Below are 223,726 nucleotides of genomic sequence, written 5' to 3'. Positions count from 1 at the left end.
GACATCCCCGCCAGATCGGTCTTCAGCCGGGGCGAGGTGATCGGGCCGGGCAGGGGCGCGAGCCCCATCCGCAGCGCGCGCAGCGAGAGGCCATGGGCCTTTTCCGGGTCGATCTTCTGGAAGGCCGCAAGGCCCACGCGCTCGATCAGGGTGGTCACGACATTTCCTTCGGGAAGATATGGCCCGCAGCCCCCAGGGGCAGGGCGTGGTCCCAGACGACTTCGCTGAGATTCAGCGGGCGGTAGAGATGCGGGAAGAGCTGATCGCGGCGCGAGGGCTCCCATTTCAGATCTGCGCCCATCGCGGTGGAGTCGAATGCGACCAGCACCAGATCGGATTCGCCCGCGAAATGTTTCGCAGCCGTTTCGACGACCTGATCGGCGGTTGAGAAATGGATATAGCCGTCCGCGAGGTCGACCGGCGCGCCGAGCGTGTGCCCGGCTTCGCGAAATGCATCCCATTCGGGGCGGCGGAGGATTTTGTAAATCAACATGGCTTTCCCTTGCCCGAAAACGCGCCGTCCGGTCAAGCGTGGGGCTTGCGTAGGACGCGTGGCGGCATAGCTTTGTGCCATGTGCGGACGTATGGCCAACACCCTTCCCGTCGATGCGATGGCGCGTCTGTTCAAGGCGGTGCCGGGCAATGACGTGCCGGGTGGCGAGCGGCTCAACATCTGCCCGACCGAAAGCCTGCCGGTCTGTGTCTCCGGCGAGGGGCAGCGGCAGTTGCGGGCGATGCGCTGGGGCTTCATCCCGCATTGGTACAAGACGCCGACGGACGGGCCTTTGCTGATCAATGCGCGGTCCGAGACCGTGGCGGAAAAGCCCGCCTTCCGAGAAGCGATCCGGTCGCGGCGCTGCCTGATTCCGGCGGACGGGTTTTACGAATGGCATCGCGAGGGAGAGGAGAAGCTGCCTTTCTATGTCTCGCGCAAGGACGGCGCGCCGATGGTGTTCGGCGGGCTGTGGCAGGATTGGGAGAAGGGTGGCGAGTTGCTGACCACCTGCGCCATCGTGACCTTGCCGGCGGGGCCGACCCTCGCCCCGATCCATCACCGCGAGCCGTTGGTTCTCGAGCAAGCCGATTGGGCGAAATGGCTGGGCGAGGAAGGCCATGGCGCGGCGACCCTGATGCAGCCGAGGCCCGAGGGCATCCTGCAGGCGTGGCGCGTGGGGCAGGAGGTCAATTCGAACCGCGCCTCGGGGCCGGGTTTGCGCGAACCGCTTGCTGATCCCGCTTGAATGGTGCGGCATGGACCGCTAAGGAGAGGCCAGAGCGCGGGTGTAGCTCAATGGTAGAGCCGCAGCCTTCCAAGCTGAAGACGTGGGTTCGATTCCCATCACCCGCTCCATCCTCCCCAAGATCACAGCGATACGCGTCGTCGAGACGAAAAAAACCGCCCGAGGGACGATCGGGCGGCTTCAGACGTTCGGGATCTGTGGGTGGCGCAGTGCTGCGCTCATTTGGTCAGGATCAGCTTGCCCGCCTTCGTGATGCGCAGCGTATAGACCTGACCGTCCAGCACGATATGGGCGAGGTTGCCCTTGCCGGTCAGCACCTCTGCGTCATGGACGGGCAGGGCGTTGGCGAAGCTCTCATTGATGCTCATCTGCGGCCTCCCTCGATCCGGTCGAGCGTCGCTTCGAGCGCGCTCTGGCCCGGGGGGAAACCGCTGCACAGCGCCTCGACGATGTCGCGCAGGCTCAGCGGCGGATCGATATCAACATGCGTGTCGGCCCGGTATCGGGGGCCGGGGGAAGAGGGGCGTTTCATCTCCGGTCTCCATCTCGCGAAAGCGGCTCGTCGGGGATCGACTGGCTGATGGAAATAACCTGAGTGAAATGATCGGAATTGTAAAGGCGATTCTTTTACTAAGGAATTGCACAGGTGACCCTGCATCTGTGCAGACATAGTTCGGGAACCGAAGGGGGATCAGTTGGCGGGGCGGATCAGAACCACTGGCCGGGTTCGATCAGGCCCAGATCCATGAGCTGCTGGCTCGACCAGTTGAAGCGTTCGGAATTGACCCAGGTGAAGCTATGCACGTCATAGGTCGACCCGGGATTGAACTTCAGCGCTTTCGCGACCCGGAACGAGGCGGTGGCACAGGTCAGGTTATGGTGCCACGGGCAGGAATAGGTGTTGTATTCCTCGTCGTTGAACGTGTGGTCGGGACGCAGCTTCAGGCCGGACTTGGCGCGGAACAGGGCGATCCGGTCGATCTTGCGGCGCTGGGCGGGGACATGCTCCTCGAAGCGCCAGCGCAGCCCGCCGAAGAAATCCAGCTGCCGCTCTTTCGGGTGGTCGTGGTTCTCGGGATCGAGCCGGGCCAGCGCGTAATAGCCTGCCTTGTCGAACATCGCGTTCTCGGTATCGACGCCGTTCGGATGCGCCTCCAGATCGCCGGTATAGAGGTCGATCACATAGCTCAGCATCGAGGCGCGGCGTTCTTCGGTATGAAAGCTCAGAACCTCGCCGATCGAGCGGCTCTCGCAGAAGGGGAAGAACAGGTATTCCGCGTTGAAGCAGTAATAGAGCCAGGTGCCCGCGGGTACTGCCGCGATGATCGGGTTGATCGCGAGGGGGGCTGCGTCGCGGCGGTTCAGCTCGAAATCGATGCGGTAGATTTTCGTCGGGCTGTCGGCGGCCAGATCGTCCGGCAGGTCCATGGCGGCATGGCCCAGAACCAGCAGCACCGGAAACCCGAGGTCGACATGGTGGCGGATCGTGCTTTCCAACTCGACCCCGTCCTCCGCGAGGATCACGCCGACCGGGCCTTTGGACAGCGCCGCGCTCTGGCGGGTGAGAAAATCGATCAGCGAGGAATATTTCATGCCCGATGCAGCCCTTTCGCGGGGTCTTCGGGCGCAGGATCGGGGAAGGCTCGCATGAAATCAAGCCTTTACGGCCCGCCCCATGCGCGACCTTGCGGGAAAGGGTGATTTGGCTGTATCAGGCCCGCTGGAAAGACGCGCGAGGATTGGCATGAGCGACGCTCCGAAAAAGCTGCATATCAAAACCTATGGCTGTCAGATGAACGTCTATGACAGCGAGCGCATGGCCGAGGCCATGGGCGCCAAGGGCTATGAGCTGACCGACGATGTGGGCGCGGCCGATATGGTGCTGCTCAACACCTGCCATATCCGTGAGAAGGCGGCGGAGAAGGTCTATTCCGATCTGGGGCGTCTGCGTCCGTTCAAAGAGGCCAAGCCCGACCTGAAGATCGGTGTCGCGGGCTGCGTGGCGCAGGCCGAGGGTGACGAGATTCTGCGCCGCTCGGATCTGGTGGATCTCGTCGTCGGCTCGCAAAGCTATCACAAGCTGCCCGAACTGGTCGCGCGGACCGATAATGGCGCGCGCCCCGTCGAGACCGAGTTCCCGCTGGAAGACAAGTTCGACCATCTGCCCGCGCGGCCCGTGCAGGCGCGCCCGACCGCGTTCCTGACGGTGCAGGAGGGCTGCGACAAGTTCTGCGCCTTCTGCGTGGTGCCGTATACGCGCGGGGCCGAGGTTTCGCGCCCGGCCGACAAGATCCTGCGCGAGGCGCAGGCGCTGGTCGAGAAAGGCGTGCGCGAAATCACGCTGCTGGGTCAGAACGTCAACGCCTATCACGGCGAGGGTGAGGGCGGTGACTGGTCGCTCGCGCGGCTTGCCCGGTCGCTGGCCAAGATCGACGGGCTGGAGCGTATCCGCTACACCACCTCGCACCCGAACGACATGGAAGACGATCTGATTGCGGCGCATGGCGACGAGCCGAAGCTGATGCCGTATCTGCATCTGCCGGTGCAATCGGGCTCGGACAAGATCCTCAAGGCGATGAACCGCAAGCATACGGCGGAGAGCTATATCCGCCTGATCGAGCGTATCCGCGCCGCGCGCCCCGACATCGTGATCTCGGGCGATTTCATCGTGGGCTTCCCCGGCGAGACCGATCAGGATTTCGAGGACACGATGGCGCTGATCCGCGAGGTCAATTACGGCATGGCCTATTCGTTCAAATATTCGCCGCGCCCGGGCACGCCCGCGGCTGGCGCGAAGGGCGCGGTGCCGGCCGAGGTCGCCGATGCGCGGCTGCAAGAGCTTCAGGCGCTTCTGACCTCGCAACAGCGGGCCTGTCAGGAGAGCATGATCGGGCGCGAAGTGAACGTGCTTTTTGAGAAGCCCGGGCGGCTGGACGGCCAATGGGTCGGCAAATCCGACTACCTGCAGGCGGTCCATGTCTCGGGCGAGGGGCTTGGCCCCGGCGTTCTGGCGAAGGTGCGGATCACCGGCACGGCGCCGAATTCGCTGGCGGGCGAGTTGATCTGAGCTCTCGCCGCGTTGAGGCCTCAAATGAAAAGGGCCGCGTGATCCGCGGCCCTTTTTGATTAGGTAATCCTGACCGATCAGTTCGGGCCGGGCGGGTCGTTTGCGATCGCTTTCAGAAGCTCTCTACGCAGACCTTCCGGGTTGCCCACGAGGCTCTCGTTCTTGCAGATCTGGGTCGCGAGGCCGTTCGCATCGCCGTAATCGTAGCCGAAAGCCACCAGATCATCGACGAAGCTGCCCTGCGGGTGATCCCAGATCGTCTCGCGCCACGGGCCGCGGAAGCAGTCGATATGAATCTGTTGCTTGCGGGTCGGTCCGCAGACGGTCTGGTTGTTAACGTGATCGCGCCCGACCGGGCCGGTGTAGCAGCTCGTACCGGCCTGTGCGGCGCCAGCGAACGCCATACCGGTGAGCAACGCGGCGGCGGTGATTGCAATGGTCTTCATCTCTCGAGACTCTCCTGATCGGGCAGCGGAATAACATGCGGCGCTCAAGATCCCTCCGACCCGAGCGCCGTCAGGGTGCAGTTTGCCCTGAATAAACCTAAATTGGCGAGAGATTGTCGATATTTGCCGGTTTCGTGAGAACAATAGCCGAAAAAGACAGCGGGTGTTCCGATTGTTGCGACAGTGTTCACGCTAAGGTTGTGGGGTCTTTGGCTTTTGCAGCCTGTATCTGAGCCCCGGAGGCTCTTTCTCACAGCCAGCGATTCGGGAGTCATGACGCGGCGCGGCGAAGAGGTGGCATCCTCAATCAGCGTATCGTCGCGCATCCCCTTGCGAAACCGATTTTGCCTAATAAATAGGCAATGCCGCCAAGCGGAACCGCGCCTGCGTTTTTTGGTTTCAGTTTGATGAAATTTGCTGCCGCGCCTAGGAGGGCGGGAAACCAGTGCTTGCGTGAATCCCCCGAGGCAGGCACCATATCTTTACCAAACCAGCTAAGGAGACTCTGTATTTGGGCTTCAGCGCGATCACACCCCCGCCTCGCTCTCAGGATGCTCACGAGACGCTTCTTGAGTTCCCCAACAACCGGCTGCTGATCGATCTTTGCGGTGAATTCGACCGCAATCTGGCCCAGATAGAGCACAAGCTGCAGGTTCACATCCTTCGGCGCGGCAACCAACTGGCCGTGGTGGGCGAACCCGAGGCGCAATCGCAAGCCGCCGCCGTGCTGCATCAGCTGTATCAACGCCTTGAACAGAACAAGCCGATCGACGCCGAAGAGGTCGATGCGGCGCTGCGCATGGCCGATCTGGGCGGCACCGGGACCACGGTCGACGAGCAACTCGAGATGTTCGAGGCGGGCAAGTTCGAAATCCGCACCCGCAAGAAGCAGGTCGAGCCGCGCACCGAAGCGCAGAAAGCCTATGTGAAGCATCTCTTCGAACACGAGCTGGCCTTCGGGATCGGGCCTGCGGGCACCGGCAAGACCTATCTCGCCGTGGCCGTGGGTGTGACCATGCTGATCGGCGGTCATGTCGACAAGATCATCCTGTCGCGTCCGGCCGTCGAGGCGGGCGAGCGTCTTGGCTTCCTGCCCGGCGACATGAAGGACAAGGTCGATCCCTATATGCAGCCGCTCTATGACGCGCTGAACGACTTCCTGCCGGCCAAGCAGCTTGCGAAGCTGCTGGAGGAGAAGCGGATCGAGATCGCACCGCTCGCCTTCATGCGCGGTCGCACGCTGTCGAACGCCTTCGTGGTGCTGGACGAGGCGCAGAACGCCTCGACCATGCAGATGAAGATGTTCCTGACCCGTCTGGGGCAGGGCTCGCGGATGGTGATCACCGGCGACCGCTCTCAGGTGGACCTGCCGCGCGGGATGCCCTCGGGGCTGCAGGATGCAGAGCGTATCCTCGGCCATGTCGAGGGGATCAGCTTCAACTACTTCACCGCGAAAGACGTGGTGCGTCACCCGATGGTCGCGAAGATCATCGACGCCTATGACAAGGCGGAAGGCGAGTAAGGCCGCGAGGCTTTCGACGGAGTTTCAATCTGCCCGCGCCTCGGCGCGGGCATTTTGGTTTGTGGTGATGTGTCTGGAAGTCTGACAGAGGGACGCGCCCGAGCCTTGGGTGGGCTCTTTGTAGCGTGGGTGGCTTGGCGCTTTATCTCGCAAGCCCGAACGACATTCGTGCCCGCGCTGACATCGCCAATGCGCCCTCCCGGGGGGAGGGGTGAGACGGGACAAGGCGGCCTTCCAGTGGAAGGCCGACCCGACGAACGCGCGAGGCTTTGCCGAGCGCCGGACGGGCGCGGCCCGGGGCTTGTCGCCCCGTGCTAAAAGGGCGGCTTTACGAAAAAACGCCCGGCTATGACGACCGGGCGCTCTCAAATTCCATCGCGAAGAATTCAGCTCTCGGACTTGCCTTCGAGCGCCTCGATGCGCGCTTTCAGAGCCTCGTTCTCCTCGCGCGCTTTCTGTGCCATCGCACGGACCGCATCGAACTCCTCGCGGGTCACGAGGTCCCGGTCGGCCAGCCAGCGGTCCATCCAGCTTTTCATCGCCGTCTCGGCCTCGTCCTTCGCGCCTTGGGCCACACCCATCGCGTTGGTCATCAGCTTGGACATTTCGTCGAACATCTTGTTGGGCGGCTGCATCGGCATCCCCTTGCGGTCAATTTCTGCTTCCCTGTCTATATGGGCCCCGGCGGTCCCGCTGGCAAGGTTGACTTCCCGGCCCGCGCAGGGCTTTCTCGCGGCGATTTCTGACAGGAGACCGCCTTGCTGCCTCTCGCCATTCCCTTCCCCGATTTCGATCCGGTGGCCATCACGATCCCCGGTCTCGGCCTGCCGATACGCTGGTATGCGCTGGCCTATATCGCGGGGCTGATCGCGGGCTGGCAAATCATCGTGGCGCTTATGAAGCGCGATACGCTCTGGCCTCAGAACCGCTCGCCGATGAAGCCGGGCAAGGTCGAGGACCTGCTGACGGCGGTGATCATCGGCGTGGTGCTGGGCGGGCGGCTTGGTTTCATCCTGTTCTATGAGCCCGCGTGGTATCTGGCTCATCCGCTCGATATCGTGAAGGTCTGGCAGGGCGGCATGTCCTTCCACGGGGGCTTTCTGGGCACGCTGCTCGCAGGGTGGTGGTTCGCGCGACGGCATGACGTGCCCAAGCTGCAACTGGCCGACGCGATGGCGCTGGTCGCGCCGATCGGGCTGTTCCTCGGGCGGATCGCCAATTTCATCAAGCCGGAGCTTTGGGGGCGGCCCACAGACGTGCCTTGGGGCGTGATCTTCCCCGGTGAACTGGCGCAGACCTGTCTCGGGATCGCGGGGCAGGTGGATGGCACCTGCGCGCGCCATCCCTCGCAGCTCTACGAGGCGGGGCTGGAAGGGCTGCTGCTGGGGCTGATTCTGTGGGGCATGGTGTGGTTCGGCCGCTCGCTGAAACGCCCGGGGCTGAGCCTCGGCGTGTTCCTGATGGGCTACGGCGCCGCGCGCGCCTTTGTCGAGCTGTTCCGGCAGGGTGATCCGCAATTCGTGACCCTCGGCAATCCCTACGGCCACGTGATCCGCTTCACCGATGGCTGGGGCCTGACGATGGGGCAGGTGCTGTCGCTGCCGATGATCGCGGTGGGGCTGTATTTCGTGATCCGCGCGTTGCGCGCGCCGAAAGCCTCGTGACCCCGCTGGGCGACATCCTTGCCGCGCAGATCGCGGCAGAAGGGCCGATGCGGCTCGACCGCTATATGAGCGCCTGCCTGCTGCATCCCGAGCACGGCTATTACGCGACCCGCGATCCGTTCGGGCGCGCAGGCGATTTCATTACCGCGCCGGAGATTTCCCAGATGTTCGGCGAGATGCTGGGGCTGTGTCTGGCGCAGGCATGGCTGGATCAGGGCCGGCCCGCGCCCTTCGTGCTGGCCGAGGCCGGGCCGGGGCGTGGCACGCTGATGGCCGATATGCTGCGCGCGATGAGGGCGGTTCCGGGGATGGTGGAGGCCGCACAGGTCTATCTGATCGAGGCCTCGCCCACCTTGCGCGAAATCCAGCGCGAGACGCTCGCGCAGCATCAGGTCACTTGGCACGAGACGATCGACGGCCTGCCCGAGAGGCCGGTTTTCCTCGTCGCGAACGAGTTTCTCGACGCGCTGCCGATCCGGCAGTTCCAGCGGGATGGCGACGGCTGGGCCGAGCGGCAGGTGGGGTTGTCCGACGACGGCAATCTGACGCCCGGCCTCGCGCCGCCGTCGCGTCTTGAGGCGCTGGAGCCGCGCATGTCTGACACGAGACCGGGCGACGTGGTCGAGACCTGTGCGGCTGCGGTGAACTTCACCGAGACTCTGGCTGCGCGGATTGCGCGCCAAGGCGGCGCGGCGCTGCTGATCGACTATGGTAACTGGCGTTCCAAAGGCGACACATTTCAGGCACTCAGGGCGCATGAGGCCGTCGATCCTTTCGCGGAGCCCGGCGAGGCGGACCTGACCGCCCATGTCGATTTCGAGCCTCTGGCGCAGGCCGCACAAAACGCGGGAGCCGCCGTCTCGGGCATGACCGCGCAGGGCGTTCTGCTGGAGCGGCTCGGCATCACGGCACGGGCGGAGCGCCTCGCGCAGGCGTTATCGGGGCGCGCGCGAGAGACCCATATCGCCGCGCATCGCCGCTTGACCCACCCCGAGGAAATGGGTCACCTGTTCCAAGCTCTGGCCCTCGTCGCACCTGCTGCGCCGCTGCCGCCGGGGTTCGATCCGAAGACCGTCTGAGCTATTGAGGAACGCGATGTCGACGATGCTCGAAATTCTGACCTCACCCGCCTTGGGAACCGTGAAGCACGGGTTCTTCACACGCAAAGGCGGCGCGTCCTCGGGTATTTTCGCAGGGCTCAACTGCGGTCCCGGCTCGTCGGATCAAAGCGAGGCGGTGCGCACCAATCGCGCCCGTGCGGCCGATGCGATGGGCGTGGAGCTGAACGCGCTGCAAGGCGTCAATCAGGTGCATTCGCCCGATGTCGCGGTGATCGAGGAGATCACCGATCCGCCGCCGCGCGCCGATGCGGCCGTGACCAAGGTGCCGGGCATCGCGATCTCGATCCTGACCGCCGATTGCCAGCCGGTGCTGTTCTCCGATCCGAAAGCGGGCGTTATCGGCGCGGCCCATGCGGGATGGCGCGGCGCTATGGAGGGGGTGCTGGAAAACACGCTCGACGCGATGGAGCGTTTGGGCGCGCATCGCGAGAATATCACGGCGGTGATCGGACCGTGCATCTCGGTCCATTCCTACGAGGTCGGCGAAGACTTCATGGAGCAGTTCCTGATGGAGGACATGGACTACAGCCGCTTCTTCTCGCCCGGCCCCTCGGGCAAGCCGCATTTCGATCTGCCGAGCTTCTCGCTGCACCGGCTGCGCGAGGCGGGTGTCGGCGAGGCGGAATGGATGCGCCGCTGCACCTATCAGGAGCCCGAGCGCTTTTATTCCTATCGCCGCACGACCCATGCGGGCGAGGCCGATTACGGGCGTCTGCTCTCGGCGATCCGGCTCTGATCCGGGCGCGCGGGCGGCGCGCTTTACGATATTGGCGGGGCGGCTGAGACAATCCGCCTTGCCGCATTCCTTCGTTTCCTTGCTCGAAAAAATCCAACTCCCGCCCCATGCTGGCCCCATTGCGTGGGCAGAACAGTCCCGAACCGGATCGAAAACGATCTCGTGACGAGGGGACAAAGACATGAACAAGACTCAACCGACCCGCCGCTGGATGAAAGCCGCCGTGGCCTCCGCACGCGACTGCGACACGCGGATGCCCTGGGCCCGCAAGGCGCGCCCTTCGCAGGCCAGCCGCGCTGTGGCACCCGCTCCGCGCCGGGTCAGCGCCGCACAGTGACCTCCCTTCTCGCGCGGCGATCGTAATTGGTCATGCTGATCGCCGCGCGAGACCTGGCCGGGCGCTGCCACGCCCGGCCACTTTCATCACCCGTCTCCAGTGTCTCTGGGGGCGGGTGATTCGCTTTGAATGTGGTGAGACTGTGGCGGTTTGTGCGCGGTGGAGAAACGTGCCGTTAGGGCAGGGGCTGACTGCTCGGCGATCGCGAGACAATCGCGTCAATAATTTGACGGCCTCGCACGTTTTAGCCATGTTGTGAGCGTCTCTCTGCAACCGGTGGGGGCCGATGCAGCCGTGAGAAGACCGAAAGGCCTATCGCATGAATCTACCCCACCGGACGGCAGCTGCCGCGCTACGTCCCACCGACACCGAACCGCCTCTGCCGCGCCCTTTGCGTGCGAGTCCGAATGCGCCGAAACGCGCCCTGCGCGCTTCCGCGATGACCCGCCGCTATGCCGCGTGGTGGCTGGAGGCGAACGGCTTCATCGAAGAAACCTCCCGCGTCGCCCCGGCGATTCCGCTGTTCGAGGAGGCGTTCTCCGCCTTGGCGCGCGGTGCCGTGATCGCGACCGAAGAGGGCCCGATCTCGGTTGAGGATCTGGTGCCGGGGATGCGGGTTCTGACCGCCGATGAGCGTGTCGAAACCGTCACCTGGAAAGGCTCGATGACGATGTTCCCGGCGGCGAAGGACGTGGCCGCGCGGATGATCCGCGTGACCGCCGAAGCCTTCGGACACGGTCGCCCGTCGCAGGATCTGGTGCTGGGCCCGCATGCGCGGATCTGCCTGCGCGATGCCCGGCTGCGCGGGCGTCTGGGCATCGAGGCGGCCTATGCGCCGATCGCGGCCTTCGTCGATGGGGTGAGCGTCATCGAGGTCACGCCGATCTCGCCGGTCTCCGCCTATCATCTGGTGCTCGAGCAGCACGGCTCGCTCAAGGTCGGCGGCATGGAGGTCGAGAGCTTCCATCCCGGCGAAGGCTTCGAGCGGATGATCGACCCGCGGATGGCCGAGCTGTTCCTCGCGCTGTTTCCGCAAATGGACAAGTTGCGCGAGTTCGGCCCGCTCGCCGCGCCGCGGCTGACCCGTTTCGAGGTCGAAGAAATGCTGATCTGACCGGGGCCTGAAAGGGTAAAGGTTCCGGTTGGCGATGACTGTGCTTGTGGGGAGACAGTCACGGAAACGCCGCGCGTTGAGAACCTCGCGCGGCGTTTTTTCGTCTTCAGACAGGCGAGGGAGGATTACTCCTCCATCGCCTCCAGCTCGTCGATGAAGCCTTCGATCATCGACAGGCCCTTGTCCCAGAAGGCCGGGTCGGACGCGTCGAGGCCGAAGGGCGCAAGCAGTTCCTTGTGGTGCATCGAGCCGCCCGCTTCGAGCATCGCGAAATACTTGTCCTGGAAGCCCTCGGGCGCGGCCTCGTAGGCGGCGTAGAGCGCGTTCACCAGACCGTCGCCGAACGCGTAGGCGTAGACGTAGAAGGGCGAGTGGACGAAGTGCGGGATGTAGGACCAGAAGGTCTCGTAGCCGTCCATGAACTCGAAGGCCGGGCCGAGGCTCTCGCCCTGCACCGACATCCACAACGCGTTGATATCCTCGGGCGTCAGTTCCCCTTCGGCGCGGGCTGCATGCAGCTTGCACTCGAAATCGTAGAAGGCGATCTGGCGGACGACCGTGTTGATCATGTCCTCGACCTTACCGGCCAGAAGCGTCTTGCGCTCTTCCTTGGTTTTCGCGGCAGCCAGCAGCTTGCGGAAGGTCAGCATCTCGCCGAAGACAGAGGCCGTCTCGGCCAGCGTTAGCGGCGTGTTGGCCAGCATCTCGCCCTGTTTCGCGGCCAGCACCTGATGGACGCCGTGGCCCAGCTCATGCGCCAGCGTCATCACGTCGCGCGGTTTGCCGAGGTAGTTGAGCATCACATAGGGGTGGACGGTCGTCACCGTCGGGTGCGCGAAGGCGCCCGGCGCTTTGCCCGGTTTCACGCCCGCATCGATCCAGCCTTTCTCGAAGAAGGGCTGCGCGATGTCGGCCATGCGCGGATCGAAGCCGGAATAGGCGTCCAGCACGGTGTCCTTCGCCTCGTCCCACATGATGTCGCGCGGGGCCTCGGTCGGCAGCGGCGCGTTGCGGTCCCAGATCTGCAGCTTGTCGAGGCCGAGCCATTTCGCCTTCAGCTTGTAGTAGCGATGCGACAGGCGCGGGTAGGCCGCGACCACGGCGTCGCGCAGCGCTTGCACGACTTCCGGCTCCACGTCGTTCGACAGGTGGCGACCGGTCTGCGGCGTCGGCATCTTGCGCCAGCGATCCTCGATTTCCTTTTCCTTCGCCAGCGTGTTGTGGATGCGCGAGAAGGTGCGGATGTGTTCGCCGAACACATTCGCCAGCTCTTTCGCCGCCGCTTCGCGCTTTTCGCGATTGTGGTCGGAGAGAAGGGTGGTGGTGGCCTCAAGCGAGAGCTTCTCGCCCTGCACCTCGAATTCCAGCGCGGCGGTGGTCTCGTCGAAGAGACGGTTCCACGCGGCGGCGCCGACGACCGATTGATCGTGGAGGAATTTCTCCAGCTCGTCGGAGAGCTGATAGGGTTTCATCGCGCGCATCCGGTCAAAGACCGGCTTGTAGCGGGCGACCTTCGAATCGGAGAAGACGGCCTCGTAGGTCTCGTCCGGGATGCGGTTGAATTCGAGGCTGAAGAAGACGAGCGGCGTGGTGTAGGTGGTGATCTTGTCCTGCGCGTCGGACAGCAGCTTCACCCGCGCCGGGTCGGTCGTGTTCTGGTAATAGCGCAGGCCCGTATAGGACATCACGCGGCCCGCTTTCTCGTCGATCTCCTCGTAGCGCTTGATGCACTCCGCCATGCCCGCGGCATCGAGATCGGCCAGTTTGCCTTCGTAATCGGCGGCGAACTCGGCGCAGGCTTTTTCCAGCCACGCCATGTCCTTGGTCAGTTCCGGCGCGTCGGGCGCGGGATAGAGATCGCTCAGATCCCATTCGGGCAGATCGCCGAACGCCCCTGCATTTGAATTCGCATCGAAAACGGGGCGGCGGGGTGTGAGCGTCATGGGTTTCCTCGTGTCTGATCGGTTGCTTTCCAGATAGGGGCAGGGGCGCCGCCCTGACAAGGGCGCGGGGCTGCTCGGTGCTGCACAATTTTTCAGCAGATGCTATGAAATGAACTTTCCCCGAGCATGGCGCGTTGCATAACATTGGCCATCGCCTTTTACTCGCGGGGTACAGGGCCTAGACATAAATAAAAGACTAGGGGGACTTAACCGGCGCGATGACAGAGTATTTCAACGAGATGTTCGACGGCGGCAAAGTGCGTCAGCCCTATAACGGGCTCGACGGCTGGATGCGCGAAATGCCGTCCGAGTTGCGCGCGATGAAGCAAGCCGAGGCGGAGGCGCTGTTTCGCAGGATCGGCATCACTTTCGCCGTCTATGGCGAGGGCGGCGATCCGGACCGTCTGATTCCCTTCGACATGTTTCCGCGCGTCTTCACCCAACCCGAATGGCGCAAGCTGGAGCGTGGCATCAAGCAGCGCGCCCGGGCGCTCAACGCCTTTCTGCTCGACGTCTACGGGCGCGGCGAGATCGTGCGGGCGGGGCGAATCCCGGCGCGGCTGGTCTATCAGAACGACGCCTACGAACGTGCGGTGTCGGGCTTTATCCCTCCGCGTGGCATCTACAGCCACATTGTTGGTGTCGATCTGGTGCGCACTGGGCCCGATCAGTTCTACGTGCTCGAAGACAACTGCCGCACCCCGTCGGGCGTCTCCTACATGCTGGAGAATCGCGAGATCATGATGCGGATGTTCCCGCAGCTGTTCCGCGAGAACCGGATCGAACCGGTGGATGGCTATTCGGATGCTCTGCGCCGCACCTTGGCCTCGGTTGCGCCGGCGAAATGCGACGGCGAGCCGACGGTCGCGATCCTCACGCCGGGCCATTTCAACTCGGCCTATTACGAGCATTCCTTCCTCGCCGATCTGATGGGCGTCGAACTGGTGGAAGGGCCGGACCTGTTCTGCGAGGGCGGCTTCTGCTGGATGCGCACGACGGAAGGCCCGAAGAAGCTCGACGTGATCTATCGCCGGATCGACGACGCTTTCCTCGACCCGCTCTGCTTCCGCCCGGATTCGATGCTGGGCATTCCGGGGCTGATGGATGTCTACCGCTCGGGCGGCGTTTCGATCTGCTCGGCGCCCGGGGCCGGCGTGGCCGACGACAAGGCGATCTATACCTTCGTGCCGGAAATGGTGCGCTTCTATCTGGGCGAAGAGCCGCTTCTGGAAAACGTGCCGACCTGGCAATGCGCCAAGAAGGACGACTGCAAATATGTTCTCGAAAACCTTTCCGAACTGGTGGTGAAGGAAGTTCACGGCTCGGGCGGTTACGGGATGCTCGTCGGGCCGAAATCGACCAAGGAGCAGATCGAGAATTTCCGCCACAAGATCGAGGATAATCCCGAGAACTACATCGCCCAGCCGACGCTGGCGCTGTCGACCACGCCGACCTTCGTGGAAGAGGGCGTGGCCCCGCGCCATGTCGATCTGCGGCCCTATTGCCTTGTCGGCGAGAAGGTCGAGCTGGTCCCCGGCGGGCTGACCCGCGTCGCGTTGACCGAAGGGTCGCTCGTCGTGAACTCCTCGCAGGGCGGGGGCGTGAAAGACACCTGGGTTTTGGCGGAGTGATCGGATGCTGAGTAGAACCGCTGAAAACCTGTTCTGGGTCGCGCGCTACATGGAGCGCGCGGAGACGATGGCACGGCTTCTGGAGGTCGGCGCGCGGATCGCGCTGACGCCCTCGACCGGGCACGGCTACCGCTCGGAATGGGAGAGCCTGCTGCAAGCCTCGGGCACCGCCGACGGCTTCTCCGAGAAATACGGCGACCCGGTGCAGCGCAATATAGAGAGCTACCTGTTCTTCGACCGCGACAACCCGTCCTCGGTGGTGTCCTGCATCGAGCGGGCGCGGGAAAACGCCCGCATCGTGCGCACGGCGATCACCGGTCAGGTCTGGGACACGCTCAACACCGCGTTTCAGGAGATCCGCCAGATCGAGCGTCAGCCGCGCTCGGAATGGGAAATTACCGAGCTCTGCGAATGGGTGGCCCGGCAATCGGCGTTGCTGCGCGGGGCGATGGACGGCACGATGCTGCGCAATGACGGGTTCTTCTTCATGAACCTCGGCTATGCGCTGGAGCGGGCGGACAACACTGCGCGTCTGATCGACGTGAAGTACTTCGTGCTGCTGCCGTCAGTGGAGATGGTGGGCTCGGGGCTCGACAATTACCAATGGCAGGTACTGCTGCGCGCGCTGCAATCCTACCGGGCCTTCCACTGGGCCTATGGCGGCGAGCTGACGGCGTCGAAGATCATGCATTTCCTGATCCTCAATCCGGCCAGCCCGCGCTCGCTGATTTCGGCCACGCGCAAGGCGATGCACCATCTCGACAATCTCGAAAGCTTCTACGAGGTCGAGCCGGGTGCCGGCCTGCCGCAGATGCGGGCCAAGGCGATCATGACCGAGCTGAACCAGACGCAGGTCGCCGAAATTATCGACGAAGGCCTGCATGAGTTCCTCACCCGCTTCATCGGCGAGGTCGGGCAGCTTACCGCGCTCGTTCAGCAAACCTACCTGTCGGGAGATGCGCGATGATCCTCACCGTCAACCATGTCACCACCTATGATTACGACGCGCCGATGGGCGCTGCGGTGCAATCTCTGCGCATGTTCCCCTCGCGCTTCGAGGGCCAGCGCGTGATCGAATGGGACGTCTCGGTCGAAGGTGGGCTCCGGGGCGGGTCTTTCCGCGACGGCGCGGGCGATCGCATCGAGGGCTGGTCGATCCGTCCGCCAGTCGACGAGGTCGAGATTACCGTGAAAGGGCAGGTCGAGACGTTCGACACCTCGGGCGTGCTGCGCGGCCATCGCGAGCTGGTGCATCCGATGGCATACCTGCGCGAGACCGTCGCTACCTGGATCGACGACAGTCTGGCGGCGCTGGCAGAAGAGGCCGTTGCAGGGGCCACGGAAGATCTCAACCGGGCGCATCGCCTGAGCGCTGCGATCTCCGAGGCGATCGCTTACAAGCCGGGTGCCACCCATTCGCACACCACTGCCGCCGAGGCGCTGGCGCAGGGCGAGGGCGTCTGTCAGGACCACGCCCACGCGCTGGTCGCCGTCGCCCGCTGCGTCGATCTGCCCGCGCGCTATGTCTCGGGCTACCTGTTCGCGACCGATGACGGCACGCCGCACGAGGCCGCCCACGCCTGGGGCGAGATCTGGGTCGCAGGGATCGGCTGGATCGGGTTCGACCCGGCGAACAAATGCTGCCCCGACGAGCGCTACATCCGCCTCGGCTCCGGTCTCGATGCGCGCGAAGCCGCGCCGATTCGTGGCATCACCCAAGGCTCGGGTGAGGAGCGACTGCACGTCACAGTTGCCTTGGACCAAGTCCAGCAATAGATTGCGCGCTTGTCAGGGATCAGGGAACGAACATGACCTATTGCGTAGGCCTCTTGCTGAACGAGGGGATGGTGCTGCTGTCGGACACGCGGACCAACGGCGGGCTCGATAACATCGCGACCTATCGCAAGATGTTCACCTTCGAGGAGCCCGGCGAACGGGTGATCGCGATCATGACCGCGGGCTCGCTCTCGGTGACGCAAACGACCCTGGCGCGGTTGCGCGAAGCGGCCGATGCGAGCGACGCGACGGGCGACAGCTCGATCATGGAAGCGCCTACCATGCTGAAAGTGGCCGAGATTATCGGCAACACGATGGCGGGCGTGCGCAAGGACATCACGAGCCGGATGGATGCCGAGCGGGTCTCGACCTCGGCCTCGATGATCGTCGCGGGCCAGCGCGCGGGCGGCGAGATGCGGATGTTCCTGATCTACCCGGAAGGCAATTTCATCGAGGCGACCGAGGACACGCCCTTCCTGCAGATCGGCGAACATAAATACGGCAAGCCGATCCTCGATCGCGTGGTGCGTCCCGAGACCAACCTGATCGACGCTCAGAAGGCGGTGCTTCTGTCGATGGATTCGACGCTGCGCTCGAATCTCTCGGTGGGAATGCCGCTCGATCTGGCGGTGATCAAGAAGGACGACTGCCGGATTTCCAGTCAGCGCCGCATCGAGGCGGGCGACAGCGATTTCGCGGAAATGTCGGAAGCTTGGTCGAACGCGCTGCGCGACAGCTTCACGCAGATTCAGCTTTAACCGGCTCGCGGGCCTCCAGCCCGCCCGCCGCGTCGAACAGCGCGGCGCAGCCGTCGTAGAAGCGTTTCCGCGTCGCGGGGACTTCCATCATCAATTCGTGCTCGGCGCCGGGGATCACGTCCAGCTTGCCCTTCGGCCAGCGTCCCATCCGCTCATGGACCGCGGGCGTGTGCACGATCTTCTCCACCCCGCCCAAGCCGCAATAGCAGGGCAGGTCGGGGGAGGGCAGGGCTGCCAGCGCCTCGCATTCCAGCAGACTCTCGGCAACCCAGTGGATCGTCGGGCCGGCCAGCGTCAGTTCGGGATGTTTCGCGGCCTGCTCGACCAGCCAGGCCCACATCTCGGGGTCGCGGGTCAGGCGGTTCGACTCGAAACTGTCGCGATAAACGTAAGTGGTGCCGTTCATGCCGGGCGGATAGTTGTTCGCAAGGAAACCTTCGCCCAGCAGGTTCGCCAGCACGATCCGGAACGGGTGCAGCAGGGCCGAGGTGGCGATCCCCCACATCGGCGCAGAGAAGGCGACCGCGTTGAAGCGATGGTGTTCGTGCATCACCGCGCGCAGCGCGATCGCGCCGCCCATCGAGTGACCCACGATGTAATAGGGTTGCGGCAGGCCCAGCTCGTCTGCGGCGGCGATCACCGCATGCAGATCCCACTGGTAATCCTGCAAGCCGCCGACATGGCCCTTTTCGGGCGCGTCGGGCAAAAGCCGGTCGGCCAAGCCTTGCCCGCGCCAGTCGATGGCGAGCATGGCATAGCCCCGGGCCGCGAATTCCGCGGCCGCAGGGCCGTATTTCTCGACATATTCGGTGCGTCCGCATCCCAGAAAGACCGTGCCGCGTGGTTGGGGCGGGGCAGGCCAATGCGCGAAACGTATCCGCACACCATCTTCCGCCGTCAGCCAGTAGGCCGCGCCCCCCTCGGGGCCGCGCGCGATCTCTTCGAAAAGCGGTGCGCGTTCCATCAGGCGAGCGCCGCACCCAGCTGCATGGCGAGGCCCATCGAGCCGTCGACCGAAAGCTTGCCGGACATGAAGGCCGCGGTGGGGTTCACATCGCCGTTGAGCATGCCTTCGAAAGTCTCGCGGTCGGCGGTCAGAACGACTTCCGCGTCGTCGTCGCCTTCACGCACGCCGTTCTCGTCGGCGATGATCGAGCCTTCGTCCTCGATCACGAATTTTGCAGTCGAAGAAAACCCATCGGGCAGTTTCGCCCGCAGTGCCTCAACGGCCTTGTCGATAACCTCGCTCATCGCGTCCTCCAAATTTGATGGCCGGGCTCTCGCATTCTCCGGCAATTGCATTACAGTCATGATTTATGTGGCAGCGATTTGACAGATACAAATGTGTCGTCACGGCATTTTGCTTTTCGGCGATGCTGGGAACAATGGCGGCATTCCCCGCCAGCGCCGAAACCGCGGGGCTCGAGCCCTATTTCAAAGAGTTGGCCGATCCGAACGATCCGGGCTGGTCGCGGGCCGAGGCGGACATCCGCAGGGCGTGGTCGCGCTCGGGGTCTGCGGCGATGGATTTGCTGTTCAAGCGCGGCGAGGACGCACTGGACGCGGGCGACACCGAGGCCGCGATCGAGCATTTCACGGCGCTGACCGATCATGCCCCCGATTTTTCCGCAGGCTGGAACGGACGGGCGACGGCCTATTTCATGGCCGGGCTTTACGGTCCTTCGGCGGCGGATATCGCGCGCACCCTGAAGCTGGAGCCGCGTCATTGGGGCGCGCTTGCCGGGTTGGGGGCGATCCTCGAAGAGATGGGCGACGACAAGCGCGCGCTTGAGGCCTATCAGAAGTCTTTTGCCTTGAATCCGCATCAACAGGATGTGAAAGACGCCATTGCGCGCCTCGATAAGGCGCATCAGGGCACGGCTCTCTAAGGGCTGGAACGGAGCTGCGATGCAAGGCGGGCGGATCACGGCCGTTCTGGGGCCGACCAATACCGGCAAAACCCATTACGCAATCGAGAGGATGCTGGCGCATCGGACCGGCGTCATCGGGCTGCCGCTGCGGCTGCTCGCGCGCGAGGTCTATGACCGGATCGTGGCGCAGCGTGGGCCGAGCGTGGTGGCGCTGGTCACCGGCGAAGAGCGGATCGTGCCCGAACGCACGCAGTACTGGGTCTGCACGGTCGAGGCGATGCCGACGGGGATCGGTGCGGACTTCCTTGCCATCGACGAAATCCAGCTGTGTGGCGACCCCGAGCGCGGTCATGTCTTCACCGACCGGCTGCTGCATGCGCGCGGGCTGCACGAGACGCTGTTCCTCGGCTCCGAGACGATGCGGGGGGCGATCGCCGCCTTGGTGCCGAAGGTGCAGTTCACGAAGCGCGAGCGGTTTTCCGAGCTGACCTATTCCGGCTCGAAGAAAATCTCCCGGATGAAGCCGCGCTCGGCCATCGTCGGGTTTTCGGTCGAGAATACCTATGCGATCGCGGAGCTGATCCGCCGCCAGAAAGGTGGCTGCGCGGTGGTGATGGGGGCGCTGTCGCCCCGCACCCGCAATGCGCAGGTCGAGATGTATCAGAATGGCGACGTGGATTATCTCGTGGCCACCGATGCGATCGGGATGGGGCTCAACCTCGATATCGACCATGTCGCGTTTTCGGCCACCTCGAAATTCGACGGGCGGCGGATGCGTCCGCTTTTCCCGCATGAGTTGGCACAGATCGCAGGCCGCGCGGGGCGCCACACCACCGACGGCACGTTCGGCGTGACGGGCGAGGCGCGCCCGCTGCAGCCCGAGGTGATCGAAGCGGTCGAGAATCACCGTTTCGCGCCGCTGCAGCGGCTGCAATGGCGCAATGCGCGGCTGGAATTCGGCACCGTGGACCGGCTGATCCAGTCGCTCGACGCGCGGCCGGACGGCGAATGGCTCACCAAGGGGCGCGAGGCGGACGATGCGCGCGCGCTCAAGGTGCTGGCTGACGATCCGGCGATCCGCGACCGCATTACCAGCCCAAAGGATGTGCAACTCCTTTGGGATGTCTGCCGAATCCCCGATTTTCGTTCGATTTCCGAGGCCGAACATGCAACGCTTCTGGCGCGCATCTTCGAGTTCCTGCAATCGGGCAAGGGCGTGCCCTCGGACTGGCTTGCACGTCAGATCGAGCGTATCGACAGGACGGGCGGCGATATCGACACGCTCTCGCGTCGTCTCGCCTTCATCCGCACATGGACCTATGTTGCGCAACGCAAAGGGTGGGTCGATGATGAAAGCCATTGGCGCGAGGCGACCCGCGCTGTAGAAGACCGCCTGTCGGACGCGCTGCATGGCGCGCTGACGCAAAGATTTGTGGACCGGCGCACCTCTGTGTTGATGCGCCGGCTCAAGCAGAAGGAGACCCTCGTGGCCGAGGTGAACGACAAGGGCGAAGTGACGGTTGAAGGCGAATTCGCGGGCCGTTTGGAAGGATTCCGGTTCAAGCAGGACGAGACCGGCTCGCCCGACGAGGCGAAGATGCTTGCCCGCGCGGCCTACGAGGCGCTTGCGCCCGAGTTCAGCCTGCGCGCGGACCGCTTCTACAACGCCCCCGATACGGAGATGGATTTCACCGAGCAGGGCGGCCTGATGTGGGGCGATACCGCTGTCGGCAAGCTGGTGAAGGGGCCCGATCTCCTGAAGCCGACCGTGCAGGCTTTCGTCGATGACGAGGCGGGCGCGGATGTGGCCGAGAAGGTTACGCGCCGTCTGCAGCATTTCATCGACCGCAAGGTCGCAGCCCTGTTCGAGCCGCTTCTGGCGATGAGCCGTGACGAAGAGCTGACGGGTCTCGCCCGTGGCTTCGCGTTCCGCATGGTGGAATCGCTTGGCATCATCCCGCGCGAGCAGGTCGCCGCCGAGGTGAAGGATCTCGATCAGGACGCGCGCGGCTCGCTGCGCAAGCACGGCGTGCGCTTCGGTCAGTACACGATCTTCATGCCCGCGCTTCTCAAGCCCGCGCCGACGCGGCTGCGGCTGGTGCTGGCCTCGCTGTGGTCGGGCGCGGATGAATTCCCCGAAAGCCCGCCTCCGGGCCTCGTGACGATCCCGAATATCGACGCGTTCGATGCCGAGACCTACCGCCTGTCGGGCTACCGTCCCTCGGGCGCGCGGGCGATCCGCATCGACATGCTCGAACGTCTCGCCGATCTGCTGCGCACGCAGGACAGCCGCGGCGGGTTCGAAGCCAATCCGGACATGCTCTCGATCACCGGCATGACGCTGGACCAGTTCGCCGATCTGATGGGCGGCATGGGCTACAAGGCCGAGAAGGGCGAGCGCGCCAAGGTGAAGGCTGCCGATCTCGAGAAGGCCGAAGAGCAAGCCGGCGCCGAGGCGCTCAAGACCGAGCAGGCCGACGAGGCGAAAGCCGAGGCTGGCGGCGGCGAGCAGCCTGCCGAGACCCATCCCGAGGCGGAGGCTGCGGCCGAGGCCGGCGGCGACATGGTGGCAGCCGATGACGTGACCAGCGACGAGGTCGAGGTGTTCTACACCTTTACCTGGGCGCCGCGTCCGCGCGGCAACCGTCCGCCGCGCCGCGAACAGGGCCAAGGTGGCAAGCCCGGTGGCGAACGTGGCGAGCGCAAGGGCGGCGGCAAGCCGCATGGCAAGCGCGACGGTCACAAGGGCAAGAAGGGTGGCAAGCCGCAAGGCGCGCGCAACTTCGAGGCCCGTCCGCCGAAGAAGGACAAGCCGGTCGATCCGGACAACCCCTTCGCGGTTCTGGCAGCCCTCAAGGACAAAAAGTAACGACCCGCCATGGCTGACGCGCCCGAGCGCATCCGCATCGACAAATGGCTCTGGCAGGCGCGGTTCTGTAAGACCCGCGGCCTCGCGCAGGAGCTGGTTCAGGGTGGCAAGACGCGCGTCAACGGTCAGCGCATCGATAAGCCCGGCCGGGCGATCGGGCCGGGCGATGTGCTGACGCTCAGACTTGGAAAAGGGCAGGACGCGCGGATCTGCGTTTTGCGGGTGCTGGACTGCGGCACCCGGCGCGGTCCGGCGGTCGAGGCGCAGGCGCTTTACGCATTGCTCGAACCGGAAGGCTAAGCTGTGCGGAATGCCGCAGCGAAAAGCTCGGGCTCTCTCTTGAAAGAGGTGGCATCCCCCGCTAGGACGGGTCAGGAAGCTGTTCAATCGGGGTTTCACCAATGACCTACGTCGTCATCGATAACTGCATCAACTGCAAATATACCGACTGCGTCGAGGTCTGCCCGGTGGATTGCTTCTACGAGGGGGAGAACACGTTGGTGATCCATCCTGACGAATGCATCGACTGCGGCGTCTGCGAGCCGGAATGCCCCGCCGATGCGATCCGTCCGGATACCGAGCCGGAAATGGAATCCTGGGTCGAACTCAACCGGAAATATTCCGAACTCTGGCCGGTGATCACCCAGAAGAAAGATCCGATGCCGGATGCCGAGAAGCACGACGGCGAGAGTGGCAAGCTGGAGAAGTATTTCTCCGAGGCGCCCGGCGAAGGCGACTGACGGGTCGGTGATTCTGACCAATTTGCCCGATTCTGAGCGAATTGGGGCGGTTTACGCTGCGGCAAAGTGTCAAAATGCGCCGCATAACCCACTGAAATCGTGTGATATTACACATGCGCGACAGTAACGCGCTTTGAAATGCACGCGTTTTTTGCTATATTACTGTTACAAAATGAGTTCGACCCCACCTTTTGCGTCGCCTGCTCGCCCGCAAAAGAGATCTCGTGACTGACTGACGAACGCGGAGCTATTCAGCCCCGTGGGCGTCCTATGCTCGCTGGATACCGGGGTTCGTGACCGGCTGCAAGGAAACGAACCGCATGACCAAGACCAAGAAGACCGAATTCCGCCCCAATGATTTCGTCGTCTACCCGGCGCATGGCGTGGGGAAAATCATGTCCATCGAAGAACAGGAAATCGCCGGGCTCAAGCTCGAGCTTTTCGTGATCTCCTTCGAGAAGGACAAGATGACCCTGCGTGTGCCGACGCACAAGGCGACCGAAGTCGGGATGCGCAGCCTCTCCTCGCCTGACATGGTGACCAAAGCGCTTGAGACCCTCAAGGGCAAGGCGAAGGTCAAGCGGGCGATGTGGTCGCGCCGCGCGCAGGAATACGAACAGAAGATCAACTCGGGCGACCTGCTCGCGATCGCTGAAGTGGTGCGCGACCTGCACCGCAGCGACGATCAGCGCGAGCAGTCCTACTCGGAGCGTCAGCTCTATGAAGCCGCGCTCGAGCGTCTGACCCGCGAAGTCGCCGCCGTTTCGGGCACCGACGAAGAGCGTGCCGCGAAAACCGTCGACGAGGTTCTGGTCGGCCGCGCCGCCTGATCCCGACATTAGCGGAACTTTTCCAACGCGAGGCTTGCGAGCCTCGCGTTTTTTCATGTGCGCAGGGCAGGGGGAGGCTCAGGCTTCGGGGCCGGTCTTCTCGCTGCCCGGTGCCTCGCGGTCGCTCTCGTCGCGCTCGCCGCGGCGGCGGAACTGCTCCATCATCGCGGCTTCCAGCTCGGCGTTGAGCTCCTTCGTGCGTGCGATGTAGTCGGGATTCTGCTCCACCGGGACGCCCGGCTTCCAGACCTGCGCCAGATCGCGCACCGCGGCCCGGTCGAGCTTGAAGAACAGCTTCTCCAGCTCGGAGGCCTCGAAGGCCGAGAGCCCCGCATTCTCCAGCACATAGCGCCCGGCGCGCAGCGAACTGTCGAACATCTCGCGCACGATGTCATTCGCGCCTGCACGATACAGGTCGAACACATGCGTCCGGTCGCGGGCGCGTGCGACGATATGCAGATCGGGCCGGATCCGGCGGGCATAGGCCACCAGTTTCGTGGTGTTCTCGCGCCCGTCCAGCGCCACCACCAGCACACGCGCCTGATTGATCCCGGCAGCGGCGAGCAGATCAGGTCGCGTCGGGTCGCCGAAATAGCCCTTGAAGCCGAAGGTCCGCATCAGCTGGATCGTCTTGAGGTCGGCGTCCAGAACCGTCGTCCGCATTCCCGACATCGTCACCAGACGGTTCACGACCTGACCGAAGCGACCAACGCCGGCGATGATGATCGTCTGCTGCTCGTCGATCGCGTCGGGGTCCGGGCCGGGGGGCTTGCGCAGCCGCAACCCGATCTGCTCGTGCAGGATGAACAGCAAGGGCGTGATCAGCATCGACAGCGCGATCACCACCAGAAGCTTCTCGGCCAAGGCGTTGGGCAGGATGCGTTGCCCCACCGCGAAGGAGACCAGCACGAAGCCGAATTCCCCCGCTTGTGCGAGGCTCAGCGTGAACAGCGAGCGATCCGGCCCGCGGATTTTGAACAGCACCGAGAGGCCGTAAAGCACCGCCGATTTCAGGGCGACCAGCAGGAAGACCAGCGCGAAGATATTGGCGGGTTGCGCGATAATGACGTCGAAATTGATGCCCGCGCCCACGGTGATGAAGAACAGCCCCATCAACAGCCCTTTGAAGGGCTCGATGTCGGATTCCATCTCGTGCTTGAACTCGCTATCGGCCAGCACGACACCGGCGAGGAAGGTGCCGAGCGCGGGCGAGAGCCCCACGAGGTTCATCAGGCTCGCAATGCCCACCACGATCAGCAGGGCCATCGCGGTATTCACCTCGCGCAGCCGCGCCCCTTGAACGAAGCGGAAGAGCGGGCGCACGAGGTAGTGCCCCATCAAGACGGTGAGGGCGACGGCGGCCAGCGTGATCACCGTGACGCCCCAGGCGGGCAGAGAGTCGATGAGGCGCGCCACGACGTGATCGCCGTGCCCCGCCTTGGCCACCGCGCGCGCGCCGGGCAGGGCCAGAAGCGGCATCAGCGCCAGCATCGGGATCACCGCGATATCCTGCGTCAGCAGCACCGCAAACGAGGACCGCCCGCCCGCCGTCTGCATCAGCCGCTTTTCATTCAGCGTCTGCAGCACGATCGCGGTCGAGGACAGCGACAGCGTCATCCCGATCGCCAGCGAGACGCGGAAATCCTCGCCCATCGCCATGACGATCGCCGTCACCAGCACCATGGTGACCAGCACCTGCAACCCGCCAAGGCCGATCAGCTTGTCGCGCATTGCCCAAAGCGCGCGCGGCTCCAGTTCCAGCCCGATGAGGAACAGCATCATCACCACGCCGAACTCCGCGAAATGCTGGAGGTCGGTCATTTCCGCGCCGGAGAGGCCCGTGGCGGGGCCGATCAGGATGCCCGCGATCAGGTAGCCCAGCACCGAGCCGAGGCCCGCACGCGTGGCCAGCGGCACCGCGATGACCATCGCGAGCAGGTAGAACGTGGCTTGGAACAGAAAGCTTTCCATCGGCGGCTTACATCCTTGAGCGATGCGCGGGGAAGGCGCGCGACGCGGCTATTCCCCAGCGTAGTCCGGCGCGGGCGGTGCGCAAGGGCGCAGGGGAAAGAATGGTTGCGCCGGGCGCGGTTAGCCGCCTTGCAGCAGCTTCAGCGTCAGGTTGCGCGACCCTTTCTTGTAGGTCAGCGCGTTGGAGCCGATCTGCGTCACGCGCCCGCCATCCAGCCGGTCACCCACGCCCACTTTCACGAAACGCCCATTCGAGAGCCGCACCAGCGCGCGCCGGTTCGAGGACGAGCCATAAAGCCCGATCAGGTTGATCTTGCGCAGGTTGATCACGTTCTCCTCGGTCGCCTGACGGGCGACGGAGGCCGAGGTCGGCAGGCGCGGTGGCGCGGCGGTGGGCTCGGGCTCATCGAGATCGGCGGGCCTCGGGTCGGGTACGGGCGTCGCGACGGGGGCGCGCGCAGCCGCTGCGGCAACCGACGGGGCGGGCTCGGCGGCTATCGCGGCGGCCAGTGCGTTCTCGACCGAGCGCGAGAAATTTCGCGGTTTGGTCGGCGGGGGAGCGGAGCGCGCCACGGCCAGAGCGGTCGCGCCGGCGAAGGGATCGGTGTTCTCGGCGACCGCGTCGTCTTGCGCCTGCACCGCTGCGGCGACCGCGTCCTGGATCGAGGTCGGGCGACGCTCCGGGCGCAGCGCGGCGAGTTCGGGGTTCGCGACCGCGGCGGATTCCGAAGCGGGGGCCTGCGTCGAGGCGAGCTCGGTCACGGCGTCGGGCCGGGCCGTCGGGCGCGTGGTCTGGAGTTCGGGGTTGGGCTGCAGCGCCGGGTCGAGCGCGCCCTGATCGTTCGGATCGGCCTGCGCGGCGGGATCGGTCTGCTCCGGCGCGGGGGCCTCACCGGTGAGGTCCTCGGGGCGGCTGGCCGGGCGGAAGCCCGAGAGCGACGGGATCGCGCCCAGCGTGCCTTCCGGCGTGACCGGTTGCGTCTGCGCATAGGCTTGCGCGACCGCCTCGGGGCGGGAGCCCGGTGTGACGTCGGGTTCGCCCGCGAACAGCGTGAAGCCGCCCGGCATCTCGACCCCGTCCTCCGTCGGTGTGACGGGCGGGGCGTCCGGCGTCAGCGTCTCGGCGCTTGGCGGATCGAGCGGCGTCGCGGTGAAGGCCGGCAGGTCGGAGGGCTGCGTCTCGGTTGTCGCGGTTTGCGCCTCGGTCGCCGAGGGCTCGGTCGCGTCGCTCTGCGGGGCGTCGCTGGTTGCCGTTTCGCTGATAGCGGGGTCCGCTTGGGTGTCCACGGTGCTGTCCGCCGCCTCTGCCTGCGAAACCGGTGCGGTGTCAGGGGGCGTGTCTGCCGCTGCGTCGGGAGCGGTCGGCTGAGCATCTGCGGGTTGGTCTGCCGTGGCCTTATCGGCTGGCTGCGCATCGGTAGGCTGCTCGGTTGCAGCCGTCTCGGTGCCGGTCTCGGCGGGCGTCGCCTCGTCCGTCGCCGCGGTGTCGTCGGTCGCGGACGTGGCGCCTTCGTCGCTTTGCGCGGCTGGGGCTGGCTGCTCATCGGCAGGGGCGAGCGCGGCTACCTGATCGCTCTCGGGGGCAGGCTGTTCGGGTGCCGCGTCGGCTTGCGCCTGCGAGTCCGGCTCCGCGACTTCGGGAGCGGCGGTCGTGTCGGGCGTAGCCGGTGCGAGTGCGGTCTGCTCGGGTGCGTCATTCGCATCCGGGGCAGGCGCTTCGGCGATGGCGTCCGCCGGTGCATCGACGGGAGCGGGGTCGTCGAGCAGGGTGGTCCAGAGCGCGATGATCGCCAGAACCAGCACCAGCGCACCTGTGAGCATCAGCCCCAGATGGCGCGGCTTGCCGCCGGTCGTGGGCCGCTTGGTGCCGCCGAAAACGGTTTTGTCCTGCGCGCTCTCGAAGATGGGTGCCGGAGTCGCGGTGCTCGCGTCCGGCCCGTCCTTCGCCTCCTTGCGCAACAGCGAGGTTGCGGGTTTCGCGCCAAGCGCGCCCGTGCCGCCGATACTCTTGCGTGCCACGGCACCCAGGGGTTTGGCCCCTTTCGCTCCGGCTTTCGGAGCCGCCTTCGGCTCAAAACGCGGATCGGGCTCGTCGAAATCGAGGGTCGGCGCCGTGATTTTGGCGCTGCCCGAGGCGATCTTGCTGCGATCGGGCTGAGGGTGGAGCCGGGTGGCTCCGCCGAGCCGCGGGGGCGTCTCGTTCACGGTCACGGTGGTCGTGTGATCCCGGCGCGAGGCGAAAGCGGCGGCGATTACGCTCGCATCGGATTTCGGCAGATCGTCGTCGTCATCCTCGGCCGTATCGTGGCCTTCGTCCTCCGTGCTGGAGCTCGCTTCCTTGGGCGTTGCGTCGGGCTCTGCGGCGTCGGGCACGGCAGGGGTGGCGGCAAGGCCTGCGGCGGTCAGCGATGCGTCCGAGGGCTCAACGCCATCCTCGGCGTCATCAATGGCCGTATCATTCGGCTCGGTCGCGGCGAATTCGACCGCCTCCGTCGCTTCGGTTTCCTCGGGGGCGACTTCTCCAGCCGCGACCGCTTCGGCTGCCTTGGCGGCGGGGCTTTCCGCGCCGGGCGTGTCGTCGCTCAGGGCCTCGGGCGCATCCGTATCTTGCGTATCCGTTTCAGCCTCAGAGGCCGCGAGCAGATCGGAGAATTCGCCCGGCTCTTCCGGCAGGGTGGGCTCGGGTTCCTCCGCCGAAGCCACCTCCGTCGGTTGGTCCAAGGCACTCAATTCAGCCAGTTCGGTTTCCGAGACCGCGCTATCGTCGGCAAGCTCGGTGATGTCGCTTTGAGCGTCGGCTGCGTCCGCCTCAGCAGGAGAGGTCTCCGGCATCACGGTTTCCGCCGACGCCTCGGTCGCCTCCTCGGACAGGTCGACGGCCACGATCAGCGCGGATTTGTCGGGCTCGACATGCGCGCCTTCGGGGATGTGCTGCGCGACCGAAGAGGTCAGGCCAAAATGCGGCTCCCCGGGAAAATCGCCGGGCTCGGGGGCGGCCACGAAGCTGACCGGGTTGAAACCGTTCTCCTGCGCGAAGCTTTCGGCTTCCTTCAGCGTCTCGCGCGCGATCACGGCGACCTGCACTGTCTGGCCGGGGCCCGCGAAATCATAGACCAACTCGCTGACCGGGTAGGGCGTCATGCCCTCCAGCGCGGTCTCGATCTGGGTCTTGCGCTGCGCGGGGCTCGGTCCGGGCGCATAGATCGCGGTGTAGAGGATCTGCGAATCCGGCAGCACGAGCTTCGAGGTGAAGCCGCGCGGGGCCTGCGCCCGTGCCTTGTCGCGCAGGGCTGCGACCTCGGCCATCGGGTCATCGCCTTCGAGCGCGGCCTCGCCCAGAAGCGTCCAGCCCTCTTTCGCGCGGTGCACCAGAGCGATGCCATCATGCGAGAGGATCAATGCAAAATCGGGTTTCATGGGTACTGCGCGCGCCTCGGAGCGGTCCGGTCCAACTCTTCACATCTTCGTAAAGGAGATTCGATCTTCTGAAAAGCGTCGCGACCGGGGCGGAGCGGGCAATTGCCGGTTTTCCACTGTTTCGACGGCGCAGCCGCAGCGAGCGCCGGAAGAAATGTTCGAAATGCAATGAGAAGTGGTTTGAATGGCGCGCCGGTTTCGCGGCGCGCCATGTTTGTTATCAGCTGGTTGCGGCGCTCAGCGCCTGATCGAGATCGGCGATCAGATCGTCGACATTCTCGATGCCGATCGACAGGCGCACCACGTTCGGCGCGGCCCCTGCGGCGATTTGCTGCGCCTCGGTCAACTGGCGGTGCGTGGTCGAAGCGGAGTGGATGATCAGCGAGCGCGCATCCCCCAAATTCGCGACATGGCTGAACAGTTTGAGGTTGTTCACCAGCTTCACACATGCGTCGTAGCCGCCCTTCACCGCGACGGTGAACAGCCCGCCTGCACCTTTCGGCGAGATGGTCTTCATCCGCTCGTGCCAGGGCGAGCTTTCCAGCCCGGCATAGGTCACGTAGTCGATGCGCGGATCCTTCTCGAGCCATTCGGCCACGGCTTTCGCATTGGCGTTGTGCTTGTCCATCCGCAGGCTCAGCGTCTCGATCCCCATCAGCGTGTAATGCGCGCCTTGCGGGTTCATCGTCATGCCGAGATCGCGCAGACCCACCGCGATCGAGTGGAAGGTGAAGGCCATCGGCCCCAGCGCCTCGTGGAATTTCAGCCCGTGATAGGCGGGTTCGGGTTCGCTCAGCGAGGGGAACTTGCCCGACGCCGACCAGTCGAACTTGCCGCTATCGACGACACAGCCGCCGGTGACGGTGCCGTTGCCGGTCATGTATTTCGTAAGCGAGTGGACGACGAGCGTCGCGCCATGCTCGATCGGGCGGCACAGGTATGGGGTGGCCAGCGTGTTGTCGACGATCAGCGGCAGGCCGACCTTGTCGGCGACTTTCGCCACCGCCGGAAGGTCGGTGATGTAGCCGCCCGGGTTCGAGATCGACTCACAGAAGATCGCGCGGGTGTTCTCGTCCACCGCCGCTTCCAGCGCGTCGAGATCGTCGAAATCGACGAAGGTGCAGGACCAGCCGAAGCGTTTGATCGTGTGGCTGAACTGGGTGATCGAGCCGCCATAGAGCCGCGTCGAGGCCACGATGTTGAGCCCCGGTCCCATCAGCGGGAAGAGCGCCATGATCTGCGCCGCGTGGCCCGAGGAACAGGTGACCCCGCCCGCGGCACCTTCCAGCGCCGCGACACGTTCGGCCAGTTTCATCACCGTCGGGTTGGTCAGGCGCGAATAGATGAAGCCCACTTCTTCGAGGTTGAACAGCCGCGCCGCGTGGTCGGCGTCTTTGAAGGCGTAGGATGTGGTCTGGTAGATCGGCACCTGCACCGCGCCGGTCGCGGGATCGGGCTCGGCGGCGGCGTGAATTTGCAGGGTGTCGAAAGCGTAATCGGACATGGTTTGGGGCTCCTCTTCTCTTGCCGAGACGTTAGCTGCGCGAAAGAGAGCCGACAAACACATTCGTTTTCGGTAATGAGAGCGCGGCTCAGCGCATCCAGAGCTTCGCGCGCTTGATCCGGTTGCGCAGCGCCTTCTCGTGCCGCGGCATCCCTTCCTCGGCGATGATCGCGCGCAGTTTGCGGCCCTTGCCCTGATAGATCAGCTTCTTCGCAGGCTCGTAGGCCTTCAGCACCTTCTTGATCTTGTTCGGGGCTGTCAGCGCCTCGACCGTGTCGATCACGGTGTCGTTTTCGCGCGCATACATCAGCGGCAGGGCGCGGTAATGGCAGGTGATCTCGCCGTCGAGCCCATCGAGCTCCGGCCCCGGACGCCCGCCGCCGAAGGAATGGATCACCAACGGCAGCGCCACCTGATCGAGCCACGGGTCGAGCGACTGGCAGGCCAGTTCATCGGGGGCATCGTCGCGGATCTCGCGGGCGTAACGCAGGAAGCGCGCGCCGAATTCGACCGGGTCGGCGCCGAAGAACCAGCCCGCGTTGAAATACATGTAGCGCCGCCAGTATTCGTCTGGCTGGCTCAGATCGAGCGTCTCCTCGAACCCGTCCAGCCTGAACTTGTCGTAGAGTGATTTCCAGATGCCCGCGTAGCCCGGCCCATATAGCGGCGGCTCGGGCCATGTGCCGGTGCGCCGCATCGACGCCGAGGGGCGGTCGAAATCGAAGCCCACCTGCGACAGCGGTCCGGTGAAGACCGTATCGGTGTCGAAAAAGACGAAGGGCTCGCCTTCGGGCAAGGCGGCGAGCGCTTCGATCTTGTTGCCATAGGGATAGGACTGGCCGAAGACCTTCGACTCGAAGGGCACGATTTCCGCGCCCGCGTCTTCTAGCAGCGCGCGCACCGGACCGGAAATCCGCGTCTCGTCGGACCAGCGCGGCCCGGGCTGCGGTTCGGCTATCAGCAGGCGCCCTTTGAACTCCGGATTGGCCGCGCGAAAGCTCAGCGCGAAAAGAATTGCCTCGAATTCCAGCCGTCCCGCCTGTGCAACACAGAAGATGTTATAGGGTTGTGAAGTCCGGGGGGTCGCCGCCATACTGCCGCCTGTCGGAGGGTTTGGTGCAGTATAGCGAGAAAGTTCAGGGGTAAAAGGTGATACGGATAAGCAAGTTAACTGCGTTGGCGCTGTGTGGCCTCGTGTCGAGCGGCCCGGTGAGCGCGCAGAATTTCACCACCGCCGCCGAAGTACGCCCGATTCTCGGCATGACCCGCGATTCTTGGGTCGCGATCCGGGAATATGGCGGAAAGGATCTGGTCTATTTTACCCATCTTCTGGCGTGGCGCTGCGGGCTGAGCGAGATTCGCTATGGCTTCAACGGCGCGCCGCCGAGCAAGTCGTTCAAGATGGAGAAGTGCCACGAGGGCACGGCCCAGCCCAACGCGATCTCGGGCGATAATGTCTATGTCAGCCAGCCGCAGGGCTCGGTCTCCGAGGTGCGGGTGAAGCTGATCTATGATGACGGCAGCTCGGAAGAGGCGCGGTTCAACCGCAAGGCGGTGCTGCAGTAAACGGCGCAGCGAAGGCGCGCTATTCGACGCAGCGGGCCCCCGTGGGAGCCGCGTGTCACCAGTTCCTGAGAGGGGGAAGTGGTGGGTGACCCTGGAATCGAACCAGGCGTGGGTCGCCCCGGCGGAGTTACAGTCCGCTGCCGCACCTTGCAGCACGTCACCCGACGCTGGGCGGGAGATACAAAAGGGGGCGGGAGGCGTCAGAGAGAGTTTGCCGAAAAATTGCCCTCCGGATCAGAGCTTGCCAAACGAGGCCATTCCGCGCAGGTAGGGGCCAAAGGAGACCCGCGATGAAAAAGCCAGTCTGGGTGATCGAAAAGGAACGTGCCAAGCGCGCTGCGGCCGCCGAAACCGTGTGGCTCTTCGGCCTTCATGCGGTGCGCGACGCGCTGCAAAACCCGATGCGCGAGCGGCTGCGGCTGGTTTGCTCCAAGAACGCCGCCGACAAGCTGGCCGAGGCGATCGCGGCCTCTGGCATGGAGCCTGAGATCGTCGATGTGCGGAAGTTCGACAAATTCGTGCCGATCTCGACCGATTCCGTTCACCAGGGCGCGGCGCTCGAGGTGAAGCCGCTCGATTGGGGCGCGCTGAAGGATGTCTGCTACGATGCGCGCCGCGTGGTGCTGCTCGACCGGGTGACCGATCCCCATAACGTGGGCGCGATCCTGCGCTCGGCCGAAGTCTTCGGCGCGGCGGCCGTGATCGCGCCGCATCGCCATTCGGCACCCGAGACCGGTGCGCTTGCGAAAACCGCCTCCGGCGCGCTGGAGCGTCAGCCCTATCTGCGGGTGAAGAACCTCTCCGATGCGATGGAGGAGCTGCGCCAGATGGGCTTCCGGCTGATCGGGCTTGCAGGTGAAGCCAAGATGTCGCTCGAAGACGGGCTGTCCGAGGCGGGAATGGAGCCGGTTGCGCTGGTTCTGGGTGCCGAAGGGCCGGGGCTGCGCGAGAAAACCCGTGAAACCTGCGACCGTCTGGTGCGAATCCCCTTCGCGGGCGAATTCGGGTCGCTCAACGTCTCGAATGCCGCCGCAGTGTCTCTTTACGCATCCGCAAGCCGCTGACGGTCACAAAATCGCGATTATGAGGGTATGGACCTTAAAAGTGGTGAGATGCGTTCCTATCTCACTGTCAGAGGCGCAGCTTCGGAACCGCCGCGCCTCTAGTTCACTGTCCCTCGTTCCGCCACTATTGCGCCCAGCCTTTAAGGCTTGGGCGCATTTTTCTTAGAGGGCTGCGACAAAGTAGAGGTTTCAGATGCAAGACGAGATTCGCGACATTCTGGGCAATGCGAAGGTGATCGCCGTGGTCGGCATGTCCCACAAGCCGGAGCGCCCCTCCTATGGGGTCGCGCAGTTCCTGCAGTCCAAAGGCTACCGCGTGATTCCGGTCAACCCCGGCCTCGCCGGGCAGGAGTTGCTGGGCGAGACGGTCTATGCCGATCTCGGCGCAATCCCCGACGAGATCGCGGTGGATATGGTCGACGTGTTCCGTCGCTCCGAGGCAGTGCCTGAGGTCGTGGATGAGGCCTTGGCACATCTGCCGCATCTCAAGACCATCTGGATGCAGCTTGGCGTGTCTCATGACGCAGCGGCCGAGACGGCGCGCGGGCAGGGGGTCAAGGTCGTGATGAACCGCTGCCCGAAGATCGACTATCCGCGCGTGATGGCCGGGTAAGGCGGGGGCTCTGCCCCCTCGGCCTGACGGCCTCACCCCCGGGATATTTTTCCAAGAGCGAAGGGGGGCTGTGCGCCCACCGTCTTCGCTCTTTCCAAATATCCCGGGGTGAATTTCCGTCAGGAAAGAGGGGCAGCGCCCCTTAACCCTTCACCGCTATGACCGCTTCGAGGATCGCATCGGCGATGTAATCCAGATCGGGCTGCTTGAGCCGCGCGGGCAGGCGGGTATCGCAGGCGCGCATCAGCATGGCGCGGGTCTTCGGCAGCTCCGGTACGTCACCGAGGAACTGCCAGTTCCAGAAGGCGCGCGCGTTGTCTTGGCTCAGTCCGAAAACCTGCACGCTGACACCGCGGGCTTTCGCCTCCGATTGCAGCTTGCGGGCCTCGTCGTCGGACCAATCGCCCGCGAGGTTGAACTGCAGCGAATCCGGGGCGCGAGTTTCGGGCCCGAGGGGCGGCGGCACGTCGAGCCAGTCGCTCGAGTTCAGTCGCTCGGCGACATAGTCGTGGTTCGCGCGACCATCATTCACGCGGCGCTCCACTTCCGCGATCTGCGGGCGGATGACGGCAGCGGAGAGGTTCTGCATCCGGCAGTTATAAAGCGGCAGCTTGTTCTGCCAGTGATGGAAGCTGTTCTGCAGGCCCGGATGCTTCTTCCAGTTATGTTCGTAGGCGCCCGACATGATCACCGCACGCGCGGCCAGTTCCGGATCGTCGGTCAGAAGGATGCCGCCTTCGCCCGCGTTGATCAGTTTGTAGGACTGGAAGGAGAGGCAGCCGATCTTGCCGATCGTGCCGATCTTCTTGCCATTCCAGAGCGTGCCGAGCGAATGCGCGGCGTCTTCGATGACCGGCACATCCTTCTCGGCGGCCAGTTCCATGATCGCGTCCATGTCGGAGGTGTGGCCGCGCATGTGGCTGATCATCACCGCGTCGATGCTGTCGTCGAATTTCGCGCGGAAATCGTCGAGGTCTATGCGGAAATTGGAGCCGACTTCGACCAGCACCGGCACGCAATCGGCATGGACGATGGCGGAGGGGACGGCGGCGAAGGTGAAGGCCGGGACCAGCACGCGTGCCCCGCGCGGCAGGTCGAGCGCCTTCATCGACAGGAACAGCGCCTGCGAGCAGGACGACACGGCGACCGCGTATTTCACACCCATGAATTCGGCAAATTCGGCTTCCAGCTTGGCGACCGGCGCGTCTGCGGAGGTGTAGCGGAAGAGGTCCCCGCTGGTCAGGAGACGTTCGATCTCGGCTCGGGCGGCCTCGGGGATGGCCTCGGCGTCGTAGCAATTCGGGGCGGTCTGTCCGTCACGCGGCATGGCAAGATATCCTGAAACTGACTTTCAGGTTTTCTTTACACGAATGCCGCTTTTTGCGCCAATGAAGAATTCATGACCAAATTTGAGGCGGCGGCGGCTTGCCTAGATCCCCAGCTTGTCGCGCATCGAGAACCACGTCATCGCGGCGACCAGAAGCGGGCTGCGCAGGAGCGAGCCGCCCGGGAAGCCCGGCACTTTCAACCCGGCCATCAGGTCGAAGCGCTCGGCTTGGCCCGCCACCGCCTCGGCCATGATCTTGCCCGCCATCGTGCCCATCGCGACGCCATGGCCGGAAAACCCGCTGGCCGAGAGCGCGTTTTTCAAAGGCCGCGCGAAATAGGGCATCCGGGTGCGGGTGATCGCGAGCGTGCCACCCCAAGCGTAGTCGATCTTCACATCCGCAAGGGAAGGGTAGACCTCCAGCATCGGCTTGCGCACGGTCTGCACGATGTCGGGGAACTTGTAACCATAGCTTTCGCCGCCCCCGAAGAGCAGGCGGTTATCGTCAGAGAGCCGCCAGTAGTTGACCACGAATTTCGTGTCCGCCACGGCGATATTCTCGCGCAGCACTTCGGCGACGCGCGGGCCCAGCGGCTCTGTCGCGACGATGAAATTGTTGATCGGCATCACATGCGAGGCCACGCGCGGGGCGAGATTTCCCAGATAGCCGTTGGCCGCGAAGATCAGGTGATCGGCATCGATATGGCCATGCTCGGTCTGCACGCGCACCGGCTCGCCGGGGCGGATATGGTGGACGAGCGAGCCTTCGTGGATCGTCACGCCCGCCTTCTCGCAAGCGAGCGCCAAGGCTTGGGCGAAGTTCAGCGGATGCAGATGCCCCGCGCCCCGGTCGATATCGCCGCCGAGATAGGCCTCCGAGGGCAGGATCGCGTGCAGCGCCTCGCGCGAGAGCGGCTCCACCTGATCGTAGCCGTAATCGCGGGCCAGCTTCTCCGCCATGTGATGGGAGTGCGCGACCTCGGATTGCGTCCGGCAGGCATGAGCGATGCCGGGATGGAAGGTCACGTCCATCTCGTAGCGCGCGATCAGGTCGCGGATCAGCGCCTTCGCGTCTTCGCCGATATCCCAAAGCCTGCGCGCCATCTCGGGGCCGTGGGCTTTCTCCAGATCGTCCTGCTCCAGCCGCTGGCCCGAGCCCACCTGTCCGCCATTGCGGCCCGAGGCCCCGAAACCCACGCGATGGGCCTCGAGCAGCCGCACCGAATAGCCCTTCTCCGCCAGATGCAGCGCCGCCGAGAGGCCGGTGAAGCCGCCGCCCACCACGCAGACATCCGCCCGGTGGCGGCCCTTCAATTCGGGCCAGCGCCGGTCGGTCAGCGCGGTCGCTGCGTAATAGCTCGGCGCGTGCTCGCCCTTTCGGTCATTGGCGAAGAGCAGGTTCATCGCATCACACGTTCATCAGCAGATGCTCGCGCTCCCATGGCGAGATCACCTGCAGGAACTCCTTGTATTCGTTGCGCTTGACCGCCTCGTAGACCGCGCAGAATTCCGGCCCCAGCACGTCGCGGATCGGCGCGCTCTCCGAGAAGAGATCGAGCGCATCGCCCAGGTTCACCGGCACGTCCTCGGCCGACATATAGGCGTCGCCCAGGCATTCGGGCTTCGGCATCTGCTTTTCCTTGAGGCCCAGATAGGCGCAGGCGAGCGAGGCCGCGAGCCCGAGATAGGGGTTGCAATCCATCCCCGCCAGACGGTTCTCGATCCGTCGCGCCGCCGGGCCCGAGATCGGCACCCGCAGGCCCGTCGTGCGGTTGTCGCGCCCCCATTCGAGATTTATGGGCGCGGCGAAATCCGGCACATAGCGGCGATAGCTGTTCACGTAAGGCGCCAGCAGCGCGATCACCGCAGGCAGGTGCGTCTGAAGCCCCGCGATGCAATGCAGGAAGGCTTCCGTCTCGCCGCCATTCTCGTCGGAGAAAATGTTCTGGCCGGTCTTGGTGTCGATCACCGATTGGTGGATATGCATGGCCGAGCCCGGCTCGCCCTCGATCGGTTTCGCCATGAAGGTGGCGAAGCAATCCTGACGCAGGGCGGCCTCGCGGATCAGCCGCTTGAAGTAGAAAATCTGGTCGGCCAGTTCGACCGGGTCGCCATGGGCGAGGTTGATCTCGATCTGCCCGGCGCCGCCCTCCTGCAGGATGCCGTCGATCTCGAAGCCCTGAAGCTCGGCGAAATCGTAGATATCGTCGATGACCTTGCCATATTCATCGACCGCCGACATCGAATAGGCTTGTTTCGCCGCCGCCCGACGACCCGAGCGCCCCATCGGCGGGATGATCGGCTGGTTCGGATCGGTATTGCGGGCGACGAGGAAGAATTCCATCTCGGGGGCGACGACCGGCACCCAGCCTTCGGCCTCATAGAGCGCGAGCACGCGCTTGAGGACATTGCGCGGCGCGATCGGCACCGGATTGCCCTGCTGGTCCTCGACGTCATGGATGATCTGCAAGGTCCAGTCTGCCGTCCACGGCGCGGCCGTCGCGGTCGAGAAATCGGGCGTCAGGATCATGTCCGGTTCGGTGAAAGCGCCCGAGGGGTTGTCCGTCCACTCGCCGGTGATCGTCTGCAGGAAGATCGAGTTCGGCAGGAAGAAGCGATCCTGAAACTTGAATTTCGACGCGGGCATCGCCTTGCCGCGCGCGACCCCAGCGATATCGGCGACGATGCATTCCACCTCGTCGAGACGCCGACCCTCGATGTAGTCGCGGGCGGCCTGCGGAATGCGGTCGGTCCAGTCCTTCATGTCGCTCATCGGTCAGCTTTCCGGGTGCGCGGGCACCCTTGTCTTGAGGAAGAAATCGGCGATGCGCTCGGCGATCCGGGACGCGCCGTTGGGTTGCCCGAGCCGCGTGCGGGCTGCCTGCATCAGGTCATCGGGCACGACGCCGCGTCCGCGTGTGTCCATCAGCCCTTCTACGAATGCGTCGGGAAATTCGGGGTGGGGCTGGACGGTGAAGATCGTGTCGCCATAGGCAAGCGCGGGATAGGCGCAGAAATCATTGTCGGCGATCGGGGTCGCGCCCGGCGGCAACTCGGTCACCTGATCCTGATGCCACGCGTTGAGCGCGATCACCTCGCCGCCGAAATCGTAATCCTGCGGGCCCACGGCCCAGCCGCCGGAGAATTTCTCGACCTTGCCGCCAAGTGCCTGCGCGATGATCTGATGGCCGAAACAGATGCCCACCATCGGCACGTTCTCGGCGTGGGCGTCGCGGATGAACGTCTCGAGCGGCTTGATGAAAGGGTGATCTTCATAGGCGCCGTGACGCGAGCCGGTGATCAACCAGCCGTCGCAGTCATGCACGCTTTCGGGAAAGTGCATATGCTCGACGTCGTAGCGCTGGAAGTCGAGGCCGCGCCCGGCGAGCAGCGCTTCGAACATGTCAGGATAGTCGCCCGCCTTGTCGCGCAGAACGTCGGGGGATTGGCCGGTTTGGAGGATGCCGATACGCATGGGAGGTCCGCTCGTAAGCTCTTGTTGCCGAAGCGTAGTGCGGGCCGTGGGCGGCGGCAAGGGGGCGCTGCCCCCGGCGCTTGCCGCGCCTCCCCCGGGATATTTCTGCCAAGAGGAAGATGCGTTTCGGCTTGGTTGAAATATCCCGGGGGAAGGGCGAAAGCCCGAGGGGCAGAGCCCCCTCGCCCTTAAGTCTTGTCGCCCTACGGCGACTGGGGGGCAGAGCCCCCTCTTGCTTTGGTTTTGCCGCGCTTAGCGCGAGCGGATCATTCCCATGATCTCGAGCGTCTTTCCCAGGATCGGCTGCGCGATCTCGTCGGCCCGGTTCGCGCCGTCGCCCAGGATATTGTCGATCTCGGAGGGATCGTTCATCAGCCGGGTCATCTCGTCCGAGATCGGCGCAAGCTTTGCGACCGCCAGTTCGGCTAGCGCCGGTTTGAACTTGCCGAAGCCCTCGCCGCCATATTCGCCCAGCACCTGCGTCGGCGTCATGTCGGCCAGCGCCGCATAGATGTTCACGAGGTTGCGCGCCTCGGCCCGGTCCTTGAGCCCGTCGATCTCGGAGGGCAGGGGCTCGGGATCGGTCACGGCCTTGCGGATCTTCTTGGCGATCGTGTCGGCATCGTCGGTGAGGTTGATGCGGCTCGCATCCGACGGGTCGGATTTCGACATCTTCTTGGTGCCGTCGCGCAGGGACATCACGCGGGTCGCGGCGCCTTCGATCAGCGGCTCGGGGGCGGGGAAAAAATCGGTTTCGTAGTCGTGGTTGAACTTGGCCGCGATGTCGCGGGTCAGCTCCACATGTTGCTTCTGATCCTCGCCCACCGGCACCATCGTCGCATGATACAGCAGAATATCGGCGGCCATCAGCGCGGGGTAGGCGTAGAGGCCGAGGCTGGCCTTCTCGGCATTCTTGCCCGCCTTGTCCTTGAACTGGGTCATCCGGTTCATCCAGCCCAGACGCGCGACGCAATTGAACGCCCAGGCCAGTTCAGCATGGGCCGAGACTTGGCTCTGGTTGAACAGGATCGAGCGTTTCGGATCGACGCCCGAGGCGATGAAGGCGGCAGCCGCCTCGCGGGTGTTGCGGCGCAATGCCTCGGGCTCTTGCCAGACCGTGATCGCGTGCAGGTCGACGAGGCAGTAGATCGTCTCGATCCCTTCGTCCTGCTTCTGAGCAAAGCGCTTGAGCGCGCCCAGATAGTTGCCCAGCGTCAGCCCGCCAGAGGGCTGGATGCCGGAGAAGATCCGCGGTTTGAAATTGGCGTTGAGGGGTTGCGCTTGCTCGCTCATCTGATGCTCCTGATCTGCGGGGGGTGGAAGCCCGCCATTGAGGATCTCCCGGGGTGGAAATCCGCTCTCCGCTCGCTTATCGCTAAAGCGCAAAGGGCGCAACTGAGCCCGCGAGCAGGAGACCAATATGCGCGACGGCTATGATGAACACCCGATGAACCCGCTGCCGCCAGTGGTCTGGCTTCTGGCGCTGCCGATCATTGCGACGGAGCTGTTCTTCGCGATGGGCCAGTCGGGGCTGATCGGCGGGGCGCAGGCGGCGGGCTGGCGGCTCGACGCGCTGCAGAAATTCGCTTTCTCGCCGCAGGTGATGCGCGCAATGTTCGAAACCGGTCAATATCCGCCTGAGCAGATGATGCGCATTCTGACCTACCCCTTTGTGAATGCCTCGGTGACGCAGGCGATCTTCGTGCTCGTGTTCCTCTTGGCGCTGGGCAAGATGGTGGGCGAGATCTTCTCGGGGCTCGCCGTGGCGGTCGTGTTCTTCGGCGCGACAATCCTTGGCGCGCTGGTCTATGCGGCGCTGCCGTTTACGCAGATCGGGCTCTATGGCGGCTATCCGGGCGATTACGGGCTGATCGGGGCCTTCACGTGGATCTTGTGGACGCGGCTGGGGCAGGAGAATGCGAACCAGCTGCGGGCGTTCTCGTTGATCGGGGCGCTGATGGGTATTCAGCTGATCTTCGCGATGATCTTCGGCGCGCGGCCCGACTGGATCGCGGATATCGTCGGGTTCGTCGCGGGCTTCGTGCTGAGCTTCTTCGTGGCGCCCGGCGGGATGCAGCGGACCTTGCAGCGGTTGCGGCGGCGGTGAAGGCTTAGGGGGGCGCCCGACCCTCGGGTGGGCGCCTCGGGTCGCTGGTGGCTTGGCGCTCTATCTCTCAAGCCCGAAAATCATCTGAAACCGCGATGTCATCGCCAATGCGCCCTCCCATGGGGAGGGTCGGGCGCGGCCCGGGGCTGGTCGCCCCGTGCCAAAGTAGCCCCTCACGCCCCGCCCGGACCGCGGCGCATCGCAACTTTCAGATCGGCCATATGCATCGCGCCAATGGCGATAGCCGTGCCGAAATAGACGAGCATCCCGAACAGCACGAGCCCCAGCAGCGCCAGTGCGCGCAGACCCGGCACGGCGAATGCGCCCGGCACCGCCCAGGTCACCGCCCAGATCGCAGCCCCCATCACCAGCGCCGCGATCACGATGCGGGGCAGGCGGCGGTAGAAACGGTGATCGAAGCTCGCGGCCTCGCCCATCGGGCGCGCACCGAGCCAGAGCTGCGCAACCATCGCCCAGGCGGCGAGCGTCGTGCCGACAGCCGCCGCGAGATAGCCGATCACGAAAGACAGCCCGATCGCCAGCACCGCGTTCACCACCATCGCGACCAGCGCATAGTTGAACGGCGTGCGGGTGTTCTCGCGCGCGAAATACAAGGGCTGCAGGACTTTCTGCAGCACGAAAGCGGGCAGGCCGAGCCCGTAGATCGCGGTGGCCCAGGCGGTGGCGATCGTGTCCTCGTGGGTGAACTGGCCGCGCTCGAACAGGACCGAGACGATGGGCTGGGCCGCCACCAGAAGCGCTACGGCGGGGCCGACGGTGAAGAGGAGCGCGAATTCGCCTGCGCGCGAGAAGGAATAGCGGCTGCCAGCCGTGTCACCGCCGCGCAACCGGCGCGAGAGGTCTGGCAGTAGCACCACGCCAATCGCGATGCCCACCACACCCAGCGGCAGCTGATAGAGCCGGTCGGCATAGTTCAGCCACGCGATCGCGCCGTCGAAATGCGAGGCGACCTGACGGCCCACCAGCAGGTTGATCTGAACCACGCCACCCGCCAGCATTGCCGGGATCGCGATGCGGACAAGGCGTTTCATGTCGGGCGACAGGCGCGGGCGCTTCGGGACGATCTTGAAACCCGCGCGCCATGCGGCGACCCAGACGAGCGCAAGCTGTGCCACGCCCGCGACCGGCACCGCCCAGGCCAGCGCATCGCCCACCGGCCAGCCCGCCTGATCGGCCATCAGCATCGCGATCACGAACGTGATGTTCAGCAGCACGGGTGCCGCGGCAGCGGCTGCGAAATGCCCGGCCGCGTTCAGCACTCCCGACAGAAGCGCGCTCAGCGAGATGAAGAGGATATAGGGAAAGGCGATCCGGCCATAAGTTGTGGCGATCGTGAACCGCTCATCGCCCGCGAAACCCGAGGCCATCGCCAGCACCAGCCACGGCATCGCCGCCGAGGCCACCAGCGTCAGCAAGATCAGCACAGAGGCCAAGCCGCCCATCGCCTCGCGTGCGAAGCCCTGCGCGTTCTCGCCGCCCTCCAGCTTCTTCGAGAAGATCGGGATGAAGGCGGTGTTGAACGCGCCCTCCGCGAAGAAGCGGCGGAACAGGTTGGGCAGCGAGAAGGCCACGAGGAAGGCCTCGGCTACCGGACCCGCACCCAGGTAGGCTGCGATCATCATGTCGCGCGCAAAACCGAGGATGCGACTCGCCATGGTCCAGCCGCCCACCGTGAGGAAGCCGCGCACCAGCCGGATTGGTTTCATATTAGTTGCCCGCCCGTTTCGCGCCCGACGCGATGGCGTCCATCAACTTCTTCTCGAGCGCCTCTTGGCGGGGTTTGGAATGCAGTTTCAGGCCGAACATGTCTTTCACATAGAAGCTGTCCACGACCTGCGCGCCATAGGTGGCGATCACCGCCGAGGAGATCGAGATATTGTTCGACGCCAGCGCCCGGGTCAGGTCGTAGAGAAGGCCGGGCCGGTCGCGGGTATCGACTTCGATGATCGTGTAGATATCCGATCCTTCGTTGTCGATGGTGATATGGGTCGGGAACTTGAACTCGCGCTCACGCTTCTTGAGCTTGTCGCGATCCTTGAGCGCCTCGCGGGCGACGACCTCGCCTTTCAGCGTCTTCTCGATCATGCCGCGCAGCCGGGTCAGTTTCGACGCCTCATAGGGGTGGCCTTCGGCGTCCTGCACCCAGAAGACGGCGGTCGCATATCCGTCCTTCGAGGTATAGGTGCGCGCGTCGACCACATTCGCGCCGACCAGTGCGAGCGCGCCGGAGAGCCGCGAGAAGATGCCGGGGTGATCGGCCAGCGCGAAGCTCACGCGGGTCGCGTCGTGATCGTCGTCGGGATGCAGGTCGATACGGATCTCGTCATCGCCCAGATCGCGCAGGAGCCGCGCGAAGATCTCGTGATTGATGGTGGCGAGCGCCTGCCAATAGGGCGCGTAGTGTCGGGCCAGCTCGGCGCGGATTTGCGCCTTGTCCCAGTTGTCATCCGCCTCCAGCACCTCGCGCAACGCGCGCTTGGCCTCGTCGGTGCGCTGCTCGCGATTGACCGCTTCCAGCCCGTGCTCCAGCGCCATCGCGGTCTCGGAATGCAGCTTGCGCAGCAGCGTCGCTTTCCAGTTGTTCCAGACATTCGGGCCGACGCCGCGAATGTCGCAGACCGTCAGCACTGTCAGCAGGTCGAGCCGCTTGCGCGACTTCACGCGCTTGGCGAAATCGCGGATCGTGCGCGGGTCCGAGAGGTCGCGTTTCTGCGCCACGTCGGACATCAGAAGGTGGTGGCGCACCAGCCATTCGACGGTCTCGGAATCCTCCTGATTCAGCCCCAGCCGCGGCGCGACCTTGCGGGCGATCTTCGCACCGAGGATCGAGTGATCCTCGGGCCGCCCCTTGCCGATGTCATGCACAAGAAGCGCGACATAGAGGACCTTGCGATTGATGCCTTCCTCGAGGATGTGCGACGACAGCGGCAGATCCTCGACCAGTTCGCCGCGCTCGATCTGCGCGAGCGTCGAGACGACCTGAATCGTGTGCTCGTCCACCGTGTAGCTGTGATACATGTTGAACTGCATCATCGCGACGATCGGCTCGAATTCCGGGATGAAAGCGGCCAGCACGCCCAGCTCGTTCATCCGCCGCAGCGCGCGTTCCGGGTTGCCGTGCTTTAGCAGCAGATCGAGGAAGATGCGCTGCGCCTCGCGGTTGTTGCGAACCTTGTCGTCGATCAGGTCGAGATTGGCCGAAACAAGCCGCATCGCGTCGGGGTGGATCAGCATCCCCGAGCGCAGCCCTTCCTCGAACAGCCGCAGCAGGTTCACCGGATCGGAGAGGAACGCCTTCTCGTCGGCGACATTTATGCGCCCGTTCTCTTCGCAATAGGGGGCTTTCAGCTTGCGCCGCCTGCGGAAAATCCGCTGCAGCATCGGTGCACTTTTCACATGCTGCGCTTCGAGCTTAGTCAGGAAAATGCGGGTCACGTCGCCCACGGCGGTCGCGTGGCGGAAGTAATCCTGCATGAAGACCTCGACCGCGCGGCGGCCCGCCAGATCGCGATAGCCCATGCGCTCGGCCACTTCGACCTGCATGTCGAAGGTCAGCTGATCCGAGGCCCGGCCCGAGATCAGATGCAGGTGGCAGCGCACCGCCCAGAGGTAATTCTCGGCCTCGTGGAAGGTCTCGTATTCCTCGGGGGAGAAGGCGCCGATCTTCATCAATTCGCGGGCGCGGCCCACGTGATGGATATATTTGCCGATCCAGTAGAGGGTCTGCAGATCGCGCAACCCGCCCTTGCCCTCTTTGACATTGGGTTCGAGCACGTAACGCTGCCCGCCCTGACGGCGGTGGCGCTGCGAGCGTTCCTCCAGCTTGGCCTCGATGAACTCGGCCTCGCTGCCCTCGAAGAGATCGTGACGAAGCCGGAGCGACAGCGCCTCGGCCAGCTTCTCGTCGCCGCCTACGCAGCGATGTTCGAGAAGGGCGGTGCGGATCGTGATGTCCTCGCGCCCCAGCCGGATGCAGTCGTCGAGCGTGCGGGACGAGTGACCGACCTTCAGCTTCAGATCCCAGAGCATGTAGAGCATCGACTCGATGACGCTCTCGGCCCAGGGGGTGACCTTGTAGGGGGTGAGAAACAGCAGATCGACATCGGAATGCGGCGCCATCTCGGCCCGGCCATAGCCGCCCACGGCGAGCACTGCGAAACGCTCCGCCTCGGTGCGGGTGCCGCTGGGGTGCAGACGCTCCGTCGCGATGCGCAGCACCGAGCGGACGATGCCGTCCGTCATCTGAGCATAGGCTTCGACCGTGTCGCGCGCGGCGCGCGGATGGGTTTCGAAATCGGCCTCGATCGCGGCGGCGGCGGCGCGGCGTTCCTCGGAGAGGAAGGTCACCGTCGCGGCCCGGATGTCCTTCGGGTCGCGCATGTCAGAGGTCGCTGCGTCGAGCGCCTCGAACAAACGCTGTTGATTTAGAAGGAGGGGCGCCCCGGTCGATGCCGGGGCGGGGTCTGTCATGCTGGTCACTGCGCAGTCTTGTCCCTTGACGGGCCCTTTCGTTTGAAGGCGGTCCGGGTCAGAACCCGAAGCCGCCGAAGTTGCGCGGCGCCGGGTCGATCACGACCGCCTGGCCGTTGCGGACCTGCGCCACGGCGAGCGCCCGTTCGTTGGTGCCGTCGGGCAGGAAGCGGAAGACGCCGTTGACGCCCACGAAGCCCGAACGCTGGGTCAGGCCCTGCTTGGTCAGCGCGCTCGGATTGCCGGACTTCACCAGCGCGCCGATTGCCGCGATCCCGTCATAGGCGAGGCCTGCGATCGGGTGGGGCGCTTGGCCGTAAGCAGCGCTGTAGCGCGACACGAACTGCTGTTGCAGCGCCGGATCGGGCTCGGCGAACCAGCCGCCCTGAGTGCCCGGCAGCGACAGCGTCGCCGGCGGAATGTCCCAGCGGGTCAGGCCGATATATTGCGTCATCTGCGGGGTCACGCCCTGCTCGCCCATCAGCTGCGTGAGCAGCGGGAGTGCGCCTGCGGTATCGGCTGTCAGGAACAGCGCATCGACGTCACCGGACTTCACGCGGCTTGCGATCTGCGGCGTCGCGTCGACCACGCCCTGCTGCGAGAACGGGTAGGAGGCCACGCCTGCGAGCGAAGCGCCCGACCGTGCGACCGCGGTCTGGATCGCCTGTGCGCCGATCTCGCCCGCCGTGGTCTGCTCATGCACGACCATGATCCGCTTCTTGCCCTGCCGTGCGGCGAAGCTCACGAGGCGGTTGGCGGTGTTCTGGAAGGTCGGGCCGAGCACGAAGACGTTGCCGCCCGCGACATTGGTGTTGTTCGAGAACGCAAGCACGTTGATGTTGCGCGAGGCGACCGCGAGACCTGCGGCATTCGCCGATTGCGCATAGACCGGGCCGAGGATGATCTTGGCGCCCTCGTCGGCGGCCTTGGTGGCCATCGCGGCAGCTTGCTGCGGATTGCCGGCGGTGTTGTATACCTGCAGGTCGATCCGTGCGCCTTGCAGATCCTGAATCGCGAGATTTGCCGCATTCTGCAGCGCCCGCGCGAGCGTCTCGTCGCCAGCGTTGCCGGACCCGGCCGGAACCAGAAGTGCCACCTTGACCGGTGCGCTGGTGTCGATCTTCTGACCGGAATTGCCCATCGGCCCCGGCTGACAGGCCGCAAGCCAGACCAGCGCGAGGAGGGCTGCGATTCGCGCGGCGAGGGCGCGGGGGTTACGAATGAGATTAAACATGATACGTCCTTTTGGGCGTTGGCGTCCGGTCCGGGCACTGAAGCAAGGCCTGCGAACCGCGAGGAAATGACGCGGTTGAGACTACGCACAAGCAGGCGTGAAGTAAACGTTCCACACAAGTGATGAGGCGGGCGATGGGCGAGGGTGTTGTATCTGATGCAAACGCGGAAAATAAGGGAACCAAGAGTGTTCCGGCGCCGTTGAGCCCGGGGCTTCATTTCATTGCCACGCCCATCGGAGCCGCCCGCGACATCACCCTGCGTGCCCTCGACATGCTGCGCGCAGCCGACGTTCTGGCGGCCGAGGATACGCGCAGCCTGCGGCACCTGATGGAGATTCACGGCGTGCCGCTGAACGGGCGTCAGGTGCTCGCCTATCACGACCATAACGGCGCCGCGATGCGCCCGAAAATCCTCGCAACCCTGGAGGCGGGGAAGTCGGTGGTCTACGCCTCCGAGGCGGGCACGCCGCTGGTCGCCGATCCGGGCTATCAGCTTGGCCGCGCGGTGATCGAAGCCGGGCTGCCGCTCTATAGCGCACCGGGCCCCTCGGCGGTGCTGACGGCGCTGACTTTGTCGGGCCTGCCGACGGATCGCTTCCTCTTCGCGGGGTTCGCGCCGAACAGCAAAGGCGCGCGGCGCAACTGGCTCGCGGAGTTCAAGGAAATTCCGGCGACGCTGGTTTTCTATGAAAGCCCCAAACGCATTAGGGAAATGTTAGCTGACGCGGCCCATAGTCTGGGAAAAGAGAGGCAAGCGGCGCTGTGCCGGGAGTTGACGAAACGCTTCGAAGAGGTCCGCCGGGGAACGCTGGAAGAGCTTGCGGAAAGCGTGGCTGAGTCGCCGGTCAAGGGCGAAATCGTCGTCGTGGTCGACAGGCCGCATGCAGTCGAAATCGACAACGCCCAACTGGAAGAGCGCCTCGAAGCGGCATTGGCGCGCAAGTCGCTTCGCGACGCGGTCGACGCCGTCGCAGGGGCGACCGGGTTGCCGCGGCGCAAGGTCTATCAGGCCGCTCTGGCCATGGAGAAAAAGAGATGAGTGGATCGCTATCATATCATTCCGGTCTCGCCGCCGAAGAGCAAGTGATGCTGCATTACGAACGGGCAGGGCGCGCGGTCTCGGAACATCGCTGGCGGGGCAAGTATGGCGGCGAGATCGATCTGATCGCGCGCGATGGCGATACCCTGATCTTCGTCGAGGTGAAGAAATCGCGCAGCCATGCCCGCGCCGCGGAACGTCTCTCGCAGCGCCAGATGCGCCGTATATGCATTTCGGTCGAAGAATATCTGATGCGACATCCCGCTCCGGCAAACTGCAATCGCAAGGTCCGGTTCGATCTCGCCCTGGTTAATGAGATCGGGGAGATCAAGGTGCTGGAGAACGCCTATTTCGGAATGTGACCGGCCCGTGGGTTGAGGTTGCATCCAGACGCGCCACATTGCATCAAGATTGCAGTCTAATGAGGGGGCGCGGATGGGATTGAAAGTTGCGATCCAGATGGATCCGATCGAAGCGGTCAATATCGAGGCTGACAGCACGTTTAGGATCGCCGAAGAGGCGCAGGCGCGTGGGCACGAGCTTTTCTACTACACGCCGGATCGCCTGATCTACCGCGAGGGGCACGTCTATGCGCGTGGCTGGCCTCTGGTGGTGCGGCGTGAGAAGGGCAACCACTTCACGCTGGGCGAAGAGACCGAGATCAATCTGGGCGACTGGGATGTGGTTTGGCTGCGGCAGGACCCGCCCTTCGATATGGGCTATATCACGACGACCCATCTGCTGGAGCGGATCCATCCCGAGACGCTGGTCGTCAACGATCCTTTCTGGGTCCGGAACTCGCCCGAGAAGCTTCTCGTTCTGGATTTCCCTGACCTGACGCCGCCGACATTGATCGCACGCGATCTCGAGGCGATCCGCGCCTTCAAGGCGGAGCACGGCGATATCATTCTCAAGCCGCTCTACGGCAATGGCGGGGCGGGAGTGTTCCGGCTCGATCCGAACGATCGCAACCTGTCGTCGCTGCACGAGCTGTTCATCGGCATCAACAACGAGCCACTGATCGCGCAGAAGTTCCTGCCTGCCGTTTCGAAGGGCGACAAGCGGATCATCCTCGTCGACGGCGAGCCGGTGGGCGCGATCAACCGGGTGCCGGCTGCGGGCGAGACGCGGTCGAACATGCATGTCGGCGGACGCCCGGAGAAAGTCGAACTGACCGCGCGTGATCGCGAAATCTGCAAGCGGATCGGCCCGTATCTGCGTGAGAAGGGACAGATCTTCGTTGGTATCGACGTGATCGGCGACTGGCTGACCGAGATTAACGTCACTTCGCCGACGGGCATTCAGGAGCTTGAGCGGTTCGACGGCGTGAATATCACCGGCCGCATCTGGGAGGCGATCGAAGCGAAACGGAGCTGATATGTCGATCCGGCTGGTCTTTCTCAATCTTTGGCTGCGCAGCATCGCGAAACCGATGGTGCGACGGTTCCACGGGGCTGCGCAAACCCGGCGCGCGACGGAGAGATTGGCCAGTTGGGTCGTGCGCGAGCCGACCGGGCTTTGCCGTCTGCCGACCAAGCTGGCCGGGCGCAATGCGCTGTCGCTGCGCGCGGGGCGGCCCTCGGTTGGGCGCATCATTCTCTATCTTCATGGCGGCGGTTACGTCACCGGCTCCCCGTGGATGTATCGCGGGCTCGCGGGGCGCTTGGCGAAGCTGAGCGGGCTCGAGGTGGTCGTGCCGGATTACCGCCTCGCGCCCGAGGCGCCGGTTGGTGCGGCGCTCGAGGATGCGACCGCAGCTTTCGATGCGCTGGTGGAAATGGGATACGACCCGAGCGCGATCGTTATCGCGGGCGACAGCGCGGGGGGCGGTCTGACATTGGCGCTTCTGAGCGTGCTGTGCCAGCGCGGCACGCGGCCTGCCGGGGCGATTACCTTCTGCCCGTGGACGGACCTGACCTGTTCGGGCGAGAGCCTCCGCGTCAATGCCGCGAAGGATGCGATGCTGCCAGTCGAACGGCTTGGCGATACCTGCGAAATGGTGCTGCGCGGGCATGACGCGCGCGATCCGCGCTTTTCACCGCTTTTCGCGGAGTTCCCCGATCCGCCTCCGGTGCTGATCCAGCATTCGATGGGGGAGATCCTGAGCGACGATGCGCTACGTATGGCCGAACGGCTGCGCAGCTTCGACGCGGATGTCACGGTGCAAAGCTGGCCCGATGCGCCGCATGTCTGGCATTTCTTCGATGGGCGGGTACCCGAGGCGCGCGCGGCGCTGGAGGATGCGGCTGCGGCGGCGCGCCGGATGCTCAACCTGCCACGGCGCTGAGCCGATAGCTCAACGCCTCGGCGATATGGGGCTGGCGCACGTGCTCGGCATGGTCGAGATCGGCGATGGTGCGCGCAACCCGCAAAACCCGGTGGTAGCCGCGCGCCGACAGTCCGACCCGCTCCGCCATTCGGGCCAATAAATCTCGCCCCTGCGCATCCGGCGTCGCGATGTCTTCCAGCAACTGCCCTTCGGCTTCGGCATTGACGCGGATCGCGGGGTGATCCGCGAAGCGTTGGGCCTGCCGCTCGCGCGCGGTCGCGACGCGGGCCGCGACTTCGGCGGAGCTGTCGCCGGAGGCTGGCAGATCGAGATCAGCGTAGCGCACCGGGGGCACCTCGATGCGCAGGTCGAACCGATCCATCAGAGGTCCTGAAATCCGCCCCAGATAGTCGTCGCCGCAACCGGGCGCGCGGGCGCAGGCGCGCTCGGCATCGCCGAGATATCCGCATTTGCATGGGTTCGCCGCCGCGATCAGCAGGAAGCGGCAGGGGTAGCGCGTATGAGCATTGGCGCGTGAGACGACGACCTCGCCGGTCTCGATCGGCTGGCGCAGGGTTTCCAGCACGGCGCGGGGGAATTCGGGAAACTCGTCCATGAACAGCACGCCATTATGGGCAAGGCTGACTTCGCCGGGCCGCGCGCCACGCCCGCCGCCGATCATCGCGGCCATCGAAGCGGTGTGATGCGGTTCGCGGAAGGGCCGGGTGCGCGAGATGCCACCCTCGGCCAGCAGCCCCGACAGCGACTGGATCATCGAAGTTTCCAGCACCTCCTCGGGGCGCATTTCGGGCAGGATCGAGGGAAGGCGCGCGGCCAGCATGGATTTGCCCGAGCCGGGCGTGCCGATCATCATCAGGTGGTGGCGACCGGCAGCGGCGATCTCCAGCGCGCGTTTGGCCCGTTCCTGTCCTTTCACGTCGCGCAGGTCGCGCGGATGCGGTGCGTCCCGGACGAGACCCGGACGGGCGGGCTCCAGCGGCAGGCGACCGCTGAGATGATCGATCGCGGCGCCGAGCGTCTCCGGCGCTGTCACCTCGGCCGCGCCGACCCAGGCCGCCTCTGCGCCCGAGCCCTTCGGGCAGATCAGCCCCTTGTCCTGCGCGGCGGCGGCCATCGCGGCGGGCAGGGCGCCGGCGACCGCCAGGAGCCGCCCGTCGAGCGATAATTCTCCGACCGCGACCAGCGCCTCGATCCGGTCGCGGGGCACGATCCCGATCGCGCCCAGCAGCGCCAGTGCGATCGGCAGGTCGAAATGCGAGCCCTCCTTCGGCAGATCGGCGGGCGAGAGATTCACGGTGATCTTCTGCATCGGCAACGCGATCCCCAGCGCTCCGAGCGCCGCGCGCACCCGTTCGCGCGCCTCGGACACGGCCTTGTCGGGCAGGCCTACGACCGCGAAGCCAGGCATGCCTTCGGAGAGCGCGCATTGCACCTCCACGAGGCGGGCCTCCACCCCCTCGAACGCGACCGTATAGCTCTGGCTGACCATAGGCTCTCCTGCGCCTCTTCCCCGAGGGGTAGCGCAGCCGTGGTTTAGGAATGGTTAACGGGTGTAGGGGCGGGCACCGCGTCCTTCGCCCCTCGACTCGGAGACGAATGCGCCGCTCGAAACATCAGTGGAAATAGAGGGATAAAGGTGCAATTCCTGCATATCTGCACAGCCATCGCTTCAGTTTCGCGCACAAGATCAACATGTTGCGTTACAGTCGCTCAAGTGTCCGTGAGCACGCTTATGATATGCGGTGCTCAAGAAGGAGTGATGGCCTTCCCGTAGCGGCATGAATTTCTTCCATTTTTCGCTTGAAAACGACGTCAAGTGCGCCACGCGCACAAAGTTTCAGGCAAAATTCAACATTTCCGTGAGGAACCAAAACATGTCATTCGCATTGGGTGGGCAAAGCAGCCACCCAATTCAAGGTTGCGCCGGTTTGGGCTGGACACCCCAGGGAGATTGTAAATGGCACTCGATGGTATGACCGATGAAACCCTGCCACGCCAAGCAATGCGGGCAGAGTTCCTGGATGCAGAAACCGAAGCAGAACTGGCGCGAGCGTGGCGCGATAATAGGGACGAACAAGCACTGCACCGGCTTGTGACGGCCTATATGCGCCTCGCGATCTCGATGGCCTCGAAGTTCCGCCGCTATGGCGCGCCCATGAACGATCTGATCCAGGAAGCCTCACTTGGTCTGATGAAAGCCGCTGACAAGTTCGACCCGGAACGCGGTGTGCGGTTCTCGACTTACGCGGTGTGGTGGATAAAAGCCTCGATCCAGGAATTCGTGATGCGCAACTGGTCGATGGTGCGCACCGGGTCGACCTCCTCGCAAAAGGCGCTGTTCTTCAACATGCGCCGCGTTCAGGCCCAGCTGACCCGCGAAGCGCAGCAAGAGGGCGAACAGCTCGACGCGATGCAGCTGCGTCAGCGCGTGGCCGAGGTGATCGGCGTGCCGCTCTCGGATGTCGAGATGATGGAAGGCCGCCTGTCCGGGTCCGACTTCTCGCTTAATGCCACGCAGTCCAGCGAAGACGAAGGCCGCGAATGGGTCGATACGCTGGAAGATGACGGCGCGAGCCCCGAGGAAACCGTGGCCGACAGCCATGACGGTCAGACGATGAAAGTCTGGCTGGGCGAGGCGATGGGCCGTCTGACCGACCGCGAAGCCTATATCGTCCGCGAGCGTCGTCTGATCGAAGATCCGCGCACTTTGGAAAGCCTCGGTGAAGAGTTGGGGCTTTCGAAAGAGCGTATTCGTCAGCTCGAAGCGCAGGCTTTCGGCAAGATGCGCAAATCGCTTGAAACGCATCAGGGCGAGGTGCAAAGCTTCTTCGTATGAAGAAGTTTCTTGCCGCGCTCTGCCTGCTGTCTCTGACCGGTCCCGCCTTTGGCGCCGAAATATCGCCCGCCCAGCTGGATACGCTGTCGGGCGATATTGTCGTTCTGGGCGAGATACACGACAACCCGACCCATCACCTCAATCAGGCGCGCGCGATCAAGGCGCTGGAGCCCGCCGCCGTGGTGTTCGAGCAATTGACGCCCGAGCAGGCGGCGAAGATCACGCCGGCGCTTTTGAAGGATGAGGGCGCGCTGGAAAAAGCTCTGGACTGGGACAATTCGGGCTGGCCCGATTTCGCGATCTACTATCCGATTTTCGCCGCTTTGGGCGATGCGAAGGTCTATGGCGCCGCGCAGCCGCGCGAGACCGTACGCGCCGCGATGACCAAGCCGCTGCCGGAGGTTTTCGGGCCGAATGCGGCACGCTACGGGCTCGACAAAGCCTATCCGGAAGACCTGCAGGCCAAGCTGGAAGCGGAGTCGCAAGAGGATCATTGCAACGCGCTGCCGCCCGATCTGCTGCCCGGCATGGTCGCGGCGCAACGCTTCCGCGATGCGGTCTTCGCGCGGGTGGCGCTCGAGGCGCTGAAGGAGACCGGCGGGCCGGTCGCGGTCATCACCGGATCTGGCCATGCGAAGACCGACCTCGCCGTTCCCGCGCTTCTGCGCAAGGCGGACCCGCAGGCGAAGGTCGTGGCGATCGGTCAGATCGAGGCGGAGCCGGGCACCGATCCCGGCACGCAGCCCTTTGACGACTGGATCATCACGCCGCCGACCGAACGCGCCGATCCCTGCGCCGCGTTCAAGTGATCCTTGCGCCAATGCGCCCCGGCGCTTAGACCATCTGAGAGAGTTTCACGGAGAGGCAAATGCTTGCGGGCAAACGCATCCTGTTGATCATCGGCGGCGGTATCGCGGCCTTCAAGGCGCCCGAGCTGATCCGTCTGCTGCGCGGGGCAGGGGCCTCGGTGAGCCCGGTCCTGACCAAGGCCGGGGCCGAGTTCGTCACGCCGCTGACCGTCTCCTCGCTTGCGGGTGAGGCGGTTCATTCCGACCTCTTCGATCTGACGCATGAATCCGAGATCGGTCATATTCAGCTGTCGCGTGCCGCCGATCTGGTAGTCGTCGTGGCCGCCACCGCCGATCTGATGGCGAAGATGGCGAACGGTCTGGCCAATGATCTCGCCTCGACCCTGCTGCTTGCGACCGACAAGCGCGTGTTGATCGCGCCCGCGATGAATGTGCGGATGTGGGAGCACCCCGCAACGCAGCGCAATATCACGACGCTCAAATCCGATGGCGTGATCTTCGCAGGCCCGACCGAGGGCGACATGGCCTGTGGCGAGTTCGGCGAGGGCCGGATGATCGAACCCGAGGCGATCCTTGCTGCGATCGATACCGCGCTGTCGGACGGTCCGCTGAAGGGCCGCCATATCCTCGTGACGTCTGGGCCCACCCATGAGCCGATCGACCCGGTGCGCTATATCGCGAACCGCTCGTCGGGCGCACAGGGCACGGCGATTGCCGGGGCGCTGCGGGACCTCGGCGCGACTGTCACCTTCGTCACCGGTCCTGCGACGGTTGCGCCGCCTGCGGGCGTGCGGGTGGTCAAGGTCGAGACCGCGCGCGAGATGCTGGACGCGGTGCAGACCGCGCTGCCCGTCGAGGCAGCGATCTTCGCGGCCGCCGTGGCCGATTGGCGCGTGGCGAACGCGGCCGAACGGAAGATGAAGAAGGACGGCACCGGCGCGCCGCCCGCGCTCGAATTCGCCGAGAACCCCGACATCCTCGCCACCGTCTCGAAGATGGGCGAAGGGCGACCGGGCCTCGTGGTGGGCTTCGCCGCCGAGACCCACGATGTCGCGCGGTTTGCGGCCGACAAACGCGCGCGCAAGGGCTGCGACTGGATCGTCGCGAATGACGTGAGCCCTGCGACCGGGATCATGGGCGGGACCGAGAATGCGGTGACGATCATCGACGAGACCGGCGCGGAAAGCTGGGACCGGATGGGCAAGCAAGAGGTCGCGCGGCGGTTGGCTGCGCGCATCGCAGAAAGCTTGGGCGCGGCTGGCGCCTGAGGGACGCTCCGCGGGGGATATTTATGCCAAGCCGAAACGAAGCGCGCCTCTTTCGGCTTGGTCCAAATATCCCCGCCGGAGGCATCCGCATTTGACGCCCGCGCGACATCGGGCAGGAGAGAGACACGTGAGCACACCGATCATCAAGGTTCTGCGCGAGGATTGGGCCGATCCCGAGATCGCGCTGCCGCGCTACGAGACCCACGGCGCCGCCGGGGCGGATCTGCGCGCCAATCTCGCCCCCGAGAATCGCGCGGGCGGGATCACACTCGCGCCGATGCAGCGTGCCATCATTCCGACCGGGCTGCGCGTTGAGATCCCCAAAGGGTTCGAGATGCAGATCCGGCCGCGCTCGGGGCTGGCGCTGAAACACGGGATCAGCCTGCCTAACACGCCCGGCACGATCGACGCCGATTATCGCGGGCCGCTGGGTGTGCTGCTGATCAATCTCGGCACTGAGGCTTACCTGATCGAGCATGGCGCCCGCATCGCGCAGGCGATCGTCGCCCCGGTGGTGCAGGCGCGCTTCGAGGTTACGGACGCTCTGGGCGACACGGCACGCGGCGCGGGCGGGTTCGGCTCGACCGGCAAGGGCTGAGCGATGCTCGGACTGGTTCTGATGGCGGCGATCGTGGGGCTCGGGCTGGTGCTCAAGGCCTCCGCGCGTGCGATCTTCGGGATGCTCGTGCTGATCTGGGCGGCGCTGGTGATCGCGCATCTTCCCATCCCCGGGTTTGGTCCGCTCGGGCGCGTTCTGGGCGGCTCGCTTGCGGGCTGGATCGGCTTGGGTGTGGTGGTCGTACTGGTGCTGATCTATCGCCGGATGCTCGGGGCGATCAGGGCGAAAGCCGAGGCGAAGGAGCCCGAGGCGCCCGCGCCCAAACCGGGCAGCTTTTCCGAGGCCGAACTGGATCGCTATGCGCGCCACATCATGCTGCGCGAGATCGGCGGGCCGGGGCAGAAGCGGCTCAAGCAGGCTAAGGTTCTGGTGGTTGGGGCCGGGGGGCTGGGTTCGCCCGCGCTTTTGTATCTCGCCGCGGCTGGGGTGGGGCGGATCGGGGTCGTGGATGACGATATCGTCTCGAATTCCAACCTGCAGCGGCAGGTGATCCATCGCGATGCCGATCTCGGGATGCCCAAGGTCTTCTCCGCGCAAAAGGCGATGCTGGCGCTCAACCCGCATATCGAGGTGCTGCCCTATAACCGTCGCCTGAGCGCCGAGGATGCCGAAGGGCTGGTCGCCGAATATGACCTCGTTCTCGACGGGACTGACAATTTCGACACGCGCTATCTGGTGAACGCGGCCTGCGTGGCGACCGGCACGCCGCTGATTTCCGGCGCGATCACGCAATGGGAAGGGCAGCTGTCGCTCTACGATCCGGCGAAGGGTGCGCCCTGCTATGCCTGCGTCTTCCCCAAAGCGCCAGCCGCCGGGCTCGCGCCGAGCTGTGCCGAGGCAGGCGTGGTGGGCGCGTTGCCGGGCGTGGTGGGTTCGATGATGGCGACCGAGGCGATCAAGGAGATCACTGGCGCGGGCCAATCGGCGCGCGGGCGGCTGATGATCTATGACGCGCTTTGGGGCGAGAGCCGTCAGTTCGGCGTCAAACGGCGCGCCGATTGCGCGGTTTGCGGAGAAGTTCACGGGGCAGGGGATGGTCAATCCTGAGCACGCGCCCTAGCTTGCGATGCAAAGGAGACCCGCCATGACCAACCCGCTTCTCACCGACTGGACCGGCCCCTACAAACTGCCGCCCTTCACTGAGATTTCCGACGCCGATTTTGCGCCTGCGTTCGACGCGGCGCTGACCGAGGCGCGTGCCAATATCGCGGCGATCGCAGATAGCGCCGACGCCCCGACATTCGCCAATACGATCGAGGCGATGGAGCTGGCGGAAGAGGCGCTCGAGAAGGTCGCGGGCGTGTTCTACAACCTCGCCGGTGCCGATGCGACGCCAGCACGGCAGGAGCTGATGCGCGATCTGGCGCCGAAGCTCGCGGCGTTTTCCTCCGAGATCACGATGAACACCGCGCTGTTCGCCCGGATCGACCAGCTTTGGCAGAGCCGCGAAAGCCTCGGGCTTGGCCCGGAGCAGGCGCGGCTTCTGGAGCAGTATTACCAGATGTTCACCCGGTCGGGCGCGGCGCTGGAAGGGGAGGCGGCCGAACGGATGCGCGAGATCAAGCAGCGCTTCGCCTCGATCACCACGCAGTTCAGTCAGAACCTGCTGGCCGACGAGAGCGGCTGGTTCCGCCCGCTGGCCGAGGATGAGCTGGAAGGTTTGCCTGACTTCGTGATCGACACCGCCCGCGCGGCGGGCAAGGAGCGCGGGCAGGACGGCCCGGTGCTGACGCTCTCGCGCTCGCTGATCGTGCCTTTCCTGCAATTCTCGCCCAATCGCGAATTGCGGCGCATCGCCTATGAAGCCTGGACGTCGCGCGGGGCAAACGGGGGCGAGACCGACAATCGCGAGATCGCCGCCGAGGTGCTGAAGCTGCGCGAGGAGCGCGCGAAGCTTCTGGGGTACGAGAGCTTCGCAGCCTTCAAGCTGGAGCCCGAGATGGCCAAGACGCCCGAGGCCGTGCGCGGCCTTCTGATGCGGGTCTGGGAGCCTGCGAAGGCTGCTGCCGAGGCTGATGCCGCGAAGCTGGCCGAGATGATGCATGCCGACGGAATCAACGGTGATCTGGAGCCGTGGGACTGGCGCTACTATGCCGAGAAGCGCCGCGTGGCAGAGCATGATTTCGACGAGGGGCAGATCAAGCCCTATCTCTCGCTCGACGCGATGATCGGCGCGGCTTTCGATACGGCGAACCGGCTCTTCGGGCTGGAGTTCAAGGAGATCGACGGGCCGTTCTATCACCCCGACGTGCGCGGCTGGGAGGTCTCGCGCGGGGGAGACGTGCTGGCCGTGTTCCTGGGCGATTATTTCGCGCGCGGTTCGAAACGCTCTGGCGCGTGGTGCTCGGCGATGCGCTCGCAGCGCAAGCTCGGCGGCGCGCCAGTGCCGATCGTGGTCAACGTGTGCAACTTCGCGAAGGGCGATCCGGCGCTGCTCAGCCATGACGACGCGCGCACGCTGTTCCATGAATTCGGCCATGCGCTGCACCAGATGCTGTCGGATGTGACCTATCAGTTCCTCTCCGGCACCTCGGTCGCGCGCGATTTCGTGGAGCTGCCGAGCCAGTTGTACGAGCATTGGCTCGACGTGCCCGAGACGTTGGAAAAGCACGCGCGCCATTACAAGACCGGCGAGCCGATGCCGATGGAGCTGCGCGAGAAGCTGAAAGGGGCTGCCACCTTCGATCAGGGCTTCTCGACGGTGGAATATCTCGGCTCGGCGCTGGTCGATCTGGCTTTCCACGAGGGTGCGGCCCCCAAAGACCCGATGGCGAAACAGGCCGAGGTGCTGCGCGAGATCGGCATGCCGCATGCGATCCGGATGCGCCACGCGACGCCGCATTTCGCCCATGTCTTCTCGGGCGACGGCTACTCGTCTGGCTATTACAGCTACATGTGGTCCGAGGTGATGGATGCCGATGCGTTCGAGGCTTTCGAGGAAGCAGGCGACGTGTTCGACCCGGAAACGGCGGCGAAGCTCGAACGCTTCGTGCTGTCCGCAGGCAATTCGCGGCCGCCAGAGGAGCTTTACACCGAGTTCCGGGGCAAGATGCCGGGGGTGGAGCCGCTTCTTAAGGGCCGCGGGCTGCTTGATCCGGCCGCCTGAGCGGCTGGTGATGCCGGAGCCTCCGGCGGGGATATTTAGGGCAGTTGGAAGCAGGACGATCTGCCTTCCTCTTGGCCAAAATATCCCGGGGGGCGGCGCAAGCCGTGGGGGCAGCGCCCCCTCCGCGCTTAGCCCCGATAGACGTCCTTATGAATGATGACATCGGCCTGCGGATAGGCCTCGACGATGGCGCGTTTGAGCGCGGCGCCGATGTCATGGGCCTCTTCCAGCGTCTGATCCCCGTCGAGTTCGATATGCAGGTTCACGAAGATCTGTGCCCCTGCGGTGCGGGTCTTGAGATCGTGGAAGCCGCGCACGCCGGGCCAGTTGCGGGCGATCTTGGCGATGCCTTCGATCACGTCGTCAGGGGCCGCGCGGTCCATCAGGGCGTGCCATGCGCCAATGAAGATCTTCGCCGCGCCGGCTAGCATGATCGCGGCGGCGATCAGGGCGACGATGCTGTCCACGTCGCCCCAACCGAACGCATGTGACAGCCAGAGCGCGAGGATCGCGCCCAGTGTCGGCAGCAGATCGCCCACATAGTGCAGCCGGTCGGCGGCGACGACCTTGTTGCCGGTCTTGCGCGCCACGCGGCCCTGCCACCATATCAGGCCGAAGGTAATCCCCGCAGAGGCGACCATGACCGCGATCCCAATACCTTCGGCGGCAAGCGGGGGCGGGGTCGGGGCCAGCAGGCGCTGAACGCCGGTGATGCCGATCGTGATGCCCGCGCCCAGCACGATCAGCGCCTGACCGAGGGCTGCGAGGTCTTCGGCCGAGCTATGCCCGAAGGCGTGATCGTCATCGGCGGGCTTCGCGGCATAGAGAATCGCGAGCAGCCCCGCGCCCGAGATCAGCAGGTCCACCGCGCTGTCGGCGAGCGAGGCGCCCACGGAGAGCGCGCCGGTCTGCCACAGCGCCCAGGCCTTGATCGCAACGAGCAGTGCTGCGGTGCCGACCGAGGCCAGACCCGCCGAGGTGTTCATCCGGTGTTCGTTTTCGCTATAGGCCATCGCTGCCGTCTCTACCTTTGCGCCGATCCTCTAGCGCAGGTGAGCGTCTCAGTCACGGGTCTCGTCGGGGTCGACGCCCCAGATTTCGGTTTTCGGCAGCCAGCCATCCGCGCCCGAGCCCTCAATTTCGCACCAATCATGGGTGCAGGCGCCGAGGCCCGCGATCGCGCCGGCCTGTGCCTTGGCGGTGACTGCGGATTTCGGGTCGGGACGGGCGTGAAGCGACACCATGTCCTGCATGACGATCACGTTGCGCACGCCCGAAATCAGCGTGTAGTGAATCCAGCCGCCCTGACCTTCGTTATCCTCGACCCGCCGCCAATGGCCGAACTCTGCGGTGACTTTCAGCGGCATGCCGGGATGGGTGAAGACCCAGTCGATCCGGTGCGAGAGCGAGGGCCCGCGACGCACATTGCCCTTGGAGCCTTTGAGCGAGACATAGCGCGGGATCGGCAGGTGGGTGACCGGGCCACGGCGCTGGGGTTTCGCCAGTTGCACGTCGGGGCCGTTGGGGGCGGGCTTGGCCACAGGCTTCGCTTGCGGCTTGGTGGTCTGGCTGGTTGCAGCGGGCTGAGCGGCGGGGGCGTTCGATTTCGACTGCGCGCCCGAGGCATTGCCCGACACGCTCCAGATTGCGCCGACCAGAATCGCAATTGAGGATACCGCCGCGAGGATTTTGCTGCCCGTCATCGTCCGCCTCATATCCCGGCCCGCCCGCTGGCTGATCCGCGGGTCTGCAACATCCGGCGCGCAATAAAATTGCGCTCCCATGTCGATTTCGGCCATTACTGCTCTTGCCGGGCCTTGTGCCTGCCCGCGTTGAGGGGCAGTTTGCATCCAACCGCCCCGCGATGGAAGAGAGGAGAGGACCGAGATGCCTGCACCGCGCCTGAGTGTTGTCGTGACGCGACGCCTGCCCGAGGTCGTCGAGACCCGGATGAAGGAATTGTTCGAGGTCGAGCTCAATCACGACGATCGCAAGATGAGCCGGGAGGAGCTGGTCGAGGCGATGAAACGCGCCGATGTCCTCGTGCCCTGCGTGACCGACCGGATCGACGCGTCGATGATCTCGCAGGCGGGCGAGCGTCTGAAACTGATCGCGAATTACGGCGCCGGGGTCGATCACATTGACGTTTCCTCGGCGCGTCAGCGTGGGGTGCTGGTGTCGAACACGCCGGGCGTCGTCACCGATGACACGGCGGATATGACCATCGCGCTGATGCTCGCGGTGACGCGGCGCATTCCCGAGGGGCTCGCGCATATGCAGGCGGGCAATTGGGAGGGCTGGGCGCCCACCGCCTTCATGGGCCATCGCATCGGCGGCAAGCGGCTGGGCATTCTCGGCATGGGCCGGATCGGTCAGGCGGTGGCGCGGCGCGCCAAGGCCTTCGGGATGCAGATCCACTATCACAACCGCACCAAGGTTCACCCCGATATCGAGGAGGAGCTGGAGGCGACCTACTGGGACAGTCTCGACCAGATGGTGAGCCGGATGGACGTGATCTCGGTGAACTGCCCGCATACGCCGTCGACCTTCCATCTGCTCAATGCGCGGCGGCTGAAGATGCTCAAGCCCGAGGCGGTGATCGTGAATACCTCGCGGGGCGAGGTGATCGACGAGAACGCGCTGACACGGGCGTTGCGCGCGGGCGAGCTGGCCGGGGCCGGTCTCGACGTGTTCGAGCATGGCGCGGAGGTCAATCCGCGGCTGCGCGAGCTGTCGAACGTGGTGCTGCTGCCGCATATGGGCTCGGCCACCGTCGAGGGGCGCGTGGAGATGGGCGAGAAGGTTCTGGTCAACATCAAGACCTTCGCCGACGGGCACCGCCCGCCGGATCTGGTCGTGCCGTCGATGACCTGATCCGCGCGAAACTGTTTTGAGGCCCCGGTGAGATCCGGGGCCTTTTCATTTGGGCTTCGGTTGAGTCGGTCCAGCAATGACGAAAGGCCCCGGGACACGCCCGGGGCCTTCGCTGGGAGCAGGGGCAGCCCCCGGCTCTCCGTCACATCATCCGAAGATTACTTCGCTTCGTATTTCGGAAGCTTCTTCAGTTGCTCTTCGGTCAGACCGGTATGCACGGTGATCGAGGTGTCGTTCTGCAGAACGGTCAGCTCGCTCGCCTTGATTTCGACCGGCTTGGCGCCAATGCCGAGGAAGCCACCCACGTCGATCACGACGCCCGAGACTTTACCGTCATTGCCCTGAACCAGCTCGGACACGTCGCCGACCTTGTCGTCGTTCGGGCCATAGACGCCTTCACCACGCAGCGTGTCGGGAGCGACCGAAGCGATATCGACCTTCTGGCCGTCTTCCTGGTCAGCTTGACCCATGGTGCCCACGGCAGCGGCAGTGCTGTCGACAGCGTCGTCGATCGCGTTGCCGGTCTCGTTCGCGGCTTCCTTGGTCGCTTCGCCAGCGTTGTCAGCAGCGTTCTCGACGGCTTGGCCAGTCGCGTTTGCAGCTTCCTTGGTGTTCTGAGCGGCGTCTTTCGCCATCTCTTCGGTCTTGTCGCCAGCGTTGTTCATCGCCTGCTCGGTTTCCTGCGCGGCGTTCTGAGCGGCGTCGGCAGTGTTCTCGGCGGCGTTGTCCATCGCTTCGCCTGCGTTATCGGCAGCCTGAGCGGTCTTGTCGGCAGCTTCGTTCGCAGCGGCGCCTGCAGCAGCGGCGGTCGCGGTAGCAGCGGCTTCGGCGTTGTCGCCAGCCTCATCCATCTTCTGCGACGCATCGGCGTTCTGCATGTCTTCGCCGTTGCCGTTCATGTCGCCATTGGCGTCCGCGCTGAACGCGGTCTGCATTTCGGCGTCATATTTCGGCGCTTGGTCCAGCTGGTCCTTGCTGCCCTGAGCGACGACGAAATAGGAATTGTCGGTGTCGCCATCGGGGATCAGGTTGAGCGAATCCATCGAGATCGCGACGGTTTTCTCGCCAATGCCGAGGAAACCACCCACGTCGACGAGGACGGCATCAACTTCGCCGTTGGTGCCGATCACGACGTCGCTGACTTCGCCAACGTCATCCCAGCTGTCCTGCGCTTCGTTGATCGCGGTCTTCGCGTCGACCTTGTCCTTCGAGATGTAAACGCGCTTGCCCATGAGGCCCGAGGCGTTGAAGGAATCCGGAATCGACTTCATGAACATGTCGCCCGACATGTTGGCCGAAGCGTTCGCGTTGGCTTCAGCCGTCGCGTTTGCATTTGCTTTGTCTTCGGCATGTGCGGGCAGGGCAAGCATCAGGCCGATGGCGGTAGTGGTGATGAGCTTTTTCATATCTCGTCTCCCTTTCGTTTTAAGTGAGGCGCGTCGGTCCCGGTTTCCGGTTTCCCCGGCCTCTGATGGTCTGAGAACTGGTGAAACGGCGCACAGTTCCTGTGCAAATAGGGGAAAAATTTTTACAAATCGTGGGAACCAAACACGGATTCGCGACTCGCCTCACGGAAGCGTCATCACCGGGTTTGCGCGCATCCAATGGGGCTTGAGCTTTCATAAACGGGCCCCACCGAGCAGGCGCCGCGCCCCCGAAGCGCCGCGCGTGCGCTTTTGTCGTTTTTGTCGCGCGAATGTCGCCCGGATCGGATTGCGTTTGCGAATATGAGGGTCAATCTGCCCCTACGTCCGTATCGGCAAGGAGGCCCCGCGATGAAATCCCATGTGAAAGCTTTGGTCGTCGGTGGCGGCGCAGTCGGGTGCGGTGTCGCCTACCATCTTGCCAAGGCAGGCTGGGACACGCTGCTCATCGAGCGCGACGAGCTGACCTCGGGCTCGACCTGGCACGCGGCGGGTCTGCTGCCGCTCTTCAACATGAGCTACGCGACGACCCACATCCATAAATACTCGGTCGATTTCTACAAGACGCTGGAAGCCGAGACCGGGCTGAACGCGGGCTTCGCGATCGTGGGCAACCTGCGCATGGCGCAGACGCAAGAGCGGATGGACGAATACAAGCTTTATTCCTCCGTCGCCGAGACCGCGGATGTCTATCACGAGTTCCTGACGCCCGCGCAGATGAAGGAGCGCTGGCCGCTCCTGAACACCGAAGACCTCAAAGGCGCGCTGTTCCACCCGCAGGACGGCTATATCAACCCCGCCGACGTGACGCAGGCGATGGCCAAGGGCGCGCGTCAGCACGGCGCCGAGATCGCGCGCAAGCTGCAGGTCAACGCCTATCGCTGGACCGGCTCGGAATGGGTCGTGACGCTTGAGAAGATGGTCGAGAAGGGCGGCAACCTCGTCGGCTCCGGCGAAGAGATCGAAATCCGCGCCGAACACGTCGTGACCTGCACCGGCAACCACGCGCAGCGCACCGCGCGCCTGCTGGGCATCAAGATTCCCGCGATCCCGGTCGAACACCAGTTCATCGTCACCGACGCCGACCCGGCGCTGGTCAAATGGCGCGCCGAGGGTAACCCCGAGCACCCGGTGCTGCGCGATGCCGATGCGAAATGGTATGTCCGCGAGGAACGCGGCGGCTGGATCCTCGGCCCCTACGAGCGCAACGCGCCCGCGCGCTTCCTCTATGATGTGCCGGAGACCTTCCGCGCCGATCTGTTCCAACTCGATCTGGAGCGTATCGAAGAAGAATACATGTCGATGATCCATCGCCTCCCGACCTCCGAGGAAGTCGGCCTGAAGGACGATTTCAACGGCCCGATCTGCTACACGCCCGATGGCAACCCGCTGGTCGGCCCCGCGCCGGGCCTGCGCAACATGTGGCTGGCGGAAGGCTTCTCCTTCGGCATCACGGCTGCGGGCGGCACCGGCTATTACCTCGCGCAGATGATGGTCGAAGGCGAAGCCGAAATCGACATGGCCTCGCTCGATCCCAAGCGCTACGGCTCGTGGATGACCACCGAATACGCGGCGCGCAAGAACGAAGAGGCCTACGAGCACGTCTTCATCCTGCACCACCCCGATGAAGAGCGCGAAGCCTGCCGTCCGCTGCGCACCGCCCCCGCCTATGATCGCCAGATCGCGGCAGGCGCGCAGATGGGCCAGACCAACGGCTGGGAACGCCCGAACTATTACGGCCCCAAGGATGCGCCCTCGAGCTTCGACCACGACAGCCGATCGTTCCGGCGCGGCGAATGGTGGCAATATGCCAAGGCCGAGGCCGAGGCGCTGCGCGACACCGCCGGTCTGATCGACGCCTCCGCCTTCACCAAACATATGGTGCGTGGCCCCGGCGCGACCGCCTTCCTCGATGCCTTCACCTGCAACAAGCTGCCGAAAGTGGGCCGGATCAACCTGACCTACGCGCTGACCGAAGCCGGCACGACCCGCACCGAATACACGATCGTGCGTCTGGCCGAGGACGAGTACTACCTGATCTCGGCGGGCGCCTGGACCGATTACGACGGCGACTTCCTGCGCAAGTCGATCGAGGATTTCCGCGCCGCGGGCGGCGATTATGTCGATTGCCACGACGTGACCACGCAATGGGGCGTCTTCGCGCTGGCAGGCCCCAATGCCCGCAAGATCCTGCAGGAGGTGGTCAAGGACGCCTATCCGGAGACGGTGCTGTCGAACAAGCGCTTCCCGTGGCTCTCGATGCGCAATATCGAGCTGGGCATGTGCCCGGTCCGTGCCGTGCGCGTGGCCTATACGGGCGAGCTGGGCTGGGAACTGCATCACCCCGTCGAATTCGGCCGCTACCTCTGGGATCTGCTGGTCGAGGCGGGCGAGAAGCACGGCATGAAGCTCGTCGGCGCACGCGCCCAGAACTGGCTGCGTCAGGAGAAGAGCTACCGCGCCTTCGGCAATGAGCTGGGCCGCGATGCGACCCCGCAGGAAGCAGGTCTCGACCGCTTCATCGACCTCGAGAAGGAGTTCACCGGCAAGCAGGCGATGCTCGACACCGGCATCCGCTCGAAATGCGTGACGCTTCTGATCGACGGGCCGGACGATGCCGATCCCTGGGGCAAGGAAGTCATCAAACAGGGTGGCGAGCGTGTCGGGCGTCTGACCTCGGGCGGCTGGTCGGTGGCCTTCGGCAAGCAGATCGGAATGGGCTATGTGCGCCCCAATCTGGCCGAGCCGGGCACAAAGCTGAGCGTGCGCATCCTCGGGGCCGATTACCCGGCGGAAGTGGCCGAGGACAGCCCGCACGATCCGAGCAACGCGCGAATCCGCGTCGACGGCTGAGCCTGTCTATCGATTGAGACCGCAGAAGGGGGGCGCTGCCCCCCTTTTCGCTGCGCGAATTCACCCCCCGGGATATTCGCGCCAAGGCGAAGGGGGAAACTCTGCGGTCTTCGCCTTGGTGAAAATATCCCGGGGGAGGCGCGCGTTCCGCGCCGGGGGCGGAGCCCCCTCAACTTTGGTCACATCACGCAGCGCCATCCCTTTGGGTTGACGCAGGTCAAGGATTTCGCCCGCGCCCCGTGTCACGCCGCGAGGGACGAAATGCGAAGGAGACCTGCGATGAGCTACAAGGCGAAAATCGACGAGATGCGCAACGAGCTGCGCGTAATGAACAAGACGATCCCCGACGCTGTCGGCGGTTTTGGCGTGCTGTCGAAAGCGGTGAAGGAGAACGGGCCGCTCGATGTGAAGACCAAGGAATTCATCGCGCTCGGCATGGCGGTCGTGCTGCGTTGCGAGCCCTGCATCATGTTCCATGTCGAGGCGCTGATGAAGGCGGGCGGCACGCGCGAGGAGCTGGGCGACGTGCTGGCCATGGCGATCCAGATGGGCGGTGGCCCGGGTGTGATGTATGCCGGTCACGCGCTGGGCTGCTGGGACGAGTTGGCCGCTGCGAAAGGCTGAGCGGCCCCGCTCTGCGACATGTTGTCAGGCCCGCGCCGGAAAGGCGCGGGCCGTTTCGTTTCATTCACGACAAATCTCATGAAGGACAGACAGATGAAACGCTTTGCTCCTCTCGCCGCGCCGCTTGCCGCGGCACTACTGCTCGGTGCGGCTCCGGGTTTCGCGCAAACCGCCCCGGTGCCGGGGCAGGAATTCCTCGTGCAATGGGATCTCGATGGCGATGGCGGCGTCACGCTGTCAGAAGCCCGCGAGCGGCGCGGCGACATTTTCACGATGTTCGACGCGAACGAGGATGACACTTACTCCGTCGCGGAGATCGCGATGATCGACGAGCATAAGGAGATGGAGCGCGAGGCTGGCAAAGGTCCGGGGCATCAGATGCCCGAGGGCATGGGGCAGGGGCCCGGCAAGCGACAGGGTCAGGGCCGCAACGCGATGCGCGCGGGCCACGATATCCCGACCGCCGAGGGGCTGCGGGCCTTCGATGCGAATGGCGACGGGGTGATCTCGCGCGCGGAATTTGTGGGTGGCACCGATCAGTGGTTCGCGATGCGCGATCGCAACGGTGATGGCGTGCTGACCAAGGCTGATTTCGGCCCCCGGAGCTGAGCGACCCCTCTTAGGCGAAGCCTCGCCGATGTCAAAAGACGCCCGCCTGTCAGCGATGACAGGCGGGCGTTTGCATGAGAGGCTGGGAAAAAATCACGGGGGAGTGAGCATGGGGATTTCACGCAGGTTCTTCGTCTCGGGCGCAGCCTTGACCTTGGCGGGCTGCGGCGGCGCGCCCAGCGGCAAGCAGGCCAAACTGATGCGTCCGGCAGTGTTGTCGGCCTCGAACTACCGGGCGAGCGGCATTCCCGCGCGCTTCGGCGATACCGACCCGCATGATTGGGAAGGTCTGGCGCCGGCGCGGTTGCCGGTCCACGGGATCGACGCGGCGCGCTATCAGGGCGAGATCGACTGGCGCCGGGCGCGCGCGGCGGGGGTGTCCTTCGCGTGGCTCAAGGCGACCGAAGGGGGCGATCACTCCGATCCGGGTTTCCACATCAACGCGACCCGCGCGCGGGCGGCGGGCGTGCCGGTCGGGGCCTATCACTTCTATTACTTCTGCCGCTCCCCCGAAGAGCAGGCCGATTGGTATATCCGCAACGTGCCGCGCCGCCGGGGCGATCTGCCGCCGGTGCTGGATATCGAGTGGAACCACACCTCGCGCACCTGCCAGCGTCGTCCTGCGGCCCATGTCACCCGCGCCGAGATGCACCGCTTCCTCGCGGCCCTGACGCGGCATTACGGCACGCGCCCGGTGATCTACACGACGATCGATTTCTGGCGGGACAACGACCTGTCGCGCTTCTCGGGCTATGAGATGTGGCTGCGCTCGGTCACCGCGCACCCGATGGAGCGCTACCCCGGCGCCGATTGGAGCTTTTGGCAGTATAGCGGCACGGGTGTCGTGCCGGGCGTGCCGGGGAACGTGGACATGAACGCCTTCGCGGGCTCTCCGGCCGCGTGGCAAAGCTGGCTCGCGCGGCGGGCGCAGCGGGCGTGAGCATAAAAAAAGGCGGCCCCGAAAGGCCGCCTTTCCCCTGCAAGCGCGTCGCGGTCAGAGACCGGGGATGACGCGGATCAGATCGCGCTGCTTGAACGTGGTGCGCCGCTGCGGACCGAAGGCGAAGGTCGCGCCGACCGAGACGTAGTTGCTCGACCCCAGTTCGTCGCCATCGGCATGGCCGAAATCGCCGCTCAGCGTCACATTGCCGAGCTTGTAGTCGACGCCGATCTGCGTGCGGTTCGCGTCGAAGCTCTCGAGGTCGATATGGTCATAGCCCGCAGTCACGCCGAACACGTCGTTGACTGCATAGCGGCCCGACAGGCCGAACAGGTTGCCACTGACGCCGTCTTCCTTGGCGTGCGAGACATAGGCTTCGCCGCCGAACTGGCCGTAGGAATGGCCCGCTTCGAGGCCATAGTAATCCATCCCTGCGCCTTCGGCGTGGTCGTGGCCCGCAAAGGCGCCGAAGGAGGTGGCTGGACCGGCGTGGTAGATCGCGTGAAGTGCGACGTTGTTGGCGTCGGTGTCGCTTGCGCCGAAACTCGCGAAGGCCAGATCGCCTTGCAGCGAGAATTGCCGGTTGAACCCGACTTCGAGCGAGCCGGTGGCCGAGGTCTTGTCGAGATCGCCGTCATCGGTGAATTGCGAAAAGCCGATGCCGACGGTGCCGCCGGTGATTTCAGCCGCGCTGGAAATCTGGGGGAGTGCCGCGAAAAGGACCGCGGCTGCGAAAACGCATTTGTTCATAACTTGCCTCATGAAATTGTTTTTAGGCTTTAGCCATGCGTGAGCCACCGAGGCGCAGCAAGATCACCCCCGGGTTGAAAAAGAAACTCGCGGAAACCGTGTTCCGCGAGTCACATCATTTCTCTAATTGTATCCGTCGCTTATTGCAGCGAACGCACGCTCACTTCGCCCTCTTTGCGGCTCTTGATCGCCGAGACGGCGGCGATGGAGGCGGCGGCGGTGGTGAAATAGGGGATCTTGTCATAGAGCGCGACCGCGCGGATGTCGCGGCTGTCCGAGATCGCCTGGCTGCCGTCGGTGGTGTTGAAGACGAGGTCGATTTCGTCATTCTTCAGCCGGTCGACGATGTTCGGGCGGCCCTCATAGACCTTCAGAACCTTCTCGCTTTCCACGCCATGCTCGGCGAGCCATGCGGCGGTGCCGCCGGTCGCGACGATGGTGAAGCCCATCGAGACCAGCGAGGCGGCGGCTTCGGCCAGATCGTCGGTCTTGTTGGAGTCCTTGATCGAGAAGAACACGCGGCCGCTTTCGGGCAGCACGGTGCCCGCGCCGAGCTGGGCTTTCCAGAAGGCCGAAGGGAAGTCGCGATCCCAGCCCATCACCTCGCCGGTGGAGCGCATTTCCGGGCCGAGCAGCGTGTCGACACCCGGGAAGCGGGCGAAGGGCAGCACGGCTTCCTTGACCGAGAACCACGGCGTTTGCGGATCGGCCAGAGTCAGCGGATCGGCGAAGGGCAGCGGCGTGTCGGGGCCGACGCCTTCGGGGTAGGGCGGGCGTGCCGGGAAGGCCGACAGCTTCTCGCCCGCCATCAGGCGCGCTGCGATCGACGCGATGGCCGAGTCGGTGGCTTTCGCGACGAAGGGCACGGTGCGCGAGGCGCGCGGGTTGACCTCGAGGACGTAGATATCGCCGTCCTTGATCGCGAACTGCACGTTCATAAGGCCGACCACGTTGAGGCCCTTGGCCATCTTCTCGGTCTGCACCTTCAGCTCGGCCACGATTTCGGGGCTCAGCGAGTAGGGCGGCAGCGAGCAGGCCGAGTCGCCCGAGTGGACGCCGGCTTCCTCGATGTGCTGCATGATGCCCGCGACATGGACGCTTTCGCCGTCGCAGAGCGCATCCACGTCGACCTCGATTGCGCCCGCCAGATAGCTGTCGAGCAGCACCGGGTTATCGCCCGAGACCACCACGGCCTCTTTGATGTAGCGCTTGAGGTGATCGAGGTCGCGCACGATCTCCATCGCGCGGCCGCCCAGCACATAGGAGGGGCGGATCACCAGCGGATAACCGACGCGGCCCGCGATCTCGAAGGCTTGCTCGTCCGAGCTTGCGATGCCGTTGACGGGCTGCTTCAGGTCCAGACGGTTGAGCAGGTCCTGGAACCGCTCGCGGTCTTCGGCGAGGTCGATCGCGTCGGGCGTGGTGCCGAGGATCGGGATGCCTTCGGCCTCCAGCGCGTTCGCGAGTTTCAGCGGCGTCTGGCCGCCGAACTGGACGATCACGCCGTGCAGCGTGCCGTTATCCTGCTCCACCCGCAGGATTTCGAGGACATGCTCCAGCGTGAGCGGCTCGAAATACAGGCGATCCGAGGTGTCGTAGTCGGTCGACACGGTCTCGGGGTTACAGTTGACCATGATGGTCTCGTAACCCGCATCGGTCAGCGCGAAACAGGCGTGACAGCAGCAATAGTCGAACTCGATCCCCTGGCCGATCCGGTTCGGACCGCCGCCGAGGATGACGACTTTCTTGTTGTCGGATGGCCGTGCCTCGCATTCGACCTCGCCCATCGCGGGGGCTTCATAGGTCGAGTACATGTAGGGCGTCTGCGCCTCGAATTCGGCGGCGCAGGTGTCGATGCGCTTGAAGACCGCGGTGACGCCGAGGTTGCGGCGGGCGCGGCGGACCTGTGCTTCGTCGCGGCCGGTGAGCGTGGCCAGACGTGCATCCGAGAAGCCCATCATCTTGAGATTGCGCAGGCCCTTCTCGTCGAGCGGCAGGCCCTTCTTGCGGATCTCGTTCTCGGCCTCGACAATTTCGCGGATCCGGGCGAGGAACCACGGGTCGAAGGAGGTCGCGTGCTGGATCTCGTCATTGCTCAGCCCGTGGCGCATCGCCTGTGCGATGAGGCGCATCCGGTCGGGCGTCTGCTGCGAGATCGCCTTGATGACGGCTGCTTTCTCGGGCGCGCCTTCGATCTCGATCTCGTCGAAGCCGCTGAGGCCGGTCTCCATCGAGGCCAGCGCTTTCTGCACGGATTCGTGGAAGGTCCGGCCGATCGCCATTGCCTCGCCCACCGATTTCATCGCGGTGGTCAGTTCGGGCTTGGAGCCTGCGAATTTCTCGAAGGCGAAGCGCGGGATCTTGGTGACGACATAGTCGATGGTCGGCTCGAACGAGGCGGGCGTGACCTTGGTGATGTCGTTGTCGAGTTCGTCCAGCGTGTAGCCAACGGCCAGCTTCGCGGCGATCTTGGCGATCGGGAAGCCGGTGGCCTTGGAAGCCAGCGCCGAGGAGCGCGACACGCGCGGGTTCATCTCGATCACGACCATGCGGCCGTCTTCGGGGTTGATCGCCCATTGCACGTTCGACCCGCCGGTCTCCACGCCGATCTCGCGCAGCACGGCGATCGAGCCGTTGCGCATGATCTGATATTCCTTGTCGGTCAGCGTCAGCGCGGGGGCGACGGTGATCGAGTCGCCGGTATGGACGCCCATCGGATCGACGTTCTCGATGGCGCAGACGATGATGGCGTTGTCGGCCTTGTCACGCACGACCTCCATCTCGAATTCTTTCCAGCCCAGCAGCGACTCGTCGACGAGGATCTGGCTCATCGGGGAGGCGTCGAGGCCCGAGCGGCAGATGCGCTCGTAATCTTCGCGGTTATAGGCGACGCCGCCGCCGGTGCCGCCCAACGTGAAGGCGGGGCGGATGATCGCGGGCAGGCCGATATGCTCCAGCTCGAGCAGCGCCTGACGCACGCCCTCGTTGACGTCATAGGTGCCGTTCTCGCGCTTGGGCGAGGACACGATGGTCGCTTTCGGGTTCTCGAGGCCGATCCGGTCCATTGCCTCGCGGAAGAGCTTCCGGTCTTCGGCCATCTCGATCGCGTCACGGTTCGCGCCGATTAGCTCGACGCCGAATTTCTCCAGCACGCCCATATCGGCCAGCGCCAGCGCGGTGTTCAGGCCGGTTTGGCCGCCCATCGTCGGCAGCACCGCGTCGGGGCGCTCGGCCTCGATGATTTTGGCGACGACTTCCGGGGTGATCGGTTCGATATAGGTGGCGTCGGCGAGCCCCGGATCGGTCATGATCGTCGCGGGGTTCGAGTTCACGAGGATGACGCGGTAGCCTTCTTCGCGAAGGGCTTTGCAGGCCTGTGCGCCCGAATAGTCGAACTCGCAGGCTTGCCCGATCACAATGGGCCCGGCGCCGATGATGAGGATTGACGTGATGTCTGTTCTCTTCGGCATGGGAATCCCCTCTGGTCACTGCGCAAATTGAGGCGCTTTATACGCAAAGGGTCAGGCGTCGCAAGAGGGTCAGGACGCGATAGCCGGGTTGCAGGGTGACGCGAGGGCGTGCGCCCAAGTCTGTCAGGCCGCGCACCGGGAGGAGCGCAGCCTGATTTCAGCCCGGTTAGGGAGGGGTCGACTTACTCGGCGGCCAGCCGATGTTCCTGTTCGTCTTCGTCGCGATAGAGGTAGTCGCGCGTCAGCGGCACGTCGCCCACCTCATGGGCCAGCTGATACTGGAACACGACCTGCCCGCCATGGCGGAAGGCCATCTCGGACGCCACGAGATAGAAGCGCCACATCCGGCAGAACCGCTCGTCGTAAAGTGCGACGGCCTTGTCGATATTCGCTTCGAACCGATCGCACCAATGGCGCAGGGTTTCCGCATAATGCAGCCGCCAGACCTCGAGGTCGGTGGTGATGAGGCCTTCATGCTCGACCGCGTTCGACGCTTCGGACATGGCCGGGCAATAGCCGCCGGGGAAGATGTATTTCGTGATGAAATCGGCGGTTGCGCCACCGGGGCCCGAGCGTCCGATGAAATGGATCAGCGAGACGCCGCCCGGTTTGAGTAGCTCGCGCACCTTCGAGAAATACTCGCGGTAATGCGGCACGCCCACATGTTCGAACATGCCGACCGAGACGATCCGGTCGAACTTGTCGGTCACATCGCGGTAATCGGTCAGGCGGATGTCGATTTTGTCTTCGAGGCCGGCCTCTTTCACCCGTTTGCGGGCCAGCGCGTGCTGTTCGGTGGACAGCGTCACCCCCACCACGTTCGCGCCGAAATCGCGTGCCAGCGTCAGCGCCATGCCGCCCCAGCCGCAGCCGATATCGAGAACGGTCATGCCCGGCTCGATCAGCAGTTTCTTGGCGATATGGTGTTTCTTCGCCTCCTGCGCTTCTTCCAGCGTCATGTCGGGGCGCTCGAAATAGGCGCAGCTATATTGCCGGTCCTCATCGAGGAAGAGGTCATACAGCTCGCCCGACAGGTCATAGTGATGCGCCACATTGGTGCGCGCCTTGTTGACCGGGTTGAACTGGGCGAAGCGGCGTCCGAAGAAGCGGCTCGCCTCGCGCGGTTTCTCGAACCACGGCATGCCCGAACCGGTCTGGTTGCGGATCGCAAGCGCGAGGAAGCCACGCAGATCGTCATTCGCGATCGTGTAGTCGCCGTTCATATAGCCTTCGCCGACGCCGAGGTCGGGCCGCAGCACAATCCTGCGCGTCACGTCGGGGTTTTCGATGGTGACGCGGACCGGGTCTCCGGTGCCGTCGCCGTAGCGTCTGAGCGTCTCGTCCGAATAGACGAGTTCGAGCGTGCCCCTGCGGATCAGGTGGCGCAACATTCGGTCGAGAAGCGAGTCCCAAGCTCTCATATGGTCTCTCCGGATCATGCCGGGGCTTGGCAGGCTCCAGCGTTAGCCTTCATGACGGCAACCTTTGTGAAATTACCAAAGTTCCCGTTGTCTCTGAAGTTAACCGAAAATTTACATTTTTTCGAGCCACGCGCGCGTGAACAGCTCGAGACGGGTCTGTGTGCCTCCGCACAGCTTGACTTTTGCGCGCTCAACGGGTGTATCGGCGCGACTATACGCAATTCTCGATCCGGGGAGCCTCCCATGCATGCCTTTCGCAGCCATACCTGCGCAGATCTGAGCGCCGCCAACGCCGGTGAGACCGTCCGCCTTGCGGGCTGGGTCCATCGCGTGCGCGATCACGGGGGGGTGCTCTTCATCGATCTTCGCGATCATTACGGTATGACGCAGGTGCTCTGTGACGGCGACAGCCCCGCCTTCAAGACGATGGAAAAAACGCGCTCGGAATGGGTGATCCGCATCGACGGCACCGTGAAGCTGCGCGACGAGAGCCTGATCAACCCGAAGATTCCGACCGGCGAGATCGAGGTCTATGTCCGCGACATCGAAATCCTGGGCGAGTCCGAGGAGCTGCCGTTGCCGGTCTTCGGCGAGCTGGAATATCCTGAAGAGACCCGTCTGGCCTATCGTTTCCTCGACCTGCGTCGCGAGAGCCTGCATGACAAGATGATCCTGCGCTCCAACGTCGTGAAATCCATGCGTAAACGCATGTGGGACGCCGATTTCAACGAATTCCAGACGCCGATCATCACCGCGTCGTCGCCCGAAGGCGCGCGCGACTTCCTCGTGCCGTCGCGCCTGCATCCGGGCAAGTTCTACGCGCTGCCGCAGGCGCCGCAGCAGTTCAAGCAGCTGATCATGGTCGGCGGCTTCGACAAGTATTTCCAGATCGCGCCGTGCTTCCGTGACGAAGACCCGCGCGCCGACCGCTCGCCCACCGACTTCTACCAGCTGGACGTCGAGATGAGCTTCGTCGAGCAGGAAGACATCTTCAACGTGATGCAGCCGGTGATCCAGGGCGTGTTCGAGGAATTCGCCGACGGTCGTACAGTCGATCCAAACTGGCCGCGCATTCCCTATGCCGAGTCGATGCTGAAATACGGCTCCGACAAGCCTGACCTGCGCAACCCGATCGAGATGCAGGTGGTCTCCGATCACTTCCGCGACTCGGGCTTCGCGATCTTCGCGAAACTGCTCGAACAGGATGGCACCGAGATTCGTGCGATCCCGGCCCCCACGGGCGGCTCGCGCAAGTTCTGCGACCGGATGAACAAGTTCGCCCAGGAACAGGGCCTGCCGGGCATGGGCTACATCTTCTGGCGCAAGGGCGAGGATGGCTCGCTCGAAGGCGCAGGCCCGCTGGCGAAGAATATCGGCCCCGAGCGGACCGAAGCGGTGCGCGCGCAGCTGGGTCTGGGCGAGGGCGATGCGGCCTTCTTCCTCGGTGGTGCTCCGTCGAGTTTTGAGGGCGTCGCAGGCCGTGCGCGCAACGTGATCGGCGAAGAGCTGGGCCTGACCGACAAGACCAAGTTCAAATTCGCCTGGGTTGTCGACTTCCCGATGTACGAGGCCGATGACGAGGGCAAGATCGACTTCTCGCATAACCCGTTCTCGATGCCGCAAGGCGGGATGGAGGCACTGCAGGGCGACCCGCTGCAGGTCAAAGGCTACCAGTACGACCTCGCCTGCAACGGCTACGAGATCCTCTCGGGCGCGATCCGGAACCACAAGCTCGAGACCATGTACAAGGCGTTCGAGATCGCGGGCTATCCGGCCTCCGAAGTCGAGAAACGTTTCGGCGGCATGGTCAAGGCGTTCAAATACGGCGCTCCGCCGCACGGTGGGTGCGCCGCCGGCATCGACCGGATCGTGATGATCCTCGCCGATACCGCGAATATCCGCGAAGTCATCATGTTCCCGATGAACCAGCGCGCCGAAGACCTGATGATGGGCGCGCCGTCGGAGCCGATGAACGAACAGCTGCGCGAGTTGCGCCTGCGGGTTCTGCCGCAAGAGGACTGATCCTCGCACGGTTACCCATTTAAAAGGCCCCGTTCCGAATGGAGCGGGGCCTTTTGTCATTCGCGGCGGAGGGCTGTGCAGGAAGCAAAAGGCACAGAAGGGAAAGGCGAAGGGGCTCTGGCCGAAGCCGAGCCACCCTGAGCCTCAAATCCCGATCAGTCTTCGAGACTGTCTTTCTTCTTCTCGTCGACCAGCTTCATTTCTTTCTTCTTACGCTCGAGGAATTTCTCGCCGTAATTCTCGATCTCGCTTTCGTCGATCACGTCCTTGGCGCGGCCGAAGATTTCGTCTTCTTCCTCGTCCATGTGGTGATTGTAGTCATGCTCGAGCTTGTGGAACTTGTTCAGCCAACCGGGGCTCGCCATGTCCATCTCGTTGAGTTCTTCGAGCAGATCGTCGAGCTCGGCATGTTCCTCGACCGAGTGACGCGCTGAATCCTGACCCCAGGTTTTGGTCATCAGCTTGGAATAGAAGGTCTCTTCCTCGGCGGCGGCGTGGGACTTGATGTCGTAATAGAACTCATTCCACGCCTGCGTGCGCTCCGCGCTGTCGCCGGACGTATCAGCGATCTTCTTCATCAGGGCGCGGTGATTGTCGTGATCTTGCTTGATGGCGTCGTAGATCGAGCTCATCGGGCTGTCCTCCGGTTGCGTTGACTTGTTTGAGCAACGCGATGTCGGAGGGGCGGTTCCCGGCTGCGTCAGAACGCCCCGGCCGCCGCGATCCGCGCATCTATGATCTGAGTGACCCGGGTCATATCCTCGCGTGAGGGGCCGCCGGATCGTCTCAGGCGCTGCGCCGCATCGTCCAGCGCCGCATCATGGGCCGAGCACGCGATGCTATGAAGGAAATGCGCGGCATAGGGCAGGGCGCGCGTGTCGGCCCCCTTGGTGTCGCGCAGCAGTTCCGAGAGGTGTTGCAGGTCGTCGCGCAGCGCGAGCGGGTCCGGCGCGATCACAAGATCGGCAAGCGCGCGCAGGCCGAGCGGTCGCATCTCTTCGGGCAGGGTCGACAGGATCGCTTCCTGAAACACGGCGAGGCTTTCGATCGGCTTTTCCAGAAACCCGTCCGCGCCCGCCGCGAGGGCTGCGCTTTTCAGGTCGGGGTCGCCCGAGGTCCCAAGGATCACCGGATGCGGCCCACGCGTCCCGCGTATCTCGGCGATCAGGTCGCTTCCCGAGCCATCGGGCAGGCCCATATCCACGATCACGATCGAGGGCCGATAGGTCTTGAGATGCCGATCCGCCGAGGCGAGGCAATCGGCGCGTCGGATTCGCGCGCCCGAGCGCAGGCACAGCAGCCGTACAGCTTCCGAGGCGAAGCGGCTGTCTTCCACCAGAAGCACCGTCAGCCCGGTCAGAGGGCGTTCGGGCGTCGGCATGCGGGTCAGGGTCGGGATCGTGTCGCTCATGTCGGGGCCCCCTCGGCTGCGATCGGATTTGGCTTGTCCGATCAGTAGGGCGCAGATTGCCTAACACTGGGTTAATCCGAGCCGGGTTCACAACTGTCCCCGCAAGGCTTGCGCGAAGCCGCGCGCCCGGCTACCCCTTTTAACGCCCGCGTTACCGGAGGAGACCCAAATGATCGGACGCCTGAACCATGTCGCTATCGCCGTGCCCGACCTCGAGGCGGCCTCGGCCAAGTATCGTGACACGCTGGGTGCCAATGTCGGCGCGCCGCAGGACGAGCCCGATCACGGCGTCACGGTCGTCTTCATCGAACTGCCCAACACCAAGATCGAACTGCTCTACCCGCTGGGCGAGGACAGCCCGATCAACGGTTTTCTGGAAAAGAACCCCGCAGGCGGCATCCATCATATGTGCTTCGAGGTGGAAGACATCCTCGAGGCGCGCGACAAGCTGAAAGCGGATGGCGCGCGGGTTCTGGGCAGCGGCGAGCCGAAGATCGGCGCGCATGGCAAGCCCGTGCTGTTCCTGCACCCGAAAGACTTCAATGGCTGCCTGGTCGAACTGGAGCAGGTCTGATGAGCCTCACCGGCGGCATCATCCTCTTCGCGGTCATCTGGTTCATGATCTTCTTCATGGTCTTGCCGGTGCGGTTGAAGACGCAAGGCGATGTAGACGAGGTCGTGCCGGGCACCCCCGCAGGGGCGCCGCATGAGGCGCATCTGGGCGCGAAGGTGAAGATCACCACTATTGTCACCATCGTGCTCTGGGCGATCATCGCGGCGGTGCTGCTGTCGGGGATCATCACCTTGGAAGATATCGACTTCTTCGGGCAGCTGCGCCGCTAGGCGCGCAAGGAACCCAGTAAAGCGGAGCGAGTTGGGAGGTTATTGAAAGGAGCCTCCCATGACACCAAACTGGTTTACCGTTCTGAGCTGGTTATCGCTTGCTGTAGGCGTTCTCTCATTTCTCTATCTTCTCGTTCAGATGCGTCGGAACCCGCCGCATATGGCGATCATGGCATGGGTCTGGCCGATTTGCGGGTTGTTCGGCGGACCGCTGGTCATCTGGTTGCATGGCCGCTTTCCGGGCCATGGCAATGCGCCCTTCCCGGTCTCGGTCGCGAAGGGGACGCTCCATTGCGGCGCAGGCTGCACTCTTGGCGATATTCTGGCCGAGAACCTCGCGCTCGCGATCCCCGCGGTGCTGATCGCATTCGGCTGGCCAGGTTTATGGGAAGATAAGATCTTTGCGGTCTGGGGGCTCGATTACGTCTTCGCCCTCGCGATCGGGATCGTGTTCCAGTATTTCTCGATCGCGCCGATGCGCGGGCTTGGCCTCGGTGAAGGGCTCAAGGAGGCGGCAAAAGCCGATGTCGCTTCGCTCACCTCGTGGCAGATCGGCATGTACGGGATGATGGCGATCTTCCATTTCGCCGTGTTCAAAGGGCTCTGGGGCGCCGAGATCAACGCCGCCGACCCGGAATTCTGGTTCGCCATGCAGATCGCGATGATGGCGGGTTTCGTGACCGCCTACCCGGTGAACTGGCTCTTGATCCGCAAGGGCATCAAGGAAGAGATGTGAGCGGCGCGTTGGCGCCGCCCCGTCACCCGCGCCGACCGGTGATCGCGTGGAACAGGTGGGTGAAGCCCGCAGCGCCCAGAACCGGCACGAAGAGGTTCACCAGCGGGATGGACAGCGGCACCGCCATCAGCGCGCCCGCGGCCCAGATCGTGACCTTGTTGCGCTCGTAAAGCTCGAGCGCCGCTTCACGCTCCATCCGCCGGAAGGCGGCCATCTGGAAATATTCACGCCCCAGAAGGTAGCCGTTCAGCCCGAAGAACAGAAACGGCGCCAGCGGGATCACGAAAGGATAGATCATCAGCGCGATGATGTTGGCCGCGAGGATCACCCCGAAAAACCGCACCGTGTCGCGCATCCCTTCGGCGAAGGTCAGTTTGCGCACCGGCGGCAGAGTCGGATAATGCACGTCCTCCACCATCTCGGCCACGTCTTCGAGGAAGAAGCCGGTGAAGGCGGAGGCCACGGGCACCATCAGGAAGATCGAGGCGAACAGGATCACGCCCGCCGACACGATCGACAGCGCGGTATCGATATGGCCGACCTCGCCGATGAAGGGCAGCGAGAAGCTGTCCGGCACCAGCCAGCCGATCAGCATCACCATCGCCACATAGATCGCGACCAGAAGGCCCAGCGAGAGGGCCACGCCGAAGCCCACGACTTTCATCGCACCGGGCCGCAGCAGATCGGCCCAGGCTTTCACATAGCTCGAGATGATCATTCCGAAATCCGGGTCGTGATCGCGTCGAGGTCGGGGCGGGGGCGTTCGGGAGGCTGCACGCCTTCGGTGCCCAGATGGATGAAGCCCGCGACGCTTTCGCCCTCCTTGAGGCCCAGCATCTCGCGCCCGAAGGCCTCGTCATGCGCGGCCCAGCCGGTGAGCCAGTTCGCGCCCCAGCCCGCGGCGAGAGCCGCGTTCAGAAGCGACAGGCAGACCGCGCCCGCCGAATAGAGCTGCTCGACCTGCGGCACCTTCTCGCTGTCCTTGGGCGAGAACACCACCGCCACGCAAAGCTGGCTGTCATGGAATTGCTTGCCCGCCTTGGCGATCTTCTCTTCGGGCAGGCCCTGCGCCTTCGCGCGGGTCTCGGCCTCGGCGCCCAGACGCTGCGCGGCCTCGCGGGTGATGGTGATGAAGCGCCACGGCTCCAGCTTGCCGTGATCGGGGGTGCGCGCCGCGGCGGTCAGGATCTCGCGCAGCGCGGCCGCGTCGGGGGCAGGGGCCTTGAGGGTCTTGGCCGGGCGCGACCGGCGGGTCAGAAGGAAAGCCATCGCCGCGTCATTGCGCTCGGCCGGGTTCACTTCGGGCAGTTCAGTCATGAAATTCTCCGTTTGTTGCGCCAGATATCGGGCGCTCGGCGCGCGATTGCAACCGCAGCATGGGCAACTGGCTTGTGCGCCATTGAGCAGGGTCTATGCTGCGGCGCGATGACGGATCTCAGCCACCTTGCCATTCCGGGCAGCGAAATCGCGCTGCGCGTGACGCCGAAAGCGTCGCGCAACGAGATACGCGTGGGGGATGAAGGGCTTCGGGCCTATGTCACGGTCGTGCCGGAGAACGGCAAGGCCAATGCGGCGGTGGTCAAATTGCTGGCGAAGGCGCTGGGCGTCGCGAAATCGCGGCTGACGCTGATCCGCGGCGAGACCGCGCGCGACAAGGTGTTCCGCCTCGATTGAGCGTGCATCGCGGCGCGGGCAGGGGGGTCAGCCGTCCTCGCTGGAGGCGCTGCCGGTCTGCTTCAGGCGATAGACGCCTTCAGGCAGGTTGAGCGCCGCGGCGAGTTCGCGCAGCTGGGCATGGCTGAAGGTGATCGTCTGCACCTGCTCGGTCTGCTCGTCGAGCTGTTCGACCACGACGCAGTCCTCGAAGGAACTGATCGTGATGTCTTCCTGCAGATAATCAAGCGGATCCGTCCCCTCGTCGACAAGGGTGATCACGGTCGCGTCGAATTCGTGTTCGATGGTAAACATGCTCTTATGCTAGCGCGGCTTTTCGATCCGAAAAAGCGAAATCACGCCGGCGCTTGCAGGCGATCACGTGCAGAAGGCTATGCGGCTGCGAACCAAGTCGTTAAGCTGGGCGAAATCCTCTTTCAGGGGCGCCTTCCCGTCGATGCCTTCCTTCCGCTTTCTCCTCGTGATCCTGTCGCTCGCGGTGACGCTGCTTTCGGGCTGCGTGCCGACAATGGCGCCTTTGCCGCAGACCGAAATCTCGCCCGAAGACAGGCAACGCGCCGAAGTGGCCGTGTCGCGGTTGGTCGATGTGGGCGACCGGATGGAGCCGCAGATCGAGCAGGAATGCCGAAAGCGCACGCGAAAGCTCAACTGCGATTACCTCTTCGTGGTCGATGACCGGCTCGATCTGGATGCGAATGCGTTTCAGACCACCGATCGCTCGGGCCGCCCGGTGATCGGGGTGACGCTTGCGATGATCGCCGAAGTGCGCAATGCCGACGAGCTGGCCTTCGTGATCGGCCACGAGGCCGCCCATCACATCGCGGGTCATATCGCGGCGCGCGAACGCGATGCTGCGGTGGGAGCGGCCTATCTGGGCCGTGCGGTGCAGGCACAGGGCGCCGATCCCCTGACCGTGCAGCGCGCGCGCAGAATCGGGGCCGAGATCGGTTCGCGGCTCTACTCCAAGGATTACGAGTTGGAGGCCGACCGGCTCGGCACGATCATCACATGGGACGCGGGCTACGATCCGCTCAAAGGCGCGCAGTTCTTCCTGCGCCTGCCCGACCCGGGCGACAAGACGCTGGGCACCCACCCGCCCAACAAGCTGCGCTTCGACGTGGTGCGCGACACCGTCGCCCAATTGCGTGCGGGCAAGATCCCGGCGGGCAGCTGAGGGAACCCGTTCAGGGCCTGCGCACTTGAGATTTGACATAGAGGCCCCCGGCAAAGGCGGGTCCGGGACGCGGGAACTGGGGACGGGAACACAGAACCAATGGCAATCTTTTCGCGACTGCGCTGGCGGCTGAAGGTCATCCTGCGGGAGATCTGGGTGCGGGTGACGGCCTTCGGCGTGCTGGGGGTCCTGACCGCGCTGGGATCGGCGGGCTTCGGCTATCTCGTGCCGCCGGATCTCGGCTACAAGATGGGGGCAGGCTCGGTGGAGCCGATCCTGAAGATCATCGCGACCGCGATGCTGACCGTCACCACCTTCTCGTTGCAGATCATGATCACCGCGTTCAGCTCGGCCCAGACAGGGGCCACGCCGCGCGCGATCAAGTTGATGCAGACCGACCGCGTCACGCAGAACGTGCTGGCGAGCTTCATCGGCTCTTTCGTCTTCTCTCTGGTCGGGATCATCGCGCTCGAGACGAATGTCTATGACGACTCGGGGCGGTTCATCCTTCTGGTGGTGACGCTTGGCGTGGTGGCGATGGTGGTGATCTCGCTGTTGCGCTGGGTGCAGCATCTGAGCGAATTCGGACGCTTGGGCGACGTGATCAGCCGCGTCGAGAGTGCCGCGAGCACGGCGCTGAAGGCACGCTGCGAGCGGCCGTGGCTCGGCGGCAAGGAATGGGAAGAGCCGCCCGTGGGTGTCTTCGGGATCACCTCGACTCGGACCGGCCATGTGCAGCATGTCGATATGGGCGCGCTGCAAAAGGTCGCCGAGGCGCATGACTGCCGGATCTGGCTTTGCGCGCGGCCCGGCGAATTCGTCCATGGGGCGTCTCATTTGGTCCAATGCGATGCGCTGCCGGGCGATACCGAGACCCGCGAGGAGATCGAGGAGGCCGCGCGCGACGCCTTCACCATCGACCATGCCCGCGACTATGATCAGGATCCGCAATTCGGGTTGATCGCGCTGGCCGAGATCGCCTCTCGTGCGCTTTCGCCTGCGATCAACGACCCCGGCACTGGTATCGATATTCTCGGGCGTCTGGCGAGGGTTCTGGCCGAATGGCACCCGCCGAACAGCCCCGAATGCGTGTTCGACCGCGTCTATGTGCGCGCGGTGACGCCCGAGCAATATACCGAGGATGCTTTCGCCGCGATCGGGCGCGATGGGGCGGGGCATCTGGAAGTCGCTCTGCGCCAGCAGGAAGTGCTGGAAGCCGTGGCCGAGATGCATCCCGATCACTTCGGCCGTCCCGCCGCGCATCAGGCGCTGCGCGCCGCAGCTCATTCGCAATCCGGGATGACCTTGAGGCGCGACCGCGCCGTGGTCGCAGAGCAAGCGCAGGCGTTGGCCGCGCGCTTCGCGCCCGATCTGGATTGCAATGTCGGACATGAAATCGACGGCGATACCTCGGATCGCAACGCTTGATCTGAATCATATCGAAATTGCGGACCCTACGGCAGAGTCCCCCCATCACCGGGATGACTGTTCAAGGGAGGCCGCCATGACCGCTGCCAAACATCTCAATCGCCACGCGGCGATGATGAACCGGATGGCCCAGCAGATGGGCGGCGATCTCAGCATGGAAATGGCCAGCGGACGGCTCAGTGGCGAGGGCTGGAGAGACGCGCTGATCCGCTGCACCAAGTGCCGCGAGGCCGGGGCCTGCCTGCTCTGGCTGGCCGAGCATGACCCGCAAAGCAACCCCGCGAAGGCACCTCCCGCCTATTGCGAAAACCGCCTGATGATGTCGCGGCTCCGCGCCACCGTCGGCGCCGAACCCCAAGGAGTGGAATGATGGGAATGCAAAGCGAAATCGATCTGAACTTCTGGGTGACGCGCGGTATGGCGCGGCGTCTTGGAGTGAATATCTCCGAAGCGATGCATAACGGCTTCCTCACGCAAGCCGATTTCGCCGAGATGATCACCACCTGCCGCACCTGTGGACGCACCGAGTTCTGCCTCGCTGTTTTGGCGGAGAAGGGCGAAGGCCCGCAGGCCATCCCCACGGATTGCCCCAATTACGAGGTCCTGACCTCTCTGCGCGCCCTGCAATAACTGAGGGCACCGTTAACGTCGCGAAGCATGTGAGGGGCGGTCTTGCCCCCGTGCAGAGCTGATAGATGGTCCTTTCAAATCTGCGTGTTCATCGCGTGCGTAATTTCTTCGCATGCAGGCCAACAATGCTTCATTTAACGTGTGTGGCTCCTTGGTCTCGGATGGCCGCGATGAGCAATACTTGCCTTGCGGATGGTATGTGCGCTCCCTGAGTTGAGGGAGCGCGGCACCCAAGTTTACTTCGCATCGAAATCGCCCTGCCCCGTTCGAGCTACGAGGGCGCGCAATGGCACAGAAGATTGTAGGTCTCGACTGGCTTCGCGCAATCGCCGCGATACTGGTGATGATCGGCCACGCGAGAGCTTTCCTTTTCGTCGACTTCTCCGAGCTTGCGAACGACCCGACGGTCGTCGCCAAAGTCTTCTATTTGCTCACCGGTCTCGGCACCTATTCCGTAATCATTTTCTTCGTGCTCTCAGGCTATCTGGTCGCTGGCTCCGTGGATCGGGTCTATCACGAAGGTCGATGGTCGTGGAAAGAGTACGCGGTTCACAGGGTGGTCCGTTTGGGTATCGTCTTGCTCCCGGTGCTCGTCATGACAGCAATGTTCGACTGGCTTGGAGCGTCTCAATTTGACCCGGCTTACTATCGAGGTGAGTTTGGGGCCGAGTTCGCGAGCGCCCCGAACGAGCCGGTGGCCAACGGCGTCCTCGTTTTTCTGGGCAATGCTTTCTTCCTGCACAATATTATCGTTCCCGTTTACGGGAGTAATGGACCGCTTTGGAGCATCGCCTACGAATTTTGGTATTACGTCGCTTTTCCGCTCGGCTTTTTTGCATTGAAACCAGGCCGTTATCAGCTCTTTTTTGCCGCGCTCTTCGTTCTGACGATGTGGTTCATCGGGCTCGACTTGGCAGTACTCTTTCCGACTTGGTTGTTTGGATACTTTGCGTGGAAAGCACGCGACGGGCTTCTCGGACGCCTTGTTGCAACGAAAGCGATCTATGCGCTCGCGGTGGTCTTCGCGCTTTTCGTCGTCATGTCCGCTCTCAAGTTCGTCAATGATTACTCAATCGGCTCACTCTACATCACGGCTGTCGCGACCTTTTTCGCGGTGATCGCGCTCTCAAATCCGGTTTTCGACCACTGCGCGCGACTGGCAGAGTTCCTCTCCAAAATCTCTTACTCTCTGTATCTTGTTCATTTCCCTCTGATGGCCTTGCTCAGTTCGATGCGTCATGTCGCGAGGTTCGACGCTTTGCGGAACGGGATGGTCCTGTTCGGGGTGTATATCCTGTCCTCCTTCTTGCTCGCGTGGTGTGTTCATTGGCTTTTTGAGCGTCATACGGCGACACTCCAGAGAGCTATCCTTAGAAGCATGCGCCAGCGTCCTAGGCTCGGGGCCGCGGAATGAGTTGAGAGTGTAGCTCGTCACCGCCTTTGCTTGCCTTCCGGCGTCGGCATTCTATTCGCTCAGGAGCGCGGTTTCTTCAGGTAAAACTTCAGCCAGAACTTCAGAAGCCTGAGCCAACCGACCTTCTCGCGCTCCATTACCTCTTCGAGAAAGGGCGTGCGGCGGAGGTATTTCCAGTAGAGCCACGCATAGGGGTGCCATTCGGCGGCCTGCCAGGGTTTCGGCGACTCCGTGAAATGGACGATCCGCGGCAAAGCCTGAGCCAAGGGAACGGAAGAGGTGTAGTCGCACCCTTCCCAGAGAAAGAGGCGCTGGAAATTCCACTTCGCGTCCAGCGCCGACCAGTTCTCCCAGAATACCTTGTTCAATGCGTCCTGATCCGCGAACTCGTATTTCTCGGGCGCGGCCAGGAGCATGTCGAGCGCTCGGGACAATGCGTCCGTGGCCCGGATCGCATCGAGATCGAACAGGAGGACACCGGCATTGAAATAAGTGCCCGCGCTCGGCAGCTCATGTTGCCGCGCGAAGTTCGTCGGGTCCACGAACGCGTCTTGCACGGCGCCGCAGGCCATACCTTTCAGATCGGTGCTCCAGAGGTCGACGAGACTTCCGGTCACAACCATGTCGATATCCAGGTAGATCACGCGTGAGATGTCCTGCGGCAGAAGCTCTGTCATTATGAGGCGCAGGTAGGTCGCGCGACTGATATGCAGGATCGGCGGAAGCTTCAGCGCCTTATGATCCGCAACGTGATAGGGATGGATTTCGAGACCCGTCGCCGTCTCTGCGATCTTCGAGAACCTTGCCTCATCGACGGAATCGAGTATCGCGTGAACCCGGATCTGCTCCGCGCCTTTGCCCGCCTCGATGGATTTCAGCAGCGACACGAAATGCGGCGCATAGTTGGAATCGGTCACGCAAACGATGTCGATCACGTTCGGGTCATACGCGGCATGCGGCTCGCGGACGTCGTACATCATTCGGAGTCCTTTGCGATCAGTTCGCCTGTTAGAAATATCGGGACTGTCTCTTGGGAGGCTTGAAATTCGCTGCCAGCAGAGCTTTGGCGATCGCGAAATGCATACGGGCACGATCGGGGCGGCGGCGGATGGTGGCAAGCACACCGCGCAGAAAACGTGCGGCGATCCGGTCGGGCATCACCAGTCTTCGATTCACGAAATGCCCGATCGCGAGTTCTTCATTGAGAAGTTTCGCCTGACTCCAGACGGTCTCTCCGTGATTGGGGTTGAGGTAGCGAAACTTCTCGCTCTCGATCCGGAGCACGGGCCGCTTGAAGCGCTTCAGATAGTATCGCGTCCATTCCTGATCCTCGGCTGAGAAGACCTCTTCGCGGAAAGGACGTTCGCGCATCAAAGCCGTGGGCGTCAACGCGGCGCTATTCGAAATCCCGTTGCGGCCGTTAAAGAGCCGAGGGGTGATCGAAACGGGTTCGAGCTTGCTCGGGTCCGGGCATTCGGAATGCGCCGGCGCCCAGTAGACGATCTCGAGATCTCGCGCTTTCATCTCCCGCCAGCCGTTTTCCACGAACTTCGGATCGTCGAAGACAACATGACTGCTGAAGATGAGCGTATAGGGAAGCGTGTTCGCCTCGACGCCGACGTTGATCGCCTTGGAATAATTGAACTCGGTGTCGTCGTAGGGCACGACGGTCGCGCCCAGGGCCGCGAACTGGTCGCGAACCTGTTCCTCATGCGAGGAATCCACGATGATGATGTCCTCTGGCGGGAAGCTCTGCTCGCGCAGTTTCGCGATCACCTCTGCAAGCAGCGGCGGGCATTCATAGGCCCTGATCAGCGCCGCATATCGCGGGGACGCGTCGTCGCGTGGAAGCTGCTCGGCTAAAGGTCGGGACTGTGAGGCCATCGTTTCTTGCCACAATCTGAAAACGCTTTCCTGAAGGCAGGCACGGGCAGGTCCCCGTTCCTGAGTATCGCTTCGAAAAACGGTAGGAGGGCTGCCCCAGCCGAGCAAGACAGCCCGCGCGCAAGAGCTCTCGGTGGCCGGCTCGCATATGAGATGCGCCGGTTTCTTATCCGTCGCGCCCGCATCTGCCCAAATAAATTGCAACTCGGGGTCGGATCGGAGGCGCGAGAACCGTCACGCGGTGAAGAGGGCGCAGGGCTCGCTTAGGTTCGAGTGGGGAGTGCTCGATACAGTTCAAAGGTAGCCCAGAGAATGCAGTATCTTTTTGTCGTCACTTACGGTCGGTCCGGTTCAACGGTCCTGCTCAACTTGCTCAACAGGTTGGAGGGGTATTGCATTCGCGGCGAGAATAACGGGATTGCCAACCATCTCGGCATGAGCGTCTCCGTGCTTGCCGAGGCACAGGAGCACCCGCATGCAAAGTCCCATAATCCGGACGCGCCCTGGTTCGGGATCAACGATCCGAAGGTCGACAGCTGGGGCCAGAAGCTGGCTGACGCGTTCGTCGAGGAGATCTTACGCCCGGACCCGGACACACGCGTCACGGGCTTCAAGGAAATCCGGTTCACTGCCCATGAGACTTCGCTGGCAGAGTATGAGAGTTCCATCGCGTTTCTGACGCAATATTTTCCCGGCTCGCGTATCATCTTCAACACGCGCGATTGGCGCGAGGTCGCAGAGTCCGGCTGGTGGCGCTACGAGTCGAACATGAAACGGATCCGCGATCTGATCGAGGATGCGGACCGCCGTTTCGAGGCGTCGGCCAAGGCGCTCGGAGATCGGGCCTTCTTGATCGACTATGCCGACTACAAGGGCAAACCGGACGGGTTCCGCCCTCTGCTCGAGTGGCTTGGGGAAGAGGTCGATGAAGCGCTTCTGGCTTCGGTGTCTCAGAATTGGCTCGTTCACCTGCAGAAGTCACACGATGACCGCGGGAAATTCCTCCGCCTGAAACGCGCGCTTTCGAAGCGTTTCGCGGAGCGCGCGATCAAGAAGTCCGGCGAAACTTCGATGCTTTCGTGAATAGCGCCTTCAACAACTGAGCCATTTCGAGTTCCGGCCCCGCTTTGCGCCCGTTGAACTGCCAGAGCGCGGCGACCGCAGCCACGTAGGCCATGCCGCCTATCGTGATCAGGCTCACCAGACGCACCGCCTCCAGAGGGACGCTTGTGTGCTGCGGCCAAAGGTTTCCGGTCGACCAGACCACGAGGGCCATAAAGGCCACAGCGATCGTCGGGGTCAGGGCGAGTTGCAGCTGCTCGCGCAGCCTGATGCCTGCGATCTGCGTGACCAGGGTCATGTTCCAGATAATGTTGATGACGACCGCCACCGCGCCGCCAATCAGGGCGCCGATGAGCATGCCGTAGTAGCTCGCGCTGCCGAGATACATCCCGAGCAGGATCAGTGGCCATCGAATGAAGAATGCGCGCAGGTCGCGGAAAAAGAGATGCCGGGTGTCTCCCGTTGCCATGGCGATCGGCTGGATCGCCACCGTCGCCTGCAAGGCTAGGATGATCGCCTGTATCTGAATGACGGGGACGGCGGGCATCCACTTCTCTCCCAAGACCAACGCGACAAGGTCATGGGCGATCACCGCGAGGCCGAAGCCGAAGGGGAAAATCCAGAGGCAGGCAACGCCCTGCACACGTTTATAGGCGGATACCAGTTTTTGCCGATCGTTCTTCACCCGGGAAAAGGCCGGGAAGAATGTCCTTTGCAGGGGTTGGTTCAGCTGCGCGATGACCACATTCGTGATCCGGTTGCCGAAACTGTACTGCCCCAGAATGTTGGTTGGCAGCACGGCCCCGAAAAGCAGCGGATTGGCGCGCCAGTTCATCGCCTGAATCCAAGTGCCCAGGGTGATCCAGATCGAGAAAGAGAGGATCTCGCGATACTTGCTGAAGGTCAGGCGGGGCCGGAAGGGATAGAAGACATAGGAGAGAACGATCCGGGCGACGTCCGAGGCCACGGCGCCCAGCACCAAGGCCCAATAGGATCGAAACACGAGTGCAAGCGTAATTGCGACGATCGTGCCGAAGAGTTTCTCGCCGACCTTCATGAGGACGACTTGATGGAAAACCAGTTCTCGCTCGAACAAGGCGAGTTTTGGATTCGCGAGACCGGCGAAGACGAAGGACCCCGCCATCACGAGCAGGATGTTCTGCAGTCGCATATCGCCATAGAGCAACGCGACCGGGTAGGACAGCGCGGCCACCGCGCCCCCGACGATGAGGCCACGCGCGAAGGACATCGAAAAGACAGTGTTGAAATGCTCTTCGGTCGGGGCGTCATGGCGCACCAGCGTCTCCGACAGGGGCATTTCCGCGAGCGACAGAAGAATGGCCATCACCGCAGCGCAGATTGCCACAAGCCCGAAATCCTCGGGCACGAGAAGCCGGGCCATGATGATCGTGTTCAGGAACCCGATTCCGTTCGCGATCATGCTTCCGAGCGCGATCCAGACGGCTCCCTTCAGCAGGCGTGTCCGTGTGTCGGTCATCTGTTCTGGGCGTCCTTTCGCAGCAAACTATGATCGAGGTGGTCGCCCGGCGATCAATGGATGAACGTGATATCCGCGCGCGCTTCAATCGCGGAGATGTCCGAAACGTAGTCTTGCTGCATTTTTCGGAATTGGTCTTCGGGCCATGGGGAGAACCGGTCCCGTGCGCTTTGCACCGGATACTCATGCTCCAGAGCCGCCATTCGAAACCGCCATTCCGTCGCTGAGAGCGGTTCAGCGGTCTCGGCCATGGCGCGGATTGCACTGTCGGAAGCGCTTCCCCGCACAGTAGGGTTCTGCAGCGGCTCAAACGCCTCAGCCTCGACGTCACTCAACCCTTCGAGGATGCGGGGCTCGAGGTCGCGGAAATCCTCGTAGCGCCAGATGAAGACATTCGCGTGCGGCAAGGCATCGCGGATGTCGTCGATGATCTGCAGCCATGCCCCCTGCGGTGAGGAAAAGGCGGATGCGAATTGCTCGGGACTTGGAACGGGAGAGAAGCGGATCGCTTCGCCATAGATCGATGCCAGAAAGTCGGGATAGGACCGGATGCAGAGCCAGATATCCAAGGGGCGATCCGGCAGGAATGTCGCGAGAAGCTGAAGCCGCGATATCGCCGTCGGATAAAACGCCCCGTCGAGGAATTCACCCGTTTCGCCCAACAGGTTCTCTTCGGAAACAAGCAGTTCGTCCGAGGTGTCGAACAGGCTCGTGATCTTCGATCCAAGCTTGTCGAGGCGCGTTGGACGTCCCGAGAGTGCCTTGAGCTTTTCCGACCTGCCCGCGCCTTTGCTTTCGGTCCATACCTGATGGAAGAGGGGACGAATGTTGTTGATAGGCCAGAAAGCGACACCTTGCGCGGCAAGAAGCTTCGCGTTCAGTTCGAGGCGCGCCTGGAGATAGGTTGTCGCTGTCTTGTGGGCTCCGAGATGGAGGCGAATTCGGGGCGTCGTCACATCATCCTCCGTCTTCTCACCGTTGCATCAGACTGCGGTCGGCAGCCGCCGCTGCGTCTGCGGCCTCCTTTGAAAGGGCCGGTCGCGGCATCTTCATACCAATGGCTTACTGAGGAACGGCCCGCGCTGTGAGGTGCAAAGCGCTGAACGGGGAGAGCACTCTTAATGAAACCGTACGCCTGCCACACAATTGGCCAATTTTCTGGCCATCGCTAAAATAAGTCGCAAGAATTTCTTCGAATTAGGGGTAATTCCGCGATTTAGCGGAATTCTGGGAAAGCGAACGAGCTTCGCACCTGGGATTAAAGGTGATTCTGCCGCCCATAATCCTCAAATTGGATTCCTAGCGCCCGTTTTTCGTGCGGACCGCCTCCAGAATGGCGCAATTTCGCGGATCGGTGATGCGAAATTTATGCTGCAGGTGCGAAAGGATCATTTCGTCTTGTTCGTTTCGCAAGGTTACCAAATCGTTAATCGAGGGATTTCAAACTGTCGCTCTTTCACTGGGGGGTGAAAACATGACCTTTGAAACGCGTAAGGGGCACTTCTTTGCTCCGACTACAGTCCATAGTGCTGCTTCTGCTGAACCGCTCGTTGAGCGTCCTGCAGGAGATATTGCCAAGCGTGGGCTCGATCTGCTGCTTGTGCTCGTTTTCCTACCGCTGCTTGTTCCGCTTTTGCTCGGGGTTGCCGCGCTTGTCTGTATGACGAGTTCGGGGCCCGTGCTTTTCGGACACGTCCGCGTCGGTCGGGGCGGCAAGAAGTTTCGGTGCTGGAAATTCCGGACGATGGTCGTCGATGGCGACCGGATCCTGGAAGAGCATTTCCGGCGTTTCCCCGAAGAGCGCACTATCTGGGAAGAAGAGAGAAAGCTGCATGACGATCCGAGGGTCACGCCTTTGGGGGCTGTCCTGCGCAAGCTAAGCCTCGATGAACTTCCGCAGCTGATCAATGTGCTTGTCGGCGAGATGAGCCTCGTCGGGCCGCGTCCCGTCGTTGACGAGGAAATGCGCAAATATGGCCGCTCTGGCCGTCACTATCTGCGCGTGCGTCCCGGTGTGACGGGCCTCTGGCAGATCAGCGGACGTAGCGACACTGGCTACGCGACGCGGGTGCTTCTCGATCGTCACTACGTGATGTCGTGGAACGTGCTCCTGGATATCAAGGTTCTGGTTCTCACGATCCCGGCGGTCCTGTTTGCGAGCGGGGCGAGGTAGCTGTGCCAATGTCCCGTGTCCCGTTGCGGCGTTTCCTCTTTCCGTTGGCCGTAACTGCGCTGACTGCCTTTCCGGCCTATGCCGAAAAGCTTGAAGCCGGTGATGTTGTCTCGCTCAATATCGTTGAGTGGCGCAGCGTCGCCGGTGAAATGGCACAATGGGCCGCGCTGAAGGGGCCATATGAAATCTCGTCTGACGGTGCCTTGGATATCGGGTTTATCGGGAAGGTCGAGACGAAGGGGCGCGAGGCCGAGGATGTCGCCGAGGAAATCTCGGCGCGCTTGAAGGATACGTTGGCGCTGACGGAACAACTCGATGTTCAGCTGAGCATCACGCAGCGTGCGCCGGTGATCGTCGGCGGGCTCGCGAGAAAGCCGGGGCCGGTGGACTTCACCTCCGGGATGACTGTTCGCCACGCCCTCGCACTCGCGGGGGGGCTGACGGGCGTCTCCGGCGATGGGACGATGTCCCAATATCTTTCGATCGCGGCACAGGAGGCCCAGCTTGCGCGGCAGGAGGGCGATTTGCGCCTGCGCATCGCGCGTCTCGACGCGGAACAGGCTGGCACCACTGATGCGAACTTTCCGACGGCCGCCTCACTCGGGCAGGATGGAGAGCTGCGCGTTGCACAAGAGCAGTCGCTTCTGAAATTGCGGCTCGACTCGGCGAAGCGCAAAAGCGAACTCGTGGACGGGCAGGTGACCCTCCTGACTCAAGAGATCGACAAGTTGCAGCAAAAATCCAAAGGCTTGGACCACCAACGGGAGTTGATTGCAGAGCAGCGCGACAAGGTTGCGCAGCTCGTTGATCGGGGCCTGAGCCCCAGTAACCGGGCAATCGAAGCCGAACAGAAGCTTGCCGCAATCCAAAGTCAGATCCTCGATGTCGACACTGCGATTTTGCGGTCTCGTCAAGCACTGGCCCGCGCCGAAAATGATCGTCTCGATCTGGGCGCCGGGCGCATCACACAGCTGCTGAACGATAAGCAGAAAGCGGAATCCGAACTTTCCGATGTTCGTGAGCGCCTCGACCTTCAACGTGGGTTGATGCGGCTGGCCGTGCCGAGCGCTATCGGCGCAGGCTTGGCAGGCGAAGAGGGCGGCCCGCAATTGCAGGTCGTCGTCACGCCTGCAGGCGGAGGCACTGCGAAGACCGTCGCCGATTTCGACACGCGGCTGTCACCGGGTGACCTCGTGGAGGTGACGCTTTCGCGTGACCCCAACGAGACAGCGGCCACGACGGAAGCTCCGCAAAAGCAGGCAGCCGGAAGCAACGGCTGAGGCGCGTCCCGCCTATTCGCCGCGTCGCAATCGGATCGCGTAAACCATCGCGCCGACCGTGATCACCGTGATCGGATCGAACTGGAAGAAATACGTCACTTCGACCAGCGACAGAACGAACTGACGGATCATGAAGGCCGCGAAAAAGATCGTTTCGGCGCGCACATCGCGGATCGCCCAGGCAATCACGACATAGCCAGCCCAGAAGACGAGGCCCGTCTGCAGAAGTGCGAAGGGCAGGCCGAGCTCCACGGCGTTTGTGAGCAGGGTGTTGTGGAAGTGGAAACCGGATTTCGACGCGATCCCGAACTGCGCCCAGACTTCCTCCGCGACGGGCTGACCGGGAATCCAGAACGCCTGGAAACCTGTGCCAAGAACCGGACGTTCGGCAATCTGTCTTATCGCGATCGCCCAGAGGTCGGTGCGCCCGGTGAGCGTGACGTCCTTGCCCGTCGAATGGAAGAACCACGACTCGACATGGCTGAAATTCGCCATGATGAGCAGAACTACCAGAAGCAGTAGCATCGACATCATGACGAGCAGGAAGAACCGCTTCCATGCCGAGGTTCGCGAGAGAAGCACGATCCCCACGGCGACGGCCAAAGCTCCCACGCTCGCAAGGATCGCGCCGACGGATTGCGCTTTCACGAGAAGCAGCGCGGCCAGCAGGGTCATCGCCACGCCCGAGTAGCGCAGCCATCGCGGCAGGCTGCGGTCGAAAAACAGTGGCGCCGCCGAGATGAGCAGCATCGAGGCGGTGCTCGCCATTGCGTTCTTGCTGTGGAATATCCCGAGGAAGCCCAGCCCATCCGCGCGCTCGCGCCCCAGCACCGCACTGATGACGTTGACCGCGGCGAAAGAGTAGAAAACGGCCTTGTAGTAGTTGAGCGGGGACAGGCGCCGCGCAATCAGGATGGCGACCATGAAGGTAAATGTCAGAAGGATGCCGTATCGAAGGCTGAGAGCTGGCGCATCCGACCAGAGCACCGAAAGCACGGTCCAGCCGGGCAGAGCGAGAAGCCACCACATATCGACGATCTCATCGCGCGAACGCCATGGTTGCCGAAGGATCAGGAAACACCCGACGATCAGAAAGCCAAGCGCGCCCAGCGTCCCAATCTTCGGCGTGATGTGCAGGATGAACAGCGCCAATGTCGCGAAGAGCGCCGTCGGGCTGATCACGATCTCATTTCGATACGGATAACCGCCATGTGCAGTTTGGGCCGTCATGGTTCCTTGCACAGCATCGATTCAGGGAATTGGCATGTCTCGCCGAGCGGCGTGTAACCGACCCAGTCGATCGTGTAGCGCAAGGGGCCGGGGGGCTTCTTATAGCGCCCCATCCATTCGCTCAGCGTCTGCGTGCTCCAGAAGGACAGATAGATCTTCTGAGCCGCGCTGGGCACGCCTGAAGTGACTTTCAGGATTTCCTTGCCGTCGGCATACCAGGTGATCGCGCCCGGCTCCCAACGGAAGGCAAGCGTCTGGAGCCCTTCGGTCGTCGGTTTCGGCAGGGGGAATTCCCCGCCGCCCATCGGTTTGCCCGAGAGGTATCGGTTGAGCGAGACTTTCGAGGGATCCTTGGTGAGGATTTCGATGTCGATCTCGTCATGCGGCATGCCGTGGACCGGCCCGATATAGGTGAAGAACGAAGCGTTGAGCCCCGAATTCTTCGGCGTGTTCAGCCGCACCTCGTAAGTGCCGTAGCTGTATCTAGCGCGGGTCTGAATTTCGGCGCACAGGTTGGTCTTGTCCGGTCCCGCTTCGGGCAGGAAGAACATGACCAGTTTGCTTTTCTCGAGCTTGAGGGCACGCCGCGCCCAGGTGCAGCTCTGGTGGTCGCCGTTGGTCCAGCCATCGGAGATATACCATCGCTTCTTGTTGAAACTGTCGAAACTGTCGAAGAAGGCACCGCCCAGAGGTTTCTCCGCGCGGGCGAGGCTCGGGGCCAAAATGGCGAGAGCGACGAGACAAGAAAGGATGCGTAAGATCGACATGCAGCCTTTGTACCGCGCCCCGCAGTCGAATCGCTCGGGCTTTGGTGGCACATGCAGGAGGCCTCGGGCATAGCTGTCTTAAAGCGATGGATTTTTTGGCGTTTCGCTTTCTGTGGCTCGCAAATGCAGCGTGATGCAGACCTGACTTCGGCAGCTTTCTTGTCAGGCGCGCGTGCAGCCGACTCGGCAGCACGCATGGGCTAGCGTGTCTTCATCACTGGTGGAGACTGTATTGGCGGAGCGCATCACGGTTATCATGGCGAACTGGTGCGGCGCGTCCTATCTCGCGACTGCAATCGCATCGCTACGCCGCCAAACCGTATCGGACTGGCGGCTGATCATCTCCGATGACGGATCGGATGATGACAGCGTGGCCATTGCACAGGATTTCGCGCGGCAGGATCCGCGCATCGACGTGCTGACAGCCGATACGTCTTCCGGCCCGGCAACCGCACGCAATCGCGCGCTCGAGCGGGCCAAAGGCGAGTGGGTCGCCATTCTCGACAGTGACGACCTCATGCATCCAGAGCGGCTGAAGCGGATGCTGGAAGGGGCGGAAACGCTGGGTGCGGATGTTATCGCGGATGACATGGTCTTCTTCGGGACCGTGCCGGGATCGGGCGGTCGCACTTTGCTTGAACCGATGTCTCTGGTGGCGCCGCTCGAGATTACGGCGAAGCTGTGGGTCGAGGCCGCCGCGCCGGAGACCGAGCTCCCGCCGCTTGGGTATCTCAAGCCGATGATCCGTCGCGCGATCCTCGGCGATCTGCGTTACGATCCCGATCTTCGGATCGGCGAGGATTTCGATTTCGTCCTGCGTCTCTTGCTGAAGGGCGCGAAGTTCCATGCTTTGCCCGACCCGATGTATCTGTACCGTCGACATAATGCATCGATTTCGCATCGGCTTTCGCCTGCCGCGATCGGCGCGATGATCCGCGCGCAGCAGCGGTTGTCGGAGGGGCTGGACCCAGCCGTTGCCGCGCAGTTGGCCGCGCGCCATCGCGGGTTGCGGAAGATGGCAGACTTCGAAGCGCTCGTGGCCAACCTGAAAGCCCGGCAGTTCGCGGCGGCCGCGATAAAAATCGCGCGGCGTCCGTCTCTGGCGCAGGACGTTCTCCGAAGTCTCGCCGAGAGACGCAAAGGCAAAGACGCGACTGGCCCGGAGCGCCGTGCGGTTCGGGTCTCTCTCGGGGCTGAGGAAGGGGCTGACGTGCTGGCCGATGAAATCGCGACCGCATCCGTCGCGGAGAAAATGCATGTCAGCGTACCGAAGCCGGTCGCGCCCGGTGCGATGTGGGCTTCGCCGCCCGCGAAAATGGCCGCGAAGTTGAGCGCCCTTTCCGAAGCGAACGACGTCATTCCGGAGGCTCTGGATGGGGCAGGGGCCTGGGCGCGGTGGCTTTTGCCGCAATGGGCGCAGGAGCAGGCTTAGGCGCGGCCGAAGCTGCGGAACGCGCTCTAGTCCTCGGGGCGAAGCAAGAGGCGGAGCGTGTTTGTCGCCGGTGCGGCGGGTTGTTTTTGGGCACGCAATTTGTCCCGCAAAATACCCGACGCGATCGGCATGAAGTTCCGCGGCGGCTTGATAGAGAAGCCGAAGGCCGCCCTGAGACCGTCCTGCGCCTTGATGTCGAGAAAGCGCCGCAGCAGGTAGCGGTCGCGGATCTGGTCGTGATGCCGACGCATGGCGGAATTCGCCGCGCGGGGCACCGATTGGTCGTCGAGATGTGCCGATGCCGCTGTCATCAGCGCACTCAGATCCCCCGTCCCGTGCCGGCCCGAGAGCGAATTTTCCCGCACGCGTGCAGCATAGCCGCATTCGCTGGTGACAAGAAATTTCGCACCGCGCGCGAGCATGCGGACATAGAAATCGAAGTCCTCGCCCAACCGCAGGCTTTCGTCATAGCGCAGAGCGTGCCGCTCCAGAAAGGCGCGCGACATGAGCGGTTTGAGAAAGCCAAGCTCGCCCCGCGTCTCGCCGCGTTTGCCCATATTCCCTTCTACGAACCCGGCCAGATCGAGTTCGAAAACCCGCGTCTCACTGTCGGGAAGCCGGGTAGGGTCGAATGCCTGCGCCATATCGGCGGGCACGAAGGCGATATTGTCCGCGATCAGATCCCAGCCTTCATAGGCGAGGAGGCGCGAGAAGCGGCCGGGGAGCAGAAAGTCATCTGCATCGAGCACTGCCAGAAACGGGGACCGGGAGGCGGCGATTGCACGGTTGCGGCCTGCGGCCGGCCCCTGATTGCTGTCGTTTCGAAGAACGATCAGACGCGCGTCACCCGCCGCGGCGTCCTGCGCGGCCTTTGCACTTCTGTCCGTGGAAGCATCATCGACCACGACAACCTCGGCGACTTCCGGCTGTTCGAGTGCGGACCGGACCGCATCGCCGATCGTGTCTTCGGCGTTATACGCAGTGATTACGACGCAAATCTCCGGGGTCATCGTTTCGTTTCTCCCACTTCGCCGACGGGCTTTCGTGTGCGCGCGATCACGTTAAGGAAGGCGTTCGAGAGGAAGGCCCGATTGCTTTCGCGCACCAGACGCCACAGGTCGCGCCCGCAGAGGCTTGCCAGAATTTCGCGCCGTCTGGGGAAACTCAGCCCTTTCTTCCAAGGCTGAAAGACCATGTCGCGAACGGTTTCCGCAGAACGGTCGGCAAGCAGTTCGTGCGATCGCGGCGGGAGGCCGTCTTGCCCGATGCTGCTGGTTGCGAGGGCCATTGCGAAATCCAGTGTTTCCGAGAGGCCCGTCTGTCGGGCGAGCTGTTCGAGCTGATCCCGTTCGTCCAGCTCGAGACTCTCGAATGCCTTGATCATGTCGAGGGCCACAGAGCCCGCAGGTTCATGCGAAAGAAAGGCTTTGCAGAGCGTGATCGCGGCGATCAAACACATGTCTGGCGGGGACGGCACCGGCAGTGTGCTGTTCGCGACCGACTGCCTCACCGCCCGATGCAGGAAGCCCACCAAGTTCCGAGGGCGCGGCAAGCCGGGCTGTTGGACGCTATGGTGCAGGTCCACGAAGATGGGTTGGTCCGGCGCTTCGAAATGGCGTTCGCCGAGGAAATGCACCCACCAGCTGCCGAGTTCGGCTTCGGTGGGCTTGAACCCAGCCTCTTCGAGGATCTTTCCCGCCGCGATCCGGTCCTTGGGCGCGACCAGAATGTCGACATCCCCGGACGGCTTGAAAAGGGGCGTGCCGTAGAGCCGGATTTGCTGCAACGGGCCTTTCAGGTGAAGGTGCGGAATCTGACCGGCATCGAGCGCTTCGGTGATCTCTGCGGCGAGCTTCAATCCGCGATTATTCGAAAGCATTCCGCGCATGCGTCCGAAGTTGAGCTCAGCGTTCACCTGCTCGGCTGCATCGCCTTGAAGGTCTGGCCACCCGGGGTGCATCAACAGCTTGTTCACGCGCGCGATTTCAAAGAGAAGGCGAGGGTCAGTGCTGATCGGCGGCGCTTGACCGGATGCCATCTTCCTGAGAATTTCGACCTGTGTCGAACAGTCGCGCCGCTTCACGTAAATGAGCTCTTTCTCCGGAAAGCTCACGCGCCTACCTTCACGAAATCGCGAATCGAATCCATCGAGAAATCAACCTCAGGTTGAATTGCGCGACTTTTTAATTCCCCGAAGGTTGCAATTTTAAATGTCCAGCTTTCTGGCGAAATTTTAACGCGCTCATTTCTTGAGCGGGTTTTCGGACAGGATGCTCGCATATTGGACCCCCTGAAATCGGCCGCGGGAATATTGCCTTGATTTTGCCTGTTATTTTCGCAGCGAACTGAAGCTGTGACGCTCCGAATGGACTAAGGTTTGACTCAAGTGGAGCCTGATTAAAGACTTTAGGAGGCGCAAGCCAAAATGAGTACGTAACGTCAAAAGGGGGTATCTACTGATGAAAACGTATACTCGTCCGCAGCTTCAAAAGCACGGCAAGCTCGAAGACCTGACCCACGGTGCAGGTAGCACCACGATCGCCGACCAGGTGCTGCCGCCCGGTACGGATATTGCGGGTCTTACCTTCTCGTAATTCGTAAAAAAATGAGAAGGACAGGGGCGTGGTCTCGCCTCTGTCCACTCTATGCAACGTGGCTCTCAAGGTGTGGGTGGGTAGTCTATGAATGCAATGTCCCAATATCGGGTTCGTTCCGAATGTGTTGCTTGTCCTTATGGTGACGGCGTCGCGATTTTGGATTTAAATTCCAATGCCTATTTCAGTCTGGATTCCATCGGCGCTATCGTCTGGAATCTATTGGGCGACGAAAAGAGCGTCGAAGAAATTATCGATACGATTTCGGGCGCTTATTCTGTTCCGCGCGACACCGTTGCCGAGGATGTCTCGGTGCTCCTGAGCGACCTTCACGAAAACGGTCTCGTCGAGGCTGCGTGAAATGCGTTGGAAACGGCCGATCCTTCACGACGCTCGACTGTTGTTCGAGGCGCTCGTGACAGTCGTGCGTGTGCGTGTCGATCTGTGGCGCCACCGCCACGATGCATTGCGCAAGATCGTGGTGTCCAATGCCGCGCGTTTTCCGGAGCCGAAAGCCGCCGACCGCGGCACTCTCGCTGAAATTTCATGGGCCGTGGCTGCTGCTGCGCGTCTCGTTCCGCAAGCAACCTGTTTGACGCAGGCCACGTCGGGGCAGCTCTTGCTTGCACGTCGCGGGATCGACTCCACCGTACGCCTGTCGCTGCCGATGGGCGGGGAAGAGTTTCGTCCGCATGCCTGGTTGATGTCCGACAATATTATCGTGCTTGGTGGAACGCGCGCGGAATTCGCGCGCCATACGCTGTTGAAGAATATGACGGCGTTTGCGCAAGGCGAGGCGCGCCCATGAACCGGCCCGCACTGCATTGCGCAATTGGCGGTTTCGCGGATCCCGCCAAGCTGGCAGCCGTTCCCGAGCTGCGGAACGCCGTGGTTGAAGCATCCGCGCGATCGTCGGTTCTCATGTCGGGGCCGCAGACGACGCGCAGCGCAACCGGCGCGCTTGTCGCGGCCGATCTGGACCTTACCCACCTGCGCGACACGGCGCGGCGTCTGGCGATGCCGCCAAACAGCTCGGCCATCGAACTTGTTGCCGCAGCCTATGATCGCTTCGACGACGAGCTCGGCCATGTGCTCGAGGGAGCTTTCGCGATCGCAATCTGGGATCCGAAGCGCGCAACCGTTGTTGTCGTCCGGGATCGGTTTGGTCTCAAGCCGGTGGTCTACCGGGCCAATGCGCGCGGGCTTGCGTTGGCGAGTGATCCCGAAGCCGTCATCGCGATGACCGGAGACCGTCCGGAGCACGACGTCCTTTGGATCACCGAACATCTCTCGGGGCAGCTGACCAATCAGACGCGCACGGCTTGGAAAGATATCGTCCGCTTGCCTCCGGGAAAGCTGATGCACTATCGCGATGGCATGCTGTCACCACCGCGCACGTGGTGGAGCCTCGAGCCGCGGGATTTGAGTGCTGCCGAGCAGAGTGACGAGGCCTTGCGAGATGCGCTCTCGGACGCCACCGGCGAAGCAATGAGCGGAGGCTCCGCCGCCGCGATGCTAAGTGGGGGGCTGGATTCAAGTTCGCTGGCGATCCTTGCATCGCGATTGTCGTCAGAGCCTTTCCCGACCTACTCGCTGCGGTTTCCCTCTGCGCCTGAACTCGATGAGGGCGAATATATCGATGCCTTTCTGGAGGCCGGAAACTTCCGACCCACGATGCTGAATGGCGGCGTTGGAACGGCACTCGATCCAACGCTTTCGGACCTTTTCCTCACAAACCAGCAACAGCCTTTCCCGGGCTTTGGCATGGTGACGACGCATACGATCTGTTCCGCAGCGCGGGCGGATGGGCATGCCGTTTTGATCGACGGGCATGGCGGCGATGAAGTCATCGGAGGCGCGTCCTTTTCCTATCTCAATGAACTCGCCCGGTCCGGTGAGTGGGCGAAGCTTTGGACGTTGCTGAGAAAGTTGCATGGGTTCGCGGGTGGCCGTGGTGCGGTCGCGTCCTTCGTGATGGCCTATGCACGCCACGGCGGAAACCGTAGCGCCGCGAAATTGGCGGGTCGGTTGCAGCGTCGACTTTTCAGTTCGAGCGATCCGGCCCAACCGGATTGGTTCAGCATTGTCGCGCCGGAGCTGGTTTCGCGTTTGGATCTGCGCGCGCGTTCCGAAGCCGCGAGCACCGCACTCTATTCGGACATGCCGTTTGGCTTTGCGACGCATGCGCGCGCCCTCGCGGGGGATCTGACGCCGAGCGCGTTCGAGCTGCTTGATCGAGCCACGCGCCCCTTGGGGCTGCAGTTGCGGTTCCCGTTCTACGACCGGCGCGTCGTCGAGCTTTGCGTAAACCGATCCGATGCGGACAAGATCAAGAATGGACAGCCGCGCGCCCTGATGCGCGATGCGATGAAAGGCATCCTGCCGGAGCATGTCCGATTGAGATCGACGAAGGTCGATTTCACCGCCAACAATCGCCGCGCGATGCGCGAGGACCCGCAGGGACAGTTGCGGCAGTATATCGACAACCCGCCAGAACGACTTGAGCCATACGTCAATATCGCGCGCCTTCAAGAGACCGCGCGGGCGCTGTTCGACACCTCCGCCGATGCCGGTGGATTGGAGGTCATGCAGCTCTGGCGCGCTGCGTGGCTCGACATGTGGCTCGAGCGCGAAGAACGCGCCCGCCAACCGATTGCATCTGGAATAGAACCGATAAGGGAGGTCCACGCGTGACCGAACTCGAACATATTGAAGCCGCGCAGGGGCTTGGCGCCCCCGCATATTCCTACAGCACATACGGCATGCAGGTTGTTTCCGATATTGAACTCCCGGAGCTGGCCTCTGTCGTTCCCGGCTCGGTTGCAGAGCCGCGCAGCTTGCGCATTCGCCGTGCGCCGGTGGAACTGCCCGAAAACGCCAGATCTTTGCCGACCTGGTACGAGTTCGGGGCTGCGGAAACACGGTTCTACTGGCAAACCGTCGGGGCCTTCTCCGTCAATCTCGACGGTACGGAAATTCTCTGCGAGCCCGCAGAGGGTGTCAGCGACGACCTCATCGCTTTTCCGCTGCTTGGCCCGATCCTGTTCGAGGCGCTGCGGCGTCAGGGGCATTTCGTCCTGCATGCGAGTGCGGTCTCCCTCGGGGGGCAGGCCGTCGTTCTGATGGCGGACAAGGGCACGGGAAAGTCGACCTCCGCGGCGGCATTGCTGAATGCCGGCGGCAAGCTCCTCGCGGATGACCTCGTCGCCTTTACGCCGGACGGGGAGGTTCTGTCGGGCTTCGGCCAGGTGAAGCTGTCCGACGCGGCCCTTGAGGCGCACCGGCCGCAGAAGTCCGTCGCCCGGGGCGATGTGCATGCGGCAATCGACAAGAAGCGGGTGCAGCTTCCTCGCGATGCGACGGCAGAATATGCGGCTCCCGCCGTGCGTCTCTATATCCTCGAACGCGGAGAGGGCGAGATGGCTTCCACAGCCGACGTGGCCGCCAGCCAGTCGCTGCCCGCGATCCTGCGGTTTTCCTACGGCGTACGCTTCGGAGAGAACCTGCTGTCGGGAGAGCCAGCCAATCGCCACTTTCGGGACGCCGTCTCGCTTGCCGGGCGGGTGAAGGTCCGCATCCTGCGGCTTCCCGCAACGCTTGACGCCATGACCACCCTCGCAGATGCCATTCGCGCCGATCTGAATTCGGATCGCGCAATGACCGGAGACGAGGATTGAGCGACGTTCTCTCCGCCAGAGCGTCTCTGAGCGAGGCGCGCAACCTCTTCACGACGATGCGTCGTGCGGCGGGCAACAAGCTCTATATCGCCTTGGGTATGTTGATGCTGAGCAGCCTCAGCGAAGGCATTTCCGTCCTTCTGCTTCTGCCGATCCTGAGCCTCGTGTCCCGTTCGGAGGAAGGCGCGCCGATCATCGAGATCACTGAGCGCGAATTCATGGGAGTGACGCTTCCCGCCTTCACGCTCCCGCTCGCCGTGCTGCTCTCGATGCTCGTCTGCTTTCTCATTCTGCAGGCTTTGTTCAACCGGATGCGCACGGTCTATGTCACCGACATCCAGCTGAGGTTCTCCGCGATCTTGCGGCATGGTTTATTTTCCTCCATCGCCGAGAGCCGGTGGGATCATCTGGTCCGCCAGCGCAACGCCGATCTGGAACATGCGCTGGTCGGCGAGGTGGAGCGGGTTCGGATGGCATCGATGTTGTTGATGTCGCTTATCCAGGGCTCTGCATCGCTTGTGCTCTACGTGGCGCTGGGGCTCATGATTTCCGTGCCGATGACGGTGTTGTCCGCCGTGTTCGGCGTCGTCGCCTTTCTCGCCCTCAGGCCTTATCGGAAAATGTCTGCGGAATACGGTGTGAAGCTGCAGGGGCTCCGGCGCGACCAGTTCCGTGCGGTTTCGGGGTTCCTGTCGGGGCTCAAGACGGCGAAAGCGATGAACCTCGAAGAGGCGGAAATCGCAGGGTTTGATGCGATCCTCGATATGGAACGGACGGACACACGCGAATTCGCGCGGCGCACCGCGACGGGCTCCGGGATTTTCCAGATCGCCCAGGCGATCGGTGCGGTAATCTTCATCTACCTGTCGCTCGTGCAGCTCGGCCTCGCGATTTCCGAGATTGTCGTTTTGCTGCTCGTGATGATGCGGCTGGCCCCGCGGTTCATGACGCTTCAGCAGCAGGCGCAGATGTTCCTGGTGAATTTACCGGGTTGGCAGCACATTCGAAATGTCCAGGGTGAGATGATCCGCCAGCGCGATGTCGCGGCGGGATTGCCGATCGCGACGCGCGCGCCATGGCACGAAATCCGGCTGGAGAATGTATCCTATCGTCACGGCGAAGACCTGCCGCGTGCGTTGGAGGATGTCAGCCTTTCCGTTCGCGCGGGGGAGGTGACGGCGCTGATCGGGCCGTCGGGTTCTGGAAAATCGACGATCGCGGATCTGATTTGCGGCCTCATTCGGCCCGAGACCGGCAAGATCCTCATCGACGGTCAAGACCTAGATCCGATGGATATTCGGAGCTGGCGGCACCGGATTTCATACGTCACGCAGGACACCTATCTGCCACCGATGACGGTGCGCGAAGCTCTGCAAGTTGGCGCGCCGGAGGCGGATCAGCAGGACATGGAGGCGGCCCTCCGCGTCGCGTCCGCGGACTTCGTCTTCTCGCTTCCCGCGCAGCTCGACACTCTGCTGGGGGAGCGTGGCGTGCTGTTGTCAGGGGGAGAACGTCAGCGGATCGCGCTGGCACGCGCTTTGCTGAGAAAGCCCGAGCTGCTGATCCTCGACGAGGCGACGAGTGCGCTCGACTGGCAAAGTCAGAACCGTATCGTGGCGAACCTTGCGAAGATCGAAACCCCGATGGCTATCCTCACGATCGCGCATCGTTATTCGATGGTCGAATTCGCGGATATGGTTTTCGCGTTGGAAGAGGGTCGGATCGTCGAGAGCGGTGCACCTGCCATCCTGCGCACCAAGCCCGACGCAAGGTTCATGAAGATGCGTGACGCCGAACGCAGCACGAGCCGCGCGGTGTGACATCGAACGGCGCTCTGAAGCTCAGCGATTTTCCTGATTGAGGTAGGCGCCGCGCGAAACATGCGACGTCGTATTGTCGTCCGAAGCCTCGCGACCGGCTTGCGCGGGCCCCTGATTCTTTCTCCGGACCGTTTCCTCGCGGGTCATGATGGCGACGAGGCCGACGTACAGGATCTGACCGAGAAAAAAGATCGCGATGCACAAAATCGCGACCATTCCCAAAGACATGCCATTCCAGAACCCGACCGCGCCAGCGATGATCGTGACAAGAGTCAGGACGACGAGAAATGGCATCAAGCGCATGGCTTGGCACTCCGAAACTTGGGCTGGGCTCCAGCGGTTACCTTCTCGATAATAACCGGTCAAGCATTTGAAATTCAATTGTTGCGTGTGTTGGTATTTGTGCCGCGCATCTCGGGCTTGTCCCAGCCTTTTCCCGGATCCCCGAAATATCCGTTGTAATCTTCGAAATAGGCCTCGGTGCTGGAGACGTCGACGAAGTCACGCAGGTCATCCATATCCACGCGATTCAGCACCGTTCCCAAGAGGCGCTCGCGCAACGCTGCATTGGCCGACAGGATGCGGTTCAGCATCAACTTCGGCGTCTTGCCCCAGCTTGCCACGAGGAGCACGGTATCGAGGTTCGGGATCATGGCACGCGCATCGACGATCGCGCCGAGCGGGGCGAGATCGATGATCACGAAATCGAATTCGCTGCGCACCTCGGCGATCAACTCGCGCATGCCGCGTGAGGACAACAGCTCGGCGCTGTGGGTGAAGCCGTTCGGCGGAATGCAGGGCAGGATATGCACGCCGGTGCCTTCCACTTCACGCACCAGGTTGCGCCAAGGCGCGCGGCCGGCGAGCACTTCGACAAGCCCGTCGCCATGGCGGAAGCCGAGGCGCTGGCTAAGCCCGGGGCGCCGGATGTCGCTATCGATCAAGAGCACCCGTGCATTGGACATGTTGAGCACGGCAGCCAGATTGAGAGACACCGTCGATTTGCCTTCCTCGGGACGTGCGGAGGTGACCCCCAGAACGATTGCCCCGGTCTCGACCGGCGCGCGGATTTCTGCGGCGAGCCGCACGCTGCGCAAGGTTTCCGCGAAGAAAGATCTGGGATGGCGCACGGCGTAGATGGCGCTTTCACTGGTCGAATGCGACCCGTTTCTCGGTTTCGAGATATTCTCGGCAAGCCCGTCCCGCAGGTTCTGGAACACGGCGGTGCTTGTGATCGATCGGACCGGTTCCGACTGCGCCGACGTTTCGAACTCCGGCAGATAGCCGAGGAACGGTCCACCGGTTTCGTCCTGAACGTCATCCGAGGTGCGCAGGAACCGCTCCCGCCATTCCTGCCAGGCCGTGATAATCATCCCGATGATCAAACCGAGCACGATCGAGATCGCAAGCGCGCGCTTCGTGCTCGGGCCAACCGGGTTGCGCGGCACGTCCGCCTTGGTCAGGATCCGCACGTTCGAGACGGGGAAGGATTTCTGTTGCTCGATCTCCTGAAACTTCGTCAGGAAGGCCTGGTACAGCGTCGAGAGCGTGTCGGCACGTTGCTGCAGCGCGCTGTACTGGACCTCGACGGTGCCGGAGCTCGTGTCGCTGTCGATCGCGAGACCGAGGCTGTTCTTGAGCGCATCGACCTTCGCTTCGGCGCTTGAAAGATCGCTTTTCGCCTGCGCGCTCCCTTGTTTGAGAAGGGTGAACAGGCGTTCCGCAGCGGCCTGAACCTGCCGTTGGACGACCTTATACTGCGGGTGATCTTCGCCGAAATTGGTCTTGATCTGATTGAGCATCGCCAGGGAGTCGGTGAGCGTATCGCGGGCCTGCTGCAGGGCCGGGTCGCTTCCGCCGCCGACCCCGGTGGAGCCGCCATCGACGAGGGCTTGGACCCCACCGGCAATGATCTGGTTGTAGGTATCGACGCGCGCCCGAGCGCGGGCCACATCGCTGACCGCGTTGGCCATCTCGGCATTGAGCTGGACGACGGAATCCTTTGTCATCGAAACGCCGCGCGAGGAGACGAGCCCATGCTCGGCCCGGAAGGTCTCCGCATCGAGCGCGGCTTGTTGCGCCTGATTTTGCAGCTCCGTCAGCCGGTCCTGCATCCAGTTCGTCGTTCGCTCGGTCGCTTCGAAATTCGCGTTGAGGACATCGGCGATGTAGCCCTCGGCGAGCGAATTCACGATCGAGGCGCTCATGGCCGGATCGTAGGACTCGTAGCTGATCGAGATCACGGAGCTTCTGCCGACACGCCCGACATCGATGCGCGCCTGCAGGGCGCGCGCGGCGAGGTCTTGCCGCGCGGCGGTGATCTGTTCGGGCGTCAGAGTGGTTGTGCCGCTCGGTTCGGGTTTCGAGCGCAGCCAGTTGATCGGTGTACGGATCGTATTGATCGCACCGCCGATCAGCCGGGAAAACAGCGAGCTCGGCGGCGACGTGAAGGAGGGATTGTCGAGAAGATCGAGCTCTTTGACGACCGATTGCGAGATCCGGTCGGAGCGGATGATCAGCCGGGCATCTTCAAGGGCGGACTCGCTGAGATTGTTGCTCTCCGAAGCCCCGAGCTGTTCGATCGACCGGCTGATATTCGCATCCAGCAGCAGCAGTGAATTGGCAAGGTAACTGCGCGGCGTGGTCGCCAGATAGATGATCCCGAGGATGCCGAGGATCACGACGGGAACGATGATCGACCACCGCCGACGACGCAGGATACGCGTGAGCTGGCCCAGCGTTACGGTTTCGGGCGGTTTCGAGATCGGCCGCTCGAGATCGTTGCTCGTATCTGCGAATTTGAATTGCGTCTGTCTCAAGAGGTCGTTCCTCGCGCGTTGCGCCTTGAGGCTGTGTTGTGCGTGGCATCCGTAGATGCTCCGCCATAGATTTCCGTTCGGCTTCCGCCGGCAAGTCGCCAGACGACGCCGATATGCAGGGCCGCGCGCATCAGATTCCGGTTGCGCGCCAAGGGGGCGGTGACGTGGCCCAGAGAAAGTCCGAGACAGGCGAGTGCTTTCGCGCCGGCGCGTCCGAGTTCGATCATTCGTGCTGCGAACGTTTTGCCCTGCGAGACCAGAACGGCATGGGTCTGGCCCATGCGGAAACGCCGCCGCAAAAGCCACGAAAGCCGCGCGCGTTCAGCAGGGACATCCTCTTCCAGCCAGGCCTCCGGGGCGTAGGCTAGCGTCCCGCCGCGGTGCTTGATCTGGTCGAAGAAGATCGTGTCTTCGCCGCCGCTCCGACCGAAATCGGGATCGAACCGCAGGCCAGAGACGGCGGGGTGTTTCAGGTCGAGCAGGACGTTGCAGGTGTAGCCCGCACGCACGCGCCCTTCGCTATCAAGCTCGGCGAGGGTGTCGTGGATATGGCCCGCGCGCATCCACTCGGGGGCCGCGTCATTGTGGTAGGCGCGCACGGGGCCGATCACAGCGGCGCTCTCTTCGGATTTGCGCGCCTCCATCAGAGCAGGGAGCCAGCCGGGCAGGGCGCGTTCGTCATCATCGAGGAAGGCGAGGCAGTCCAAGTCTTGCGCCTCGGCCGCGTCGAGAACCGCATTGCGCGCGATCGAGATGTTATGGGCGGGCGCGTGCAGATAGTGCAGTTCGAAGGGAAGCGGCACCGAACGAACCCGCTCTTCGGAAGAGAGTTCAATATCGTTATCCGCAACGATGACGCAGATATCGAGATCTGGCGGGAGCGTTTCGGCAAGCGAGGCGAGGGTGTCGCGCACGACTTCGCGACGATAAGTACACAGGCCAATGCCGATCTTGTCTTTGCGCTTCGGACTGGTCACTCGGGCACCCCGCGACCGATGGTTGGAATGCTATTGCCCAAAATCTGTGCCCAGAATCCCGCGGACCAGGCCAGATGCATGATACCCGCAATCGGGCCAGCCGTGAGATTGGCGAGGCGCTTCGTCTGAATGGCGATCGCCAGCCCTGCGGTCGCGCAGCCCAGAAGCCAAGCGATCGCGGGCAGGGCGAAGACCGGGTGCAGCGGGGCCAGCACGACCAGAGCGAGCGCCGGTGCCAGAGCCGCGACGATCGCCTGTCGCATCGCCGGGCGTTCGCGATGCAAAGCAAGCGTGCGGGCGCGTCCCTTGCCGAACCGGAAATATTGCGACGCGAGATCGCGCAGGGATTTGCGCGGGAAGTAGCGGACGAAGGTGCGTGCGGTCAGCCAGATCTTGAAGCCCGCGCGGATCAGGCGGTGGTCGAGTTCCGCATCCTCGTTATGGCTGAATGTTGTGTTGTAACCCCCGACCGACCGAAAGGCGTTCAGCCGAAACAGGGCATGATGACCGTGAGTGACCCAACGGCCTTCCCCTGCGCCGCGATGTGCCGACCCACCATTCCCGAAACGAGAATTCTGAGCCCGCGCGATCTGGGTCTGTAGTGGGGACACCCCTTCGGCATGCATACGGACAACGACGCTGTCGGCGCCGGTGTCGATGGCTTCGCTCATCAGCGTTTCGCAGAAATCGCTCGGGTAGGCGCTGTGTGCGTCCACACGGATCAACCATTCCGCGTCGTCGCCGAAACGCTCCACGGCGAGGTTGACGGCTGCGGCCTGCAGCTTGTCGGGATTGTGCAGCAGGACGATTTGCGGCGTTTCCTGTCCCATTTTCTCAACCTCGGCGCAGGTTCCGTCCGTCGATCCGCCGTCGGCTACGATGACGGTCGCGTCCTGGGCGCGCGCGAAGGGCAGCAGCGCCGAGAGGACCGAGGCGATATGGTCGATCTCATTCAGCGTGGGGATGACGATGAGGATGCGGCTCAAGATTGTGCCTCCCGCAGATGCGTGGCGTCGCTGCGAGGCGCGCCAAGCGTGGGAAGATCCGCCAACCAGGACACGAGCGCACGGCATTCTGCGTGACCCGCCTCCCAAGTTGACCTCGGCTTCGTAGCGACCGCTTGCCGAAGCGTCTGGAGATCCGCATTGCTCAGGTCGGTAAGGGCTTGCGCGACCGACGCGCTCGACGGTTCTGCCACCTGAACCCCGATGCCGAGAGTTTCGGTACGTCGTGCGACCTCGGTTCCCGACAGAACCACCGGGACCGCACCATGCAGGCAGCCTTCGTAAAGGCGATTTGGCAGCAGCCAGTCCGAATTCTCTCCGGCCTCGTAGCGGTCGATCAGCCAGGCAAGATCGACCGCGTCGTAAATCTCATCAAGATCATCGGGCGCAGTATAGGGGCCGCCAAATTCGAGATCAGGATTTGCGGCGACGCGCTCATGGAAATCCGGGAGTTGATCGAGCGCCGGACGTCCGCGCAACTTGATCCGGAAATGTCCCGGTGCGTTGCGGGTGAGTTCGTCGAGCGTGTCCAGCGACCAGCGGCAGCGGAGAATTCCATTCCAGCCGATCTGCAACGGCCCCGCCAGAGGACGCGTGCGCGTGCGAAGCCGTGCCGGACCAAGCGCGAGCGGCTTGTTTTCAATCAGGCACAGATGCGGCGCGAGCTTCTCGAACGGCTGAGGGTGGCCGCGCTTGAACCCTTCCGAGGAATACAGAAGGCCCGAGGCGGATTTGAGCGCTGCCGCTTCAATCGTTCGGATTGCCTTGGACGTCGGACCGTTCCCCGACAACAGGCGATGCACGTCGAGCAGTTCGTAGACGAGGCGTACCGCCGGTGCGCGTCGCTTGAGATACGCCCCGAGCGCGAGCATTTCTAGATTGCGAGCGATGATGACATCTGTCTCCTTGAGCGTCGGAAACTGCTTGTCGAGACCGGGGAGGGCCTTGAGCACCGAGAGCGCGCGCTGGGCCATTTTCCCATTCGCTGTGTGCCCGAGAACGAGCGCAGGCTCCGGCAGTGGCCGCGCTGAGCGTTGGAACCCCGCAAGCGTCACCTCGGCGCCGCCTGCGCGCAACATCTGAACGCGTCGCCAGATCGCGGCATCATCGAGGTCATGAACGAGGTAGATCAAACGCATCTTGAAAGCCGTCTTCCCTGCGCTCACGCTGCCGCGCGATCAACGGCGTGGCAGTCACCGATCTGCACATGGTCCGCGTGACCGTCAGTCTGCAGGGGCGGGACATTCGCATCGGGCCCACTTCGAGTCATTCAACTTCCTCCAGATCGCCTGAAACGCGGCGCGGAGCGGACGAAAACCAACTACCGCAAAACCAGGCTTCGATCTGGGCAGTTTCCGGTCAAATGCTAAGGAGGGCAGGTTCACCGAATTACCGCGCGGCATGTGGAAACGTCGCGCGAATATCCAAGGCGCTTAGAAACTGTGCGTAATGTGAACGAATAATCGGCGGTGCTTTCTGCGCTGCAGCGAGGCTGCTTGGCGCTTTGGTAGCGATTCTATTTACGCAATGAGAGTTCTTTCGACGCGCGCTCTGAGAAAACCCGGTTGGTTGCCTATTCAGAAATGGGGTTTGCGGGAATTCGTTAGTGGGTTGTCGATAAAATGCCTGCTGAATAGGCGCTTGGCATCTTTTGCACCTTTCACTGCTGAGTGATTGTGCGTCCATGGCTGCACGAGTGGCGGGAATTGCCTGCGGGCTGGCTCGGAGCGGCGCGTCATGGAAACCCTTGGAGGACATCTGAAGTGCATAGGGCGTCGCGTGCGGGGCATGTGATCCCCGAAAAGCCACTTCGGTTTGCGGCGCGATCGCAGCGCGAAGGGGAAGGTGGACGTTGGCTGGGGCAGCTTTCACGGACAAGGTTATTCCCGTCTTCTATGACGGTTACGAGATGCGCGCCTGGGAAATGCCTCTGGGGCGGCAGCTTTCGCAGCTGCGCGGGGTTGCGCGGCGCAGCTACCGCAAATTGAAGCGAAAGCAGCCCTATACCGGGTTCTTCACGGCGTTCCTGAACCTGACGGAAAGTCTTCGGCGAAACGGGTATGACGTTCGGATCAATGATTTCGCGCTCGCCCGTCGGTCACCGGACAGACCGATCGCCATTGCCGGCCATCAGTCCGTCTGGAGCGATGTCCATCTGCCCAATCCGACCCTGTTCGGGCCCGGCTGGGTTCCCTATCCGGACCGCGCCGAGGCGATGCTGGCCGAGCGGAACTATCAGATCGTGACGCAGCCGTCGGAATGGCCGATCCGGCTTTATACACCGCAGGTCGCCGCGAAAATGGCCCCGATGTTCGTCGGGATCGATACGGACCGCTGGCCGCTTCTCGCTGAGAACCGAAAGCAGATCGACTGTGTCATCTACAACAAGATCCGCTGGAACCACGCCGCGCGCGAGGCGGATACGATGCAGCCGCTGCGAGCCATGCTCGAACGTCGCGGCCTGAGTTCAGTCGAGCTAAAATATGGCGAGCACGAGTTGGCAGAGTATCGCAGCGCCTTGGCCAAGGGGCGGGCGTTGATCTTCGTGACCGAGCACGAAACCCAAGGCCTTGCTTATCAGGAGGCGATGTCTTCCGGCGTTCCGGTTTTCGCGTGGGATGAGGGCGAACTCGTCGATCCGCTCGGCGCCAAATTTGTCCCCGAAGGCCTCGAAGTCTCGGCCGTTCCTTATTTTGACGATCGATGCGGGCTGCGGTGGACGCGTGCGAACATGGAGGACCGGTTCGAGGACTTCTGGGCGCGGCTGCCGGAATATCAGCCGCGCGAATACATCCTCGACGAGCTTTCCCTCGAGCGTGGCGCGCGACGCTTTCTGGACCTGTTTGAGAGGATCGCGTGATGCCGAACTGTAAACGATCGGCGTGCCGCGGTCGGTCAAACCTCTTTTCGACGAGGAGGGTGTTCCAATGCCGTTAGCGCTCGTGCGTATGCCGACCTATCGGCGCCCCGACCTGTTGCGGCGTGCCATAGGCACGCTTCAGGCGCAGACCTTCGAGGACTGGGTCTGTGAGGTGCGCGACGACTGCCCCGATGCGAGCGGCCGCGCGATGGTCGAAGAGATTGGCGATCCGCGGGTTCACTATGTGCAGAACCGCCCGCAGAAATTCATGACGCGCAATCTCGATGACTGCTTTCTCAAGGAGAACCCCTACAAGGCCGATTACTTCTGCATGTTGGAAGACGATAACCAGGTCTTCCCGGACTACCTTGCGCGCGGGCACGAGATTTGCACCCAGCAGGGGGTGAACCTCTGCATGCTGAGCCAGGTCATCGAGCACGAAAGCCGGACGCCAAACGCCTATCTCGGCGACAAGGGCATCTTCGATGATGTCTATGACGAGCGCACTTACACGCCCGAAGAGGTCCATCTGGCGATCTTCGGATCGATCGGCGTGTCGAATGGTGCGCTGTTCTGGTCGCGAAATATGAAGGGCAGTCTGGCGGTGAAGGTCGATACGATCCCGACGCTGGAGGAATATCTGCGCACGGCTCTGATCTCCGAACCTGTCTATGTCTGTCGCGAACGGCTGGCCGCGTGGGCAGAGAACGAGACATCGACCACTCGCAATCTGGGCCTCGACAAAGGGTGGCTGCGTCGCGAGCTTGATCTCAAGGCGTCAATCACGCGGCTTCAACGGGCGATCTGGGGCCGAACCTCGCCAGAGGCGAAGGACGCATTTCTGGCTGGCGAGGTTCTGCGGATACCGCGTTCGGCACGGATCGAGGCGCTCCAGAAGGCGGGGATTGCGGCGAATGGCGTGCCGGGAAATTTCCAGCCGAAGGCGATCCTGAAGCGGAATGCCGTGCGCTTTGTCGGCCGCGCTCATTCCTCTGTAGATGCCACTTTGCCGAGAGTAAGTAACTGAATTTAACACGCATTAAGTGTGTGAAAACAGAACGTTCCGCCGCGAATAGCTGACGGTCAGGCGATTCCCTCGTGTCTTGCGCAGGGGTTTTCGGCCAGCCGCCGCCGATCGCAATTTCGATAAATTCAGGAATCCAGCCCGTAAATGCGCGTTTTTTAAGCATTTTCGGGTGACTTTTAAATGCGCGCGCAACCGCGGATTGAATCGCCGCAAAAACCGCTAGCGGTTCATCAGAGCTGTGTAACCCTTTCTATATTCAATCAAACGTGGGGGTATATGTGGTGATTGAAAATTCTCGAAGCAAAAATGACGCCATCCGGTATGAGCGGCCCAAATTGAAACATTTGGGGTCTCTCGAAGATCTGACGCATGGCGGCCGCGGTCGCGGACACAAGGATGACGATTATGACGGACACGGCTCGTACTGTCCGCCGGATTTAGCCTTCTCGTAACGGCGTTCGGAAAGCTCCGGGTGCTGCCAGTTGCCCGGTAAAGAAGTGGAAGCCTCGCAGCGATGCGAGGCTTTCGTCTTTCCCTTCCGCGCGTGTTGCTCTTTGATGGCGCGGCAAACGACAGGAAGGGAGCGCGCGCATGGCACGGATCTACGAAGACAATTCTCTCAGCATCGGAAACACGCCGCTGGTGCGGCTCAACCGCATGACCGAGGGGGCGGGCGCGACCGTTCTGGCCAAGATCGAGGGGCGCAACCCGGCGTGGTCGGTGAAATGCCGTGTCGGTGCGAACATGATCTGGGATGCCGAGGAACGCGGCGTGCTCGGTCCCGGCAAGGAGATCGTCGAGCCGACCTCGGGCAACACGGGGATCGCGCTGGCCTTCGTCGCCGCGTCTCGCGGCATCCCGATCACGCTGACCATGCCCGACACGATGAGCATCGAACGGCGCAAGCTGCTTCTGGCTTATGGCGCGAAGCTCGTGCTGACCGAAGGCGCGCAGGGCATGAAGGGGGCGATTGCCAAGGCCGAGGAGATCGCGGCCTCCGATCCCGATCGCTACGTGCTGCTGCAGCAGTTCAACAACCCGGCGAACCCCGAGATTCACGAGAAGACCACGGGTCCGGAAATCTTCGAGGATACCGATGGCGTGGTCGATATCTTCGTCGCGGGCGTCGGCACGGGCGGCACGATCACTGGCGTTTCGCGCTATCTGAAAAAGGAAAAGGGTCTGCCGGTGATCTCGGTCGCGGTGGAGCCCGAGGCCAGCCCCGTTCTCACGCAGGCCCGCGCGGGCGAGGCGCTGCAGCCCGGCCCGCACAAGATCCAGGGCATCGGGGCGGGCTTCGTGCCGAAAGTGCTCGACATGGATCTCGTGGACCGGATCGAGCAGGTCAGCAATGACGAGGCGATCGAGACGGCCCGGCGGCTGGCGCGCGAAGAGGGCATCTTGGCCGGGATCTCCTGCGGCGCGGCTGCGGCTGCGGCCTTGCGCCTCGCGCGCGAACCGGAGAACGCGGGCAAGACCATCGTCGTCGTGCTGCCGGATTCGGGCGAGCGTTACCTGTCTTCGGCGCTGTTCGAAGGGATGTTCGACGAAGCGTGAGCCGTGGCCTTCGCCGCGTCCAGCAGTGCCGCCACCAGCTTCTGCGGGCGGTAGTTCAGGTCCGACGGCGTCAGTCCCATCCGCACCACGACCATATCGGCCGAGGGGATCACGGTGACGGTCTGCCCGTCATGCCCCTCGAGCCAATAGGTGTCGGCGGGCAGCCCGAACCGCGCATCATCGCCCGCTTTCTGCTGATCGCTCGGGCCAGCCAGCCATGTCATGCCCTGCCCATAGACTCCGTCGGTCGGGGCGGGTGCATGCATCCGCTGCACAAATTCGGCGGGCAGCAATTGCCGACCATCCCATTTGCCATCCTGTAGCAGGAACTGGCCGAAACGCGCCCAGTCCCGCGCGGTGGCGTAGAGGTAGGAGCTGCCCACGAAGGTCCCGGAGGCGTCGGTCTCGAGCGTGGCCGAGCTCATCCCGAGCGGATCGAACAGCTTGCGGCGCGGCCAGGCGAGCGCGGTGGAGGTGTCGCCCACCGCATTTTGCCAGATGCGTGACAGCAGCACGGCGGTGCCGCTGGAATAGCTGAAATGGGTGCCGGGCGGGTGATCGAGCGGCTGCGAGGCTGCGAATTGCGCCATGTCCGGCTCGAGATAGAGCATCCGCGTCACGTCAGAGACGTCGCCGTAATCCTCGTTGAAGCGCAGCCCGCTCGACATCGACATCAGCTGCGCGACGGTGATCTTCGCACGGTCGTCGCCCTGCCATTCGGGCAGCAGGTCGCTTTGGTCCATCCGCAGCTTGCCCGCCTCGATCGCGGTGCCGACAAGGGCCGCAGTGACGGTCTTCGTCATCGACCAGCCCAGAAGCGGCGTCGCGGCATCGAAGCCATCGCCGTAGCGTTCGGCGACCAGCTTGCCATCCTTGATCACCACCACCGCGCGCATCCCCGGCCCGGTCAGTGCATCGTCGCGCAAAACCGCATCGAAGCGGCCTTGCCCGGTCAGGTCGGTTTTCGACCCGGTGGGCCAGAGGGCGGCGCTTTTGCTGGGCCCCGGCGCGGGCGGGGCGCTTTGATCGCCGGCGTCGGCCAGATTGCCATCGGGGTAGGTCGCGCAGCCGAGGCCCACGCGCTCCTCGGCGGTGGTGGGCGCGATGATCCCGGCGAAGGCGGCCCGGACCCGGCCTGCCCGGCGGTCGGTGCTGACCCAGAAGGCGCGCAGCAATGGGTTGCCCGGCGCCTGCACATCGGTTTCGAGAACTTCGTCGGGGTCACGGCCTTGCAGCGCTTCCGCCGAGCAGGTGATCTTCGCGCTATAGCCAGCGCCCACGCGCAGCAGCTCCGGCGGCACGATCACCGCGTAGAGCACCGCCACCACGACAAGCCCGCCGATCCCGGCAAGCACCGCTTTCCATCCCCGCATCTCGTCCTCCCTCGGGTTCCCGCCGCGCCGGACGCGCCAAGTCACCCGCCTGTTTGCGCTCGCGCTGTAGTTTTGGCAAAGCGCGCGCCCTTGCCAAGAGGGCGAGGCGCGGGCTGACGGAAGGTCATCTTGGGGTATGGTGCGTCTTTTGACACGAAATGCGCCCCTCGGTGCGGGGCCCGAGATCATGGACTGAGCGTCCCGAATGGGCTAGCGATAAGGGATGGGCGCCCGTCGCGCCCGGCTTTGAGAGTGTCATGTCGCGCGAGTCCGCACCCGATAGCCAGCACCCCTTGGACCCGACCTTGGCCGGGCTGTTGCGCCACGCGCCGGGCGCGGATGAGGGGGAGGGCGAAGACGTCTGGTTCGATGTGCTCTCGGCGGTCGACCGGACCTATGCCGATCTGGTGGACTATCAGGAGCGGCTGGAGCAGCAGAACCACGAACTGGAAGATCTGCGCTCTTTCCTCGGGTCGATCCTCGCCTCGGTTTCGGATGCGCTGATCGTGATTTCGCGCTCGGGCGAGGTGCTGGAAACTTCGGCCTCGGTCGCGAGCCTGACGGGCGAGCCGCCCGGCGCGTGGCACGGTCGCAAGCTCGCGGGCATGTTCGACGCGCGCTCGGTGGAGGCCTTGGATCGCGGGTTGGCGGAAGCTGCGAATACCCGCAAACCGGTGACGATCGAAGCGGCGCTGAGCGGGCCGGAAGGCCCCGCGCCGCTCGAGCTGTCGATCAGTCCGCGCATGGACGAACGCTCTCGCATCGCGGGCTATGTGCTGACCGGCCGACCCTTGGGCGAATTGCGCCAAGCCTATTCCGAGCTGGAGCGCAGCCACGAAGAACTGAAATCGACGCAGGCGCAGCTGGTGCGCAACGAGAAGCTGGCCTCGCTGGGCCGTCTGCTTGCTGGCGTCGCGCATGAGCTGAACAACCCGATTTCCTTCGTCTACGCGAACACCCATGCGTTGGAGCGCTATGCGGGCAAGTTCGAGGCCTATTTCGAGAAAGTGCAGGCCGGAGCGGATCGCGAGGCGCTGATCGCCCTGCGAGAGGAGCTGAAGCTCGACCGCGAAATCCGCAACCTGCGTTCGGCCATCGAGGGCGCGCGCGACGGGGCCGAACGGGTGCGCGACATCGTCGAGGATCTGCGGAGGCTGAGTGCCGAAGGCTCTGGCGAGATGGTCGTCTTCGATCTGGTCGAGACCGCGCGGGTGGCGGCGAACTGGGTGCAGCGCGGCTCCAAGGCCGGGGTCGAGATCGCCTTCACCGGCGCGGAGACGCTGCAGGTGCGCGGTCGGCAGGGGCATATCCAGCAGGTCGTGATGAATCTCGTGCAAAATGCGATCGACGCGCTCTCGGGGCTGGAAGAGGGCACCGGCCGGATCGAGGTCGACGCGCGCGTGATGGAGGGGCGCGGGGTGCTGTCGGTTGGCGACAATGGCCCCGGCGTGACCGAGGAGCTGACGCAGGCGATCTTCGATCCGTTCTTCACCACCAAGGCGGTGGGGGCGGGCACGGGGCTGGGCCTCGCGATCAGCCATAAGATCATCGAGGAACATGGTGGGCGTCTGCGGCTCTGCCCGAAAGGGTCGGCGCTGGGCGGGGCCTGTTTCTCCTTCGATCTGGAACTGGGCGAGGGAGCGGAATGAAGGTTCTCTGGCTGCAAGCGGCAGGCTGCGGCGGCTGCACCATGTCGCTCCTTTGTGCGGAATCCCCGAATGTCTTCGACACGCTGGGCGGGGCGGGGATCGAGTTCCTCTGGCACCCGACCGTCAGCCTCGAGACCGGGGCGGAGGTGCGCGCGATTTTCGAGGCGGTCGAGAGCGGCGAGATCGCGCTGGACGTGCTGGCCGTCGAGGGCTCCATCGCCCGCGGGCCGCGTGGGACGGGCAAGTTCCAGATGGTGTCCGGCACCGGGCGCTCGATGCTCGACTGGGTGGAGAGCCTCGCGCCGAAAGCCCGCCATGTGGTCGCGGTAGGCACCTGCGCGACCTATGGCGGCGTGACCTCGGCGGGCGGCAACCCCTCCGATGCAGTAGGCGTACAATATGACGGCGCGCTGCCGGGCGGAGCGCTGCCGGTTGAATTCCGCTCGATCTCGGGGCTACCGGTGATCAACGTGGCAGGCTGCCCGACCCATCCCGACTGGGTGACCGAGACGCTTTTGCTGCTGAATGAAGGCGCGCTCGGGGCGGAAGACCTCGACGCTTTCGGGCGGCCGCTGTTCTACGCCAAGCACCTCGTCCATCACGGTTGCTCGAAAAACGAGTTCTACGAATACAAGGCCTCGGCGGTGGAGCTGTCCGATATCGGTTGCATGATGGAGAACTTGGGCTGCATCGGCACGCAGGCCGTGGGCGATTGTAACATCCGGCCGTGGAACGGCGACGGGTCATGCACCTCGGGCGGATACCCCTGCATCAACTGCACTGCGCCTGAGTTCGAGGAACCGCGCCATTCCTTCACCGAGACGCCGAAGATCGCAGGCATCCCGGTGGGCCTTCCGACCGATATGCCCAAAGCGTGGTTCATGGCGCTCGCCTCGCTGTCGAAAGCGGCGACGCCCGAGCGGATCGCGAAGAACGCGGTCGCCGACCGGGTCGAGGTGACGCCGACGATCCGCAAGCCGAAAGGACGCAGATGACAGAGACGCCGCGCCTCGTTGTGGGCCCGTTCAACCGGGTCGAGGGCGATCTGGAAGTGCATCTCGATCTCGCCGGTGGGGCGGTGGCCGAGGCGCGCGTGAACTCGCCGCTCTATCGCGGGTTCGAGCGGATGCTGGAAGGCAAAGACCCGCGCGATGCGCTGACGATCACGCCGCGGATCTGCGGCATCTGCTCGATCAGCCAGTCCGCGGCGGCGGCGCGCGCGCTGGGCGCGGCCATGGGGCTGGAGCCCACGCCGCAGGGCGCGGGTATGGCGGCGCTGATCCATGCGGTCGAGAATGTCTCGGACCACCTGTTCCATTTCAACCTGTTCTTCATGCCCGATTTCATCCGCCCCGTGTATGCAGGAAAACCGTGGTTTGACCGGGCGGTGTCGCGCTTCACCCCCGCCGAGGGCGGCGCGCAGCGCGCGGCGGTCGCGGCACGCGCCGAGCTGATGCATATCCTCGGGCTGATGGCGGGCAAATGGCCCCATACGCTCGCAATCCAGCCGGGCGGCGTGACCCGCGCGCCGGGATCGCGCGACAAGGTGCGCATCGAGACGACGTTGCGCGCTTTCCGGCGGTATCTGGAGGAGGTGGTTTTCGGCGGGTCGCTGGAAGCCTTCTGTGCGATCGAAACCGTCGATCAGCTGATGGCGTGGGAGGCGGGCGATGCGGGGCTGTTCCTGCGCATCGCGGCCGATCTGGATCTGGACCGGCTCGGTCGCGGCTCGGGCCGGTATATGAGCTTCGGAGCCTATCCGCTGGCCGAAGGCTATGGCTTTGGGCGTGGGCTGTGGGACGGGTCCTTGGGCGCGGTCGATTTCGGCGCGATCACGGAAGACCTGAGCCATGCGTGGATGCTGGGGGCGCAGGCCCATCCCTGGCAGGGCGAGACACGGCCCGATGAGGCGATGCGCGACGCCGCCTATAGCTGGTGCAAGGCGCCGCGGCTGAACGGTCAGACGGTGGAGACCGGCGCGCTCGCGCGGCAGGTCGTGGACGGGCATCCGCTGGCGCGTGCGCTGGCGGGCGGCGGCGTTCTGGCGCGGGTTGCAGGGCGGCTCTTGGAACTGGCGCGGACGCAAGCCTTCATGGAGGGGCTTGCGAAAGGCATCGACCCGGGGGCTGCGTTCATGGTGCAAGGCGATCTGCCCGAGGCAGGGCAGGGTGCGGGGCTGGTCGAGGCCGCGCGCGGCGCGCTGGGGCATTGGCTACGGATCGAGGACGGGCGCATCGCCTCCTATCAGATCATCGCGCCGACGACGTGGAATTTCAGCCCGCGCGACGCGGAGGGTGTGCCGGGACCGCTGGAGGCTGCGCTGGTCGGCGCGCCGGTCGGCGAGGGCGAGACCACGCCGGTCTCGGTGCAGCATATCGTGCGCAGTTTCGATCCCTGCATGGTCTGCACGGTGCATTGAGTAAGTTGGGGCTCTGTCCCTGCCGTTGCCGGAGGGCGAGAAACGTCGACGAAAATGGGGGCTCTGCCCCAAACCCCCGGGATATTTGAGCCAAGAGGAAGATGCAGGGTTTCGAGATCAGGGTGCGCGGGCAGGTGCAGGGGGTGGGGTTCCGTCCCTTCATCTGGCGGCTTGCGCAGGAGCGCGGGCTTTCGGGCCATGTGCTCAACGATCCCGAGGGCGTGCTGATCCGGGTGGCGGGGGCTTTGGACGGTTTGGCCGAGGCGATCTCGGATGAGGCACCGCCGCTTGCGCGGGTCGATGCGGTGGAGGTGTCGGAGTTTGTCTTCGACACCGCGCCTGAGGGGTTCGCGATCGTGGCCTCGCAGGGGGCGGGGGCCGAGACGCGGGTGACGCCGGATGCGGCGACCTGCCCGGACTGTCTTGCGGAAATCCGGGGCGACGGGCGCAGGCGGCACTACGCCTTCACCAACTGCACCCATTGCGGGCCGCGTTTCACGATCCTGCACGCGCTGCCCTATGACCGGGCGCAGACGACGATGGCACCCTTCGAGATGTGTCCGGCCTGTCGCGCGGAATATGAGAACCCGGCGGATCGACGTTTTCACGCGCAGCCGATCGCCTGTCCCGAGTGCGGGCCGCGGGTGTGGCTGGAGGTGGACGGGGAAGAGCGTCCTGCCGAAGAGGTCGGAGCGGTTTTGCAGGGCGCGGGCATCGTCGCGGTGAAGGGCTTGGGCGGGTTTCATCTCGCCTGCGATGCGACGAATGCGGAGGCCGTGGCGCTTTTGCGGGAGCGCAAGCGCAGACCCGCCAAGCCCTTCGCGCTGATGGGCGAGATCGAGACGATCCGCCGCTATGCCCAAGTTTCGGAAGCCGAGGTGGAATTGCTGCGCGATCCTGCGGCGCCGATCGTTTTGTTGCAAAAGGCGGGGGAGGCGTTGCCGGAGGCGGTGGCGCCCGGGCAGGACAGCCTCGGCTGGATGCTGCCCTATACGCCGCTGCATCATCTGCTGCTGCGCGAATGGGGGAAAGGTCCTCTGGTGATGACCTCGGGCAATCTCTCGGGCGAGCCGCAGGTGATCGGAAACGGTGAGGCTCGGGAGAAGCTAGCTGGCTTCGTCGATGCCTTCCTGATGCATGACCGCGACATTGCGCGGCGGCTCGATGACAGCGTCGTGCGGGCCGATCCGCCGATGGTGCTGCGCCGCGCGCGGGGGCAGGTGCCGGGCACCTTGCCGCTGCCCGAAGGGTTCGAGGGCGCGCCGCAGGTCGTGGGCTATTGCGGGCAGATGAAGGCCGCGATCTGCCTGATCAAGAACGGGCAGGCGCTGTTGGGCCATCATCTGGGCGAGCTGGACGAGGCGCTGACATGGGAGGCGTTCGAGCAGGCCGATGCGGATTATGCGGCGCTGTTCGATCATCGCCCCGAAGTCGTGGCGGTCGATCTGCACCCCGATTTCCGGGCCTCGCGCCACGGGGCCGAACGGGCTGCGCGCGACGGGTTGCGGCTGGTCGAGGTGCAGCATCACCACGCGCATCTCGCGGCCTGCATGGCCGAGAACGGTTGGCCGCTGGAGGGCGGCAAGGTCGCGGGGATCGTGCTCGATGGGCTCGGCTTGGGCCCCGATGGCACGGTGTGGGGCGGCGAGTTGTTGCTGGGCGATTATCATGGGTTCGCGCGGCGCGGCTGGCTTGAGCCCGCGCCGCTGATCGGTGGCGACCGGGCGCAGGCAGAGCCGTGGCGCAACGCGCTGGTGCGGCTCGATGCGGCGGGGCTGGAGGGGCTGGCCGATAGCCTGTTCCCCGAGGCCCCGCGCGATCTTGCGCGTCAGGCGGCGGCGAAGGGGATCAACGCGCCGCTGTCGTCGTCGGCGGGGCGGCTCTTCGATGCGGTGGCGGCCTGCCTCGGGATTTGCCCGATGCGGCAGAGTTATGAGGGCGAGGCCGCGATGCGGCTCGAGGCGCTGGCGTCGCGTGCGTTGGCCCACGGGGAGTTAGCGGAGGCCGGGGCCTATGCGTTCTCGGATGCGGGCGACTTGCTCAAGACCGCACCGTTTTTTCAGGCGCTCGCCGCCGATCTGGAGGCCGGGGTCGCGCCTGAGACCATCGCGCTGCGGTTCCATGCGGCGCTGGCGCAGGGCTTTGCCCGCCGGGCGCGGTCGCTGATCGAAAGCGGAGACGCGAAAGCCGTGGCGCTCACCGGTGGCGTGTATCAGAACGCGCTGTTGCATCGGCTCACCTGCGCCGCGCTGGGCGACCTGCCGGTGCTGAGCCATCGCACGCTGCCGGCGAATGACGGCTCGCTGGCGCTGGGGCAGGCGGTGATTGCTGCGGCGCAGTCGGAAAGAGACTGACCGGAATCCCGGAAAGCTGGTCACTGACGTACCAGTGCAGCCCCGCGCCGCACCGGGGTTTTGACTGGCAACATATCGGAAACAAACAGGAATTCGCGCCTGCGACATCCTGTCATTATTTCGTTCTGTTCGCGGACCCGACCTGCCAATCCTGAGACCACACATGCGTATTCCCCTCGGGAGGAGGGAGAATCCGGTCATCGGGATCACAGAGGGAGGGACACTTTGCCTGCGATCGAAACCTTTTACGACGTGATGCGTCGGCAGGGGATTACCCGCCGCAGCTTCATGAAATATTGCTCGCTGACGGCGGCGGCGCTGGGTCTCGGCCCGGCCTATGTGCCCAAGATCGCCCATGCGATGGAAACCAAGCCGCGCACCCCGGTGATCTGGGTGCACGGGCTCGAATGTACCTGTTGTTCGGAAAGCTTCATCCGCTCGGCCCACCCGCTGGCCAAGGATGTCGTGCTCTCGATGATTTCGCTCGACTATGACGACACGCTGATGGCGGCGGCGGGCGCGCAGGCGGAAGCCGCGCTGCAGGACACGATCGACAAGTACAAAGGGAATTACATCCTCGCCGTGGAGGGCAATCCGCCGCTCAACGAAGACGGGATGTACTGCATCGTGGGCGGCAAGCCCTTCGTGGACCAACTCCGCCACGCTGCCGAGCATGCGAAAGCCATTATCTCCTGGGGCGCCTGCGCCTCCTATGGCTGCGTGCAGGCTGCCGCCCCGAACCCGACGCGCGCCACCCCGGTGCACAAGGTCATCACCGACAAGCCGATCATCAAGGTGCCGGGCTGCCCGCCCATCGCCGAGGTGATGACCGGCGTGATCACCTACATGCTGACCTTCGACCGGATGCCCGAGCTGGACCGGCAGGGCCGCCCGCAGATGTTCTATTCGCAGCGTATCCACGACAAGTGCTACCGCCGTCCGCATTTCGACGCTGGTCAGTTCGTCGAGACCTGGGACGACGAGAACGCGCGCAAGGGCTATTGCCTCTACAAGATGGGCTGCAAAGGGCCGACCACCTACAACGCGTGCTCGACCGTGCGCTGGAACGAGGGTGTCAGCTTCCCGATCCAGTCGGGTCACGGCTGTATTGGTTGTTCCGAGGACGGGTTCTGGGATCAGGGCTCCTTCTACGACCGGCTCACCAACATCAAGCAATTCGGGATCGAAGCGAATGCCGATGTGGTCGGCGGCACCACGGCGGCCGTCGTCGGCGGTGCGGTGGCAGTTCACGCTGCCGTCTCCGCGCTCAAACGCGCCCAGAAGAAGAACGAGGAGGCGTAATCCATGTCGGTTCTCAACACGCCGAACGGCTACACGATGGACAATTCGGGCAAGCGGGTCGTTGTCGACCCGGTGACCCGGATCGAAGGTCACATGCGCTGCGAAGTGAATGTGGATGAAAACAACATGATCACCAACGCGGTCTCGACTGGCACGATGTGGCGCGGGCTGGAAGTGATCCTGAAGGGCCGCGATCCGCGCGACGCCTGGGCCTTCACCGAGCGGATCTGCGGCGTCTGCACCGGCACCCATGCGCTGACCTCGGTCCGCGCGGTGGAAGATGCGCTGGGAATCCAGATCCCCGACAATGCGAACTCGATCCGGAACATGATGCAGCTCGCGCTGCAGATCCATGACCACATCGTGCATTTCTATCACCTGCACGCGCTCGATTGGGTCAACCCGGTCAACGCTCTGCGCGCGGACCCGAAGGCGACTTCGGAGCTGCAGCAGAAGGTCAGCCCGAGCCATCCGCTCTCCTCCCCAGGCTATTTCCGGGACGTGCAGAACCGTCTCAAGAAATTCGTCGAAAGCGGACAGCTCGGGCTGTTCAAAAACGGCTATTGGGATAACCCGGCTTATCTGCTTCCGCCGGAAGCGGACCTGATGGCGACGACGCACTATCTGGAGGCGCTCGATCTTCAGAAGGAAATCGTCAAGGTCCACACCATCTTCGGGGGCAAGAACCCGCACCCGAACTGGCTGGTGGGCGGCGTGCCGTGCCCGATCAATATCGACGGCGTCGGCTCGGTCGGTGCGATCAACATGGAGCGGCTGAACCTTGTCTCGTCGATCATCGACAAGTGTCAGGAGTTCAACGAGAACGTCTACATTCCGGACGTGATCGCGATCGGCGGCTTCTACAAGAACTGGCTCTATGGCGGTGGTCTGTCGTCGCAGGCTTGCCTCGCCTATGGCGATATTCCGGAGAACCCGAACGACTTCTCGCCCGAGCAGCTTCACCTTCCGCGTGGCGCGATTATCAACGGTAACCTCAACGAGGTGCATGACGTCGATCCGCGCGACCCCGAGCAGGTGCAGGAATTCGTCGATCACTCCTGGTACACCTACGGCGAGCCCGGCAAGGGCCTGCACCCGTGGGATGGCGTGACCGAGCCGCAATACGAGCTCGGGCCGAACGCCAAAGGCACGCGGACCAATATCATCGAGCTTGACGAGGCTGCGAAATACAGCTGGATCAAGGCCCCGCGCTGGAAGGGGCACGCGATGGAGGTCGGGCCGCTCGCGCGTTACGTCGTGGGCTACGCCAAGGGTCACGAGGATATCAAGAACCAGGTCGACGGTCTGCTGCGCAAGATGGACCTGCCGTTCAATGCGGTCTTCTCGACGCTGGGCCGGACCGCGGCACGGGCGCTGGAATCCGAGTATTGCTCGCGTCTGCAGCGGCATTTCTTCGACAAGATGATGACCAATATCAAGAATGGCGACGAAAGCACCGCCAATGTCGAGAAATGGGATCCGTCGAGCTGGCCGAAAGAGGCCAAGGGCGTCGGCATGACCGAGGCTCCGCGCGGCGCGCTGGGGCATTGGGTCAAGATCAAGGACGGGCGCATCGAGAACTACCAATGCGTCGTGCCCACTACCTGGAACGGTTCGCCCCGTGACACGCAGGGCAATATCGGGGCCTTCGAGGCGTCGCTGATGAACACCAAGGTGGAGCGTCCCGAAGAACCGGTCGAAATCCTGCGCACCCTGCACAGCTTCGATCCGTGCCTTGCCTGTTCGACCCATGTGATGTCGCCCGACGGCGAAGAGCTCACCACCGTCAAGGTGCGCTGAGGGAGGAGGAAATCATGAAGAAACTCGCATTTGCTTTCAGCATGATCGCAGGTCCTGCGCTGGCCCATCCGGGCCACGCGGTGGCCCCCGGCGCGGAAGGGCATACCATCGCCCATGTCGCGATGGCGGCCGGCGCGATCGCCCTGGCCTATGTGGCCGTCGAAATCGCCCGCGCCGTCAAGCGCATCCGCAAGGAGTAAGGGCGATGGAGGACACGATCCACACGCCAAACCCCAAGGCGACAGGGGCCTTCGAGGCCTCCCGCCTGACCGGCGACGCGACCGAGGAGGATCTCGACTCGATCCGCCGCCGGACCTCCGTCTATGTCTACGAGGCGCCCGTGCGCCTCTGGCACTGGCTCAATGCGCTGATGATCACGGTGCTGATCGTGACCGGTTTCCTGATCGGCGCGCCCCTGCCGTCGCTGCAGATCGGCGAAGCGACCGAGCAATTCGTCATGGGCTATATCCGCTTCGGCCATTTCGCGGCGGCGCAGGTCCTGACGGTGATCTTCTTTGGGCGCATCTACTGGGCCTTCGTGGGCAATCACCACGCCCGCCAGCTGTTCTACGTGCCGGTCTGGCGCAAGCGCTGGTGGAAAGAGCTGGGGCACGAGCTGCGCTGGTATGCGTTCCTCGAAAAGACGCCGAAGAAATACGTCGGCCACAACCCGTTGGCACAGCTTGCGATGTTCTTCTTCATGACGCTCGGGATCACCTTCATGCTGATCACCGGCTGGGCGCTCTACGCGGAAGGCGCGGGGCAGGGCTCTTTGCCCGATACGCTGATGGGCTGGGTGCTTGGCCTCGTGCAGAACTCACAGAGGCTGCACACGCTGCACCATCTGGGAATGTGGGCCATCGTGATCTTCATGATCGTGCACATCTACGCGGCGATCCGCGAGGACATCATGAGCCGTCAGTCGATGGTCTCCACGATGATCTCCGGCCACCGGACGTTTAAGGACGATCGTATCGAGTAACGGTTCGTGCGGTGGTAGGGCGAACGGGCGCGGGGCAATCCGCGCCCGTTCTGCATTCTGGCGCGGATTCGAGCTGTTTCCAGCGTTGCGCTGCCGGTGGAAGATTGCATTGCGAAAAATTCGCTTAGGTGGAAATATAGTTTCCACATTGGTGGCTTTGATAGTGGCGTAGTTCCAAAGAAAATTTCGTAAAAACAATGGCTAGACAGATTGTCGCAGTTCCGCGCGATTTCCGTGAAACCCGCCCCTCTGCAAAGCCTATTGTCGATTCGAGGCGAGGATGGCAACGCGCTTGCCGCCTCGGGGAGAGGGAGGAAATCATGTCGGATTTTGCGCCGGACCGGGTGCTCGTTCTGGGTATCGGGAACGTTCTTTGGGCGGATGAGGGCTTCGGCGTGCGCTGCGTCGAGGTGATGGCCGAGACCCGCGCCGTGCCGGACAACGTCAAGCTCCTGGATGGCGGCACGCAGGGCCTGTATCTGCTGCCGTTTCTTGAAGAGGCCGATGCGCTGATCGTCTTCGATGCGATCGATTTCGGGCTGGAGCCGGGTGAGATGCGGGTGCTGCGCGACGACGACGTGCCCGCCTTCATGGGCGCTAAGAAAATGAGCCTGCACCAGACCGGCTTTCAGGACGTGATCGCCACCGCACAGCTGATGAACCGCTGCCCGGCGAAGTTGACGCTGATCGGCTGCCAGCCGGTCGAGCTGGAGGATTATGGCGGAGGCCTGCGCCCCGCGGTCGCCGCTCAGATCGAGCCCGCGATCCGCGAATGCGAAGCCGAACTGGCGCGCTGGGGCATTTCGGTCGCGGCAGGCGTGACGCAGGCCGATGACCTCGCCGATGCCTCGATCCGTCGCGGCGCTTACGAAGGGGGCCGCCCGACCGAGGGCGAGGCCTGCCGGATGGGCGATCACCGCTTCTTCCCCGGCGCCGAGAAGGTCCGCGCCTGATGTGCGTCGGAATCCCGGTTCAACTGGTGGCGGTTGATGGTATCCGCGGCGAGGTTCTCGAAGAGGGGCAGCCCGGCATCATCGACCTGTCGCTGACGCCTGACGCCAAGCCCGGCGACTGGCTTCTGGCCTTTCTCGGGGCTTCTCGCGAGGTGATCACCGAGGACGAGGCGACCAAGATCGCGGCCGCGCTTGGCGGGTTGCGGGCCCTGATGCAGGGCGGCGATCTGGGCGATGCTTTCGCCGATCTCGACGCCCGCGAACCGCAACTGCCGCCCCATCTGCAAGCCGCGCGCGATGCCGGCAAAACGACTGCCTGAGGAGAGACACATGCACGATTTCGCAATGCCCGATACGGCTGCGCCCTCGGGCGCGATGCACCCGCTGGTGACCCGCCTGATCGACGAGATGGGCTATCCGCTTCTGGCGAACATGTCCGATGTGGCCGAGTTCACCGCGCGTCCCGGGGCGCATTGCCTGTTCATTCCGGGCGATGCCAAGCGCAACCTCGAGACCCCCGATGCCGCCGTGGTGTTGCCGGAAATCCGTATGGCCTTCCAGCACGCCTTCGACTGCGCGGTGGTGGGCGATGCGATCGAGACCGAGCTGCGCCAGCAGACCCGCGCGCTGAAAGCCCCCGGTTTCCTGTTCTACCGCGAGGGTGAGTTTCTCGGCGCGATCGAGAAGATCCGCGACTGGGACGATTACGTCGCCCGCACCTCCCATATCCTGACCGCGAAAGGCTGAGACGATGGTTTCCAATTTCCACCTTCCGCCCATGGGCTTCGGTCCCGGCTCGCAACCCGAAGACGAGGATGCGCAGCTCGAATATATGAAGCTGCCCTCCGGTATGCGCACCTATTCGGCGCATATGCCCGACATCGACGACCCGTCCAGCGTGACGCCCGCGCTCAAGACGCTCGCCGATGTGGCGAAGGCCTGCGAGGCGGCGGCGCAAGGCGGCATGGCGAGCTTCGATCTGAGCCATCTCGACGCCGAGAACCGCGCGCTCATCGCAGAGACGATGGGGCAGGGCGAGGTCGCGATGAAGATCCGCGGCATCCCGGCGCTGGCGGTGCAGGAGTCGGTCTTCGCGGGCGTCTGGATGATCGCAGGGTCGGGCGTCGACAAGATCGAGGTCGGTCCGGTCCCCTCGGCGGCGCTGAGCCGCGCCTTCGAGCCGTTCCGCAAGGCCGAAGGCAAGACCCACCCGCGCGGTCCGGGCGTCGTCAACGCCCCGGCGCTGATGGCCGAACTGGAGGATAAATCGGGCAGCTTCATGGGCGGCGAGCCGCATGTGGTGAACCTGACCCTGCTGCCCCATACCGAGGAAGACCTCCTCTGGCTCGATGCGACGACGGGCGAAGGCGCGGTGACGATCCTGTCGCGGGGCTACGGCAATTGCCGCGTCACCGCGACCGCGTTGCCCCATGTCTGGCGGGTGCAGTTCTTCAACTCGATGGACACGCTGATCCTCGACACGTTCGAGGTCACCACGATGCCCGAGGTGGCGATCGCCGCGAAAGAGGATCTCGCCGACTCCGCCGAGCGGATCGTCGAAGTGCTGGAGGCGATCCGATGAGCGTTGCGGGGTTCGAGGGAAGCTACATGGGCGCCAATGATCGGATTTCCGATCAGGCGATCATGGAATGCAAAATCTGCTGGACGCCTTACGATCCGGCGGAGGGCGACGATTTCCGCCAGGTCCTGCCCGGCACGCCGTTCTCGATGCTGCCCGAGGACTGGCATTGCCCCAATTGCGACGCGCCGAAAGAGCAGTTCATGGTGCAGACCGATCCGGGCGCGCCCGCGATGCTGGAGGCGCGCCGGATCGAGGAACAGGTGGCCAAGCTCACCGCCGATTTCCGCGAGGTCTGGCATTCGAAAATGCGCGACGTGCCCTTGGTGAACAAGGCGCTCTCGGTCGAGCCGGTGGGTTTCGTTTCCCATGAGGGGCGCGGGCTCGGTGTGCTTGTCAGCCCGTGGTTCATGAACCTGATCATGTTGCCGCGCGAGGGCGAGGACTGGTCGGCGCTGGTCCCCGGCGCCAAGGAAAACATCGACTTCCCGTCCGGCACCTATGAGTTCATCCATAACGTCCGCGAGATGGGCGGCGGCTACAAAGCGTGCTCGCTCTTTTCGCCGATGGGCGATTTCCAGACGCAGATGCAGGCGACCGATGTCGCCCGCGCGATCATGATGGAACTGTTCAAGGACGAGAACCGCGCCGAGACGGATCGCAAATCCGAAATCCGCGCCGGTCGCGAGGCCGAGCTTGCCGCGGTCGAGGAGGCGGAGGCTGCGCAGGCGGCGGAAGATGCGCGCGTCGAGGAGATGGCGCAACCGACCCGGCGCAAGCTGATCTCGGCCGGTCTGGCCGAGGATGCGCCGCGCGACGCGGCGGATGACGCGGAATGAACCAGACGCTCGGCATAACCATTGCGCGCGACGGCGCTCGGCTGAAGGCGGTGCTTGCGCTGCCCGCGCCGAGCCCGGTCGAGGCGATGATGCTGGGCAAGACCCCCGAAGAGGTGGCGGAACTGATGCCCCGCTTGTTTAACCTGTGCGGCATGGCGCAGGGCCTCGCGGTGCGGCTCGCGACGGGGCTGGAGACCGCAGGATGCGACCCGCGGCGCGAGATTTTGCGCGACCATCTCTCCAAGCTATGCCTGCGTTGGCCCGCGCTGATCGGTCACGACCCGATGCCGCTGCCTTCGGATTGGTCGAAGGGCGGCGAGGCGCTGCAGCGCTGGATCTGGGGCGGTGCGCGGCCCGCGCGGCTGGCGGATTGGCTGAGTTCCGGTGCTGGGATCAGTCCGCTTCTGGCCGCGATCGCGGAGCGCTTCGCGCCGGGTGAGGCGGTGGCCGATCTGCCCGACCTGTCGCAGCCTTTGTCGATGGTGCCGCAGGAGAATTCCGCCGCCGGGCGGGTGCGCGATGCGGATCTGATGCGTCAGGCCGAAGCGCGCTACGGCCGCGGACCGCTCTGGCGGGCGCTGGGGCGCGTGGTCGATCTGGATCGGCTGTGCTTCGATGCGCCGCCCGCGCGCCGGGTCGCGCCGTGCGTGGCCTCGGTCGCGGCGGCGCGTGGCGCCTATACCTTGCAGGTCAGACTGAGCGGCGGTCGTGTGAGCGCGCTCACGCGGATCACGCCGACCGACCATCTGACCGTGCCCGGCGGGATGTTGCAGCGCAGCTTGGAGACCCTGCCCGCAGAGAAAGCGTCTTTGGCGAGCTTGGTAGTGGACATACTCGATCCCTGCGTGCCAGTTCTGATGCGGGAGGTCGCCGATGCATGAGATGTCGATCGCCGAAGGCATCCGCGGCGTGATCGAGGATGCGGCCAAGGCCAACAGCTTTTCGCGCGTGACCACGCTGCGGCTCGAAATCGGGCGCTTCGCAGGCGTCGAGAAACACGCGCTGGAATTCGCCTTCGACGTGGTGATGCGCGGCTCGCCCGCGGAAGGCGCGGAATTGCAGATTATCGACATTCCCGGCAAAGCGCTCTGCTATGATTGCGCGGAGACTGTGGAAATCGAACATCGACTGGACCCTTGCCCGAACTGCGGCGGCGGCAAATTGCTGGCGCAGGGCGGCGAGGAGATGCGGATCAAGGATATGGAGGTGCTCTGATGTGCACGGTGTGCGGATGCAGCGGACATAGCGTGGAGGATCAGTTCCGCGCCCATCTGGAAAAGAGCGGTCAGGCTGCGCCGAAAGCGGCGCCTCTCGCAGTGCTGGCGCAAGGAGCTCCGGCACCCGGGCAGGGCCATCAGTCTCACGATCATGCCCCCCACCATCACCACCACGATCACGGCGATATCCATATCGGCCTTGGGGCGGCAGGCACCGAAGTGCCGGGTATGAGCCAGGAACGTCTGATCGAGATCGAGACCGATATCCTTTCGAAAAACAATGATTTCGCCGCGAAGAACCGAGCGCGACTGGCGCAGAAGGGTATCTTCGCGACCAACCTCGTCTCCTCTCCCGGTTCGGGCAAGACCACGCTTCTGTGCCGCACGATCGAGATGCTGGGCGATGCGCCGCTCGCCGTCATCGAGGGCGACCAGCAGACCACCAATGACGCGGACCGCATCCGCGCGACAGGCGCGAAAGCCATTCAGGTGAACACCGGCAAGGGTTGCCACCTCGACGGGCGCATGGTGGAAACCGCGCTCGACCGTCTGGCGCTGCCCGAAGGGTCACTGCTGTTCATCGAGAATGTCGGTAACCTCGTCTGCCCCGCCGCCTTCGATCTGGGCGAGGACGCGAAGGTCGCGATCCTGTCGGTCACTGAGGGCGAGGACAAGCCGCTGAAATACCCGGACATGTTCGCCGCCGCCGGTCTTGCGATCCTCAACAAGACCGATCTCGCGCCCTATTGCGATGTCGATCTCGATCTCTACGAGGCGAATATCAAGCGCGTGAACCCGGAAATCGAGGTGCTGCGCGTCTCCGCCCGCACGGGCGAGGGGATGCAGGGCTGGCTCGATTGGCTTCGCGCCGGGCTCGACGGGAAGGCCGGGTCATGACCGGCTCGACTCCGGCCATCCTCCTCGTCGATGACGAGCCCCATTCGCTTCAGGCGATGAAAATGGCGCTCGAGGACGAGTTCGAGATCCTCACCGCGCCGGGGGCCGAAGAGGCGATGGCGGTGCTCGAAGAGGAATGGGTGCAGGTGATCTTCTGCGATCAGCGCATGCCCGGCCGCTCGGGGGTCGATTTCCTCACCGAGGTGCGCGAGCGCTGGCCGGAAACCGTGCGCATCGTCATCACCGGCTATACCGACAGCGCCTCGATGGTGGCCGCGATCAACGATGCGGGCATTCACCAGTTTATCGCCAAGCCCTGGCATCCCGAGCAGCTTCTGGCCGTGGCGCGCAATGCCGCGCGGATGTTCCAGCTGTCGCGCGAGAACGAGCGGCTGACGCTGGAGATGCGGTTCCTCAACTCGACCACCGAGACGCGGGTCGAGAAGCGGCGTCGGTCTTTGCGCGAGGGGATGGGGTTCGAGACGATCCTGCGCGCGCCCAATTCCGCGATGAACGCGGCGGTCACTCTCGCGCGGCAATATGCCAGCTTCGACGTGCCGGTGCTGATGACGGGTGAGCCGGGCACGGGCAAGACGCAGATGGCCCGTGCGATGCATTACGGCTCGCTGCGCTCGGAGAAGCCGTTCTACGAATTGAACATTTCCGGCATGCCGGAAGATCTCGCGATGGTCGAGCTGTTCGGCGCCAAGCGCGGCGTGTTGCCCGGCGGCGTGGCCAAGATCGGGCTTGCGCAGAAGGCCGATCGCGGCACGCTCTATCTTGCCGGGATCGAGGGCGCGAGCCCGGCATTGCAACTCGCGCTGCATCGGATGCTGCGCGACGGGACCGTGACGCCGGTCGGCGGGCAGGAGGCGGTCTCGACCAATCTGCGGCTGATCGCGGGCGCGTCGGGCGATCTGCGCGCAGGCGTCGCCGAGGGGCGGTTCCGCACCGATCTTTACTATGCGCTGAGCCTTGGCGAGATCGCGATCCCGCCGCTGCGCGCGCGGCGCGGAGATGTCGCGATGCTGGCGCAGGCGATCCTGTCCGAGGTCGCGACGAGCCACGGCAAGCCGGTGATGGGCTTCGAGGCGGCGGCGCTGGAATTTCTGGAAAATTACGACTGGCCGGGCAATCTGCGCGAACTGACCAACGAGGTCACGCGGATGCTGATCTTCGCGCAGGACAATGTGTTGGGCGCCGAGCTGATCTCGCGCCACATCCTGCAGGCCGATCCGTCGGATGAGGGTGCCGATCGCGCCGCCGAGGATGTGATGACCGCCGAAGGCACGCTGAAGGACCGGATCGAGCTGATGGAGATGCGCATCCTGCGCGAGACGCTCACCCGCAACCGCTGGAACAAGAGCCGTGCGGCGGCCGAGCTGGGCCTGTCGCGTGTGGGCCTGCGGGCGAAACTGGATCGTTACGGCATCGCCGACCCGTCGGTGGCCACCGAGGAGGAGAGTGACTGATGTGTTTGGGTATTCCGGGCCAGATCGTGGCGATCACCGATGAGACGCGCCAGATGGCGATGGCCGAGGTGTCGGGCGTGCGCCGCGAGGTGAACGTGGCCTGCGTGGCCGAGGGCGCGCTGGAGGGGCTCGTAGGGCAATGGGCGCTGATCCATGTCGGCTTCGCGATGAGCCTGATTGACGAGGACGAGGCCGAAAAGACGCTGATCGCGCTGCGCGATCTTGGCGAGGCGCAGGAGGCGCTGGAACAGATGGCCGCGGGCGATGCCGCGCTGGCAGGGGAGTGAGGCAGATGAAATTCGCATCCGAATTCCGCGATCCGAAAGCCGCCAAGGTGCTGCTGGCCGAGATCGCCAAGGTGGCCGATCAGATCGGCGCGACGAAGGAAAAGCCCGTCCACATCATGGAGGTCTGCGGCGGGCATACCCATTCGATCTTCCGCTACGGGCTCGACAAACTGGTCCATGAGGGCATCGAGTTCATCCACGGCCCCGGTTGCCCGGTCTGCGTGCTGCCGCGTGCGCGTGTCGATGAATGCATCGAGATCGCCGAGCGCCTGGGCGTGATCTTCACCACGTTCGGCGATGCGATGCGCGTGCCGGGCACGAAGAAATCGCTGCTGCAGGCGAAGGCCGATGGCGCGGATATCCGCATGGTCTATTCGCCGCTCGACGCGCTGGAACTGGCGCGCCGTAACCCCGAGCGCGAAGTGGTGTTCTTCGGATTGGGGTTCGAAACCACGACCCCGTCCACGGCGCTTGCGATCCAGCAGGCCGCGCGCGAAGGCTTGGGCAATTTCAGCGTGTTCTGCAACCACATCACCGTGCCCGAGCCGATTAAGGCGCTGCTCGACGATCCGCATATGTGCCTCGATGGCTTCATCGGGCCCGGCCATGTCTCGATGGTGATCGGGATCCACCCTTATGACTTTATCGCGCAGGATTACGGCAAGCCGATTGCGGTGGCCGGGTTCGAACCGCTCGATCTGCTGCAATCGGTGCTGATGGTGCTGCGCCAGATCGCGGAAGGCCGCGCCGAGGTTGAGAACCAATATGCCCGCGTCGTGCCCGAGCATGGCAATTCGGTTAGCCTTGCCGCGATCGACGATGTCTACGAGACGCGGCCGTCGTTTGAATGGCGCGGCTTGGGCGAGATCGACAAGTCGGGGCTGCGCATCCGTGCGCAATACGAAGCCTATGACGCCGAGGAGAAGTTCGGCATCGGCTATGCCGCCGGTCGGCGCGAGGTCGAAGAGGCCGAGGGCTGCGCCTGCGGGCAGGTGATGACGGGGCGGATGAAGCCGGTGGAGTGTCCGCAATTCGGGCGCGGCTGCACGCCGGAAATGCCGCTTGGCGCGCTGATGGTGAGCTCGGAAGGGGCCTGTGCGGCCTATTGGCAATATGGCGGCGCGCGCGCTGTCGAGCCGGCGGAGTAAGGGGGGCTCTGCCCCCGTCGCCGGAGGGCGACAGTAATTGAGGGAGGAGGGGGCTCCGCCCCCGCGCTTGCGCGCTCCCCCGGGATATTTGAACCAAGGCGAAGGTAGGTAGAATGGCTTTGCGCGACGAGCGGGTGACGCTGGCCCATGGCGGCGGCGGCAAGGCGATGCGGGATCTGATCGAGGAGGTGTTCACCTCGGTCTTCGCGCCGCCCGGCATGGAAGATCAGGCGCGGTTGCAGGCCGAGGCGCTGGCCGAGCCCGGCGCGCGGCTGGCCTTTACGACCGATAGCTATGTGGTGACGCCGATCGAGTTTCCGGGCGGCGATATCGGCAAGATTGCGGTTTGCGGCACGGTGAACGATCTGGCGGTGGGCGGCGCGACACCGCTCTGGCTCTCGGCGGCCTTTATCATCGAGGAAGGCACCGAGATCGCGCTTCTGCGCCGGATCGTGGCGACGATGGCGCGCGAGGCTGAGGCTGCCGGTGTGAAGATCGTTACCGGCGATACCAAGGTCGTGGGGCGCGGGGCCTGTGACGGGGTGTTCGTCACGACGGCGGGCGTCGGCGTGATCCCCGGCGGGGTCGAGATGGCCGCAGGGCGGGTCGCGCCCGGAGACGTCGCCATCGTGAACGGGGTGTTGGGCGATCACGGCGCGACGATCCTTGCCGCGCGGGGCGATCTGGCGCTGTCGAGCGCGATCGAGAGTGATTGCGCTGCTCTGGGGCATCTGATGGTGGATGTGCTGACGGTGGCGCCGGGCGCGAAAGCCGCGCGGGATCTGACGCGGGGCGGGTTGGCCTCGGCGCTTAACGAAATTGCGGAGGCTGCGGGTTGCGGGATCGAGATTGAGGAGGATGCGTTGCCGCTGCGCACCGAGGTCGTGGGGATGTGCGAGATCCTCGGGCTCGATCCTTTGTATCTGGCCAATGAGGGGCGGCTCGTGGTCTTCGTGCCCGAGGCCGAGGCCGAGGCGGCGCTGGCCGCGATGCGCGCGCGCCCCGAAGGGTCCGGTGCAGTGATCGTGGGCCGTGCGGTCGGGGGGCATAAGCAGGTGCGAATGACGACGGCGTTCGGCGGTCAGCGCATCGTCGATATGCTGGTGGGCGAGCAGTTGCCGCGTATCTGCTAGAGTTCCTTTAGCAGGGTGCGCAGCGTATCTGCGGCGGTGCTCAACGCCCGTTCGTCGAAGGCGGCATAGCCGAACAGAAGTCCCTGTGGCGGGTCGGGCAGGCGGGCGTGGGACGATAGCGCCCGCAGCGTGAGGCCTTCTGCCTTTGCGCGCTCGGATATCGCACGGTCGCCCAAGGGGGCGAGGGCCGGGCCGAGGCCTGCGCAGAGATGCATTCCCGACGGGTCGGGCTGAAGCTGAAGATAGTCCTCCAGCCCCGCCAGTTCGCTCAGCAGGTGACGCTGGCGCTTCGCGTAATGGCGCCGCATCCGCCGCAGATGGGTCGCGAATTCGCCGCTTGCCATGAAGCTCGCCAGCGCCGGTTGCGGAACCATCGAGACCCGTGATCCGGTCGTCGCAATCGCGTCGCGCATCGGGGTCATCAGCCGCTCGGGCAACACCAGATAGCCGATCCGCAGCGCCGGGCTGAGCAATTTCGAGAAGCTGCCCATATAGATCACGCGCTGCAATCCATCGAGCCCGGCGAGCGCGGGCAGCGGCTGGCCGCGATAGCGGAACTCGCTGTCGTAATCATCCTCGACGATCAAAGCGTCGCGCTCGCGCGCCCAGTCAAGCAGCGCCAGCCTGCGCGTCAGCGGCATCGCGATCCCGGTCGGGAAATGGCGCGATGGGGTGATGGTGACCGCGCGGGTCTCGGGCGGCAGATCGGCGGGGTCGAGCCCCTCGGCGTCGATGCGCACCGGGCGCTCGGTGATCCCGCTTGCGGCCAGCACATGACCCATCGTCGCCCAGCCTGGGTCTTCGGTCGCCATCAGCGCGCCGGGGGGCAGCGCCGCCCGCGCGATCAGGTCGAACCCGTCCCACGCACCGCCGGTAATCACCACCTGTTCGGTCGCGCAGTCGAGGCCGCGCCATGCCGCGAGGTGGTCGCGGATCGCCTGCCGCAGCGAGGGCCAGCCGAACGGGTCAGGCCGGTCGAGAAGCGCGGGATCGGGGTTGCGCCATGCCCTTTCGAGGTGGCGTGCCCAGAGTCTGTGCGGGAACAGCGCCTGATCGGGCAGGCCGGGCTGAAAGGGCAGCCACGTCTGTGCCGCGTGCGGCTCCGAATGTGGCGCGTCCCGCGGCGCGGGCGGTGCGAGATGGGGCAGGTCCTCGGCCACATAGGTGCCACCGCCGGGGCGGGTGCTCAGATAACCCTCGGCGATCAGTTGATCATAGGCCGTGGTCACCGTCATCCGCGAGACCGACAGCTCCTCGGCCAGAGCGCGGCTTGGCGGCAGGCGCTCTCCGGCTGCGGCGGGATCGGCGCGCAGCATCTCGCGCAGCGCTTGCGTCAGCTGCGCGTGCAGCGGCAAGCCGGAGCGGCGATCCAGCGACAGGCCGAAGAGGGCGGCGTTCAGATTGGACTGGTACATTTTGGCGAAACTGGACATGTTTTCCTATCCAATAGGGCGGTATCGCTGCCGGGACAAGATAGACCCGCTTTGAGTGAGATCCCCATGACCGAGCCCCTTCCCGTGACCGACCGTTCCCGTCTGCGCCGCCTGCATGAGCGCGGCCATTTCGACCGCGAGACGATCAACGCGATCCTCGATGCGCAGCCGATGTGCCATGTGGGCTATGTCCGCGACGGCAAGCCTTACGTGACGCCGACGATGCAATGGCGCGAGGGCAATCACGTCTATTGGCACGGCTCCTCCGCGAGCCGCGCGTTGCGCAGCGAGACGCAGGCCGAGGTTTGCCTGACGGTCTCGATCCTCGATGGGTTGGTGCTGGCACGCTCCGGGATGCATCACTCGCTGAACACGCGGTCGGTGATGCTCTACGGGACCGCGTTCAAGGTGGAGGACCCGGCGGACAAGCTGCAAAAGCTCGGCAATTTCGTGAACCATCTCTATCCGGGGCGCTACGAGATGCTGCGCCCCGATCACGCGCAGGATCTGAAAGCGACGACGGTGCTGGGGATGGAGATCACCGAGGGCGCCGCGAAGATCCGCACGGGCGGGCCGAGTGACGACGCGGAGGATTACGCGCTGCCGATCTGGGCCGGGGTGATCCCGATCCGTATGGAGGTGGGCGACCCGATCCCCGATCCGCGCAACCTCGACGGTGTCGAGATGCCCGCCCATGTGCGCGATTTCCGCTATGGCGGTTAATTGGCCGAGGCGATCTGGTCCAGCTCTCTTAGGCGCATCTCGTAGAAGTATGTGAGGCAGTCGATGAGGCTGCGGAATTGCAGCGGATCGTTCGTGTCGATCCCGCCCGGACGACAGGCGCGGTCGCGAATCTTGAGCCAATGCCGCTGGCTCTGCTTCGTGCCCTCTGCGTCCTTCGCGACGGCGCGGGGGTAGAGCTTGCCCAGCACGCCGTCGAGCTGGCCGAGCGGGCGGATCAGGCAGATCACCTCCGCCGCCGGATCGAGCTTGCCGGTGCAGTCGAAGCTGGGGCCGGTGATATCGGGAAACTGGGCGAGGATCGGCGTGAGCTCTTCGGAGGGCTCGATGGCGGGGAAATTGTTCCAGACGCCATCGGGGCCGAGGATGGTGAAATCGTTGATCGGGTAGGGGCCCTTATAGTCGAGCACATCGCGCTGCGTGGCTGTTGTCCCGTTCATCGTGAGAAACGTATCGTTGTCATGAATGTCGATATTGTAGGTTTTGACATACCATTGGCCGTCAGCGTCCCTGAAAACATTGCAGTCGACGCGGCCCGGACCTGCGAGCTTCGCTTGCAGGTAATAGGAGTCGTCGCCCGCGGCGGGCAGTAAAACATTCGCCGTAAGGGGGCCGATTTTCACCTTCTTCAGCCTTGGGCGGGGATTGCCCGAGGTTTTAAGGCCTTCTTCCGTCGCATATCCGAAGCTTGAGTATCTTGACCACAAGCGGATCAGGCCGTGCTCGGGTATGGCCTCTGAAGATACTGGCGGGCCAGTCATCACCCGGCGACCGGTATTTGCGAATACCAGGAATTCACAGGCGTTTATGGCGCCGAGAATGTCCACATTGGCCGGGTTCGGGGCGCGATCGGCAAGGACAGTCGTCTTGGTCTGATCGAGCCGGTTATATGAATTGATCAGCAGGTACTGCTCGCCCAGCGGCCTGTCGTCGTCCTTCTGAAATTTCTTGCCGATCATTTCGAAGACGAAGCCTGGAGCGATATTCCATGTCCCCATCCGCTTTGTGAGTTCGTTGATGGCGTCCTGAGCCTGCGCGTAGAATTGCGTGGCGATCTGATTTCCGAGCGTGCCCGAAAACGGCGTGCCGTCGGGGATCATCAGCGTATTCGAGAGGCTCGAGAACGGCGCGTGAAACCCGACGACGCCCTCGGTGTGAACGTATCGCGCGTTCCACATCGGGTAGCCGCGCAGCATCCGCTCAGAGCCGCCCAGAAATGCGATCGCACAGGCCGAGAGGCACCTGTCGCCCTTGCCGACGAATGTTGCGAAGCCGCGGATCGAGTCTGAGAGTTTGAGGCCCTCATAGAAATCGCCGCCGTCACTGTCGAGAGAGACGACGACGGGGCGCATATTCACCCCGCCCGTAATCGGATCGAAAATCTCGCTAGCCTTGTCGGTGATCAGGTTCCGGAATGTCTCTGCGTCGCCGGGCGCGATTTCGCCTCTAATATGAATGTGCAACGCGTTCTTGAAATCGAAGCTGTCGCCCGGCTTGGTCCCGGTAGCCATATCCACGCCGATATAAGGTAACACGAACTCATTCGTGATCGGCGGTGCCCAGTCTATATCGGCGGCGAGGGCTGGTGGGGCGGCGCCGAGGACGCTCAGCGCGGCGAGGGCAGGGATCAGTCGTCGCATCGGGCCTCCACGAAGTGCTGCAGGCCGGTCCCGAGCCCGGAAGTACCGAAGGTCTCGCGCACTTGGGTGAGCGGGCCTTGGTAGAGATCGGCGAAATTCGCGGCGTAGCCGCAGAAGTAGTCCGTCGCGATCTGTGCGTCGCAGCGTTTGGTCGCGATGCACAGCTCGACCTGATCGAAGAAATTCGCCATTTCCGATACCGCCGCGAATTGCTTCTGGCGTTGCGGCGCCGGTTGTCTTTGAAACAGCAGATCGAGGAAGTTCCGCCGTTGCGCCGGGGGGATGCCTCCATTGACGGCAGTCACCTTTGCCAGATCATCGGAATTTTCCCACCAGAATTGCGCGAGCTGGCGGCGTGCGCGGCCTGCATATTCGAGGTCGGAAAACCTAGCCACCATCTCGAGCGAGAGATCGGCCTTACGGTCCTCGCGCCATTGGTAGATTTGCCCGGCGGTGAAGACGAGGGCAGCTATCGTGGCGATCCAGGAGCCCATCTCGATCTTATCCCGGATGCTCATGGCCGTGTTGGACGCGACTTCGGCCGGGGCGGTATCCGCTTCAGGCGCGTCTCTGGGCACATTGGGGGCGTCTGCGGGAGGGGGCGGCGTCTGTCCCGCGCTCACTGCGGGCATCCCGAGAAATCAAGCTCGGCCACCGGAATTTCGGTCGTCTCGTCGAGCTTCGCGACCTGCTTGCGCGCGACGCTGTCGAAACTGTCGCGCAGGCATTCGAGCTGCGCACGGGTCAACACGAGCACCGCCGCCTTGGGATTGGCGGGGATGACCGCGCCAGATTGCAAACGCGGCAGACCTTCCGAGTCGATGGCGGAATTGCGGCTCGTTCCCTGTGCGATCTCCGCTGCGGTGGGGTCGAAAACCCCGTCTTTGCAGAAGCCCACGAAGAGGATTGACGGGAATGCCCGTTGCTCGAGGTAGTCGGTTGCATGATCGCGCAGGCATTCGGCCTGATCCCATCGCAGGGCGGGACCTTCACCGGAGCTTTGGGCAAAGGCAGCGCCCGTCGATGCGAGGGCGATCCCTGCGGCGGCAAGGATCGGAAAGGCAGAAAACTGATACGACGCAACGAACATGACAATGATCCGAACTGAGTTGAACCATTTCAACAGGCTAGCAAATCGGAGGGATTCGGCAAAGCGCCGCGGGGGCGGGGCGAAACATGCTCGGCCGTTGCGCGGAGCTGTCGGTTTTTGTTCGGTTTTGGTCGAAGCGCGCAAAAATGCGCTTCACAAAATCGTGAGCAATGGATCGGCCTAACTTCGAGGAACTTCGAAATTCCTATGAAAAATAGGGATTGAGGAGGCTCGGCTCCGCATCGGGTAACGCGACCGAGCGTCAAAGCGAAAACGAAATCACTCTCTTGTTTTGTTCCTGTTACATCCGCACACTACGCCGCGTAGCGCGGAGGCTTCGCTTGGGGCCTCAGATCCATCCAACAATGAATCCCGCTACATATGGGAGGAAGACATGAAGAATTTTGCACTCGGTGCGGCGCTTGCGTCGGCCTCGCTCATTGCGCCCTTCACGGCCAATGCAGCGACGGAAATCCAGTTCTGGCACGCCTTTACCGGCCGTCTCGGCGAGCTCGTCGATCAGCAGGTCAAGGACTTCAATGCCAGCCAGGACCAGTATGAGGTCGTGGCGACCAACAAGGGCAACTACTCGGAAACGCTGAACGCCGGGATCGCGGCTTTCCGCGCCGGTGAGCAGCCCGACATCCTGATGGTGTTCGAGGTCGGCACGGCGACGATGATGGCCGCCAAGGGCGCGATCAAGCCGGTCTATCAGGTGATGGAAGACGCGGGCGTCGACTTCAATCCCGACGATTATATCGGTGCGGTGAAGGGCTATTACACCACCACCGACGGCAAGATGCTGTCGCTGCCCTTCAACTCCTCTACGCCGGTTCTCTGGGTCAACCGCGACATGCTCGACGAGGCAGGCGTGGCCAAGGATGCGCCGCTGACCACCTGGGAAGATGTCGGCAAGGTGCTCGACCAGTTGAAGGCTTCGGGCGTCGATTGCCCGATGACCACCGCATGGCAGAGCTGGATCCAGCTCGAGAACCTCTCGGCCTATCACAACGTGCCGTTCGCCAGCCAAGAGAACGGCTTCGCCGGTCTCGACGCGAAGCTGGAATTCAACGGCCCCGTTCAGGTCAAGCATATCCAGACGCTGGGTGACTGGGCCAAGAAGGGCGAGTTCGTCTACAAGGGCCGCCGCAACGAAGGTGGCGCCGATTTCCGCGCTGGCACCTGCGCGCTCTTCACCGAGAGCTCGGCCGGTTACGCGGGCATCAAGTCCGAAGCCAAGTTCAACTTCGAAGTGCACCCGCTGCCCTATTGGGGTGACGTGGACGGTGCGCCGCAGAACACCATCATCGGGGGCGCTTCGCTTTGGGTGATGTCGGGCAAGGAAGACAGCCATTACAAGGGTGTCGCCGAGTTCCTGAGCTATCTCTCCTCGCCGGAAGTGCAGGCGAAGTGGCACCAGGACACCGGCTACCTGCCGATCACCAAGGCTGCGGCGGACCTGACCCGCGAGCAGGGCTTCTATGACGCGAACCCCGGCACCGATGTGGCTGTGAAGCAGATGACCGCGAATGCGCCGACCGAGAACTCGAAGGGCATCCGTCTGGGCAACTTCGACCAGATCCGCGGCATCATCGACGAGGAACTGGAAGCTGTCTGGGCCGGTGACAAGACCGCTCAGGACGCGCTCGACAACGCGGTGGAGCGTGGCAACCAGTTGCTGCGCCGCTTCGAGCAAGCCAACCGCTAACCCAAATCCGGCCGCGGGCGGGGGAAACCTGCCCGTGGCTATTTCTATTCGAAGGCCCCGATCCCGATATGGAAAAACGCGTAACCTTCAAGGGCTGGCTCTTGCCGATGCTGCTGCTTGCGCCGCAGTTGATCGTCTCGGGCGTGTTCTTCTTCTACCCGGCGGGCGAGGCGGTGTGGCAATCGCTGTTCATCCCCGATCCGTTCGGCCTGTCGATGCAGTATGTGGGCCTCGGCAATTTCGAATACCTGTTCAACGACCCCTATTACCGCGCGTCCTTCGTGACGACGGCGGTGTTCTCGACCCTCGTGACACTGGTCTCGATGATCCCGGCGCTGTTCCTCGCGGTGCTGGCGGATCGGCTGGTGAAAGGGGCGGGGACCTATCGCACGCTGCTGATCTGGCCCTATGCGGTCGCACCCGCCGTGGCCGGTGTGCTGTGGCTGTTCATGTTCAACACGCGGATCGGTGTGGTCGCCTTCTATCTCAACCAGATGGGTTACGACTGGAACCATGTGCTCAACGAGCATGAGGCGATGGGACTCGTCGTCGTGGCGTCGGCCTGGGGGCGGATCAGCTACAACTTCCTGTTCTATTTCGCGGCGCTGCAAGCGGTGCCGAAATCGGTGATCGAAGCGGCGGCGATCGACGGGGCGCGGTTCTGGCGGCGCTTCTTCACGATCGTGCTGCCGCTCCTGTCGCCCACGACCTTCTTCCTGCTGGTCGTCAACATCGTCTACGCCTTCTTCGAGACCTTCGGCGTGATCCACACGATCACGTCCGGCGGGCCGCAACAGGCGACCACGATCCTCGTCTACAAGGTCTATGCCGACGGGTTCGTGGGCCAGGATCTCGGCAGCTCCGCCGCGCAATCCGTGGTGCTGCTCGTGGTCGTGGGCTTCCTGACGGTGCTGCAATTCAAATTCGTCGAGAAGCGGGTGCATTACTAATGGCTGACATGCACAACGAACCGCCCCCGGGCATGGTGGAAAAGCGCGGCTCGGGCCTTTGGTTGACCCATGTGCTGATGATCGCGGGCGTGCTGGTGATCTTCTTCCCGATCTGGCTGGCCTTCGTGGCCTCGACCCACACGCAGCAAGAGATCGCTCAGGCGCCGATGCCGGTGATGCCGGGCTCGCACCTGATCGAGAACTATTCGGATGCGCTGTTCTCCGGGGTGAACGTGCCGGTCGCGACGATGCTGGTGAACTCGCTGGTCATGGCGTTGGGGATCGCGCTCGGCAAGATTGCGATCTCGCTCTTGTCGGCCTTCGCAATCGTCTATTTCCGCTTTCCGGGGCGGCGCTTCTTCTTCTGGATGATCTTCATCACGCTGATGCTGCCGGTCGAGGTGCGGATCGTGCCGACCTACGAGGTGGTCGCGGGATTCGGGATGCTCAACAGCTATTCCGGCCTGATCCTGCCCCTGATCGCGTCGGCCACGGCGACCTTCCTGTTCCGGCAGTTCTTCCTGACGGTGCCCGACGAGCTGGCCGAGGCCGCCCGCGTCGACGGCGCGCGCCCGATGCGCTTCTTCTTCGATATCCTGCTGCCGATGAGCCGCACGAATATCGCGGCGCTCTTCGTGATCCTCTTCATCTATGGCTGGAACCAGTATCTCTGGCCGCTTCTCATCACCACCAATCCCGAGATGAACACCATCGTCATGGGGCTCAAGCAGATGTTCCCGTCGGGCGACGATATCGCCGATTGGCCGGTCATCATGGCGACCTCGATCCTCGCGATGATCCCGCCGGTGATCGTGGTGATCTCGATGCAGAAACTCTTCATTCGCGGCCTCGTGGACAGCGAGAAATAAGGGCAGACAATGGCGACCGTTGAACTCGAAAATATCAAGAAACGTTTCGGCAAGACCGAGGTTCTGCACGGGGTCTCGATCGACATCCAGGATGGCGAATTCATCGTCATCGTCGGTCCTTCCGGCTGCGGGAAATCGACGCTTCTGCGCATGGTCGCGGGGCTGGAGAGCATCTCCGAGGGCGAGATCCGTATCGGCGAAGCCCGCGTGAACGAGCGCGAGCCGATGGATCGCGACATCGCGATGGTGTTCCAGAACTACGCGCTCTACCCGCATATGTCGGTGCGCCAGAATATGGGCTACGGCCTGAAGATCGCGGGCATGGCGAAACCCGAGATCAAGCGACGCGTCGATGAGGCTGCGAAGCTGTTGCAGCTGTCGGACTATCTCGAGCGCAAGCCGCGCGAGTTGTCGGGCGGGCAGCGTCAGCGGGTCGCGATGGGCCGCGCCATCGTGCGTGAGCCCTCGGTCTTCCTGTTCGACGAGCCGCTGTCCAACCTCGACGCCAAGCTGCGGGTGCAGATGCGCGTCGAAATCCGCGAGCTGCAGCGAAAGCTTGGCGTGACCGCGCTTTACGTGACCCACGATCAGGTCGAGGCGATGACCATGGCCGACCGGATGATCGTGATGAACGGCGGTGTGGCCGAGCAGATCGGCACGCCGCTCGAAGTCTATGAGCGCCCCGTGACCATCTTCGCGGCGCAGTTCATCGGCAGCCCGTCGATGAACATCATCGATGCCGAGGTGCGCGGCGGTCAGGTGATGCTGGGCCATGTCACGCTCGGCCCGACCGATCTGCCCGATCGCCCGGTCAGCCTCGGGATCCGGCCCGAACACCTGCATCCCGACGGCAACGGGCCGCTGACGCTGAATGTTACCCTGTCCGAGCCGCTGGGCGCGAATACGCTCCTGCACGGCACGCTGGAAGGGCGCGGCGAGGCAATGACCGCGGCGCTGCCGGGCGTGCATATGGAGAAGGAAGCTGTGGGGCAGGTGCGGCTGTCGGTGAACGCCGAGGACCTGCATCTCTTCGATCCGAAAACCGGTCAACGGCTGAATTAAGCCGCGCCGATCCGGTGGCTGATCGCTTTCGCGGCCTCGACGACCGCTTGCCCGAGCGCGGGCAGGCGGCTATCGGGAATCCGCTGCACGGGGCCGGAGACTGAAATCCCCGCCACCGCGTCACCATGTGCGTCGAAGATCGGCGCGGCGATGCAGCGCATCCCGAGCGTGCGTTCCTCATCGTCCACCGCGTAGCCCTGCGCCGTGACCCGCGCCAATTCGGCGCGTAGCGTCGGCGCATCGCCGATGGTGCGGTCATTGAATCGCGCGAAATCGTAATCCGCGAGGAGCTGGTCGAGCTGGTCCGGCGCGTAGGTGCTCAGAAGCGCCTTGCCGATGCCCGACGCGTGCAGCGGCGCGACCGTGCCCGGCGGGAAGAACGCCCGGATCGGATCATGCGTCTCCACCTGCCCGGTAAACAGCACCTGTCCCGCCCGCTCGACACCCAGATTTGACGTCTCTCCGGTCGCGCGCATCAGATCCTGCATCAGCGGCCGCGCGCGCTCGAAGACATTGGTGCGCCTCAGGAAGGCCGAGCCGATGCGGAAGGCCGCCGGGCCGATATGCCAGTCCTGCGCCTCGGGCTCCACGAAATCGCGGGCATGCAACGTGGCCAGAACGCGGTGCATCGTTGCCGGAGACTGGTCCAACTCGCGCGCGATGGCGCTGAGCGACAGCCCGCCATGCCGCGCCAGCAGGTCCAGCACGTCGAGCGCCCGGTCCAACGCGAGGATCGTGCCCTGCGCGGGGTCGGTGTTGAAGCCTTTCGGGCGGCCCTTTCGGCGGGGCGTGGTCATCGGGCGCACCTCTGAGCTGCGAAAAGAAAATATCTTATGCAGTATAAAACAAAATTTAATTTCACTGTGTGAAAAAATCAAAGCACTGAATTCCTTGATGATTATCGACCAACGCGATGCAAACGCCCACGAGCCGTAAAAATTTCAGGGTCAACTGCGCCATGGTAGAAACGCTTCCGACACATGGAGGAGGCGTCATGATCCATCTCAATCCCGTTTTCATTCCGGGCCCGACCAACATCCCCGAGGCGCTGCGCAAAGCCGTCGATATTCCGACGATGGATCATCGCAGCCCCGGTTTCGCCGATATCATCCACCCGGCGCTGGACGGTGTGAAGAAGGTGCTCAAGACGACCACGGGCGAGGCCTTCGTCTTCCCCGCGACTGGCACCGGCGGCTGGGAGACCGCGATCACCAATACGCTTTCGCCCGGCGACAAGGTTCTGGCCTGCCGCAACGGAATGTTCAGCCATAAATGGATCGACATGTGCCAACGCTACCGGCTGGAAGTCGAGGTGGTGAGCGTCGCATGGGGCGAGGGCATCCCGGTCGAGCGTTTCGCGGACATCCTCAGCGCCGATACGGGCCACCAGATCAAGGCGGTGCTCGCCACACATAACGAGACCGCGACCGGCGTGACCTCGGATGTCGCGGGCATCCGGCGCGCGATGGATGCGGCAGGGCATCCGGCGCTTTTCTTCGTGGATGGCGTCAGCTCGATCGGGTCGATGGAGTTCCGGATGGATGACTGGGGCGTCGATGTCGCGGTCACCGGCAGCCAGAAGGGCTTCATGCTGCCGCCGGGCCTCGCCATCACCGGGTTCTCGCAAAAGGCGCTGGAGGCGGTCGAGGGCGCGAAGCTGCCGCGCTGCTTCTTCGACATTCGCGACATGCGCACGGGCTACGCGGCCAACGGTTATCCCTACACGCCGCCGGTGGGGATGCTGAACGGGCTGAAAGCGTCCTGCGACATGCTGCTGGAAGAAGGGCTGGGCAATGTCTTCGCCCGCCATGCCCGGATCGCGGAAGGTGTGCGCCGCGCGGTGGCGGCCTGGGGGATGGAGCTTTGCGCCGTCTCGCCCGATCTCTACTCCAACAGCGTCAGTGCGGTGCGTGCGCCGGACGGGTTCGACGCGGCCCGGATCGTGGCGCAGGCGCTGAATACTTATGGCGTGGCCTTCGGGGGCGGGCTGGGCGATGTCGCGGGCAAGGTGTTCCGCATCGGGCATCTGGGCCTGATGACCGATGTGATGGCGCTCTCGGGGCTGGCCACGGCCGAGATGGCGATGGTCGATCTCGGTCTGCCGGTGGAGCTGGGCAGCGGGGTTGCCGCAGCCCAGGCGCATTACCGCGAGACCGCCGCCACCCCTGTGCGACAAGCCGCCGCGTAAGAGCGGTCAGGTTCGGGCGCTGGCGAGCCTTCCCAGCATCGTCAGCGCCTGATCCATCTGCTCGAGCGAGACGAACTCGTCGGCCTTGTGGGCCTGCTCGATCGAACCCGGCCCACAGATCACCGCATCCATCCCGAGCGACTGGAACAGCCCGGCCTCGGTGTTGAAGGCGACGCAGCCTGCGTGGTTCTGGCCGGTCAGCGCGAAGACCAGATCACGCGCGGCATTGTCGTCCATCGGCTCGAGCCCGACGACCTCGCCGATGGTCTCGGTAGCGATCCCGGCCTCGGGCGCGATCGCGCGCATCTCTGGCAGCAGCGTGTCTTCGACGTAGCTCGCGATCTCGCCTTTGACGAACTCCATGTCGGCGGCGTTGATCGGGCGCATCTCCCAGGCCAGTTCGGCGCGGGGCGCGATCACGTTATGCGAGATGCCGCCTTTCAGCGCGCCCACGTTCAGCGTCGTCTGCGGCGGGTCGAAGCGCGAGCCTTCGGGGCAGCGCTTTACCAGTTCGGCGCGCAGCTCGAAGAGCCGGTTGATGTAGCGCACTGCGTATTCGACCGCGTTCACGCCCTTCTCGGGGGCGGAGCTGTGGCCCGGCAGGCCCTCGAAGCGCACGGTATATTCGCAGCAGCCCTTGTTGCCGTCGAAGACCTGCATCGAAGTCGGCTCGCCGATGATGCAAAGCGCGGGTTTGACCGGGCGTTTCGCGAGCAGCTTCACCAGTTCCTGCGCGCCCAGACAGCCGACTTCCTCGTCATGAGTGAAGGCGAAATGGATCGGGCGGGTTTTCGCGGCTTCGGCCAGCAGATCGAGCGAGCCGAGACAGGCCGCGATGAACCCTTTCATGTCGCAGGCGCCGCGCCCGTAGAGCTTGCCGTCACGCTCGGTCATGGTGAAGGGATCGCTGGTCCAGTCCTGATCGGTGACCGGCACCACGTCGGAATGGCCCGACAGCACCAGCCCGCCGTCGCGTGGCGCGCCCAGTGTGGCGAAGAGGTTCGCTTTGTGGCCGCTCTCATCGACCATCACTTCCACCGCCGCGCCGACGGTTTCCAGCCGGTCCGCGATATAGTGGATGATCGGCAGGTTGCTGTCGGTCGAAATCGTCGGGTAGGCGATCAGGTCCGAGAGGATCGCGCGGGTGGTGTCGATGCGCATAGGTTCAGTCCTTGATGAACAGTTTGCGCTCGACGTTGCACAGGGGCATGGCGGGGCCGTCCTCGGTGATCACGATGGTCTCCGTCGTCTCCATTCCCCAATGGTCCATCCAGAGGCCGGGCATGAAGTGGAAGGTCATGCCGGGTTCAAGGATCGTCTCGTCGGTGTCGCGGATCGAGACGGTGTGCTCGCCCCAATCCGGCGGGTAGGAGCAGCCCACCGCGTAGCCCGCACGGTTGGGGCGTTCGATGCCGACCTTCGCAAGCTCGACATTCAGCGCGCGCGCGATATCGCAGGCGCGGTTGCCGGCGCGGGCGACCTCGATCCCGGCGTTCAGCCCCTCGGTCAGCGCCTCGGATGCGTCGATCATGTGTTGCGGCGGTTTGCCGAGGAACACGGTGCGGCAGAGCGGCGCGTGATACCGGCGGTAGCAGCCCGATTGTTCGACAAAGGTCGCCTCGCCCGCCTTCAGCGCCTCGCCGTTCCATGTCAGATGCGGCGCGGAGGCGTCGGGGCCCGAGGGCAGCATCGGCACGATGGCCGGGTAGTCGCCCCAGCTGTCTTCCTCGCCCTGCACGGCGGTGCGATAGAGCTCGCCCACCAGATCGTGCTTGCGCAGCCCCGGCTCGGCCAGCGCCATCGCGCGTTCGATCACCAGTTCGGAAATTCGCGCCGCGCGGCGCATGAAGCGCAGCTCCTCGTCGGATTTGATCAGGCGCTGCCAGTTCACCAGCACCGAGGCATCGAGAAGCGTGGCCTCGGGCAGCCCTTCATAAAGGACCGCATGGGCCTTGGCGGTGTAGAAATAGGTCTCCATCTCGACACCGATCCGGGCCTTGCCGTAGCCCATGATCCGCAGGTGCGAGGCGAGGTCTTCCATCGGGTGCATGATGTCGGATTGCACCATCGCGTCGTTGTAGTGGAGGATGTTTTCCTCCTCCATCCAGACGGTGCGGCGCGCACCGTTGGCATCCATGAAGCGGCCCCACCAGTAGGGCGCGCCTTCCATCGGCAGGATCACCCCCTGATGGGTGTAGAAAGACCAGCCGTCATAGCCCGTCAGCCAGAACTGGTTCGAGGGGTTGGTGATGAAGAGAATGTCGATCTCGCGTTGCGCCATCGCAGCACGCACGAGCGCGATCCGGCGGGAATATTCGAGTTCGCTGAAGTGCACGTTTTCGATCGGCATTCGGGCTTCTTTCTGCTGGCGTTATTTCGCGCAGGTTGGGGCGCGCCCCCGAGCGAGGTCAAGGCCAAAACGAAAACGTGCGGCCACCGGGAGGGCCGCACGTTCGCGTGATTTGGGGCAGCGGATGTAACCGCTTACGGAATGAGCCGCTCGATGATCAGATCGGCCGCTTCCTCGGGGCTGATCGCGGTGGTGTCGATCCGCATCTCGGCATTCTCGGGCGCCTCATAGGGCGAGTCGATGCCGGTGAAGTTTTTCAGCTGACCGGCGCGGGCCTTGGCATAAAGCCCCTTCACGTCGCGCGCCTCGGCCACTTCCAGCGGCGTGTCCACGAAGACTTCGAGGAATTCGCCCGGCTGCATCATCGCGCGGACCATGTCGCGCTCGGAGCGGAAGGGCGAGATGAAGGCCGTGACCACGATGAGGCCCGCATCGGTCATCAGCTTCGCGACCTCGCCGACGCGGCGGATGTTCTCCACGCGGTCGGCCTCGGTGAAGCCCAGATCCTTGTTCAGGCCATGGCGGACGTTGTCGCCGTCGAGCAGGAAGGTGTGGCGGTTCATCCGCGCCAGCTTCTTCTCGACGATATTGGCGATGGTCGATTTGCCCGAGCCCGAGAGGCCCGTCAGCCAGACCACGGCGGGTTTCTGGTGCTTCATGTTGGCATGATGCTCGCGCCCGATATCGGTCGCCTGCCAGTGGATGTTCTGAGCCCGGCGCAGCGCGAAGTTGATCATCCCCGCAGCCGCCGTCTGGTTGGTCATTTTGTCGATCAGGATGAACCCGCCCAGATCGCGGTTCTCGCCATAGGGCGCGAAGGGGATCTCGCGGTCGGTGGTGATGTTGGCCACGCCGATCGCGTTCAGGTCCAGCGTCTTCGTCGCCAGATGCTCCTGCGTGTTGACGTTCACCTCGTATTTCGGCTCGTGGACGGTCGCCGAAACCGTCTGCGTGCCGATCTTCAGCCAATAGGCGCGGCCCGGCACCAGTTCGGTCTCGTCCATCCAGACGAGTGTGGATTCGAACTGATCGGCGACTTCCAGCGGCTCTTTCGCGGCAACGATGACCTGACCGCGCGAGCAGTCGATCTCGTCGGCGAGCGTGATCGTCGTGGATTCGCCCGCCACCGCCGTGTCGCGGTCGCCCTCCAAGCTGACGATCCGCGCGACTTTCGAGGTCTTGCCCGAGGGCAGCACGCGGACTTCATCGCCCGGTTTCACGGTGCCCGAGGCGATCAGGCCCGAGAAGCCGCGGAAGTCGAGGTTCGGGCGGTTCACCCATTGCACCGGCATGCGGAAGGGACGCTCCTGATCGGAGGTCACGTCCACTTCGACCGCTTCGAGATAGGGCAGCAGCGAGGGGCCTTTGTACCAAGGGGTGTTCTCGCTCGGGCCGGTGATGTTGTCGCCCTTGAAGCCCGAGATCGGGATCGGGGTGAAGCCTTCGATGCCGATGCTGTCGGCGAAGGTTTTGTAATCGGCCACGATCTCGTCGAAGGTCGCCTGATCGTAATCGACGAGGTCCATCTTGTTCACGGCCAGCACAATATGGCGGATGCCCAGCTGGTGGACGAGATAGGAGTGGCGCCGCGTCTGAGTCAGCACACCTTTGCGCGCGTCGATCAGGATCACGGCCAGATCGGCGGTCGAAGCGCCGGTGACCATGTTGCGGGTGTATTGCTCGTGGCCGGGCGTGTCCGCGACGATGAACTTGCGCTTCTCGGTTGCGAAGAAGCGGTAGGCCACGTCGATGGTGATGCCCTGCTCGCGCTCGGCGGCGAGACCGTCGACCAGTAGCGCGAAGTCGATCTCCTGGCCTTGGGTGCCGACGCGCTTGGAGTCGGCTTCAAGGGCCGCCAGCTGATCCTCGAAAATCATCTTGCTGTCATAGAGCAGCCGCCCGATCAGCGTCGATTTCCCGTCATCGACTGAGCCGCAGGTGATGAAGCGCAGCATGGTCTTGTGTTGATGCGCCTCGAGATAGGCGTCGATATCCTGCGCAATCAGCGCGTCGGTCTTGTAGATCGGATCGTTGGTCGTCATGTCGGCTCACCTGATAGGGTGGAAATGAAGGCGCGCGTGCGGCTCGGGAGGGGAAGGCTCAGAAGTAGCCTTCCTGTTTTTTCTTCTCCATCGAGGCGCTCTGATCGTGGTCGATCGCGCGGCCCTGACGCTCGGAGGTGGTGGTCAGCAGCATTTCCTGAATGACTTCCGGAAGGGTCTGCGCCTCGCTCTCGACGGCGCCGGTCAGCGGGTAGCAGCCCAGCGTGCGGAAGCGCACCGAGCGCATCTTCGGCTCCTCGCCATCACGCAGCGGGAAGCGGTCGTCATCGACCATCAGGATCAGCCCGTCGCGTTCCACCGTCGGGCGCGGGGCCGAGAAATAGAGCGGGACGATCTCGATCCCTTCGAGGTGGATATATTGCCAGATGTCCAGCTCGGTCCAGTTCGAGATCGGGAAGACGCGGACGCTTTCGCCCTTGGCCTTCTTGGCGTTGTAGAGGCGCCAAAGCTCGGGGCGCTGGTTCTTCGGGTCCCAGCGGTGATTGGCCGAGCGGAACGAGAAGACGCGTTCCTTCGCGCGGGATTTCTCCTCGTCGCGGCGCGCGCCGCCGAAGGCTACGTCGAAGCCGTGTTTGTCCAGCGCCTGTTTGAGACCTTCGGTCTTCCACATGTCGGTATGCAGCGAGCCGTGATCGAACGGGTTGATCCCCTTGGCCTTCGCCTCGGGGTTCTGGTGCACGATCAGCTCCATCCCCGCATCCTTCGCGGCCTTGTCGCGCAGATTGTACATCGCCTGGAATTTCCACGTCGTGTCGACATGCATCAGCGGGAAGGGCGGCGGCGACGGGTAGAAGGCTTTTTTCGCGAGATGCAGCATCACCGCGCTGTCCTTGCCGACGGAATAGAGCATGACCGGATTATCGGCTTCGGCCACGACTTCGCGCAGGATGTGAATGCTTTCGGCTTCGAGCCGCTGCAGGTGAGTCAGGGTCTTGTTCATGAGGGAGGTCTCTGTCTGAACGCGGTTTTCCAAGATATAGGCCTCGGGTTTTGCTGGATAACCCCCCAAATGGGGGGTAAATATGGCTTATGTTGGGTCAGTCCGAAAACACACTGTTGATCAACGCGCTCTTCGCGGCGGCGAGTGAGGTGGGAAAGTCGGGCTGGGTGCGCTTTCTCGAGCGGCTTTGTGCGGTGGCTCATGCCGAGGGCGCGGCGGTTCAGATTCTCGCGAATGAGGGGGAGGGCGCAGGCTGGCAGGTTGGCAGGATTGCCTTGCCCGATGCCGCTCGTCTGCATCCGATGCGTCTGGACCGTGTCTATTCGCAGATCGACCTCCCGGGCGATATCGAATGGCCCGGGCCGCTCCGCGCGCTGAAAGTTGCGGCGGGGGCGGCGGGTCAGGCTGTGTTGATGATCGCGCGCCCGCATCGGGATTTTCGCGCGGCAGAGGCGCTGGCGCTCTCGACGCTCGCGCCGCATTTGGGGCAGGCGATGATGATCCGCGAGGCGCTCGGTAGCGAGCGGGCCCGTGCTGCGCGTGATACTGAGGCTGCGGAAGCGCTCGGCGCGGGCTGGGTGGTGCTGACGCCTGCGGGCACGGTGCTCGCATTCGACGCGCGCGTGGCGGCGGTGTTCGACGCGCAAGGCTGGTTGCGGCTGCGCATGGGCGCGCGCCCGGAATTCGCCGATCCCGACGCCGCGCTGCGCTTCCGTCAGAACCTTGCTGCACTTGGAGAGGGGCGGGAGGTCGTCCGACCGATCCCGCTTGGTCATGACGGGCGGGGTGTTCTCCGGCTCGCGCCGGGACAATGGCAGGGCAGTTCCGCCTTGATCGGTCATCTGCGGGACATGCCGCGGGCCGAAGCTTTGCCAGTCGCGCGGATCGCGGGCGCGCTCGATCTCAACCGCTCCGAGGCGCGGCTTGCGGCGCTTCTGTGCGATGGGGCAACGCTGCGCGAGGCGGCGGATCAGCTCGGCTGGACGCTGGAGACCGCGCGCTCGACCTCGAAGCAGATCTACGCCCGCGCGGGTGTCAGCGGCCAGACGGGGCTGTTGCGCAAGATGTTCGGCTCGGCGCTCTGGCTGGGTTAGCCGCGTGCAAAGAAGACCGCCGCCATCACCAGCCCGACCGCGATGATGAAGCCGCGCAGCAGCGCCATATTCGTGATCCGCTTCGACAGATGCGCGCCCAGATAGCCGCCGATGGCGCTCGCGATGCCCAGCACCACGACCGCCTGCCAGTCGATCAGCCCGGCCACCGCATAGGTCACGACCGACACCAGCGACAGCACCGCCGAGACGAGGTTTTTCAGCCCGTTCATCGCGTGCAGATCGGTAAACCCGATCAGGCCGAGGGCGGCGAGCAGCATGATCCCGAGCCCGCCGTTGAAATAGCCGCCGTAGATCGTCACCGCCATCAGGAGGGCAAAGGCGGACGCGGCGCCCATCGTGCGGCCCGAGCGTTGCAGCGCCTTCAGCAGCAACGGCCCGAAAGCGAAGGCCGCCGTCGCCAGCAGCAACAGCCACGGGACCACGCCAGCGAACAGTTTCTCCGGCGTTATCAGCAGCAGCAGCGCGCCGAGGAAGCCGCCCGCGACGGCCGCGATCAGAATCGTGCGCAGCGCCATCGGGCCCTTGTGGCGCAGCTCGTGGCGAAAGGCCCAAGCGCTCGACAGATAGCCGGGCAGGGCCGCCAGCGTCGCGGTCGCATTCGCGGTGATCGGCGGCACGCCGGTCCAGACAAGCGCGGGGAAGGACAGGAACGTCCCGCCGCCCGCGACCGCATTCAAAGCCCCCGCCGCGAGACCGGCGAGCGCGAGGATCAGAAAAGACAGCATTGTTTGCCGTAATCAGCCGAGGTCAGGTGCGATCGGAACGACGATCCGCCCGCGGATCTTTCCTTCGAGGAATTTCGGCGCGGTTGCAATCACCTCTTCCAGTGCGACCTCGGTCTCCATCGTGGCGAGCTTGTCCATGTCGAGATCGGCGGCCAGGCGACCCCATGCCTCGACGCGGTCTTTGAGCGGGCACATCACGCTGTCGACGCCTGCGAGCGTCACGCCGCGCAGGATGAAGGGGGCTACGGAGGTCGGCAGGTTCATCGAGCCCGCCAGGCCGCAGGACGCAACGGTGCCGCGATAGGTCATCATCGACAGGACATTGGCGAGCACTTCGCCGCCGACCACGTCGACAGCCCCGGCCCAGCGTTCCTTGTTCAGCGGGCGCGGTTTGCCAGAGACATCCTCGCGCGGAACGATCGAGGAAGCGCCGAGGCCCTTGAGGTACTGTTCCTCTTCGGGGCGTCCGGTCACGGCGGCAACGGTGTAGCCCAGCTTGCCCAGAAGCGCCGTTGCCACGCTGCCCACGCCGCCGGTCGCGCCGGTCACGACGACCTCGCCGCTCTCGGGCGTCACGCCATGCGCCTCGAGCGCCATCACGCAGAGCATCGCGGTGTAGCCCGCGGTGCCGATCGCCATCGCCTGACGCAAGGAGATCCCGTCGGGCAGTTTCACCAACCAGTCGCCTTTCAGATGGGCGCGCTCTGCCAGCCCGCCCCAGTGCTTCTCGCCCACGCCCCAGCCGTTGAGCACGACCCGGTCGCCCTTCGCGAAATCGGGATGCTTGCTGTCGGCCACGATGCCCGAGCAGTCGATGCCCGGCACCATCGGGAAGCTGCGCACCACGGGGCCCGCGCCGGTGATCGCCAGGGCGTCCTTGTAGTTCAGCGTCGAGTAGGCGACGTCGACGGCAACCTGGCCCTCGGCCAGATCGGGCAGGTCGATCTCCTTGAGCGCGGCGCTCTGGGTCTCTTCGGGTTTCTCGATCAGAATGGCTTTGACCATGGGGTATCCTTTCAGCTTCGGGCGAGCCGCAGGAAGCCGTCGGTAAAACGGCGCAGCGGCTCGGGGTTGCGTTGAAGTTTGGTGCGCAGGACCGCGCCTTCCCAACCGGTCCAGAACAGCTCTGCGAGGGCGTCGGGGTCGTGATCGGGGCCGATCTCGCCTGCCGCTTGCGCGTCACGTAGGCAAGTCGCGGTGAGGCTTTGCCAGCGCTCGAAGACCGCGATTAGGCGGGTGCGGAACGCCTCGGGCAGGCTGCCCATCTCCTGACCGAGATTGCCGATCAGGCAGCCACGGCGAAAATCGAACCGCGCCATGCCTGCCTCGGCTTCTTCGGTGAAGGCAGTGAGCCGGGTGAAGGGGCTGAGGTCGGTGCGGTCGAAGGCGCGGCGGAGCTTGTCTTCGAAATAGGCGCCATAGGCGTCGATCAGGGTCGCGCCGAAGGCCGCCTTCGTCGGGAAGTAATGATAAAAGCTGCCCTTGGTGACACCGGCGGCGGCGGTGATCTCGTCGAGGGCGACGCTCGCGTAGCCGCGCTCGGTCAATTGTGCGAGCCCCGCTTGGATCAGCGCCTTTCGGGCGTCCTGATCCTCCGGTTTGCGGCGCGGGCGGCCACGGCGCGATGGGGCTGGCGTAGCGGTCATGGGGAATTAATATACCATGTGGTATGATAAATCAATCGCCGCGATTTCGCCTCGGCGGTTCGGTCTTTGCTGATCTCCGGCAGCGTTCCGAGCAGTAGCGCACGCTCTCCCAATCCCGGGCCCATTTCTTGCGCCACGCGAAGGGGCGGCCACAGGTGGCACAGAGCTTGGTCGGCAGGTCGGATTTGCGGCGCATCTTCATTCAGGGCGGTACGCGGCGGGCGCGGCCCCGGATGACTGCGCGCAAAGAAAAGGGGCCGCCGCCGCGACCCCTCTCTCGTCCCTCTTCCCTTCGATCAGATCGCCGAGCTATGCCCGGCTTTCGACAGATCATAGGCATCGAAATGGCGTGCGATCATCCGGGTCAATGGGCGTGCCTTGATCGGAATGCGCAGCCCCTCCGCGCTCACCTGAACCATATCGCCGAAATGCTCGGCGCAGGTGGCGAACAGCGCGGACAACTCTTCCGGGTCGGCGCCGAAGTCCTGCACCAGCTCCGCTGCGCTCACTTCGAAATCGCACATCAGCGCCTCGATCAGCCGCGCACGCATCTTGTCATCCGCGGTGAAGCGGTGCCCGCGCGAGGTCGAGAACCGATCCGCCCGGATCGCCGCGGTATGGGCCGAGGTGGCGGGTGCGTTCTGCGCATAGCCTTGCGGGAAGCGCGAGATCGACGAAGCGCCGAGCCCGACCAGCGCTTCGGCCTGATCGTCGGTATAGCCCTGGAAATTGCGCCGCAGCTTGCCTGCCCTCTGCGCGATCGAGAGACCGTCGGTCGGCAGGGCGAAATGGTCGATGCCGATCTCGTCATAACCGTCGGCCACGAACAACTCGCGCGCCACCTCGAACAGCTTCAGGCGTTCCTGCGGAGTGGGCAGGTGATCCGACGGGATCATGGTCTGGCGGCGCGCCATCCACGGCACATGCGCGTAGCCGTAAAGCGCCACCCGGTCGGGACCGAGAGACAGTAGCTTCTGCACCGAGTCCGCGATCTTCGTCGGCGTCTGGTGCGGAAGCCCGTAGAGGATATCGGCGTTGAGGCTCGCGACATCGCGTTCGCGAATCATGTCGACCGCGGCCTTGGTGATCTCGTAGCTCTGATCGCGCCCGATAACGCCTTGGATTTGCGGGTCGAAATCCTGCACCCCGATCGAGGCGCGGTTCATGCCCGATTCCACCAGCGCGTCGATGCGCTCGGCGTCGATCTCATTCGGGTCGATCTCGACCGAGAATTCCGCACCTTCGCCCATGGGCACCGCGTCGAAGACCGCATCGGCGAGGCGACGCATCATCTCGGCGGGCATCAGCGTCGGCGTGCCGCCGCCCCAATGCAGTCGCGACAGCGTGACGCCGGGGGCCAAGCGTTCCTTGAAAAGACGCAGTTCGGCCAGCAGCGTTTCGGCATAGGCGCGCACCGGTTCTTCGCTTTGCGTGCCTTGCGTGCGGCAGGCGCAGAACCAGCACAGCCGTCGGCAAAACGGCACGTGCATATAAAGAGAGATCGACGCACCTTCGGGGATCGCTTCGATCCAGTGCGCGAATTCCATCGGCCCGACATCGCCCGCGAAATGGGGGGCGGTGGGGTAGCTTGTGTAGCGGGGCACCCGTGCGTCGAAGAGCCCGAGCCGGGTCAGTTGCGATTCCTGTTCCATAGGCGTATCTTTAGATGTAAGACGCGCAACAGAATTTGACCCAGATCAAGCAATATCCACATGGCACATGATGACGTTCAGCCTGCTTCGCTCGCCTGCGGAGACTGCCCGATCCAACATCGCGCTGTGTGCGCACGATGCGATGCAGACGAGCTCGAACAGCTTGAGAAGATCAAATATTACCGGAGTTTCGAGGCAGGCCAGACGATTATCTGGGCCGGCGACCAGATGGATTTCGTGGCCTCGGTCGTCTCGGGCATCGCGACTCTGACGCAGACGCTCGAGGACGGGCGCACGCAGATGGTTGGCCTTTTGCTGCCTTCGGATTTCGTGGGCCGTCCCGGGCGCAACCGTGCCGCTTATAATGTGACCGCGACCACCGACATTCTGATGTGCTGCTTCCGCCGCAAGCCCTTCGAGGAGATGATGGAGCGCACGCCCCATATCGCGCAGCGCCTGTTGCAGATGACGCTCGACGAATTGGACGCGGCGCGCGAATGGATGCTGCTTCTGGGCCGCAAGACCGCGCGCGAGAAGATCGCCTCGCTGCTGTCGATCGTGGCGCGGCGCGATGCGTCGATCAACATGAGCCCCAGCGCCCGGCAGATGGTGTTCGATCTGCCGCTGACGCGCGAGGCGATGGCCGATTACCTCGGGCTGACGCTCGAGACGGTGAGCCGTCAGATGTCCGCGCTGAAACGCGACGGGGTGATCGAGCTGCAAGGCAAGCGCCATGTCACCGTGCCGGATATGGACCGGCTGCTGCTGGAAGCGGGCGATGACAGCGACGGCGGTTTCCTCATCTGAGCATCCGTCCGATCAGGGAGACACGCACTGCCGATAGGTGAGGGGCTTCATCGAGTCCCGCGTGATATCCTGACGCGAGAGGTAGATGCCCGTACTCGACAGGGTCAGCACGATGTCGCGCTGCCATTTTTCTCCTTCACCGGTAAAATTCCACCGCGCCCGCACCACGCGATCGGTCGCGCTGTCGATCTCGGCGAGTTTGGCCTGCGACTCGTAGAATTGCAGGCTGTCCGGCTTCACCACCATCAGCCCCTTGTTGTCATCGCGTGAGCTGTCGCAATCGGCCTTCGTCAGCCCCCAGCGCCCGACCATGCCCTCCGGCAGCGTCTTGGGCATCGCCCCGTCTTGTTTCGGCGTCATCTCCTGACAGGCGGCGAGCAGGGCGAGGCTGGCGAGAAGGGCGGGCAGGATGATGCGGCGGGTCATTGTGGGGCTCCGGTCTTTATTTAACCAGCCAACCCGTCAGCCCGACCGGGGTTCCGCGCAGGGCAGGGATGTCGCGACAAGGTCGCGAATTCGTGCGGGTTCTGCCTCGGTTTCGGCACTGTCGGTAGGTAAATAAGGGGAGGCAGCATCGAGGAAGGTCTTATGCGTATCCTGTTTACTTGTTTCTTCCTCGTTGCCGTTCCAGGCCTGAGTGTGGCACAGCCATTGTCGCAGAGCATGGCGCAATGCTCAGGCCTGTTTCACGGCGTCGGCACGATGATGTCCGATCCCGCGCGGGCGGAAAAGCTCGACCGGGCGGGGATGATCTGGCGAGGCGCGGCGATCAAGCAGGCCGAGGCTGAAGGGCGCGCAGATGCCGCCATCTGGGTGGCGGGTCATCAGCGTGAAAGCTTCGACGACTGGCGTGGGCGCGGCAAGATGGCGGCCTTCTCGCAGGACTTCCGCGACTGGGCCAGCTATTGCCGCAAGCTCGGCAAGGCGAAGGGCATAAAGACCGACCTCGGGTCATGAAAACGGCGCCCCGAGAGGCGCCGTCATCCGTTCAGAAAGGTGGCGCGCTCAGTGCGCCATGATCACCGGAACCTCGGCCATCTCGAGCATGTGGCGCGTCGCCCCGCCCAAGATCGCTTCGCGGAAGCGCGAATGGCCGTAAGCCCCCATCACGATCGCATCGGCTTCGCTGTCGCTGACATGACGGTTGAGCACGTCCGACACGCGCGGCATCGTCTTGGCTAGCACCGACACCTCAGCATGGACGCCGTGACGCGCCAGCATCTGGCTGAGTTGGCCGCCGGGATCGGAGCGCTCGGGCCCATGCGCGGGCGGGTCGATCACGGTGATATCGACCAGATCGGCGGATTTCAGAACGGGCAGGGCGGCGCGGACCGCACGCATCGCCTCATGCGATTGATTCCACGCGATAACGACGCGCTTGGCGGGCATGTCGCCGTTATACCCGTCGGGCACGATCGCGACCGGAACCTGACCCTCGAAGAGCGCGGCTTCGACCGCGGCCTCGATTTCCGGCCCGCGGCCCTCGCCATAGGGGCGGCCCATCACGACCAGATCGGCGAAGCGGGCGCGTTGCCCGACAACGGTCGGCATCGCGCCGATTTGCGAGACGACCGCATCGACGCCCCAGCGGATATCTTCGGCTTCGAGCCGCGCGCGCACCGCGGTCTCGGCATTGCGCGCATCGTCCTGCGCACGGTCCATCGTTTCCTGTTGCACGAAGGCGGTCGCGCCCGCGTAGTAATATCCGGTCTGCGTGCGGTCCACGCCGAGGCAGAGCACGTCGAGATGGGCGTCGCGCCGCCGGGCGACGGCCACTGCGGTATCGATCTGTGTCGCGGCCGCCTTGGGATCCGTGACGATCGTGAGAAGTGTCTTGTAAGCCATGGGTCCTGTCCTTGCGCCAAAAGCGAATAAGCATGTGAGACCAGAGACTAACCCGAAGAGATCGGCCGCACTTTGACGCGGATCAAGGGACGTGCCCGTCATATCACATAACTGCGACCGAATGGCGCACTGTGATCGCGAGCATTTGATGCAGATCAAGGCATCGTGCATACCCTCGGACCACAAGGACTCCAGTCAAGCCCAGGAGGATTCTCGGTTTACGAGGGTGCCGCAGGGGCAGACCAGACGAAGGGACGCACAAAATGTGGGATTATATCAAGCTGATCGCGCTTGGCCTTGTGGCGGTTCTGGCCGCCATTGCGGCCGGCTACGCGCGCGATCTTGCCTATCAGGTGAATGCAGTCGAGGTCATGCTGGCCGCGGCCATCGCATTCATCTGGGTGCTTCGCACCATGGGGAGCCGCCAGCCGGTGGCTCAGAACGAGTATTTCGACGGCGTGGTTCGCGCCGGGGTGATCGCGACGACCTTCTGGGGTGTCGTGGGCTTCCTGGTCGCCGTCATTATCGCCTTCCAGCTGGCCTATCCGGCGCTCAATTTCGAATGGGCACAGGGCTATCTGAACTTTGGCAAACTGCGCCCGCTGCACACGTCGGCGGTGATTTTCGCTTTCGGTGGCAACGCGCTGATCGCATCGTCGTTCTACGTGGTGCAGCGCACCTCGGCAGCGCGGCTGTTCGGTGGCAACGGCCTCGGCTGGTTCGTGTTCTGGGGCTATAACCTGTTCATCGTGCTCGCTGCGACCGGCTACATCCTCGGCGCAACGCAGTCGAAGGAATATGCCGAGCCGGAATGGTATGTCGACATCTGGCTGACGATCGTCTGGGTCGCTTATCTGCTGGCCTTCCTCGGCACGATCTTCAAGCGCAAGGAACCCCATATCTACGTCGCCAACTGGTTCTACCTGTCCTTCATCGTGACCATCGCGATGCTGCACATCGTGAACAACCTGTCGATCCCGGTCTCGTTCTTCGGTTCGAAGTCGGTTCAGGTCTTCTCGGGCGTGCAGGACGCGATGACGCAGTGGTGGTACGGCCACAACGCGGTGGGCTTCTTCCTGACCGCAGGCTTCCTGGGCATGATGTATTACTTCGTGCCGAAGCAGGCTGAACGTCCGGTCTACTCCTACAAGCTGTCGATCGTGCACTTCTGGGCGCTGATCTTCCTGTATATCTGGGCCGGTCCGCACCACCTGCACTACACGGCGCTGCCCGACTGGGCCTCGACGCTGGGCATGACCTTCTCGGTGATCCTGTGGATGCCCTCCTGGGGTGGCATGATCAACGGTCTGATGACGCTCTCGGGCGCATGGGACAAGCTGCGCACCGATCCGATCATCCGCATGATGGTGGTGTCGGTCGGCTTCTACGGCATGTCGACCTTCGAAGGCCCGATGATGTCGATCAAGGCGGTGAACTCGCTGTCGCACTACACCGACTGGACGATCGGTCACGTGCACTCGGGTGCGCTCGGCTGGAACGGCATGATCACCTTCGGCATGCTCTACTTCCTCGTGCCGCGTCTGTGGGCGCGTGAAGGGCTCTACTCGCTGAAATTGGTCAGCTGGCACTTCTGGCTCTCCACCATCGGGATCGTGCTCTATGCCGCTTCGATGTGGGTCGCCGGGATCATGCAGGGCCTGATGTGGCGCGAAGTGGACAGCCAAGGCTTCCTCGTGAACGCCTTTGCCGACACCGTGGCCGCCATGCATCCGATGTTCGTGGTCCGTGGTCTGGGCGGTGTGCTCTACCTCACGGGTGGCATCATCATGGCCTACAATCTGTGGATGACCGTCGCTCGTCAGCCGCGCGTGGAATCGCGTTCGGTTGCCGCCGTGCCGGCTGAATAAGGAGAGGAACAGATGGGACTTCTCGACAAGCACAGTGTTCTTGAAAAGAACGCCACGCTCCTGCTGATCTTCGCCTTCCTGGTCGTCACGATCGGCGGCATCGTGGAGATCGCACCGCTCTTCTACCTCGAAAACACCATCGAGGACGTCGAAGGGGTGCGGCCCTACACGCCGCTGGAGCTCACCGGGCGCGATATCTACATCCGCGAGGGCTGCTATGTCTGCCACTCGCAGATGATCCGCCCGATGCGCGACGAAGTGGAGCGTTACGGCCATTACTCGCTGGCAGCGGAGTCGCAATACGACCACCCGTTCCAGTGGGGCTCGAAGCGGACGGGGCCCGACCTCGCCCGCGTCGGCGGCCGCTACTCGGACGCCTGGCATGTGGATCACTTGACCAATCCGCAGTCGGTCGTGCCGGAATCGGTGATGCCGAAATACGGCTTCCTGCTCAATCGCATGGTCGATCCCGCGCATATCGACGAGCGGCTCTCGACCGATGCGATGGTGGGCGTGCCCTATACTTCGGACATGATCGAGAACGCCAAGGCGGACTTTGCCGCTCAGGCCGATCCGATGAGCGACTACGACGGGCTGATGGAGCGTTATCCCAACGCGACGAACGTCCGTAACTTCGACGGTCGCCCGGGCATTTCCGAGATGGACGCACTCGTCGCCTATCTGCAGGTGCTCGGCACCATGGTCGATTTCTCGACCTTCGAACCCGTGGCCAGCCGGTAAGGGGAGCTGATCAATGGACTATCACATCTTCAGGGAATTCGCGGACAGCTGGTTTCTGATCTTCATGTTCGTCTTCTTCCTGGCCGTCGTGGCCTGGGTCTTCCGGCCCGGGTCTCGCAAGACCTACGAAGATACGTCCGAGATCCCGTTCCGGCACGAAGACAAACCCGCCAATGCCTCGGAGGCCGGCGAAAGCCGGTCCTCCAAGGACTGACGGCGCCACGTTGTAAGGAGGCGTGGAGAAAATGAGCAAGAGACCAAGCAAGCACAAGCACGAGGTCGAGACCACGGGTCACCAGTGGGACGGCATCGAGGAATACAACAATCCGCTGCCCAAATGGTGGCTGTGGACCTTCTATGCCTGCATCATCTGGGGGATCGGTTACTCGATCGCGATGCCGGCATGGCCGATCTTCAAGTCCGGCGCGACGCCGGGGATCATGGGCTCGTCGACCCGCGCGAATGTACAGGCCGATATCGACAAGTTCGCCGCGGCGAACAAGCCGATCCAGGAGAAGCTCGTCTCGGTCGATCTCGACCAGATTTCGAGCGATCCCGAGCTGAACAACTACACCCAGAACGCCGGTGCGGCCGTGTTCCGGACCTGGTGCGCGCAGTGCCACGGTGCGGGTGCGGGCGGCAACTCGAAGCTGGGCTATCCGAACCTTCTCGACAGCGCATGGCTGTGGGGCGGCACGATGGAGGACATCCATTTCACCGTCACGCACGGCATCCGCAACGAGACGGACCCGGATGGCGAGGCACGTTACTCGCAAATGCCCGCTTTCGGCACGGACGAGCTTCTCGAGCCCGCGCAGATCGATCAGGTCGTGCAATACGTCCGCAAGATCTCGGGTCAGGACCATGACGAAGCAATGGCCACTGAAGGCGAGACCGTCTTCATGGACAACTGCTCGGCCTGCCATGCCGAAGATGGCACCGGCGACCAGATGCAGGGTGCGCCCAACCTGACCGACGCCGTCTGGCTTTACGGTGGGGATGTGGACACGCTGACCTACACGGTCACCAACGCCCGCTTTGGCGTTATGCCGAACTGGAACGAGCGTCTGTCGGAAGCGGATATCCGCGCCGTGGCGGCTTACGTTCACAGCTTGGGCGGCGGCCAGTAACGGTCGAAAATACAGAGATCCCGCGGGGCTTTGGTCTGGCGGGTCGCACCGGCACCCCGTCCTGTTCGCGCGTTTCCTGGGGGTGCCGGTGCCCAATTTCAGAGGGCCCCCGTCGCGGGGCCCTCTCGTTTGTCGAGGGTTACCTGTCGTCTATCTTGGGGTCATCTTTGGGCAAAACAAGCTCCGCGCTTGTCTTTGCACGCCGATGTGAACGCCGATGCGAGCGGGCCGCCGGTGGGCCGGGGCGCTGATCGAGGCCCGTGGCGATCGTGAAGCTCTGCGCCCAGATCCCGATCATTTCCACATCTCCCGCAAACGTTGGCGCAGTGAGGGACGCGGTGCGCGATGGCGCTTGCGCGAGTCTATCGGGTCCGGCAGGTGCGGCCAGTTGCTTTGCGGCGGATGGAGGTTCATGCGGGCGAACAGCATCAGCGTGTCGGGTGTAACTCTATCTTTCATGTCTGATCTCCTGAAGGCGGGTCAACTCTGGTCAGAATGCGTTATTCGCGCGAAGATGCGACTCAGGAAACTTTCCAACATGTAAGGTGAGGTGACAGATATGGACTGGCGAACCCTTCCCTCCCTGACCGCGCTGCGGGCCTTTTCGGCGTTTGCCGACTCCGGGTCGGTGGCTCAGGCGGGGCGTGCGCTCAACGTGTCGCACGCGGCCGTCAGTCAGCAGTTGCGGGGGCTCGAAGAGCGGCTCGGTGTGACGCTTGTCGACCGGTCGGGCCCGCGGCCTGCGCTGACGCCCGATGGCCAACGCCTTGCGCAGGCGCTGCGCGACGGGTTCGGAACGATTGCCGAAGCGGTCGCTTCGCTGAGCGACACCGCCGACTCCCGCCCGCTGCAAATCTCCACCACGCCAAGCTTCGCCTCGGCCTGGCTGTTGCCCCGGCTGCCGGATTTTCGCGAAGCCCATCCCGAGATCGGTCTGACTATCGACCCTTCGGCGACCGTCTCCACGCTTGCGCCGGGCGGGGTCGAGATGGCGCTGCGCTACGGATCGGGGGACTGGCCCGGCCTCGAGTCGCGCCTTCTGGTGCGCTCGCCCATCGTCGTGGTCGCGGCGCCTGCGCTGGTGGGGGAGGGGCGGTATGATTGTCCGGCGGATTTGCGCGGCCTGCCGTGGCTGCAAGAGCTCGGCACCTCCGAGTCGACCGACTGGTTCGCGCGCCATGGCGTCACGCAGGATCAGGCCAAAAGCCTCACCGTGATGCCGGGGAACCTTTTGCTCGAAGCGGCTCGCGGCGGGCAGGGGGTCGCGGTGACCGCGCTGGTCTGGGTCGCAGGCGATATTGCGGCCGGACGGTTGCGGCTTCTGTTTGAAGACAGCGAGGAAAAAGGCTATTACACGGTTACGCGACCGGGCGTGAGGCGACCGGCGCTACGCCAGTTCATGTCTTGGCTCTTCAAGCAAGCGGCGCATGCCGGTGACCAGTAAAAATACCAACCAGTGAAGATTTCCTGTATGGCAGACCTGTCTTTTTGACGCAGGTCAAAGCCTTCACGACTGTGTCATACCAGAAGAGCCTGTGACGCAGAGAAATATATGAACGGAGAGAGTCGTGAGCTCCACCGAACCAGTCGATCCCCCGCCGCTTTACGCCGCCCGCGAGCCGATCTTTCCGCGCCGCGTGCACGGCCAGTTCCGCAACCTGAAATGGGTGCTGATGGCGGTGATGCTTGGCATCTATTACATCACGCCGTGGATTCGCTGGGATCGTGGCCCGGAACTGCCCGATCAGGCAGTGCTTCTGGACCTCGCGAACCGCCGGTTCTTCTTCTTCATGATCGAAATCTGGCCCCATGAATTCTACTTCGTCGCGGGCCTTCTGATCATGGCCGGCCTTGGCCTGTTCCTGTTCACCTCGGCACTGGGGCGCGTCTGGTGCGGCTATGCCTGCCCGCAGACCGTCTGGACCGACCTGTTCATCCTCGTCGAGCGTTGGGTCGAGGGCGACCGCAACGCGCGTATCCGCCTGCTGCGTCAGAAATGGAACGCCGAGAAATTCCGCAAGCGCATCACGAAATGGGTGCTCTGGCTGCTGATCGGCGTCGCGACCGGCGGGGCCTGGGTGTTCTACTTCACCGATGCGCCGACGCTGCTGACCGATCTGTTCCACGGCACCGCCTCGCCGATCGCCTATACGACGATCGCGGTGGCGACGCTCACGACCTTCGCCTTCGGCGGCTTCGCCCGCGAACAGATCTGCATCTACGCCTGCCCGTGGCCGCGCATTCAGGCGGCGATGATGGACGAAGACACGATCACCATCGCCTATCGCGAATGGCGCGGCGAGCCGCGCGGCAAGCTCAAGAAGGGCCAGCACGATCCGACGCAGGGCGACTGCATCGATTGCATGGCCTGCTTCAACGTCTGCCCGATGGGCATCGATATCCGCGACGGCCAGCAGCTCGAATGCATCACCTGCGGCCTGTGCATCGACGCCTGCAACGAGATGATGGACAAGATCGGCAAGCCGCGCGGCCTCATCGGCTACATGGCGCTGAAGGACGAGGCGAACGAGCGCTCGGGCAATCCGGTCATCAATGTCTGGAAGCACATCATGCGCCCGCGCACGATCCTCTACTTCTCGATGTGGTCGCTGATCGGCATCGGTCTGGTGGTCGCGCTGTTCATGCGCTCGCCCATCGACTTCAACGTGACGCCGAACCGCGATCCGCTCTTCGTGGTGGAGCCCTCTGGCGCGATCCGCAACATCTACACGCTGCGGCTGCGCAACAAGGCGGGCGAGGCGACCGAGTTCAAGGTCTCCGTTAAAGCCCCAGATCCGGCCGACCAGGCCACGCTGAGCGTGTTGCTCGAAGGTCAGGACGGAAACACCGTGACGGTGCCCGCAGATGAAACCATGACCCAAAGGGTCTATATTGTCGCCGAACCCGGTTCGTCCATCGCCACCAGCGAGCGTACCGAGCTGACGATGTGGATCGAGGACATGACCAATACTGATCGCGTGTCGGAGACGACCGTATTCAACGGAAGGGTACAATGACCGAGATGGCGAAACCGCTGACCGGAAGAAAAGTGCTGATGATCGCGGTGGCCTCCTTCGGAGTGATCATCGCGGTCAACCTCGTCATGGCGTGGCAGGCTGTCAGCACCTTCCCCGGCCTCGAGGTCGACAATTCCTATGTCGCCTCGCAGACCTTCAACGAAGAGAAACTGGCGCAGGATGCGCTCGGCTGGACCGTGTCGCCGGAGTATTCCGACGGCAAGCTGAGCTTCGTGATCCGTGACGAGGACGGGCTGCCCGCGAAGGTGGCCGAGTTCAAGGCGCTCGTCGGGCGCACCACCCATGTTCGCGACGACATGACGCCCGATTTCGACTATGTCGGCGGCATCTTCACCACGAAGCTCGATCTTGCGCCGGGCGTGTGGCTGGTGCATCTCGACGCGAAAGCCGCCGACGGCACGGAGTTCCGCCAGCGGATTGACCTGTTCGTGAAAGGCTGAGCCGATGTCGGTGTCGCCCGCTTCTCCATCGCATAGCGAACCGTTCGAGGACGAACATGTTTCGGCCTCGGCCTGTCCCGCCTGCATCGCCGCCCCCTCGGCCGAGCAGATAGCGAAGTCGGGTGACATCAAGGGCGCGCGGATCATGCTGTCGCTGCCCACGGCGCATTGTGCGGTCTGCATCACCGATGTCGAACGCGAGCTGATGAAGCAGCCGGGCGTGAAATCCGCCCGGGTGAACCTGACGCTGAAACGCGCCTCGGTCGATGCGGCGGGCGATGTCGAGCCGGCGGGGCTGATCGCGGCGCTCGACAAGATCGGCTATGAGGCGCACGAGCTCGATCCCGGCATGCTGTCCGCGACCGAGGCCGACAAGCGCGGACGGGACCTCCTGATGCGCATGGGCGTCGCGGGCTTCGCGATGATGAACATCATGATGCTCTCGATCGCGGTCTGGTCGGGGGCCGAGGATTCGACGCGCGACCTCTTCCACTGGATTTCGGCGGCGATCGCGCTGCCCACCACGATCTTCGCGGGCCAGCCCTTCTTCGCCAATGCCTGGGCGAGCTTGCGCGGCGGGCGTCTCGGGATGGATGTGCCGATCTCGCTCGCGATCCTGCTCGCGCTCGGGATTTCGCTGTTCGAGACGATGCATTCCGGGGCACACGCCTATTTCGAGGCGGCGACGATGCTCACCTTCTTCCTGCTGGTGGGCCGCTATCTCGACTACCGCACGCGCGCCGTTGCGCGCTCGGCCGCCGAAGAGCTGGCCGCGCTGGAAGTGCCCCGCGCGACCGTGTTGCGCGACGGCGAGGAAGTCACCGTGCCCGTGGGCGAACTGGTGCCCGGCGACCTGATCCGGGTGCGCCCGGGAGGCCGTATCCCAGCCGATGGCGAAGTGACCGAGGGCCAATCCGAGAGCGACCGCTCGCTGTTGACCGGCGAAAGCCTCCCCGTGCAGGTGCTGCCCGGAATGACGCTCTCCGCCGGTGAGGTGAACCTGACCGGGCCGCTGACCCTGCGCGTGACGGCGGCCGGGCGCGACAGCTCGCTGCATCGGATGGCCGATCTCGTCGCGATGGCCGAGAGCGCGAAAACCAAATACACCTCGCTCGCCGAACGGGCGGCGCGGGCCTATGCGCCGATCGTGCATATCCTGTCCTTCAGTGCGTTCTGTGCCTGGGCCTGGATCACGGGCGGCGATTTCCGTCTGGCGGTGAATATCGCCGCCGCCGTGCTGATCATCACCTGCCCCTGTGCGCTGGGGCTCGCCGTGCCTGCCGTGGTGACCGCCGCATCGGGCAAGCTGTTCCGCAAGGGCCTGTTGATCAAGGACGGCACCGCGCTGGAGCGTATGGCCGAGATCGACACCGTCGTCTTCGACAAGACCGGAACGCTGACCATGGGCGCGCCGCGCCCGCAGAACCTCTCCGACCTCTCGCCCGAGGCGCTGTCCGTCGCGATGGCGCTGGCCGAAGGCTCGAGCCACCCGCTCGCGCGCGCCCTGCACGAGGCGGCGGCAGGGCAGGGCGTTGCGCCCGCTGCGCTGAGCGACCTGCGCGAAGTTCCGGGCTATGGCGTCGAAGGCGTCTGGCAGGGGCAGCGCGTGCGGCTCGGTCGTGCGAACTGGATCGGCGCTGCCGAAGGCGCGACCACCGCGACCCATCTCGCGATCGGTGAGACCACCCCGATCTCGATCCGGTTCGCCGACACGCTGCGCACCGGTGCCGAAGAGGCCGTGGCCGGTCTGAAGGCGCAGGGCAAGCAAGTCTGGCTGGTGTCGGGCGATGTCGAAGGCGCGGTGAGCGATCTCGCCACGCGGCTCGGGATCGACACCTACCGCGCCGGTGCCTTGCCCGCGGAGAAAGCACAGCTCGTGAGCGATCTGACCCAACAGGGCCACCGCGTGCTGATGGTCGGCGACGGTCTCAACGACACCGCCGCGCTGGCCGCGGCCCATGTCTCGGTCTCGCCCGCCTCCGCACTGGATGCCGCGCGCACGGCGTCGGATATCGTGCTTCTGGGGAAGGATCTCGCGCCGGTTTCCGATGCCGCCTCGATCTCGGTGCGCGCCCGCCGCCGGATCAAGCAGAACTTCGGCATCTCCATCGTCTACAATATCATCGCCGTGCCGCTCGCGCTGACGGGGCTTGCGACGCCGCTGATGGCGGCGCTCGCGATGTCGGCCAGCTCGATCACGGTTTCGCTCAACTCGCTGCGCCTGCGCTGAAAGGAGCCCCTCATGGAGGTTCTTCTCTATTCGATTCCGATTTCCCTGCTGCTCGGTGGGATTGGCCTCGGGGCGTTTTTCTGGTCGCTGAAGAACAATCAGTATGACGACCCGAAAGGCGATGCCGAGCGCATCCTGTCCGACGAGTTCGACGATCACCCGAAGCAGGACTGAGCGCGCGACGCGAGGGCAGGACCGGACGGGCCGAGCCACGCAGAACCGCGCTCGCTTCGTCTTGGCACAAATATCCCCGCCGGAGGCTCCTGTCGGTGCGATCCGCGCGGCGGGTGCCATAAGGTCCGGAAAAAGGAAAAGCCGCGCTGACCAAGCGCGGCTTTTCATATTTTGCCCCTAAGGGAAGACTCTCAGGGGCCGACCACTTTGCAGTCCATAGCGCGAGACTCGAGCCTTGCACAGGCCAGTTGTGCCATGTCTTGGGTCATTCCTACGAAATTCGCCTCATAACCGGTCTTTCGGGTGGCCACTTTGCGCAAAGCTTCGCCCAAAGTGTCGCTTTCCATCAGTGCCGTGGTCAGCATGTGGCGCTCTGCAGCGAATCGCGAACCGAACAGCCCGAGGCTGACACCCCAGTTGCGCCCACCCGAGCTGGAGACGCGGGCGACCACGCGCGGTTTCTGCTCGGGGGCCGGGGCAGGGGTGAGAGCGGCGAGAATGATCTCGCTTTTGCGCTTCTCGGGGGCTGCGGCCATCTGCGCGGTCTCGGGCTGCGGGTCCGTCGACTGCACGAAGCTGGACGGGGCCTTGGCGCCATCGGACTTGCCGTTTTGGTCCAGATCGAGCGTATGTGCCTCGGCCAGCTCCATCGTCTCCGGCTGCGGCTGGGTGGACTGGACGAATTTCGGGCCGTCCGACGCGCCGGGCTCGTAGGAGGCAAGCTGCACGTCGCTCGGCTCTTCGCTGCCATCCGCGCTGGCCTTGCCGGCGGCGACGGCGGCGTCATGCGCCTGCGCCTGTGCCAGCGGGGTGGCCTTGGTCACCTCGGCAGGTAGCGCCTTCGTCGCGTCCGCGACCTGAATCTCGCGCGGGTTGCGCTGCGGGCGGGGGCTTGCGGTGATCTCCGCGCCGATCCCGAGCGTGCCGGCATCGGCCACGACGACATCTTGCGTGTCTGCGGTGCCGTCCTGCGCGCCTTCGGCGACGTCTTCGGGGATGTCGGTGCTCTCATCCACCTGATCGGCTTGCACCGCGGCGGCGAGCGCCATCCAGATCGCATCGCTATCCGCAGTCGGCGCGGTCGGGCGGATATCGGGGCGCGGGCTCTTCTTCGGCGCGAGGTTGGCCATCAGCATCGGCGATTGCGCGGGCTCGATATATTGCGGAATCCGGGGGCGGTTCGTCGGCGCGTTATTCGGAGCGCGCTTGAAGCCCAGATCCAGCAGATCGGCCATTTTCGCGTTGCGCTGCGCGGTCGAAGTGCCGCCGAAGACGGTCGCGATGATGCGCTTGTTGCCGCGCTGTGCCGAGGCGGTCAGGTTGAAGCCCGAGGCCGAGGTATAGCCGGTCTTGATGCCGTCCGCGCCCTTGTAGGCCGCGAGGAATTTGCGGTTCGTCGAATAAACGGTGCGCACTTTCGCATCCGCCGAGCGGCGCGAGAAGATGTTGTAATATTGCGGGTAGTCGAAGAACAGGTGACGGCCCATGATCGTCATGTCATGCGCCGAGGACAGGTGGCCTTTGCGGGTCAGGCCATTGGCATTGACGAAATGGGTGTTCTTCATGCCCAGCTGCCGGGCGGTGCGGTTCATCCGCGCGGCGAAGCCTTCTTCCGAGCCGCCGATGTAATCGCCAAGCGCCGCTGCGGCGTCATTGGCGGATTTGATCGCAGCGGCGCGGATCAGGTAGCGCACGGCGATCTTCTGACCGGGACGCAGACCGAGACGCGAGGGCGGCTGGCTGGCGGCGTGCTTCGTCACGGTGACGATGGAGTCGAGGCTGAACTCGCCATGCTCGATCGCCTGGAAGGTGATGTAGAGCGTCATCATCTTCGTCAGCGAGGCCGGGTGTAGCGGCGTGTCAGCGTTCTTGGAGTAGAGAACTTCGCCCGATCGCATGTCCATGACCATCGCCGCGTAGGGCGCGGCCTGCGCAGCGATCGGCGCAATGAGTGTCAGAAGGATTACGAATAGCCCATCACGGACCCAGCGCATCAGCGTGGTCACGGCTTCACCTATTTCACTGCCTCAATTTGACCCCTTTGCGGTACCGATCTTGAGCCGGTTTCCGGGGTTTATATTAGCGAGAAGCGTAGCACGGGTCTCTCAGGCTGAAAACTCCCTATTTTCAAGCGCTTTCACTGCGACATTCATGCAATACCGCAAGATGTGGTGGGCTGCTCGCGGCGGGCTGTCTATAGGTGGTGTATTCCGGACACGGGCGCGTGAGGTCAGCGGAGCATGACGCCACGCAATGCAGGGCTCAATCGGTGATTTTTGCGATCAGATCGGGCAATGCGCCGAGGTCGGGCAATTCGGCGAAGCGCGGATGCTCCATCGGGGGCTCGGCATGCTCGAAGGCCCATGTCAATTCATGGGGCACATGCACGCCCCAGCCGCCCGCTTCGATCATCGGGATCACGTCGGATTTCAGCGAATTGCCCGCCATCAGACCATGCTCCGCCCCTTCGGCATGGCGCGCGAAAATGTCGGTGTAGACCGGGGCCTTCTTGTCCGAAACGATTTCCACCGCGTCGAACAGATCGCCCAAGCCCGACTGCGCCAGCTTTCGCTCCTGATCGATCAGGTCGCCCTTCGTCACCAAAAGGATGCGGTAGTCGTCCGACAGCGCCTCGATCGTCTCGCGTGCTTGCGGCAGCAGCTCGATCGGGTGCGACAGCATTTCGCGCCCTGCCGCGAGAATCTCCGACAGGATCGTTGCGGGCACGCGGCCTTCGCTGACTTCGATCGCGGTTTCGATCATCGACAGGGTGAAGCCTTTGATGCCAAAGCCGTAATGCGCGATGTTGCGACGTTCCGCCGCGATCAGCCGCTCGGCCAGATGATCGGGCTCGGCGTGGTCGCGCAGCAATTCGGTAAAGTGGTCATGCGTGAGTTGAAAGAAACGCTCGTTATGCCAAAGCGTATCATCCGCATCGAAGCCAATCGCCGTGAGCCGCATGGTCCCGCCTTTCTCGTCACAGGTGTCGAAGGACTTTTCATATGTCACGAAGACCCTATATTCCGCCAGAGCCCCTCAACGATTCCTGATGCCGGAGCGCCCTTGACCGAGCCTCTTTACATGATGTCCGACGACGACCAGGACGACCAGGACGACAGCGACAACGATGCGTCCCTCGCGACCAAGACGCGGCCGAAGACGCAGCGCCCGCCGATGTACAAGGTCATGTTGTTGAACGACGATTACACGCCGATGGAATTCGTCGTCCATATCCTCGAGCGGTTCTTCGGTCTGAACCACGCGCAGGCGTTCGAGATTATGCTGACCGTGCACAAGAAGGGCCTTGCGGTGGTCGGGGTGTTCTCTTTCGAGGTGGCCGAGACGAAGGTGGCGCAGGTGATGGATTTCGCGCGCCGCCACCAGCACCCGCTGCAATGCACGATGGAGAAGGACTAAAGGCCGCCCAAGCGGTTCCTTGCAAATTCAGTCGCGCCCGCCTATTCGGCGGGCTCGTTTCTTTCAGAGGGTTCCCTGCATGAGCCATCCGCGACTTTCGCTCGCTCTCGAGATGCCCGAGGCGCTTCCGCCCGAGGGAGACATCGCGCTGTTCGCGCCCGTGGGCACGCTGGACCTCGGCGGTCTGCCGGTCGATCGCCTCGTCGCGATCCAGCCCGAGAAGCCCGATCATGACGTGCTCGCGCAGCGCGGCGTTCGCGTTTCGCCGAGTGCCGAGGGCAGCTATGCCGCCGCGATCATCTTCGCGCCCCGCGCCAAGGCCGAAGCCCGCGCGCTGATCGCCGAAGCCTGTCAGCGCGTGGCGCCGGGCGGGCCGATCTATGTCGACGGGGTGAAGACCGAAGGGATCGACTCGCTGCTCAAGGAGTTGCGGGGGCGGGTGGATCTTTCCGCGCCGATCGCAAAGGCCCATGGCAAGATCGCTTGGTTCGCCGCAGCACCCGATCTGCTGAGCGATTGGGCGGCGCAGGACATTCACCCGGTCGAAGGCTTTGTGACCCGTCCGGGCGTGTTCTCCGCGGATGCGGTGGATGAGGGCTCGACGCTTCTGGCGGAATGCCTGCCCGATAGCCTGCCGTCGAAAGTCGCCGATCTCGGCGCGGGCTGGGGCTGGCTCTCGGCGCAGATCCTCGCGCGCAAGGGCGTCGAACGGCTCGATCTGGTCGAGTCGGATGCGGTCGCGCTGGACTGCGCGAAACGCAATATCACTGATCCGCGCGCGCAGTTCATTTGGGCCGATGCCACGCGGCATGCGCCGGAAGAGCGCTATACCGCCGTCGTGATGAACCCGCCCTTCCACGGGGCCGCGCGCGGAGCCGATCCGGCGCTGGGGCTGGCCTTCATTCAGGCCGCACGCGGGATGCTGTCGCTCTCGGGTACGCTTTGGATGGTGGCGAACCGCCATCTGCCCTATGCCGACGCGCTCGCCGCCGCGTTCCACGAGATCGAAGAGATCACGCCGCCCAGCGGTCCCTCGACCCGTTTCCGTATCATTCGCGCAGCCAAGCCGATCCCCGCCGGGAAGACCTCGGGGAAATCGGCGGGCATGCGCGCCACAGACGAGCCGAAACGCCGCCTTGCCCCTCGCAAGCGGCGCTAAGCTCGCCTAACCTGCCCCAACATCCACGAGGAGACACCCAATGTCCCTTTCTGTTTCCGGCAAGACCGTCATCGTCACGGGCGCAGCCCACGGTATCGGTCAGGCCATCGCGCGCCATTTCGTCGATCGCGGCGCGCAGGTGATGTTTGCCGATATCGATGAAGAGAAGCTTGCCGCCGAACTCGGCGACACGGCCAAGACCGAAGGACCGGTGCGCTATTTCTCGGGCGATCTGTGCGAGAAGCTGGCGGTGAAGAACCTGCTCTCGGCCACGGTGGACGCCTTCGACCGGATCGACATTCTGGTGAATTGCGCGCGCACCTTCGCGCCCTGCGATCCGCTTGATCCGTCCGTCGAGGTGCTCGATTCGATGCTGTCGCAGAACATGAAATCGGCGTTGCGGGTCAGTCAGATGACCGCGAAGCGGATGATCAAGCAGGCCGAGGATGAAGGGCGCACCGAAGGCGAGATCGGCTCGATCATCAACGTCTCGACGCTGGCCTCGAACCGCACCCAGCCCGAGCTGATGGCCTATTCGATCGCCTGCGCGGCGCAGGATCAGGCGATCCGCTCGCTCGCCGTGGCGCTCGCGCCGAAGCGGATCCGGGTGAACGGCGTCAGCTTCGCCTCGGTGATGAGCCGCTCGCTGCAAGATGCGCTGAAAGAGAATGACGACTGGCGCGAGGCGATCTGCGAAGGCACGCCGCTGGGCCGGATCGCACCGCCGTCGGAGCTGGCCGAGACGGTGCAGTATCTTGCGTCGTCGGGGGCGAGCTTCGTCACCGGGCAGATCATCAATGTCGATGGCGGGCGCAGCCTTCTCGACCGCGTGCAGGTCCCGGCCTTCTAAGGCTCAGGACCGCGCCGCGCGCCGGTCCATCGCCCAGAGTACGCCCGCGCCGGCCACGCCCAGAAGGGCGCCTGCGGCCGCGGCCAGCTCATAGCCCGCAAGCGCCGTGCCGATGGCGAAGATGGCCGCAGAGAACCCATCGCCCGCCAGCTTTTGCAGCGCCATCAGCGAGGCCCCCGCGCCGGGCCGGTTCGACAGCAGATCCTGCAGATAGGCCATCGGCTGGGTCAAAACGACCGCGCCGCCGATCGCGCCGGGCAGGGCGAGAAACCAGACGTAAGGCGTGGGCGCAAGCAGCGGCAGCAGCCCCAGATGGGTTGCGTAAAGCGCGGCCCCGATCCAGATCATCGTGGTGCGTTCGATCCGGCCCAGAACCAGCGGCAGCGCCAGCATGAAGGGCACTTCCAGCCCCGCCATGAGGCCCGCATAAAGCGCGGTATCGGCCGCGCCGCGCCCCGGCGTCGCCTCGAAAACCAGCCCCATCACGACGAGATAGAGCATGATCGACCCGTTGATCGTGCCCAGCGCCACGACGCGGGCGAGGATCGGCAGGTTCGCCATCTCGTGCAGGGATTGCCGGAAGGTCAGCCCAGATTTCGGATCGGGCCAGCGGGTCGCCCCGTCGCGTGGCCAGAACAGGAAGGTCAGTGCGAGGATGCTCGCCCCGAGCGTCAGCGTCACCGGATAGATCGAGGTCAGCGCGGCCCCTCGGTCGAAGACTACCGACCAGATCGGCAGCACCACCACCCAGGGCAGCGCGAAGAGCGCGCGCAGCGTCGAGAGGATCGCGGGGCGATCCTCAGCGGGATGGGTCGAGGCTGCAAGCCTTGAGAGTGCGAAGAGCTGGCCGAAGATCGATGCCGAGAGCGGCAGGATCAGCGCGTTGGCGATCACGAAGACCACCCAGTTGTCGCCCGCCAGCACCAGCCCCGAGCCCACGATCAGCATCGCCGAGGTGCCAAGCGCGATGGCCCTGCGGTTCGCGCGCTGATCGGCGAGGATGCCGAGCCCGACCGAAGCCGAGACCGACAGCACCGAGGCGACCATCAGAACGCCCGAATAAGCGCGGTCCGAGAGGCCGAAGACCTTGATCGCCAGCGCCGAGACATAGGGCCCCATCGTCGCCGCATGGGCGCCGAACAGCACCAGCAAAATGGCGGCGAGGCGCAGAGCAGGATCGGAGAGGACAAGGCGGACCGGACGTAGCATGTCGTCGCTTTGCGCCTTCGGGCGTCCGAGTTCAAGAGGCAGCCGCGAAGCCTTACTCGTGGAGCTACAAAGGCTTAGCGAAATGCTCGGCGAAAAACCGCCACAGGCAGGGAACGACGGCGCTGGAAACCTAGTTCAAAAGGCAGGGCGGGAGAGGTTGTACATGTAAAAGGAAGCATCATGCTCTCGCGTCATTTCGCACTGAAGTTCGACAATGTGATCCGCAATATCCTGCTGCGCGCCGAGGTTCCGCCCGCGCAGGTGACGACCCCGCGGCTGGGCCGTCTGGAAGATGCCGAAACCGCTCTGGAACAGGAGTGCGCCCGCGTGGTGCTGGCGATGCCGCAAGAGGAACGCGGGGTTCTGAGCCTTACCTACGGCCTCAGCGGCCACGCCCCGATCCCGCCGCACCGCGCTGCCGACGTGCTCGGTTGGACGCTGATCCAGACGATGACGATCGGGGAGGGCGCGATCCTGCGGTTGCGCAATGCCAAGTCCGCGCGTGCCGCGTTCGAGCCGCTTCTGGAGGGCCTGCATCCGCGTCTGCTGGCGGCAGCGGACGAGATCTACGAGATGCGTCTGGCCGATGTGCCGCGCAAGCGCCGCGACAAGGTGCTCAAGACCCTCTGGTGCGATATCAGCCCGCTTGAACGCCTTGCGCTGCGCGGCTTCGGCGACGGCGAAATCCCCGAGATGGAGCGGGCGCTGGAGCGCCGCGCCGCCGGTCAGCTTCTGTGCTGAGTGCTCAGCGCCAGTCGAAGAACCCTTCGCCCGCCTGAGACAGCAGATCGCGCGCGAGGTGTTCGCCCATCGCGGCGCCCTCGTCGATATTGCCCCAGCGCTCGCCCGCGAGCGCCTCGGAGCCATCGGGACGCAGGATTTGACCGCGCAGCCAGAGCCGGTCGCCCTCGATCAGCGCGAGCCCGGCAATTGGCGTCTCGCAAGAGCCGTCCAGCGTCGCGAGGAAGGCGCGTTCCGCCAGCAGGCGCTGCTCGGTCACCAGATCATGGATCGGCGCGAGAAGCGCCTCCGCCCGCGCATCGGCCATCCGGCGCTCGATCCCAATCGCACCTTGAGCCACGGCAGGCAGCATCTCCTCGGGAGCGATGGGCCCACGCGCCGAGTCCTCCATCCCCAGACGCCGCAGCCCCGCATAGGCGAGGAAGCTCGCCGCCGCGACGCCGTCCGCCAGCTTCTTCAGCCGGGTCTGCACATTGCCGCGAAACTCAACCAGTTTCAGATCCGGGCGCACATGGGCAAGCTGCGCCCGGCGGCGCAGGCTGGACGTTCCGACCGTCGCGCCTTCGGGCAGGGCCATGATCGAGTCGTATTCGAGGCTGACGAAAGCGTCGCGCACGTCTTCGCGCGACAGGTAGCAATCGAGCACCAGCCCCTCGGGCTGCTCGGTCGGCATGTCCTTCATCGAATGGACGGCGATATCGATGCGGCCATCGACCATGGCCTCTTCGATTTCCTTCGTGAACAGGCCCTTGTTGCCGATCTCTTTGAGCGGCTTGTCCGCCGCGATCATCGCCCGGTCGTCGCCCGTGGTCTTGATCACCACGACCTCGAAAGCGTCTTCGGGCAGACCATGCGCGGCCATCAGCCGGTCTCGGGTCTCATAGGCCTGCGCCAGCGCCAGCGGCGAGCCGCGGGTGCCGATCTTGAGCGGGGATTTCGCATCGGGCATCTGTGTCATGGCCTTGGAATATCCGCGACAGATGGACCTTGCAAGAAGCCCTGCGCTTGACATGACGCCACAGGTCGCGTCGAAGGGGTGCAAAGAGGAGGCGCGAGAATGACCGACAAGACGATCCTGCGAGCTTTGAAAGGCGAAGTGCTGCCGACCCCTCCGGTCTGGATGATGCGGCAGGCGGGGCGCTATCTGCCGGAATATCGCGCGACGCGGGCGAAGGCGGGCGACTTCCTGTCGCTGTGCTACAATCCCGAACTGGCCGCCGAGGTGACGCTACAGCCGATCCGCCGCTACGGCTTCGACGCGGCGATCCTGTTTGCCGATATCCTGCTGCTGCCGCAGGCTCTGGGCGCCGATCTGTGGTTCGTCACCGGCGAGGGTCCGCGCCTCTCGACCATCACCGGGGCAGAGGGTTTCGCCAAGCTCAAGACCAAGGACGACATCCACGAGACGCTCAACCCGGTCTATGAGACCGTCTCGATCCTCTCGGAAGAACTGCCGAAAGAGACCACGCTGATCGGGTTCGCCGGCGCGCCGTGGACCGTCGCGACCTACATGATCGCGGGCCGCGGCACCAAGGATCAGGGCCCGGCCCATGCGCTGAAGGCCGAAGATCGCGAAACTTTCGTGAAGATCATCGACCTGCTGACCGTCTCGACCATCGAATACCTGTCGAAACAGGTCGAGGCCGGGGCCGAGGTCGTGAAGATCTTCGATAGCTGGGCGGGCTCGCTCAAAGGTCAGGATTTCGAGGATTTCGCGGTTGAGCCCGCCCGCAAGATCATCGCCGAGATGAAAGCGCGCTTCCCGGGCCTGCCGGTCATCGCCTTCCCGCGTGAAGCGGGCGAGGGCTATATCGGCTTCCATCAGAAGACCGGCGCCGATTGCGTCGCGCTCGACAATTCGATCACGCCGGAATGGGGCGCCGAGCATGTGCAGGTGTCTGGCTGCGTGCAGGGCAACCTCGCATCCTCGCATATGGTCACCGGCGGTCAGGCCCTGATCGACGAGACGCGCCATGTCGTCAAAGCGTTCAGCAAGGGCCCGCATATCTTCAACCTCGGCCACGGGATCACTCCCGATGCCGATCCGGAGAATGTGGCCCTGATGGTCGAAACGATCCGCAACGGCTGACGCGCGGTTTCAACCGAGAGAGCCCGCGTCCGAGCCTTCGGGCGCGCATCCCTCTCTTCCTCTTGGCGAAAATATCCCGGGGTGAATTCGCGTAAGCGAAGAGGGGCAGCGCCCCTCCAACCTTGGGCCTATGCGCGCTTCAGCCGCTCAGTACCACTTCGCGACGGGCGGCAGGCTCATCAGAACCGCATCCGCGTTATGCCCGGTCTCGAGCCCGAATTTCGTGCCCCGGTCATAGACGAGATTGTATTCCGCATAGAGCCCGCGATGGCGCAGCTGGGCCTCGCGGTCCTCCTCGGACCAATCCTGCACGCGGCGCTTCTCGATCAGCGGTTGGAAGGCGGGCAGGAAGCCCGCGCCCACCGATTGGGTGAAGGCGAAATCATCCTCCCACTCGCCGGTGTTCAGATCGTCATAGAAAATCCCGCCGACGCCGCGCGCCCGACCGCGATGGGGAATGAAGAAATACTCGTCCGCCCAGGCTTTGAAATGGTCGTAATAGGTCTTGTCATGGGCGTCGCAGGCGGCCTGCATCTCGGCGTGGAAATGCGCGGTGTCCTCGTCATACTCAAGACACGGATTGAGGTCCGCACCGCCGCCGAACCACCACGCGCCGGGCGTCCAGAACATGCGGGTGTTCATATGCACGGCAGGGCAATGCGGGTTCTGCATATGGGCGACGAGGCTGATCCCCGAGGCCCAGAAGCGCGGGTCTTCTTCCATCCCCGGCACGCCGCGCGCGGCCATCGCCTTTTGCGCGCGGGGGGCCAGTTCGCCCCAGACGGTCGAGATATTCACGCCGACTTTCTCGAAGACGCGCCCGCCGCGCATCACGCTCATCTTGCCGCCGCCATGGTCCTCGCCGTTCGGCCCCTTGCGCTCGGTGGGCGTCACCTCGAAACGACCCGGCGTCTGATCGGAAAGCGGGCCTTGCGCATGGCTGTCTTCCAGCCCCTCGAACGCCGCCACGATCCGGTCTCGCAGGTCGGAAAACCACTGGCTCGCGCGGGCCTTGCGGGCGTCGAAATCCTCAACCGTGTCAGTCATGCTTAGGGCCTCCCAAATCTCTGGCGTGATCCTTAGCAGGCGCGGGCGGATGCGGGAAGGGCGCGATTGATCGCGGTCGGAAGCGGGCGTAGGCTCGACCCATCAAGGAGATAGCCCATGCGCCACGCCCTCATGCTGATCCCGCTCGTCCTGCTCGCCGCCTGCGGCACGCCGCAGGAGCGCTGCATCCGCCAATCCACGACGGAATTGCGCCGCGTCACCAATCTGGTGAGCGAGGTGCAGGGCAACATCGCGCGGGGCTACGCGTGGCAGAGCTACGAGACCACGTCGAGCCGCTGGGAAATCTGCGGCTACGACACGATCACCAAGGGCGATAAGGTGATCCAGAAGCCGCGCATGTGCCTCGAGGATTACACGGTGACGCGGCAGCGCCCGATCCCGATCGATCCGGCTGCCGAGAAACGCAAACTGGAGGCGCTGCTGAAGCGGCAGGCGGAACTGTCGAAGGCCGCCGAGGCGCAGATCGCGGCCTGCAAGGCGGCCTATCCCGAAGAGGAGAGCTGAGCGCTCAGCTCCCCGTTTTCACCTTCGCCAGAAGCTCCAGAACCTTCGGCCCCAGAGCAGAAACCACCTTCTTCACCCCTTCGGGCGAGGGGTGGATATTGTCGGGCTGCATCAGGTCGGTCTTGGCGCGCTCCTCAATCGGGGTCTCCGTGATCGGAGCGAGCAGGTTGGGCACCAGAACGGCATCGTATTTCTGCGCCAGATCGGGATAGATCGCGTCGAAATCCTTCTGATACTTCGGCCCGAAATTCCCCGGCGCGGGCAGCCCCGCCAGCAACGCCGGAATGCCCTTCGCCTGCAGTTTCGCGAGAATGCCATCGAGGTTCGCCCGGGCCTGTTCGGGCGGCAGCCCGCGCAGCAGGTCATTGCCGCCCAAGGCCACGATCACCGCGTCGGGCTGCGGCGTCAGCAGCCAGTCGATCCGCGACAGCCCGCCCGCCGTCGTGTCGCCCGAGACGCCGCCATTGATCACCTTCACATCCTGCCCATGACCCTGCAGCCAGCCCTGCAGCTGCGGCACCAGCCCGTCCGCCGGATTGTCGAGCCCATAGCCTTGGGTCAGCGAGTCCCCCAATGCGAGGATCGACACCTCGGCCATCGCGGGCCCGGCCCCCAGTGCCAGCCCCGCGGCGATAAAACCCGCAGCGATCCGCTTGCGTATCCCCATCCGCGGCCCATATCCCTTTGAAGCAAAAGAAAGACGGCGCATGAGTGACACGATCCTTGAGTTGAAAGACGCGCGGCTTGCGCTCGATGGAAATACCGGGCCGGTCGAGATCCTCAACGGGATCGACCTGAGCATCGCGAAAGGGGAAAGCGTCGGGCTTACGGGGCCGTCTGGATCGGGCAAATCGTCGCTCCTCATGCTGATGGGCGGGCTCGAACGCGCCACCTCCGGGTCTGTCACCGCTTTGGGCCATGATCTCTCGAAGCTGTCCGAGGATGCGCTGGCGCGGTTTCGTCGGGGTAATATGGGGGTGGTTTTCCAAAGCTTCCACCTCATCCCGACGATGACGGCGCTGGAAAACGTCGCGATGCCGCTGGAAATCGCAGGCGTGGAGCGCCCGTTCGAGCGTGCCGCGGCAGAGCTGGAGGCCGTCGGGCTGGCGCACAGGCTCGAGCATTATCCCAGCCAGATGTCGGGCGGCGAGCAACAGCGCGTGGCCCTGGCCCGCGCGGTTGCCCCCCGGCCCGCGATCCTGCTGGCGGATGAACCGACCGGCAATCTCGACAGCGCCACGGGCGAGACGATCATCGAGATGCTGTTCGACCTTCAGGAGAAACACGGCGCGACGCTGGTGCTGGTGACCCATGCGCCCGAACTGGCCGCGCGCTGCGACCGCATCGTAGAGCTGCGCGACGGCGAAGTCGTGGGCGATCACATCGCAACGGGCACCCTCGCATGAGCCTCGCGCTCTCCATCGCCCGCCGCGAGCTGCGCGGCGGCATTCGCGGCTTCTGGGTGATGCTGCTCTGCCTGATGCTGGGCGTGGCGGCGATCGCCTCGGTCGGTCTGGTGCGCTCGGCCATCGAGCGCGCGCTGTCGGATCAGGGCGCGGTGCTGCTGGGCGGCGACGCGCAATACGAATTCACCTATCGCCGCGCGAAACCCGAGGAGCTGCAATGGATCACCGACCGCGCTACGGCGGTGTCCGAGGTGATCGACTTCCGCTCGATGCTGTCGACCGGCACCGATCCCGCCGACCGCGCGCTGACGCAGGTGAAGGCGGTGGACGGGGCCTATCCGCTGACCGGAAAGCTGCAGCTTGATCCGCCCGTCGCCTCCGATGCGCTGAAGGGGCAAGGCGGTTTGCCGGGGATTTTCCTCGATCCGATCCTCGCCGACCGCCTGGGCCTGAGCCCCGGCGATAAGGTGCAGCTTGGCGGGCAGGATTTCGTGATGATGGCGCGGATCGTGCGCGAGCCGGATTCGACCGGGACGGGGATGGGGCTTGGCCCTCATTCCATCGTCTCGCTGTCGGCCATCGAGAACACGCCGCTCCTCTCGCCGGGCTCGCTTTTCGAGGCGGAATACCGCGCGACGCTACCACCCGACACCGATCTCGCCACCCTGAAACAGCAGGCAGAGACCCGGTTCGATGGCGCGGGCATGCGCTGGTCCGACCGCCGCCGCGCCGCGCCGGGGGCGGAGCGTTTCGTGCAGCGGCTGGGCTCTTTCCTCGTGCTGGTGGGGCTTGCCGGGCTGGCCGTGGGCGGGGTCGGCATCTCTGCCACCGTCGCCGCCTGGATCGAGCGCAAGGCGCCCACCATCGCCACTCTACGCGCGCTCGGCGCGACCGGAAGTACGATCCGCGCAGCGTTCCTGATCCAGCTTTCCGCTCTCGGCCTTGCGGGCATTCTCGCCGGGCTCGTCCTTGGCGCCGGTCTCGTCCTCGGCGCATCCGGGCTGATCGAACGGTCGCTCCCGCTGCCGGTCGAGATCGGCCTCGATCCCGGCCCGCTGGGCGAGGCCGCGCTTTACGGCGCATTGGTCGCGATGCTGTTCGCGCTCTGGCCGCTCTCGCGCATGTCGAAGATGCGCGCGGCGACGCTTTACCGCGACACCGGCGCAGGCCGCCGCCTGCCGGGCTGGCCCACGCTTTTGCTGACGGCGGCGCTTCTGACGATCATCGTCACCGTCTCGGCATGGTTCTCGGGCCTCTGGACTCTGACGCTGGCGAGCCTCGGCGGCATCGCCGTGGCGCTCCTGATCTTGACGCTCGCGGCGAGCCTGATCCGCTGGCTGGCGCGCCGCGCCCAGCATAGCGCCCGAGGCCGCCCCGTGCTGCGCGCAGCCCTTGCCGCGATTGGCGGGCCGCGTTCCGAGGCACACTCGGTCATCCTCTCGCTGGGCCTCGGCCTCTCGGTTCTGGCGGCCGTGGGGCAGGTCGATAGCGGTTTGCGCGGGGCCATCGACCGCGATCTGCCGAAGGTCGCGCCGGCCTATTTCGTGATCGACATCCAGCCCGACCAGATTCAGCCCTTCACCGATCTGCTGGCAGATATGCCCGAGGTGACCAAGGTCGAAAGCGTGCCGATGCTGCGCGGCGTCATCACCAAGATCAACGGCGAGGACGCGCGCAAGACGCATGGCGAGCATTGGGTGCTGCGCGGCGATCGGGGCGTGACCTATGCCGAGACCCCGCGCGAAAAGATCACCGCGGGCGAGTGGTGGCCGAAGGATTATAGCGGCCCGCCGCTGGCCTCCTTCTCGGCCAAGGAGGCGCAGGAGATCGGCCTGAAGCTCGGCGATACGATCACGGTGAATATCCTCGGGCGGGACATCACCGCGAAGGTGACCTCGTTCCGCGACGTGGATTTCTCGACCGGCGGGATCGGTTTCGTCCTGACCCTCGATCCGGCGGCGCTGCGCGGTGCGCCGCATACATGGCTCGCCACGATCTACGCGCCGCCAAGCGCCGAGGCGCAGGTGATGCGCGATCTGGCGGAACGTTTTCCCAATATCACCGCGATCCGGGTGCGCGACGCCCTGCAGCGCGTGACCGATGCGCTCTCGGCCATCGCGCGGGCGACCTCGCTGGCGGCGGGCGTGACGCTGCTTACGGGCTTCGTTGTGCTGATCGGCGCGGCGGCGGCGGGCGAGCGGGAACGCGCCTGGGAGGCCGCGATGCTCAAAACGCTCGGCGCCACGCGCGGGGCGATCCTTGCGAGCTTTGCGCTGCGCTCGGCGCTGATGGGTGCGGCTGCGGGGCTGGTCGCGATCCTGTTTGGCGGGCTCGCGGGCTGGGCCGTGGTCGATCTGGTGATGGGGGCGGAGTTCCATTTCGCCCCGCTCCCCGCGCTTCTGATCGTGGCAGGCGGCGTGATCGCGACGCTGCTGGCCGGTCTCGTCTTCGCGCTGCGCCCGCTCGCAGCCCGGCCTGCGGGGGTGTTGCGCGCGCCTGAATGAGGGCGGCTTCGCTTGGAAAGGCCGGATGCCTCCGGCGGGGATATTTCGGCCAAGCCGAAGAGAGGGCGCTTTGCTTCGCCTTGGTGCAAATATCCCCCGCGGAGCGTCCCTCAGGTTGAGGGCGCGCAGGTCGCGGGTCAGCGCAGCCCGGTTTCGCGGAGCAAGCCGCGCCGTTTTGCCTCGTAGTAATAGCCGCGCGAATACCATTTCACCGCGCGATCTTCCGAGCCGTCCGAGACAAGCCATGCGCCGCGCAGGTATTTCACCGCGTATTTCAGGTTCGTGTCGGGATCGAGCAGGTCATGCGGTTGGCCGCGAAACCCCATGCTGCGCGCGGTCTGCGGCAGGATCTGCATCAGCCCGTAATAGGGGCCGTTGCGGGCATCGGCGCGGTAGCGGCTCTCGCGTTGGACCACGCGGTGGGTGAGGGTGCGCGGCACCCCGTAATGGTCCGAATAGCGGTTGATCAGGGCGCGGATTTCCGGCGTTTCGTTGCGATGCAGCGGCAGCGCATAGGCCGGTTTCGCCATCGGACGCGGCGAGCCGCCACAGGCCGCGAGGGCGCCGAGCGAGAGCAGGAAGAGGCGACGAGTCAGCATGCGGGCGCTCCGGGTGGTGGGTCGCCGTCAGCTAAGCGCCCTCCCTGCCGCTTGGGAAGGGCGGAGTTCCGGCCTCGGCGCGCTCTCGCCGATCCGCGCCCGGATCAGCGCGGGGCGCGGCGCAGGCGCAGCGCGTTGGTGACCACGAAGACCGAGGAAAACGCCATCGCGCCCGCCGCCAGCATCGGGGACAAGCCGGGTCCGCCGAAGGGCACGAGAATACCCATCGCGACCGGGATCAGCGCGACGTTATAGGCGAAGGCCCAGAACAGGTTCTGCCGGATGTTGCGCATCACCGCGCGCGACAGTTCCAATGCCATCGCGACGCCGTTGGGATCGCCGCGCATCAGCACGACCTCGGCGGCCTCGATGGCCACATCGGTGCCGGTGCCGATCGCAAGGCCCACATCGGCGGCCGCCAACGCAGGGGCATCGTTGATGCCGTCGCCCACGAAGGCGACCGGGCCGATCTGGCGCAGGGTCTCGACCGCGTCGCGCTTGCCGTCGGGCAATACTTCGGCCTCGATCCGGTCGATGCCGAGATCGTGGCCCACGGCTTCGGCCGTGGCGCGCGTGTCGCCGGTGACCATCGCCACCTGTTTGCCCGCCTTATGCAGGGCGTCGACCACTTCGCGCGCCTCGGGTTTGATCGGATCCGACAGCGCCATCAGCGCGACGGGGCGGTCGTCGAGCGACATCCAGACCGGGGTTCGGCCTTTCGCGGCCAGCGCCTTCGCACGCTCGGCGTGGGGCGCGATATCCGCGCCTGCCTCTTCCATCGCACCGGCATTGCCGATCCAGAGCTTGGCCCCTTCGGCCTGCGCGCGCAGCCCCTTGCCGGACAGCGCCTTGACGCGTTTCACGGGGGCATGGGCGATGCCGCGCGTCTCGGCCTCGGCGAGGATCGCCCGGGCCAGCGGATGTTCCGAGCGTGCCTCGGCGCCTGCGGCGAGCGCGAGGATTTCCGTCTCGGGCAGATCGGCGAGCGGTTCGAGATCGGTCAGGGCCGGGTGGCCTTCGGTCAGTGTCCCGGTCTTGTCGAAGCCCACGACCGCGACTTCCGAGAGGCGTTGCAGCGCGTCGCCACGGCGGAACAACAGGCCCAGTTCGGCGCCGCGCCCGGTGCCCACGAGAATCGAGACTGGCGTCGCCAGCCCCATCGCGCAGGGGCAGGCGATGATCATCACCGAGATCGCTGCGACGAAGGCATGCGAAAAGCCCATGCCCGCGATCATCCAGATCGCGAAGGTCAGGAGCGACAGCGCCATGACCACTGGCACGAAGACGCGGGTGACCTTGTCGACCAGCGCCTGCACCGGCAATTTCGCGCCCTGCGCGGCTTCGACCATCGCGATGATCCGCGACAGGACGGTGTCGCCGCCGGTCGCGGTGACGCGGTAGCTCAGTGCGGATTCGCCGTTCACGGTGCCGCCGGTGATCGGATCGCCTTCGGATTTCGCGACGGGGACGGGCTCGCCCGTCAGCATGCTCTCGTCGATATGGCCCGCGCCCTCGGCGATTACCCCGTCGAGCGCGACCCGTTCGCCGGGGGCGAGCAGCAGGATGTCGCCCGGGGTGAGTTCCTCGATCGGACGTTCCTCGACTCCGTTTTCGGTCTGCACGCGCGCGGTCTTGGGCTGAAGCCCGATCAGCCGCGAGATCGCTTCGCCCGCGCGGCCCTTGGCGCGGGCTTCCAGCCAGCGACCCAGCAGGATCAGCGTGACGATGGTCGCCGCCGCCTCGAAATAGACGCCCCGCGCGGCCTCTGGCAGAAGGCTGGGCGCAAGCGTGACAAGGGCGGAATAGACAAAGGCGGCGAGCGAGCCCATCGCGACGAGCGAATTCATCTCGGGCGAGCCGCGCAGCAGGGCCGGGACGCCGATGCGCAGAAAGACGCGGCCGGGGAAGGCCAGCACCAGCGCGGTGAGGATCATCTGCACCCACCAGCTAGCCTGCATCCCGATCGTGCTGGCGATCAGGTGATGCATGCCGGGGATCATATGCGCTCCCATCGCGAGCACGAAGACCGGGGCGGTCAGCGCAAGTGCGGTCAGGAACTGGCGCTTGAGCTGGCGCGCCTCCTGCATCTGGCGCTCGGCGGCGCTGGGGCCGTTGGCCATCTCCTCTTTCAGGCGCCCCGGATAGCCCGCCTGGTCGAGCGCGGTCTTGAGGCTCTCGAGATCGGCAGGCCCGTCGAATTCGACATGGGCACTGCGCGCCATCAGGTTGGCCGAGGCGTTTTGCACGCCGGGTTGTGCCATGAGCGCGCGTTCGACCCGCCCGGTGCAGGCGCCGCAATGCATGGCGTCGATGATGAAAGTGGCTTCGCTCATAGGGCGTTATCTGATCCTGCACGGGGCTGCGGTCAAGCGTCGCGCGACATATGCAGGTAATTGAATTTGTCGTGAGGAACTGTTATATCTCCTGACAACGTAACCTTTTTCGTGGAGTGCCCTCGAATGAACCTCGACCGTGCGATTTTTGCCTTTGCTGGCGTGATGATCCTGATCTCGCTGCTGCTGGCCGTTTATGTCTCGATGTACTGGCTGTGGTTCACCGCCTTCATCGGCGCGAACCTGCTGCAATCGGCTTTCACCGGCTTCTGCCCGGCTGCGATGATCTTCGGCAAGTTCGGCATCAAATCGGGCTGCGCTTTCGGTAAGTAATCGACAAAGCGGCAACGATTGGCGCTGGCCTTTTTCTGACCCGAGACCAAATTCTTGAGAGGGTGGGGCGGCTTTGCTAGCCTCACCCTTGGTTTGTGTCGAACGCTTTGCCGGGAGACGTCGCAGGATTTTGCAGGAGTTTGATAATGGATCGCCGCGCTTTTCTTCTCTCGCTGGCCGCCTTGCCCTTCGCAAGCCTGCCCGCCTTTGCCGCAACCGAACCCGCGCAAAGCGTCGAGACCGGGCCGGCCAAGCGCTGGCCGATCGGGTCGCAATACTACCCGACGAAAGTGGCGGTGAAGCCGGACCTGCCGGTGGGCTCGATCATCATCGTCTCGGATAAGTTCTTCCTCTATCACATCGTCGCGCCGGGCGTGGCAATGCGTTACGGGGTGGCCGTGGGCAAGGATGAGCTGAAGTTCCGCGGCACCGCGACGGTGGCGCGCAAGGTCAAATGGCCGAGCTGGACGCCCACCCGCGAGATGATCGAACGCAATCCGGCCTACAAGAAATACGAGGACGGCATGAAGGGCGGGCCGCAGAACCCGCTCGGCGCGCGGGCGATGTATCTCTACCAGAACGGGCGTGACACGGCGATCCGCATCCACGGCACGACAGAACCGGGTTCGATCGGGCACGCGGTCTCGAACGGCTGCATCCGGATGGTGAACGATCATGTCATCGATCTGTTCAACAGCGTTCCCGTCGGCACGCAGGTCACTGTCTACTGATGAAACTTACCTCGATTGCCGAGGTCGCCGCGCTCGATTTCGACACGATCATCGACGTGCGCTCACCTTCGGAATTCGCCGAGGATCATATCCCCGGCGCCATCAACCTGCCCGTGCTCGACGATGAGGAGCGCGCCCGCGTCGGCACGATCTACAAGCAGGTCGCGCCTTTTGATGCCCGCAAGATCGGCGCGGCGCTGGTGGCGCAGAATGCAGCCAAACATCTGCAGGGTCCGTTAGCCGACAAGGAAGGCGGCTGGCGTCCGCTGGTCTATTGCTGGCGCGGCGGGCAGCGTTCGGGGTCGTTCGCGACGATCCTGAAGCAGGTCGGCTGGCGCGTGGAGCTTGTCGAGGGCGGCTACAAGGCCTTCCGGTCGCTGGTGGTGGAGGCCGGGCTTGCCGAGATGCCCTGTCCCGTTGTCGTTCTCGACGGCAACACCGGCACCGCGAAGACTGACATCCTGAAAGCCGCGCGGGCGCAGGGTGCGCAGGTCATCGATCTGGAGGGGCTCGCCAATCATCGCGGCTCGCTCTTCGGGGCGATGGAGGGCGGCCAGTCGAGCCAGAAGGATTTCGAGTCGCGGCTGATCATGGAGATCGCGGCGCTCGATCCGGCGCGGCCGGTGCTGCTGGAGGCGGAAAGTTCCAAGATCGGCGATCTGCAACTGCCCGCCGGAATCTGGGCCGCGATCAAGGACGCGCCGCGCCTGCGAGTGCGTGCGCCGCTGTCGGAGCGGGCGCAGTATCTCGCGCGGGCCTATGCGGATATCACGGCGGATGCCGATCGGCTGCTGGCGGTACTCGATCAGCTGCGGCCCTTCCAACCCGCCGAGCGGATCGCAGCGTGGCAGGCACAGGCCACGGCGGGGGAATATGCGGCGCTGGCGGGCGAGCTGATGCGCGACCATTACGATCCGCGCTATGAGAAGCACCGCGCGCGCCATGTGGAACATGAGCGGGTGATCGAGGCGGAAAGCCTCGCGCCGGAGGCGATCGAAGGCCTGGCAGCGCAGGTGGTGAAAGAGGCGCAGGAGATGGCGGAGCGCTGAGGCCGTGAGCCCTCGGCGCGGGCGACCAGCCCGGGCCGCGCCCGACCCTCCCCCCGGGAGGGCGCATTGGCGATGTCATCGCGAGTAGGAATGTCGTCCGGACTTGCGTGATAAAGCGCCAAGCCACCGACCGGTCAAAGCGCCCACCCAAGGCTCGGGCGCGACCCTTTTCTCACCGCACCCGCAGGAACGCCGGACCCTCCGCAATCACCCCGATCTGCGCGGCGCGGTAGCCTGCCGCTTCCAGCTTTGCCAGAACCTCCGTCGCCTGCGCTGCGGGCACGCTCGCCAGCAACCCGCCCGAGGTCTGCGGATCGTGCAGCAGCTCCGTTCGCGGGCCCGGCGGCGCGGTCATCCGGCCCGCGCAATTGGCGATGTTTTGCGGCAGAAGCGTCGAGTGCTCGCCTGCCTCGGCCAAAGCCTCGGCCCCATCGAGCAGCGGGATCGCGGCGAGGTTCAGCTCTGCCGAGACGCCCGACGCCTCGCACAGACCCAGCAGATGCCCCGCGAGGCCAAAGCCCGTCACATCCGTCGTCGCAGAGGCTATGGGCGCGAGGATCGCGGAGGCCTCGGCAGAGCTGCGCCCCATGCTCTCCAGCGCGCCTGCCACGACGTCGCCCGGCGCGTGTTTCGCCATCTCGGCAGCGAGGATCACGCCCGTTCCAAGCGGCTTCGTCAGGATCAGCACCTCGCCGGGCGTCGCGCCGTCTTGACCCAAAGGCCGCTCGGCCAGCCCGGTCACGGTGAAGCCCAGTGTCAGCTCCGCGCCCATCGAGGTATGGCCGCCCACGAGATCGCAGCCCGCGTCGCGGAAAGCCTCGGACGCCGCGCTAAGCATTTCGCGCAGGGTCCGCGCGCCCAATTCCTCGGATTGGCGGGGCAGGGTGACCTGCGCCAAGGCCGCCTGCGGGGCCGCGCCCATCGCCCAGGCGTCGCTCATCGCATGCAGCGCCACGATCCGCCCCAGCAGCCACGGGTCCTCGGTGAAGGCGCGGACGTGATCGGTGGTGAAGACCTGCGTCTGCGTGCCACAAGACAGCACGGCGGCATCGTCGCCCGGACCGCTCAGTACATCGGCGCGCGCGGGAGCAGGCAGATCGGACAGCGCCTCGCGCAGCGCCTGACCGCCCAGCTTCGCGCCGCAGCCGCCGCACATCGGCTTGCTGCCCAGCACCTCCGCGATCCCCTGCGCGTGCTCGCGGGGCAGGGGCGGCGTCGGCATTGCGGGCAGATCATGGACCTTCGCCATGAATTTGCGGTCGATATGGTCCTTCCAGCGCCAGAGCCACGCGCCGTTCAGCGGCAGGCCCCATTTGTCGGCCACTGCCTGTTTGCCGCCGGTGGAGATCAGCTTCAGATAATCGCGTTGCGGCTGATAGGTCTTCATCGCGCCGCCTGACGCCGCCGCACGCAGGTTGGCGAAAAGGGGCTTCGCTTCGCGCACCGCATAGACGCCCGCCTTGGGGCGCGGCGCGTGGCTGAGATGCGCGATATCGCCTGCGGCAAAGATCGCGGGGTCGGAGCTTTGCAGCGTCGGGCCGACCGTGACGAAGCCGTCGGTCAGATCGAGCCCCGTTTCGGGTAGCCAGTCGGCGGGTTTCGTGGCGCCTGTGCCGATGATGAAATCGGCCTCCGCCGTGCGATCCCCTTCCAGCAGGAGCCGCCCTTTTTCCGCGCCGATCAGCGCCGCGTCGGTCTCGATGGTCACGCCAAGCCGCGCGCAGTGCGCCAGCATCGCGTTCCGCGCGCCGGTGCCAAGCGCGCGCAGCGCCTCGGGGGCTGCCTCATAGACCGTGACCTGCGCCTGCGGCAGACGGTGCGCGCAGGCCATCGCGAGCTCCACCCCCGCCACGCCGCCGCCGACCACGGCGATCTTTGGCGACTCGGGCGGATTGGCGGCGAAAGCGTCCCAGGCATCGGCGAAAGCGTCGAGCGGCTTCGCGGGCGCGACGTGGTCGAGAAAGCCCGGAAGTTGCGGCATCTCGGCCGTGATCCCGATATCGATCGAGGCCACGTCATAGGCGATCGGCGCACGCCCTGGCACTTCGATCAGCCGCCGCGCCCGGTCGATCCCCGTGGCGCGCCCCAGAATCAGCCGCGCGCCCGCATGCCGGGCGAGCTTCACCAGATCGAGTTGCAGCTCGTCGCGGGTATAATGCCCCGCCACATGACCCGGCAGCATGCCCGAATAGGCGGCGGAGGGGGTTGGGTTGATCACGGTCAGCCGCACACCCGGCAACGGGTTCATCCCCCACATCCGCAGCACCAGCGCATGGGTATGTCCGCCCCCGATCAGAACGATATCTCGTGTCAGGGGCAGGGCAGGGGCGGCGTGCATGGTCTCTCCTTTTCCCCTCATGCCTAGCCTTTGCGCGCGGCTTCGCCAATTCCCAATATGCCGCAGCGAAATGGGGGCAATTTTCCCGCAAAACGTCCTTGACTGGACGATCCGCTTTGCCTAGTTAGCCCCCCAGTGGCTAGGTAGCTCAGCTGGTTAGAGCACACGACTCATAATCGTGGGGTCGGGGGTTCAAGTCCCCCCCTCGCCACCACTACTACCCTTCTTGCGGGTCGCGTGCCTTGGTTAGCCGTTCGATGCAGGCACGCTGCCCGGTCTTCGCAATCGCGCAACGCCGATGGCGTCTTGCCTGACGAGAGGACAGCTCGATCGAGGTCTATACGCATAGAAGAGGGCGCCTGTCGGGCCGACGCCTCGCGAAAGCCCGGTTTCTGGCACCGTTCTCCGCGCGCTACGCAAACCGCGCGTCGATCCTGCGTTTACCCAAGGAGCTGCGCGAGATCGCCTTGCATGCGATTTACATGCCAAAGGCCCGTCTGCTCTACGTCAAGAACCCTAAAGCAGCCAGCACGACGATTCTGCGGTTTCTCTACGCTGCGGAATATCGGCGCGCGCATTCGGGCATCGACATCCACGAAGATCCCGCGCTGCCGCATGGAGAGCCGTGGCTGTCGACAGTCGTGGGTGCCTTGTCGTCGCGCGATGCACGCAAGTTTTCATTCGTTCGCGACCCGGTCGCGCGCTGTGTAAGCGGGTTCAAGGACTTCTTCTTACTTCAGACGAACAGCGAATCCGGCCGGCATCTGCCCTATATCACCCGGTTCGGTTTCGTTCCGGGCGGTGATCCGTTCACGAATTTTGACGCATATCTCGATTATCTCGAGGCGATGCTTGCCGTGGAGGCGTGGAGACTGGATGGTCACTTCAGCCGGCAGTTCGACAATCTGCGCCCTGATCTTATCTCCTATGATTTCATTGGAAAGGTCGAGCGGACCGAGCATGATCTTGATCGCCTCGCGGCCCAGCTCGAGCTTGTGCAGATCGAGACGGACGCGCCGGATGACGTGGCGATAAACCGGACCGGCGCCCGATTTACGCCGAATGCGGATCAGATCACGCGAATCCGGGAGCTTTACGCAATCGATTTCGAGACCTTCTATCCGGGCTGCTGACGCAAGATGCGCGGTCGAGCTTTGGGCGCGTTAAGGGCCCCCCAAGCGAGGGGCCCTTTTTTGTTTCCGCTCAGGCTCAACCTCAGTTCGAGGCGGTGCGCAGAAGATCGGTGATCCGGCGCACCACGGCACGGCGGTTGGCTTCCGAGGCGCCTTCGGTCTGCACCTTCAGGTCCTGCTCGCCATAGCCCTGCACCACGAGGTTCTCGGCGGGGACGTCGAAATACTCGCTCAGAGCCAGCGCAACCGATTCCGCGCGACGGTCCGAGAGCGCGAGGTTGTAGGCGGCACTGCCGACGGCGTCGGTATGGCCTTCCACGAGGAACAGCTCACGCGGGTTCTCGTCGATGCGCTGCTGGATCGCCTGACCCAAAGCCGAAAGGGCCTGTGCCTGATCGGGCTGGATTGCGGCGGAACCGGTCTCGAAGTTGATGTTCTCGACCGAAATCGCGGGGGCGAGATCACGCACCGGGGTGATGTTGCGCACCTGCGAGAGCGTAAAGGTACGGTCGATGCCACTCTGACGGGTCAGCGCATCACGGAGCGCTTGCTCGTTGCTGGACGAAACCGTCGCGACGGGCTTGGGCTCGGGAAGCGCCGAGACATCGACCGGATCGGCCCCCCGCGCGTCGTCGACCAGCAGGTACTGCGTGCCGTCGGGCTGGACCAGCGTCCGCTTCAGGATCTGACGCTGGGCGTCATAGACGGTGACGATCTGGCTACCATCTGGCTTGGTCACGATCGTGCGCGACGAGCCGTCCGCGTAGTCCTGCGTGCGAATCTTCGAGCCGGGCTGACGCAGCAGCGCGTTGTCGTCCTTCACCAGCTGGTAAGAGCCGTCGGGCTGTTGCACCACAACGCGGTCGCCCGAGTTCACGGCCACTTTCGAACCGTTGTTCAGAATCGCCCCCACGGCGAGCGCACCGAGACCCGAGAGGGCTGCGGTTTCCAGCGTGCTCAGACGGTCTTTCTTTTTCTTCTTCGACGAGTCGGTCTGCGCGGTTGCCTGCGCCTGAGCGTCGGGCTTGGCGTCGACCGAGGTCGCGAAGTCTTCGGATGCGCTGCGCGCGGTGTCCTCGGTCACCGTCTCTTCGGTAGCATTGGCGGTGTCGGTGCTGTCGGTCGGCGCGTTGAGCGCCTCGTTCTGCACGGCTTCCCCTTCGATCGCGGCTTTCGTATCGGTCAGCGCGTTCTCCAGCAGCTTCGTCGCCTTGGTGGCCGCGGTGTCCTGCGTGTCCGCCTGCTGATCGGTTTCGGCATTCGCGGTCGTGTCCGCGCTGGCCGAGCCGTCTGCCGTCGCGTCGGCATTGGCAGCCTCTTCCGGCTGGATCACCTTCGGTTCGACTTCAGCGCCGGACCCGCCATTGCCTTCCTGCACGACCTGCGTGTCGGAGGTGGTGTCCGTCGAGGTCTCGCCTGCAGGTTTCGCCTCGGGCTCTGCCGTCGCGGTGCTGTCCGCCTGGGCCTCCGAGTTCTGCATCGCGTTTTCGGTGGTGTCGGTCACCGGGGCAGGGGCGTCCTGCGAGGTGGTGTCGGGGCTGAGCGTGTTCGTCGCCTCGGCATCCGTCTGGCCGTCGGCCGCGGTGGTGGCATCGGTCGAGCCATCAGCGGTCGCGGTGGTCGAGCCATCGGTTTCAGCCGTAGCGGAGCCATCGGTTTCTGCGGTGGTCTCTGCGGTGGTATCCGCCGAGGTCGAGCCATCGGTGTTTGCGGTGGCCGAACCGTCGGTCTCTGCCGGTGCCGCAGCATCGGGCTGCGCGTCGGTCGCTGCCGCGTCGGTCTCGGCAGAGGCATCGGCATTCGCATCGGTATCCGTCGTCGCTGCGGCCGCCGCGTCGGCGTTGGTATCGGTACCCGTGGTCTCGGATTGAGTGGTCACATCCGCGCCGCCTTCGACTGCGGCTTTCGCGCTGGCGTCGGGGGTGTCACCGCTCGCAGCCGGGTCCTGGTCGGCGGGCGGGGCTGCGCCTTCGATCGCGGCTTTTGCGGCCTGATCGGCTTCGCCGTCGCTCATCGGCGCGTCGGCATTCGCCGGATCGGTGCCTGCCGCAGCTTCGGCGGAGCCATCGGCATTTGCCGCGTCGGCCTCGCAATCGGCTTTCGCCTTCTCCATCGGGGTGCCATCGGCGACCGCCTTCGCGATGCATTCAGCGGCGGCGGTATTGCTATCCTGGGCAAGCGCACTGAACGGCAGGATCGCCGGGCTCAGCGCGGCAAGGCCGGCAACGAGCGCAGTGGTCGTCTTCAACGTCTTCATGTCGTCTCCCTTTCATGCGGCATCTGGCCGCGTATCGGGGGTCCAAACGTTTCACAGACCTGTGTGTTCCGGCGCTCTGTTGATCGTCGGCAGGAATCAGCACGGGGCGGACCTGCTGGCCCGCCCCGTGATTTGGGAAGAAAAAACTGTGCCGGTTGGGCTCAGTGGGTCTTCTTGACCGCTTTCAGCTTGTCGATGCCTAGCATCTTCATCGCGGTCTTCTCGTAGAACGGCTCCGAGGTGCCCTTTCGCAGTTTACGCATGAAATACTTCTCGAAACCGATCTTGGCGAGGTGGACCCATTTGCCCTGGCTCGACCAGTTGACGTTGCGCGGCGGAAGCTGCGGCTGGGCCACGAAGGCGATGCCGCTGTCGCCGAAATCGGCCAGACAGATCGCGTTCCAGGTGCCGGTCTCGTCGGGCTCCTGACCGCGCACGATATTGCCAAGGTTATGCGCGGTGGCGGTGACCATCGACTCGATCATGAAGCCGGTCTTCGGCACGCCGCAGGGCACCGGGGTCGGGCCCATGGGCGGGATCGCGATGCCGACGCCGATCCCGAACACGTTCGGGTATTTCGGGTTGCGCTGGTGCTTGTCGACGATGACGAAACCGCGCGGGTTCACGAGACCTTCGAGCCCCATCACCGCCGGGATGCCACGGAAGGGCGGCAGCATCATTGAGTATTTGAACGGCATCTCATGGGTCGCCTTGACGGAGCCGTCATCGGCGATCTCTTCGACATGCATCACGCCGTCTTCGACCTTCTTCACGCGCGACGAGGTCATCCACTTCATGTGCTTCTCGCGCATCGCGCCTTCGAGAAGACCCTTGGTGTCGCCGACGCCGTCGAGACCGAGATGGCCGACGTAAGGTTCAGAGGTCACGAAGGTGATCGGAACCTGATCGCGGATCTTCGCCCGGCGCAGCGCGGTGTCGAGGATGAAGGCGAATTCATAAGCCGGGCCGAAGCACGACGCGCCTTGCACCGCGCCCACGATGATCGGGCCGGGATCTTCGCAGAAGCGCTTGAAGGCGGTGCCGGCATCCTCGGCGTGATCGACATGGCAGACCGAGTGGGTGAAGCCGTCGGGACCGAGCCCTTCGATCTCGTCGAAGGCCAGTTCCGGGCCGGTGGCGAGCACGATGTAATCGTAGGAGACCTCTTGGCCATCCTCCAGCTCGACCTTGTTGTCATCGGGGTGCAGGCGCTTTGCCGCGACCGGGATGAACTTGATGTTCTTCTTCTTCATCGTCGGTTCGAGATCGACGGTGATGTCCTTGCGGTCGCGCCAGCCGACGGCGACCCAAGGGTTGGAGGGCACGAAGTGGTACTTCGGGTCCTTGGTAATGACGGTGATTTCGTCTTCCTTACGGACCTGATCGCGCAATTCATAAGCCATGATTGCGCCGCCAAGACCTGCGCCGAGCACCACGATATGTGCCATTTCGTTCCTCCCCGTTACCCGGTCATCAACTTGTCATGTCTCATTCGATAGATGCAATTGTTTGAATGTGTCAAGAAGACCCGCCTTCCAAATCCTGCGACGAATCAGCCTGTGGAACAAGTCTAACGCTAACGTGAAGCGAAAAGACCTTTGCGAAACAACGAAAAAGGGCCGGCGCGCGGCCGACCCTTTCCCATTCGTATCAGTATGGCTGACTTATTTCGGCGGTTCTGCCGTGATCCCCTCGACGTAGAAGGTCATCGAGTGAAGCTGATCGTCGGTCGCCATTTCGCCATCGGCGAGGAAGGCCGTGCCGTCCTGCTTGTTGAGCGGGCCGGTGAAGGGATGGACCTTGCCCGAGCCGATATCGTCCTTGAGCTGCAGCGCCTCTTTCTTGACGTCGTCCGGCACGGCCGAGGAAATCTCGCCGATCTCCACCATACCGCTGTCGATGCCGCCCCAGGTGGCTTCCGACTTCCACGAGCCGTCCATGACCGCACCGACGCGCTCGATGTAATAGGGCGCCCAGTTGTCGATGGTCGACGCAACGCGCGGCATCGGCGCGAAGCTCGACATATCCGAGGCCTGACCGAAGGTGATGACGTTGCCCGCTTCCTGAGCTTTCGCTTGCGGCGCGGTCGAGTCGGTGTGCTGCAGAAGCACGTCCACACCATCGGCGATCAGGGCTGCAGCCGCGTCGGCCTCTTTCGCCGGATCGAACCAGGTGTAGGCCCAGACCACTTTCATCTCGATATCCGGGTTCACCTTCTTCGCGGCCAGATAGGCGGCGTTGATGCCCTGATAGACCTCGGGGATCGGGAAAGAGCCGATATAGCCGATCTTGTTCGTCTTGGTCATGCGACCGCCGATCGTGCCCTGAATGGCGCGACCCTGGTAGAACTTGGCGTCGTAGGTGGCGACGTTGTCGGCGAGCTTGTAGCCGGTGGCGTGCTCGAATTTCACGTCGGGGAATTTCTTGGCGACGTTCATCACCGCGTCCATGTAGCCGAAGGAGGTCGCGAAGATCAGCTTGTTGCCGTCCAGCGCCAGCTGGGTCAGCGCGCGCTCGGCATCGGGGCCTTCCGGCACGTTCTCGATGAACGAGGTCTTCACCTTGTCGCCGTATTTCTCTTCGATCGCCTGACGACCTTGGTCGTGCTGGTAGGACCAGCCCATGTCGCCGACGGGGCCGACATAGATGAAGCCGATTTTCAGCGGTTCGTCAGCGGCGAAAGCCGGGACGCCGACGCCCGCGACGACGGCCGTGGCGGCGGTGGTTTTCAAAAAGGATCTGCGGTTCATCGCGTTACTCCAAGTTGGGTGGCGGACCTCTTGATGGGGCCCTTTGAGATATGCCTCAGCTCGAGGCGTGGAAAGATTTGCCGAGGCTGGCAGGGGCGGCCTGCACGCCGTGGCGGTGAATGGCGGACAGGATGACCAGCACCACGATGGTGATGACGTAAGGGGCCATCGAGAGGATATGCACCGGGATCGCGTAGCCTGCGGCCTGCAATTGCAGCTGCAGCGCGGTGATGCCGCCGAAGAGATAAGCGCCCAGCAGCACGCGCCACGGGCGCCAGCTTGCGAAGACCACGATGGCCAGAGCGATCCAGCCTGCGCCTGCGGTCATGCCTTCGGTCCATTGCGGCACGCGCACGAGGCTGAGATAGGCGCCGCCCAGACCGGCCAGCGCCCCGCCGAAGGCCAGCGCTGCAAAGCGCACGGCGACGACGCGGTATCCCAGCGCGTGGGCGGCGTCATGGCTCTCGCCCACCGCGCGCAGGATCAGCCCGGCGCGGGTGGAGCGCAGCACGTACCAGACCACCGCGACGAGGATCAGCGAAAGATAGACGATCCAGTCATGCGAGAACAGGATGCGGCCCAGCACCGGAATATCCGAGAGCGGCCCGAAATCGATCTTGGCGGTCGGCGGCGGGCGCACGCCTTCGTAGCCCTTGCCGATCAGCGCGCTCAGGCCCAGCCCGAACAGCGTCAGCGCAAGGCCCGTCGCGACCTGGTTCGACAGCAGCTTCTGCGTCAGGAAGGCAAAAAGCGTCGCCAACAAAGCACCGGCGATCGCACCCATCAGGAAGCCCAGAACCGGGCTGCCGGTGGCGACGGCGGCGGCGAAGCCTGCAACCGCGCCCATGATCATCATGCCCTCAACGCCAAGGTTGAGCACGCCCGATTTCTCGGCGACCAGTTCGCCGGTCGCGGCCAGCAGGACCGGGGTCGATGCGCCCATCAGCGTCGCCGTCAGGGTGATGATATCGATGCCGCCCACGATCATAGTGCGCCTCCATGTCCCCAGAACAGAACCGGCCCCCAGGCCAGATAGCCGCCGACGAGGCCGACGATGAGCCCGGCCACAGAGGCGTACCGCTCGCGTCCATGCAGGGTGGGGCGGCGGGGCTCTTCGCTGTCGGGGCGCGCGCCGATGCGGTAGATCACCGCCCGCGAGGCTCCCAGCGCCAGCTCGAACACCACCATCATCACCACGCCGATCACGACGAAGGCCCAGAACGCCTGCGCCACGGCGAGCAGGTAGTACAGGCCAAGCCCCATGACGGTGCCGCCAATAAAGACGATCATCAGGCGCAGCGAGGGGAGTTTCTGCGTCATGCCGCGACCCTCCCGAAGCGGATGCGGAAGTTGGTCAGCACGTCGAAGGCCAGCAGGAAGAACAGCAGCATCCCCTGGAAGACCTGGATCGCCGCCGAGGGCAGGCCGAGCATCAGCTGCGCCATGTCGCCGCCGATATAGGTCAGCGCCATCAGGAGCCCCGCCAGCAGGATGCCGATCGGATGCAGGCGGCCAAGGAAGGCCACGATGATCGCGGTGAAGCCGTAGCCCACGTTGAAACTGTCGGTGATCTGACCCGAGGGGCCGGAGACCTCGAACATGCCCGCAAGCCCTGCGAACGCGCCGCCCATCCCAAGCCCGAGCATCACCAGCCGCGCCGGGATCACGCCTGCGAAGCGTGCAGCCCGCGGCGCCTCGCCCGCGACGCGGATGCGGAAACCGGTGATATGGCGGTGCATCAGCCCATAGGTGAAGATCACCGCGATCAGCGCCGCGACGACGCCCCAATGCATGCCCGTGCCTTCGATCAGCTCGTGATTGAAGGCCGAGGGGTAGTCTTGCAGGTTGCGCGAGCCGGGAAAGCCGAAGCCCTCAGGGTTCTTGAGCGGGCCGAAGGCCATATAGGCCAGCAGGTTCTCGGCCACATAGACCAGCATCAACGAGACGAGGATTTCCGAGGTGCCGAACAAAACTTTCAGCACCGCCGGGATCATCGCCCAAAGGAAGCCGCCAAGCGCGCCCAGTAAGATCATCGCCGGGAACAGCCAGTGGCTTTCCGCCGGGTACATCTTCAGCGCCAGCCATGCCGAGAACAGCGCGCCCATGATGTATTGCCCTTCGGCGCCGATATTCCAGATGCCCGCGCGAAAGCCCACGGCGAGCCCGCAGGCGATCAGGATAAGCGGTCCGGCCTTCACCAAAAGCTGGCCGCGGAAATAGCTGGCGTTGCCCCCGAAGAGCGGGTCCCAGAAGATCACGCGGATCGCCTCGACCGGGTGCTTGCCCAGTATCGCGAACAGGATGCCGCCCGCGATCATGGTGGCGATCACGGCGAGGAGCGGAGTCGCGTAGGACCAGAATTGCGACGGGGTGGGGCGCCGGACGAGGGTGATCATACCGCGGCCTCCTGCATCCCGTGCGCACCGCCCAGCATCATGCCGATCTCTTCGATCGTCAGCCCTTGGGTCGGGCGCGAGGCGCTCAGGCGGCCTTCGTTCAGCGCCGAGAAGCGGTCGGAGATTTCCATAAGCTCATCGAGGTCCTGGCTGATCGCGATCACCGCAGCGCCTTTCGCCGCGAGGTCTAGCAGCGCCTGCCGGATCGACGCGGCAGCGGCGGCATCCACGCCCCATGTCGGCTGATTCACCACCAGCACGGCGGGGTTTTGCAGCACCTCGCGACCGATCACGTATTTCTGCAGGTTCCCGCCCGAAAGCGCGCGGGCCGCAACATGCGAACCCGGCGTGCGCACGTCGAAGGCCTGACTGATCTCGTCGGCGAAGGTCTTCGCAGCCCCCTGATCGACAAATCCGTTGCGCGTTAGCGGCTTGCGCATCGTCCCGGTGAGGATCGCGTTCTCGGTCAAGCTCATCGCGGGGACGGCGGCATGGCCCAGCCGTTCCTCGGGCGCAGCCAGCAGCCCCTTCGCGCGGCGGCCGTTCGGCCCGAGCCCGGAGATATCCTCGCCCATCAGGCTGACCGTGCCGGGGGCGGAGGGGCGCTCGCCCGACAGGGTGGCCAGCAATTCTTCCTGACCGTTGCCCGCGACGCCGCCGATGCCCAGCACCTCGCCCGCGCGCAGCTCCAGGTTTAGATCCTTCAGCGAGGGGCCGAACTGCGACAGCGGTGCGAGCGACAGGCCCGAGACTTTCAGCACGACATCGCCCAGCTTGCGCTCGGCCCGATCGGTGACTTTCAGCTCCGCGCCGACCATCAGCTCGGCCAGCTCGCGCGCGGTCTTCTCGCGCGGGTTGCAGCTCGCCACCACCTTGCCCGCGCGCAGGATCGTCGCGCCTTCGCAAAGCGTGCGGATCTCTTCGAGCTTGTGGCTGATATAGAGGATCGCAGTGCCCTCAGCCGACAGCTTGCGCAGGGTGTGAAACAGAATCTCCACCTCCTGCGGCGTCAGCACCGAGGTCGGCTCGTCCATGATCAGAAGCTTGGGGTCCTGCAGCAAGCAGCGCACGATCTCGACGCGCTGACGCTCGCCCGCGGAGAGGTCGCCCACCAGTCGCGCGGGGTCCAGCGGCAGGCCATAAGCGGTGGAAATCTCGCGGATACGCTTGGCAAGCTGGCGCATCGGCGGCGGGTTTTCCATGCCGAGCGCCACGTTCTCGGCAACGTTAAGTGCCTCGAAAAGCGAGAAATGCTGGAACACCATCGCGACGCCAGCGGCGCGCGCGGCGCGCGGATCGGCGGGCGCGAAGGACTGGCCCGCAAAGTGCATCGTGCCGGAATCGGGCTTCACCAGCCCGTAGATCATCTTCACCAGCGTCGATTTGCCGGCGCCGTTTTCGCCCAGCAGGGCGTGGACCTCGCCCGGACGCACCGAGAAGCCGACGCCGTCATTGGCCACGACACCAGGATAGGCTTTCGTCAGCCCGTCGATCTTGAGCAGCTCCGTCACCCGGCGCGTTTCCCTTTCCCCGTCGCCGCTTGCGCGGCGTTCAGCTCTTTCACTAGCCCGGTCGCTACCCCAAGGGCAATGGCTTGAGGATGCTTCCCCAAGGTCGGATCGCCTATCGGGCAGGCAATGCGCGAAATTTGTGCATCCGAATGCCCGAGCGCGGCGAGGCGCTTGCGGAAGCGGACCCATTTGCTGTCCGACCCGATCAGGCCGAGCCCGCCGAAGCCATGGGCGAGCAGCCGGTGACAAAGCTCCAGATCGAGAGAATGTGAATAGGTCAGCACGAAGTGGCGGGCATCGGTGCGCGCGAGGGAGATCAGATCGGCCGGGTTCTCGGCGATCAGTGGCGTGACGCCTTCGGGGATCATGTCGGGAAACCGCTCCGCCCCGCTATCGGTCCAGGACAGGGCAAGGCCGGGCAGGGGGGACAGCGCCCCGATCAGCGCGCGCCCGACATGGCCTGCGCCCCAGACCCAGACGGGCGTAGCGGGCGGCGCGACCCGCTCGATCAGCCAGTTCTCGACCAGCAGCGGCGGCGTCTCGCCGCGATCGCGGGCGCGGGCCAGCGCGCGCGTGACGGCGAGCGGCTCGGGCGTGCCCGGCGTCAGTGGACGGGCGTGCCAGTCGCCCGTGATCTGCGAAACGGTGGTCCGGTCCATTCGCTCATATCCCAACACCACGGCCCCGCCGCAGCATTGGTTCATCGCGGGGCCCAGCGGGATTTTCTCGATCCCCGTCAGCCCGCCCCGCGCTTTCGCGATGGCGGAGAATTCCAGCGCGCCACCGCCGATCGTGCCCTCGACATGATCCGCCCAGACCAGCATCTCCGCCCCGTCTTCGCGCGGGGTGGAGCCTTGGGCGCGCGCGACCACGACACGAGTGAAGGGGCCGCGGTCTGCCGCGCGGGCGAGGGCTGCGGGATCGAGGCTCATGCGTCCCCCCTTGCCCGATGGACGGCAGCCAGAACCGCTTCGGGCGTGGCCGGCGCCTGCAGATCGGGCCAGTTCGGGCCGCAGGATTTGCAGGCATCCTGCAGCGCGAGGAAAGCCGAGATCGCCAGCATGAAAGGCGGCTCGCCCACCGCCTTGGAGCGATAGATCGTGTCCTCGCGGTTCGGCTCGTCCCAGAGCGCGACGTTGAAGATGCGCGGGCGATCCGAGCAGGCGGGGATCTTGTAGGTCGAAGGCGCATGGGTGCGCAGTCGGCCCTTGTCGTCCCAGACCAGTTCCTCGGTCGTCAGCCAGCCCGCGCCCTGAACGTAGCCGCCCTCGATTTGGCCGATGTCGATGGCCGGGTTCAGCGAGGCGCCTGCATCATGCAGGATGTCGGTGCGCAGGATGCGGTTTTCGCCGGTCAGCGTGTCGATCACCACCTCGGTTACTGCCGCGCCATAGGCGAAGTAGAAGAACGGGCGGCCCTGACCCTTGATCCGGTCCCAGCTGATTTTCGGCGTGGCGTAGAAGCCCGTCGACGACAGCGATACCCGCGCCTCGTAAGCGAGCTTCACCAGCTTCGCGAAGGGCATGGCGTGATCGCCCACGCGCACCTCGCCATCGGCAAACGTCACGTCTTCCACCGCGGCGCCCGCGCTTTCGGCCATGAAGCCCGCCAGCCGCGCCTTGATCGTCTCACAGGCGGCCTTCACCGCCATGCCGTTCAGATCGGCCCCCGAGGAGGCCGCCGTGGCGGAGGTGTTGGGAACTTTGTCGGTGGCCGTCGCGGTGATGCGCACATCCTCATCCGTGACGCCGAAGACCGAGGCCGCGACCTGACAGACCTTGCGATGCAGGCCCTGACCCATCTCCGTCCCGCCGTGGTTCAGCTGGATCGAGCCGTCGGCATAGACATGCACCAGCGCACCCGCCTGGTTCAGCTGGGTCAGCGTGAAGGAGATGCCGAACTTCACCGGCGTCAGCGAGATGCCGCGCTTCAGGGTCGTATTGGTGGCGTTCCACTCGGCCACGCGGGCCTTGCGGGCCGCGAACTCGGCGGATTTCTCCAACCGCTCGGTGATCTCGGGCAGGATGAAATCCTCGACCGGCTGGCCGTAATGCGTGCTCTGCCCGCCCTCGGGGTCGTAGTAGTTGCGCTTGCGCAGATCGAGCGGATCGATCCCCATCACATGGGCGAGGTGATCGAGCGCCGCTTCCGTGCCGATCATGCCCTGCGGTCCGCCGAAGCCCCGGAAGGCCGTCGCGCTTTGGGTGTTGGTGCGCAGCCGGTGGCTCTCGATCTTCACATTCGGCAGGTAATAAGAGCTGTCACTGTGCAGCATCGCGCGGTCGCAGACTGGCAGGCTCAGGTCGGGCGACCAGCCGCAGCGGGCGAGATGGGTGAACTCGGCCGCGACGATCTTGCCCTCGGCATCCGCGCCGAGCCGGTATTTGATCCGGAAATCATGGCGCTTGCCGGTGATGACCATGTCGTCATCGCGGTCATAGCGCATCTTGCAGGGCCGCCCGGTGGTGCGCGCGACCACGGCGCAGGCGATGGCGAGCGCATTGCCCTGGCTCTCCTTGCCGCCGAAGCCGCCGCCCATCCGGCGCATCTCCACCCGGACGTCATGCATCGCGCAGCCAAGCGCGTCGGCCACCTTGTGTTGGACCTCGGACGGGTGCTGCGAGGAGCAGCGGATCACCATGCCCTGATCGTCGGGCAGCGCGAGGGCGGCCTGACCTTCGAGGTAGAAATGCTCCTGCCCGCCCATGTCGAAACTGCCTTCGACGATATGCTCGGCCTGCGCGAAGCCCGCGCCGGTATCGCCGCGCGCCCAAGTGACCGGGCCGCCTTCGAAATGGCTGTTCGCGTCGAGCGCCTGATCGACCGTCAGGATCGCCGGGCGGGGCGTGTAATCCACCTTCGCCAGCCGTGCGGCCTTGCGCGCCGCATGATGGCTGGTCGCTGCGACCACGAAGATCGGCTGGCCGACGAAATGCACGACGCCTTCGGCCAGAACCGGTTCGGGCTCGGGCGCGGGCGAGGCATTGTTGGCAAACGGCATGTCCTCGGCGGTCAGAACGGCGACCACCCCCGGGGCGCTCCGCACCGCGCTCAGATCGAGCGAGGCGATCTCGGCATGGGCCTCGGTCGAGAGGCCGAAGGCAAGGTGCAAGGTGTTGCCGGGGCAGGGGATGTCATCGACGTAGCGTGCCGCGCCGGTGACATGCAACTGCGCGGAATCGTGGGGTTTCTTGGTGCCGACGCTCATGGTTTCACCTCCAGAATGGAGAGGGCGCCTTGGGCATTGCGGACGTATCGGATCAGCATCGCCTTGGCGGCCTCCATCCGGTAGGCGTCCGAGGCGCGCATGTCGGTGAGCGGCGTGAAGTCCTGCTCCAGCGCGGGCAGGGCGGCCGTGATCGCCTCTTCGGTGAAGGGCTGACCTTTCAGCGCGGCCTCCAATGCCGCGGCGCGTTTCGGGATTCCCGCCATGCCGCCGAAGGCGATACGCGGCGCGCCGATCTTGTCGCCATCGCGCGGGATATTCAGCGCGCCGCAGACGGCGGAAATGTCCTGATCGAACCGCTTCGAGAGTTTGTAGCAAGCCAGATCGGGCGCGGATTTCGGGAAGCTGACGCTTTCGACGAATTCGCCGGGCGCGCGGTCCTGCTTGCCATAGTCGAGGAAGAAGCTCTCCAGCGGGATCGTGCGGCGCGCATCTCCCTTGCGCAGCGTCAACTCCGCGCCCATCGCGATCAGGACGGGCGGGCTGTCACCGATGGGCGAGCCGTTGGCGATGTTGCCGCCGATGGTCGCCGCTTGTCTAACCTGTTCGGAGGCGAAGCGGCGCAGCAATTCGCCAAAGCTGGGGAGTGTGTCGCGGATCGCCGTGCGCAACGCGGCCAAGGTGACGCCCGCGCCGACGATGTAGCGGTCGTCGGTTTCCTCGATGGTCTGCAAGTCTTTGCAGTTGTTGAGGAAAGCGACCTCTTTCAATTCGCGCAGCTGCTTCGTGACCCAGAGCCCCACATCGGTCGCGCCCGCGATCAGCGTGGCGTCGGGATGGGCGAGATACCAGTCTGCCAGCGCATCGGCGCTATCCGGCAGAAGGACGTGATCGGCCTTTGGCGCGACATCTGTCAGATCGGGCAGCGTGTCGTGCATCCATGCGGGCACGGCTTCGTCCTGCGCCGCCTCGGCGGCGCGGATGATCGGCGCGTAGCCGGTGCAGCGGCACAGGTTTCCGGCAAGCAGATCGTCGTGATCGTGGCGCCCGTTCAGATGCCCCGCCGCCATCGACGCGATGAAACCGGGCGTGCAGAAGCCGCATTGCGAGCCGTGATGATCGACCATCGCCTGCTGAACGGGGTGCAATTCCCCCTTCGGCCCGGCGACGCCCTCGACGGTGCGCAGCGCGCGGCCGTGCAGATGGGGCATCATCATCAGGCAGGCATTGAGCGGTTTGGCGCCCTCCGCATCGGTCACGATGACCGAGCAGGCCCCGCAATCGCCCTCGTTGCAGCCCTCCTTGGTGCCGGTCAGCCCCTCGGCGCGCAGCCAGTCGAGCACAGATTGCGTCGGATCGGTAAGTGCCACCGTCCGGGTTTCTCCATTGAGAAGAAACGTGATCTCCATACGAAAAATCCGCCGCCTTACCAGTCGTCCCTGCGGTCCCCCTCGATGCGGCGTAGAACGGGACCGGCCCAGCAAAGCCGATGCAGACAGGCTTTGGCAAGGGATTCGCGGCGGTGCGTTGCCCGAAACTTGATCCGGTGATCAAGAATTGGGCGCCAAGCTGCGCCGAGTGGTCGAGCGCGAAGCGTCGGGCGGACGCGGCGAGAGGCTGGCGCGGGGCGCTGCGACCCGCTAAATCTGGTGGCATGACCAGCCCCCGATTCATTCATCTGCGCGTCCATACCGAGTATTCCCTGCTCGAAGGCGCTGTGCCCGCCAAGAAACTCGTGAAGATGTGCGAGTCGGCGAAGATGCCCGCCGTCGCCGTGACCGACACGAACAACATGTTTGCGGCGCTCGAGTTTTCCGTGACCGCGACGGGGGCGGGGCTGCAGCCGATCGTCGGCTGTCAGGTCTCTCTGGAATTCGATCCGGCCAAGCCGGGCGAGCGTCCACGCCTGCCCGCACCGATCGTGCTGCTGGCCCAGACCGAGCGCGGCTACGAGAACCTGATGAAGCTGAACTCGTGCCTCTATCTCGACAAGCACGGGGCGCTGATTCAGGTCACGTTGGAAGAGCTCGAGCGGTATTCCGAGGGGCTGATCTGTCTTTCGGGCGGCCCCGACGGCCCGGTCGGGCGGCTGATCCGGAACGGGGCGAAGGACCGCGCCAAGGCGCTGCTGCAACAGCTGGCCGGGATCTACCCGAACCGCCTCTATGTCGAATTGCAGCGTCACCCGGGCGAGGGCGGCACGCTGACCGAGGCGGAGATCGCGACCGAGCGGCCCTTCGTCGAATGGGCCTATGAGCTGGGTCTGCCGCTGGTCGCCACGAACGACGTCTATTTCCCGAAGCCCGCGATCTACGAGGCCCATGACGCGATGATCTGTATCGCGGAAGGCGCCTATGTCGATCAGATCGAGCCGCGCCGGCGTTTGACCCCACAGCACTATTTCAAATCCGAAGGCGAGATGGTCGCGCTCTTCGCCGATCTGCCCGAAGCTGTGGAGAACACCGTCGAGATCGCGAAACGCTGCGCTTTCTCGACCTACAAGCGCGCGCCGATCCTGCCGAAATTCGCAGATGACGAGGTGGAGGAACTGCGGCGTCAGGCATGGGACGGGTTGCGCAACCGTCTTGACGTGATCCCGCATGCAGCCCCGGTCGAAGATTACGAGAAACGTCTGCAATTCGAGCTCGATATCATCGAACAGATGGGCTTCCCGGGCTACTTCCTGATCGTTGCCGACTTCATCAAATGGGCCAAGGATCACGACATTCCGGTCGGGCCGGGGCGGGGCTCGGGTGCGGGTTCGCTCGTGGCTTACGCGTTGACCATTACCGACCTTGATCCGCTGCGCTATTCGCTGCTGTTCGAACGCTTCCTCAACCCCGAACGTGTCTCGATGCCGGACTTCGACATCGACTTCTGCATGGATCGCCGCGAGGAGGTGATCCAATACGTTCAGAATAAATACGGGCGCGAGAAGGTGGGCCAGATCATCACCTTCGGTGCGCTTCTGTCCAAGGCCGCCGTGCGCGACGTGGGCCGGGTCTTGCAGATGTCCTACGGGCAGGTCGACAAGCTGTCGAAGCTGATCCCGGTCGAGGGCGTGAAGCCCGTCAGCATCGAGAAGGCGCTGGCCGACGAGCCGCGTCTGCGCGAAGCGGCCCGCAACGAAGAGGTCGTGGCGCGGCTTCTCGATTATGCGAAAGCCATCGAAGGTCTGCTGCGCAACGCTTCGACCCACGCGGCGGGCGTCGTGATCGGCGACCGTCCGATCGACGAGCTGGTGCCGCTCTATCAGGATCCGCGTTCGGACATGCCCGCGACCCAGTTCAACATGAAATGGGTCGAGCAGGCGGGTCTGGTGAAGTTCGACTTCCTCGGCCTGAAGACGCTGACGGTGATCCGCTCTGCGATGGAGCTGATCTTCAAATCGGGCCGCCCGCTGCATGTCGATGCCGCCGGCAACCAGCTCTACGAGCCTGCCGAGGGCGCGGAGAACCATATCAACGCGATCCCGCTGGATGACGAGAAGACCTACAAGCTTTACGCCGATGCGAAGACCGTCGCGGTGTTCCAGGTGGAATCGGAAGGCATGAAATCGGCCCTGCGCCAGATGAAGCCCACCTGTATCGAGGACATCGTCGCGCTCGTGGCGCTGTATCGTCCCGGCCCGATGGAGAACATCCCGACCTACTGCGAGGTGAAGAACGGGCTCAAGAAGATCACCTCGGTCCACCCGACCATCGACCATATCCTCGAAGAGACCCAAGGCATCATCGTCTATCAGGAGCAGGTGATGCAGATCGCGCAGGTCATGGGGGGCTACTCGCTTGGCGGCGCAGACCTTCTTCGCCGCGCGATGGGTAAGAAGATCAAGGAGGCGATGGACGCCGAGCGCCCGAAATTCGAGGCGGGCGCGGCCAAGAACGGGGTCGACAAGAAGAAGGCCTCGGAGGTGTTCGACCTTCTGGAGAAATTCGCGAACTACGGCTTCAACAAATCCCACGCGGCGGCCTACGCGGTGGTGTCCTATTACACCGGCTGGCTGAAGGCGAACCACGCGGTCGAGTTCATGGGCGGCGTGATGAATTGCGATATTCATCTGACCGACAAGCTCGCGATCTATGCCGACGAGGTGCAGAAGAAGCTCGGGATCGAGATCATCCCGCCTTGCGTGAACCGCTCGCTTTCGACCTTCGACGTGGTCGATCAGAAGCTGGTCTATGCGCTGGGCGCGCTGAAGAACGTCGGCGTGGACGCGATGCAGATGATCGTGACCGCGCGCGGCGACGAGCCCTTCAAGGACCTGTTCGATTTCGCGCGGCGCGTGGACATGAAGCGGGTGGGCAAGCGCCCGCTGGAGATGCTGGCGCGGGCAGGGGCCTTCGATCTGCTCGATCCGAACCGCAAACGCGTCTTCGAGTCGCTGGAATCGCTGATGGCGTGGTCGGGCGCGGTGATCGAGGCGCGCGAGTCGGCGCAGGTGTCGCTGTTCGGCGAGGCGGGCGACGATCTGCCGCCGCCGCGTCTGGCCGATACCGACGACTGGCTGCCGGGCGAACGTCTGGCCGAAGAACACAAGGCCATCGGCTTCTACCTCTCGGGTCACCCGATCGAGGATTACCTGCCCGCGCTCAAGCGCAAGAAGGTGCTGAGCTGGGAAGAGGTGCAGCAAAAGGCCGTGGGCGGTCCTTTCGTGACCAAGATCGCGGGCGAGGTCGCCTCGGTGCGCGAGAAGAAATCCGCCAAGGGCAACCGCTTCGCCTTCGTGGCACTCTCGGATGCGTCGGGGCCTTATGAGGTCGCCTTCTGGTCCGAGGCGCTGGAAGCCTGCCGCGACGTGCTCGAGACTGGCAACCTTCTGGTGCTGACCGTGAAGGTCGAGGTCGACGGCGAGTCGGTGCGTATGGTCGCCACTTCGGCCCAGACCGTGGAGAAGGCGACGGCGGATGCGGGGTCATCCGGGCTTCTGGTGCATATCGACAACAATGACGCGGTCGCCTCGGTCGCGAGCCTCGTCGAGCGGGTCGCCCGCGAAGGGAAGGTCCATTCGCGCGGCCCGATCAGCTTCATGGTCTATGACAATGAGCGGGGCTGCCGCTACCAGATCACCGCGATGCCCGAGGCGCCGGTCAACGCGCAGGTGAAAGGCGCGCTGCGCTCCTTGCGCGGGGTGAGCGAGGTCGAGGAGGTCTGAGCCTCACAGGCTGCGCGCCACCCATGCCAGCCGCAGCGCGATCGCGGCGGCAAGGGCGGTGGCGAACTCGCCCCAGCGCAGCAGCGCCACGCCGCGCAGCAGATCGGGCTCGTTGATCCCGTCGCGCACCGCACCGGAGATCATGCCCATCTCCAACCATGCTGCCGCGCCCAGCACGGCGGTTGCCAGAAAACTCATTGAGACCAAAATCATCGCCTGTCGGTGGCTGCGCAGCCGCCAGATCAGCCCGCACATCAGCGGCACGGCGAAGAACACCTGCATCGCGAGGATGCCGCTGCCCTGCCACAGCTCGAACCGGTCGAGTGTCGAACGAAGGTCGATGCCCGGGGGCCAGATCAGCAAAGCGGTGTAGATGAGCGCTTGGGCACTCACGAAAACACCGTTCAGCCCCCAGAGCGCCGCGTCCATTACCAGTGCGGCGGTTTCTGGTCGGCCAGGGGGATCGCGCTGCCGCTGTCATATTCGCGCTCGGCCTCGCGCTCCATCAGCAGGCCCAGATGGCGCTCCAGCCGTTCGATCTGACGGGCCTGCGCGGCCGCGACATCGGACAGTTCGTCCACCGTTTGCGTCAGATAGGCGATCTGTTCCTCCGCCCGTTCCAGCCGTTCCTGCATCTGCCGTTCCTATTGCTTGCCGGGGCCAGCCCCTTGGGCTACACCCTCGCGCGAGATAAGATCAGGTGCAAGCCGATGGCGAAACAGAAAAAGCAGCCCCGTCCCAAGGCAGAGGCCCCGAAGGGCTTCCGCGATTATTTTGGGACGGAGGTGACCGAGCGGGCCGATATGCTGGCGAAGATCGCAGAGGTCTATCGCACGCATGGCTTCGAGGCGCTGGAAACTTCGGCCATTGAGACGGTCGAGGCACTGGGCAAATACCTCCCCGATGTGGACCGCCCGAACGCGGGCGTCTTCGCGTGGCAGGAGGAAGATGACGGCAAGTGGCTGGCGCTGCGCTACGACATGACGGCGCCGCTGGCCCGGGTCGCGGCGCAATATCGCAACGACCTGCCGACGCCCTATCGCCGCTTCACGATGGGTCCCGTCTGGCGCAACGAAAAGCCCGGTCCGGGCCGGTTCCGCCAATTCTATCAATGCGATGCCGATACCGTGGGCGCGCCCTCGGTTGCCGCCGATGCCGAGATCTGCGGCATGCTTTCGGATGCGTTGGAAGCCGTCGGCATTCCGCGCGGCGATTACGTCGTGCGCGTGAACAACCGTAAGGTTCTGAACGGGGTGATGGAGGTCGCGGGCGTTCTCGACCCGGCCGACCCCACGAAGTTCGAAGAGGAACGCGGCATCGTCCTGCGCGCCATCGACAAGTTCGACAAGTTCGGCGAGGAGGGCGTGCGCCTTCTGATGGGCGAGGGGCGTCTGGACGACTCCGGCGACTTCACCAAGGGTGCGGGGCTGTCCGAAGCACAGGCCGATACGGTCATGGGCTTCGTGAATGCCAATGAGGCAGTTCAAAGAAAACTCTCCGCATCTGTAGGGAGCGAACCGCAAGAAGCTGACTTTCTTCGGCGCGGAGCTGCCGCACAGGGCGCCACTCCCGACACCTCACAAGAGCAAGTCCGTGAGAGTTTCGGAAGTGTTTGGAATAAGAGCGTTCTGGAACACCTTCGAGAGCTCGTTCAAGGCTGCGAAGCCGGTCTGGAAGGCGTGGATGAACTCGAGCAGATCGCCTCGCTTCTCGACGCGCAGGGCTACGGCCCCGACCGCATCGTGATTGACCCCTCGGTCGTGCGCGGTTTGGGCTATTACACCGGCCCGGTTTTCGAGGCCGAGCTGACCTTCGAGATCACCGACGAGAAGGGCCGCCCGCGCCAATTCGGTTCGGTCGCTGGCGGCGGGCGCTATGACGATCTGGTCAAGCGCTTCACCGGTCAGGTCGTCCCGGCCACCGGCGTCTCGATCGGCGTCGACCGTCTTCTGGCTGCACTTCGCGCCAAGGGCCGCATTGGCGGCTCCGCGCAGGGCCCGGTCGTCGTGACCGTGATGGATCGCGACCGGATGGCCGAATACATGGCGCTGGCCTCCACGCTGCGCGGGGCAGGGCTGCGCGCCGAGGTCTATCTGGGCAACCCGAAGAACTTCGGCAACCAGTTGAAATATGCCGATAAACGCGAAAGCCCCGTGGCGATCATCCAAGGCTCGGACGAGGCCGAACGCGGCGTTGTCCAGATCAAGGACCTGATCCTCGGCGCGAAGATCGCGCAGGACGCGACGGTTGAGGAATGGAAATCCCAACCGGCGCAATTCGAGGTTCCGACCGGGGAAATGGTCGCAAAAGTGCAAGAGATTCTTGCGCGCTACGAGGCCGAGTGATGGCGGACAAGGCGCAAGCGCGGGGACAGGCAAGCCGCCTGCTGGAGCAATTCCTCAAAGCGGGTGCGGTCGAGGTCACGCCCGACATCCTGCAACCCGCCGAGGCGCTGCTCGACCTTTACGGCGAGGATATCCGCGCCCGCGCCTATGTCACCGCCGACCCGCTGCGCGGCGAGATGATGCTGCGCCCTGACTTCACCGTGCCGGTCGTGCAGGAGCACATGGCCAATGGTGCCGAACCTGCTCGCTACGCCTATGCGGGGGAGGTGTTCCGCCGTCAGGATCATCGCGGTGCCGCCCGCGCCCATGAGTATTTTCAGGCCGGGTTCGAAATCTTCGACCGCGCCGATCCCGAAGCCGCTGATGCTGAGGTCTTCGCGCTGTTCGCGGGGCTTCTCGCCAAGCTGAACCTGTCCGCCACGATCGGCGATATGGGCCTGCTGCGCGCGGCCGTCGACGGGCTCGATACGCTGCCCGAACGCAAGGCCGCGCTTGCCCGTCACATCTGGCGCCCCAAACGCTTCCAGCATCTTCTCGCCCGCTATTCGGGGCAGGTCGAGGTGCCGAAAGCCCGCGCCGACCTGTTGACCGGCCAACGCTCCGGCGCGCCGTGGATCGGGTTGCGCTCGCGCGAGGAGATGGAGGCGCGGATCGCCACGCTGGCCGCCGATGCCGCCGCCGCGCCGATCCCGACCGATGCGGTTGCCGCGATGGGCAAACTGGCTGAGCTGCGCTGTGCCGCCGATCAGGCGCCTGCCGCCCTGCGCGCGCTGAACATCGCTTCCATCGAGCCCGCCATCGCGCGGCTCGAAAAGCGCCTCGATGCGCTCGCCACGCGCGGCATCGACCTTGCCGCGATCACCTTCGACGCGAGCCACGGGCGCTCGACTATGGAATATTACGACGGCTTCGTCTTCACCTTCACCGCCACCGATCCGGCGCTGCCGCCGGTCGCCTCCGGCGGGCGCTACGATGCGCTGACCCGACAACTGGGGCAGGGGCGCGAAATCCCCGCCGTGGGCGGTGTGATCCGTGCTGGGCTGATGGCCGATCTGGAGGCGCAAGCATGAGTGAGGCCATGATCAAACTCGGTGTGCCCTCCAAGGGGCGTCTGATGGAGAAGACCTTCGACTGGTTTGGGCAAGCGGGGATCACGCTCAAGCGCACCGGGTCGGAGCGCGAATATGCAGGCGCGGTCGAAGGGGCCGAGGGTGTGCAGCTCGTGCTGCTGTCGGCCGGAGAAATCCCGCGCGAACTGGCGGCGGGACGTATCCATCTGGGCGTCACCGGCTCCGATCTCGTGCGCGAGAAGCTCGCCGATTGGGAAAGTCAGGTCGCCGATCTCGCGCCGATGGGCTTTGGCCATGCCGATCTGATCATCGCCGTGCCGGCCTGCTGGTCGGACGTGGACAGCCTCGAAGACCTCGACGCCGCCGCCCACCGCTTCCGCGCGACGCATGGCTTCCGCCTGCGGATCGCTACGAAATATCACCGGTTGGTGCGCGAATTCCTGACCCGCGAAGGCGTGGCCGACTGGCAGCTTGTCGACAGCCAGGGCGCGACCGAGGGGACGATCGCGAACCTCACTGCCGAGGCCGTGGCCGACATCACCTCGAGCGGCGAGACGCTGCGCGCGAACCACCTGAAGATCCTCTCGGACGGGCTGATCCACCAGTCTCAGGCGACGCTGTTCGCGTCGCGCGCCGCCGATTGGGCGGGGCAGGAAAGCCGCCTTGCGGGTCTTGCGCAGCAGCTCGGACTGCCCGCGCCAACGCTCTGATCTTCCTCTTGGTCGAAATATCTCACGGGGGTCCGGGGGTGTGAAACCCCCGGCCTGCGCCGCTCAATAGCCGCGCGAGCGATCCACGAGATAGAGGAACGGCTCACCGGCCTCGCCCCGCCGGATATTCTCCGCAATCACCTCGGAGGCGGTCTCTGCCCGGCTCTCGGCGGCGATATGGGGCGTCACCGTCACGTGGGGATGCGCCCAATAGGGGTGCTCGGGGGGCAGAGGCTCGACGCGGAAGACGTCGAGCGTCGCATGGCCGATCTGGCCGCGATCGAGCGCCGTCAGCAGCGCTTCATCGTCGATCAGCGTGCCGCGGCCCGGATTGATGATCCGTGCCCCCTTCGACATCTGTGCCAGCGTGTCCGCGTTCAGAAGATTGGTGGTCTCGGGCGTGTCGGGCAGGATCGAGACGAGGATCTCCGCCTTCGACAGCGCCTCCGCCAGTCCGTCATCGCCGCTGAGACAGGTGATCCCGGGGATGTCCTTAGGGCTACGGCTCCAGCCGGTGACTTTGAAGCCCAGACCCGCCAGCGCTTCGGCGCAGGCCTTGCCCAACGCACCCAGTCCCAGCATCACCACCGAGCGGTCGCGCGCCAAGGGCGGGACGCCCCCGTCATGGCGCCAGACACCGTCCTGCTGGGTCAGCGTCGCGTCGATCCCGAGGTGATAGCGCAGCACGTGGCCGGTCACATAGTCGACCATTCCGCGCTCCAGTCCCGCATCCACCATCCGGCACAGCGGCTGGGTGAGGGTCTCGTTGCCCACCACGCGCTCCACCCCGGCCCAGAGGTTCAGCACAGCTTTCGCGCAGGTATAGGCGGTGAAATCCTGCACCGGGCCCTGCGGCGAATAGACGACATAGTCGATCTGCGCGGGGTCGGTCTCGCCTGGCTGAACGATCCGGGCCTCAATGCCGGTCGCGGCGATGGCCTCGGTCAGCGGGCGTTCGTAACGCGCCCAGTTCTCGGGCTTGTCGGCGAAAAGTACGCGGATCATCTTTGCCTCGGTCTATGGACATGGGCGCTTTGCACCAGCCCGAAGGCCGCGAGCAGGATCATCATGGCGGTGCCCCCGTAACTGACGAGGGGTAGAGGCACCCCCACGACAGGCATCAGCCCCATCACCATCGCCATGTTGATCGCGAAGAAGAAGAAGAACGTCCCCGCGACCCCGAAACTGAGCAGCGAGGCGAACCGGTCCTTCGTTGCCATCGCGGTATAAAGCGCAAAGCCGATGATGCCGGTGTAAAGCATCAGGAGGGAGAAGGCGCCGACGAAGCCGAACTCCTCGGCGAGCGTGGTGAAGATGAAGTCCGTGTGCTTCTCGGGCAGGAAGTTCAGCCGACTTTGCGTGCCCTGCATGAAGCCGCGCCCCGACCAGCCGCCCGAGCCGAGCGCGATCTGCGCCTGCATGATGTTGTAGCCCGCGCCAAGCGGATCCGAGCCCGGATCGAGGAAGGTGTCGATCCGCTTGTATTGGTAGTCGTGGAGAAGCTGGTATTCCGTACCACGGCTCTCCATCACGCCGAAGACCAGCCCCACGACCAGCGCGATCACGGTGCCGAAATACCAAAACGACACCCCAGCTGCGAACATCACGAAGGCCCCGCCCAGCACCAGCATCACGGCGGTGCCCAGATCGGGCTGGGCGAGCACGAGGAAGGTGGGCGCGAGAATGATCACCGCGGGAATGAACACCCAGAGCGGGCGCGAGACCTTCTCGACAGGCAGCCAGTCGTAATAGGCGGCCAGCAGCATCACGAGGGTGATCTTCATCAACTCGGAGGGCTGAATGCGCAGCGGGCCGATCTCCAGCCAGCGCTGTGCGCCCATGCCGATCGCGCCGAAGAACTCCACCGCGACCAGCAGCAAAAGCGCCACGAAATAGGCCAGCGCCGAGACATTGCGCCAGAACCAGACCGGGATGAAGGCGACAGTGAACATGGCGATCATACCGAGCGCGAAGCGTTTCATCTGCGGCTCGGCCCAGGTATGGATATTCCCGCCTGCGACCGAGTAGAGCATCAGAAAGCCCGCGCAGGCCACCGCCGTCAGCAGGATCACCAGCGGCCAGTTCAGATAGAAGATCTTGCGCCATCCCGTCGGGACGGTCTTGAGATTGCTCTCGAGATAGCTCATGCGCGCGACCTCGATTGCGGCTTCTGCACGGTGTCGGGGTCGACCAGATCGAGCGTTTCGTTCAGCTCCTTGGCCTTCGCGCGGGCGAAGGACGGGTAGGCATCGTCCGGGGGCAGGCCGCCCGCCAGCGCGAACAGCAACACGTCGCGCGCGATCGGGGCGGCGGCCGTCGAGCCGCCCGAGCCGTGCTCAACCACGACCGAGACCGCGTAGCGCGGATTGTCGATCGGGGCGAAGGCCACGAAGAGCGCGTGGTCGCGGCGGTTCCAGGGAAGCTGCTCGTTGCGGATCACGCCGCGGGCACGTTCGGCCTTGGTGATGTTGCGGACCTGGGAGGTGCCGGTCTTGCCCGCCATCTTCCATTCCTTCATCGCGATGCGCGAGCCGCGCGCGGTGCCGCGCGAGGAGTTCACCACCGCGGTCATCCCCTTGCGCACGCTGTCGAGATAGACCTTCTCGACGCCCAGATCGTCGGTGACGCGGATCGGTTGCTCGACCCCGTCACGGGCGCGGATCAGACGCGGCTCGACCTTCTTGCCGCTGGCGATGCGCGCCGCCATGATCGCGAGATGCATCGGCGAGGCCAGCACATAGCCCTGACCGATCGCCGCGTTCGCGGTGTCGCCGATCAGCCAGTCCTTGCCGTAACGCTCCCGCTTCCAGTCCTTGGTGGGGGCCACGCCTTCCTTCACCGCCGACATCGGCAGGTCGGGCCGGACGCCAATACCCAGACGCTTGGCCATGTCGCTCATCTTGTCGATGCCGACGCGCTGCGACAGCTCGTAGTAATAGACGTCGCAGGACTGCTCCATGCTCTTGGTCATGTTCACATGGCCATGGCCCGCGCCCTTCCAGCAGTGGAAGCGGCGGCCCGCAATCTCGACATAGCCGGGGCACCAGATGGTTTCCTCGGGCGTCACCAGCCCGGCCTCCAGCGCGGCGAGCGCGGTGACCATCTTGTAGGTCGAGCCCGGCGGGTAGAGTCCCTGCACGGTCTTGTCGGCCAGCGGGCGGTGATCGTCCTGCGTGAGACGCTGATAATCGGCGACCGAAATCCCGCGCACGAAAAGGTTGGGATCGAAGCTCGGTGCGGAGGCGCAGGCGAGCACGTCGCCATTGGTCACATCCATCACGACGGTCGCGGCGGATTCCTCCTCCAACCGCTGCAGCGCATAGTTCTGCAGACGATAATCGAGCGTCAGCTGAAGGTTCTCGCCGGGCTGGCCGGGTTCGCGCGACAGCTCGCGCATCTCGCGCCCGGCGGAGTTCACCTCGACGCGCCGCTGACCGGCCGCGCCGCGCAGCACGCTTTCCTCTTTGGCCTCGATCCCGGTTTTGCCAAGCTGGAACTTCGGGATCAGCAGCAGCGGGTCGGGGTCTTCCATCTTGCTCAGATCGTAATCCGAGACCGGGCCGACATAGCCGATCACATGGCCGAAATCCTCGCGGCGCGGATAGAGGCGCGACAGGCCGACATCGGGGCTGACACCGGGCAGCGAGGGGCCGTTCACCGCGACGCGCGAGAACTCGTCCCATGTCAGGCGGTCGGCCACGGTGACCGGCGTCGTCGGCGGGCGGCGGCGGATGTCGTGCAGGATGTCTTTCGTATCGCCATCGGTAATCGGGATCAGACGGCGCAAAGCGTCCAGCGTCGCATCGACGTCGTCGGTATCCTCGCGGGTGATCGTGACACGGTAATTCTGCTCGTTGCCCGCAAGCATGACCCCGTTGCGATCGAAGATCAGCCCGCGCGCTGGCGGGATCAGCCGGATTTTCACCGAGTTGCCCTCGGCCAGCAGCCGGTATTGCTTGGCGTCTTCGAGCTGCATCTTGCGCATCCGCGCCGCCAGCACGGCCACGACCGCCGCCTGCGCGCCGCCCAAGAGCAAGCCGCGTCGCGTGATGCGGCGGGTGCTGACTTCGGTCTCTTTCGGGGATCGTCTCATTCTGGGCCCCCTCACATTCGATGTCCGTAGGCGTCGACCTCGCCCGGTGCCGCGCGGCGCAGGCCGAAGGCCACCCGCGACACCAGCACCACCACCGGGTAGGCGGCCAGCGTCACCAGCATCTGGAACAGTTCCAGCCCGAGGCTCGGCTGATCGACCATCGTGACCAGCAGGACGATGCGCTTCACCGCCACCATAGCGATCAGCAGCCCCGCGACCAATGCCCATTCCAGCGCGAAGGGCAGATCGCGCAGGCTTTGCTCGCGGCGGCGCAGGAATTCGGTCGCGCCGAGGACGATCAGCGCCCAAAGTCCGATGGGCCGCCAGAACATGATGTCTTCAAGCAGGAAAACCAGAACGATCAGCAGGGCCGGGGCGTATTCGGGCCGCCGCAGCACCCAAGCCAGCGTCAGGGCCAAGGTCAGGTCGGGGCCGGGCAGGCCGCCCGGCGAATGGTCGACCGGCATCAGGCGCACGAAGATCAGCACGAGGCCGATCACCACGAAGAGCGTACGGTAGCTGAGACGGCGGCGGGTGATGGGGTCGATCATTGGCTGCCCCCGTTGCCGTCCTCCGACCCGTCATCGGGTTCGAGCGCGCCCTCGGCAGCCTCCGAGCGCGCCTTCTCGGCGGCTTCCTGTTCGATGACTTTCGGATCGGGCGCAATCAGCCCGCCGGCATTCTCGATCCGCTCGGCCGGGTGCGAGCGCAGCACGCGCAGGAAATCGAGCCGCTCGTAATCGGCCGCGAGACGTACGCGCAGCCGCTTGTCGCGGCCCTGAAAAACCTGACCGACCAGCAGTCCCGCCGGGAAGACCCCGCCATCGCCCGAGGAGATCACGCGGTCGCCCGGGCGCACGCGGTCGGGATGTTCGAGGAAATCCACGAACGGGTAGGGGGAGTTGTCGCCCGCGAGGATCGCGTTCTGTCCCGAGGCCGGGATCGAGACCGGGATGCGGCTCGACGCGTCGGTCAGCAGCAGCACCCGCGAAGTCGAGGAGCCCACGCCCGAGATCCGGCCCACAAGGCCCAGCCCGTCCATCGTGGCCCAGCCATCGACGATGCCGTCGCGCTTGCCGACATTCAGCAGCACCGATTTACGGAAGGGCGAGCCGCTATCGGCCAGCACGCGCCCCGACACGGAGGTCAGTTTCGGATCGAGCCGCACCTTGTTCTGCGCCAGAAGCTTCGCGTTTTGCTGCTCCAGCTGAACGGCGGCTTCCTTCCACGCCTTCATCTGCTGCAGCTCGCGGCGCAACTCCTGGTTCTGCTCGTAGATGCGCGAATAGGATTGGAAGCCCTCGACCATGTCGGTCAGTTTCGTGACCGGGGCCATCGCCCAATCGAAGCTGGGCACGAAGCGATCCACGAGGGCAGAGCGGAACCGCTCCATCCGCGGGCTGTCGATGCGCCAGACGAGGAAGAGGGCGAGCAATATGACGACAAGAACCGCAACGCCCAGTCGGCGCAGCGGTCCGATATAGTCTTGGTCGTCGCGATTTCTGGCCAATTCCGTCTCCGGTCAGATCACTGGCCGGGCGTGGTGCGATCCCGGTCCCGGCTCAGCTGTCGTAATCAATGACGTGGCGAAGCTGTTTCTCATATTCAAGCGCCTTGCCGGTGCCGAGCGCAACACAGTTGAGCGACTGATCGGCGATCGAGATCGACAGGCCCGTCTGCTCGCGCAGGGCCAGATCCAGCTCGCCCAGCAGCGCACCGCCACCCGTGAGCATCACGCCACGGTCGACGATGTCGGCGGCGAGGTCCGGCGGGGTGGTCTCCAGCGCCTGCATCACCGCGTCGCAGATCGACTGGACCGGCTCCGACAGCGCCTCGGCGACTTGCGCCTGGGTGATTTCGGTTTCTTTCGGCACGCCGTTGAGCAGGTCGCGACCGCGCACATGGAGCGACATGCCGCGCCCGTCATCGGGCATCCGCGCGGTGCCGATCGTGGTCTTGATCCGCTCTGCGGTGGATTCGCCCACGAGAAGGTTCTGGTTGCGGCGCAGGTAGGAGATGATCGCCTCGTCCATGCGGTCGCCGCCCACGCGCACCGAGCGCGCATAGACGATGTCGCCCAGCGAGAGGACGGCCACCTCGGTCGTGCCGCCGCCGATATCGACCACCATTGAGCCCGTGGGGTCGGTGATCGGCATGCCGGCGCCGATGGCCGCTGCGATCGGTTCTGCGATCAGGCCGGCGCGGCGCGCACCTGCCGAGAGAACCGACTGACGGATCGCGCGCTTCTCCACCGGGGTCGCGCCATGCGGGACGCAGACGATGATCTTCGGCTTCGAGAAGGTCGAGCGCTTATGCACCTTGCGGATGAAATGCTTGATCATTTCCTCGGCGCTGTCGAAATCCGCGATGACGCCGTCGCGCATCGGGCGGATCGCTTCGATCGAGCCGGGGGTTCGGCCGAGCATCAGCTTGGCGTCTTCACCGACTGCCAGCACCTGCTTTTTGCCGTCCTTGACGTGATAGGCGACCACAGAGGGTTCGTTCAGCACGATACCCTTGCCTTTGACATAGACCAGCGTGTTCGCCGTCCCGAGGTCGATCGCCATGTCCGAGGAGAAGATCCCACCAACCATATTACGCCTGTCCCATCCCAAATTTCTTAGAAACACCGCGACTCGCGCCAAGCCACGGCCCGCGCCTCGTATAGTCAAAGCGGCCCTTACGGGGAAGCGGATTTGCGCTGTCGGCAAGGCACCCCTGCGGTTATCCGCTGAGGCTAGGCCAAGGGATTGACCTTTTTCAACATTTTGGTCGGATTTCGCCCGGAAAAATTGCTTGAAATTACAGATATGCGATACGTCACGAAATCGTGCTGAAATCGGGGAATTCGCGGGGGCTGGATTGAAAACGGGCAGCCCTTCGCGGGCTGCCCGAAAGCTGTGCAATTTGTGGTCGGCTCAGAGCTTGTAGCTCACCGTTTTCACATCCGCGTCGGGCGCGGTTTTCTGGCTGCGGAAGCGCAGGCGGTTGAGCGCGCCGACATAGGCCTTCACGCTGGCGAGGATCGTGTCGGTGTCCGACGCCGCCCCCGTGCCGATCCGCCCGTCTTCTTCGAGGCGGACCGAAACGGTCGCCTGCGCGTCGGTGCCTTCGGTCACGGCATGCACCTGATAGAGCTTCAGCTTCGCTTGCGTCGGGTAGATTTCCTTGACGCAGTTGAAGACCGCATCGACCGGGCCGTCGCCTTGGCACTTGCTGGATTTCTCCTCGCCGTCGACGAGCATCTTCAGCTCGGCTTCCTGCCCGTCCGAACCGCAGACCACGCGCAGCCATTTCACCTGCAGGTAGTCATCCGCGGTGTTCGCGGCGCTGTCGGTCATCAGCGCGATCAGGTCCTCGTCGTAGATTTCCTTCTTGCGGTCGGCCAGCGCCTTGAAGCGAACGAAGACGTCCTTGAGCTGATTGTCGCCCAGCTCGTAGCCCAGATCCTTGAGCTTCGCGCGCAGAGCGGCGCGGCCCGAGTGTTTGCCCATCGCGATATTCGCCTCGTTGAGGCCGATATCGGCGGGCTTCATGATCTCGAAGGTCTCGACGTTCTTCAGCACGCCATCCTGGTGGATGCCGCTTTCGTGCAGGAAGGCGTTCTTGCCGACGATCGCCTTGTTGAACTGCACCGGGAAGCCCGAAACCTGCGCCACGCGGCGCGAGATGTTCATGATCTTCGTCGTGTCTATGTGGGTCTGGTAGGGCATGATGTCCTGACGGACCTTCATCGCCATCACGACCTCTTCGAGCGCGGTGTTGCCCGCGCGCTCGCCCAGACCGTTTATCGTGCATTCGATCTGGCGCGCACCGGCATCGACCGCGGCCAGCGCGTTCGCCGTCGCCATGCCCAGATCGTTGTGGCAGTGGGTCGCGAAGATGATCTCGTCGGCGCCCGGCACCCGCTCGAGCAGCATCCGGATCAGATCGGCGGATTCAGTCGGCGCGGTGTAGCCCACCGTGTCGGGGATGTTGATCGTGGTGGCACCCGCCTTGATCGCGATCTCGACGACGCGGCAGAGGTAGTCATGCTCGGTCCGGGTCGCGTCCATCGGCGACCATTGAACGTTGTCGCACAGGTTGCGTGCATGGCTGACGGTCTCGTGGATGACGTCGGCCATCTCGTCCATCGTCAGGTTCGGGATCGCGCGGTGCAGCGGCGACGTGCCGATGAAGGTGTGGATGCGCGGCGATTTCGCGTGCTGCACGGCCTCCCAGCAGCGGTCGATATCGGGCAGCTTCGCGCGGGCCAGGCCGCAAATCGTCGAGAACTTGGCGCGTTTCGCTATATCGCTGACGGCTTCGAAATCGCCTTCCGAGGCGATGGGGAAGCCGGCTTCGATGATGTCGACGCCCATTTCGTCGAGCAGATCGGCGATCTCGAGCTTCTCGTCATGGGTCATCGTCGCGCCCGGCGATTGCTCGCCATCACGCAGGGTCGTGTCGAAAATCAGAACGCGGTTTTTGTCGATCATGGTCTGGGCCATCTGCTAGTCTCTTTCGTCTTGGCTCTTAGCGTTACTTCGTCCCAAAGGCCAGCATTGCGCGGTGGCTTTCGGAAGTTGTCCGGGCGCTGGTTACCCCTGAGCGTTCGCGC

At 64.3% G+C, this 223,726-nt stretch carries 206 protein-coding genes and 3 tRNA genes (1 of these 209 running past the window's edge); 115 read left to right on the top strand and 94 right to left on the bottom strand.

The features are described 5' to 3' along the window. Together AKL02_RS16380 and AKL02_RS16375 are read right to left on the bottom strand one after the other, a co-directional pair. Positions 1-149 carry the beginning of a quinone-dependent dihydroorotate dehydrogenase gene (locus AKL02_RS16380; protein ID WP_083076177.1) on the bottom strand. The gene continues 904 nt to the left of window position 1, outside the view, so 149 of the gene's 1,053 nt are visible here — the first part of the coding sequence; it begins with the start codon at positions 147-149; its stop codon lies off the left edge, out of view. A 5-nt stretch (positions 150-154) separates the two neighbouring features. Next, entirely contained in the window at positions 155-493 is a 339-nt protein-coding gene (locus AKL02_RS16375) for a DUF952 domain-containing protein (protein ID WP_078520541.1), read from the bottom strand. Positions 494-572: 79 nt separating this feature from the next. Between AKL02_RS16375 and AKL02_RS16370 the strand changes: the two genes are divergently transcribed. Both AKL02_RS16370 and AKL02_RS16365 read left to right on the top strand, forming a co-directional pair. Next, complete coding sequence (locus AKL02_RS16370; protein WP_083075657.1) at positions 573-1,241, top strand: SOS response-associated peptidase; 669 nt, start codon at positions 573-575, stop codon at positions 1,239-1,241. A gap of 36 nt (positions 1,242-1,277) precedes the next feature. Further along, positions 1,278-1,351: transfer RNA gene (locus AKL02_RS16365), tRNA-Gly, on the top strand. 108 nt (positions 1,352-1,459) lie between these two features. Here the strand turns inward: AKL02_RS16365 and hemP are convergent. The 3 genes from hemP to AKL02_RS16350 form a co-directional block, all read right to left on the bottom strand. Continuing rightward, positions 1,460-1,609 carry a hemin uptake protein HemP gene (gene hemP, locus AKL02_RS16360; protein ID WP_075774069.1) on the bottom strand — a complete coding sequence of 50 codons (150 nt, stop codon included), beginning with the start codon at positions 1,607-1,609 and terminating at the stop codon, positions 1,460-1,462. Further along, positions 1,606-1,773 (bottom strand): hypothetical protein, encoded by a 168-nt coding sequence (locus AKL02_RS16355; protein WP_158522126.1) that lies wholly within the window; start codon positions 1,771-1,773, stop codon positions 1,606-1,608. The genes hemP and AKL02_RS16355 overlap by 4 nt, the downstream gene beginning before the upstream one ends. 176 nt (positions 1,774-1,949) lie before the next feature. Beyond that, positions 1,950-2,834, bottom strand: coding sequence for a glycosyltransferase family protein (locus AKL02_RS16350; protein WP_083075659.1), 885 nt, complete (start codon positions 2,832-2,834; stop codon positions 1,950-1,952). 151 nt (positions 2,835-2,985) lie between these two features. Between AKL02_RS16350 and miaB the strand changes: the two genes are divergently transcribed. Then, complete coding sequence (gene miaB, locus AKL02_RS16345) at positions 2,986-4,308, top strand: tRNA (N6-isopentenyl adenosine(37)-C2)-methylthiotransferase MiaB (RefSeq protein ID WP_078569903.1); 1,323 nt, start codon at positions 2,986-2,988, stop codon at positions 4,306-4,308. A 77-nt stretch (positions 4,309-4,385) separates the two neighbouring features. On the opposite strand, the gene AKL02_RS16340 is transcribed toward miaB, so the two are convergent. Then, a complete protein-coding gene (locus tag AKL02_RS16340; protein ID WP_078542121.1) occupies positions 4,386-4,754 on the bottom strand; it encodes a hypothetical protein in 369 nt (122 codons plus the stop codon). A 511-nt stretch (positions 4,755-5,265) separates the two neighbouring features. On the opposite strand from AKL02_RS16340, the gene AKL02_RS16335 reads away from it, so the two are divergent. Next, the gene (locus AKL02_RS16335) at positions 5,266-6,276 is read left to right on the top strand and encodes a PhoH family protein (protein WP_078548700.1); all 1,011 of its coding nucleotides are present in this window, start codon (positions 5,266-5,268) and stop codon (positions 6,274-6,276) included. A 386-nt stretch (positions 6,277-6,662) separates the two neighbouring features. Here the strand turns inward: AKL02_RS16335 and AKL02_RS16330 are convergent, their stop codons facing one another. Then, entirely contained in the window at positions 6,663-6,911 is a 249-nt protein-coding gene (locus tag AKL02_RS16330; protein ID WP_078520603.1) for an accessory factor UbiK family protein, read from the bottom strand. A gap of 126 nt (positions 6,912-7,037) precedes the next feature. Here AKL02_RS16330 and lgt point away from each other — a divergent pair, with 126 nt between their 5' ends. The 5 genes from lgt (at position 7,038) to AKL02_RS16305 (ending at position 11,248) form a co-directional block, all read left to right on the top strand. Next, positions 7,038-7,940: a prolipoprotein diacylglyceryl transferase gene (gene lgt / locus AKL02_RS16325; RefSeq protein ID WP_108722323.1), complete on the top strand. Its 903-nt coding sequence runs from the start codon at positions 7,038-7,040 to the stop codon at positions 7,938-7,940. Then, positions 7,937-9,019 (top strand): class I SAM-dependent methyltransferase, encoded by a 1,083-nt coding sequence (locus tag AKL02_RS16320; protein WP_083075664.1) that lies wholly within the window; start codon positions 7,937-7,939, stop codon positions 9,017-9,019. The genes lgt and AKL02_RS16320 overlap by 4 nt, the downstream gene beginning before the upstream one ends. Positions 9,020-9,044: 25 nt before the next feature. Next, positions 9,045-9,797, top strand: a complete 753-nt coding sequence (gene pgeF, locus AKL02_RS16315; RefSeq protein WP_078520602.1) for a peptidoglycan editing factor PgeF — start codon at positions 9,045-9,047, stop codon at positions 9,795-9,797. 181 nt (positions 9,798-9,978) lie between these two features. Continuing rightward, positions 9,979-10,134: a hypothetical protein gene (locus AKL02_RS16310; protein ID WP_165756930.1), complete on the top strand. Its 156-nt coding sequence runs from the start codon at positions 9,979-9,981 to the stop codon at positions 10,132-10,134. 439 nt (positions 10,135-10,573) lie between these two features. Then, complete coding sequence (locus AKL02_RS16305; protein ID WP_165756931.1) at positions 10,574-11,248, top strand: Hint domain-containing protein; 675 nt, start codon at positions 10,574-10,576, stop codon at positions 11,246-11,248. 125 nt (positions 11,249-11,373) lie between these two features. On the opposite strand, the gene AKL02_RS16300 is transcribed toward AKL02_RS16305, so the two are convergent. Next, entirely contained in the window at positions 11,374-13,191 is a 1,818-nt protein-coding gene (locus tag AKL02_RS16300; protein WP_083075669.1) for a M3 family oligoendopeptidase, read from the bottom strand. A gap of 218 nt (positions 13,192-13,409) precedes the next feature. Between AKL02_RS16300 and AKL02_RS16295 the strand changes: the two genes are divergently transcribed. The 4 genes from AKL02_RS16295 to AKL02_RS16280 are packed head-to-tail and all read left to right on the top strand — an operon-like array spanning position 13,410 to position 17,356. Then, on the top strand, positions 13,410-14,822 hold the full coding sequence (locus AKL02_RS16295; RefSeq protein WP_078600389.1) for a circularly permuted type 2 ATP-grasp protein: 1,413 nt from the start codon (positions 13,410-13,412) through the stop codon (positions 14,820-14,822). A 4-nt stretch (positions 14,823-14,826) separates the two neighbouring features. Further along, a complete protein-coding gene (locus AKL02_RS16290) occupies positions 14,827-15,789 on the top strand; it encodes an alpha-E domain-containing protein (protein WP_083075672.1) in 963 nt (320 codons plus the stop codon). Continuing rightward, positions 15,786-16,598 carry a transglutaminase family protein gene (locus tag AKL02_RS16285; protein ID WP_083075675.1) on the top strand — a complete coding sequence of 271 codons (813 nt, stop codon included), beginning with the start codon at positions 15,786-15,788 and terminating at the stop codon, positions 16,596-16,598. Before AKL02_RS16290 ends, AKL02_RS16285 begins: the two co-directional genes overlap by 4 nt. A gap of 32 nt (positions 16,599-16,630) precedes the next feature. Continuing rightward, positions 16,631-17,356, top strand: a complete 726-nt coding sequence (locus AKL02_RS16280) for a proteasome-type protease (RefSeq protein ID WP_078548680.1) — start codon at positions 16,631-16,633, stop codon at positions 17,354-17,356. Here AKL02_RS16280 and AKL02_RS16275 read toward each other — a convergent pair. Together AKL02_RS16275 and AKL02_RS16270 are read right to left on the bottom strand one after the other, a co-directional pair. Then, complete coding sequence (locus AKL02_RS16275) at positions 17,337-18,320, bottom strand: alpha/beta hydrolase (protein ID WP_083075678.1); 984 nt, start codon at positions 18,318-18,320, stop codon at positions 17,337-17,339. The two genes, AKL02_RS16280 and AKL02_RS16275, sit on opposite strands and share 20 nt — an antisense overlap. After that, complete coding sequence (locus AKL02_RS16270; protein WP_078542112.1) at positions 18,320-18,607, bottom strand: SCP2 sterol-binding domain-containing protein; 288 nt, start codon at positions 18,605-18,607, stop codon at positions 18,320-18,322. Before AKL02_RS16270 ends, AKL02_RS16275 begins: the two co-directional genes overlap by 1 nt. 134 nt (positions 18,608-18,741) lie before the next feature. On the opposite strand from AKL02_RS16270, the gene AKL02_RS16265 reads away from it, so the two are divergent. The 5 genes from AKL02_RS16265 (at position 18,742) to AKL02_RS16245 (ending at position 23,666) form a co-directional block, all read left to right on the top strand. Continuing rightward, a complete protein-coding gene (locus AKL02_RS16265) occupies positions 18,742-19,245 on the top strand; it encodes a tetratricopeptide repeat protein (protein WP_232621645.1) in 504 nt (167 codons plus the stop codon). 19 nt (positions 19,246-19,264) lie between these two features. Next, positions 19,265-22,096, top strand: coding sequence for a helicase-related protein (locus AKL02_RS16260; protein WP_083075684.1), 2,832 nt, complete (start codon positions 19,265-19,267; stop codon positions 22,094-22,096). 9 nt (positions 22,097-22,105) lie between these two features. After that, the gene (locus AKL02_RS16255) at positions 22,106-22,396 is read left to right on the top strand and encodes an RNA-binding S4 domain-containing protein (RefSeq protein WP_083075686.1); all 291 of its coding nucleotides are present in this window, start codon (positions 22,106-22,108) and stop codon (positions 22,394-22,396) included. 101 nt (positions 22,397-22,497) lie between these two features. After that, the gene (gene fdxA / locus AKL02_RS16250; RefSeq protein WP_083075689.1) at positions 22,498-22,836 is read left to right on the top strand and encodes a ferredoxin FdxA; all 339 of its coding nucleotides are present in this window, start codon (positions 22,498-22,500) and stop codon (positions 22,834-22,836) included. Between the two features lie 320 nt (positions 22,837-23,156). After that, on the top strand, positions 23,157-23,666 hold the full coding sequence (locus tag AKL02_RS16245) for a CarD family transcriptional regulator (protein ID WP_075774088.1): 510 nt from the start codon (positions 23,157-23,159) through the stop codon (positions 23,664-23,666). A gap of 78 nt (positions 23,667-23,744) precedes the next feature. Here the strand turns inward: AKL02_RS16245 and AKL02_RS16240 are convergent, their stop codons facing one another. The 4 genes from AKL02_RS16240 to AKL02_RS16225 all read right to left on the bottom strand — a co-directional run bounded on the left by AKL02_RS16240 (position 23,745) and on the right by AKL02_RS16225 (position 31,651). Next, on the bottom strand, positions 23,745-25,637 hold the full coding sequence (locus tag AKL02_RS16240; RefSeq protein WP_083075691.1) for a monovalent cation:proton antiporter-2 (CPA2) family protein: 1,893 nt from the start codon (positions 25,635-25,637) through the stop codon (positions 23,745-23,747). Positions 25,638-25,757: 120 nt separating this feature from the next. Continuing rightward, on the bottom strand, positions 25,758-29,054 hold the full coding sequence (locus tag AKL02_RS16235) for a hypothetical protein (protein WP_083075694.1): 3,297 nt from the start codon (positions 29,052-29,054) through the stop codon (positions 25,758-25,760). 220 nt (positions 29,055-29,274) lie between these two features. Then, positions 29,275-30,558 carry an O-acetylhomoserine aminocarboxypropyltransferase/cysteine synthase family protein gene (locus AKL02_RS16230; RefSeq protein ID WP_078600375.1) on the bottom strand — a complete coding sequence of 428 codons (1,284 nt, stop codon included), beginning with the start codon at positions 30,556-30,558 and terminating at the stop codon, positions 29,275-29,277. Between the two features lie 88 nt (positions 30,559-30,646). Then, positions 30,647-31,651, bottom strand: coding sequence for a GT-B fold glycosyltransferase domain-containing protein (locus tag AKL02_RS16225; protein WP_083075697.1), 1,005 nt, complete (start codon positions 31,649-31,651; stop codon positions 30,647-30,649). A gap of 56 nt (positions 31,652-31,707) precedes the next feature. Between AKL02_RS16225 and AKL02_RS16220 the strand changes: the two genes are divergently transcribed. Next, positions 31,708-32,124: a hypothetical protein gene (locus AKL02_RS16220; protein WP_232621644.1), complete on the top strand. Its 417-nt coding sequence runs from the start codon at positions 31,708-31,710 to the stop codon at positions 32,122-32,124. Between the two features lie 79 nt (positions 32,125-32,203). Here the strand turns inward: AKL02_RS16220 and AKL02_RS16215 are convergent. Further along, positions 32,204-32,287 (bottom strand) — tRNA-Tyr (locus tag AKL02_RS16215). Between the two features lie 127 nt (positions 32,288-32,414). Between AKL02_RS16215 and rlmB the strand changes: the two genes are divergently transcribed. Beyond that, positions 32,415-33,188 carry a 23S rRNA (guanosine(2251)-2'-O)-methyltransferase RlmB gene (gene rlmB / locus AKL02_RS16210; protein ID WP_083075713.1) on the top strand — a complete coding sequence of 258 codons (774 nt, stop codon included), beginning with the start codon at positions 32,415-32,417 and terminating at the stop codon, positions 33,186-33,188. Between the two features lie 193 nt (positions 33,189-33,381). Next, the gene (locus AKL02_RS16205) at positions 33,382-33,801 is read left to right on the top strand and encodes a CoA-binding protein (RefSeq protein WP_078520514.1); all 420 of its coding nucleotides are present in this window, start codon (positions 33,382-33,384) and stop codon (positions 33,799-33,801) included. Positions 33,802-33,943: 142 nt separating this feature from the next. Here AKL02_RS16205 and AKL02_RS16200 read toward each other — a convergent pair whose 3' ends face one another. The 5 genes from AKL02_RS16200 to trpS form a co-directional block, all read right to left on the bottom strand. Beyond that, the gene (locus tag AKL02_RS16200; protein WP_083075716.1) at positions 33,944-35,128 is read right to left on the bottom strand and encodes a DegT/DnrJ/EryC1/StrS family aminotransferase; all 1,185 of its coding nucleotides are present in this window, start codon (positions 35,126-35,128) and stop codon (positions 33,944-33,946) included. 102 nt (positions 35,129-35,230) lie between these two features. Further along, the gene (locus AKL02_RS16195; protein WP_083075719.1) at positions 35,231-36,532 is read right to left on the bottom strand and encodes an NAD(P)/FAD-dependent oxidoreductase; all 1,302 of its coding nucleotides are present in this window, start codon (positions 36,530-36,532) and stop codon (positions 35,231-35,233) included. 4 nt (positions 36,533-36,536) lie between these two features. Beyond that, on the bottom strand, positions 36,537-37,892 hold the full coding sequence (locus tag AKL02_RS16190) for a glutamine synthetase family protein (RefSeq protein ID WP_083076179.1): 1,356 nt from the start codon (positions 37,890-37,892) through the stop codon (positions 36,537-36,539). A 12-nt stretch (positions 37,893-37,904) separates the two neighbouring features. Then, entirely contained in the window at positions 37,905-38,603 is a 699-nt protein-coding gene (locus AKL02_RS16185; protein WP_083075722.1) for a type 1 glutamine amidotransferase, read from the bottom strand. 252 nt (positions 38,604-38,855) lie between these two features. After that, positions 38,856-39,896 carry a tryptophan--tRNA ligase gene (gene trpS, locus AKL02_RS16180; RefSeq protein ID WP_083075724.1) on the bottom strand — a complete coding sequence of 347 codons (1,041 nt, stop codon included), beginning with the start codon at positions 39,894-39,896 and terminating at the stop codon, positions 38,856-38,858. A gap of 127 nt (positions 39,897-40,023) precedes the next feature. Between trpS and AKL02_RS16175 the strand changes: the two genes are divergently transcribed. Next, the gene (locus tag AKL02_RS16175) at positions 40,024-40,710 is read left to right on the top strand and encodes a rhomboid family intramembrane serine protease (protein ID WP_078569921.1); all 687 of its coding nucleotides are present in this window, start codon (positions 40,024-40,026) and stop codon (positions 40,708-40,710) included. A 173-nt stretch (positions 40,711-40,883) separates the two neighbouring features. On the opposite strand, the gene murJ is transcribed toward AKL02_RS16175, so the two are convergent. The 3 genes from murJ to AKL02_RS16160 are packed head-to-tail and all read right to left on the bottom strand — an operon-like array spanning position 40,884 to position 46,435. After that, a complete protein-coding gene (murJ, locus tag AKL02_RS16170; protein WP_083075727.1) occupies positions 40,884-42,437 on the bottom strand; it encodes a murein biosynthesis integral membrane protein MurJ in 1,554 nt (517 codons plus the stop codon). Between the two features lies 1 nt (position 42,438). Beyond that, on the bottom strand, positions 42,439-45,201 hold the full coding sequence (locus AKL02_RS16165) for a [protein-PII] uridylyltransferase (protein ID WP_083075729.1): 2,763 nt from the start codon (positions 45,199-45,201) through the stop codon (positions 42,439-42,441). A 58-nt stretch (positions 45,202-45,259) separates the two neighbouring features. Further along, complete coding sequence (locus AKL02_RS16160) at positions 45,260-46,435, bottom strand: penicillin-binding protein activator (protein WP_078520507.1); 1,176 nt, start codon at positions 46,433-46,435, stop codon at positions 45,260-45,262. A 200-nt stretch (positions 46,436-46,635) separates the two neighbouring features. On the opposite strand from AKL02_RS16160, the gene rsmI reads away from it, so the two are divergent. From rsmI to AKL02_RS16140, 4 genes are all read left to right on the top strand, one after another. Further along, positions 46,636-47,475 (top strand): 16S rRNA (cytidine(1402)-2'-O)-methyltransferase, encoded by an 840-nt coding sequence (gene rsmI, locus AKL02_RS16155; RefSeq protein WP_232621643.1) that lies wholly within the window; start codon positions 46,636-46,638, stop codon positions 47,473-47,475. After that, positions 47,472-47,837 carry a YraN family protein gene (locus tag AKL02_RS16150; RefSeq protein WP_078604728.1) on the top strand — a complete coding sequence of 122 codons (366 nt, stop codon included), beginning with the start codon at positions 47,472-47,474 and terminating at the stop codon, positions 47,835-47,837. The genes rsmI and AKL02_RS16150 overlap by 4 nt, the downstream gene beginning before the upstream one ends. Before the next feature lie 73 nt (positions 47,838-47,910). Further along, positions 47,911-48,852: a glutathione synthase gene (gshB, locus tag AKL02_RS16145; protein WP_083075735.1), complete on the top strand. Its 942-nt coding sequence runs from the start codon at positions 47,911-47,913 to the stop codon at positions 48,850-48,852. Between the two features lies 1 nt (position 48,853). After that, positions 48,854-49,762 carry an alpha/beta hydrolase gene (locus AKL02_RS16140; RefSeq protein ID WP_083075737.1) on the top strand — a complete coding sequence of 303 codons (909 nt, stop codon included), beginning with the start codon at positions 48,854-48,856 and terminating at the stop codon, positions 49,760-49,762. On the opposite strand, the gene AKL02_RS16135 is transcribed toward AKL02_RS16140, so the two are convergent. Continuing rightward, positions 49,743-51,254, bottom strand: a complete 1,512-nt coding sequence (locus tag AKL02_RS16135; protein ID WP_083075740.1) for a YifB family Mg chelatase-like AAA ATPase — start codon at positions 51,252-51,254, stop codon at positions 49,743-49,745. The two genes, AKL02_RS16140 and AKL02_RS16135, sit on opposite strands and share 20 nt — an antisense overlap. 468 nt (positions 51,255-51,722) lie before the next feature. Between AKL02_RS16135 and AKL02_RS16130 the strand changes: the two genes are divergently transcribed. The 6 genes from AKL02_RS16130 to AKL02_RS16105 all read left to right on the top strand — a co-directional run bounded on the left by AKL02_RS16130 (position 51,723) and on the right by AKL02_RS16105 (position 58,403). Beyond that, positions 51,723-52,601: an RNA polymerase factor sigma-32 gene (locus AKL02_RS16130; protein WP_078520502.1), complete on the top strand. Its 879-nt coding sequence runs from the start codon at positions 51,723-51,725 to the stop codon at positions 52,599-52,601. Next, a complete protein-coding gene (locus tag AKL02_RS16125; RefSeq protein WP_083075743.1) occupies positions 52,598-53,410 on the top strand; it encodes a ChaN family lipoprotein in 813 nt (270 codons plus the stop codon). The genes AKL02_RS16130 and AKL02_RS16125 overlap by 4 nt, the downstream gene beginning before the upstream one ends. A 59-nt stretch (positions 53,411-53,469) precedes the next feature. Next, positions 53,470-54,678: a bifunctional phosphopantothenoylcysteine decarboxylase/phosphopantothenate--cysteine ligase CoaBC gene (gene coaBC, locus AKL02_RS16120; protein ID WP_083075746.1), complete on the top strand. Its 1,209-nt coding sequence runs from the start codon at positions 53,470-53,472 to the stop codon at positions 54,676-54,678. 127 nt (positions 54,679-54,805) lie between these two features. Next, positions 54,806-55,276 (top strand): dUTP diphosphatase, encoded by a 471-nt coding sequence (gene dut, locus AKL02_RS16115; protein ID WP_083075749.1) that lies wholly within the window; start codon positions 54,806-54,808, stop codon positions 55,274-55,276. Positions 55,277-55,279: 3 nt separating this feature from the next. Further along, a complete protein-coding gene (locus AKL02_RS16110; RefSeq protein ID WP_083075751.1) occupies positions 55,280-56,344 on the top strand; it encodes a HesA/MoeB/ThiF family protein in 1,065 nt (354 codons plus the stop codon). Positions 56,345-56,381: 37 nt separating this feature from the next. Further along, entirely contained in the window at positions 56,382-58,403 is a 2,022-nt protein-coding gene (locus AKL02_RS16105) for a M3 family metallopeptidase (RefSeq protein ID WP_083075754.1), read from the top strand. Positions 58,404-58,531: 128 nt separating this feature from the next. Here the strand turns inward: AKL02_RS16105 and AKL02_RS16100 are convergent, their stop codons facing one another. After that, on the bottom strand, positions 58,532-59,416 hold the full coding sequence (locus tag AKL02_RS16100) for a cation diffusion facilitator family transporter (protein ID WP_083075757.1): 885 nt from the start codon (positions 59,414-59,416) through the stop codon (positions 58,532-58,534). A 48-nt stretch (positions 59,417-59,464) separates the two neighbouring features. Beyond that, a complete protein-coding gene (locus AKL02_RS16095) occupies positions 59,465-60,106 on the bottom strand; it encodes an SH3 domain-containing protein (protein ID WP_083076181.1) in 642 nt (213 codons plus the stop codon). A gap of 184 nt (positions 60,107-60,290) precedes the next feature. Between AKL02_RS16095 and AKL02_RS16090 the strand changes: the two genes are divergently transcribed. After that, positions 60,291-61,277, top strand: a complete 987-nt coding sequence (locus tag AKL02_RS16090; RefSeq protein ID WP_078520495.1) for a 2-hydroxyacid dehydrogenase — start codon at positions 60,291-60,293, stop codon at positions 61,275-61,277. Positions 61,278-61,435: 158 nt separating this feature from the next. Here the strand turns inward: AKL02_RS16090 and AKL02_RS16085 are convergent, their stop codons facing one another. Continuing rightward, on the bottom strand, positions 61,436-62,683 hold the full coding sequence (locus AKL02_RS16085; RefSeq protein WP_078604718.1) for a PRC-barrel domain-containing protein: 1,248 nt from the start codon (positions 62,681-62,683) through the stop codon (positions 61,436-61,438). A gap of 369 nt (positions 62,684-63,052) precedes the next feature. Between AKL02_RS16085 and AKL02_RS16080 the strand changes: the two genes are divergently transcribed. From AKL02_RS16080 to AKL02_RS16065, 4 genes are all read left to right on the top strand, one after another. Next, positions 63,053-65,554: a GcvT family protein gene (locus AKL02_RS16080; protein WP_083075771.1), complete on the top strand. Its 2,502-nt coding sequence runs from the start codon at positions 63,053-63,055 to the stop codon at positions 65,552-65,554. A 279-nt stretch (positions 65,555-65,833) separates the two neighbouring features. Beyond that, on the top strand, positions 65,834-66,178 hold the full coding sequence (locus tag AKL02_RS16075) for a carboxymuconolactone decarboxylase family protein (protein ID WP_078520492.1): 345 nt from the start codon (positions 65,834-65,836) through the stop codon (positions 66,176-66,178). A 93-nt stretch (positions 66,179-66,271) separates the two neighbouring features. Next, on the top strand, positions 66,272-66,787 hold the full coding sequence (locus tag AKL02_RS16070; RefSeq protein ID WP_165756932.1) for an EF-hand domain-containing protein: 516 nt from the start codon (positions 66,272-66,274) through the stop codon (positions 66,785-66,787). A gap of 109 nt (positions 66,788-66,896) precedes the next feature. Next, a complete protein-coding gene (locus AKL02_RS16065) occupies positions 66,897-67,727 on the top strand; it encodes a glycoside hydrolase family 25 protein (RefSeq protein ID WP_078548441.1) in 831 nt (276 codons plus the stop codon). 54 nt (positions 67,728-67,781) lie between these two features. On the opposite strand, the gene AKL02_RS16060 is transcribed toward AKL02_RS16065, so the two are convergent. The 3 genes from AKL02_RS16060 to AKL02_RS16050 all read right to left on the bottom strand — a co-directional run bounded on the left by AKL02_RS16060 (position 67,782) and on the right by AKL02_RS16050 (position 73,368). Further along, positions 67,782-68,477 carry a porin gene (locus tag AKL02_RS16060; protein WP_083075777.1) on the bottom strand — a complete coding sequence of 232 codons (696 nt, stop codon included), beginning with the start codon at positions 68,475-68,477 and terminating at the stop codon, positions 67,782-67,784. A 140-nt stretch (positions 68,478-68,617) separates the two neighbouring features. Then, positions 68,618-71,947, bottom strand: coding sequence for a carbamoyl-phosphate synthase large subunit (gene carB, locus AKL02_RS16055; protein WP_078569938.1), 3,330 nt, complete (start codon positions 71,945-71,947; stop codon positions 68,618-68,620). Between the two features lie 182 nt (positions 71,948-72,129). Next, positions 72,130-73,368, bottom strand: coding sequence for an SAM-dependent methyltransferase (locus AKL02_RS16050; RefSeq protein WP_078520487.1), 1,239 nt, complete (start codon positions 73,366-73,368; stop codon positions 72,130-72,132). A gap of 243 nt (positions 73,369-73,611) precedes the next feature. Between AKL02_RS16050 and aspS the strand changes: the two genes are divergently transcribed. Next, on the top strand, positions 73,612-75,390 hold the full coding sequence (gene aspS / locus AKL02_RS16045) for an aspartate--tRNA ligase (protein WP_083075780.1): 1,779 nt from the start codon (positions 73,612-73,614) through the stop codon (positions 75,388-75,390). Positions 75,391-75,545: 155 nt separating this feature from the next. On the opposite strand, the gene AKL02_RS16040 is transcribed toward aspS, so the two are convergent. Next, complete coding sequence (locus AKL02_RS16040) at positions 75,546-76,022, bottom strand: hemerythrin domain-containing protein (RefSeq protein ID WP_078520485.1); 477 nt, start codon at positions 76,020-76,022, stop codon at positions 75,546-75,548. 68 nt (positions 76,023-76,090) lie between these two features. Next, entirely contained in the window at positions 76,091-76,801 is a 711-nt protein-coding gene (locus AKL02_RS16035; RefSeq protein ID WP_078604711.1) for a response regulator, read from the bottom strand. A gap of 169 nt (positions 76,802-76,970) precedes the next feature. Here AKL02_RS16035 and mce point away from each other — a divergent pair, with 169 nt between their 5' ends. The 3 genes from mce to AKL02_RS16020 are packed head-to-tail and all read left to right on the top strand — an operon-like array spanning position 76,971 to position 78,380. Then, complete coding sequence (mce, locus tag AKL02_RS16030) at positions 76,971-77,375, top strand: methylmalonyl-CoA epimerase (protein ID WP_078548426.1); 405 nt, start codon at positions 76,971-76,973, stop codon at positions 77,373-77,375. Continuing rightward, positions 77,375-77,644, top strand: coding sequence for a DUF1467 family protein (locus AKL02_RS16025; protein ID WP_083075783.1), 270 nt, complete (start codon positions 77,375-77,377; stop codon positions 77,642-77,644). The genes mce and AKL02_RS16025 overlap by 1 nt, the downstream gene beginning before the upstream one ends. Before the next feature lie 58 nt (positions 77,645-77,702). Next, a complete protein-coding gene (locus tag AKL02_RS16020) occupies positions 77,703-78,380 on the top strand; it encodes a DUF4396 domain-containing protein (RefSeq protein WP_083075785.1) in 678 nt (225 codons plus the stop codon). A gap of 22 nt (positions 78,381-78,402) precedes the next feature. Here the strand turns inward: AKL02_RS16020 and AKL02_RS16015 are convergent, their stop codons facing one another. Together AKL02_RS16015 and AKL02_RS16010 are read right to left on the bottom strand one after the other, a co-directional pair. Further along, entirely contained in the window at positions 78,403-79,098 is a 696-nt protein-coding gene (locus AKL02_RS16015; protein ID WP_078520480.1) for an EI24 domain-containing protein, read from the bottom strand. Beyond that, positions 79,095-79,697: a nitroreductase family protein gene (locus AKL02_RS16010; protein ID WP_083075788.1), complete on the bottom strand. Its 603-nt coding sequence runs from the start codon at positions 79,695-79,697 to the stop codon at positions 79,095-79,097. Before AKL02_RS16010 ends, AKL02_RS16015 begins: the two co-directional genes overlap by 4 nt. A 108-nt stretch (positions 79,698-79,805) precedes the next feature. Here AKL02_RS16010 and AKL02_RS16005 point away from each other — a divergent pair, with 108 nt between their 5' ends. Beyond that, the gene (locus AKL02_RS16005; RefSeq protein WP_078569946.1) at positions 79,806-80,054 is read left to right on the top strand and encodes a DUF167 domain-containing protein; all 249 of its coding nucleotides are present in this window, start codon (positions 79,806-79,808) and stop codon (positions 80,052-80,054) included. Positions 80,055-80,081: 27 nt separating this feature from the next. Here AKL02_RS16005 and AKL02_RS16000 read toward each other — a convergent pair whose 3' ends face one another. Next, positions 80,082-80,348 carry a DUF8831 family protein gene (locus AKL02_RS16000; RefSeq protein WP_078548415.1) on the bottom strand — a complete coding sequence of 89 codons (267 nt, stop codon included), beginning with the start codon at positions 80,346-80,348 and terminating at the stop codon, positions 80,082-80,084. Between the two features lie 142 nt (positions 80,349-80,490). Here AKL02_RS16000 and AKL02_RS15995 point away from each other — a divergent pair, with 142 nt between their 5' ends. The 5 genes from AKL02_RS15995 (at position 80,491) to AKL02_RS15975 (ending at position 84,700) form a co-directional block, all read left to right on the top strand. Further along, the gene (locus AKL02_RS15995; RefSeq protein ID WP_083075791.1) at positions 80,491-81,228 is read left to right on the top strand and encodes a M48 family metallopeptidase; all 738 of its coding nucleotides are present in this window, start codon (positions 80,491-80,493) and stop codon (positions 81,226-81,228) included. 99 nt (positions 81,229-81,327) lie between these two features. Next, on the top strand, positions 81,328-82,656 hold the full coding sequence (locus tag AKL02_RS15990) for a DUF2254 domain-containing protein (protein ID WP_083075793.1): 1,329 nt from the start codon (positions 81,328-81,330) through the stop codon (positions 82,654-82,656). A 76-nt stretch (positions 82,657-82,732) separates the two neighbouring features. Further along, the gene (locus AKL02_RS15985) at positions 82,733-83,026 is read left to right on the top strand and encodes a DUF6455 family protein (protein WP_083075796.1); all 294 of its coding nucleotides are present in this window, start codon (positions 82,733-82,735) and stop codon (positions 83,024-83,026) included. Further along, a complete protein-coding gene (locus tag AKL02_RS15980; RefSeq protein WP_078542044.1) occupies positions 83,026-83,286 on the top strand; it encodes a DUF6455 family protein in 261 nt (86 codons plus the stop codon). The genes AKL02_RS15985 and AKL02_RS15980 overlap by 1 nt, the downstream gene beginning before the upstream one ends. Before the next feature lie 286 nt (positions 83,287-83,572). After that, positions 83,573-84,700, top strand: coding sequence for an acyltransferase family protein (locus AKL02_RS15975; protein WP_083075799.1), 1,128 nt, complete (start codon positions 83,573-83,575; stop codon positions 84,698-84,700). Between the two features lie 59 nt (positions 84,701-84,759). Here the strand turns inward: AKL02_RS15975 and AKL02_RS15970 are convergent, their stop codons facing one another. Next, positions 84,760-85,680, bottom strand: a complete 921-nt coding sequence (locus tag AKL02_RS15970) for a glycosyltransferase family 8 protein (protein WP_083075801.1) — start codon at positions 85,678-85,680, stop codon at positions 84,760-84,762. 28 nt (positions 85,681-85,708) lie between these two features. Continuing rightward, the gene (locus AKL02_RS15965; protein ID WP_133051922.1) at positions 85,709-86,788 is read right to left on the bottom strand and encodes a glycosyltransferase family A protein; all 1,080 of its coding nucleotides are present in this window, start codon (positions 86,786-86,788) and stop codon (positions 85,709-85,711) included. A gap of 108 nt (positions 86,789-86,896) precedes the next feature. Between AKL02_RS15965 and AKL02_RS15960 the strand changes: the two genes are divergently transcribed. Next, positions 86,897-87,667, top strand: coding sequence for a sulfotransferase (locus tag AKL02_RS15960; RefSeq protein WP_083075807.1), 771 nt, complete (start codon positions 86,897-86,899; stop codon positions 87,665-87,667). Here the strand turns inward: AKL02_RS15960 and AKL02_RS15955 are convergent. Next, a complete protein-coding gene (locus AKL02_RS15955; RefSeq protein ID WP_083075810.1) occupies positions 87,633-89,144 on the bottom strand; it encodes a lipopolysaccharide biosynthesis protein in 1,512 nt (503 codons plus the stop codon). The two genes, AKL02_RS15960 and AKL02_RS15955, sit on opposite strands and share 35 nt — an antisense overlap. A 53-nt stretch (positions 89,145-89,197) precedes the next feature. Beyond that, positions 89,198-90,100, bottom strand: coding sequence for a hypothetical protein (locus tag AKL02_RS15950; RefSeq protein WP_083075813.1), 903 nt, complete (start codon positions 90,098-90,100; stop codon positions 89,198-89,200). 518 nt (positions 90,101-90,618) lie between these two features. Here AKL02_RS15950 and AKL02_RS15945 point away from each other — a divergent pair. Both AKL02_RS15945 and AKL02_RS15940 read left to right on the top strand, forming a co-directional pair. Further along, positions 90,619-91,317: a sugar transferase gene (locus AKL02_RS15945; RefSeq protein ID WP_078520467.1), complete on the top strand. Its 699-nt coding sequence runs from the start codon at positions 90,619-90,621 to the stop codon at positions 91,315-91,317. A gap of 8 nt (positions 91,318-91,325) precedes the next feature. Next, on the top strand, positions 91,326-92,597 hold the full coding sequence (locus AKL02_RS15940; RefSeq protein ID WP_083075816.1) for a polysaccharide biosynthesis/export family protein: 1,272 nt from the start codon (positions 91,326-91,328) through the stop codon (positions 92,595-92,597). Between the two features lie 12 nt (positions 92,598-92,609). Here the strand turns inward: AKL02_RS15940 and AKL02_RS15935 are convergent, their stop codons facing one another. Together AKL02_RS15935 and AKL02_RS15930 are read right to left on the bottom strand one after the other, a co-directional pair. Next, entirely contained in the window at positions 92,610-93,827 is a 1,218-nt protein-coding gene (locus tag AKL02_RS15935) for an O-antigen ligase family protein (protein ID WP_083075818.1), read from the bottom strand. Further along, positions 93,824-94,594: a family 16 glycosylhydrolase gene (locus tag AKL02_RS15930; RefSeq protein ID WP_083075821.1), complete on the bottom strand. Its 771-nt coding sequence runs from the start codon at positions 94,592-94,594 to the stop codon at positions 93,824-93,826. Before AKL02_RS15930 ends, AKL02_RS15935 begins: the two co-directional genes overlap by 4 nt. A 232-nt stretch (positions 94,595-94,826) precedes the next feature. Between AKL02_RS15930 and AKL02_RS15925 the strand changes: the two genes are divergently transcribed. Beyond that, positions 94,827-96,026 carry a glycosyltransferase family 2 protein gene (locus tag AKL02_RS15925; RefSeq protein ID WP_083075835.1) on the top strand — a complete coding sequence of 400 codons (1,200 nt, stop codon included), beginning with the start codon at positions 94,827-94,829 and terminating at the stop codon, positions 96,024-96,026. A gap of 26 nt (positions 96,027-96,052) precedes the next feature. On the opposite strand, the gene AKL02_RS15920 is transcribed toward AKL02_RS15925, so the two are convergent. Both AKL02_RS15920 and AKL02_RS15915 read right to left on the bottom strand, forming a co-directional pair. After that, positions 96,053-97,036, bottom strand: a complete 984-nt coding sequence (locus AKL02_RS15920; protein WP_083075837.1) for a glycosyltransferase family 2 protein — start codon at positions 97,034-97,036, stop codon at positions 96,053-96,055. After that, positions 97,033-98,139 carry a nucleotidyltransferase family protein gene (locus AKL02_RS15915; RefSeq protein WP_133051923.1) on the bottom strand — a complete coding sequence of 369 codons (1,107 nt, stop codon included), beginning with the start codon at positions 98,137-98,139 and terminating at the stop codon, positions 97,033-97,035. The genes AKL02_RS15920 and AKL02_RS15915 overlap by 4 nt, the downstream gene beginning before the upstream one ends. Positions 98,140-98,485: 346 nt before the next feature. On the opposite strand from AKL02_RS15915, the gene AKL02_RS21220 reads away from it, so the two are divergent. The 6 genes from AKL02_RS21220 (at position 98,486) to AKL02_RS15890 (ending at position 104,117) form a co-directional block, all read left to right on the top strand. Beyond that, positions 98,486-98,620, top strand: coding sequence for a hypothetical protein (locus AKL02_RS21220; protein WP_256365664.1), 135 nt, complete (start codon positions 98,486-98,488; stop codon positions 98,618-98,620). A gap of 87 nt (positions 98,621-98,707) precedes the next feature. Then, on the top strand, positions 98,708-98,980 hold the full coding sequence (locus AKL02_RS15910) for a PqqD family protein (protein ID WP_078542031.1): 273 nt from the start codon (positions 98,708-98,710) through the stop codon (positions 98,978-98,980). A gap of 40 nt (positions 98,981-99,020) precedes the next feature. Continuing rightward, entirely contained in the window at positions 99,021-99,428 is a 408-nt protein-coding gene (locus AKL02_RS15905; protein WP_198453201.1) for a lasso peptide biosynthesis B2 protein, read from the top strand. Continuing rightward, positions 99,425-101,314 carry an asparagine synthetase B family protein gene (locus tag AKL02_RS15900; RefSeq protein ID WP_083075846.1) on the top strand — a complete coding sequence of 630 codons (1,890 nt, stop codon included), beginning with the start codon at positions 99,425-99,427 and terminating at the stop codon, positions 101,312-101,314. The genes AKL02_RS15905 and AKL02_RS15900 overlap by 4 nt, the downstream gene beginning before the upstream one ends. Continuing rightward, positions 101,311-102,297 (top strand): phosphoenolpyruvate carboxykinase (ATP), encoded by a 987-nt coding sequence (locus AKL02_RS15895; RefSeq protein WP_083075848.1) that lies wholly within the window; start codon positions 101,311-101,313, stop codon positions 102,295-102,297. The genes AKL02_RS15900 and AKL02_RS15895 overlap by 4 nt, the downstream gene beginning before the upstream one ends. After that, positions 102,294-104,117, top strand: a complete 1,824-nt coding sequence (locus AKL02_RS15890; RefSeq protein ID WP_083075851.1) for an ABC transporter ATP-binding protein — start codon at positions 102,294-102,296, stop codon at positions 104,115-104,117. The genes AKL02_RS15895 and AKL02_RS15890 overlap by 4 nt, the downstream gene beginning before the upstream one ends. 21 nt (positions 104,118-104,138) lie before the next feature. Here AKL02_RS15890 and AKL02_RS15885 read toward each other — a convergent pair whose 3' ends face one another. The 5 genes from AKL02_RS15885 to AKL02_RS15865 form a co-directional block, all read right to left on the bottom strand. Further along, on the bottom strand, positions 104,139-104,420 hold the full coding sequence (locus AKL02_RS15885) for a hypothetical protein (protein ID WP_083075853.1): 282 nt from the start codon (positions 104,418-104,420) through the stop codon (positions 104,139-104,141). 74 nt (positions 104,421-104,494) lie between these two features. Next, a complete protein-coding gene (locus AKL02_RS15880; RefSeq protein ID WP_165756933.1) occupies positions 104,495-106,936 on the bottom strand; it encodes a GNVR domain-containing protein in 2,442 nt (813 codons plus the stop codon). Beyond that, positions 106,933-107,913 (bottom strand): glycosyltransferase family 2 protein, encoded by a 981-nt coding sequence (locus AKL02_RS15875; protein WP_083075859.1) that lies wholly within the window; start codon positions 107,911-107,913, stop codon positions 106,933-106,935. Before AKL02_RS15875 ends, AKL02_RS15880 begins: the two co-directional genes overlap by 4 nt. Next, positions 107,910-108,899 carry a glycosyltransferase family 2 protein gene (locus AKL02_RS15870; protein ID WP_232621642.1) on the bottom strand — a complete coding sequence of 330 codons (990 nt, stop codon included), beginning with the start codon at positions 108,897-108,899 and terminating at the stop codon, positions 107,910-107,912. The genes AKL02_RS15875 and AKL02_RS15870 overlap by 4 nt, the downstream gene beginning before the upstream one ends. Beyond that, positions 108,896-109,891: a glycosyl transferase gene (locus tag AKL02_RS15865; protein ID WP_133051924.1), complete on the bottom strand. Its 996-nt coding sequence runs from the start codon at positions 109,889-109,891 to the stop codon at positions 108,896-108,898. The genes AKL02_RS15870 and AKL02_RS15865 overlap by 4 nt, the downstream gene beginning before the upstream one ends. Before the next feature lie 935 nt (positions 109,892-110,826). Here AKL02_RS15865 and AKL02_RS15860 point away from each other — a divergent pair. From AKL02_RS15860 to cysK, 3 genes are all read left to right on the top strand, one after another. Further along, positions 110,827-111,777: a glycosyltransferase gene (locus AKL02_RS15860; protein WP_133051925.1), complete on the top strand. Its 951-nt coding sequence runs from the start codon at positions 110,827-110,829 to the stop codon at positions 111,775-111,777. A 67-nt stretch (positions 111,778-111,844) separates the two neighbouring features. Further along, complete coding sequence (locus AKL02_RS15855; RefSeq protein WP_083075865.1) at positions 111,845-112,804, top strand: glycosyltransferase; 960 nt, start codon at positions 111,845-111,847, stop codon at positions 112,802-112,804. Between the two features lie 591 nt (positions 112,805-113,395). Continuing rightward, a complete protein-coding gene (gene cysK / locus AKL02_RS15850) occupies positions 113,396-114,361 on the top strand; it encodes a cysteine synthase A (protein ID WP_083075867.1) in 966 nt (321 codons plus the stop codon). Here cysK and AKL02_RS15845 read toward each other — a convergent pair. Continuing rightward, entirely contained in the window at positions 114,316-115,734 is a 1,419-nt protein-coding gene (locus AKL02_RS15845) for a serine hydrolase domain-containing protein (protein ID WP_083075882.1), read from the bottom strand. The two genes, cysK and AKL02_RS15845, sit on opposite strands and share 46 nt — an antisense overlap. A gap of 257 nt (positions 115,735-115,991) precedes the next feature. On the opposite strand from AKL02_RS15845, the gene AKL02_RS15840 reads away from it, so the two are divergent. From AKL02_RS15840 to hypE, 20 genes are all read left to right on the top strand, one after another. Further along, on the top strand, positions 115,992-117,383 hold the full coding sequence (locus tag AKL02_RS15840; RefSeq protein WP_083075885.1) for a sensor histidine kinase: 1,392 nt from the start codon (positions 115,992-115,994) through the stop codon (positions 117,381-117,383). Then, positions 117,380-118,378 (top strand): NADH-quinone oxidoreductase subunit B family protein, encoded by a 999-nt coding sequence (locus AKL02_RS15835; RefSeq protein WP_083075888.1) that lies wholly within the window; start codon positions 117,380-117,382, stop codon positions 118,376-118,378. Before AKL02_RS15840 ends, AKL02_RS15835 begins: the two co-directional genes overlap by 4 nt. Continuing rightward, the gene (locus AKL02_RS15830; RefSeq protein WP_083075890.1) at positions 118,375-119,802 is read left to right on the top strand and encodes a nickel-dependent hydrogenase large subunit; all 1,428 of its coding nucleotides are present in this window, start codon (positions 118,375-118,377) and stop codon (positions 119,800-119,802) included. The genes AKL02_RS15835 and AKL02_RS15830 overlap by 4 nt, the downstream gene beginning before the upstream one ends. Before the next feature lie 101 nt (positions 119,803-119,903). Then, the gene (gene hypF / locus AKL02_RS15825) at positions 119,904-122,156 is read left to right on the top strand and encodes a carbamoyltransferase HypF (RefSeq protein WP_083075893.1); all 2,253 of its coding nucleotides are present in this window, start codon (positions 119,904-119,906) and stop codon (positions 122,154-122,156) included. Between the two features lie 225 nt (positions 122,157-122,381). Further along, complete coding sequence (locus AKL02_RS15820) at positions 122,382-123,458, top strand: hydrogenase small subunit (RefSeq protein ID WP_078542014.1); 1,077 nt, start codon at positions 122,382-122,384, stop codon at positions 123,456-123,458. Between the two features lie 3 nt (positions 123,459-123,461). After that, positions 123,462-125,258 carry a nickel-dependent hydrogenase large subunit gene (locus AKL02_RS15815; RefSeq protein ID WP_038145393.1) on the top strand — a complete coding sequence of 599 codons (1,797 nt, stop codon included), beginning with the start codon at positions 123,462-123,464 and terminating at the stop codon, positions 125,256-125,258. A 14-nt stretch (positions 125,259-125,272) separates the two neighbouring features. Next, positions 125,273-125,458, top strand: a complete 186-nt coding sequence (locus AKL02_RS15810; RefSeq protein WP_083075895.1) for a hypothetical protein — start codon at positions 125,273-125,275, stop codon at positions 125,456-125,458. Positions 125,459-125,463: 5 nt separating this feature from the next. Next, positions 125,464-126,240, top strand: a complete 777-nt coding sequence (cybH, locus tag AKL02_RS15805) for a Ni/Fe-hydrogenase, b-type cytochrome subunit (protein WP_038145390.1) — start codon at positions 125,464-125,466, stop codon at positions 126,238-126,240. Positions 126,241-126,560: 320 nt separating this feature from the next. Further along, entirely contained in the window at positions 126,561-127,193 is a 633-nt protein-coding gene (locus AKL02_RS15800) for a hydrogenase maturation protease HybD family protein (protein WP_038145388.1), read from the top strand. Then, positions 127,193-127,513 (top strand): HypC/HybG/HupF family hydrogenase formation chaperone, encoded by a 321-nt coding sequence (locus tag AKL02_RS15795; RefSeq protein WP_038145386.1) that lies wholly within the window; start codon positions 127,193-127,195, stop codon positions 127,511-127,513. The genes AKL02_RS15800 and AKL02_RS15795 overlap by 1 nt, the downstream gene beginning before the upstream one ends. A 10-nt stretch (positions 127,514-127,523) precedes the next feature. After that, a complete protein-coding gene (locus AKL02_RS15790) occupies positions 127,524-127,940 on the top strand; it encodes a thioredoxin domain-containing protein (protein ID WP_083075898.1) in 417 nt (138 codons plus the stop codon). 4 nt (positions 127,941-127,944) lie between these two features. Then, positions 127,945-128,775: a hydrogenase expression/formation protein gene (locus AKL02_RS15785; protein ID WP_083075901.1), complete on the top strand. Its 831-nt coding sequence runs from the start codon at positions 127,945-127,947 to the stop codon at positions 128,773-128,775. Then, positions 128,772-129,611 (top strand): [NiFe]-hydrogenase assembly chaperone HybE, encoded by an 840-nt coding sequence (locus AKL02_RS15780; protein WP_083075904.1) that lies wholly within the window; start codon positions 128,772-128,774, stop codon positions 129,609-129,611. The genes AKL02_RS15785 and AKL02_RS15780 overlap by 4 nt, the downstream gene beginning before the upstream one ends. Then, on the top strand, positions 129,608-130,492 hold the full coding sequence (locus AKL02_RS15775) for a hypothetical protein (RefSeq protein WP_083075907.1): 885 nt from the start codon (positions 129,608-129,610) through the stop codon (positions 130,490-130,492). The genes AKL02_RS15780 and AKL02_RS15775 overlap by 4 nt, the downstream gene beginning before the upstream one ends. Beyond that, entirely contained in the window at positions 130,485-130,826 is a 342-nt protein-coding gene (gene hypA, locus AKL02_RS15770; RefSeq protein WP_078520435.1) for a hydrogenase maturation nickel metallochaperone HypA, read from the top strand. The genes AKL02_RS15775 and hypA overlap by 8 nt, the downstream gene beginning before the upstream one ends. Then, a complete protein-coding gene (hypB, locus tag AKL02_RS15765) occupies positions 130,826-131,725 on the top strand; it encodes a hydrogenase nickel incorporation protein HypB (RefSeq protein ID WP_083075910.1) in 900 nt (299 codons plus the stop codon). The genes hypA and hypB overlap by 1 nt, the downstream gene beginning before the upstream one ends. After that, the gene (locus tag AKL02_RS15760; RefSeq protein ID WP_083075912.1) at positions 131,722-133,197 is read left to right on the top strand and encodes a sigma-54-dependent transcriptional regulator; all 1,476 of its coding nucleotides are present in this window, start codon (positions 131,722-131,724) and stop codon (positions 133,195-133,197) included. The genes hypB and AKL02_RS15760 overlap by 4 nt, the downstream gene beginning before the upstream one ends. Further along, positions 133,197-133,484 (top strand): HypC/HybG/HupF family hydrogenase formation chaperone, encoded by a 288-nt coding sequence (gene hypC, locus AKL02_RS15755; RefSeq protein ID WP_078520432.1) that lies wholly within the window; start codon positions 133,197-133,199, stop codon positions 133,482-133,484. Before AKL02_RS15760 ends, hypC begins: the two co-directional genes overlap by 1 nt. Before the next feature lie 5 nt (positions 133,485-133,489). Beyond that, the gene (gene hypD / locus AKL02_RS15750) at positions 133,490-134,632 is read left to right on the top strand and encodes a hydrogenase formation protein HypD (protein WP_083075915.1); all 1,143 of its coding nucleotides are present in this window, start codon (positions 133,490-133,492) and stop codon (positions 134,630-134,632) included. Between the two features lie 113 nt (positions 134,633-134,745). Beyond that, the gene (hypE, locus tag AKL02_RS15745; RefSeq protein ID WP_083075917.1) at positions 134,746-135,765 is read left to right on the top strand and encodes a hydrogenase expression/formation protein HypE; all 1,020 of its coding nucleotides are present in this window, start codon (positions 134,746-134,748) and stop codon (positions 135,763-135,765) included. Here hypE and pdxR read toward each other — a convergent pair. Beyond that, entirely contained in the window at positions 135,762-137,198 is a 1,437-nt protein-coding gene (gene pdxR / locus AKL02_RS15740) for a MocR-like pyridoxine biosynthesis transcription factor PdxR (protein WP_083075919.1), read from the bottom strand. The two genes, hypE and pdxR, sit on opposite strands and share 4 nt — an antisense overlap. Positions 137,199-137,264: 66 nt before the next feature. Between pdxR and AKL02_RS15735 the strand changes: the two genes are divergently transcribed. Continuing rightward, positions 137,265-137,921: a pyridoxamine 5'-phosphate oxidase family protein gene (locus AKL02_RS15735; RefSeq protein ID WP_083075922.1), complete on the top strand. Its 657-nt coding sequence runs from the start codon at positions 137,265-137,267 to the stop codon at positions 137,919-137,921. Here AKL02_RS15735 and AKL02_RS15730 read toward each other — a convergent pair. From AKL02_RS15730 to AKL02_RS15720, 3 genes are all read right to left on the bottom strand, one after another. Further along, positions 137,918-139,579 carry a hypothetical protein gene (locus AKL02_RS15730; protein WP_083075924.1) on the bottom strand — a complete coding sequence of 554 codons (1,662 nt, stop codon included), beginning with the start codon at positions 139,577-139,579 and terminating at the stop codon, positions 137,918-137,920. The two genes, AKL02_RS15735 and AKL02_RS15730, sit on opposite strands and share 4 nt — an antisense overlap. Continuing rightward, a complete protein-coding gene (locus AKL02_RS15725; protein ID WP_083075927.1) occupies positions 139,567-140,097 on the bottom strand; it encodes a hypothetical protein in 531 nt (176 codons plus the stop codon). The genes AKL02_RS15730 and AKL02_RS15725 overlap by 13 nt, the downstream gene beginning before the upstream one ends. Before the next feature lie 101 nt (positions 140,098-140,198). Continuing rightward, on the bottom strand, positions 140,199-140,813 hold the full coding sequence (locus AKL02_RS15720; RefSeq protein WP_133051926.1) for a hypothetical protein: 615 nt from the start codon (positions 140,811-140,813) through the stop codon (positions 140,199-140,201). Between the two features lie 250 nt (positions 140,814-141,063). Between AKL02_RS15720 and ugpB the strand changes: the two genes are divergently transcribed. The 4 genes from ugpB (at position 141,064) to AKL02_RS15700 (ending at position 145,258) form a co-directional block, all read left to right on the top strand. Continuing rightward, on the top strand, positions 141,064-142,377 hold the full coding sequence (gene ugpB, locus AKL02_RS15715) for a sn-glycerol-3-phosphate ABC transporter substrate-binding protein UgpB (protein ID WP_083075933.1): 1,314 nt from the start codon (positions 141,064-141,066) through the stop codon (positions 142,375-142,377). Positions 142,378-142,445: 68 nt separating this feature from the next. Further along, entirely contained in the window at positions 142,446-143,327 is an 882-nt protein-coding gene (gene ugpA, locus AKL02_RS15710) for a sn-glycerol-3-phosphate ABC transporter permease UgpA (protein ID WP_078520423.1), read from the top strand. 32 nt (positions 143,328-143,359) lie between these two features. Then, positions 143,360-144,196 carry a sn-glycerol-3-phosphate ABC transporter permease UgpE gene (gene ugpE, locus AKL02_RS15705; RefSeq protein WP_075774334.1) on the top strand — a complete coding sequence of 279 codons (837 nt, stop codon included), beginning with the start codon at positions 143,360-143,362 and terminating at the stop codon, positions 144,194-144,196. Positions 144,197-144,205: 9 nt separating this feature from the next. Then, positions 144,206-145,258 (top strand): ABC transporter ATP-binding protein, encoded by a 1,053-nt coding sequence (locus AKL02_RS15700; protein WP_083075936.1) that lies wholly within the window; start codon positions 144,206-144,208, stop codon positions 145,256-145,258. Here the strand turns inward: AKL02_RS15700 and bhcR are convergent. Next, positions 145,255-146,055, bottom strand: coding sequence for an HTH-type transcriptional regulator BhcR (gene bhcR, locus AKL02_RS15695; protein WP_083075950.1), 801 nt, complete (start codon positions 146,053-146,055; stop codon positions 145,255-145,257). The genes AKL02_RS15700 and bhcR overlap by 4 nt on opposite strands. A 197-nt stretch (positions 146,056-146,252) precedes the next feature. On the opposite strand from bhcR, the gene bhcA reads away from it, so the two are divergent. Beyond that, a complete protein-coding gene (gene bhcA / locus AKL02_RS15690) occupies positions 146,253-147,446 on the top strand; it encodes an L-aspartate--glyoxylate aminotransferase BhcA (protein ID WP_083075953.1) in 1,194 nt (397 codons plus the stop codon). A 6-nt stretch (positions 147,447-147,452) separates the two neighbouring features. On the opposite strand, the gene argE is transcribed toward bhcA, so the two are convergent. From argE to cysD, 4 genes are all read right to left on the bottom strand, one after another. Beyond that, entirely contained in the window at positions 147,453-148,607 is a 1,155-nt protein-coding gene (gene argE / locus AKL02_RS15685; protein ID WP_078520419.1) for an acetylornithine deacetylase, read from the bottom strand. A gap of 4 nt (positions 148,608-148,611) precedes the next feature. After that, positions 148,612-149,796: a M24 family metallopeptidase gene (locus tag AKL02_RS15680; RefSeq protein ID WP_083075956.1), complete on the bottom strand. Its 1,185-nt coding sequence runs from the start codon at positions 149,794-149,796 to the stop codon at positions 148,612-148,614. A gap of 134 nt (positions 149,797-149,930) precedes the next feature. Beyond that, positions 149,931-151,838 carry a sulfate adenylyltransferase subunit CysN gene (cysN, locus tag AKL02_RS15675; RefSeq protein ID WP_078520417.1) on the bottom strand — a complete coding sequence of 636 codons (1,908 nt, stop codon included), beginning with the start codon at positions 151,836-151,838 and terminating at the stop codon, positions 149,931-149,933. A 58-nt stretch (positions 151,839-151,896) separates the two neighbouring features. After that, positions 151,897-152,832: a sulfate adenylyltransferase subunit CysD gene (gene cysD / locus AKL02_RS15670; RefSeq protein WP_256365665.1), complete on the bottom strand. Its 936-nt coding sequence runs from the start codon at positions 152,830-152,832 to the stop codon at positions 151,897-151,899. Positions 152,833-152,915: 83 nt separating this feature from the next. On the opposite strand from cysD, the gene AKL02_RS15665 reads away from it, so the two are divergent. Beyond that, entirely contained in the window at positions 152,916-153,893 is a 978-nt protein-coding gene (locus AKL02_RS15665; RefSeq protein WP_133051927.1) for a helix-turn-helix transcriptional regulator, read from the top strand. Here AKL02_RS15665 and AKL02_RS15660 read toward each other — a convergent pair. The 5 genes from AKL02_RS15660 to hemN form a co-directional block, all read right to left on the bottom strand. Then, entirely contained in the window at positions 153,890-154,639 is a 750-nt protein-coding gene (locus AKL02_RS15660; RefSeq protein ID WP_083075973.1) for a sulfite exporter TauE/SafE family protein, read from the bottom strand. The genes AKL02_RS15665 and AKL02_RS15660 overlap by 4 nt on opposite strands. A gap of 12 nt (positions 154,640-154,651) precedes the next feature. Beyond that, positions 154,652-155,644, bottom strand: a complete 993-nt coding sequence (gene acuI / locus AKL02_RS15655; RefSeq protein ID WP_083075987.1) for an acrylyl-CoA reductase (NADPH) — start codon at positions 155,642-155,644, stop codon at positions 154,652-154,654. A gap of 11 nt (positions 155,645-155,655) precedes the next feature. Then, entirely contained in the window at positions 155,656-156,285 is a 630-nt protein-coding gene (acuR, locus tag AKL02_RS15650) for an acrylate utilization transcriptional regulator AcuR (protein ID WP_083075990.1), read from the bottom strand. 31 nt (positions 156,286-156,316) lie between these two features. Next, on the bottom strand, positions 156,317-156,481 hold the full coding sequence (locus AKL02_RS15645) for a DUF2256 domain-containing protein (protein ID WP_232621794.1): 165 nt from the start codon (positions 156,479-156,481) through the stop codon (positions 156,317-156,319). A gap of 100 nt (positions 156,482-156,581) precedes the next feature. After that, positions 156,582-157,937 (bottom strand): oxygen-independent coproporphyrinogen III oxidase, encoded by a 1,356-nt coding sequence (hemN, locus tag AKL02_RS15640; RefSeq protein WP_083075995.1) that lies wholly within the window; start codon positions 157,935-157,937, stop codon positions 156,582-156,584. Positions 157,938-157,997: 60 nt separating this feature from the next. On the opposite strand from hemN, the gene fnrL reads away from it, so the two are divergent. Then, positions 157,998-158,744 carry a transcriptional regulator FnrL gene (fnrL, locus tag AKL02_RS15635; RefSeq protein WP_078541984.1) on the top strand — a complete coding sequence of 249 codons (747 nt, stop codon included), beginning with the start codon at positions 157,998-158,000 and terminating at the stop codon, positions 158,742-158,744. Positions 158,745-158,756: 12 nt separating this feature from the next. On the opposite strand, the gene AKL02_RS15630 is transcribed toward fnrL, so the two are convergent. After that, a complete protein-coding gene (locus tag AKL02_RS15630; RefSeq protein ID WP_083075998.1) occupies positions 158,757-159,170 on the bottom strand; it encodes a hypothetical protein in 414 nt (137 codons plus the stop codon). A 162-nt stretch (positions 159,171-159,332) separates the two neighbouring features. Here AKL02_RS15630 and AKL02_RS15625 point away from each other — a divergent pair, with 162 nt between their 5' ends. Next, positions 159,333-159,701 (top strand): hypothetical protein, encoded by a 369-nt coding sequence (locus AKL02_RS15625; protein WP_133051928.1) that lies wholly within the window; start codon positions 159,333-159,335, stop codon positions 159,699-159,701. Between the two features lie 48 nt (positions 159,702-159,749). Here AKL02_RS15625 and AKL02_RS15620 read toward each other — a convergent pair whose 3' ends face one another. Then, on the bottom strand, positions 159,750-160,589 hold the full coding sequence (locus AKL02_RS15620; protein ID WP_078520407.1) for a universal stress protein: 840 nt from the start codon (positions 160,587-160,589) through the stop codon (positions 159,750-159,752). Between the two features lie 263 nt (positions 160,590-160,852). Between AKL02_RS15620 and ccoN the strand changes: the two genes are divergently transcribed. Genes ccoN through ccoP form a run of 4 tightly spaced genes read left to right on the top strand, consistent with a single transcriptional unit; the run spans position 160,853 to position 164,328 of the window. Further along, complete coding sequence (gene ccoN / locus AKL02_RS15615; RefSeq protein ID WP_078520406.1) at positions 160,853-162,457, top strand: cytochrome-c oxidase, cbb3-type subunit I; 1,605 nt, start codon at positions 160,853-160,855, stop codon at positions 162,455-162,457. A 12-nt stretch (positions 162,458-162,469) separates the two neighbouring features. Further along, a complete protein-coding gene (gene ccoO, locus AKL02_RS15610; RefSeq protein WP_078520405.1) occupies positions 162,470-163,198 on the top strand; it encodes a cytochrome-c oxidase, cbb3-type subunit II in 729 nt (242 codons plus the stop codon). Positions 163,199-163,211: 13 nt separating this feature from the next. Next, on the top strand, positions 163,212-163,412 hold the full coding sequence (locus AKL02_RS15605) for a cbb3-type cytochrome oxidase subunit 3 (protein WP_078520404.1): 201 nt from the start codon (positions 163,212-163,214) through the stop codon (positions 163,410-163,412). Between the two features lie 31 nt (positions 163,413-163,443). Then, positions 163,444-164,328: a cytochrome-c oxidase, cbb3-type subunit III gene (gene ccoP, locus AKL02_RS15600; RefSeq protein WP_078570006.1), complete on the top strand. Its 885-nt coding sequence runs from the start codon at positions 163,444-163,446 to the stop codon at positions 164,326-164,328. Between the two features lie 294 nt (positions 164,329-164,622). Here the strand turns inward: ccoP and AKL02_RS15595 are convergent, their stop codons facing one another. After that, on the bottom strand, positions 164,623-164,787 hold the full coding sequence (locus tag AKL02_RS15595; RefSeq protein ID WP_165756934.1) for a hypothetical protein: 165 nt from the start codon (positions 164,785-164,787) through the stop codon (positions 164,623-164,625). Positions 164,788-164,887: 100 nt separating this feature from the next. Here AKL02_RS15595 and AKL02_RS15590 point away from each other — a divergent pair, with 100 nt between their 5' ends. The 5 genes from AKL02_RS15590 to ccoS all read left to right on the top strand — a co-directional run bounded on the left by AKL02_RS15590 (position 164,888) and on the right by ccoS (position 170,210). Next, positions 164,888-165,772: a LysR family transcriptional regulator gene (locus AKL02_RS15590; protein WP_083076003.1), complete on the top strand. Its 885-nt coding sequence runs from the start codon at positions 164,888-164,890 to the stop codon at positions 165,770-165,772. Between the two features lie 124 nt (positions 165,773-165,896). After that, positions 165,897-167,345, top strand: coding sequence for a cytochrome c oxidase accessory protein CcoG (gene ccoG, locus AKL02_RS15585; RefSeq protein ID WP_083076006.1), 1,449 nt, complete (start codon positions 165,897-165,899; stop codon positions 167,343-167,345). Continuing rightward, positions 167,342-167,806: a FixH family protein gene (locus AKL02_RS15580; protein ID WP_332836452.1), complete on the top strand. Its 465-nt coding sequence runs from the start codon at positions 167,342-167,344 to the stop codon at positions 167,804-167,806. The genes ccoG and AKL02_RS15580 overlap by 4 nt, the downstream gene beginning before the upstream one ends. Before the next feature lie 4 nt (positions 167,807-167,810). Then, on the top strand, positions 167,811-170,036 hold the full coding sequence (locus tag AKL02_RS15575; protein ID WP_083076009.1) for a cation-translocating P-type ATPase: 2,226 nt from the start codon (positions 167,811-167,813) through the stop codon (positions 170,034-170,036). 12 nt (positions 170,037-170,048) lie between these two features. Further along, the gene (gene ccoS / locus AKL02_RS15570) at positions 170,049-170,210 is read left to right on the top strand and encodes a cbb3-type cytochrome oxidase assembly protein CcoS (RefSeq protein WP_078520399.1); all 162 of its coding nucleotides are present in this window, start codon (positions 170,049-170,051) and stop codon (positions 170,208-170,210) included. 191 nt (positions 170,211-170,401) lie between these two features. On the opposite strand, the gene AKL02_RS15565 is transcribed toward ccoS, so the two are convergent. Further along, positions 170,402-172,216, bottom strand: a complete 1,815-nt coding sequence (locus AKL02_RS15565) for a D-alanyl-D-alanine carboxypeptidase family protein (protein ID WP_408648099.1) — start codon at positions 172,214-172,216, stop codon at positions 170,402-170,404. A 256-nt stretch (positions 172,217-172,472) separates the two neighbouring features. Further along, positions 172,473-173,171: an HAD family hydrolase gene (locus AKL02_RS15560; RefSeq protein ID WP_083076012.1), complete on the bottom strand. Its 699-nt coding sequence runs from the start codon at positions 173,169-173,171 to the stop codon at positions 172,473-172,475. 120 nt (positions 173,172-173,291) lie between these two features. Between AKL02_RS15560 and clpS the strand changes: the two genes are divergently transcribed. The 3 genes from clpS to AKL02_RS15545 all read left to right on the top strand — a co-directional run bounded on the left by clpS (position 173,292) and on the right by AKL02_RS15545 (position 175,636). After that, on the top strand, positions 173,292-173,627 hold the full coding sequence (clpS, locus tag AKL02_RS15555; protein WP_083076189.1) for an ATP-dependent Clp protease adapter ClpS: 336 nt from the start codon (positions 173,292-173,294) through the stop codon (positions 173,625-173,627). 79 nt (positions 173,628-173,706) lie between these two features. After that, positions 173,707-174,786, top strand: a complete 1,080-nt coding sequence (locus AKL02_RS15550; protein ID WP_083076015.1) for a class I SAM-dependent methyltransferase — start codon at positions 173,707-173,709, stop codon at positions 174,784-174,786. A 40-nt stretch (positions 174,787-174,826) separates the two neighbouring features. Continuing rightward, a complete protein-coding gene (locus AKL02_RS15545; RefSeq protein ID WP_078520396.1) occupies positions 174,827-175,636 on the top strand; it encodes an SDR family NAD(P)-dependent oxidoreductase in 810 nt (269 codons plus the stop codon). Between the two features lie 3 nt (positions 175,637-175,639). On the opposite strand, the gene AKL02_RS15540 is transcribed toward AKL02_RS15545, so the two are convergent. Beyond that, the gene (locus tag AKL02_RS15540; protein ID WP_083076017.1) at positions 175,640-176,845 is read right to left on the bottom strand and encodes an MFS transporter; all 1,206 of its coding nucleotides are present in this window, start codon (positions 176,843-176,845) and stop codon (positions 175,640-175,642) included. A 180-nt stretch (positions 176,846-177,025) separates the two neighbouring features. Here AKL02_RS15540 and AKL02_RS15535 point away from each other — a divergent pair, with 180 nt between their 5' ends. Next, a complete protein-coding gene (locus AKL02_RS15535) occupies positions 177,026-177,586 on the top strand; it encodes a hypothetical protein (protein WP_083076020.1) in 561 nt (186 codons plus the stop codon). 4 nt (positions 177,587-177,590) lie between these two features. Here the strand turns inward: AKL02_RS15535 and hemC are convergent, their stop codons facing one another. After that, positions 177,591-178,544, bottom strand: a complete 954-nt coding sequence (gene hemC, locus AKL02_RS15530) for a hydroxymethylbilane synthase (protein ID WP_083076023.1) — start codon at positions 178,542-178,544, stop codon at positions 177,591-177,593. A 99-nt stretch (positions 178,545-178,643) separates the two neighbouring features. Here hemC and hemE point away from each other — a divergent pair, with 99 nt between their 5' ends. Beyond that, a complete protein-coding gene (gene hemE / locus AKL02_RS15525; RefSeq protein WP_083076026.1) occupies positions 178,644-179,675 on the top strand; it encodes a uroporphyrinogen decarboxylase in 1,032 nt (343 codons plus the stop codon). A gap of 147 nt (positions 179,676-179,822) precedes the next feature. Here hemE and hemF read toward each other — a convergent pair whose 3' ends face one another. Beyond that, a complete protein-coding gene (gene hemF / locus AKL02_RS15520; protein ID WP_083076029.1) occupies positions 179,823-180,722 on the bottom strand; it encodes an oxygen-dependent coproporphyrinogen oxidase in 900 nt (299 codons plus the stop codon). A gap of 117 nt (positions 180,723-180,839) precedes the next feature. Between hemF and AKL02_RS15515 the strand changes: the two genes are divergently transcribed. Continuing rightward, positions 180,840-181,247 carry a hypothetical protein gene (locus AKL02_RS15515; RefSeq protein ID WP_083076031.1) on the top strand — a complete coding sequence of 136 codons (408 nt, stop codon included), beginning with the start codon at positions 180,840-180,842 and terminating at the stop codon, positions 181,245-181,247. A 4-nt stretch (positions 181,248-181,251) separates the two neighbouring features. Here AKL02_RS15515 and AKL02_RS15510 read toward each other — a convergent pair whose 3' ends face one another. Beyond that, complete coding sequence (locus AKL02_RS15510) at positions 181,252-181,914, bottom strand: arylesterase (protein ID WP_232621641.1); 663 nt, start codon at positions 181,912-181,914, stop codon at positions 181,252-181,254. Between the two features lie 40 nt (positions 181,915-181,954). Between AKL02_RS15510 and AKL02_RS15505 the strand changes: the two genes are divergently transcribed. Continuing rightward, positions 181,955-182,653: an ABC transporter ATP-binding protein gene (locus tag AKL02_RS15505; RefSeq protein WP_083076037.1), complete on the top strand. Its 699-nt coding sequence runs from the start codon at positions 181,955-181,957 to the stop codon at positions 182,651-182,653. Next, on the top strand, positions 182,650-185,157 hold the full coding sequence (locus AKL02_RS15500) for an ABC transporter permease (RefSeq protein ID WP_083076039.1): 2,508 nt from the start codon (positions 182,650-182,652) through the stop codon (positions 185,155-185,157). The genes AKL02_RS15505 and AKL02_RS15500 overlap by 4 nt, the downstream gene beginning before the upstream one ends. 137 nt (positions 185,158-185,294) lie before the next feature. Here AKL02_RS15500 and AKL02_RS15495 read toward each other — a convergent pair whose 3' ends face one another. Both AKL02_RS15495 and AKL02_RS15490 read right to left on the bottom strand, forming a co-directional pair. Beyond that, complete coding sequence (locus AKL02_RS15495) at positions 185,295-185,756, bottom strand: lytic transglycosylase domain-containing protein (RefSeq protein WP_083076042.1); 462 nt, start codon at positions 185,754-185,756, stop codon at positions 185,295-185,297. A gap of 104 nt (positions 185,757-185,860) precedes the next feature. Continuing rightward, positions 185,861-188,089, bottom strand: coding sequence for a heavy metal translocating P-type ATPase (locus AKL02_RS15490; protein ID WP_083076045.1), 2,229 nt, complete (start codon positions 188,087-188,089; stop codon positions 185,861-185,863). A gap of 126 nt (positions 188,090-188,215) precedes the next feature. On the opposite strand from AKL02_RS15490, the gene AKL02_RS15485 reads away from it, so the two are divergent. The 3 genes from AKL02_RS15485 to mnmH all read left to right on the top strand — a co-directional run bounded on the left by AKL02_RS15485 (position 188,216) and on the right by mnmH (position 190,202). Further along, positions 188,216-188,422 carry a YgaP family membrane protein gene (locus AKL02_RS15485; RefSeq protein ID WP_078520385.1) on the top strand — a complete coding sequence of 69 codons (207 nt, stop codon included), beginning with the start codon at positions 188,216-188,218 and terminating at the stop codon, positions 188,420-188,422. A 146-nt stretch (positions 188,423-188,568) separates the two neighbouring features. Next, on the top strand, positions 188,569-189,153 hold the full coding sequence (locus tag AKL02_RS15480) for a L,D-transpeptidase (protein WP_083076048.1): 585 nt from the start codon (positions 188,569-188,571) through the stop codon (positions 189,151-189,153). After that, on the top strand, positions 189,153-190,202 hold the full coding sequence (gene mnmH, locus AKL02_RS15475; RefSeq protein WP_078600085.1) for a tRNA 2-selenouridine(34) synthase MnmH: 1,050 nt from the start codon (positions 189,153-189,155) through the stop codon (positions 190,200-190,202). Before AKL02_RS15480 ends, mnmH begins: the two co-directional genes overlap by 1 nt. A gap of 172 nt (positions 190,203-190,374) precedes the next feature. Here the strand turns inward: mnmH and selD are convergent, their stop codons facing one another. Further along, a complete protein-coding gene (gene selD, locus AKL02_RS15470) occupies positions 190,375-192,540 on the bottom strand; it encodes a slr1591 family oxidoreductase (protein WP_083076051.1) in 2,166 nt (721 codons plus the stop codon). Positions 192,541-192,677: 137 nt separating this feature from the next. Here selD and AKL02_RS15465 point away from each other — a divergent pair. Both AKL02_RS15465 and AKL02_RS15460 read left to right on the top strand, forming a co-directional pair. Beyond that, positions 192,678-192,754, top strand: a tRNA-Met gene (locus AKL02_RS15465). Positions 192,755-193,007: 253 nt separating this feature from the next. Further along, positions 193,008-193,673: a sulfotransferase family 2 domain-containing protein gene (locus AKL02_RS15460; RefSeq protein WP_083076054.1), complete on the top strand. Its 666-nt coding sequence runs from the start codon at positions 193,008-193,010 to the stop codon at positions 193,671-193,673. An 82-nt stretch (positions 193,674-193,755) separates the two neighbouring features. Here the strand turns inward: AKL02_RS15460 and AKL02_RS15455 are convergent, their stop codons facing one another. The 10 genes from AKL02_RS15455 to xdhA form a co-directional block, all read right to left on the bottom strand. Next, the gene (locus AKL02_RS15455; protein ID WP_083076057.1) at positions 193,756-195,930 is read right to left on the bottom strand and encodes an OmpA family protein; all 2,175 of its coding nucleotides are present in this window, start codon (positions 195,928-195,930) and stop codon (positions 193,756-193,758) included. A gap of 161 nt (positions 195,931-196,091) precedes the next feature. Beyond that, positions 196,092-197,378 (bottom strand): NAD(P)/FAD-dependent oxidoreductase, encoded by a 1,287-nt coding sequence (locus tag AKL02_RS15450; protein WP_083076059.1) that lies wholly within the window; start codon positions 197,376-197,378, stop codon positions 196,092-196,094. Positions 197,379-197,594: 216 nt separating this feature from the next. Further along, positions 197,595-198,680: a BMP family ABC transporter substrate-binding protein gene (locus AKL02_RS15445; RefSeq protein WP_078604630.1), complete on the bottom strand. Its 1,086-nt coding sequence runs from the start codon at positions 198,678-198,680 to the stop codon at positions 197,595-197,597. Between the two features lie 55 nt (positions 198,681-198,735). Then, positions 198,736-199,668: an ABC transporter permease gene (locus AKL02_RS15440; RefSeq protein WP_078520378.1), complete on the bottom strand. Its 933-nt coding sequence runs from the start codon at positions 199,666-199,668 to the stop codon at positions 198,736-198,738. After that, positions 199,665-200,000, bottom strand: coding sequence for a hypothetical protein (locus tag AKL02_RS15435; protein ID WP_083076062.1), 336 nt, complete (start codon positions 199,998-200,000; stop codon positions 199,665-199,667). Before AKL02_RS15435 ends, AKL02_RS15440 begins: the two co-directional genes overlap by 4 nt. Then, positions 199,997-201,076, bottom strand: coding sequence for an ABC transporter permease (locus AKL02_RS15430; protein ID WP_083076065.1), 1,080 nt, complete (start codon positions 201,074-201,076; stop codon positions 199,997-199,999). The genes AKL02_RS15435 and AKL02_RS15430 overlap by 4 nt, the downstream gene beginning before the upstream one ends. Beyond that, positions 201,073-202,587 carry an ABC transporter ATP-binding protein gene (locus AKL02_RS15425; protein ID WP_083076068.1) on the bottom strand — a complete coding sequence of 505 codons (1,515 nt, stop codon included), beginning with the start codon at positions 202,585-202,587 and terminating at the stop codon, positions 201,073-201,075. The genes AKL02_RS15430 and AKL02_RS15425 overlap by 4 nt, the downstream gene beginning before the upstream one ends. Then, the gene (xdhC, locus tag AKL02_RS15420) at positions 202,584-203,519 is read right to left on the bottom strand and encodes a xanthine dehydrogenase accessory protein XdhC (RefSeq protein WP_083076071.1); all 936 of its coding nucleotides are present in this window, start codon (positions 203,517-203,519) and stop codon (positions 202,584-202,586) included. The genes AKL02_RS15425 and xdhC overlap by 4 nt, the downstream gene beginning before the upstream one ends. Continuing rightward, the gene (xdhB, locus tag AKL02_RS15415) at positions 203,516-205,795 is read right to left on the bottom strand and encodes a xanthine dehydrogenase molybdopterin binding subunit (protein ID WP_083076074.1); all 2,280 of its coding nucleotides are present in this window, start codon (positions 205,793-205,795) and stop codon (positions 203,516-203,518) included. The genes xdhC and xdhB overlap by 4 nt, the downstream gene beginning before the upstream one ends. Then, positions 205,792-207,162 (bottom strand): xanthine dehydrogenase small subunit, encoded by a 1,371-nt coding sequence (gene xdhA / locus AKL02_RS15410; protein WP_083076078.1) that lies wholly within the window; start codon positions 207,160-207,162, stop codon positions 205,792-205,794. The genes xdhB and xdhA overlap by 4 nt, the downstream gene beginning before the upstream one ends. Positions 207,163-207,407: 245 nt before the next feature. Between xdhA and dnaE the strand changes: the two genes are divergently transcribed. Beyond that, a complete protein-coding gene (dnaE, locus tag AKL02_RS15405) occupies positions 207,408-210,908 on the top strand; it encodes a DNA polymerase III subunit alpha (RefSeq protein WP_083076191.1) in 3,501 nt (1,166 codons plus the stop codon). 3 nt (positions 210,909-210,911) lie between these two features. Here dnaE and AKL02_RS15400 read toward each other — a convergent pair whose 3' ends face one another. Further along, positions 210,912-211,337, bottom strand: a complete 426-nt coding sequence (locus AKL02_RS15400; protein ID WP_078570031.1) for a hypothetical protein — start codon at positions 211,335-211,337, stop codon at positions 210,912-210,914. After that, positions 211,337-211,543, bottom strand: coding sequence for a SlyX family protein (locus AKL02_RS15395; RefSeq protein ID WP_078548211.1), 207 nt, complete (start codon positions 211,541-211,543; stop codon positions 211,337-211,339). Before AKL02_RS15395 ends, AKL02_RS15400 begins: the two co-directional genes overlap by 1 nt. 75 nt (positions 211,544-211,618) lie before the next feature. Between AKL02_RS15395 and hisS the strand changes: the two genes are divergently transcribed. From hisS to hisG, 3 genes are read left to right on the top strand one after another with little or no spacing between them, the layout of a single operon-like run. Then, positions 211,619-213,253 (top strand): histidine--tRNA ligase, encoded by a 1,635-nt coding sequence (gene hisS / locus AKL02_RS15390; RefSeq protein WP_083076081.1) that lies wholly within the window; start codon positions 211,619-211,621, stop codon positions 213,251-213,253. Beyond that, positions 213,253-214,323, top strand: a complete 1,071-nt coding sequence (locus AKL02_RS15385; protein WP_083076083.1) for an ATP phosphoribosyltransferase regulatory subunit — start codon at positions 213,253-213,255, stop codon at positions 214,321-214,323. The genes hisS and AKL02_RS15385 overlap by 1 nt, the downstream gene beginning before the upstream one ends. After that, positions 214,320-215,033, top strand: a complete 714-nt coding sequence (gene hisG / locus AKL02_RS15380) for an ATP phosphoribosyltransferase (RefSeq protein WP_232621640.1) — start codon at positions 214,320-214,322, stop codon at positions 215,031-215,033. Before AKL02_RS15385 ends, hisG begins: the two co-directional genes overlap by 4 nt. A gap of 63 nt (positions 215,034-215,096) precedes the next feature. Here the strand turns inward: hisG and AKL02_RS15375 are convergent, their stop codons facing one another. The 7 genes from AKL02_RS15375 to AKL02_RS15345 form a co-directional block, all read right to left on the bottom strand. Continuing rightward, positions 215,097-216,038 (bottom strand): 2-hydroxyacid dehydrogenase, encoded by a 942-nt coding sequence (locus AKL02_RS15375; RefSeq protein ID WP_083076086.1) that lies wholly within the window; start codon positions 216,036-216,038, stop codon positions 215,097-215,099. Continuing rightward, on the bottom strand, positions 216,035-217,180 hold the full coding sequence (rodA, locus tag AKL02_RS15370; protein ID WP_078520366.1) for a rod shape-determining protein RodA: 1,146 nt from the start codon (positions 217,178-217,180) through the stop codon (positions 216,035-216,037). Before rodA ends, AKL02_RS15375 begins: the two co-directional genes overlap by 4 nt. After that, the gene (mrdA, locus tag AKL02_RS15365) at positions 217,177-219,126 is read right to left on the bottom strand and encodes a penicillin-binding protein 2 (protein WP_083076088.1); all 1,950 of its coding nucleotides are present in this window, start codon (positions 219,124-219,126) and stop codon (positions 217,177-217,179) included. Before mrdA ends, rodA begins: the two co-directional genes overlap by 4 nt. Before the next feature lie 11 nt (positions 219,127-219,137). Then, positions 219,138-219,677 (bottom strand): rod shape-determining protein MreD, encoded by a 540-nt coding sequence (locus AKL02_RS15360; RefSeq protein WP_078520364.1) that lies wholly within the window; start codon positions 219,675-219,677, stop codon positions 219,138-219,140. Then, positions 219,674-220,636: a rod shape-determining protein MreC gene (gene mreC, locus AKL02_RS15355; RefSeq protein ID WP_078520363.1), complete on the bottom strand. Its 963-nt coding sequence runs from the start codon at positions 220,634-220,636 to the stop codon at positions 219,674-219,676. The genes AKL02_RS15360 and mreC overlap by 4 nt, the downstream gene beginning before the upstream one ends. 52 nt (positions 220,637-220,688) lie before the next feature. Then, positions 220,689-221,720 (bottom strand): rod shape-determining protein, encoded by a 1,032-nt coding sequence (locus tag AKL02_RS15350; RefSeq protein ID WP_038064670.1) that lies wholly within the window; start codon positions 221,718-221,720, stop codon positions 220,689-220,691. A gap of 324 nt (positions 221,721-222,044) precedes the next feature. After that, entirely contained in the window at positions 222,045-223,604 is a 1,560-nt protein-coding gene (locus tag AKL02_RS15345; RefSeq protein WP_078520589.1) for a 2-isopropylmalate synthase, read from the bottom strand. Positions 223,605-223,726: the final 122 nt, after the last annotated feature.

It is taken from the genome of Thioclava electrotropha, from assembly GCF_002085925.2.
GTDB lineage: Bacteria > Pseudomonadota > Alphaproteobacteria > Rhodobacterales > Rhodobacteraceae > Thioclava > Thioclava electrotropha.
This window is presented reverse-complemented; position numbering and strand designations above follow the sequence as displayed.

Excerpts from the sequence above, each read along its gene's own strand:
- cybH (WP_038145390.1), top strand. The coding sequence starts at position 125,464 with ATGGAGGACACGATCCACACGCCAAACCCCAAGGCGACAGGGGCCTTC.
- AKL02_RS15450 (WP_083076059.1), bottom strand. The coding sequence starts at position 197,378 with ATGGCACATATCGTGGTGCTCGGCGCAGGTCTTGGCGGCGCAATCATG.
- ugpB (WP_083075933.1), top strand. The coding sequence starts at position 141,064 with ATGAAGAATTTTGCACTCGGTGCGGCGCTTGCGTCGGCCTCGCTCATT.
- AKL02_RS15435 (WP_083076062.1), bottom strand. The coding sequence starts at position 200,000 with ATGACGCAGAAACTCCCCTCGCTGCGCCTGATGATCGTCTTTATTGGC.
- hemE (WP_083076026.1), top strand. The coding sequence starts at position 178,644 with ATGACCGACAAGACGATCCTGCGAGCTTTGAAAGGCGAAGTGCTGCCG.
- AKL02_RS15515 (WP_083076031.1), top strand. The coding sequence starts at position 180,840 with ATGCGCCACGCCCTCATGCTGATCCCGCTCGTCCTGCTCGCCGCCTGC.
- AKL02_RS16355 (WP_158522126.1), bottom strand. The coding sequence starts at position 1,773 with ATGAAACGCCCCTCTTCCCCCGGCCCCCGATACCGGGCCGACACGCAT.
- AKL02_RS21220 (WP_256365664.1), top strand. The coding sequence starts at position 98,486 with ATGAAAACGTATACTCGTCCGCAGCTTCAAAAGCACGGCAAGCTCGAA.
- AKL02_RS15625 (WP_133051928.1), top strand. The coding sequence starts at position 159,333 with ATGCGTATCCTGTTTACTTGTTTCTTCCTCGTTGCCGTTCCAGGCCTG.
- AKL02_RS16185 (WP_083075722.1), bottom strand. The coding sequence starts at position 38,603 with ATGCGTATCGGCATCCTCCAAACCGGCCAATCCCCCGACGTTCTGCGC.
- AKL02_RS15775 (WP_083075907.1), top strand. The coding sequence starts at position 129,608 with ATGAACCAGACGCTCGGCATAACCATTGCGCGCGACGGCGCTCGGCTG.
- murJ (WP_083075727.1), bottom strand. The coding sequence starts at position 42,437 with ATGAAACCAATCCGGCTGGTGCGCGGCTTCCTCACGGTGGGCGGCTGG.
- AKL02_RS15865 (WP_133051924.1), bottom strand. The coding sequence starts at position 109,891 with ATGGCCCAGCGCGCGCTCTCGGTGCTCAAGGCCCTCCCCGGTCTCGAC.
- AKL02_RS16060 (WP_083075777.1), bottom strand. The coding sequence starts at position 68,477 with ATGAACAAATGCGTTTTCGCAGCCGCGGTCCTTTTCGCGGCACTCCCC.
- hypA (WP_078520435.1), top strand. The coding sequence starts at position 130,485 with ATGCATGAGATGTCGATCGCCGAAGGCATCCGCGGCGTGATCGAGGAT.
- AKL02_RS15680 (WP_083075956.1), bottom strand. The coding sequence starts at position 149,796 with ATGCCGATCGAAAACGTGCACTTCAGCGAACTCGAATATTCCCGCCGG.
- AKL02_RS15375 (WP_083076086.1), bottom strand. The coding sequence starts at position 216,038 with ATGATCCGCGTACTTTTCGCCGACAAGCCCGAGAACTGGGCGCGTTAC.
- AKL02_RS16290 (WP_083075672.1), top strand. The coding sequence starts at position 14,827 with ATGCTGAGTAGAACCGCTGAAAACCTGTTCTGGGTCGCGCGCTACATG.
- AKL02_RS16100 (WP_083075757.1), bottom strand. The coding sequence starts at position 59,416 with ATGGCCTATAGCGAAAACGAACACCGGATGAACACCTCGGCGGGTCTG.
- pdxR (WP_083075919.1), bottom strand. The coding sequence starts at position 137,198 with ATGTCCAGTTTCGCCAAAATGTACCAGTCCAATCTGAACGCCGCCCTC.
- mce (WP_078548426.1), top strand. The coding sequence starts at position 76,971 with ATGATCGGACGCCTGAACCATGTCGCTATCGCCGTGCCCGACCTCGAG.
- bhcR (WP_083075950.1), bottom strand. The coding sequence starts at position 146,055 with ATGACCACGCCCCGCCGAAAGGGCCGCCCGAAAGGCTTCAACACCGAC.
- AKL02_RS15780 (WP_083075904.1), top strand. The coding sequence starts at position 128,772 with ATGAGCGTTGCGGGGTTCGAGGGAAGCTACATGGGCGCCAATGATCGG.
- ccoN (WP_078520406.1), top strand. The coding sequence starts at position 160,853 with ATGTGGGATTATATCAAGCTGATCGCGCTTGGCCTTGTGGCGGTTCTG.
- AKL02_RS15910 (WP_078542031.1), top strand. The coding sequence starts at position 98,708 with ATGAATGCAATGTCCCAATATCGGGTTCGTTCCGAATGTGTTGCTTGT.
- AKL02_RS16310 (WP_165756930.1), top strand. The coding sequence starts at position 9,979 with ATGAACAAGACTCAACCGACCCGCCGCTGGATGAAAGCCGCCGTGGCC.
- gshB (WP_083075735.1), top strand. The coding sequence starts at position 47,911 with ATGGGATTGAAAGTTGCGATCCAGATGGATCCGATCGAAGCGGTCAAT.
- hemP (WP_075774069.1), bottom strand. The coding sequence starts at position 1,609 with ATGAGCATCAATGAGAGCTTCGCCAACGCCCTGCCCGTCCATGACGCA.
- AKL02_RS15385 (WP_083076083.1), top strand. The coding sequence starts at position 213,253 with ATGGCGGACAAGGCGCAAGCGCGGGGACAGGCAAGCCGCCTGCTGGAG.
- ugpA (WP_078520423.1), top strand. The coding sequence starts at position 142,446 with ATGGAAAAACGCGTAACCTTCAAGGGCTGGCTCTTGCCGATGCTGCTG.
- AKL02_RS16280 (WP_078548680.1), top strand. The coding sequence starts at position 16,631 with ATGACCTATTGCGTAGGCCTCTTGCTGAACGAGGGGATGGTGCTGCTG.
- AKL02_RS15545 (WP_078520396.1), top strand. The coding sequence starts at position 174,827 with ATGTCCCTTTCTGTTTCCGGCAAGACCGTCATCGTCACGGGCGCAGCC.
- clpS (WP_083076189.1), top strand. The coding sequence starts at position 173,292 with ATGATGTCCGACGACGACCAGGACGACCAGGACGACAGCGACAACGAT.
- AKL02_RS16225 (WP_083075697.1), bottom strand. The coding sequence starts at position 31,651 with ATGGCGGCGACCCCCCGGACTTCACAACCCTATAACATCTTCTGTGTT.
- AKL02_RS15605 (WP_078520404.1), top strand. The coding sequence starts at position 163,212 with ATGGACTATCACATCTTCAGGGAATTCGCGGACAGCTGGTTTCTGATC.
- acuI (WP_083075987.1), bottom strand. The coding sequence starts at position 155,644 with ATGGTCAAAGCCATTCTGATCGAGAAACCCGAAGAGACCCAGAGCGCC.
- AKL02_RS16270 (WP_078542112.1), bottom strand. The coding sequence starts at position 18,607 with ATGAGCGAGGTTATCGACAAGGCCGTTGAGGCACTGCGGGCGAAACTG.
- xdhB (WP_083076074.1), bottom strand. The coding sequence starts at position 205,795 with ATGAGCGTCGGCACCAAGAAACCCCACGATTCCGCGCAGTTGCATGTC.
- AKL02_RS15580 (WP_332836452.1), top strand. The coding sequence starts at position 167,342 with ATGACCGAGATGGCGAAACCGCTGACCGGAAGAAAAGTGCTGATGATC.
- AKL02_RS15795 (WP_038145386.1), top strand. The coding sequence starts at position 127,193 with ATGTGCGTCGGAATCCCGGTTCAACTGGTGGCGGTTGATGGTATCCGC.
- AKL02_RS16235 (WP_083075694.1), bottom strand. The coding sequence starts at position 29,054 with ATGAAACCCGATTTTGCATTGATCCTCTCGCATGATGGCATCGCTCTG.
- trpS (WP_083075724.1), bottom strand. The coding sequence starts at position 39,896 with ATGAGCGAGCAAGCGCAACCCCTCAACGCCAATTTCAAACCGCGGATC.
- xdhA (WP_083076078.1), bottom strand. The coding sequence starts at position 207,162 with ATGGAGATCACGTTTCTTCTCAATGGAGAAACCCGGACGGTGGCACTT.
- ccoS (WP_078520399.1), top strand. The coding sequence starts at position 170,049 with ATGGAGGTTCTTCTCTATTCGATTCCGATTTCCCTGCTGCTCGGTGGG.
- AKL02_RS16275 (WP_083075678.1), bottom strand. The coding sequence starts at position 18,320 with ATGGAACGCGCACCGCTTTTCGAAGAGATCGCGCGCGGCCCCGAGGGG.
- hemF (WP_083076029.1), bottom strand. The coding sequence starts at position 180,722 with ATGACTGACACGGTTGAGGATTTCGACGCCCGCAAGGCCCGCGCGAGC.
- AKL02_RS15975 (WP_083075799.1), top strand. The coding sequence starts at position 83,573 with ATGGCACAGAAGATTGTAGGTCTCGACTGGCTTCGCGCAATCGCCGCG.
- AKL02_RS16015 (WP_078520480.1), bottom strand. The coding sequence starts at position 79,098 with ATGATCATCTCGAGCTATGTGAAAGCCTGGGCCGATCTGCTGCGGCCC.
- AKL02_RS16175 (WP_078569921.1), top strand. The coding sequence starts at position 40,024 with ATGCGCGACGGCTATGATGAACACCCGATGAACCCGCTGCCGCCAGTG.
- AKL02_RS15990 (WP_083075793.1), top strand. The coding sequence starts at position 81,328 with ATGGCAATCTTTTCGCGACTGCGCTGGCGGCTGAAGGTCATCCTGCGG.
- AKL02_RS15455 (WP_083076057.1), bottom strand. The coding sequence starts at position 195,930 with ATGAAGACGTTGAAGACGACCACTGCGCTCGTTGCCGGCCTTGCCGCG.
- AKL02_RS15815 (WP_038145393.1), top strand. The coding sequence starts at position 123,462 with ATGTCGGTTCTCAACACGCCGAACGGCTACACGATGGACAATTCGGGC.
- AKL02_RS16195 (WP_083075719.1), bottom strand. The coding sequence starts at position 36,532 with ATGAACCTGCTCTTCGCCAATGACCGAAAGGGCGAGCACGCGCCGAGC.
- bhcA (WP_083075953.1), top strand. The coding sequence starts at position 146,253 with ATGATCCATCTCAATCCCGTTTTCATTCCGGGCCCGACCAACATCCCC.
- AKL02_RS15800 (WP_038145388.1), top strand. The coding sequence starts at position 126,561 with ATGTCGGATTTTGCGCCGGACCGGGTGCTCGTTCTGGGTATCGGGAAC.
- AKL02_RS16020 (WP_083075785.1), top strand. The coding sequence starts at position 77,703 with ATGACACCAAACTGGTTTACCGTTCTGAGCTGGTTATCGCTTGCTGTA.
- AKL02_RS15845 (WP_083075882.1), bottom strand. The coding sequence starts at position 115,734 with ATGCGGGGATGGAAAGCGGTGCTTGCCGGGATCGGCGGGCTTGTCGTG.
- AKL02_RS15505 (WP_083076037.1), top strand. The coding sequence starts at position 181,955 with ATGAGTGACACGATCCTTGAGTTGAAAGACGCGCGGCTTGCGCTCGAT.
- miaB (WP_078569903.1), top strand. The coding sequence starts at position 2,986 with ATGAGCGACGCTCCGAAAAAGCTGCATATCAAAACCTATGGCTGTCAG.
- AKL02_RS15620 (WP_078520407.1), bottom strand. The coding sequence starts at position 160,589 with ATGGCTTACAAGACACTTCTCACGATCGTCACGGATCCCAAGGCGGCC.
- AKL02_RS15350 (WP_038064670.1), bottom strand. The coding sequence starts at position 221,720 with ATGGTTGGTGGGATCTTCTCCTCGGACATGGCGATCGACCTCGGGACG.
- hypD (WP_083075915.1), top strand. The coding sequence starts at position 133,490 with ATGAAATTCGCATCCGAATTCCGCGATCCGAAAGCCGCCAAGGTGCTG.
- fdxA (WP_083075689.1), top strand. The coding sequence starts at position 22,498 with ATGACCTACGTCGTCATCGATAACTGCATCAACTGCAAATATACCGAC.
- AKL02_RS15735 (WP_083075922.1), top strand. The coding sequence starts at position 137,265 with ATGACCGAGCCCCTTCCCGTGACCGACCGTTCCCGTCTGCGCCGCCTG.
- AKL02_RS15345 (WP_078520589.1), bottom strand. The coding sequence starts at position 223,604 with ATGATCGACAAAAACCGCGTTCTGATTTTCGACACGACCCTGCGTGAT.
- AKL02_RS15360 (WP_078520364.1), bottom strand. The coding sequence starts at position 219,677 with ATGATCGACCCCATCACCCGCCGCCGTCTCAGCTACCGTACGCTCTTC.
- AKL02_RS15575 (WP_083076009.1), top strand. The coding sequence starts at position 167,811 with ATGTCGGTGTCGCCCGCTTCTCCATCGCATAGCGAACCGTTCGAGGAC.
- AKL02_RS15935 (WP_083075818.1), bottom strand. The coding sequence starts at position 93,827 with ATGACGGCCCAAACTGCACATGGCGGTTATCCGTATCGAAATGAGATC.
- AKL02_RS16075 (WP_078520492.1), top strand. The coding sequence starts at position 65,834 with ATGAGCTACAAGGCGAAAATCGACGAGATGCGCAACGAGCTGCGCGTA.
- AKL02_RS16190 (WP_083076179.1), bottom strand. The coding sequence starts at position 37,892 with ATGAAGGACTGGACCGACCGCATTCCGCAGGCCGCCCGCGACTACATC.
- AKL02_RS15535 (WP_083076020.1), top strand. The coding sequence starts at position 177,026 with ATGCTCTCGCGTCATTTCGCACTGAAGTTCGACAATGTGATCCGCAAT.
- AKL02_RS16125 (WP_083075743.1), top strand. The coding sequence starts at position 52,598 with ATGAAGAAGTTTCTTGCCGCGCTCTGCCTGCTGTCTCTGACCGGTCCC.
- pgeF (WP_078520602.1), top strand. The coding sequence starts at position 9,045 with ATGCTCGAAATTCTGACCTCACCCGCCTTGGGAACCGTGAAGCACGGG.
- AKL02_RS16025 (WP_083075783.1), top strand. The coding sequence starts at position 77,375 with ATGAGCCTCACCGGCGGCATCATCCTCTTCGCGGTCATCTGGTTCATG.
- AKL02_RS16300 (WP_083075669.1), bottom strand. The coding sequence starts at position 13,191 with ATGACGCTCACACCCCGCCGCCCCGTTTTCGATGCGAATTCAAATGCA.
- AKL02_RS15645 (WP_232621794.1), bottom strand. The coding sequence starts at position 156,481 with ATGCGCCGCAAATCCGACCTGCCGACCAAGCTCTGTGCCACCTGTGGC.
- AKL02_RS15560 (WP_083076012.1), bottom strand. The coding sequence starts at position 173,171 with ATGCGGCTCACGGCGATTGGCTTCGATGCGGATGATACGCTTTGGCAT.
- AKL02_RS16255 (WP_083075686.1), top strand. The coding sequence starts at position 22,106 with ATGGCTGACGCGCCCGAGCGCATCCGCATCGACAAATGGCTCTGGCAG.
- AKL02_RS15440 (WP_078520378.1), bottom strand. The coding sequence starts at position 199,668 with ATGATCGTGGGCGGCATCGATATCATCACCCTGACGGCGACGCTGATG.
- hypC (WP_078520432.1), top strand. The coding sequence starts at position 133,197 with ATGTGTTTGGGTATTCCGGGCCAGATCGTGGCGATCACCGATGAGACG.
- AKL02_RS16165 (WP_083075729.1), bottom strand. The coding sequence starts at position 45,201 with ATGACAGACCCCGCCCCGGCATCGACCGGGGCGCCCCTCCTTCTAAAT.
- AKL02_RS15955 (WP_083075810.1), bottom strand. The coding sequence starts at position 89,144 with ATGACCGACACACGGACACGCCTGCTGAAGGGAGCCGTCTGGATCGCG.
- AKL02_RS15590 (WP_083076003.1), top strand. The coding sequence starts at position 164,888 with ATGGACTGGCGAACCCTTCCCTCCCTGACCGCGCTGCGGGCCTTTTCG.
- AKL02_RS15995 (WP_083075791.1), top strand. The coding sequence starts at position 80,491 with ATGCCTTCCTTCCGCTTTCTCCTCGTGATCCTGTCGCTCGCGGTGACG.
- AKL02_RS16095 (WP_083076181.1), bottom strand. The coding sequence starts at position 60,106 with ATGACGGGCAGCAAAATCCTCGCGGCGGTATCCTCAATTGCGATTCTG.
- AKL02_RS15480 (WP_083076048.1), top strand. The coding sequence starts at position 188,569 with ATGGATCGCCGCGCTTTTCTTCTCTCGCTGGCCGCCTTGCCCTTCGCA.
- hypE (WP_083075917.1), top strand. The coding sequence starts at position 134,746 with ATGGCTTTGCGCGACGAGCGGGTGACGCTGGCCCATGGCGGCGGCGGC.
- aspS (WP_083075780.1), top strand. The coding sequence starts at position 73,612 with ATGCATGCCTTTCGCAGCCATACCTGCGCAGATCTGAGCGCCGCCAAC.
- AKL02_RS15495 (WP_083076042.1), bottom strand. The coding sequence starts at position 185,756 with ATGCTGACTCGTCGCCTCTTCCTGCTCTCGCTCGGCGCCCTCGCGGCC.
- AKL02_RS16200 (WP_083075716.1), bottom strand. The coding sequence starts at position 35,128 with ATGCCGCGTGACGGACAGACCGCCCCGAATTGCTACGACGCCGAGGCC.
- AKL02_RS15970 (WP_083075801.1), bottom strand. The coding sequence starts at position 85,680 with ATGATGTACGACGTCCGCGAGCCGCATGCCGCGTATGACCCGAACGTG.
- hypF (WP_083075893.1), top strand. The coding sequence starts at position 119,904 with ATGCAGGGTTTCGAGATCAGGGTGCGCGGGCAGGTGCAGGGGGTGGGG.
- AKL02_RS15920 (WP_083075837.1), bottom strand. The coding sequence starts at position 97,036 with ATGACCCCGGAGATTTGCGTCGTAATCACTGCGTATAACGCCGAAGAC.
- AKL02_RS16340 (WP_078542121.1), bottom strand. The coding sequence starts at position 4,754 with ATGAAGACCATTGCAATCACCGCCGCCGCGTTGCTCACCGGTATGGCG.
- AKL02_RS15790 (WP_083075898.1), top strand. The coding sequence starts at position 127,524 with ATGCACGATTTCGCAATGCCCGATACGGCTGCGCCCTCGGGCGCGATG.
- AKL02_RS16080 (WP_083075771.1), top strand. The coding sequence starts at position 63,053 with ATGAAATCCCATGTGAAAGCTTTGGTCGTCGGTGGCGGCGCAGTCGGG.
- mrdA (WP_083076088.1), bottom strand. The coding sequence starts at position 219,126 with ATGAGACGATCCCCGAAAGAGACCGAAGTCAGCACCCGCCGCATCACG.
- AKL02_RS15785 (WP_083075901.1), top strand. The coding sequence starts at position 127,945 with ATGGTTTCCAATTTCCACCTTCCGCCCATGGGCTTCGGTCCCGGCTCG.
- AKL02_RS16140 (WP_083075737.1), top strand. The coding sequence starts at position 48,854 with ATGTCGATCCGGCTGGTCTTTCTCAATCTTTGGCTGCGCAGCATCGCG.
- AKL02_RS15660 (WP_083075973.1), bottom strand. The coding sequence starts at position 154,639 with ATGCTGTCTTTTCTGATCCTCGCGCTCGCCGGTCTCGCGGCGGGGGCT.
- argE (WP_078520419.1), bottom strand. The coding sequence starts at position 148,607 with ATGCGCATCGACACCACCCGCGCGATCCTCTCGGACCTGATCGCCTAC.
- AKL02_RS16230 (WP_078600375.1), bottom strand. The coding sequence starts at position 30,558 with ATGTCCGATTACGCTTTCGACACCCTGCAAATTCACGCCGCCGCCGAG.
- AKL02_RS16370 (WP_083075657.1), top strand. The coding sequence starts at position 573 with ATGTGCGGACGTATGGCCAACACCCTTCCCGTCGATGCGATGGCGCGT.
- AKL02_RS15810 (WP_083075895.1), top strand. The coding sequence starts at position 125,273 with ATGAAGAAACTCGCATTTGCTTTCAGCATGATCGCAGGTCCTGCGCTG.
- AKL02_RS15940 (WP_083075816.1), top strand. The coding sequence starts at position 91,326 with ATGTCCCGTGTCCCGTTGCGGCGTTTCCTCTTTCCGTTGGCCGTAACT.
- AKL02_RS15400 (WP_078570031.1), bottom strand. The coding sequence starts at position 211,337 with ATGGACGCGGCGCTCTGGGGGCTGAACGGTGTTTTCGTGAGTGCCCAA.
- AKL02_RS16050 (WP_078520487.1), bottom strand. The coding sequence starts at position 73,368 with ATGAGAGCTTGGGACTCGCTTCTCGACCGAATGTTGCGCCACCTGATC.
- AKL02_RS16035 (WP_078604711.1), bottom strand. The coding sequence starts at position 76,801 with ATGAGCGACACGATCCCGACCCTGACCCGCATGCCGACGCCCGAACGC.
- AKL02_RS15700 (WP_083075936.1), top strand. The coding sequence starts at position 144,206 with ATGGCGACCGTTGAACTCGAAAATATCAAGAAACGTTTCGGCAAGACC.
- AKL02_RS16110 (WP_083075751.1), top strand. The coding sequence starts at position 55,280 with ATGCTCGGACTGGTTCTGATGGCGGCGATCGTGGGGCTCGGGCTGGTG.
- AKL02_RS16070 (WP_165756932.1), top strand. The coding sequence starts at position 66,272 with ATGAAACGCTTTGCTCCTCTCGCCGCGCCGCTTGCCGCGGCACTACTG.
- AKL02_RS16305 (WP_165756931.1), top strand. The coding sequence starts at position 10,574 with ATGACCCGCCGCTATGCCGCGTGGTGGCTGGAGGCGAACGGCTTCATC.
- mnmH (WP_078600085.1), top strand. The coding sequence starts at position 189,153 with ATGAAACTTACCTCGATTGCCGAGGTCGCCGCGCTCGATTTCGACACG.
- AKL02_RS16000 (WP_078548415.1), bottom strand. The coding sequence starts at position 80,348 with ATGTTTACCATCGAACACGAATTCGACGCGACCGTGATCACCCTTGTC.
- cysK (WP_083075867.1), top strand. The coding sequence starts at position 113,396 with ATGGCACGGATCTACGAAGACAATTCTCTCAGCATCGGAAACACGCCG.
- AKL02_RS15540 (WP_083076017.1), bottom strand. The coding sequence starts at position 176,845 with ATGCTACGTCCGGTCCGCCTTGTCCTCTCCGATCCTGCTCTGCGCCTC.
- rodA (WP_078520366.1), bottom strand. The coding sequence starts at position 217,180 with ATGAGCTATCTCGAGAGCAATCTCAAGACCGTCCCGACGGGATGGCGC.
- AKL02_RS15485 (WP_078520385.1), top strand. The coding sequence starts at position 188,216 with ATGAACCTCGACCGTGCGATTTTTGCCTTTGCTGGCGTGATGATCCTG.
- AKL02_RS16105 (WP_083075754.1), top strand. The coding sequence starts at position 56,382 with ATGACCAACCCGCTTCTCACCGACTGGACCGGCCCCTACAAACTGCCG.
- ccoO (WP_078520405.1), top strand. The coding sequence starts at position 162,470 with ATGGGACTTCTCGACAAGCACAGTGTTCTTGAAAAGAACGCCACGCTC.
- AKL02_RS15630 (WP_083075998.1), bottom strand. The coding sequence starts at position 159,170 with ATGACCCGCCGCATCATCCTGCCCGCCCTTCTCGCCAGCCTCGCCCTG.
- AKL02_RS15760 (WP_083075912.1), top strand. The coding sequence starts at position 131,722 with ATGACCGGCTCGACTCCGGCCATCCTCCTCGTCGATGACGAGCCCCAT.
- ccoP (WP_078570006.1), top strand. The coding sequence starts at position 163,444 with ATGAGCAAGAGACCAAGCAAGCACAAGCACGAGGTCGAGACCACGGGT.
- hemC (WP_083076023.1), bottom strand. The coding sequence starts at position 178,544 with ATGACACAGATGCCCGATGCGAAATCCCCGCTCAAGATCGGCACCCGC.
- AKL02_RS16135 (WP_083075740.1), bottom strand. The coding sequence starts at position 51,254 with ATGGTCAGCCAGAGCTATACGGTCGCGTTCGAGGGGGTGGAGGCCCGC.
- AKL02_RS16330 (WP_078520603.1), bottom strand. The coding sequence starts at position 6,911 with ATGCAGCCGCCCAACAAGATGTTCGACGAAATGTCCAAGCTGATGACC.
- AKL02_RS15830 (WP_083075890.1), top strand. The coding sequence starts at position 118,375 with ATGACAGAGACGCCGCGCCTCGTTGTGGGCCCGTTCAACCGGGTCGAG.
- AKL02_RS15445 (WP_078604630.1), bottom strand. The coding sequence starts at position 198,680 with ATGAACCGCAGATCCTTTTTGAAAACCACCGCCGCCACGGCCGTCGTC.
- AKL02_RS15930 (WP_083075821.1), bottom strand. The coding sequence starts at position 94,594 with ATGTCGATCTTACGCATCCTTTCTTGTCTCGTCGCTCTCGCCATTTTG.
- ugpE (WP_075774334.1), top strand. The coding sequence starts at position 143,360 with ATGGTGGAAAAGCGCGGCTCGGGCCTTTGGTTGACCCATGTGCTGATG.
- AKL02_RS16090 (WP_078520495.1), top strand. The coding sequence starts at position 60,291 with ATGCCTGCACCGCGCCTGAGTGTTGTCGTGACGCGACGCCTGCCCGAG.
- AKL02_RS16085 (WP_078604718.1), bottom strand. The coding sequence starts at position 62,683 with ATGAAAAAGCTCATCACCACTACCGCCATCGGCCTGATGCTTGCCCTG.
- AKL02_RS15725 (WP_083075927.1), bottom strand. The coding sequence starts at position 140,097 with ATGAGCATCCGGGATAAGATCGAGATGGGCTCCTGGATCGCCACGATA.
- hisS (WP_083076081.1), top strand. The coding sequence starts at position 211,619 with ATGGCGAAACAGAAAAAGCAGCCCCGTCCCAAGGCAGAGGCCCCGAAG.
- AKL02_RS16150 (WP_078604728.1), top strand. The coding sequence starts at position 47,472 with ATGAGTGGATCGCTATCATATCATTCCGGTCTCGCCGCCGAAGAGCAA.
- AKL02_RS15885 (WP_083075853.1), bottom strand. The coding sequence starts at position 104,420 with ATGCGCTTGATGCCATTTCTCGTCGTCCTGACTCTTGTCACGATCATC.
- AKL02_RS15730 (WP_083075924.1), bottom strand. The coding sequence starts at position 139,579 with ATGCGACGACTGATCCCTGCCCTCGCCGCGCTGAGCGTCCTCGGCGCC.
- AKL02_RS15510 (WP_232621641.1), bottom strand. The coding sequence starts at position 181,914 with ATGGGGATACGCAAGCGGATCGCTGCGGGTTTTATCGCCGCGGGGCTG.
- AKL02_RS15595 (WP_165756934.1), bottom strand. The coding sequence starts at position 164,787 with ATGAAAGATAGAGTTACACCCGACACGCTGATGCTGTTCGCCCGCATG.
- cysN (WP_078520417.1), bottom strand. The coding sequence starts at position 151,838 with ATGACGACCAACGATCCGATCTACAAGACCGACGCGCTGATTGCGCAG.
- AKL02_RS15500 (WP_083076039.1), top strand. The coding sequence starts at position 182,650 with ATGAGCCTCGCGCTCTCCATCGCCCGCCGCGAGCTGCGCGGCGGCATT.
- AKL02_RS16205 (WP_078520514.1), top strand. The coding sequence starts at position 33,382 with ATGCAAGACGAGATTCGCGACATTCTGGGCAATGCGAAGGTGATCGCC.
- AKL02_RS15960 (WP_083075807.1), top strand. The coding sequence starts at position 86,897 with ATGCAGTATCTTTTTGTCGTCACTTACGGTCGGTCCGGTTCAACGGTC.
- AKL02_RS15395 (WP_078548211.1), bottom strand. The coding sequence starts at position 211,543 with ATGCAGGAACGGCTGGAACGGGCGGAGGAACAGATCGCCTATCTGACG.
- AKL02_RS15490 (WP_083076045.1), bottom strand. The coding sequence starts at position 188,089 with ATGAGCGAAGCCACTTTCATCATCGACGCCATGCATTGCGGCGCCTGC.
- AKL02_RS15430 (WP_083076065.1), bottom strand. The coding sequence starts at position 201,076 with ATGATCACCCTCGTCCGGCGCCCCACCCCGTCGCAATTCTGGTCCTAC.
- acuR (WP_083075990.1), bottom strand. The coding sequence starts at position 156,285 with ATGACCGCTACGCCAGCCCCATCGCGCCGTGGCCGCCCGCGCCGCAAA.
- carB (WP_078569938.1), bottom strand. The coding sequence starts at position 71,947 with ATGCCGAAGAGAACAGACATCACGTCAATCCTCATCATCGGCGCCGGG.
- AKL02_RS16005 (WP_078569946.1), top strand. The coding sequence starts at position 79,806 with ATGACGGATCTCAGCCACCTTGCCATTCCGGGCAGCGAAATCGCGCTG.
- hemN (WP_083075995.1), bottom strand. The coding sequence starts at position 157,937 with ATGGAACAGGAATCGCAACTGACCCGGCTCGGGCTCTTCGACGCACGG.
- AKL02_RS15985 (WP_083075796.1), top strand. The coding sequence starts at position 82,733 with ATGACCGCTGCCAAACATCTCAATCGCCACGCGGCGATGATGAACCGG.
- hypB (WP_083075910.1), top strand. The coding sequence starts at position 130,826 with ATGTGCACGGTGTGCGGATGCAGCGGACATAGCGTGGAGGATCAGTTC.
- AKL02_RS15945 (WP_078520467.1), top strand. The coding sequence starts at position 90,619 with ATGACCTTTGAAACGCGTAAGGGGCACTTCTTTGCTCCGACTACAGTC.
- AKL02_RS15980 (WP_078542044.1), top strand. The coding sequence starts at position 83,026 with ATGGGAATGCAAAGCGAAATCGATCTGAACTTCTGGGTGACGCGCGGT.
- AKL02_RS16010 (WP_083075788.1), bottom strand. The coding sequence starts at position 79,697 with ATGACTGAACTGCCCGAAGTGAACCCGGCCGAGCGCAATGACGCGGCG.
- AKL02_RS15860 (WP_133051925.1), top strand. The coding sequence starts at position 110,827 with ATGCGCGCCTGGGAAATGCCTCTGGGGCGGCAGCTTTCGCAGCTGCGC.
- AKL02_RS16295 (WP_078600389.1), top strand. The coding sequence starts at position 13,410 with ATGACAGAGTATTTCAACGAGATGTTCGACGGCGGCAAAGTGCGTCAG.
- AKL02_RS15900 (WP_083075846.1), top strand. The coding sequence starts at position 99,425 with ATGAACCGGCCCGCACTGCATTGCGCAATTGGCGGTTTCGCGGATCCC.
- AKL02_RS15855 (WP_083075865.1), top strand. The coding sequence starts at position 111,845 with ATGCCGTTAGCGCTCGTGCGTATGCCGACCTATCGGCGCCCCGACCTG.
- fnrL (WP_078541984.1), top strand. The coding sequence starts at position 157,998 with ATGGCACATGATGACGTTCAGCCTGCTTCGCTCGCCTGCGGAGACTGC.
- AKL02_RS16065 (WP_078548441.1), top strand. The coding sequence starts at position 66,897 with ATGGGGATTTCACGCAGGTTCTTCGTCTCGGGCGCAGCCTTGACCTTG.
- AKL02_RS16285 (WP_083075675.1), top strand. The coding sequence starts at position 15,786 with ATGATCCTCACCGTCAACCATGTCACCACCTATGATTACGACGCGCCG.
- AKL02_RS16160 (WP_078520507.1), bottom strand. The coding sequence starts at position 46,435 with ATGTTTAATCTCATTCGTAACCCCCGCGCCCTCGCCGCGCGAATCGCA.
- AKL02_RS16375 (WP_078520541.1), bottom strand. The coding sequence starts at position 493 with ATGTTGATTTACAAAATCCTCCGCCGCCCCGAATGGGATGCATTTCGC.
- dnaE (WP_083076191.1), top strand. The coding sequence starts at position 207,408 with ATGACCAGCCCCCGATTCATTCATCTGCGCGTCCATACCGAGTATTCC.
- AKL02_RS16350 (WP_083075659.1), bottom strand. The coding sequence starts at position 2,834 with ATGAAATATTCCTCGCTGATCGATTTTCTCACCCGCCAGAGCGCGGCG.
- AKL02_RS16240 (WP_083075691.1), bottom strand. The coding sequence starts at position 25,637 with ATGGAAAGCTTTCTGTTCCAAGCCACGTTCTACCTGCTCGCGATGGTC.
- AKL02_RS16245 (WP_075774088.1), top strand. The coding sequence starts at position 23,157 with ATGACCAAGACCAAGAAGACCGAATTCCGCCCCAATGATTTCGTCGTC.
- AKL02_RS16260 (WP_083075684.1), top strand. The coding sequence starts at position 19,265 with ATGCAAGGCGGGCGGATCACGGCCGTTCTGGGGCCGACCAATACCGGC.
- hisG (WP_232621640.1), top strand. The coding sequence starts at position 214,320 with ATGAGTGAGGCCATGATCAAACTCGGTGTGCCCTCCAAGGGGCGTCTG.
- AKL02_RS16130 (WP_078520502.1), top strand. The coding sequence starts at position 51,723 with ATGGCACTCGATGGTATGACCGATGAAACCCTGCCACGCCAAGCAATG.
- AKL02_RS15840 (WP_083075885.1), top strand. The coding sequence starts at position 115,992 with ATGTCGCGCGAGTCCGCACCCGATAGCCAGCACCCCTTGGACCCGACC.
- AKL02_RS15550 (WP_083076015.1), top strand. The coding sequence starts at position 173,707 with ATGAGCCATCCGCGACTTTCGCTCGCTCTCGAGATGCCCGAGGCGCTT.
- xdhC (WP_083076071.1), bottom strand. The coding sequence starts at position 203,519 with ATGAGCCTCGATCCCGCAGCCCTCGCCCGCGCGGCAGACCGCGGCCCC.
- AKL02_RS16040 (WP_078520485.1), bottom strand. The coding sequence starts at position 76,022 with ATGAGCTCGATCTACGACGCCATCAAGCAAGATCACGACAATCACCGC.
- selD (WP_083076051.1), bottom strand. The coding sequence starts at position 192,540 with ATGCACGCCGCCCCTGCCCTGCCCCTGACACGAGATATCGTTCTGATC.
- coaBC (WP_083075746.1), top strand. The coding sequence starts at position 53,470 with ATGCTTGCGGGCAAACGCATCCTGTTGATCATCGGCGGCGGTATCGCG.
- AKL02_RS15835 (WP_083075888.1), top strand. The coding sequence starts at position 117,380 with ATGAAGGTTCTCTGGCTGCAAGCGGCAGGCTGCGGCGGCTGCACCATG.
- rlmB (WP_083075713.1), top strand. The coding sequence starts at position 32,415 with ATGAAAAAGCCAGTCTGGGTGATCGAAAAGGAACGTGCCAAGCGCGCT.
- AKL02_RS16265 (WP_232621645.1), top strand. The coding sequence starts at position 18,742 with ATGGCGGCATTCCCCGCCAGCGCCGAAACCGCGGGGCTCGAGCCCTAT.